General features: G+C 65.8%; 233 protein-coding genes, 1 tRNA gene, 1 pseudogene and 1 riboswitch (2 of these 236 cut by a window edge). Of the genes and pseudogenes, 96 read left to right on the plus strand and 139 right to left on the minus strand.

Features of this window, described 5'->3' with window-relative positions; genetic code table 11:
• The 3 genes in view from lysA to WG908_RS08370 are tightly spaced (each overlapping or abutting the next) and all read left to right on the plus strand, a layout consistent with a single transcriptional unit that may run on beyond the window.
• Window positions 1–971, plus strand: the 3' portion of a protein-coding gene (gene lysA / locus WG908_RS08360; protein ID WP_340186122.1) for a diaminopimelate decarboxylase. The gene continues 295 nt to the left of window position 1, outside the view; 971 of the gene's 1,266 nt are visible here — the last part of the coding sequence; the start codon falls outside the window, past its left edge; its stop codon occupies window positions 969–971.
• The gene (locus WG908_RS08365) at window positions 971–1,729 is read left to right on the plus strand and encodes a precorrin-2 dehydrogenase/sirohydrochlorin ferrochelatase family protein (RefSeq protein WP_340186123.1); all 759 of its coding nucleotides are present in this window, start codon (window positions 971–973) and stop codon (window positions 1,727–1,729) included. The genes lysA and WG908_RS08365 overlap by 1 nt, the downstream gene beginning before the upstream one ends.
• Window positions 1,726–2,679, plus strand: a complete 954-nt coding sequence (locus WG908_RS08370) for a zinc transporter ZntB (RefSeq protein ID WP_340186124.1) — start codon at window positions 1,726–1,728, stop codon at window positions 2,677–2,679. Before WG908_RS08365 ends, WG908_RS08370 begins: the two co-directional genes overlap by 4 nt.
• Before the next feature lie 6 nt (window positions 2,680–2,685).
• On the opposite strand, the gene WG908_RS08375 is transcribed toward WG908_RS08370, so the two are convergent.
• Window positions 2,686–3,309, minus strand: coding sequence for a response regulator (locus WG908_RS08375; protein ID WP_340186125.1), 624 nt, complete (start codon window positions 3,307–3,309; stop codon window positions 2,686–2,688).
• A 200-nt stretch (window positions 3,310–3,509) separates the two neighbouring features.
• Here WG908_RS08375 and WG908_RS08380 point away from each other — a divergent pair, with 200 nt between their 5' ends.
• The 3 genes from WG908_RS08380 to WG908_RS08390 all read left to right on the plus strand — a co-directional run bounded on the left by WG908_RS08380 (window position 3,510) and on the right by WG908_RS08390 (window position 4,777).
• The gene (locus WG908_RS08380) at window positions 3,510–4,046 is read left to right on the plus strand and encodes a peroxiredoxin (protein WP_340186126.1); all 537 of its coding nucleotides are present in this window, start codon (window positions 3,510–3,512) and stop codon (window positions 4,044–4,046) included.
• 213 nt (window positions 4,047–4,259) lie between these two features.
• Entirely contained in the window at window positions 4,260–4,514 is a 255-nt protein-coding gene (locus tag WG908_RS08385) for a type II toxin-antitoxin system Phd/YefM family antitoxin (RefSeq protein WP_340186127.1), read from the plus strand.
• Window positions 4,511–4,777: a Txe/YoeB family addiction module toxin gene (locus tag WG908_RS08390; RefSeq protein WP_340186128.1), complete on the plus strand. Its 267-nt coding sequence runs from the start codon at window positions 4,511–4,513 to the stop codon at window positions 4,775–4,777. The genes WG908_RS08385 and WG908_RS08390 overlap by 4 nt, the downstream gene beginning before the upstream one ends.
• A 61-nt stretch (window positions 4,778–4,838) precedes the next feature.
• Here the strand turns inward: WG908_RS08390 and WG908_RS08395 are convergent, their stop codons facing one another.
• The 3 genes from WG908_RS08395 to thiC all read right to left on the minus strand — a co-directional run bounded on the left by WG908_RS08395 (window position 4,839) and on the right by thiC (window position 8,783).
• Window positions 4,839–5,882 carry an NUDIX hydrolase gene (locus tag WG908_RS08395; protein ID WP_340186129.1) on the minus strand — a complete coding sequence of 348 codons (1,044 nt, stop codon included), beginning with the start codon at window positions 5,880–5,882 and terminating at the stop codon, window positions 4,839–4,841.
• 577 nt (window positions 5,883–6,459) lie between these two features.
• A complete protein-coding gene (locus WG908_RS08400) occupies window positions 6,460–6,510 on the minus strand; it encodes a hypothetical protein (protein ID WP_340186368.1) in 51 nt (16 codons plus the stop codon).
• Between the two features lie 377 nt (window positions 6,511–6,887).
• A complete protein-coding gene (gene thiC / locus WG908_RS08405) occupies window positions 6,888–8,783 on the minus strand; it encodes a phosphomethylpyrimidine synthase ThiC (protein WP_340186130.1) in 1,896 nt (631 codons plus the stop codon).
• A 43-nt stretch (window positions 8,784–8,826) separates the two neighbouring features.
• Window positions 8,827–8,937: riboswitch (TPP riboswitch) on the minus strand.
• Window positions 8,938–8,973: 36 nt separating this feature from the next.
• On the opposite strand from thiC, the gene WG908_RS08410 reads away from it, so the two are divergent.
• The gene (locus WG908_RS08410) at window positions 8,974–9,240 is read left to right on the plus strand and encodes a hypothetical protein (RefSeq protein WP_340186131.1); all 267 of its coding nucleotides are present in this window, start codon (window positions 8,974–8,976) and stop codon (window positions 9,238–9,240) included.
• A 32-nt stretch (window positions 9,241–9,272) separates the two neighbouring features.
• On the opposite strand, the gene WG908_RS08415 is transcribed toward WG908_RS08410, so the two are convergent.
• Window positions 9,273–10,145: an LOG family protein gene (locus WG908_RS08415; protein WP_340186369.1), complete on the minus strand. Its 873-nt coding sequence runs from the start codon at window positions 10,143–10,145 to the stop codon at window positions 9,273–9,275.
• 126 nt (window positions 10,146–10,271) lie between these two features.
• On the minus strand, window positions 10,272–10,925 hold the full coding sequence (locus WG908_RS08420; protein ID WP_340186132.1) for an extensin family protein: 654 nt from the start codon (window positions 10,923–10,925) through the stop codon (window positions 10,272–10,274).
• 210 nt (window positions 10,926–11,135) lie between these two features.
• Between WG908_RS08420 and WG908_RS08425 the strand changes: the two genes are divergently transcribed.
• The 5 genes from WG908_RS08425 to WG908_RS08445 all read left to right on the plus strand — a co-directional run bounded on the left by WG908_RS08425 (window position 11,136) and on the right by WG908_RS08445 (window position 16,934).
• Window positions 11,136–12,299, plus strand: a complete 1,164-nt coding sequence (locus WG908_RS08425) for a phosphoserine transaminase (protein WP_340186133.1) — start codon at window positions 11,136–11,138, stop codon at window positions 12,297–12,299.
• Between the two features lie 124 nt (window positions 12,300–12,423).
• Window positions 12,424–14,004, plus strand: coding sequence for a phosphoglycerate dehydrogenase (gene serA / locus WG908_RS08430; RefSeq protein WP_340186134.1), 1,581 nt, complete (start codon window positions 12,424–12,426; stop codon window positions 14,002–14,004).
• A 54-nt stretch (window positions 14,005–14,058) separates the two neighbouring features.
• Entirely contained in the window at window positions 14,059–15,201 is a 1,143-nt protein-coding gene (locus tag WG908_RS08435; protein ID WP_340186135.1) for an ATP phosphoribosyltransferase regulatory subunit, read from the plus strand.
• A 132-nt stretch (window positions 15,202–15,333) separates the two neighbouring features.
• A complete protein-coding gene (locus WG908_RS08440; RefSeq protein ID WP_340186136.1) occupies window positions 15,334–16,623 on the plus strand; it encodes an adenylosuccinate synthase in 1,290 nt (429 codons plus the stop codon).
• A gap of 131 nt (window positions 16,624–16,754) precedes the next feature.
• Window positions 16,755–16,934, plus strand: coding sequence for a hypothetical protein (locus tag WG908_RS08445; RefSeq protein WP_340186137.1), 180 nt, complete (start codon window positions 16,755–16,757; stop codon window positions 16,932–16,934).
• A 59-nt stretch (window positions 16,935–16,993) separates the two neighbouring features.
• Here WG908_RS08445 and WG908_RS08450 read toward each other — a convergent pair whose 3' ends face one another.
• The 3 genes from WG908_RS08450 to pdxH form a co-directional block, all read right to left on the minus strand.
• Complete coding sequence (locus WG908_RS08450) at window positions 16,994–18,331, minus strand: dicarboxylate/amino acid:cation symporter (protein WP_340186138.1); 1,338 nt, start codon at window positions 18,329–18,331, stop codon at window positions 16,994–16,996.
• 70 nt (window positions 18,332–18,401) lie between these two features.
• Window positions 18,402–19,730 (minus strand): dicarboxylate/amino acid:cation symporter, encoded by a 1,329-nt coding sequence (locus WG908_RS08455; protein ID WP_340186139.1) that lies wholly within the window; start codon window positions 19,728–19,730, stop codon window positions 18,402–18,404.
• A gap of 155 nt (window positions 19,731–19,885) precedes the next feature.
• Window positions 19,886–20,461 carry a pyridoxamine 5'-phosphate oxidase gene (gene pdxH, locus WG908_RS08460; RefSeq protein ID WP_340186140.1) on the minus strand — a complete coding sequence of 192 codons (576 nt, stop codon included), beginning with the start codon at window positions 20,459–20,461 and terminating at the stop codon, window positions 19,886–19,888.
• A gap of 131 nt (window positions 20,462–20,592) precedes the next feature.
• Between pdxH and WG908_RS08465 the strand changes: the two genes are divergently transcribed.
• The 6 genes from WG908_RS08465 to WG908_RS08490 all read left to right on the plus strand — a co-directional run bounded on the left by WG908_RS08465 (window position 20,593) and on the right by WG908_RS08490 (window position 27,338).
• A complete protein-coding gene (locus WG908_RS08465; RefSeq protein ID WP_340186141.1) occupies window positions 20,593–21,534 on the plus strand; it encodes a DnaJ C-terminal domain-containing protein in 942 nt (313 codons plus the stop codon).
• A 17-nt stretch (window positions 21,535–21,551) separates the two neighbouring features.
• Window positions 21,552–22,508: a YihY/virulence factor BrkB family protein gene (locus tag WG908_RS08470; protein WP_340186142.1), complete on the plus strand. Its 957-nt coding sequence runs from the start codon at window positions 21,552–21,554 to the stop codon at window positions 22,506–22,508.
• 3 nt (window positions 22,509–22,511) lie between these two features.
• Window positions 22,512–23,318, plus strand: a complete 807-nt coding sequence (gene fabI / locus WG908_RS08475; RefSeq protein ID WP_340186143.1) for an enoyl-ACP reductase FabI — start codon at window positions 22,512–22,514, stop codon at window positions 23,316–23,318.
• Window positions 23,315–24,394 carry a chorismate synthase gene (gene aroC, locus WG908_RS08480; protein WP_340186144.1) on the plus strand — a complete coding sequence of 360 codons (1,080 nt, stop codon included), beginning with the start codon at window positions 23,315–23,317 and terminating at the stop codon, window positions 24,392–24,394. The genes fabI and aroC overlap by 4 nt, the downstream gene beginning before the upstream one ends.
• 287 nt (window positions 24,395–24,681) lie before the next feature.
• On the plus strand, window positions 24,682–26,463 hold the full coding sequence (locus tag WG908_RS08485) for an SLC13 family permease (protein WP_340186145.1): 1,782 nt from the start codon (window positions 24,682–24,684) through the stop codon (window positions 26,461–26,463).
• A 77-nt stretch (window positions 26,464–26,540) separates the two neighbouring features.
• A complete protein-coding gene (locus tag WG908_RS08490; RefSeq protein ID WP_340186146.1) occupies window positions 26,541–27,338 on the plus strand; it encodes a PhzF family protein in 798 nt (265 codons plus the stop codon).
• A gap of 95 nt (window positions 27,339–27,433) precedes the next feature.
• On the opposite strand, the gene WG908_RS08495 is transcribed toward WG908_RS08490, so the two are convergent.
• The gene (locus tag WG908_RS08495) at window positions 27,434–28,549 is read right to left on the minus strand and encodes a serine hydrolase domain-containing protein (RefSeq protein ID WP_340186147.1); all 1,116 of its coding nucleotides are present in this window, start codon (window positions 28,547–28,549) and stop codon (window positions 27,434–27,436) included.
• Between WG908_RS08495 and WG908_RS08500 the strand changes: the two genes are divergently transcribed.
• From WG908_RS08500 to WG908_RS08510, 3 genes are all read left to right on the plus strand, one after another.
• On the plus strand, window positions 28,548–28,910 hold the full coding sequence (locus WG908_RS08500; protein ID WP_445326693.1) for a hypothetical protein: 363 nt from the start codon (window positions 28,548–28,550) through the stop codon (window positions 28,908–28,910). The genes WG908_RS08495 and WG908_RS08500 overlap by 2 nt on opposite strands.
• 88 nt (window positions 28,911–28,998) lie before the next feature.
• On the plus strand, window positions 28,999–30,348 hold the full coding sequence (locus tag WG908_RS08505) for a cystathionine gamma-synthase family protein (protein WP_340186371.1): 1,350 nt from the start codon (window positions 28,999–29,001) through the stop codon (window positions 30,346–30,348).
• A 92-nt stretch (window positions 30,349–30,440) separates the two neighbouring features.
• The gene (locus WG908_RS08510) at window positions 30,441–30,911 is read left to right on the plus strand and encodes a hypothetical protein (RefSeq protein ID WP_340186372.1); all 471 of its coding nucleotides are present in this window, start codon (window positions 30,441–30,443) and stop codon (window positions 30,909–30,911) included.
• 12 nt (window positions 30,912–30,923) lie between these two features.
• On the opposite strand, the gene WG908_RS08515 is transcribed toward WG908_RS08510, so the two are convergent.
• On the minus strand, window positions 30,924–31,613 hold the full coding sequence (locus WG908_RS08515; RefSeq protein WP_340186148.1) for an HAD family hydrolase: 690 nt from the start codon (window positions 31,611–31,613) through the stop codon (window positions 30,924–30,926).
• A 98-nt stretch (window positions 31,614–31,711) separates the two neighbouring features.
• On the opposite strand from WG908_RS08515, the gene WG908_RS08520 reads away from it, so the two are divergent.
• Genes WG908_RS08520 through WG908_RS08535 form a run of 4 tightly spaced genes read left to right on the plus strand, consistent with a single transcriptional unit; the run spans window position 31,712 to window position 35,293 of the window.
• Complete coding sequence (locus tag WG908_RS08520) at window positions 31,712–32,821, plus strand: ABC transporter permease (protein ID WP_340186149.1); 1,110 nt, start codon at window positions 31,712–31,714, stop codon at window positions 32,819–32,821.
• On the plus strand, window positions 32,821–33,708 hold the full coding sequence (locus WG908_RS08525) for an ABC transporter ATP-binding protein (RefSeq protein ID WP_340186150.1): 888 nt from the start codon (window positions 32,821–32,823) through the stop codon (window positions 33,706–33,708). Before WG908_RS08520 ends, WG908_RS08525 begins: the two co-directional genes overlap by 1 nt.
• A gap of 3 nt (window positions 33,709–33,711) precedes the next feature.
• Window positions 33,712–34,674, plus strand: coding sequence for an MlaD family protein (locus WG908_RS08530; protein WP_340186151.1), 963 nt, complete (start codon window positions 33,712–33,714; stop codon window positions 34,672–34,674).
• Between the two features lie 13 nt (window positions 34,675–34,687).
• A complete protein-coding gene (locus WG908_RS08535) occupies window positions 34,688–35,293 on the plus strand; it encodes an ABC-type transport auxiliary lipoprotein family protein (protein ID WP_340186152.1) in 606 nt (201 codons plus the stop codon).
• Window positions 35,294–35,312: 19 nt separating this feature from the next.
• On the opposite strand, the gene WG908_RS08540 is transcribed toward WG908_RS08535, so the two are convergent.
• The 4 genes from WG908_RS08540 to WG908_RS08555 form a co-directional block, all read right to left on the minus strand.
• Window positions 35,313–36,050 carry a proteasome-type protease gene (locus tag WG908_RS08540; protein ID WP_340186153.1) on the minus strand — a complete coding sequence of 246 codons (738 nt, stop codon included), beginning with the start codon at window positions 36,048–36,050 and terminating at the stop codon, window positions 35,313–35,315.
• Between the two features lie 35 nt (window positions 36,051–36,085).
• Complete coding sequence (locus WG908_RS08545) at window positions 36,086–36,955, minus strand: transglutaminase family protein (RefSeq protein WP_340186154.1); 870 nt, start codon at window positions 36,953–36,955, stop codon at window positions 36,086–36,088.
• Between the two features lie 8 nt (window positions 36,956–36,963).
• The gene (locus tag WG908_RS08550) at window positions 36,964–37,896 is read right to left on the minus strand and encodes an alpha-E domain-containing protein (protein WP_340186155.1); all 933 of its coding nucleotides are present in this window, start codon (window positions 37,894–37,896) and stop codon (window positions 36,964–36,966) included.
• A 121-nt stretch (window positions 37,897–38,017) separates the two neighbouring features.
• Entirely contained in the window at window positions 38,018–39,427 is a 1,410-nt protein-coding gene (locus WG908_RS08555; RefSeq protein WP_340186156.1) for a circularly permuted type 2 ATP-grasp protein, read from the minus strand.
• A gap of 229 nt (window positions 39,428–39,656) precedes the next feature.
• On the opposite strand from WG908_RS08555, the gene WG908_RS08560 reads away from it, so the two are divergent.
• Window positions 39,657–39,733 (plus strand) — tRNA-Met (locus WG908_RS08560).
• 339 nt (window positions 39,734–40,072) lie between these two features.
• On the plus strand, window positions 40,073–41,299 hold the full coding sequence (locus WG908_RS08565; RefSeq protein ID WP_340186157.1) for an NAD(P)/FAD-dependent oxidoreductase: 1,227 nt from the start codon (window positions 40,073–40,075) through the stop codon (window positions 41,297–41,299).
• A 3-nt stretch (window positions 41,300–41,302) separates the two neighbouring features.
• On the opposite strand, the gene WG908_RS08570 is transcribed toward WG908_RS08565, so the two are convergent.
• Both WG908_RS08570 and WG908_RS08575 read right to left on the minus strand, forming a co-directional pair.
• A complete protein-coding gene (locus WG908_RS08570) occupies window positions 41,303–41,998 on the minus strand; it encodes a hypothetical protein (protein WP_340186373.1) in 696 nt (231 codons plus the stop codon).
• Window positions 41,999–42,162: 164 nt separating this feature from the next.
• On the minus strand, window positions 42,163–42,549 hold the full coding sequence (locus WG908_RS08575; protein ID WP_340186158.1) for a PH domain-containing protein: 387 nt from the start codon (window positions 42,547–42,549) through the stop codon (window positions 42,163–42,165).
• 67 nt (window positions 42,550–42,616) lie between these two features.
• On the opposite strand from WG908_RS08575, the gene WG908_RS08580 reads away from it, so the two are divergent.
• Entirely contained in the window at window positions 42,617–42,829 is a 213-nt protein-coding gene (locus WG908_RS08580) for a type II toxin-antitoxin system death-on-curing family toxin (RefSeq protein ID WP_445326689.1), read from the plus strand.
• A gap of 43 nt (window positions 42,830–42,872) precedes the next feature.
• On the opposite strand, the gene lepA is transcribed toward WG908_RS08580, so the two are convergent.
• Window positions 42,873–44,681: a translation elongation factor 4 gene (lepA, locus tag WG908_RS08585; RefSeq protein WP_340186159.1), complete on the minus strand. Its 1,809-nt coding sequence runs from the start codon at window positions 44,679–44,681 to the stop codon at window positions 42,873–42,875.
• 151 nt (window positions 44,682–44,832) lie between these two features.
• On the opposite strand from lepA, the gene WG908_RS08590 reads away from it, so the two are divergent.
• The gene (locus tag WG908_RS08590) at window positions 44,833–45,603 is read left to right on the plus strand and encodes a CsgG/HfaB family protein (RefSeq protein WP_340186160.1); all 771 of its coding nucleotides are present in this window, start codon (window positions 44,833–44,835) and stop codon (window positions 45,601–45,603) included.
• Between the two features lie 43 nt (window positions 45,604–45,646).
• Here the strand turns inward: WG908_RS08590 and WG908_RS08595 are convergent, their stop codons facing one another.
• From WG908_RS08595 to rpsL, 29 genes are all read right to left on the minus strand, one after another.
• Window positions 45,647–46,681, minus strand: a complete 1,035-nt coding sequence (locus WG908_RS08595; protein ID WP_340186161.1) for an acyltransferase family protein — start codon at window positions 46,679–46,681, stop codon at window positions 45,647–45,649.
• A gap of 97 nt (window positions 46,682–46,778) precedes the next feature.
• Window positions 46,779–47,327 carry an SRPBCC family protein gene (locus tag WG908_RS08600; RefSeq protein WP_340186162.1) on the minus strand — a complete coding sequence of 183 codons (549 nt, stop codon included), beginning with the start codon at window positions 47,325–47,327 and terminating at the stop codon, window positions 46,779–46,781.
• A 38-nt stretch (window positions 47,328–47,365) separates the two neighbouring features.
• The gene (locus WG908_RS08605) at window positions 47,366–48,022 is read right to left on the minus strand and encodes an adenylate kinase (protein WP_340186374.1); all 657 of its coding nucleotides are present in this window, start codon (window positions 48,020–48,022) and stop codon (window positions 47,366–47,368) included.
• Window positions 48,023–48,067: 45 nt separating this feature from the next.
• Window positions 48,068–49,432 carry a preprotein translocase subunit SecY gene (gene secY / locus WG908_RS08610; protein ID WP_340186163.1) on the minus strand — a complete coding sequence of 455 codons (1,365 nt, stop codon included), beginning with the start codon at window positions 49,430–49,432 and terminating at the stop codon, window positions 48,068–48,070.
• A 183-nt stretch (window positions 49,433–49,615) separates the two neighbouring features.
• Window positions 49,616–50,149, minus strand: coding sequence for a 50S ribosomal protein L15 (gene rplO, locus WG908_RS08615; RefSeq protein WP_340186164.1), 534 nt, complete (start codon window positions 50,147–50,149; stop codon window positions 49,616–49,618).
• Between the two features lie 234 nt (window positions 50,150–50,383).
• Window positions 50,384–50,563, minus strand: a complete 180-nt coding sequence (gene rpmD, locus WG908_RS08620; RefSeq protein ID WP_340186165.1) for a 50S ribosomal protein L30 — start codon at window positions 50,561–50,563, stop codon at window positions 50,384–50,386.
• 5 nt (window positions 50,564–50,568) lie between these two features.
• Window positions 50,569–51,324, minus strand: coding sequence for a 30S ribosomal protein S5 (gene rpsE, locus WG908_RS08625; RefSeq protein WP_340186166.1), 756 nt, complete (start codon window positions 51,322–51,324; stop codon window positions 50,569–50,571).
• Between the two features lie 3 nt (window positions 51,325–51,327).
• A complete protein-coding gene (gene rplR / locus WG908_RS08630; RefSeq protein ID WP_340186167.1) occupies window positions 51,328–51,699 on the minus strand; it encodes a 50S ribosomal protein L18 in 372 nt (123 codons plus the stop codon).
• Between the two features lies 1 nt (window position 51,700).
• Entirely contained in the window at window positions 51,701–52,234 is a 534-nt protein-coding gene (rplF, locus tag WG908_RS08635; protein ID WP_340186168.1) for a 50S ribosomal protein L6, read from the minus strand.
• The gene (gene rpsH, locus WG908_RS08640) at window positions 52,234–52,629 is read right to left on the minus strand and encodes a 30S ribosomal protein S8 (RefSeq protein WP_340186169.1); all 396 of its coding nucleotides are present in this window, start codon (window positions 52,627–52,629) and stop codon (window positions 52,234–52,236) included. The genes rplF and rpsH overlap by 1 nt, the downstream gene beginning before the upstream one ends.
• 12 nt (window positions 52,630–52,641) lie before the next feature.
• On the minus strand, window positions 52,642–52,947 hold the full coding sequence (rpsN, locus tag WG908_RS08645) for a 30S ribosomal protein S14 (protein ID WP_340186170.1): 306 nt from the start codon (window positions 52,945–52,947) through the stop codon (window positions 52,642–52,644).
• Between the two features lie 55 nt (window positions 52,948–53,002).
• Window positions 53,003–53,578: a 50S ribosomal protein L5 gene (gene rplE / locus WG908_RS08650; protein WP_340186171.1), complete on the minus strand. Its 576-nt coding sequence runs from the start codon at window positions 53,576–53,578 to the stop codon at window positions 53,003–53,005.
• Window positions 53,578–53,889 carry a 50S ribosomal protein L24 gene (rplX, locus tag WG908_RS08655; protein ID WP_340186172.1) on the minus strand — a complete coding sequence of 104 codons (312 nt, stop codon included), beginning with the start codon at window positions 53,887–53,889 and terminating at the stop codon, window positions 53,578–53,580. The genes rplE and rplX overlap by 1 nt, the downstream gene beginning before the upstream one ends.
• The gene (rplN, locus tag WG908_RS08660) at window positions 53,889–54,257 is read right to left on the minus strand and encodes a 50S ribosomal protein L14 (protein ID WP_066520431.1); all 369 of its coding nucleotides are present in this window, start codon (window positions 54,255–54,257) and stop codon (window positions 53,889–53,891) included. The genes rplX and rplN overlap by 1 nt, the downstream gene beginning before the upstream one ends.
• 81 nt (window positions 54,258–54,338) lie before the next feature.
• Window positions 54,339–54,602: a 30S ribosomal protein S17 gene (rpsQ, locus tag WG908_RS08665; protein WP_340186173.1), complete on the minus strand. Its 264-nt coding sequence runs from the start codon at window positions 54,600–54,602 to the stop codon at window positions 54,339–54,341.
• 12 nt (window positions 54,603–54,614) lie between these two features.
• On the minus strand, window positions 54,615–54,818 hold the full coding sequence (gene rpmC, locus WG908_RS08670; protein WP_340186174.1) for a 50S ribosomal protein L29: 204 nt from the start codon (window positions 54,816–54,818) through the stop codon (window positions 54,615–54,617).
• Between the two features lie 5 nt (window positions 54,819–54,823).
• Window positions 54,824–55,255 (minus strand): 50S ribosomal protein L16, encoded by a 432-nt coding sequence (gene rplP / locus WG908_RS08675; RefSeq protein ID WP_340186175.1) that lies wholly within the window; start codon window positions 55,253–55,255, stop codon window positions 54,824–54,826.
• Window positions 55,256–55,276: 21 nt separating this feature from the next.
• A complete protein-coding gene (gene rpsC / locus WG908_RS08680; protein ID WP_340186176.1) occupies window positions 55,277–55,972 on the minus strand; it encodes a 30S ribosomal protein S3 in 696 nt (231 codons plus the stop codon).
• A gap of 3 nt (window positions 55,973–55,975) precedes the next feature.
• Window positions 55,976–56,362, minus strand: coding sequence for a 50S ribosomal protein L22 (gene rplV / locus WG908_RS08685; RefSeq protein WP_340186177.1), 387 nt, complete (start codon window positions 56,360–56,362; stop codon window positions 55,976–55,978).
• Window positions 56,362–56,637 carry a 30S ribosomal protein S19 gene (gene rpsS, locus WG908_RS08690; RefSeq protein ID WP_275485312.1) on the minus strand — a complete coding sequence of 92 codons (276 nt, stop codon included), beginning with the start codon at window positions 56,635–56,637 and terminating at the stop codon, window positions 56,362–56,364. Before rpsS ends, rplV begins: the two co-directional genes overlap by 1 nt.
• A 6-nt stretch (window positions 56,638–56,643) precedes the next feature.
• The gene (gene rplB / locus WG908_RS08695) at window positions 56,644–57,480 is read right to left on the minus strand and encodes a 50S ribosomal protein L2 (RefSeq protein ID WP_340186178.1); all 837 of its coding nucleotides are present in this window, start codon (window positions 57,478–57,480) and stop codon (window positions 56,644–56,646) included.
• A gap of 1 nt (window position 57,481) precedes the next feature.
• Window positions 57,482–57,799, minus strand: coding sequence for a 50S ribosomal protein L23 (locus WG908_RS08700; protein WP_340186179.1), 318 nt, complete (start codon window positions 57,797–57,799; stop codon window positions 57,482–57,484).
• Window positions 57,792–58,415, minus strand: a complete 624-nt coding sequence (rplD, locus tag WG908_RS08705) for a 50S ribosomal protein L4 (protein ID WP_340186180.1) — start codon at window positions 58,413–58,415, stop codon at window positions 57,792–57,794. Before rplD ends, WG908_RS08700 begins: the two co-directional genes overlap by 8 nt.
• Window positions 58,416–58,418: 3 nt before the next feature.
• Entirely contained in the window at window positions 58,419–59,177 is a 759-nt protein-coding gene (gene rplC / locus WG908_RS08710) for a 50S ribosomal protein L3 (protein ID WP_340186181.1), read from the minus strand.
• Between the two features lie 282 nt (window positions 59,178–59,459).
• Window positions 59,460–59,768 carry a 30S ribosomal protein S10 gene (gene rpsJ, locus WG908_RS08715; protein WP_006960299.1) on the minus strand — a complete coding sequence of 103 codons (309 nt, stop codon included), beginning with the start codon at window positions 59,766–59,768 and terminating at the stop codon, window positions 59,460–59,462.
• Between the two features lie 140 nt (window positions 59,769–59,908).
• Window positions 59,909–61,099, minus strand: coding sequence for an elongation factor Tu (gene tuf / locus WG908_RS08720; RefSeq protein WP_340186182.1), 1,191 nt, complete (start codon window positions 61,097–61,099; stop codon window positions 59,909–59,911).
• Between the two features lie 132 nt (window positions 61,100–61,231).
• Window positions 61,232–63,307: an elongation factor G gene (gene fusA / locus WG908_RS08725; protein WP_340186183.1), complete on the minus strand. Its 2,076-nt coding sequence runs from the start codon at window positions 63,305–63,307 to the stop codon at window positions 61,232–61,234.
• Window positions 63,308–63,481: 174 nt separating this feature from the next.
• Window positions 63,482–63,952, minus strand: a complete 471-nt coding sequence (rpsG, locus tag WG908_RS08730) for a 30S ribosomal protein S7 (protein WP_340186184.1) — start codon at window positions 63,950–63,952, stop codon at window positions 63,482–63,484.
• Window positions 63,953–63,966: 14 nt separating this feature from the next.
• Window positions 63,967–64,338 carry a 30S ribosomal protein S12 gene (gene rpsL / locus WG908_RS08735; protein WP_253339994.1) on the minus strand — a complete coding sequence of 124 codons (372 nt, stop codon included), beginning with the start codon at window positions 64,336–64,338 and terminating at the stop codon, window positions 63,967–63,969.
• Window positions 64,339–64,687: 349 nt separating this feature from the next.
• On the opposite strand from rpsL, the gene WG908_RS08740 reads away from it, so the two are divergent.
• Together WG908_RS08740 and WG908_RS08745 are read left to right on the plus strand one after the other, a co-directional pair.
• Window positions 64,688–67,003 carry a putative bifunctional diguanylate cyclase/phosphodiesterase gene (locus tag WG908_RS08740; protein ID WP_340186185.1) on the plus strand — a complete coding sequence of 772 codons (2,316 nt, stop codon included), beginning with the start codon at window positions 64,688–64,690 and terminating at the stop codon, window positions 67,001–67,003.
• Between the two features lie 156 nt (window positions 67,004–67,159).
• Window positions 67,160–68,341 (plus strand): M23 family metallopeptidase, encoded by a 1,182-nt coding sequence (locus tag WG908_RS08745; protein ID WP_340186186.1) that lies wholly within the window; start codon window positions 67,160–67,162, stop codon window positions 68,339–68,341.
• Window positions 68,342–68,427: 86 nt separating this feature from the next.
• Here WG908_RS08745 and WG908_RS08750 read toward each other — a convergent pair whose 3' ends face one another.
• The 4 genes from WG908_RS08750 to petA form a co-directional block, all read right to left on the minus strand.
• Complete coding sequence (locus tag WG908_RS08750; RefSeq protein WP_340186187.1) at window positions 68,428–68,964, minus strand: adenine phosphoribosyltransferase; 537 nt, start codon at window positions 68,962–68,964, stop codon at window positions 68,428–68,430.
• Window positions 68,965–69,051: 87 nt separating this feature from the next.
• Window positions 69,052–69,897, minus strand: coding sequence for a cytochrome c1 (locus tag WG908_RS08755; protein WP_340186188.1), 846 nt, complete (start codon window positions 69,895–69,897; stop codon window positions 69,052–69,054).
• A 15-nt stretch (window positions 69,898–69,912) separates the two neighbouring features.
• Window positions 69,913–71,205, minus strand: a complete 1,293-nt coding sequence (locus tag WG908_RS08760) for a cytochrome b (protein ID WP_340186189.1) — start codon at window positions 71,203–71,205, stop codon at window positions 69,913–69,915.
• 11 nt (window positions 71,206–71,216) lie between these two features.
• Window positions 71,217–71,783, minus strand: a complete 567-nt coding sequence (gene petA, locus WG908_RS08765; RefSeq protein ID WP_340186190.1) for a ubiquinol-cytochrome c reductase iron-sulfur subunit — start codon at window positions 71,781–71,783, stop codon at window positions 71,217–71,219.
• A 208-nt stretch (window positions 71,784–71,991) separates the two neighbouring features.
• Here petA and WG908_RS08770 point away from each other — a divergent pair, with 208 nt between their 5' ends.
• Window positions 71,992–72,450 carry a tRNA (cytidine(34)-2'-O)-methyltransferase gene (locus WG908_RS08770; RefSeq protein ID WP_340186191.1) on the plus strand — a complete coding sequence of 153 codons (459 nt, stop codon included), beginning with the start codon at window positions 71,992–71,994 and terminating at the stop codon, window positions 72,448–72,450.
• An 8-nt stretch (window positions 72,451–72,458) separates the two neighbouring features.
• Here the strand turns inward: WG908_RS08770 and WG908_RS08775 are convergent, their stop codons facing one another.
• Window positions 72,459–73,343, minus strand: a complete 885-nt coding sequence (locus tag WG908_RS08775) for an FkbM family methyltransferase (protein WP_340186192.1) — start codon at window positions 73,341–73,343, stop codon at window positions 72,459–72,461.
• A 157-nt stretch (window positions 73,344–73,500) separates the two neighbouring features.
• Here WG908_RS08775 and hemF point away from each other — a divergent pair, with 157 nt between their 5' ends.
• Both hemF and WG908_RS08785 read left to right on the plus strand, forming a co-directional pair.
• Window positions 73,501–74,349 (plus strand): oxygen-dependent coproporphyrinogen oxidase, encoded by an 849-nt coding sequence (gene hemF, locus WG908_RS08780; RefSeq protein ID WP_340186193.1) that lies wholly within the window; start codon window positions 73,501–73,503, stop codon window positions 74,347–74,349.
• A gap of 18 nt (window positions 74,350–74,367) precedes the next feature.
• On the plus strand, window positions 74,368–74,955 hold the full coding sequence (locus WG908_RS08785) for a GNAT family N-acetyltransferase (protein ID WP_340186194.1): 588 nt from the start codon (window positions 74,368–74,370) through the stop codon (window positions 74,953–74,955).
• On the opposite strand, the gene WG908_RS08790 is transcribed toward WG908_RS08785, so the two are convergent.
• On the minus strand, window positions 74,952–75,749 hold the full coding sequence (locus tag WG908_RS08790; protein ID WP_340186195.1) for a hypothetical protein: 798 nt from the start codon (window positions 75,747–75,749) through the stop codon (window positions 74,952–74,954). The genes WG908_RS08785 and WG908_RS08790 overlap by 4 nt on opposite strands.
• Window positions 75,750–75,819: 70 nt before the next feature.
• Between WG908_RS08790 and lipB the strand changes: the two genes are divergently transcribed.
• From lipB to WG908_RS08805, 3 genes are all read left to right on the plus strand, one after another.
• Window positions 75,820–76,545, plus strand: coding sequence for a lipoyl(octanoyl) transferase LipB (gene lipB, locus WG908_RS08795; RefSeq protein WP_340186196.1), 726 nt, complete (start codon window positions 75,820–75,822; stop codon window positions 76,543–76,545).
• 62 nt (window positions 76,546–76,607) lie between these two features.
• Window positions 76,608–76,898: a hypothetical protein gene (locus tag WG908_RS08800; RefSeq protein ID WP_340186197.1), complete on the plus strand. Its 291-nt coding sequence runs from the start codon at window positions 76,608–76,610 to the stop codon at window positions 76,896–76,898.
• A 114-nt stretch (window positions 76,899–77,012) separates the two neighbouring features.
• Window positions 77,013–77,705, plus strand: a complete 693-nt coding sequence (locus WG908_RS08805) for a hypothetical protein (protein ID WP_340186198.1) — start codon at window positions 77,013–77,015, stop codon at window positions 77,703–77,705.
• Between the two features lie 14 nt (window positions 77,706–77,719).
• Here the strand turns inward: WG908_RS08805 and queE are convergent, their stop codons facing one another.
• From queE to WG908_RS08930, 25 genes are all read right to left on the minus strand, one after another.
• A complete protein-coding gene (gene queE, locus WG908_RS08810; RefSeq protein WP_340186375.1) occupies window positions 77,720–78,367 on the minus strand; it encodes a 7-carboxy-7-deazaguanine synthase in 648 nt (215 codons plus the stop codon).
• 10 nt (window positions 78,368–78,377) lie between these two features.
• On the minus strand, window positions 78,378–79,070 hold the full coding sequence (gene queC / locus WG908_RS08815) for a 7-cyano-7-deazaguanine synthase QueC (RefSeq protein ID WP_340186199.1): 693 nt from the start codon (window positions 79,068–79,070) through the stop codon (window positions 78,378–78,380).
• Between the two features lie 44 nt (window positions 79,071–79,114).
• Complete coding sequence (locus WG908_RS08820; RefSeq protein WP_340186200.1) at window positions 79,115–79,519, minus strand: hypothetical protein; 405 nt, start codon at window positions 79,517–79,519, stop codon at window positions 79,115–79,117.
• Between the two features lie 164 nt (window positions 79,520–79,683).
• Complete coding sequence (hslO, locus tag WG908_RS08825) at window positions 79,684–80,592, minus strand: Hsp33 family molecular chaperone HslO (protein WP_340186376.1); 909 nt, start codon at window positions 80,590–80,592, stop codon at window positions 79,684–79,686.
• Between the two features lie 16 nt (window positions 80,593–80,608).
• Window positions 80,609–81,538 (minus strand): ornithine carbamoyltransferase, encoded by a 930-nt coding sequence (gene argF, locus WG908_RS08830; protein ID WP_340186201.1) that lies wholly within the window; start codon window positions 81,536–81,538, stop codon window positions 80,609–80,611.
• A gap of 145 nt (window positions 81,539–81,683) precedes the next feature.
• The gene (locus tag WG908_RS08835; RefSeq protein WP_340186202.1) at window positions 81,684–82,880 is read right to left on the minus strand and encodes an aspartate aminotransferase family protein; all 1,197 of its coding nucleotides are present in this window, start codon (window positions 82,878–82,880) and stop codon (window positions 81,684–81,686) included.
• A gap of 146 nt (window positions 82,881–83,026) precedes the next feature.
• Window positions 83,027–83,422 carry a flagellar export chaperone FliS gene (locus tag WG908_RS08840; RefSeq protein WP_340186203.1) on the minus strand — a complete coding sequence of 132 codons (396 nt, stop codon included), beginning with the start codon at window positions 83,420–83,422 and terminating at the stop codon, window positions 83,027–83,029.
• 15 nt (window positions 83,423–83,437) lie between these two features.
• On the minus strand, window positions 83,438–84,832 hold the full coding sequence (gene fliD / locus WG908_RS08845; RefSeq protein WP_340186204.1) for a flagellar filament capping protein FliD: 1,395 nt from the start codon (window positions 84,830–84,832) through the stop codon (window positions 83,438–83,440).
• Window positions 84,833–84,900: 68 nt separating this feature from the next.
• On the minus strand, window positions 84,901–85,365 hold the full coding sequence (locus WG908_RS08850; protein ID WP_340186205.1) for a hypothetical protein: 465 nt from the start codon (window positions 85,363–85,365) through the stop codon (window positions 84,901–84,903).
• Between the two features lie 147 nt (window positions 85,366–85,512).
• Window positions 85,513–86,649, minus strand: coding sequence for an EscU/YscU/HrcU family type III secretion system export apparatus switch protein (locus tag WG908_RS08855; protein WP_340186206.1), 1,137 nt, complete (start codon window positions 86,647–86,649; stop codon window positions 85,513–85,515).
• Between the two features lies 1 nt (window position 86,650).
• Window positions 86,651–87,433, minus strand: a complete 783-nt coding sequence (fliR, locus tag WG908_RS08860) for a flagellar biosynthetic protein FliR (RefSeq protein WP_340186207.1) — start codon at window positions 87,431–87,433, stop codon at window positions 86,651–86,653.
• A 10-nt stretch (window positions 87,434–87,443) separates the two neighbouring features.
• The gene (gene fliQ / locus WG908_RS08865; RefSeq protein WP_340186208.1) at window positions 87,444–87,716 is read right to left on the minus strand and encodes a flagellar biosynthesis protein FliQ; all 273 of its coding nucleotides are present in this window, start codon (window positions 87,714–87,716) and stop codon (window positions 87,444–87,446) included.
• Window positions 87,717–87,725: 9 nt separating this feature from the next.
• Window positions 87,726–88,493, minus strand: coding sequence for a flagellar type III secretion system pore protein FliP (fliP, locus tag WG908_RS08870; protein ID WP_445326694.1), 768 nt, complete (start codon window positions 88,491–88,493; stop codon window positions 87,726–87,728).
• Window positions 88,494–88,515: 22 nt separating this feature from the next.
• Window positions 88,516–88,782 carry a FliO/MopB family protein gene (locus WG908_RS08875; RefSeq protein ID WP_340186209.1) on the minus strand — a complete coding sequence of 89 codons (267 nt, stop codon included), beginning with the start codon at window positions 88,780–88,782 and terminating at the stop codon, window positions 88,516–88,518.
• An 87-nt stretch (window positions 88,783–88,869) separates the two neighbouring features.
• Window positions 88,870–89,220, minus strand: coding sequence for a flagellar motor switch protein FliN (gene fliN, locus WG908_RS08880; RefSeq protein ID WP_340186210.1), 351 nt, complete (start codon window positions 89,218–89,220; stop codon window positions 88,870–88,872).
• Complete coding sequence (locus WG908_RS08885; protein ID WP_340186211.1) at window positions 89,217–90,101, minus strand: flagellar motor switch protein FliM; 885 nt, start codon at window positions 90,099–90,101, stop codon at window positions 89,217–89,219. Before WG908_RS08885 ends, fliN begins: the two co-directional genes overlap by 4 nt.
• 51 nt (window positions 90,102–90,152) lie before the next feature.
• Window positions 90,153–90,788: a flagellar basal body-associated FliL family protein gene (locus tag WG908_RS08890; protein ID WP_340186212.1), complete on the minus strand. Its 636-nt coding sequence runs from the start codon at window positions 90,786–90,788 to the stop codon at window positions 90,153–90,155.
• A gap of 30 nt (window positions 90,789–90,818) precedes the next feature.
• Window positions 90,819–93,440 carry a hypothetical protein gene (locus WG908_RS08895; protein WP_340186213.1) on the minus strand — a complete coding sequence of 874 codons (2,622 nt, stop codon included), beginning with the start codon at window positions 93,438–93,440 and terminating at the stop codon, window positions 90,819–90,821.
• Window positions 93,437–93,865, minus strand: coding sequence for a hypothetical protein (locus tag WG908_RS08900; RefSeq protein ID WP_340186214.1), 429 nt, complete (start codon window positions 93,863–93,865; stop codon window positions 93,437–93,439). Before WG908_RS08900 ends, WG908_RS08895 begins: the two co-directional genes overlap by 4 nt.
• On the minus strand, window positions 93,862–95,190 hold the full coding sequence (locus WG908_RS08905) for a FliI/YscN family ATPase (protein WP_340186215.1): 1,329 nt from the start codon (window positions 95,188–95,190) through the stop codon (window positions 93,862–93,864). Before WG908_RS08905 ends, WG908_RS08900 begins: the two co-directional genes overlap by 4 nt.
• A gap of 13 nt (window positions 95,191–95,203) precedes the next feature.
• Window positions 95,204–95,848, minus strand: a complete 645-nt coding sequence (locus tag WG908_RS08910; protein ID WP_340186216.1) for a FliH/SctL family protein — start codon at window positions 95,846–95,848, stop codon at window positions 95,204–95,206.
• Entirely contained in the window at window positions 95,835–96,854 is a 1,020-nt protein-coding gene (fliG, locus tag WG908_RS08915; protein ID WP_340186217.1) for a flagellar motor switch protein FliG, read from the minus strand. The genes WG908_RS08910 and fliG overlap by 14 nt, the downstream gene beginning before the upstream one ends.
• Window positions 96,847–98,586, minus strand: a complete 1,740-nt coding sequence (gene fliF, locus WG908_RS08920; RefSeq protein WP_340186218.1) for a flagellar basal-body MS-ring/collar protein FliF — start codon at window positions 98,584–98,586, stop codon at window positions 96,847–96,849. Before fliF ends, fliG begins: the two co-directional genes overlap by 8 nt.
• Before the next feature lie 4 nt (window positions 98,587–98,590).
• Window positions 98,591–98,950: a flagellar hook-basal body complex protein FliE gene (gene fliE / locus WG908_RS08925; RefSeq protein ID WP_340186378.1), complete on the minus strand. Its 360-nt coding sequence runs from the start codon at window positions 98,948–98,950 to the stop codon at window positions 98,591–98,593.
• A 20-nt stretch (window positions 98,951–98,970) separates the two neighbouring features.
• A complete protein-coding gene (locus WG908_RS08930; protein ID WP_340186219.1) occupies window positions 98,971–100,224 on the minus strand; it encodes a sigma 54-interacting transcriptional regulator in 1,254 nt (417 codons plus the stop codon).
• Between the two features lie 307 nt (window positions 100,225–100,531).
• Between WG908_RS08930 and WG908_RS08935 the strand changes: the two genes are divergently transcribed.
• From WG908_RS08935 to mdoH, 3 genes are all read left to right on the plus strand, one after another.
• Complete coding sequence (locus WG908_RS08935; protein ID WP_340186220.1) at window positions 100,532–101,350, plus strand: flagellin N-terminal helical domain-containing protein; 819 nt, start codon at window positions 100,532–100,534, stop codon at window positions 101,348–101,350.
• Between the two features lie 206 nt (window positions 101,351–101,556).
• Window positions 101,557–103,035 (plus strand): glucan biosynthesis protein, encoded by a 1,479-nt coding sequence (locus tag WG908_RS08940; protein WP_340186221.1) that lies wholly within the window; start codon window positions 101,557–101,559, stop codon window positions 103,033–103,035.
• Window positions 103,025–104,893, plus strand: coding sequence for a glucans biosynthesis glucosyltransferase MdoH (gene mdoH / locus WG908_RS08945; protein ID WP_340186222.1), 1,869 nt, complete (start codon window positions 103,025–103,027; stop codon window positions 104,891–104,893). The genes WG908_RS08940 and mdoH overlap by 11 nt, the downstream gene beginning before the upstream one ends.
• Before the next feature lie 204 nt (window positions 104,894–105,097).
• On the opposite strand, the gene WG908_RS08950 is transcribed toward mdoH, so the two are convergent.
• The 8 genes from WG908_RS08950 to WG908_RS08985 all read right to left on the minus strand — a co-directional run bounded on the left by WG908_RS08950 (window position 105,098) and on the right by WG908_RS08985 (window position 111,418).
• Window positions 105,098–105,835 carry a sigma-70 family RNA polymerase sigma factor gene (locus WG908_RS08950; protein WP_340186223.1) on the minus strand — a complete coding sequence of 246 codons (738 nt, stop codon included), beginning with the start codon at window positions 105,833–105,835 and terminating at the stop codon, window positions 105,098–105,100.
• A 13-nt stretch (window positions 105,836–105,848) separates the two neighbouring features.
• The gene (gene flhA, locus WG908_RS08955; RefSeq protein ID WP_340186224.1) at window positions 105,849–107,987 is read right to left on the minus strand and encodes a flagellar biosynthesis protein FlhA; all 2,139 of its coding nucleotides are present in this window, start codon (window positions 107,985–107,987) and stop codon (window positions 105,849–105,851) included.
• 9 nt (window positions 107,988–107,996) lie between these two features.
• Window positions 107,997–108,839 carry a lysozyme family protein gene (locus WG908_RS08960; protein WP_340186225.1) on the minus strand — a complete coding sequence of 281 codons (843 nt, stop codon included), beginning with the start codon at window positions 108,837–108,839 and terminating at the stop codon, window positions 107,997–107,999.
• Between the two features lie 182 nt (window positions 108,840–109,021).
• Window positions 109,022–109,330 carry a hypothetical protein gene (locus tag WG908_RS08965; protein ID WP_340186226.1) on the minus strand — a complete coding sequence of 103 codons (309 nt, stop codon included), beginning with the start codon at window positions 109,328–109,330 and terminating at the stop codon, window positions 109,022–109,024.
• A 4-nt stretch (window positions 109,331–109,334) separates the two neighbouring features.
• Window positions 109,335–109,610 carry a flagellar biosynthesis anti-sigma factor FlgM gene (gene flgM / locus WG908_RS08970; protein WP_340186227.1) on the minus strand — a complete coding sequence of 92 codons (276 nt, stop codon included), beginning with the start codon at window positions 109,608–109,610 and terminating at the stop codon, window positions 109,335–109,337.
• Window positions 109,611–109,658: 48 nt separating this feature from the next.
• Window positions 109,659–110,213 (minus strand): flagella basal body P-ring formation protein FlgA, encoded by a 555-nt coding sequence (locus WG908_RS08975; protein WP_445326690.1) that lies wholly within the window; start codon window positions 110,211–110,213, stop codon window positions 109,659–109,661.
• 57 nt (window positions 110,214–110,270) lie between these two features.
• Window positions 110,271–110,753, minus strand: a complete 483-nt coding sequence (locus WG908_RS08980) for an OmpA family protein (RefSeq protein WP_340186229.1) — start codon at window positions 110,751–110,753, stop codon at window positions 110,271–110,273.
• Window positions 110,750–111,418 (minus strand): motility protein A, encoded by a 669-nt coding sequence (locus WG908_RS08985; RefSeq protein ID WP_340186230.1) that lies wholly within the window; start codon window positions 111,416–111,418, stop codon window positions 110,750–110,752. Before WG908_RS08985 ends, WG908_RS08980 begins: the two co-directional genes overlap by 4 nt.
• A 251-nt stretch (window positions 111,419–111,669) precedes the next feature.
• Here WG908_RS08985 and flgB point away from each other — a divergent pair, with 251 nt between their 5' ends.
• The 14 genes from flgB to WG908_RS09055 all read left to right on the plus strand — a co-directional run bounded on the left by flgB (window position 111,670) and on the right by WG908_RS09055 (window position 122,626).
• A complete protein-coding gene (flgB, locus tag WG908_RS08990) occupies window positions 111,670–112,026 on the plus strand; it encodes a flagellar basal body rod protein FlgB (RefSeq protein WP_340186231.1) in 357 nt (118 codons plus the stop codon).
• 1 nt (window position 112,027) lies between these two features.
• On the plus strand, window positions 112,028–112,438 hold the full coding sequence (gene flgC, locus WG908_RS08995; protein ID WP_340186232.1) for a flagellar basal body rod protein FlgC: 411 nt from the start codon (window positions 112,028–112,030) through the stop codon (window positions 112,436–112,438).
• The gene (locus WG908_RS09000) at window positions 112,435–113,094 is read left to right on the plus strand and encodes a flagellar hook assembly protein FlgD (protein ID WP_340186233.1); all 660 of its coding nucleotides are present in this window, start codon (window positions 112,435–112,437) and stop codon (window positions 113,092–113,094) included. The genes flgC and WG908_RS09000 overlap by 4 nt, the downstream gene beginning before the upstream one ends.
• 43 nt (window positions 113,095–113,137) lie before the next feature.
• Window positions 113,138–113,977: a flagellar hook-basal body complex protein gene (locus WG908_RS09005; RefSeq protein ID WP_340186234.1), complete on the plus strand. Its 840-nt coding sequence runs from the start codon at window positions 113,138–113,140 to the stop codon at window positions 113,975–113,977.
• 23 nt (window positions 113,978–114,000) lie between these two features.
• Complete coding sequence (locus WG908_RS09010) at window positions 114,001–114,744, plus strand: flagellar basal-body rod protein FlgF (protein ID WP_340186235.1); 744 nt, start codon at window positions 114,001–114,003, stop codon at window positions 114,742–114,744.
• A 71-nt stretch (window positions 114,745–114,815) separates the two neighbouring features.
• Complete coding sequence (flgG, locus tag WG908_RS09015; protein ID WP_340186236.1) at window positions 114,816–115,604, plus strand: flagellar basal-body rod protein FlgG; 789 nt, start codon at window positions 114,816–114,818, stop codon at window positions 115,602–115,604.
• Window positions 115,605–115,615: 11 nt separating this feature from the next.
• Entirely contained in the window at window positions 115,616–116,293 is a 678-nt protein-coding gene (locus WG908_RS09020; protein WP_340186379.1) for a flagellar basal body L-ring protein FlgH, read from the plus strand.
• Complete coding sequence (locus tag WG908_RS09025; protein ID WP_445326695.1) at window positions 116,293–117,399, plus strand: flagellar basal body P-ring protein FlgI; 1,107 nt, start codon at window positions 116,293–116,295, stop codon at window positions 117,397–117,399. Before WG908_RS09020 ends, WG908_RS09025 begins: the two co-directional genes overlap by 1 nt.
• Complete coding sequence (locus tag WG908_RS09030) at window positions 117,399–117,698, plus strand: rod-binding protein (protein WP_340186237.1); 300 nt, start codon at window positions 117,399–117,401, stop codon at window positions 117,696–117,698. Before WG908_RS09025 ends, WG908_RS09030 begins: the two co-directional genes overlap by 1 nt.
• A complete protein-coding gene (gene flgK, locus WG908_RS09035; protein WP_340186238.1) occupies window positions 117,695–119,023 on the plus strand; it encodes a flagellar hook-associated protein FlgK in 1,329 nt (442 codons plus the stop codon). Before WG908_RS09030 ends, flgK begins: the two co-directional genes overlap by 4 nt.
• A 13-nt stretch (window positions 119,024–119,036) precedes the next feature.
• On the plus strand, window positions 119,037–119,882 hold the full coding sequence (locus WG908_RS09040; protein ID WP_340186239.1) for a flagellin: 846 nt from the start codon (window positions 119,037–119,039) through the stop codon (window positions 119,880–119,882).
• Between the two features lie 149 nt (window positions 119,883–120,031).
• Window positions 120,032–120,895 carry a flagellar motor stator protein MotA gene (gene motA, locus WG908_RS09045; RefSeq protein WP_340186240.1) on the plus strand — a complete coding sequence of 288 codons (864 nt, stop codon included), beginning with the start codon at window positions 120,032–120,034 and terminating at the stop codon, window positions 120,893–120,895.
• A 3-nt stretch (window positions 120,896–120,898) separates the two neighbouring features.
• On the plus strand, window positions 120,899–121,948 hold the full coding sequence (locus tag WG908_RS09050) for a flagellar motor protein MotB (RefSeq protein WP_340186241.1): 1,050 nt from the start codon (window positions 120,899–120,901) through the stop codon (window positions 121,946–121,948).
• A gap of 120 nt (window positions 121,949–122,068) precedes the next feature.
• Window positions 122,069–122,626 carry a hypothetical protein gene (locus WG908_RS09055; protein WP_340186242.1) on the plus strand — a complete coding sequence of 186 codons (558 nt, stop codon included), beginning with the start codon at window positions 122,069–122,071 and terminating at the stop codon, window positions 122,624–122,626.
• 6 nt (window positions 122,627–122,632) lie between these two features.
• Here the strand turns inward: WG908_RS09055 and WG908_RS09060 are convergent, their stop codons facing one another.
• From WG908_RS09060 to WG908_RS09080, 5 genes are all read right to left on the minus strand, one after another.
• Window positions 122,633–122,866, minus strand: a complete 234-nt coding sequence (locus tag WG908_RS09060) for an antitoxin Xre/MbcA/ParS toxin-binding domain-containing protein (protein ID WP_340186243.1) — start codon at window positions 122,864–122,866, stop codon at window positions 122,633–122,635.
• Entirely contained in the window at window positions 122,863–123,066 is a 204-nt protein-coding gene (locus WG908_RS09065; RefSeq protein WP_340186244.1) for a hypothetical protein, read from the minus strand. Before WG908_RS09065 ends, WG908_RS09060 begins: the two co-directional genes overlap by 4 nt.
• Window positions 123,067–123,154: 88 nt before the next feature.
• On the minus strand, window positions 123,155–123,361 hold the full coding sequence (locus WG908_RS09070) for a cold-shock protein (protein ID WP_340186245.1): 207 nt from the start codon (window positions 123,359–123,361) through the stop codon (window positions 123,155–123,157).
• A gap of 217 nt (window positions 123,362–123,578) precedes the next feature.
• A complete protein-coding gene (locus WG908_RS09075; protein ID WP_445326691.1) occupies window positions 123,579–124,931 on the minus strand; it encodes a sensor histidine kinase in 1,353 nt (450 codons plus the stop codon).
• Window positions 124,928–125,647 (minus strand): response regulator, encoded by a 720-nt coding sequence (locus WG908_RS09080; protein ID WP_340186247.1) that lies wholly within the window; start codon window positions 125,645–125,647, stop codon window positions 124,928–124,930. The genes WG908_RS09075 and WG908_RS09080 overlap by 4 nt, the downstream gene beginning before the upstream one ends.
• Before the next feature lie 208 nt (window positions 125,648–125,855).
• Between WG908_RS09080 and WG908_RS09085 the strand changes: the two genes are divergently transcribed.
• The 4 genes from WG908_RS09085 (at window position 125,856) to WG908_RS09100 (ending at window position 129,163) form a co-directional block, all read left to right on the plus strand.
• Window positions 125,856–126,491, plus strand: a complete 636-nt coding sequence (locus tag WG908_RS09085; protein ID WP_340186248.1) for a LolA family protein — start codon at window positions 125,856–125,858, stop codon at window positions 126,489–126,491.
• A gap of 289 nt (window positions 126,492–126,780) precedes the next feature.
• On the plus strand, window positions 126,781–127,578 hold the full coding sequence (locus WG908_RS09090) for an exodeoxyribonuclease III (RefSeq protein ID WP_340186249.1): 798 nt from the start codon (window positions 126,781–126,783) through the stop codon (window positions 127,576–127,578).
• The gene (ribA, locus tag WG908_RS09095) at window positions 127,578–128,639 is read left to right on the plus strand and encodes a GTP cyclohydrolase II (protein WP_340186250.1); all 1,062 of its coding nucleotides are present in this window, start codon (window positions 127,578–127,580) and stop codon (window positions 128,637–128,639) included. The genes WG908_RS09090 and ribA overlap by 1 nt, the downstream gene beginning before the upstream one ends.
• The gene (locus WG908_RS09100) at window positions 128,636–129,163 is read left to right on the plus strand and encodes a L,D-transpeptidase family protein (RefSeq protein WP_340186251.1); all 528 of its coding nucleotides are present in this window, start codon (window positions 128,636–128,638) and stop codon (window positions 129,161–129,163) included. The genes ribA and WG908_RS09100 overlap by 4 nt, the downstream gene beginning before the upstream one ends.
• Here the strand turns inward: WG908_RS09100 and WG908_RS09105 are convergent.
• Window positions 129,144–129,563 (minus strand): sugar transporter, encoded by a 420-nt coding sequence (locus WG908_RS09105; protein ID WP_340186252.1) that lies wholly within the window; start codon window positions 129,561–129,563, stop codon window positions 129,144–129,146. The genes WG908_RS09100 and WG908_RS09105 overlap by 20 nt on opposite strands.
• A 110-nt stretch (window positions 129,564–129,673) precedes the next feature.
• Between WG908_RS09105 and WG908_RS09110 the strand changes: the two genes are divergently transcribed.
• A complete protein-coding gene (locus WG908_RS09110; RefSeq protein ID WP_340186253.1) occupies window positions 129,674–130,207 on the plus strand; it encodes a 2'-5' RNA ligase family protein in 534 nt (177 codons plus the stop codon).
• On the opposite strand, the gene ubiG is transcribed toward WG908_RS09110, so the two are convergent.
• Complete coding sequence (gene ubiG, locus WG908_RS09115) at window positions 130,180–130,923, minus strand: bifunctional 2-polyprenyl-6-hydroxyphenol methylase/3-demethylubiquinol 3-O-methyltransferase UbiG (protein ID WP_340186254.1); 744 nt, start codon at window positions 130,921–130,923, stop codon at window positions 130,180–130,182. The genes WG908_RS09110 and ubiG overlap by 28 nt on opposite strands.
• A 98-nt stretch (window positions 130,924–131,021) precedes the next feature.
• Between ubiG and WG908_RS09120 the strand changes: the two genes are divergently transcribed.
• The 3 genes from WG908_RS09120 (at window position 131,022) to WG908_RS09130 (ending at window position 134,246) form a co-directional block, all read left to right on the plus strand.
• Entirely contained in the window at window positions 131,022–132,287 is a 1,266-nt protein-coding gene (locus WG908_RS09120; protein WP_340186255.1) for an aspartate kinase, read from the plus strand.
• 49 nt (window positions 132,288–132,336) lie between these two features.
• Window positions 132,337–133,347: an NAD(P)H-dependent flavin oxidoreductase gene (locus tag WG908_RS09125; protein ID WP_340186256.1), complete on the plus strand. Its 1,011-nt coding sequence runs from the start codon at window positions 132,337–132,339 to the stop codon at window positions 133,345–133,347.
• A 104-nt stretch (window positions 133,348–133,451) separates the two neighbouring features.
• Window positions 133,452–134,246 (plus strand): hypothetical protein, encoded by a 795-nt coding sequence (locus WG908_RS09130; RefSeq protein ID WP_340186257.1) that lies wholly within the window; start codon window positions 133,452–133,454, stop codon window positions 134,244–134,246.
• A gap of 6 nt (window positions 134,247–134,252) precedes the next feature.
• Here the strand turns inward: WG908_RS09130 and WG908_RS09135 are convergent, their stop codons facing one another.
• Together WG908_RS09135 and mutS are read right to left on the minus strand one after the other, a co-directional pair.
• On the minus strand, window positions 134,253–137,015 hold the full coding sequence (locus WG908_RS09135) for a [protein-PII] uridylyltransferase (RefSeq protein ID WP_340186258.1): 2,763 nt from the start codon (window positions 137,013–137,015) through the stop codon (window positions 134,253–134,255).
• A 9-nt stretch (window positions 137,016–137,024) separates the two neighbouring features.
• The gene (gene mutS, locus WG908_RS09140) at window positions 137,025–139,685 is read right to left on the minus strand and encodes a DNA mismatch repair protein MutS (protein WP_340186259.1); all 2,661 of its coding nucleotides are present in this window, start codon (window positions 139,683–139,685) and stop codon (window positions 137,025–137,027) included.
• A 125-nt stretch (window positions 139,686–139,810) separates the two neighbouring features.
• Between mutS and WG908_RS09145 the strand changes: the two genes are divergently transcribed.
• From WG908_RS09145 to WG908_RS09155, 3 genes are all read left to right on the plus strand, one after another.
• Complete coding sequence (locus WG908_RS09145; RefSeq protein ID WP_340186260.1) at window positions 139,811–142,072, plus strand: NADP-dependent malic enzyme; 2,262 nt, start codon at window positions 139,811–139,813, stop codon at window positions 142,070–142,072.
• An 89-nt stretch (window positions 142,073–142,161) separates the two neighbouring features.
• Window positions 142,162–142,815 (plus strand): methyl-accepting chemotaxis protein, encoded by a 654-nt coding sequence (locus tag WG908_RS09150; RefSeq protein WP_340186261.1) that lies wholly within the window; start codon window positions 142,162–142,164, stop codon window positions 142,813–142,815.
• A 123-nt stretch (window positions 142,816–142,938) separates the two neighbouring features.
• Window positions 142,939–143,601, plus strand: a complete 663-nt coding sequence (locus WG908_RS09155) for an EF-hand domain-containing protein (RefSeq protein WP_340186262.1) — start codon at window positions 142,939–142,941, stop codon at window positions 143,599–143,601.
• Between the two features lie 75 nt (window positions 143,602–143,676).
• On the opposite strand, the gene WG908_RS09160 is transcribed toward WG908_RS09155, so the two are convergent.
• The 4 genes from WG908_RS09160 to WG908_RS09175 form a co-directional block, all read right to left on the minus strand.
• A complete protein-coding gene (locus WG908_RS09160) occupies window positions 143,677–144,156 on the minus strand; it encodes a hypothetical protein (protein ID WP_340186263.1) in 480 nt (159 codons plus the stop codon).
• Window positions 144,149–144,352, minus strand: coding sequence for a hypothetical protein (locus WG908_RS09165; protein ID WP_340186264.1), 204 nt, complete (start codon window positions 144,350–144,352; stop codon window positions 144,149–144,151). Before WG908_RS09165 ends, WG908_RS09160 begins: the two co-directional genes overlap by 8 nt.
• Entirely contained in the window at window positions 144,349–145,089 is a 741-nt protein-coding gene (locus WG908_RS09170; protein ID WP_340186265.1) for a Crp/Fnr family transcriptional regulator, read from the minus strand. The genes WG908_RS09165 and WG908_RS09170 overlap by 4 nt, the downstream gene beginning before the upstream one ends.
• Window positions 145,090–145,286: 197 nt before the next feature.
• On the minus strand, window positions 145,287–145,967 hold the full coding sequence (locus WG908_RS09175) for a YiaD family glycine zipper/OmpA-like lipoprotein (RefSeq protein WP_340186266.1): 681 nt from the start codon (window positions 145,965–145,967) through the stop codon (window positions 145,287–145,289).
• Window positions 145,968–146,115: 148 nt separating this feature from the next.
• Here WG908_RS09175 and WG908_RS09180 point away from each other — a divergent pair, with 148 nt between their 5' ends.
• Together WG908_RS09180 and WG908_RS09185 are read left to right on the plus strand one after the other, a co-directional pair.
• Window positions 146,116–147,432 carry a hemolysin family protein gene (locus WG908_RS09180; RefSeq protein WP_340186267.1) on the plus strand — a complete coding sequence of 439 codons (1,317 nt, stop codon included), beginning with the start codon at window positions 146,116–146,118 and terminating at the stop codon, window positions 147,430–147,432.
• A 41-nt stretch (window positions 147,433–147,473) separates the two neighbouring features.
• A complete protein-coding gene (locus WG908_RS09185) occupies window positions 147,474–148,685 on the plus strand; it encodes an FAD-dependent monooxygenase (protein ID WP_340186268.1) in 1,212 nt (403 codons plus the stop codon).
• Here the strand turns inward: WG908_RS09185 and WG908_RS09190 are convergent.
• Entirely contained in the window at window positions 148,640–149,770 is a 1,131-nt protein-coding gene (locus WG908_RS09190) for an AI-2E family transporter (RefSeq protein WP_340186269.1), read from the minus strand. The two genes, WG908_RS09185 and WG908_RS09190, sit on opposite strands and share 46 nt — an antisense overlap.
• A 70-nt stretch (window positions 149,771–149,840) precedes the next feature.
• Between WG908_RS09190 and mobA the strand changes: the two genes are divergently transcribed.
• Window positions 149,841–150,362, plus strand: a complete 522-nt coding sequence (gene mobA, locus WG908_RS09195) for a molybdenum cofactor guanylyltransferase (RefSeq protein ID WP_340186270.1) — start codon at window positions 149,841–149,843, stop codon at window positions 150,360–150,362.
• Here mobA and WG908_RS09200 read toward each other — a convergent pair.
• From WG908_RS09200 to WG908_RS09220, 5 genes are all read right to left on the minus strand, one after another.
• Entirely contained in the window at window positions 150,359–151,624 is a 1,266-nt protein-coding gene (locus WG908_RS09200) for a glutamate-5-semialdehyde dehydrogenase (RefSeq protein WP_340186271.1), read from the minus strand. The two genes, mobA and WG908_RS09200, sit on opposite strands and share 4 nt — an antisense overlap.
• A 197-nt stretch (window positions 151,625–151,821) precedes the next feature.
• Window positions 151,822–152,922 (minus strand): helix-turn-helix transcriptional regulator, encoded by a 1,101-nt coding sequence (locus WG908_RS09205; RefSeq protein WP_340186272.1) that lies wholly within the window; start codon window positions 152,920–152,922, stop codon window positions 151,822–151,824.
• Window positions 152,923–153,035: 113 nt separating this feature from the next.
• Entirely contained in the window at window positions 153,036–154,226 is a 1,191-nt protein-coding gene (locus WG908_RS09210) for a BaiN/RdsA family NAD(P)/FAD-dependent oxidoreductase (RefSeq protein WP_340186273.1), read from the minus strand.
• 71 nt (window positions 154,227–154,297) lie between these two features.
• On the minus strand, window positions 154,298–154,945 hold the full coding sequence (locus WG908_RS09215; RefSeq protein WP_340186274.1) for a class I SAM-dependent methyltransferase: 648 nt from the start codon (window positions 154,943–154,945) through the stop codon (window positions 154,298–154,300).
• Window positions 154,946–155,065: 120 nt separating this feature from the next.
• Window positions 155,066–157,360 carry a CDC48 family AAA ATPase gene (locus WG908_RS09220; protein ID WP_340186275.1) on the minus strand — a complete coding sequence of 765 codons (2,295 nt, stop codon included), beginning with the start codon at window positions 157,358–157,360 and terminating at the stop codon, window positions 155,066–155,068.
• A gap of 338 nt (window positions 157,361–157,698) precedes the next feature.
• On the opposite strand from WG908_RS09220, the gene WG908_RS09225 reads away from it, so the two are divergent.
• Together WG908_RS09225 and WG908_RS09230 are read left to right on the plus strand one after the other, a co-directional pair.
• Window positions 157,699–158,577, plus strand: coding sequence for a LysR substrate-binding domain-containing protein (locus WG908_RS09225; RefSeq protein WP_340186276.1), 879 nt, complete (start codon window positions 157,699–157,701; stop codon window positions 158,575–158,577).
• Window positions 158,578–158,656: 79 nt separating this feature from the next.
• The gene (locus WG908_RS09230) at window positions 158,657–159,811 is read left to right on the plus strand and encodes a GGDEF domain-containing protein (protein WP_340186277.1); all 1,155 of its coding nucleotides are present in this window, start codon (window positions 158,657–158,659) and stop codon (window positions 159,809–159,811) included.
• Window positions 159,812–159,815: 4 nt separating this feature from the next.
• On the opposite strand, the gene phoB is transcribed toward WG908_RS09230, so the two are convergent.
• The 7 genes from phoB to WG908_RS09265 form a co-directional block, all read right to left on the minus strand.
• Complete coding sequence (phoB, locus tag WG908_RS09235; protein WP_340186278.1) at window positions 159,816–160,517, minus strand: phosphate regulon transcriptional regulator PhoB; 702 nt, start codon at window positions 160,515–160,517, stop codon at window positions 159,816–159,818.
• Window positions 160,514–161,215, minus strand: coding sequence for a phosphate signaling complex protein PhoU (phoU, locus tag WG908_RS09240; RefSeq protein ID WP_340186279.1), 702 nt, complete (start codon window positions 161,213–161,215; stop codon window positions 160,514–160,516). Before phoU ends, phoB begins: the two co-directional genes overlap by 4 nt.
• Window positions 161,216–161,256: 41 nt before the next feature.
• Window positions 161,257–162,021, minus strand: coding sequence for a phosphate ABC transporter ATP-binding protein PstB (pstB, locus tag WG908_RS09245; protein WP_340186381.1), 765 nt, complete (start codon window positions 162,019–162,021; stop codon window positions 161,257–161,259).
• A 26-nt stretch (window positions 162,022–162,047) separates the two neighbouring features.
• The gene (gene pstA / locus WG908_RS09250; protein WP_340186280.1) at window positions 162,048–163,295 is read right to left on the minus strand and encodes a phosphate ABC transporter permease PstA; all 1,248 of its coding nucleotides are present in this window, start codon (window positions 163,293–163,295) and stop codon (window positions 162,048–162,050) included.
• On the minus strand, window positions 163,292–164,686 hold the full coding sequence (gene pstC / locus WG908_RS09255) for a phosphate ABC transporter permease subunit PstC (RefSeq protein ID WP_340186281.1): 1,395 nt from the start codon (window positions 164,684–164,686) through the stop codon (window positions 163,292–163,294). Before pstC ends, pstA begins: the two co-directional genes overlap by 4 nt.
• Window positions 164,687–164,708: 22 nt before the next feature.
• Window positions 164,709–165,767 (minus strand): substrate-binding domain-containing protein, encoded by a 1,059-nt coding sequence (locus WG908_RS09260; RefSeq protein WP_340186282.1) that lies wholly within the window; start codon window positions 165,765–165,767, stop codon window positions 164,709–164,711.
• A gap of 141 nt (window positions 165,768–165,908) precedes the next feature.
• The gene (locus WG908_RS09265) at window positions 165,909–167,162 is read right to left on the minus strand and encodes an ATP-binding protein (RefSeq protein WP_340186283.1); all 1,254 of its coding nucleotides are present in this window, start codon (window positions 167,160–167,162) and stop codon (window positions 165,909–165,911) included.
• 100 nt (window positions 167,163–167,262) lie between these two features.
• On the opposite strand from WG908_RS09265, the gene WG908_RS09270 reads away from it, so the two are divergent.
• The 5 genes from WG908_RS09270 to chrA all read left to right on the plus strand — a co-directional run bounded on the left by WG908_RS09270 (window position 167,263) and on the right by chrA (window position 171,219).
• Window positions 167,263–167,673, plus strand: coding sequence for a hypothetical protein (locus tag WG908_RS09270; protein ID WP_340186284.1), 411 nt, complete (start codon window positions 167,263–167,265; stop codon window positions 167,671–167,673).
• Between the two features lie 71 nt (window positions 167,674–167,744).
• The gene (locus WG908_RS09275; protein WP_340186285.1) at window positions 167,745–168,032 is read left to right on the plus strand and encodes an HPr-rel-A system PqqD family peptide chaperone; all 288 of its coding nucleotides are present in this window, start codon (window positions 167,745–167,747) and stop codon (window positions 168,030–168,032) included.
• Window positions 168,029–168,892 carry an HprK-related kinase A gene (locus WG908_RS09280; RefSeq protein ID WP_340186286.1) on the plus strand — a complete coding sequence of 288 codons (864 nt, stop codon included), beginning with the start codon at window positions 168,029–168,031 and terminating at the stop codon, window positions 168,890–168,892. Before WG908_RS09275 ends, WG908_RS09280 begins: the two co-directional genes overlap by 4 nt.
• On the plus strand, window positions 168,889–169,884 hold the full coding sequence (locus tag WG908_RS09285; RefSeq protein WP_340186382.1) for a nucleotidyltransferase domain-containing protein: 996 nt from the start codon (window positions 168,889–168,891) through the stop codon (window positions 169,882–169,884). The genes WG908_RS09280 and WG908_RS09285 overlap by 4 nt, the downstream gene beginning before the upstream one ends.
• 138 nt (window positions 169,885–170,022) lie before the next feature.
• Window positions 170,023–171,219, plus strand: coding sequence for a chromate efflux transporter (gene chrA, locus WG908_RS09290; RefSeq protein ID WP_340186287.1), 1,197 nt, complete (start codon window positions 170,023–170,025; stop codon window positions 171,217–171,219).
• A gap of 7 nt (window positions 171,220–171,226) precedes the next feature.
• On the opposite strand, the gene WG908_RS09295 is transcribed toward chrA, so the two are convergent.
• From WG908_RS09295 to WG908_RS09305, 3 genes are read right to left on the minus strand one after another with little or no spacing between them, the layout of a single operon-like run.
• Window positions 171,227–172,612, minus strand: a complete 1,386-nt coding sequence (locus WG908_RS09295) for an amidohydrolase (RefSeq protein WP_340186383.1) — start codon at window positions 172,610–172,612, stop codon at window positions 171,227–171,229.
• 37 nt (window positions 172,613–172,649) lie between these two features.
• Window positions 172,650–173,441 carry a 3-hydroxybutyrate dehydrogenase gene (locus WG908_RS09300; protein ID WP_340186288.1) on the minus strand — a complete coding sequence of 264 codons (792 nt, stop codon included), beginning with the start codon at window positions 173,439–173,441 and terminating at the stop codon, window positions 172,650–172,652.
• A complete protein-coding gene (locus WG908_RS09305) occupies window positions 173,438–174,631 on the minus strand; it encodes a DUF3734 domain-containing protein (RefSeq protein ID WP_340186289.1) in 1,194 nt (397 codons plus the stop codon). Before WG908_RS09305 ends, WG908_RS09300 begins: the two co-directional genes overlap by 4 nt.
• Window positions 174,632–174,788: 157 nt before the next feature.
• Between WG908_RS09305 and ypfJ the strand changes: the two genes are divergently transcribed.
• A complete protein-coding gene (gene ypfJ / locus WG908_RS09310; RefSeq protein ID WP_340186290.1) occupies window positions 174,789–175,646 on the plus strand; it encodes a KPN_02809 family neutral zinc metallopeptidase in 858 nt (285 codons plus the stop codon).
• A 21-nt stretch (window positions 175,647–175,667) separates the two neighbouring features.
• Here the strand turns inward: ypfJ and WG908_RS09315 are convergent, their stop codons facing one another.
• On the minus strand, window positions 175,668–175,844 hold the full coding sequence (locus WG908_RS09315) for a hypothetical protein (protein WP_340186291.1): 177 nt from the start codon (window positions 175,842–175,844) through the stop codon (window positions 175,668–175,670).
• A 102-nt stretch (window positions 175,845–175,946) separates the two neighbouring features.
• On the opposite strand from WG908_RS09315, the gene WG908_RS09320 reads away from it, so the two are divergent.
• The 7 genes and pseudogenes from WG908_RS09320 to WG908_RS09350 all read left to right on the plus strand — a co-directional run bounded on the left by WG908_RS09320 (window position 175,947) and on the right by WG908_RS09350 (window position 182,228).
• The gene (locus tag WG908_RS09320; protein WP_340186292.1) at window positions 175,947–178,634 is read left to right on the plus strand and encodes a bifunctional [glutamine synthetase] adenylyltransferase/[glutamine synthetase]-adenylyl-L-tyrosine phosphorylase; all 2,688 of its coding nucleotides are present in this window, start codon (window positions 175,947–175,949) and stop codon (window positions 178,632–178,634) included.
• Complete coding sequence (gene bcp / locus WG908_RS09325; protein ID WP_340186384.1) at window positions 178,634–179,095, plus strand: thioredoxin-dependent thiol peroxidase; 462 nt, start codon at window positions 178,634–178,636, stop codon at window positions 179,093–179,095. Before WG908_RS09320 ends, bcp begins: the two co-directional genes overlap by 1 nt.
• 47 nt (window positions 179,096–179,142) lie before the next feature.
• A pseudogene (locus tag WG908_RS09330) lies at window positions 179,143–179,908 on the plus strand (ferritin-like domain-containing protein).
• Window positions 179,909–180,013: 105 nt separating this feature from the next.
• Window positions 180,014–180,742 (plus strand): M23 family metallopeptidase, encoded by a 729-nt coding sequence (locus WG908_RS09335; protein ID WP_340186293.1) that lies wholly within the window; start codon window positions 180,014–180,016, stop codon window positions 180,740–180,742.
• Between the two features lie 94 nt (window positions 180,743–180,836).
• Window positions 180,837–181,163: an iron-sulfur cluster insertion protein ErpA gene (gene erpA, locus WG908_RS09340; protein WP_340186294.1), complete on the plus strand. Its 327-nt coding sequence runs from the start codon at window positions 180,837–180,839 to the stop codon at window positions 181,161–181,163.
• Between the two features lie 12 nt (window positions 181,164–181,175).
• Window positions 181,176–181,952: an exodeoxyribonuclease III gene (gene xth, locus WG908_RS09345; protein WP_340186385.1), complete on the plus strand. Its 777-nt coding sequence runs from the start codon at window positions 181,176–181,178 to the stop codon at window positions 181,950–181,952.
• A 102-nt stretch (window positions 181,953–182,054) separates the two neighbouring features.
• Window positions 182,055–182,228, plus strand: a complete 174-nt coding sequence (locus WG908_RS09350; protein WP_340186295.1) for a hypothetical protein — start codon at window positions 182,055–182,057, stop codon at window positions 182,226–182,228.
• A gap of 108 nt (window positions 182,229–182,336) precedes the next feature.
• Here WG908_RS09350 and WG908_RS09355 read toward each other — a convergent pair whose 3' ends face one another.
• Together WG908_RS09355 and WG908_RS09360 are read right to left on the minus strand one after the other, a co-directional pair.
• On the minus strand, window positions 182,337–183,449 hold the full coding sequence (locus WG908_RS09355; RefSeq protein WP_340186296.1) for a DUF47 family protein: 1,113 nt from the start codon (window positions 183,447–183,449) through the stop codon (window positions 182,337–182,339).
• Between the two features lie 55 nt (window positions 183,450–183,504).
• Entirely contained in the window at window positions 183,505–184,314 is an 810-nt protein-coding gene (locus WG908_RS09360) for a zinc-ribbon domain-containing protein (RefSeq protein ID WP_340186297.1), read from the minus strand.
• Window positions 184,315–184,442: 128 nt separating this feature from the next.
• Between WG908_RS09360 and ftsE the strand changes: the two genes are divergently transcribed.
• From ftsE to WG908_RS09380, 4 genes are read left to right on the plus strand one after another with little or no spacing between them, the layout of a single operon-like run.
• A complete protein-coding gene (ftsE, locus tag WG908_RS09365) occupies window positions 184,443–185,153 on the plus strand; it encodes a cell division ATP-binding protein FtsE (protein ID WP_340186298.1) in 711 nt (236 codons plus the stop codon).
• Window positions 185,153–186,052 carry a cell division protein FtsX gene (locus tag WG908_RS09370; protein ID WP_340186299.1) on the plus strand — a complete coding sequence of 300 codons (900 nt, stop codon included), beginning with the start codon at window positions 185,153–185,155 and terminating at the stop codon, window positions 186,050–186,052. The genes ftsE and WG908_RS09370 overlap by 1 nt, the downstream gene beginning before the upstream one ends.
• A gap of 20 nt (window positions 186,053–186,072) precedes the next feature.
• Complete coding sequence (locus WG908_RS09375; RefSeq protein WP_445326696.1) at window positions 186,073–186,579, plus strand: YdcF family protein; 507 nt, start codon at window positions 186,073–186,075, stop codon at window positions 186,577–186,579.
• Window positions 186,580–186,585: 6 nt separating this feature from the next.
• Window positions 186,586–187,281, plus strand: coding sequence for a lysophospholipid acyltransferase family protein (locus tag WG908_RS09380; RefSeq protein WP_340186301.1), 696 nt, complete (start codon window positions 186,586–186,588; stop codon window positions 187,279–187,281).
• Window positions 187,282–187,404: 123 nt separating this feature from the next.
• On the opposite strand, the gene dapD is transcribed toward WG908_RS09380, so the two are convergent.
• From dapD to WG908_RS09440, 12 genes are all read right to left on the minus strand, one after another.
• Window positions 187,405–188,244: a 2,3,4,5-tetrahydropyridine-2,6-dicarboxylate N-succinyltransferase gene (gene dapD / locus WG908_RS09385; protein ID WP_340186302.1), complete on the minus strand. Its 840-nt coding sequence runs from the start codon at window positions 188,242–188,244 to the stop codon at window positions 187,405–187,407.
• Window positions 188,241–188,912 carry a pyrimidine 5'-nucleotidase gene (locus tag WG908_RS09390; RefSeq protein ID WP_340186303.1) on the minus strand — a complete coding sequence of 224 codons (672 nt, stop codon included), beginning with the start codon at window positions 188,910–188,912 and terminating at the stop codon, window positions 188,241–188,243. Before WG908_RS09390 ends, dapD begins: the two co-directional genes overlap by 4 nt.
• Window positions 188,913–189,151: 239 nt before the next feature.
• Complete coding sequence (locus WG908_RS09395) at window positions 189,152–190,570, minus strand: ammonium transporter (protein WP_340186386.1); 1,419 nt, start codon at window positions 190,568–190,570, stop codon at window positions 189,152–189,154.
• 10 nt (window positions 190,571–190,580) lie between these two features.
• Window positions 190,581–190,919, minus strand: a complete 339-nt coding sequence (locus tag WG908_RS09400; protein WP_326292321.1) for a P-II family nitrogen regulator — start codon at window positions 190,917–190,919, stop codon at window positions 190,581–190,583.
• A 228-nt stretch (window positions 190,920–191,147) separates the two neighbouring features.
• Window positions 191,148–192,590, minus strand: coding sequence for a metalloprotease TldD (gene tldD / locus WG908_RS09405; protein WP_340186304.1), 1,443 nt, complete (start codon window positions 192,588–192,590; stop codon window positions 191,148–191,150).
• Window positions 192,591–192,642: 52 nt separating this feature from the next.
• Window positions 192,643–195,243, minus strand: a complete 2,601-nt coding sequence (pepN, locus tag WG908_RS09410) for an aminopeptidase N (protein WP_340186305.1) — start codon at window positions 195,241–195,243, stop codon at window positions 192,643–192,645.
• Window positions 195,244–195,309: 66 nt separating this feature from the next.
• Complete coding sequence (locus WG908_RS09415; protein ID WP_340186306.1) at window positions 195,310–196,242, minus strand: ParB/RepB/Spo0J family partition protein; 933 nt, start codon at window positions 196,240–196,242, stop codon at window positions 195,310–195,312.
• On the minus strand, window positions 196,239–197,021 hold the full coding sequence (locus tag WG908_RS09420) for a ParA family protein (protein WP_340186307.1): 783 nt from the start codon (window positions 197,019–197,021) through the stop codon (window positions 196,239–196,241). Before WG908_RS09420 ends, WG908_RS09415 begins: the two co-directional genes overlap by 4 nt.
• Window positions 197,018–197,653, minus strand: a complete 636-nt coding sequence (gene rsmG / locus WG908_RS09425) for a 16S rRNA (guanine(527)-N(7))-methyltransferase RsmG (protein ID WP_340186308.1) — start codon at window positions 197,651–197,653, stop codon at window positions 197,018–197,020. The genes WG908_RS09420 and rsmG overlap by 4 nt, the downstream gene beginning before the upstream one ends.
• Window positions 197,650–199,500 carry a tRNA uridine-5-carboxymethylaminomethyl(34) synthesis enzyme MnmG gene (mnmG, locus tag WG908_RS09430; protein ID WP_340186309.1) on the minus strand — a complete coding sequence of 617 codons (1,851 nt, stop codon included), beginning with the start codon at window positions 199,498–199,500 and terminating at the stop codon, window positions 197,650–197,652. The genes rsmG and mnmG overlap by 4 nt, the downstream gene beginning before the upstream one ends.
• 60 nt (window positions 199,501–199,560) lie before the next feature.
• Window positions 199,561–200,844, minus strand: coding sequence for a tRNA uridine-5-carboxymethylaminomethyl(34) synthesis GTPase MnmE (gene mnmE / locus WG908_RS09435; protein WP_340186310.1), 1,284 nt, complete (start codon window positions 200,842–200,844; stop codon window positions 199,561–199,563).
• Window positions 200,845–200,863: 19 nt separating this feature from the next.
• Entirely contained in the window at window positions 200,864–201,118 is a 255-nt protein-coding gene (locus WG908_RS09440) for a DUF6489 family protein (RefSeq protein WP_340186311.1), read from the minus strand.
• A gap of 146 nt (window positions 201,119–201,264) precedes the next feature.
• Between WG908_RS09440 and WG908_RS09445 the strand changes: the two genes are divergently transcribed.
• The gene (locus WG908_RS09445) at window positions 201,265–201,966 is read left to right on the plus strand and encodes a dienelactone hydrolase family protein (RefSeq protein ID WP_340186312.1); all 702 of its coding nucleotides are present in this window, start codon (window positions 201,265–201,267) and stop codon (window positions 201,964–201,966) included.
• A 91-nt stretch (window positions 201,967–202,057) separates the two neighbouring features.
• Here WG908_RS09445 and WG908_RS09450 read toward each other — a convergent pair whose 3' ends face one another.
• A complete protein-coding gene (locus WG908_RS09450; RefSeq protein WP_340186313.1) occupies window positions 202,058–202,735 on the minus strand; it encodes a TerC family protein in 678 nt (225 codons plus the stop codon).
• Window positions 202,736–202,757: 22 nt separating this feature from the next.
• A complete protein-coding gene (gene rho, locus WG908_RS09455; RefSeq protein ID WP_340186314.1) occupies window positions 202,758–204,014 on the minus strand; it encodes a transcription termination factor Rho in 1,257 nt (418 codons plus the stop codon).
• 231 nt (window positions 204,015–204,245) lie between these two features.
• On the opposite strand from rho, the gene WG908_RS09460 reads away from it, so the two are divergent.
• Window positions 204,246–205,232, plus strand: coding sequence for a retroviral-like aspartic protease family protein (locus WG908_RS09460; RefSeq protein WP_445326692.1), 987 nt, complete (start codon window positions 204,246–204,248; stop codon window positions 205,230–205,232).
• Here the strand turns inward: WG908_RS09460 and trhO are convergent.
• Window positions 205,223–206,053 (minus strand): oxygen-dependent tRNA uridine(34) hydroxylase TrhO, encoded by an 831-nt coding sequence (trhO, locus tag WG908_RS09465; protein WP_340186315.1) that lies wholly within the window; start codon window positions 206,051–206,053, stop codon window positions 205,223–205,225. The genes WG908_RS09460 and trhO overlap by 10 nt on opposite strands.
• A gap of 66 nt (window positions 206,054–206,119) precedes the next feature.
• Between trhO and pdeM the strand changes: the two genes are divergently transcribed.
• Together pdeM and WG908_RS09475 are read left to right on the plus strand one after the other, a co-directional pair.
• Window positions 206,120–206,779 carry a ligase-associated DNA damage response endonuclease PdeM gene (gene pdeM, locus WG908_RS09470; RefSeq protein ID WP_340186316.1) on the plus strand — a complete coding sequence of 220 codons (660 nt, stop codon included), beginning with the start codon at window positions 206,120–206,122 and terminating at the stop codon, window positions 206,777–206,779.
• A gap of 184 nt (window positions 206,780–206,963) precedes the next feature.
• Complete coding sequence (locus WG908_RS09475; protein WP_340186317.1) at window positions 206,964–209,741, plus strand: TonB-dependent receptor; 2,778 nt, start codon at window positions 206,964–206,966, stop codon at window positions 209,739–209,741.
• A 24-nt stretch (window positions 209,742–209,765) separates the two neighbouring features.
• On the opposite strand, the gene WG908_RS09480 is transcribed toward WG908_RS09475, so the two are convergent.
• The 4 genes from WG908_RS09480 to WG908_RS09495 are packed head-to-tail and all read right to left on the minus strand — an operon-like array spanning window position 209,766 to window position 213,975.
• Entirely contained in the window at window positions 209,766–212,177 is a 2,412-nt protein-coding gene (locus WG908_RS09480) for a ligase-associated DNA damage response DEXH box helicase (protein WP_340186318.1), read from the minus strand.
• 31 nt (window positions 212,178–212,208) lie between these two features.
• A complete protein-coding gene (locus tag WG908_RS09485) occupies window positions 212,209–212,919 on the minus strand; it encodes a M48 family metallopeptidase (protein ID WP_340186319.1) in 711 nt (236 codons plus the stop codon).
• Window positions 212,900–213,325, minus strand: a complete 426-nt coding sequence (locus tag WG908_RS09490; RefSeq protein ID WP_340186320.1) for a YcgN family cysteine cluster protein — start codon at window positions 213,323–213,325, stop codon at window positions 212,900–212,902. Before WG908_RS09490 ends, WG908_RS09485 begins: the two co-directional genes overlap by 20 nt.
• Window positions 213,322–213,975, minus strand: coding sequence for an SCO family protein (locus WG908_RS09495; protein WP_340186321.1), 654 nt, complete (start codon window positions 213,973–213,975; stop codon window positions 213,322–213,324). Before WG908_RS09495 ends, WG908_RS09490 begins: the two co-directional genes overlap by 4 nt.
• A gap of 44 nt (window positions 213,976–214,019) precedes the next feature.
• Between WG908_RS09495 and WG908_RS09500 the strand changes: the two genes are divergently transcribed.
• A complete protein-coding gene (locus tag WG908_RS09500) occupies window positions 214,020–214,637 on the plus strand; it encodes an ankyrin repeat domain-containing protein (RefSeq protein ID WP_340186322.1) in 618 nt (205 codons plus the stop codon).
• A 19-nt stretch (window positions 214,638–214,656) separates the two neighbouring features.
• Here WG908_RS09500 and WG908_RS09505 read toward each other — a convergent pair whose 3' ends face one another.
• Window positions 214,657–216,621 (minus strand): energy transducer TonB, encoded by a 1,965-nt coding sequence (locus WG908_RS09505; RefSeq protein ID WP_340186323.1) that lies wholly within the window; start codon window positions 216,619–216,621, stop codon window positions 214,657–214,659.
• Window positions 216,622–216,717: 96 nt separating this feature from the next.
• Here WG908_RS09505 and WG908_RS09510 point away from each other — a divergent pair, with 96 nt between their 5' ends.
• The 3 genes from WG908_RS09510 (at window position 216,718) to metW (ending at window position 218,966) form a co-directional block, all read left to right on the plus strand.
• Window positions 216,718–217,143, plus strand: a complete 426-nt coding sequence (locus WG908_RS09510; RefSeq protein WP_340186324.1) for a thioredoxin family protein — start codon at window positions 216,718–216,720, stop codon at window positions 217,141–217,143.
• A gap of 93 nt (window positions 217,144–217,236) precedes the next feature.
• Window positions 217,237–218,373 carry a homoserine O-acetyltransferase MetX gene (gene metX, locus WG908_RS09515; protein ID WP_340186325.1) on the plus strand — a complete coding sequence of 379 codons (1,137 nt, stop codon included), beginning with the start codon at window positions 217,237–217,239 and terminating at the stop codon, window positions 218,371–218,373.
• Window positions 218,370–218,966, plus strand: coding sequence for a methionine biosynthesis protein MetW (gene metW, locus WG908_RS09520; protein WP_340186326.1), 597 nt, complete (start codon window positions 218,370–218,372; stop codon window positions 218,964–218,966). Before metX ends, metW begins: the two co-directional genes overlap by 4 nt.
• Here metW and WG908_RS09525 read toward each other — a convergent pair.
• Complete coding sequence (locus tag WG908_RS09525; protein ID WP_340186388.1) at window positions 218,956–220,773, minus strand: ABCB family ABC transporter ATP-binding protein/permease; 1,818 nt, start codon at window positions 220,771–220,773, stop codon at window positions 218,956–218,958. The genes metW and WG908_RS09525 overlap by 11 nt on opposite strands.
• A 105-nt stretch (window positions 220,774–220,878) precedes the next feature.
• Here WG908_RS09525 and WG908_RS09530 point away from each other — a divergent pair, with 105 nt between their 5' ends.
• On the plus strand, window positions 220,879–221,150 hold the beginning of the coding sequence (locus WG908_RS09530; RefSeq protein WP_340186327.1) for a pyridoxal phosphate-dependent aminotransferase. It continues 826 nt past the right edge of the window; only the first 272 of its 1,098 coding nucleotides appear in the window; it begins with the start codon at window positions 220,879–220,881; its stop codon lies beyond the right edge, outside the window.

A 221,150-nucleotide genomic window follows, 5' to 3' on the forward strand; every position in this document is an offset into this window, starting at 1 on the left:
GCATCGTCTTTTCAGGCGTCGGCAAGACCGCGGAGGAAATGCGCCTGGCGCTCACCCATGGCATTTTCCAGTTCAACCTGGAAAGCGAGCCTGAGGCGGAGATGCTGTCGGAAGTCGCGCTGAGCATGGGCAGGCGCGCGCCGGTCGCCTTTCGCATCAACCCCGATGTCGATGCCGGCACCCACGCCAAGATTTCCACCGGCAAGTCGGAAAACAAGTTCGGCATCCCCTATCACCGCGCGCTGGAAAGCTATGCCGCCGCGCGCGACCTGGCCGGGCTAGACGTGCAGGGCGTGGCCGTCCATATCGGCAGCCAGCTGACCGACCTCTCTCCGCTGGAAGCGGCCTTCACCAAGGTCGGCACGCTGGTTGCGGCGCTGCGCGCGGCGGGGCATGCCATCCGCACCGCGGACCTTGGCGGCGGGCTTGGCGTTCCCTACGATCCAGCCCTGCCCGCCCCGCCCAACCCCGCCGCCTATGGCGCCATGGTGACGCGCGTGACGCAGGGGTGGAACGTCAGGCTGATGTTCGAACCGGGCCGGGTGATCGTCGGCAATGCCGGCGCGCTGCTGTCGCAGGTGGTGCGGGTCAAGCAGGGGGCGCAGGCGCCGTTCGTGATCGTCGATGCGGCGATGAACGACCTGCTGCGGCCCAGCCTTTACGATGCATGGCACGATATTCGCGCGGTGACGCCGTCGGGCGCGCGCGCCGCCGCCAATGTTGTGGGGCCGGTATGCGAGACGGGCGATACCTTCGCGATGGACCGCGACATGGACGTGGTGCGCGCGGGTGACCTGGTCGCCTTCATGACCGCCGGAGCCTATGGCGCGACCATGGCGGGCACCTATAACAGCCGGCCGCTGACGCCCGAAGTCCTGGTGTCGGGCGACAGATGGGCCGTGGTGCGCGCCCGCCCGCCGATCGAAACGCTGATCGAGGGGGATTCCGTTCCCGAATGGGTCGGCGGCTGATGCACAGCCTGCCCGTCTTCCTGCGGCTGGCGGATCGCCCCGTCATACTGGTCGGAAGCGGCGAGGCGGCGGATGCCAAGCGTCGCCTGCTCGATCGCGCGGGCGCTTTGGTGGTGGGTGAGGATGCGCCCGCCGCGCTGGCCATTGTCGCGGACGGCGATGCAGCGGCGGTCGCGCGGCTCAAGGCGCGCGGGGTGCTGGTGAACGCCGTCGACCGCGCGGACCTGTGCGATTTCACCCTGCCCGCGATCGTCGATCGCGAACCGGTGCTGATCGCGATCGGCACGGGCGGGGCCTCGGCGGGCCTTGCCAAGGCACTGCGCCAGCGGATCGAGGCGCTGTTTCCCGCGCGACTCGGCGCGCTCGCCACCGCCCTGGCAGAGGCACGCGCGGCGATGAAGGCGCGGTGGCCCGAGCCAGCGACGCGGCGACGGGCGATCGACGCCGGCCTTGCCCCCGGCGGACCGATCGATCCGTTTTCGTACGATGCCGCCGACCGGGTGCCGGCCTGGTTGAAGGGCGAGGACAGCGCCGCGCCCGACCGCATCGTGCCGATCCTGCTTGGCTCCGCCGATCCCGACGACCTTACGCTGCGCACGGCGCGGCTGCTCGGCGAGGCCGATCGCGTCTATCATCAGTCCGCCGTGCCAGCGGCCATTCTGGACCGTGCCCGCGCCGATGCGGTCCGCATCCCCGCCAGTCAGCCGCCTGTATCCCCCCCGCCCGGCCTGTCGCTATGGCTGGAGATGGCGCGATGAGCCGGGTCTTCATCCATGACGGCAAGCGGGCGTGCGAGATCGACATCGACGATTACCGCGCGTTGGCGGCCAAGCCGGCATTCGCCTGGATCCACATCGACGGGCGGCATGAAGATGCGCACGCGGTCGCCGAGCGGTGCGCCCATGTGCCGCGCGCGGCGCTGTCGGCGCTGCTGGCGCAGGAAACCCGGCCGCGCTGCACGGTCATGGATCATGGCGCGCTGGTCAACCTGCGCGGCCTGGGCGCGGACCCCGACGAGGGCGGCGACCCGCTGGTATCGATCCGGATGTGGGCCGACGAGGCGCGCGTGATTTCGGTGAGCTACCGGCCGCTGGCGGCGCTGGACCCGATGGTCGATGCGATGCTGTCGGGAACGGTGCGCGATCCGGGCGACCTGATCTCCGGCATGGGCCAACAGATCACCAGCGCGCTCGATCCGCAGGTCGCCGATCTGGGCGACGGGCTGGACGAGATCGAAAGTGCGCTGACCGATCATGGCCCGGCCGAAGCGCGGCGGCAGGTATCGCGCATCCGCGCGACCGCGATCGGCTATCGCCGGTTCATCGCGCCGCAGCGCCAGGCGCTCGAGGCGCTGTCGGCCGCCAATCTGAGCTGGTTGCAGGATGAGGACCGGTTGCATTTGCAGGAAGCGGCGGATCGCTGCGCGCGCATGGCCGAGGAACTGGAAGCGATCCGTGAGCGATCGGCACTGGCGCATGAAGGACTGACAGACCTGCGCGCCGAGCGGATCAACCGGCAGGCGCTGGTCATTTCGGTCGTGGCGCTGGTGTTCCTGCCGCTGACCTTCCTGACCGGCCTGCTGGGCATGAATGTGCGCGGCATCCCCTATGCCGATCAGCCCTGGGCCTTTTTCGGGGTGGTCGGTATATGCGCGGTGATGGCGGTGGGCATCGCGGCGTGGTTCACCATGACCCATTGGCTCAAATGATAACGATCAGCCCCGCACCGCGCTCAGTCGCTCGACTTCATCGTGCAGCGCCTGGATGGATGCGATCAGTCGGGTGCGATCGACCTGAAGATCGCGCAGCACCTCACGCGTTTCGCCCAGTTCCATCGCCCGGCGCGCGACCCGTGCGTCCATTTCGGCATAGCGCCGGCTGAGCGCGTCAAGCTCCGCCGCGCGGGCGCAGGCGTGGCGCAGGCGCGCGTCGAGCACGCCGAAATCGAACGGCTTGGCGACATGGTCGTCGGCGCCGGCGCGCAGCGCTTCCACCGCCGACAGGCTGTCGGTGCGGCCGGTGATCAGGACGAAGCAGGCGTGCCCGGCCAAAGCAGAGGCGCGGATCTTCTTCATCGTCGCGATGCCCGACAACAGCGTCATGCCCATGTCGATGAGGATCGCGTCGACATTCTGCGTGACCAGCAGGTTCAGCGCCACATAGCCGTTTTCGGCCAGCACCACGTCATAGTCGAGATGCGACAGCCGCCGCGCCATGACGGTGCGGGCCGTGGGATTTTCATCCACCACCATGATGCGCAGGCGCCGCTCGCCCGGCCGGTCGTCATGGTCGTCAATGGCGGCCGGATCGACCGCCGCGCCCCGCCTGAATATGTGCATGGCCTGTCCCTCGATTCGATGGACACTCTAGGAAAGCCCCCCCAAGAAATGGTTAACGAATGTCTTCGCCGCCCCCCTGTCGAAGCCGCCGCCATTGGGGTGGGGAAGAGGAACAAGGGACCGCGAGGATCGTTGACCCCGCCTTCGGCGCGGCGCAGTATCGGCCGCATCACTTCATCCAATTCGCGGGAGGCCCTGCCATGATCGGTCGCAACGTTCCGGACGTTACCCTCAAGACGCGCGTGCGCGACGAAAGCATCGAGGGCCCCAACCCGTTCCGCTGGGAAGATGTGCAGACCGGCGCGCTGTTCGCGGGCAAGCGGATCGTCGTCTTCTCCCTGCCGGGCGCGTTCACGCCGACCTGTTCGAACGAGCAATGCCCGGCATTCGAACGCTATTATGACGACATGAAGGCCAAGGGCGTCGACGAGGTCTATTGCCTGTCGGTCAATGACGCATTCGTCATGTATCAGTGGGGCAAGCAGCTGGGCCTCAAGAAGGTCAAGCTGCTGCCCGACGGGTCGGGCGACTTCACCCGGCGGATGGGGATGCTGATCCGCAAGGACCATGTCGGTTTCGGCGAGCGCAGCTGGCGCTACGCCATGGTGGTGGATGACGGCAAGATCGTCGCGTGGCGCGAGGAGCCGGGCATCAATGACGAGGGGCTGGACGACGACCCCTATGGCGAGAGCAGCCCCGACAATGTGCTGGAATGGCTGGAGGCGCACCCGCGCTGAGTCGGGGATGTCGGGCCGACCGGGGCCTTAACTTCGCACTTTTCCCGCTCGACGGGATATTGTGTTGCGCGGCGCCGATCCTATCGGTCGCCGGTCGCGGGGGTGTGGCATGACGATGCGAAAGAACCGAGCGGATCATAGCGCGACGCGGGTTTGTAGGACAGCGCCGATAGCCGGGTTGACTTTTGTACGCTATTTTGTACAATCATATCCATGGAAACGCTGACCATCTCCGACACGCGCGCTAATCTCAAGGCCGTGCTCGATCGCGTCGTCGCCGACAAGGCGCCGGTCGCTATCGTTCGCTCCAAGGGAGAAGGGGTAGTGATGATTGCGCAAAGCGAGTGGGAGTCGATCGAGGAAACGCTCTATCTGCTCCAGTCGCCCGCCAATGCGAAGCGGTTGCTGGAAGCGGTGCGCGGGCTGGAAGCGGGCCAGGGTGAAGACCATGCGCTGATCGAGCGGTGAAGATCAGCTTTTGGCCTACCGCTTGGGATGACTATCTCTACTGGCAGGCCGAGGATGAAAAGACGCTCGCTCGGCTGAACGCTTTGCTCAAAGAATGTATGCGCGACCCATTTCGCGGCACTGGCAAACCCGAGCCGCTTGGCGGCAATTTGGCGGGGTGGTGGTCGCGGCGGATTACTCGCGAGCATCGGCTGGTCTATCGGGTCGGCGGAAAGGGCGACGGCCAAACGCTGGAAGTGGCGCAGTGCCGCTATCATTATTGATCAGCGCTTGTCGTCGGGACAGGGCCAGAGACTTCTTTGGAACATGGCTGTAAACTCAACGCTAAAGACAAAGCGTGTCTTTCAGATTCGGAAACTGGCGAAAGATTTTTCGCATCGCCAGAAGCGCGCCGGTTAAGGTGAACCCATCCGTAATCTCGTAATCGCGGCCATTGACCTCCAATTTCTCTCCGGGACCGGCCAGTATCGTTTTATAAAAGTCGGTCAATGGAACCCAATGCGAATCAATAACGGGTTCCTCGAACCGCTTGCCTTCAACTTCGCGAAACGTCCCCATGCCAAGGCAATAGGTCACACGCTCCACAAGCTTCCCATTGTCCGGCGTGGCACGACCAACCACGTCAATATCACCCGGATCACACCCCCAACCCGTCTCCTCACGCAACTCCCTAAGAAAGTCAGCACGCCTGTCTTCTTGCCGGTCCGAGTAGCCACGCGGTACTTCGAGCGACACGGTCTTGAGGAACGGCCGGATATGCTCTTCGAGTAATATGGCCTGCTGCCGCATATCGACTGCCATGCATACCACGCCCCAATCGGGATTGTTAATCGTGGCCCCGGCCGATGCTACGCAAAGCTGATCCCAGCGCTTCGGGTGATAGTTTCCGGGAGTTTGCAGGGCGTAATGGTGAACTGCTACCCTGTTGTATTTCCGCGCCTGTTTGCTGACAGATTCATCGAGCAGGTCGGGTCCACAGGTGCGAGACAGCCGAAAATCACCCGATCGTCGGGGAGCATGGAGGATTTGACCGGCGGTATCGTCGTCGGGAAAATCGATAAATAGCCGCTTGAAGTCCTGAGCGCGGCCGCCGGCAAATTTTTGCGCCACGTCATTTGCAATATTCGTAAGCGTGGAATCTTTGATATAAAAAGCATCAGCCCGTTGGTAGGCACGCTTAGCCGCTGCGGGGTCGTGCATATCCTTCACGTGAGCGATGAATGTTTCTACGATCCGGTCATAAGCATTTTTCCGGTTTGTGCAGTAGTCCTCAATGAAAGCTTTGATGGCTTGTTCGCATCGGACGCGACTGAGGGGCCAGGACAATTCCTGGGGAGCATTGCGCGGTGGCGGTTTAGCCTTTGTCAAGTCCGCAGATTCCTCTGAATAGAGAAATACTAAGACTCATCATACCCATAGGGAAGAGAGTATCAATGTATTTGTCGCTGAAGAGGCCAGTTCACGGCGCTCCAATCCTTGGCCAAGGAAACGTAAGATGGGAATTTTCGGAAAATCGTTCGAAAGCAAAAGCACCTCAAAAATTGAAGGCGGCGCCCGACGGAATACGACAAATTATAAAGATGGATCGTCCGAAGATCGCACTTATGATCGCAACGGGCGGTGCGTTTCGATAGAGACTCACGATCGCAAGGGAAATTCGGATAGCTATCGAGTCAACCACTCGATAGCTGGAGCGCACAAGGGCGCAAAAATCTGATGTTCGCCCCCCACGCCATCGTGGGGGGGCATTTCTTGTTATCAGATAAATTTCTTCGCCCTTCTCTTGAACACCTTGCTATCTCTTCCATGCCCCTGATCGCTGCCGCCTTGCTCGCGGCTGAGGGTTCCGCGCCAGCAGGCCAGGTGGCGATGAAGCCTTCGACGCCCTGATCTGCCCGGTGGAATCACCAAGGTGCAGGCGCGCCCCTGAGCAACCCCTCCGTGCTTAATCCTCATCACTCTCCGGCCAGTGGATGCCATAGCCGCCGCCCGCCAATTCCCATTGCGCGCGCTTCGGGTGTCGCTTCGGCCAATCGGGGATATCACGCCAGCGGCACCGAGATCGTGCGGCCGTCCATCAGGTCGGCGATCAGGCTGTCGTCGTCGCAGCGCACATCGGCGACGCGCTCGTCGATGATCCTAACCGAAATATTCATGCCATGCCGCCAGCAGCCGGCTGCGATGTTCCGCGACCATGGCGATTATGCCATTGACGTCTGACCGGCGGAAGCCGGTGTTCTTCGCCATGGCGACCGGATCGAGCTAAACCTTCATCGAGGCGGAAGACGGTTGACATATCGGAACTCCTATTGACCTCCGAAAGATGCCAACGTCATCCATGCGCTCTACGGGCGCTAGGAGCGCGGGCACCGCTCAATCCCGCTCCCGTCCCCCAGCCCCCATATACAGTTCCGACCCCTTCTCCTTGAACATGGCGCTCATCTCTTCCATGCCCTTGATCGCGGCCGCCTTGCTGGCGGCGGCGGTTTCCGCGCCTGTCGGGCCGGTGGCGATGAAGCCTTCGACACCCTGATTCTGCTTGGAGGCGAAGTCGCGGACTTCCTGGCTGATCTGCATCGAGCAGAATTTGGGGCCGCACATCGAGCAGAAATGGGCGGTCTTGGCGCCTTCGGCCGGGAGCGTCTGGTCGTGATATTCCTCGGCCGTGTCCGGGTCGAGCGACAGGTTGAACTGGTCGCGCCAGCGGAATTCGAAGCGGGCCTTTGACAGGGCGTTGTCGCGGACCTGGGCTGCGGGGTGGCCCTTTGCCAGGTCGGCGGCGTGGGCGGCGAGCTTGTAGGTGACGACGCCGACCTTCACATCGTCGCGGTCGGGCAGGCCCAGATGCTCCTTGGGCGTCACGTAACACAGCATCGCCGTACCGTACCAGCCGATCATCGCCGCGCCGATGCCGCTGGTGATATGATCGTATCCCGGCGCGATGTCGGTGGTGAGCGGCCCCAATGTATAGAAGGGGGCTTCGCCGCACACTTCGAGCTGCTTGTCCATATTCTCCTTGATCTTGTGCATCGGCACGTGCCCTGGGCCTTCGATCATCACCTGAACGTCGCTCTTCCACGCGCGATGGGTGAGTTCGCCCAGCGTATAGAGTTCGGAAAACTGCGCTTCGTCATTGGCGTCGGCGATGCTGCCGGGGCGCAGGCCGTCGCCCAGGCTGTAGGCGATGTCATAGGCCTTCATGATGTCGGTAATCTCGTCGAAATGTTCGTAGAGGAAGCTTTCCTTGTGGTGGGCAAGGCACCATTTCGCCATGATCGATCCGCCGCGCGACACGATGCCGGTGACGCGCTTTGCCGCCATCGGGATATAGGCGAGGCGCACGCCCGCATGGATGGTGAAATAGTCGACGCCCTGTTCGGCCTGTTCGATCAGCGTGTCGCGGAAAATGTCCCACGTCAGGTCCTCGGCCACGCCGCCGACCTTTTCGAGCGCCTGATAGATGGGCACGGTGCCGATCGGCACCGGCGAGTTGCGCAGGATCCATTCGCGGGTGTCGTGGATGTTGCGGCCGGTGGACAGGTCCATCACCGTGTCGGCGCCCCAGCGGATCGACCACACCATCTTGTCGACTTCGTTCGCCACGTCGGAGGCGACGGCGCTGTTGCCGATATTGGCGTTGATCTTGACCAGGAAATTGCGGCCGATCGCCATCGGTTCGGATTCGGGGTGGTTGATGTTGCTGGGGATGATCGCGCGGCCGCGCGCCACTTCATCGCGGACGAATTCGGGGGTGACATAATCGGGGATCGACGCGCCGAAGCTGTTGCCGTCGCGCTTATATTCGGCAAGGCGCGCACGGCCGAGATTTTCGCGCTCCGCGACATATTCCATTTCGGGCGTGACGATGCCGCGGCGGGCATAGTGCATCTGGCTGACGTTCATGCCCGCTTTGGCGCGCAGCGGCTGGCGGACGGCGTTGGGGAATTGCGCGACGCCCCCGGAACGGTCCGGCCCCTTGAGGCCGTTATCTTCGGGCTTCAATTCGCGCGCGTCATAGGATTCGACATCGCCCCTCGCCATGATCCAGTCGCGCCGCAGTTGCGGCAGGCCGGCCATAATGTCGATCCGCACGTCGGGATCGCTATAGGGACCGGAGGTGTCATAGACCCGCACCGGGGGTTCGCCGCTGCTGGGTTCGAGATGGATCTCGCGCATCGCGACCCTGAGCGGGCCGACATGCACCTTCTTCGACCCGCGAATGGGGCCTGTGGTCACGCGCATCTCGGTGCGGGCGGGGACGTCTGCCATGAAATTCTCTCCTTATGGCATGGGGAGAGACGAGCGCGCGGTGTGACGGCGCGCGGACCCTCCCTACGCCGGTGTCAGCCGGATCAGGTTCAGCGGGTCGCGGCCACGTCAGCCGCCTCTCAACCGCCTGTGGACGGTCCCCCGGGGATGCTGGACAGAATAGGGACGGCGCGGCACAAGGTCCAGCATTATGTCCCGCCCCCCCGATCTGTCGACCAAGGCCGGCCGCAAGGCGTGGACCCACGAGATGCGGATGGTGGCGGTGCGGCCGCGACGGTGGGGGCTGTGGCTGCTGACGGCGGGCGTGCTGCTGATGCTGGCGCCGGGCGCGTTGGGGGTGCACGACCTGTGGGGCTGGTCGCCGCGCTTCCTGGGACTGGTGCTGGCCGCGCCGGCGGTGCCGCTGCTGGCGTTGAGCGTGGTGTTGAAGCGGCGCTATCGCAGGGACAGGATGTAGTTTTTGACGCCTTGCGTCGGTGCGGCCTACATCTAACAGCCCGGCACGTCGTCGCCGTAGAAGGCCTGCACCGCGTCCCAGCCTTCCTGCGCGGTTTCGACCCAGGTCATCAGGTTGAGATCGGCAGGGGAGATCACGCCTTCGTCGGCGAGCGCGTCGAAATCGATGATGCGGGTCCAGAAGTCGCGGCCGAACAGCAGGATCGGGATCGGCTTCATCTTGCCGGTCTGGACGAGCGTGAGCAGTTCGAAAAATTCGTCGAACGTGCCGAAACCGCCGGGAAAGACGGCCAGCGCGCGGGCGCGGAGCAGGAAGTGCATCTTGCGCAGCGCGAAATAGTGGAACTGGAAGCTCAATTCGGGGGTGACGAAGCGATTGGGCGCCTGTTCATGCGGCAGGACGATGTTCATGCCGATCGACTGCGCGCCCACATCCGCCGCGCCGCGATTGGCCGCTTCCATGATCGCGGGACCGCCGCCCGAGCAGACGACGAAATGGCGGCAGCCTTCGTCGGTCATCGGATAGGCGGCGGCGATCGCTGCGAGCTTGCGCGCTTCGTCATAATAGCGCGCTTTCTTAGCGAGGTTTTCCGCGATGCGGCGCTGGTCGTCGGTGGTGGCGGCGTCGATCAGCGCCTGTGCCTGGTCGGGCGCGGGGATGCGGGCGGAGCCATAGAAGACGAAGGTCGATTCGATGCCCGCTTCGTCCATCAGCAGTTGCGGCTTCAACAGTTCGAGCTGAAAGCGGACCGGGCGCAGATCCTCGCGCAGCAGGAATTCGGTGTCCTGGAAGGCAAGGCGATAGGCGGTGCTGGTGGTTTGCGGGGTGCCGGCGGCGTTTTTCGCGTCGGCGGCTTCCTGCCGGGCGGGGCGGAACTTGCGTTCCTCGATTTCCTTGTTGGTCATGTCCGGGACGTAGAGACGGGCGGCGGCTTTGCCAAGCATGACCCGTCGCGCGGCGCGCCTGGCCGCCTGCCCCCTCCACCACTGGCTTTGCCAGCGGTCCCCCTCCCCGTGCCGGGGAGGATCAAGTCAGCGGCAAAAGCCGCCGCGGCCGCCCATGTCGAAATGGAGATGGTCCTGGTGCGCGGCGTTATAGTCGGGGCCAAGCACGGTGCGGAAACGCTTGCACGCGCTGGCGTGGACGGCGGCGAGGAACTGGCGCGCGCGGCGGTCCCCGCGCCAGCCGTCCTTGACGGTGATGCGGCGACCATCGGCCATGACGAAGGCGGCGACATCGACGGCGTTGCTGTGCGCATGTTCGGACAGCTTGCCGCTGCCCGCGATCGGGCGGCAATTATAGGTGCCGAAGGTTTCGATCCGTTCGATCTCCGTGCCCAGCAGCAGCCGCGCGGCGGGCTGAACGCCGTAGTGGGTCCAGGCGGCGAAATTGGCGGCGAGCGGGCATGTCATCGCGCCGAGATTGGTCGCGGCAACGCCGATGTCGAGCAGCTTCACGCTGCCAAGGGCGCTGCACCCGCCGCCAAAGCTGCGGTCGGGAAGCGGAGAAAAGCTGACGGCCTGGCTCGTGAGCCTGGCGTGGCACTGGCGCAGGTCGGGGGTGGCCGGCGCGACGCGCGGCGCCATGGCGGCCTTGACATGACCGCGCGGCACGATGTCGCTCGACGCGCAACCTGCCAGCGCCATCGCGCCCGCCAGCAGCGCCGCCAGCCCCGCCCGATTCATGCCCTCTACCCGCTCAGTCCGACGATGATGCATGAGGCGGTGTTTACCATGGCGATTCTTGACGAAGCGTAACCCTGTCATTCGTCCCGTCGCGTTTCGCGCACCGGTTTGCGGCAGGACGGGCTTGACTGCCGCGCTTTTGCCTGTAGGGCGTCCGGCGGGCCACGCGGTCCCAACGCCGCGCGTGCTCTCTGCAAGGAGACGCATAACATGACTGAACTGACCACCGCCGACGCCACCCTTGCGTCCGCCGCAAAGCCCGCAACCTTGCCGGCTCGCCCCTTTTTCTCTTCGGGTCCCTGCGCCAAGCCGCCGGGCTGGAGCGCCGACAGGCTTGGCGTCGATTCGCTCGGCCGCTCGCATCGCAGCAAGATCGGCAAGACTCGCCTGGCCTACAGCATCGACCTGATGCGCGAACTGCTGAACCTGCCCGACACCCACCGCATCGGCATCGTGCCGGGGTCCGACACCGGCGCGTTCGAAATGGCGATGTGGACGATGCTGGGCGCCCGCCCGGTGACGACGCTCGCCTGGGAAAGCTTCGGCGAGGGCTGGGTGACCGACGCCGCCAAGCAGCTGAAGCTCGACCCCACCGTCATCAAGGCCGATTATGGCCAGCTGCCCGACCTTTCGACGGTCGATTTCAGCCATGACGTGCTGTTCGCCTGGAACGGCACCACCAGCGGCGTGCGCGTGCCGAACGCGGACTGGATTCCGGCGGATCGTGAGGGCCTCACCTTCGCCGACGCGACCAGCGCGGTGTTCGCCTATCCGATCGACTGGGCCAAGATCGACGTCGCCACCTTTTCCTGGCAGAAGGTGCTGGGCGGCGAAGGCGGCCACGGCGTTCTGATCCTTGGCCCGCGCGCGGTCGAGCGGCTGGAAAGCTACACCCCCGCCTGGCCGCTGCCCAAGGTCTTCCGCCTCGTGTCCAAGGGCAAGCTGGCCGAAGGCGTGTTCAAGGGCGAGACGATCAACACCCCGTCGATGCTGGCGGTCGAGGATGCGATCTTTGCGCTGGAATGGGCCAAGTCGATCGGCGGCGCGGCAGGCCTGATCGCGCGCAGCGACGCCAATGCCGCTGCGCTCGACGCGATCGTGGCGCAGCGCGACTGGCTGGGTCACCTGGCCGCCGACCCGGCGAGCCGCTCGAAGACCAGCGTGTGCCTGACCGTCGAGGGCGCGGACGAAGCCTTCATCAAGAGCTTCGCCGGGCTGCTGGAAAAGGAAGGCGCTGCGCTCGACATCGCCGGATATCGCGATGCCCCGCCGGGCCTGCGCATCTGGTGCGGTGCGACCGTCGATACGGCCGACATCGAAGCGCTGGGACCGTGGCTCGACTGGGCCTATGCCCAGACCAGGGCTGCCGTTTAACTCCTCTTCCCTACCAAATCACGTCATCCCAGCGAAGGCTGGGATCTCAGGCCTCCAGGTCCGACATGCCTCCTGAGATCCTGACCTTCGTCAGGATGACGAATTGCAAGAAAGGCAATTCGTCATGCCCAAAGTCCTTATTTCCGACCAGATGGACCCCCGCGCCGCCGCGATCTTCCGGGAACGCGGCGTCGAAGTCGATGTCATCACCGGCAAGACCCCCGAAGAATTGAAGGCGATCATCGGCCAGTATGACGGCCTCGCCATCCGATCGTCGACCAAGGTGACCAAGGAAATCCTGGACGCCGCGACCAATTTGAAGGTCATCGGCCGCGCCGGCATCGGCGTCGACAATGTCGACATCCCCTATGCCAGCGCCAAGGGCGTGATCGTCATGAACACCCCGTTCGGCAATTCGATCACCACCGCCGAACATGCCATCGCGCTGATGTTCGCGCTCGCGCGCCAGTTGCCCGAGGCCGACGCTTCGACGCAGCAGGGCAAGTGGGAAAAGAACCGCTTCATGGGCGTGGAAGTCACGCACAAGACGCTGGGCCTGATCGGCGCGGGGAATATCGGGTCGATCGTCGCCGACCGCGCCATCGGCCTCAAGATGAAGGTCATCGCTTTCGATCCCTTCCTGACGCCGGAACGCGCGGTGGAAATGGGCGTGGAGAAGGTGTCGCTCGACGACCTGCTCGCCCGCGCCGACTTCATCACGCTGCACACGCCGCTGACCGACCAGACGCGCAACATCCTGAGCAAGGAAAATCTGGCCAAGACCAAGAAGGGCGTGCGCATCGTCAATTGCGCGCGCGGCGGCCTGATCGACGAAGCGGCGCTGAAGGAAGGGCTGGATTCGGGCCATATCGCGGGCGCGGCGCTGGACGTGTTCGTGACCGAGCCGGCGAAGGAAAGCCCGCTGTTCGGCACCCCCAACTTCATTTCCACGCCGCACCTGGGCGCGTCGACCGACGAGGCGCAGGTCAATGTGGCGTTGCAGGTGGCCGAGCAGCTTTCCGACTATCTGCTGGACGGCGGCATAACCAATGCGCTGAATGTGCCGAGCCTGTCGGCCGAGGAAGCGCCCAAGCTGCGCCCCTATATGGCGCTGGCCGAGCGGCTGGGCTCGCTGGTCGGGCAGCTTGAGGGCGACGCCATCACCGGCGTTGCCGTCGAAGTGGAGGGCCATGCCGCCGAACTCAACCAGAAACCGATCACCGCGGCGGTGCTTTCGGGCCTGATGCGGGTCTATTCGGACACGGTCAACATGGTCAACGCGCCGTTCCTGGCCAAGGAGCGCGGGCTGGACGTGCGCGAAGTGCGGCATGACCGCGAAGGCGACTATCAGACGCTGGTGCGCGTCACCGTCACCACCGAAAAGGGCGACCGGTCGGTCGCGGGCACGCTGTTCGGCCACGCCGCCCCTCGACTGGTCGAGCTGTTCGGCATCAAGGTCGAGGCGGACCTTGCCGGCACGATGCTGTATATCGTCAACCAGGACGCGCCGGGCTTCATCGGCCGGCTGGGGTCGAAGCTGGGCGAAGCGGAGATCAATATCGGCACATTCCACCTGGGCCGGCGCAACCAGGGCGGCGAAGCGGTGCTGCTGCTGTCGGTCGACGGCACGGTTACCGAACCGTTGCTGTGGGACATCTGCCAGCTGGCGGGGGTGAACAAGGTCAAGCTGCTGCGCTTTGCGTGAGACGGCGGCAGGGCTGGTCTTCCGCGCATAATCCGCTAAAGGCCAGCCCTAGCCATGACCATAAGCAAGCCCCCCATTCCCCCCGGCCTCCTGCCAGAAGGCCTGTCCGACCGGCTGCCGCCGCAGGCCGAAGCGTCGGCGCGGCTGGCGCGGCGCGTGCTCGATACGGTGGCGAGCCATGGCTATGAGCGGGTCATGCCCCCGCTCGCGGAATTTGAGGATACGCTGACCCACAGGCTCAAGTCCGCGCGGGCGCAGGACCTGTTGCGGGTGGTCGATCCGGTATCGCAGCGCAGCCTGGCGCTGCGCCCCGACATGACCGCCCAGGTCGGGCGAATCGCATCGACGCGGCTTGCGAGCGCGGCGCGGCCGTTGCGGCTGTCCTATAGCGGCCCGGTGATCCGGCTGCGCGCCAACCAGTTGCGGCCCGAGCGCGAGCGGTTGCAGGTGGGCGCCGAGCTGATCGGCACGGACAGCGTCGCCGCCGCGGTCGAGATCGTCAACGTCGCGATCGAGGCGCTGCAGGCCGCGGGTGTCACCGGCATCACCATCGATTTCACCCTGCCCGACCTGATCGACACGCTGGCCGCCGGGCCGCTGCCGCTGGCAGCCGAGGATATCGAGCGGGTGCGCGCCGGGCTGGACGCCAAGGATGCGGGCGCGCTGGCACGGCTTGGGGCGAAGGCAGCCGCCTATCTGCCGCTGATCGAGGCGGCGGGGCCGTTTCATGCGGCGATGGAGCGCCTGGAAGCGTCGAGCGCCGCGCTGGGCGGGGCGATCGACAGCCGGATCGCGGGGCTGCGCGCCATCGCCAAGCCGATCGGCTGGGACATCACCCTGACGCTCGACCCGACCGAACGGCACGGATTTGAATATCAGAACTGGTTCGGCTTTTCGATCTTTGCGGATGGCTTTGTCGGCGAGATCGGCCGGGGCGGCAGCTATGCCATCGTGCGCGCCGACGGCGGCGAGGAAGCGGCGATGGGCTTTTCGCTCTATCCCGATCCGCTGATCGACGCCGGGTTCGGCCATGAAGCGCCGCGCCGGCTGTTCCTGCCCGTGGGCCATGACGCCGCGCGCGCCGCGGCCTTGCGGATGGAAGGCTGGCGGACCGTGGCGGCGCTATCGCACGCCGATGACGGCGCGACCTTGCGCTGTTCGCACTGGCTCGACGGGGCGGAGCCGCGCGCCTTCTGACTTGACTTGAGGCCCCACGCGGCGCTAACCGCCGCCGCGCACAGGGCGCGCGCGCCCACAACGTTCCAGTCCGGTTGCCGAGTCCTGTCGAAGGGCGACCTGGGCTCGCCCGGCAGGTGGAGACCTGTATCCATGGCCAATGTCACCGTGATCGGCGCCCAGTGGGGCGACGAAGGCAAGGGCAAGATCGTCGACTGGCTGTCGGAACGCGCCGATGTTGTCGCGCGCTTTCAGGGCGGGCATAATGCCGGGCACACGCTGGTCGTCGGCGAAAAGGTCTACAAGCTGTCGCTGCTGCCGTCGGGCATCGTGCGCGGCACTCTCAGCGTGATCGGCAACGGCGTGGTGCTCGATCCGTGGCATTTCAAGGAGGAGGTCGCCAAGCTGCGGGGCCAGGGGGTCGAGATCAACCCCGACAATCTCCAGATCGCCGAAACCTGCCCGCTGATCCTGCCCTTCCACCGCGACCTCGACGGCCTGCGCGAGGATGCGAGCGGCGCGGGCAAGATCGGCACCACCCGGCGCGGCATCGGCCCCGCCTATGAGGACAAGGTCGGCCGCCGCGCGATCCGGGTGTGCGACCTTGCCCATCTCGACGATTTGGGACCGCAGCTCGACCGCCTTACCGCGCATCACGACGCCCTGCGCGCGGGGTTCCGCGAACCGCCGATCGACCGCGCCGCGCTGATGGCGGAACTCACCGAAATCGCCGATTTCATCCTGCCCTTCGTCAAGCCCGTCTGGCTGACGCTCAACCGCGCCAAGGCGGACGGCAAGCGCATCCTGTTCGAAGGCGCGCAGGGCACGCTGCTCGACATCGACCATGGCACCTATCCCTTCGTCACATCGTCCAACACGGTTGCGGGCACGGCGGCGAGCGGCACCGGGCTTGGCCCCTCGGGCGCGGGCTTCGTGCTCGCCATCGTCAAGGCCTACACCACCCGTGTCGGCTCCGGCCCTTTCCCCACCGAACTGGAGGATGAGACCGGCCAGCGGCTGGGCGAGCGGGGCCATGAATTCGGCACCGTCACCGGGCGCAAGCGTCGCTGCGGCTGGTTCGACGCCGTGCTGGTGCGCCAGTCGGTCGCCGTGTCGGGCGTCACCGGCATCGCGCTGACCAAGCTCGACGTGCTCGACGGGTTCGAGACGCTGAAAATCTGCGTCGGCTATCGCATCGGCGCGCGCACCTACGACTATCTGCCCGCCCATGCGCAGGACCAGGCGAAGGCGGAGCCGATCTACGAGGATATCGAAGGCTGGCAGGACACGACGGCGGGCGCGCGCAGCTGGGCCGATCTCCCCGCGCAGGCGATCAAATATATCCGCCGCATCGAAGAGCTGATCGGCTGCCCGGTGACATTGGTGTCGACCAGCCCCGAGCGCGAGGATACGATCCTGGTCCGCGATCCCTTCGCGGATTGATTTTGTCGGGTTCAGGCATAGCCTGAACCGTTCCGCACCGGCCCGCTCCCCCACCCGGCCTCCCACAGTATATTCTGATTGGGAGGCCGGGTGGGGGAGCGGGCCGGTGCGGACTTGCCAAAGGACAGCATATGGCGGAGCGCTTCGAACGGCACAAGCAGCCCTGGACCCAGGACGAAATCCAGAAGCTGCATACGCTGGCGAAAAAGGGCATGGGCCTCAAGGCCATCGCCAAGGCGCTGACCCGCACCGAGGAATCGACCAAGGCGCGCGCCAAGGAAGACGGGCTGAATATCGCCAAGCTCAGATAAAGCGTTTTCAAAGCAGGTGGAATCATCTGCTGACTGGGAAAACGCGCAAAATCAAAAACCTAGAGCAGCCGGTCCGGTGCAGTAGGGTCGAACTCGCCAGCGGGCACCGGCGGTTCCTTTTCACCGGCGGCAATCACCGTCGCCGCCACCAGGTCGCCAGTCACGTTGAGCGCCGTGCGGCACATGTCGAGGAAACGGTCGACGCCCAGCACCAGCCCGATGCCTTCGGGCGGCACGCCCACCATGCCCAGGATCAGGGCGACCACCGGCAACGATCCCGCCGGCACCCCCGCCGTGCCGATGCCGCCCAATATGCACACCAGCATCACCATGAACTGCTGGCTGAGCGTCAGGTCGACGCCAAAGAACTGCGCTAGGAACAGCACGGTGATGCCCTCGAACATCGCGGTGCCGTTCTGGTTGGCGGTCGCGCCGATGGTCAGCACGAAGCGGGCGATGCGGCGCGGCAGGTGCAGATTATCCTCCGCCACCCGGATCGCGGTGGGCAGCGTCGCGTTGGACGATGCGGTGGAGAAGGCCATCAGCATCGCTTCGTGCGCGGCACCGAACCAGCGCAGCGGCGAGCGTCGCGCCAGAAAGGCGAGCAGCAACGGATAGATCCCGAACATCTGGATGGCGAGCGCGAGCAACACCACGCCGACATAGGCCGAAAGGCGGATCAGCAATTCCCAGCCGAACTGCGCAGCAAGGTTGAACATGAAGCAGGCGATGGCGATCGGGGCGAGGCGGATGACGAGGCCGATAAGGCGCATCGACACTTCGAACAGCCCTTCCATCGCATGCAGCAGCACCATGGAGTGCGGCGTCCGCACCAGCATCAGGCCGATGCCGAACACCAGCGCGAAGAACATCACCGCCAAGATGTCGTTGTCGGCCATCGCCGCGATCACATTGTCGGGCACGATCGCCAGCACCGCCTGGATCCCGTTGGGCGCATCGGCGCCGCGCGACAGGATCGCCTGCGCCCCCGCCCCCGCATCGGCCAGCATCGCGCGCGCCTGGGCCGGATCGACGCCGTCGCCGGGCCGCAGCAGATTGACGACGGCCAGGCTGATGATGACGCCGATGGTCGAAACGATCAGCGTATAGACGAGCGTGCGCAGCCCCACGCGCCTGAGCGCGCTCAATTCGCCCATCTCGGCAATGCCCACGATCAGCGCCGACACCAGCAGCGGAATGATCAGCATGAACAGCAGGCGCAGGAAGACCTGCCCGATGGGACCGGTGACATAGCTGGTCACGCCGTCGACCCAGGGTGCGCCGGGCGCGGCCAGATAGGCGGCCAGGCCCAGCGACAGGCCGATGACGAATCCCGCCAGCATCTGCCACTGGAGCGAGAGGCCGCCGCCTGTCGTCGACGCTGTCGGCTCGGTCATCTGGCTCTCCCTGAAGCCCGCGCGTCCGGCAATGACTGACGGACCGGCGCAGGCGTTTCAGGTCAGGCTATCAGCTTGCGTCCTCGTCCACCATGTCCGATGCCAGTTCCAGCCCGGCGCGGCCATGCGCGGGCGTGCGCGACGGTGCCTTGGGATGGGGCACGTCGACCGGCTCCTCGACCTCCAGCATCCCTTCCCATTTGGTGATGACCGATGTGGCGATGGCGTTGCCGAGCACATTGGTGGCGGTGCGGCCCATGTCCATGAAATGATCGACCGCCAGGATGAAGGCGACCCCTTCGACCGGCAGGTCGAACTGGCCGAGCGTGGCGGCAACCACCACCAGAGACGCACGCGGCACGGCGGCGATGCCCTTGCTCGTCACCATCAGCACCAGCAATATGGTGATCTGGGTGGCGATCGGCAGGTCGATGCCATAGGCCTGGGCGATGAAGATGGTCGCGAAGGTCGAATACATCATCGACCCGTCGAGGTTGAAACTGTAGCCCAAAGGCAGCACGAAGCTGTAGATACGGCGCGGCACGCCGAACCGGTCGAGCTGTTCCAGCATCTTGGGGTATGCGGCTTCGGACGAGGCGGTGGAAAAGGCGATCAGGATCGGTTCGCGCACATAGCGGACCAGTTTGAACATGCGCCGCCCCAGGAACAGCGATCCGGCCGCGAACAGCAGCAGCCACAGCGCAGCGAGGGCGATGTAGAATTCGCCGATCAGTTCGCCGAAGGTCGCAAGCACGCCCAGCCCCTGCGTCGTCACCACCGAGGCGAGCGCGCCGAACACCGCGAAGGGCGCGACCCGCATCACATAGCCGGTCACCTGCAACATCAGTTCGACCATCGATTCGATGATCGTCACGATCGGCTTGCCCTTGTCGCCGATCGCGGTCAGCGCGACGCCCACGAACAGCGAGAAGACGACGATCTGAAGAATCGAATTTTCCGCCATCGCGCCCACCATCGATGTCGGGAACACGTGCAGGATGAAGTCGCGGAAATTGAGCGCTTCGGTATTCACGCCCGATTCCGCACCGTTGCGGACCAGGTTCAACCCTTCGCCGGGGGCAAAGAAATTGACGAAGATGAGGCCCAGGGTCAGCGAGATAAGGCTGGCGATAATGAACCAGGCGAGCGCCCGCCCGCCGATCCGCCCGAGCGCGGCGCTATCCCCCATATGGGCGATGCCCGCCACCAGCGTCGAAAACACGAGCGGCGCGATGATCATCTTGATGAGGTGAAGGAAGATGTCGGCGAGCAGGTGATAATAGCCCGCGACCTGCTTTGCGAGCGTCGCATCGCCCCCGGCCCAGAGGTTGGTTGCAAATCCGACGACCACCCCCAGGACCATGCCGATGAGGATGAAGGCGGTCAGTCTGTTACGCATCTAGTCCCCAAGCCCGGCGCACTTGTCGCCGCTTCCAACGCAGATATCCCGTCAGTCCGACCTAACAGGCACCCGTTGGTCCCGCAATGCGCGGCCCCGCCGGGTTCTGCCCCATAAAACGAACAAGCATTCCATATCCGCCCCGCAAAGCTGCATCATGGATAGAGCAGCCCTTCGTTCCAGCCCTCGCCCGCCCGCTCGAACAGGCGGCGTTCATGCAGACGATGGGCGCGATCCTGCCAGAATTCGATCCGGTCGGGCACGACGCGAAACCCCGACCAATGCTCCGGGCGAGGCACGTCGCCCCCTTCATAGCGCGCGTGCGCCGCTTCGTAGCGCGCCATGAAGATATCGCGCGAGGGCAAGGGGCGCGACTGGTCCGACGCGATCGCGCCAAGCTGGGAATCGCGCGACCGGCTGGCGAAATAGGCATCGGCCATGGCATCGTCGACCTGCACGACCGCGCCTTCGATACGGATCTGGCGTCGCGCCGATTTCCAGTGGAACAGCAACGCCGCACGGGGATTGTCGCGCAGATGCAGCGCCTTGCGGCTTTCGAGATTGGTGTAGAAGACAAATCCGTCCGGCCCATGCCCCTTGAGCAGCACCATCCTCGCCGACGGCTGGCCCGCGGCGTCGACTGTCGCGAGCGTCATCGCGTTGCTGTCGTTGATCTCGGTCTCGCGCGCTTGGGTGTACCATTCGTCGAACAGGGCAAAGGGATCGGTCATGCCGCAAGTGTATAGGCGCGCGCCGAACCCGCTGTCGATACGGCTATCCGCGCTTGAACGCAGCCCGTCCTTTCGCCACATAGGCGCATGACCAACGGCTTTCCCACGACACAAGAGACACAGAGCGCATAATGGCCGATCCCTATTCGACTTTGGGCGTGGCGCGCGGCGCGACCGAGGCGGAGATCAAGTCCGCCTATCGCAAGCTCGCCAAGGAACTGCATCCAGACAAGAATCAGGACAATCCCGACGCCGCCGGGAAATTTGCGGCCATCACCAACGCCTATGACCTGTTGTCCGACAAGGACAAGCGCGCCCGGTTCGACCGGGGCGAGATCGACGCCGACGGCAATCCGGCCGCGCCATTCGGTTTTGGCGGCAACGGCGGATTCCGGGGCAGGCCCGGCGGGCATCCGGGCGGCGGCGCGCCGGGCGGGTTCGAATTCAGCGAGGGCGGCGCGGATTTCGGCGATATCTTCGAAGGGCTGTTCGGCGGCGGACGGCGCGCAGGCGCGGGCATGGGCGGCGGTTTCGGTCGCGGCGCGCCACCGCAAAAGGGCGCGAACGTCGCCTACCGGCTGGCGGTGTCGTTCATCGACGCGGCGACGCGCGCGCCCCAGCGCATCACCTTGCAGGACGGCAAGACCATCGACCTGAAGCTGCCCGCAGGGGTGGAAACCGGCACGCAGATGCGCCTGGCGGGCAAGGGCCAGCCCGGCCCCGCCGGAGCGGGCGACGCGATCGTCACGATAGAGGTCGGCACGCACCCGTTTTTCCGGCGCGAGGGCGATAATATCCTGCTCGACCTGCCGATCACGCTCGACGAAGCGGTCAGGGGCGGCAAGGTCAAGGTGCCGACCGCCGACGGGCCGGTGATGCTGGGGGTGCCGGCGGGCGCCAGTTCGGGCAAGACGCTGCGGCTGCGCGAACGCGGCTTTGCCGGCAAGGACGGCAAGCGCGGCGACCAGCTGGTCACATTGATGATCGACGTGCCTGCAGCCGACCCCGCGATCAAGGCGCTGGTGGAAAATTGGCAGGATATGCGCAACGTGCGGGCCCATCTGGGCGTCTAGGGCGTTTGGAGGGACCTATGCCGGACTTGTCCCCCCTCACCCCCGAATCGCGGCGCAAGCGCATCGCCAACCATACCCGTGCGCACTGGAACCGGCACATGGCCCGGGTGCGCCCCGGATCCTACAGTTTCGAGATTTTGAAGCGGGTCGCGGTCGGAACGTATAGCGACGGGTTCATCCACGCCGGCAACCTTGCCTATCTGTCGTTGATGACGCTGTTTCCCTTCTTCATCGTGGCGGCCGCCGTCGCCAGCATTTTCGGACGGACACAGGATGGGCTGGCGGCGGTCGAAGCCTTTCTGATCACCGTTCCGCCAAGCGTCGCCGAAGTGGTTCGCAAACCGATCATCGACGTGCTGGGCGCGCGCACCGGCCCGCTGCTGTGGTTGGGCGGGCTGGTGGGGCTGTGGACCGTGGGCAGCCTGATCGAAACGATTCGCGACATATTGCGCCGCGCCTATGGCACCAAGAGCACCAGATCCTTCCTGCATTACCGGCTCAGTTCGATCGGCATTACGCTGGTCAGCGTGCTGGCGGTGATGTTCGCCTTTTCCTTGCAGGTGGTGATCACCGGCATCGACCAGTTCCTGCACCAGATCCTGCCCTTCGCCGACGACGCCATCACGCTGGTCGCGTCGCTCAAGCTGGTGCCGATGGCGATATTGTGCGTGGCGCTCTACTATCTCTATTTCTCGCTGACGCCGTCCGCTTACAAGGCGCCGCAATTTCCCAAATGGCCCGGCGCGATCGCGACGGCGCTGTGGTGGTATGCGTCCACCTTGCTGCTGCCGCCGACGCTGTCGCTGCTGGGCGGATATGACCTTACCTATGGCAGCCTCGCCGGGGTAATGATCGCGCTCATTTTTTTCTTTCTCGTTGGGCTTGGCGTGGTAATTGGCGCGGAACTCAATGCGGCGCTCGCGGAATTCCCGGCAGAGGGAACCGACGAGACCGTCGATGGACAAGGGAAATAGACGATGAGCGGCTTGATGGCGGGGAAACGGGGCCTGATCATGGGCCTCGCCAACGACAAGTCGCTGGCCTGGGGCATTTCAAAGGCGCTGCATGCGCAGGGCGCGGAACTGGCCTTTTCCTATCAGGGCGATGCGCTGGCCAAGCGTGTCCGCCCGCTTGCCGCCGAGGTCGGTTCCGATTTCCTGATCGAATGCGACGTCGCCGACATGGACAAGCTGGACGCGGCCTTCGGCGAGATCGAGGCGAAGTGGGGCGGGCTGGATTTCGTCGTCCATGCGATCGGCTTTTCGGACAAGAACGAGCTGCGCGGCCTGTATGTCGATACGAGCCTGGAAAATTTCCTGCTGACGATGAACATTTCCGCCTACAGCTTCGTCGCGGTGACGCGGCGCGCGCGGGCGCTGATGCCCAATGGCGGCAGCATCCTGACCTTGAGCTATTATGGCGCGGAAAAGGTCATTCCCCATTATAACGTCATGGGCGTCGCCAAGGCGGCGCTGGAAACATCGGTCAAATATCTGGCGATGGACCTTGGCCGCGAAAATATCCGGGTGAACGCCATCTCCGCCGGGCCGATCAAGACGCTGGCGGCAAGCGGGATCGGCGATTTCCGCTATATCCTCAAATGGAACGAGCTGAATTCGCCGCTGCGCCGCAATGTCACGATCGAGGATGTGGGCGGCGCGGGCCTCTATCTGCTGTCCGATCTGGCCAGCGGCGTGACCGGCGAAATCCACCATGTCGACGCCGGCTATAACGTCATCGGCATGAAGGCCGAGGACGCGCCCGACATCGCGCTCGATAAATGAGCTTCAACACGTTCGGCCGCGTCTTCCGCTTCACCACCTGGGGCGAGAGCCATGGTCCCGCGATCGGCGCGGTGGTGGACGGGTGCCCGCCGGGGCTGGCGCTGAGCGAAGCGGATATCCAGCCCTTCCTCGACCTGCGCCGTCCGGGCACGTCCAAATTCACCACCCAGCGGCGCGAGGCGGATGAGGTGCGCATCCTGTCGGGCGTGTTCGAAGGGCGCACCACCGGCACGCCCATCAGCCTGATGATCGACAATACCGACCAGCGATCGAAGGATTATTCGGAAGTCGCCAAGGCCTATCGCCCCGGCCATGCCGACTATGCCTATGACGCCAAATACGGGTTTCGCGACTATCGCGGCGGCGGGCGATCATCGGCGCGCGAAACGGCGAGCCGGGTCGCGGCGGGCGCGGTCGCGCGCGCGGTGATCCCCGAAGTCGATATCTTCGCCTGGGTCAGCGCGATCGGCGGCGACGCCATCGACCCGGCCAATTTCGATCCGCAGGAAATCGGCCGCAATCCGTTTTTCTGCCCCGACGCGCAGGCCGCCAGGCGCTGGGAGGCGCTCGTCGATGCCGCGCGGCTCGACGGGTCGTCGCTGGGCGCGGTGGTGGAATGTATCGCCAGCGGGGTGCCCGCCGGCTGGGGCGCGCCGCTCTATGCCAAGCTCGACAGCGAACTGGCCGCCGCCTGCATGAGCATCAACGCGGTCAAGGGCGTCGAGATCGGCGATGGGTTCGCCGCCGCCGCACTGCGCGGCGAACAGAATGCCGATCCGATGCGGCCGGGCGAGGACGGGCCGACCTTTCTGGCCAACCATGCCGGCGGCATCGCCGGCGGCATTTCCACCGGCCAGCCGGTCCGCGTGCGGGTGGCGTTCAAGCCGACCAGTTCGATCCTGATCCCGGTGGAAACGGTGACGCGCGAAGGCGAAACGTCCGACATCGTGACCAGGGGCCGCCACGATCCCTGCGTGGGAATTCGCGGCGTGCCGGTGGTCGAGGCGATGGTCGCGCTGGTGCTGGCCGACCAGAAGCTGCTGCACCGGGCGCAGTGCGGCCAGACGGACGGCTGAGCGCCAGAACGCGCCCGATTCAGGCCGGAATGCCATATGGGGGCTAGGCGGCGGCGGCCTGCGAGCGTACATTCAGGCCATGCCCTTGTCACGAGGGCTAGCGGCAGCGCGAAAGCCTGGGGAGCGTCCCCGTCCCATGGGCGGAACTGACGGTCAAAATGTCCCCGAACGCCGCGACACGGGCCAGTCACCTGCCGTGACTGGCCCTTTTCATTGCATCGGGGGAGGATACACCCACCGCCGCTTTCGTTATATCCGCCTTAGCGACGCGATCGGGGGAATGTTGAATGCAGGCCATGGCCGCGTTGCTGGGCGCCTATCGCGCCGAAATCGGGCTGATCATCCTTGCCTGCATGTTTGTCGAATTCGTCCGCGAACGCTATCCCGCAACGGTGGTCGCGGTGCTGGGCGCATGCGTATATGCCGCGCTCGGCCTGATCGGCGAGGATTCGCTCTTTGCGGTGTTCGCCAATTCGGCGCCGCTCACCATCGGCGCGATGTTCGTGCTGACCGGCGCGCTGATCCGCACCGGCACCATCAACCGGGTGGCCGACATCATCATGGCGCGCGCGGAACGGCGGCCGCGCCTCGCCATTGTCGAAGTCATGCTGGGCGGCCTGGTGGCATCCGCCTTCCTCAACAACACACCGGTCGTCGTCGTGATGATCCCGATCATCTTCAAGCTGGCGCAGGTGACCGGCGTGCCGGTCAAGAAGCTGATGATGCCGGTCAGCATCGTCGCCGTGCTGGGCGGGTGCATCACCCTGATCGGCACATCGACCAACCTGATCGTCGCGGGAATCGCCGCCAAGCAGGGGATGGCCCCATTCGGCATATTCGACATCACGCCCTACGGCCTGGCGGGCGCCGCAGCGGGCCTTGCGACGCTGGTCGCGCTGTCATTCCTGCTGCCGTCCGATCCGCCCGCGATCAGCGCGCAGGATGGCGGCAATGCCCAGGACTATCTGACCGAACTGGTCGTCCGGCAGGACAGCGACCTGATTGGCCGGACAATCGCGTCGCTCGGCGTTTTCGGACGATCGGTGGTGTTGCTGGGCCTCAAGCGGGTCGGTCAGATCGAACGCAGCAAGCTGGATGAGGAGGAATTGCGCGCGGGCGACCGGCTGGTCGTGCGCGCCGACGGCACCGCGATCATGACCTTGCGCGAATCCGCGCAGTTCGAAATGGGCATCGCCGCCGATGCCGCCGCCCCCGCCGCCGCAGGCACGGTGATCGAGGCGATGGTCGCGCCCAGCCACCCGTCGATCGGCGACCGGCTGGCGGACATGCCCTTTCTGCATGCGCTGAGGGTGCGGATCATCGGTATCAGCCGGTCCCGCCACCTGCCCGGTCCCGACCTGTCGGAGGCACGGGTGCGCAGCGCGGACCGGTTGCTGATCGCCGGCAGCGACGATGCCATGCGGGCGCTGCGCGACAACCTCAACCTGATGGGCGTCGACATCAGCCGCACCCGCGCCTTTCGCCGCAACAAGGCATGGGTCGCGATCCTGGCGATGGCCGCCGTCGTGCTGCTGTCGGCGCTCGACATCGTCAGCATCGGCCTTGCCGCGATCATTGCCGTGGGCGTGATCCTGGCCGCGCGCTGCATAGATGGCGAAGAGGCGTGGGGGGCGATCGACGGCAATGTACTGATCCTGATCTTTGCGATGCTGGCGGTGGGAGTCGCGCTGGAAGAAGCGGGCAGCGTGGCGATGATGGTGGGATGGGTCACGCCGCTGCTGAAAGTCGCCCCGCCCTGGAGCCTGGTGTTCATCATCTATTTCTTTGCGCTGATCCTGTCGGAACTGCTAAGCAACAACGCCGTCGCGGCATTGCTGACGCCCATCACCATTGCGTTGGCGCAGCAGCTGGGAACCGATCCGCGACCGTTGATCATCGCGCTGATGATCGGCGCGTCGGCCTGTTTCGCCACCCCCATCGGCTATCAGACCAACGCCCTGGTCTATGCCGCGGGCGATTATCGCTTCGCCGATTTCGTGCGGATCGGCGTGCCGCTCAACATCATCGTCGGCCTGACCGTCTGCGGTTCGCTGGTGCTGATGGGATAAGTCCAGTGCCGTCGCGGCGGCCCTGCCCCGACCCGCGCGCCATCGTCATAAGGCCCCGGCAAGACGAGGAACCGCCCATGACCAGCCTGCCCTTCTTTCAGGTCGATGCGTTCGCCAACGCGCCCTTCACCGGCAATCCCGCCGCCGTCATGCCGCTCGACGACTGGCTGGACGACGCAACGCTTCTGGCCATCGCGGCCGAAAACAACCTGTCGGAAACCGCCTTCACCGTGCCGACGCCCGACGACCCGGAGGCCGGCTACGCGCTCCGCTGGTTCACGCCGACGGTGGAGGTCAAGCTGTGCGGCCATGCGACGCTGGCGAGCGGGCATGTGCTGATGACGGACGCCAGCATCGGCTCGGACATCCGCTTTCGCACGCGTCATGCCGGCGTGCTGACCGTTTCGCGCGGCGCGCAGGACTATGCACTGTCGCTTCCGGCCTGGGACATGCAACCGCGCGACCTGTCGCCCTGGGCGGCCGCGCTGGGTGGCGACGTGCTGGAGACGCGCTGGCGCGACGGCGGCTATGCGCTGTTTCGCTATGACGACGAGGCGGCGGTGCGGGCGCTGGCGCCGGACATGCAGGCGTTGAGAGACGCGGGCGACATCATGTTCATCGCCACCGCGCCCGGCGACGACAGCGACATCGTCAGCCGGGTGTTCGTGCCCGGCGCCGGGGTGGACGAGGACCCGGTGACCGGATCGGCCCATGCCATGCTGACCCCCTATTGGGCCGCGCGGCTCGACAAGGCGCGGATCAGCGCGGTCCAGGCGTCTGCGCGCGGGGGCCGGCTGGATTGCCTGCTGCACGACGACCGGGCGATATTGGGCGGCGCGTGCCGCACGGTGATCGAGGGGCGGTTTTCGCTTTAGGATGGTGCGGCGTCCGTGGAGCGCATGTGACGGCCGCCCTGAGCGAATATCCGTCGGTCCCGATGAGTCGCACGGCGCTGCAACGCCGAAAACGATCAGCCCGGAAACAGCGCCACGAGATTGGCCAGTCCCGCCTTCAGCGCATCGCGCTGTTCCTTGTGCGGCGACATGCCCAGCCGCACCACGGTCAGCTTCTGGCGCGGCGAGACGAGGATATATTGCCCGCCATGGCCGACGCAGCCGAACAGGCTGTCGGGCGCCTGCCCCGGTATCAGCGCGCTGTCGCTGCTCGCGCGGTTGAGCCACAGGTGCAGCCCGTATGCGGCGTTGCGCCTGGACGGGGTGGTCATCAGGTCGATCCAGCGTTCGGCCACCACCTGCTGCCCGCCGATGCGTCCGCGAAGGCGCAGCATTTCACCGAAACGGGCATAGTCGCGCGCGGTCATGTGCAGGAAGCTGCCGCCGATGAAGGTGCCGGCGCGATCATATTCGGCGGTCAGGCTGGCAAGCTTTGCCGGGCGTATCAGCCGCCCTTCCACGAAGGTCGCCATCGCCCGCTGGCGTACCGCCGGATCGTCGCTGGCGGTCAGCTGGCGAGTCATCAGGTCGGCCAGGATCAGGCTGGTGCCGCTGCTGTAGGAAAAGGCCGCGCCGGGCGGATCGGCCAGCGGCTTGGACCGGGCGAAGGCGGCCATGTCGCGGGCGCCATCGGTAAACAACATGCGGATCGTGTCGGCGGTGGCGAGCGGTTCGGTATCTTCGACATGGGCAAGGCCCGACGACATGGTGAGCAACTGGCGCAGCGTGATGCGGCCGCGCGGGTCGCCCGGCTGGCTCCATGCCGGCAGCGGCACCGGCGCGTCGAGCGCCAGCCGGCCGTCCGCCACCATCAACCCGACGAGCACGGCGGTCACGCTCTTGGCGATCGACCAGGACGGCAGCATCGTTTCCGGCCCATAGCCGGGGGCATAGCGTTCAACGACGATCTTGCCGCGATGCATGACCAGCAGCGCGCGGGTTTCGCCCATGTCGGCATTGGCAACGATAGCGTCGACCGCGTCGTTGAGCGCCGATTCGTGGGATATGGCCGGCGCGATCGGATAGGATGGCGCGGTATCGGACAGCGCGGCGCCGGAAAGCCCCCATGCCGCAAGGGAAAGCAGCGCAAGGCTTGCGCAGATGATCGTTATGCTCTTGAAGTTGCTTGGCATGGAACATCCGCCCTTAGCACGCCCAGACCGAAAAGGGAGCCTTTCGCGCCGCAGCGGCTGGCTGCTGGCCGCCGCGCTCATCCTGATCGGCGGGGTGATGCTGCTCGCGTGGAACTGGGGGACGCTGCGCGCCAGGGCGCAGGTCGGCGTCGGCCACGGCGCGCGCGTCACCTGTTCATGCCGCTATGTCGAGCGCCGGTCGATGGACAGTTGCGCGCAGGACAAGGAGCCGGGCATGTGGGCCGTCCGCCTGACCGACGATCCGCAGGCGCGCGCGGTCGAAGCGCAGGTGCCGCTGATGGCCTCGGCCCGCGCGCGCTATCGGCCGGGCTGGGGCTGCCTGTTCGAACCGACCGGATAGGCAGGGGTGGCGGCGGGCGTCGCGGCACCCTACTCTCCCCTCATCAGGAGCCGCCGGCAACGGACGGCCATCCATGCAGGAGACGATCATGACCGGCGACACGCAAGCCGACCCCAACGGCGTACCGCAACCCGCGGCCCGGGAGGATAATCGCCGCCGTCGCAAGCCCGCGATCCTGGAGATTGACGGGCGCAGGCTCAAGCCCGCGACCCTGATGATGGGCCATGGCTATGACCCGGCCCTGTCCGAGGGATCATTGAAGCCGCCGATTTTCCTGACATCCACTTTCGCGTTCGAAAGCGCGGCGGCGGGCAAGCGGCATTTCGAAGGGATCACCGGCATCCGGCCCGGCGGATCGGACGGCCTGGTCTATTCGCGCTTCAACGGTCCCAATCAGGAGATCGCCGAAAGCCGCCTGGCGCTGTGGGACGAGGCGGAAGCCGCGCTCATTTTTTCCAGCGGCATGTCGGCGATCGCCACCACCCTGCTCGCGCTGGTGCAGCCGGGCGACGTGATCGTCCACAGCGCGCCGCTTTATGCCGCGACCGAAGCGCTGATCGGCCGCATCCTCGGCAAATTCGGGGTGCAGTGGCTCGATTTCCCCGCCGGTGCGAGCGAGGCGGAGATCGGCGCGGTGATCGAGCGGGCCAAGACGTTGGGCCGGGTCGCGCTCATCTTCCTGGAAAGCCCCGCCAACCCGACCAATGTGCTGGTCGATGTCGATGCGGTCGTTGCCCGTCGCGACTTCGTGTTCGCCGGCGAGGATCATGTTCCGCCGATCGCCATCGACAACACGTTCCTGGGACCATTGTGGCACCGGCCGATCGCCCATGGCGCGGACCTGGTCATCTATTCGCTGACCAAATATGCGGGCGGTCACAGCGACCTGGTCGCGGGCGGCGTGCTGGGCAGGCAGCAGTTGATCACCACCATCCGCATGATGCGCAACACCATCGGCACCATCCTCGATCCGCACAGCGCGTGGATGCTGCTGCGGTCGCTGGAAACGCTGGAGCTGCGGATGAGCCGGGCGGGCGAAAATGCCGCCAGGATCTGCGCCTGGCTGCGCGACCAGCCGCAGGTCGAAAGGATCGTCTATCTGGGCTTTCCCGCCGATGATCGCCAACGCGACATTTACGAGCGGCATTGCACCGGCGCGGGATCGACCTTCTCGCTCTACCTCAAGGGCGGCGAAGCCGAAAGCTTCGCCTTTCTCGACGCGCTCAAGATCGCCAAGCTGGCGGTCAGTCTGGGCGGCACCGAAACGCTGGCCAGCCATCCCGCCGCGATGACGCATCTGTCGGTGCCGGTCGAGCGGCGCAAGGCGCTGGGCATCGACGACAATATGGTGCGGATTTCCATCGGCTGCGAGGATGCCGACGACCTGATCGCCGACTTCGCGCAGGCGCTGCGCGCCATCGGATGCGCTGCCGCATGATCATCGTTCAGGCGCTTTTCGGCGATGGCGGATATATTTATCCGTTGGTAAGCATAGGGGCCTAGCATAGCCGATCACAGGAGAGCATGCGCTTGCGCCCCACCGAACCCCTTGCCCTGCACCACAGCTGGCCGCTGTTCGAGCGAGCGCGCCATTTTGCGCTGGGCCGGATCGATGACGGCGCGCCCCTGATGTCGGCAGGGGATGTCGATGCGTTTCAGCGGTGCCGCAGCACGCCGCTCCCCATCGGCCTGTGGGAATGCGCCCTTCCCGACAACCGCCTCGACTGGTCGGGCGAGGTCTACGATATTTTCGGCCTGCCGCGCCGCGCGGCGGTGACGCGCGACGAATGCGTGGCGCTGTATTGCGAGGAATCGCGCGCGGTGATGGAACGGCTGCGCGCCTATGCCATCAAGCACCGGCGCGGCTTTACCGTCGATGTCGAGATACGGCCCGCGACCGGGGATGCGGCGCGCTGGATGCGGCTGATCACCGCCCCCGTCTGCGAGGATGACAAGGTGGTGCGCCTTCGCGGCGTCAAGCAGTGGCTGCCGCCGGCCTGACGCCCGGCCTTTTCAGTCCCAGTCCACGCGCGCCCAGCCCCGCGCCGACGCCAGCTTCGCCAGCGGTTTGTGCGGGTTGGCGGCGATGGCGATGTCGGCATAATCGAGCATCGGCGCGTCCGACACATGGTCGGAATAGGCACGGATATGCGCCGCCTTGCGATCGATCGCCTGCGCCGCCATCCAGGCCTTGATCATCCGCAGCTTGCCGGTGTCATAGCAGTTTTCGCCGGCGATCCTGGCACGGACATAGCGAAGGTCCTGGGTCAGATGGTCCGTGGCGATCACCGCGTCAAAGCCCAGCCGCCGCGCGATCGGTTCGACATAGAGCCGGTAGGATGCGGTCGCGAGGATGAGGGTGCAGCCGTCCGCCCGGTCGCGCGCGATCTGCGCCACGGCGCCCGCGCGAAGGTTGCCGCCCATGACCTTGTCGGCATAGCTTTCGACATGCGGCATCAGCCTGGCGCGCTCGACATTGTGGCCGATCATGAGCGCCTGGTTGATTTCCTTGAGCCGCCGCCGGCTGATCAATTTGAGGACATAGGCCAGCATCATCAGCGGCACGAGCGGCAGCAGCAACAGCCGCAGCGGCGCGAGATGCATCGCCACATGCACCAGAAACCCCGTATAGGTGCCGGTGAAGGTCACGGTGCGATCCATATCGTAGATCGCCAGCCGGTGCGCTGCTTTTACCTGAACCATGACATTCCCGAAACTTTTAGCGTCGCTCACACGTTCTGATTGTCGGATGGGCCGTTTCGGCTTGCCGCGCAACCGATATTGGACCAGTAATCCCCCGCATGATGCAACCCGCCGATCTCAGTCAGGACACGCGCGACGGGGGCTCGGTCATCACGCTGAACGGCGATCTGCTGGTGTCCTGCCTTGGCGATCTCCCGGCCCGGCTCGACGCGATCGAAGGCCCGGTGTCGGCCATCGACCTGAGCGAGGTTGCGCATGTCGATACCATCGGCGCGTGGACCGTGCACCGCACCGCGCGGCGGCTGGGCAGCGACATCACCGGCGCGAGCGAGGATGCAGAGCGGCTGATAGCCGAACTGCGCAAGGTGGACGAGCCGGTTGCGATCCGCCCGGACAACGCGCCGCCGTTCAAGCGCGTATTGGGCGAAATCGGCGACGCCACCATTACCGCGGGCAAGACGCTGATCGGCCTGCTCGGCTTTTTCGGTGCGACGCTGATCGCCACCTGGACCATCATCCGCCGCCCCCGCCGCTTCCGTATCAACGCGGTCGTCCAGCGGTTCGAGGTGGTCGGCGTGTCCGCGCTCGGCATCATAGGCCTGATGAGCTTCCTGATCGGCATCGTCATCGCCCAGCAGGGGTCGGTGCAGTTGCGCCAGTTCGGCATGGAAATGCTGACGATCAACCTGGTGGGCCGGCTGACCTTCCGTGAACTGGGCGTGCTGATGACCGCGATCATGGTGGCCGGGCGATCCGGCTCGGCCTTTGCCGCGCAGCTTGGCACGATGAAACTGACCGAGGAAATCGACGCGATGCGCACCATCGGCGTGTCGCCGATGGAGGCGCTGGTGCTGCCCCGCACCATCGCCGTGGTGGTGATGATGCCGCTGCTGGGCTTTTATTCGTCGGTCATCGCCGTGATCGGCGGCGGCTTTCTGTGCGCGGTCGCACTCGATATTCCGCCCGTCACCTTCATTCAGCGGCTGCGCGAGGTGGTGCCGATCACCGACCTGTGGGTAGGCCTGATCAAGGCGCCGGTGTTCGGCCTCATCATCGCCATTTCCGGCTGTTTCCAGGGGATGCAGGTCAAGGCCAATGCCGAAGAGGTCGGCCTGCGCACGACGGCGGCGGTGGTGCAGGCGATCTTCCTGGTGATCGTGCTCGATGCCATGTTCGCCGTCCTCTTCACCTGGATCGGGTGGAATTGATGAGCGAGGAGGAAGAGGCCCGCGCCGAGGAACAGCGCATCAGCGAGGCCATGGAGCAGTCGGATATCGCCATTTCGGTGCGCGGCATCACCAACGCCTTTGGCGAACAGGTCGTGCACGAAGGGCTGGACCTCGACGTGCGCAAGGGCGAGATCATGGGCGTGGTCGGCGGATCGGGCACCGGCAAATCGGTGCTGATGCGATCCATCATCGGCCTACAAACGCCGCAGCAGGGCGAAATCCACGTCTTTGGCGAATCGATGGTCGACCGAAGCGAAGATGAAGCGGTCGCGATCCGCAAGCGCTGGGGCGTATTGTTCCAGGGCGGCGCGCTGTTTTCGACGCTGACCGTCGCGGAAAATGTCGAAGTTCCCTTGCGCGAATATTATCCCAATATCGGGCCTGAGCTGCGCGACGAGATTGCCGCCTACAAGATCCGCATGACCGGCCTGCCGGCCGAAGCCGGTCCCAAATATCCGTCCGAACTGTCGGGCGGCATGAAGAAGCGCGCGGGGCTGGCCCGTGCGCTCGCCATCGATCCCGACCTGCTGTTCCTCGATGAACCCACCGCCGGGCTCGACCCGATCGGCGCGGCCTCGTTCGATGCCCAGACCCGCCAGCTGCAAAAGACGCTGGGCCTTACCATCTTCCTGATCACCCATGATCTCGACACGCTCTATTCGATTTGCGACCGGGTGGCGGTGCTGGCGGACAGGAAGGTGATCGCGGTCGGCACGATCGATGAACTGCTGGCGACCGATCATCCGTGGATCCAGGAATATTTCAACGGCCCGCGCGGCCGCGCGGCCACGGCCGCAGCCGACAAGGCGAAGACCAAGACCAGCGACACCAGCCCGGCGCGCGGTCCGGCGGACGGAAGGCAGTAGGATATGGAAACCCGGTCCAACCATGTGCTCGTAGGGGCGGTCGTGCTGGCCCTGCTGGCCGCCGTGATGATTGCCGCCTTCTGGTTTTCGCGCCTGTCGGACGGGCAGGACCAGGAATATGACATTTTCTTCAAACAGTCGGTGAGCGGCCTCGCCAAGGGATCGAGCGTCAATTATGCCGGTGTGCCTTCGGGCCAGGTCAAGACGATCGAGCTGTGGAAACGCGACCCCGGCTTCGTCAAGGTGCGGATCGCGGTCAAGGACGGCACGCCGGTGTTGCTGGGTACCACCGCGACGATTGCGGGCGTGGGCTTTACCGGCGTCAGCGAAGTCGTGCTCGACGGCGCGGTCAAGGGCGCGCCGCCGATCGTCTGCCCGGCGCAAAACCCGCTGAACGCCTGCCCCGACGGCGTGCCGGTGATCCCGACCAAGCCGGGTGCGCTGGGCGAACTGCTCAACAACGCGCCGCAGCTGCTCGAACGCCTGTCCACCCTGACCGAGCGCCTGACCGAACTGCTCAACGACAAGAACCAGCAGAGCATCGCCGGCATCCTTGCCAATGTCGAGCGCATTTCGAAGTCGCTGGCCGACCGCAGCCCGGAAATTTCCGCGACGCTCGCCGAGGCGCGTATCGCAGTGCAGCGCACCGGCGTCGCCGCCGAGCAGATCGGCAAGCTGGCCGCGACCACCGATTCGCTGCTGACCGAGGAAGGCCGGCCGCTGATGGCCGACCTGCGCAAGAGCGTCCAGTCGGCGACGCGCAGCATCGACACGCTCGACAAGACCATCGCCGAAGCGCAGCCGGGCGTGCGGACCTTCAGCCGCCAGACCATGCCGGAGGTCAGCCAGCTGGTGCGCGACCTGCGCGAAATGACCCGCGCCTTCCGCGGCGTCGCCGAAAAGCTCGACCAGCAGGGCGCTGGCTCGCTGGTCGGATCGCCCAAATTGCCCGACTACAAGGATTGAGAGGAGCTTCATCATGGCCCACAGAATGAAAGCCGTCGCGCTGGCCGCGCCGCTCGCCATGCTGGTCGCCCTGCCCGGCTGCATCTCCCTTGGCGCCAAGCCGCCGGCGCAGCTGCTGTCGCTGAGCGCGGCGAAGACGGTCGCGCCCGGCACGATCCGGCGCAGCGGCCAGGGAGCCAGCATCACCGTCGCCGATCCGGAGGCGCCCAAGACGCTCGACACGGTCCGCGTGCCCGTGCGCATGACGCCGACGACGCTCGCTTATGTGAAGGGCGCGCATTGGGCGGACACGCCGCGCCACCTGTTCCGCACCCTGCTGGCCGAAACGATCGCCGCGAACGGCACCCGCATCGTGCTTGATCCCGGCCAATATTCGGCCGATCCCGGCCAGCGGTTGATGGGCGAACTGATCGATTTCGGCGTGGACGCGCAAAGCCGCATGGCGATCGTCACGTTCGATGCTGTCCTGACCGGGGAAGGCGGGGCGGTCCTCGCCAAACAGCGCTTTTCGGCCAGCTCGCCGGTGAGCGCAATCGACGCTGACAGCATTGGCGCGCCGCTCAACCAAGCGGCGAATATAGTCGCGGCCGATGTGGCGAAATGGGTGGCGGGCAGTTAGGCGCCGCGCTTTACCGCGCTCAATCCAGAACGTTGGGCAGGTCCTCGAACCCCTTGCGCAGCGCCGCCGACCAGCTTTGCGAAATCATCGCGAATTCCTCGTTATCCGCTTCGATGCGAGTGCGGACGCGGAAGTCGAAGGCGTCGCGCTCGATAACGGTGAGGTCGAGCGGCATGCCCACCGACAGGTTGGAGCGCAGCGTCGAATCCATGGATACCAGCACCGCCTTGGTCGCATCCTCCAGCGTGGTTTCCGGCTTGATGATGCGATCGAGAATCGGCTTGCCATATTTATGTTCGCCGATCTGGAAAAACGGCGTGTCCGCCGTTGCCTCGATGAAATTGCCGGCCGAATAGATCAGATAGAGACGCGGCTTGCCACCCTTGCGCTGGCCCGCGATCATGATCGAGGCGCGTGCGCCCGATCCGTCCATCTCGATGCTTTCGCGATAGCGCGACTGCATCGCCCGCATCGCTTCACCCACGATCAGCGCGGCGCGATGCATGGTGTCGCAATTGAGGATCGTTTCCACGTCCGGGTCGGAATGCGAATCCTTGATCGCCTTGCTCAGGGCCGACTTCACCCCCTGGGTGATCGACAGGTTGCCCGAACACATCAGCGTCATCGCCCGTTCGCCCGGCACGCAATAGGTGAAACTTTTGCGGAACCGCGCGATATTGTCCATGCCCGCATTGGTGCGGGTGTCGGACAGCATCACCAGTCCCTGGTTGACGCGCACCGCGACGCAATAGGTCATCGCCCGCCGACTCCCATGTTCACGATATTCACCCCCTATGCTGCCGCGGGTGGCGGGATGATCTGTTGCTGCTGGCGTTGCAACTGTCGTTCCTCGCCGCCTGCTTCCGCCTGCGCGATCCGAACGTCGGCGTCAATCGAGATGTTGCCGGCGAGCGTCACCGATCCCCGAACCGGCGCGGCCTGATCCGCATCGAGACCGCAGGCAAGGCGCAGATAACCATCGGTCACGCACACCCGGTTGGAGGGGTCGAACCCTACCCAGCCCAGTCCCGGCACCAGCGCTTCGGCCCAGCCATGGGTTTCGTGCAGCGCGTCGCCATCCTGCGCCAGCAGATAGCCCGATACATAGCGCGCGGGCACCGCGATCGAACGGGCGGCGGCGATGAACACCTGGGCATGATCCTGGCACACGCCCGCGCCGAGCGCGAACGCCTGCGCCGCGGTGGTATCCGCCCCGGTGGCGCCGGTGCGATACACGATCGCGTCGCTGACCGCGGTCGACAGGCTGTGCAGCCGGGCGAGCGGTCCATCATCCTCGCGGGTGGCCAGCGCCATGGCGCGGATGGCGGGCGACGGCGCGGTGAGCGGCGTGGCGCGCAGGAAATAGCGCGGGTCGACCCGCGTCACCGGCCAGCCCAGGACGCCGTGGGTGTCGCGCGTTTCGACCAGCCCTTCGGCAACGATCGTTGCGCCCTCCTGCCGGTCGTAGCGGATCCACAGCGCTTCCATGTCGCCATGGGCGTTGCGGGCAAAGCCGTTCACCGGCTCGCCATTGATGCTGACGGCCCAGTCGAGCACGGTCTGAGCCGCATTGTCGGCAGGCATCAGCTTCAGCCGCATCGCCACCCGGCCGGCGGCGCTTTCGTAGCGATAGACGGTCTGGTGGCGGACGAGCAGCTGCATCGGTCGCGTCAGCCGAAATGATAGGCCTGGGCGATCTCCGCGCCCAGCTGGTTGGTGCGTGCCAGCCCCGTCTGCACCGTTTCGTGCAGGCCGATGCGGAAAATGTCGCCAGAGTCGAGCTGTTCGAGGTCGGCGACCATAGATTCGACGGTGTCGTGGCACTGGCTGCGCGCGTCGTGCCAGCCCGCCAGCCGATTGAGCCGATAGGCGAGCTGGTCGTAGCAATAGGCGACGCTGCGCGGGAACAGGCGGTTGAGCATCAGGAAATCGGTGATCTGCCAGGGCGTGTAGGTGCCGCCATAGACATGATGATAGGCGCGGCTGCCCGACAGCGCATGCAGCACCGAAGTCCACTGATAATGATCGCGGTTGCCGCCGATCACTTCGGTTTCGGGCAGCAGCACATAATATTTCACGTCGAGCAGGCGCAGCGTCATCTGCGCCCGCTCCAACGCCGATCCCGCGCGCAGGAAATCATGCCCTTCATTGCGCAGCTGCCCCGAATCGGCGGCGCCCCGGAAGGTCATGACGCGGGTCTTGACCCAGTCGATCAGCGCGGGAAGCTGTTGCCGCGCTTCGGCCACGTCATAGCTGTCGAGCTTGCGCCAGCCGTCGTTCAGCGCCTCCCACATATCCTGCGTCAGCATCGTGCGCGCCGACTTGGCGTTCGACCGCGCCTTGATCAGGCAGGACCGGATCGACGAGGGATTGTCGATGTCGAGCATCAGATAGGACACGACATCGGTTTCCGAGACCTGTTTGCCTTCGGGGAATTTCGATTCCGCGCCGGTCGCGCGCACCACCGATCGCCATTCGTCGCGATGATGCGCGCCGGGCAGGATCGCCATCCGCTGACCCATGGTCAAAAGCCGCGCGGTCGATTCGGCACGCTCCATATAGCGCGCCATCCAGTAGAGATTTTCGGCGGTCCGGCTCAGCATGTCAGTGTCTCTGTTTCGGTCGTACCGCACGCAATCGCAGGCTCAAAGGCCTGGCTGCACCCGGCAGAAGGCTTCGACAGGCGCAGCCCGAACGGACGAGGGGTGGGCAAATGACCCATCATCAATCCTGCATGACCCAGGTGTCCTTGACCCCGCCGCCCTGGCTGGAGTTGACCACCAGCGATCCTTCGGTCAGCGCGACGCGGGTAAGGCCGCCGGGCACCAGCCGGATCTGCTTGCCGACCAGGCAATAGGGGCGGAAATCGGCATGGCGGCCGACGACGCTGGCCGGGCCGAGCGTGGGCACGGTGGACAGGTCGAGCGTCGGCTGGGCGATGAACTCGGACGGGTTGGCCCTGATCCTGTCGGCATAGGCGGCGATTTCGTCCTTGGTCGATTTCGGCCCGATCAACATGCCGTAGCCGCCCGACCCATGCACTTCCTTGGCCACCAGCTGGTCCAGATGCTCCAGCACATAGGCGCATTCGTCGGGCTTGCCGCACTGCCATGTCTGGATATTGTCGAGGATCGGCTGTTCGCCGAGATAGAAGCGGATCATTTCGGGCACGTAGATATAGACGGCCTTGTCGTCGGCGATCCCCGCGCCCGGCGCCGACGCGAGCGTCACGCCGCCATTGCGATAGACGCTGAAGATGCCGGGCACGCCCAGCAGGCTGTCGGGCCTGAACACCAGCGGGTCGAGATATTCGTCGTCGATGCGGCGATAGATGACGTCGACCGCCTTTGGCCCGAGCGTGGTCTTCATCCACACCCGGTCCTCGTCCACGAACAGGTCCGCCGGTTCGACCAGTTCGACACCCATCAGGTCGGCGAGGAAGCTGTGTTCATAATAGGCGCTGTTGAGCGAGCCGGGGGTCAGCACGACGACCACCGGATCGCCCTTGCACGCGGGGGGCGCGACTTCCTTGAGGCTTTTGAGCAGCTCAGCCGGATAATCGTCCACCGGCGCGACCACGCCTTGCGCGAACAGTTCGGGGAACATCCGCGTCATGATGTCGCGATTTTCGAGCATGTAGGACACACCCGACGGCGTGCGGCAATTATCCTCCAGCACTTCGAAGCTGCCGGGGCCGGTGCGCACGATGTCGATGCCGACGATGTGGCTGTAAACCTTTCCCGGCGGCGTGAAGTCCGCCATTTCGGCCAGATAGGCGCTGTTCTGATAGATGATGTCGGCGGGCATGATGCCGGCCTTCACGATTTCGCCGCGATGATAGACGTCGTGCAGGAAGGCGTTGAGCGCGCGCGCGCGCTGGCGGATGCCCCGGTCCAGCACGCGCCATTCCTGCGCGGTGAAGATGCGGGGCAACAGGTCGAAGGGGATCAGCCGTTCCGGGTCCCCGCCTTCGCCATAGACCGCGAAAGTGATGCCGATCCGGCGGAAGATCGCCTCCGCCTCGTCCAGCCTGCGGTTTAGGCCGGCGATGCCGGTCCGGTCTACCCAATCCTGCACCTCGGCATAGCAGGCGCGAATCGAACCGTCGGACTCGAACATTTCATGGAAGGGCAAAGTGTCGTTCCTCCCCGTCGGCCAGGACGGCCGCTTGTGCATTGCAACATTAGTGCAACCGGGTTGATGGATTGCAAGTCAAAAATTGCGGGGCCCGCCGCTTTCTGGGCCGACCGCGGGCATCGGCCTCGCGAAAAGGAAGCGCCGTACGCGACAGCCCCGTTGACCCGCCCCCCCGCGCTGCGTATAGCGCGCGCTCACCGCGGGTCATTCCCCGCGCGGCCCATGGGGCGGAGTAGCTCAGCTGGTTAGAGCAGCGGAATCATAATCCGCGTGTCGGGGGTTCAAGTCCCTCCTCCGCTACCAAATCCCGAATTGATCCGTACGTCATACGCTGTTCCAGGGCGCTTGTCCGGCGCCCCCAGATGGCCGCCATCGGCATATTTGCGGAACGGCGTGCGCGATGTGGCCCGGATCGTCGCCAAGCCAACGCTTCAACGGCAACGATTAGGCGATGGCCGGGACGATGCCTGTCGTCGACCCGCTCATCCGTTGGATGGGACATGCGGACCGGGGCCGAAACGGGTCGCCGCGCGCCCGTCATAACGGGCAAGGGAGCGTGGACCAGGGAAAATCCACGCTTGCCAGCAGCGGGAAAGCGCGCCAATCACGCGCGCAAAGGGTGCAAAAGAGGATGGCGGGCGGATGAGCTATTATGACGTTCTGATTGTCGGCGCAGGCCATGCGGGCGCGCAGGCCGGCATCGCGTTGCGGCAGATGGGGTTCGAAGGATCGGTCGCCATGATCGGCGACGAGAAGGAACCGCCCTATGAACGTCCGCCGCTGTCCAAGGAATATTTCGCCGGCGACAAGAGCTTCGACCGCATCCTGATCCGCCCGGCAAGCTTCTGGCCCGAACGCAATATCGACATGCTGCTGGGCAAGCGGGTGAAAAGCGTCGATCCGGTCGGCAAGTTCGTCACCGCCGGCGGCGAGGAAATCGGCTATGGCAAGCTGATCTGGTGCGCGGGCGGTTCGCCCCGGATGCTGACATGCAACGGCGCCGATGCCTCCAACATCCATGCCGTGCGCCGCCGCGACGATGTCGATGCGATGATCGCGAAGATCGACCAGGTGCGCCACGTCACCATCATCGGTGGCGGCTATATCGGGCTGGAAGCCGCCGCCGTCCTCTCCAAGTTCGGCAAGCAGGTGGTGTTGCTCGAAGCGCTCGACCGGGTGCTGGCGCGCGTCGCGGGCGAGGATCTGTCGCGCTTCTACGAGGCCGAACATCGCGCCCATGGCGTCGACCTGCGCACCGGCGCGGCGATGGACTGCATCGAAGTCAAGGATGGCAGGGCGACCGCCGTGCTGATGGCCGATGGCGAACGGATCGAAACCGACATGGTGATCGTGGGCATCGGCATCGTACCCGAAACCGGCCCGCTGATCGCGGCTGGCGCGGTGGGCGGCAACGGCGTCGACGTCGATGAATATTGCCGCACCAGCCTGCCCGACATCTACGCCGTGGGCGATTGCGCCGCGCATGAGAATCATTTCGCCCGCGGCGCGCGCATTCGCCTGGAATCGGTGCAGAACGCCAATGACCAGGCCAAGACCGCCGTTGCCCACATATTGGGCAAGGAAGAGGCCTATCACGCCGTGCCCTGGTTCTGGTCGAACCAATATGATCTGAAGCTTCAGACCGTCGGCCTGTCGATAGGTTATGACCAGACCATATTGCGCGGCGATCCGGCTACGCGCAGCTTTTCGGTGCTGTACCTGCGCGCCGGCAAGCTGCTTGCCATCGACGCGGTCAATGCAGTCAAGGACTATGTCCAGGCGCGCGCGCATATCCTGTCCGGCGCCGCGCTCGATCCGGCCCAACTCGCCGATGCATCGATCCCGCTCAAGGAAGTCGGGCTGGCCTGACGCTTACACTTCCAGCCCGATCAGCGTCCCGCTGCCGATGCGGTCGATATAGCGCTTGCCGTCGATCTCCATCCAGTCGGGGGTGATCTCGATCCGGCGGCCCCGGATCGTGGTGCGCAGATGCTCGACCGCGATGCGGTTGCGCGCGACGATGCGCAGCACGGCCAGGCCATCGCCCCGCGACGCCATGATGCTGTAGCGGTCGCCGCGCAGCAGGAAATGCCAGCTGCCATCGTCGGGCAGCCATTCATTGCCGTCGACAATCTGTACGGGGGTCCCGTCAGGCGCGCCCAGCCGCACACTGATGCGCGTCGCGCCTTGCGACCGGCGGGGGGGCGCGAAGATCAGCAGCGGCTCGCCCTCCACCGTCAGCGGGATCGGCGTGTCGCGCAGCAGCCGCGATCCGCCGACGATCAGTTGCGGCATCTCGCTGGAAAAGGGCAGGCGATCCCGCGCGAAATGGCGCTGTCGCACGACCGGATTGGCGTGGAAGCTGTTCACCTGCCCCGGTGTCAGCCGACCCTCTTCGACCAGCCCGTGGCAGGTCGGGCACAACAGCGTCGCTCCGCCCGGATCGCGGGCATCGGCCGGCAGACCAAGATAGCGATAGATGGTGACGCCGCACCGTACGCAGGCGAAACCGCACGCCTGGCGGATGGCTTCCCGCTCCTGCGCCGTCAGGTGCGGCAGCGACGGCATGACGCGCAAGCCCATTGCGGAAAACCCCTTGTTCCACCGGCCCGCGACATGCGACCCGGCGTGCTTTCATGGCGTTCCTCTGCAACGGCCCGATCTGACGTCGGTCTCGCCCCGCAATCCATGCAATAAATGCGCTGGAGTCAAGGGGGTGGAGCATAAAGCGGTCAACGCGGCGACAATATGTCCACCGATCGCGCCGCGGCGATCGCCCGGATCACGCTTGGCCGGGGCATCGACTTGATCGCGATTTCGGCATAGTCCCCCGCGCTGAACAGTTCGACATTGCCGATATCGAAAATGCGCTGCATGAAGCTCTGGGTGATGCGGACGCTGCGAATGGACGACAGCGCCAGCTGGGTTCGCTGCTTGGCGAGCAGGCCACGCTCCATCAGCACATCGCGCTCGCTCAGCGCCAGCCGCTGGCCCTTGTGCGCCACCCACCAGATGCCCAGCCCGATCCAGCCGATGATCGATACGAACAGCAGCGTGAACAGCAACGGATGCGCCCGGAACATGGCCGGGTTCTCATCATAGAGCCAATCGCCGCTCACATTATCGCCTTTCCTGGCCTTTTCCCATGCTCCGAACTTGATCACGGATCGGGGCGCGGGGTCAAGCTTGACCCCCAAGCGCGATGGCGCGCCCGCAGACTCTGCCGCCTATGCTTATGGCATTGCGCGCAACCATCCTTTTGTCGATGGCAACAAGCGAACCGCGGCAGTGGTCGGCGAAACCTTTCTGACGCTCAACGGCTATGCATCTGGCTGCCACCGATGCGGAGATGGTCGTGGCTTTCTTCGCACGCGCCGCAGGCGGGCTGTCGGAGAATGAAACCGCCGACTGTTTCCGTTTGCATGTCAGCGCGGATCGAACCTCAGCCCTCATCCCCCATCCGCAGCGCGGCGATGAAGGCTTCCTGCGGAATCTGGACGCTGCCATATTCGCGCATCCGCTTCTTGCCTTCCTTCTGCTTGTCGAGCAGCTTCTTCTTGCGGCTGATGTCGCCGCCATAGCATTTGGCGGTCACATCCTTGCGCATCGCCGCGATCGTTTCGCGCGCGATCACCTTGCCGCCGATCGCCGCCTGAATCGGAATCTTGAACAGGTGGCGGGGAATCAGATCCTTCAGCCGCTCGCACATGCCGCGCCCGCGCGATTCGGCTGTGCCGCGATGGACGATCATGCTCAGCGCGTCGACCGGCTCGCTGTTGACCATGATGCTCATCTTGACCAGGTCGCCCTCGCGATAGCCGATCTGGTGATAGTCGAAACTGGCATAGCCCCGACTGATGGATTTGAGGCGATCGTAGAAATCGAACACGACTTCGTTGAGCGGCAGCTCATAGGTCACCTGCGCCCGCCCGCCGACATAGGTCAGGTTCTTCTGGATGCCGCGCCGGTCCTGGCACAGTTTCAGGATGGAGCCGAGATATTCGTCGGGGCAATAGATCACCGCTTCGATCCACGGCTCCTCGATATCGGCGATGCGAGTGGGATCGGGCATGTCGGCGGGATTGTGCAGCTCGATCTCGCCATTGCCGTGGGTCAGCTGGATCTTGTACACCACCGATGGTGCGGTGGTGATAAGGTCCAGGTCATATTCGCGGGTCAGCCGCTCCTGGATGATCTCCAGATGCAGCAACCCCAGGAACCCGCAGCGAAAGCCAAAGCCCAGCGCCGCGCTGCTTTCCATCTCGAAACTGAACGACGCATCGTTCAGGCGCAGCTTGCTGATCGAATCGCGCAGCTTGTCGAAATCCGCCGCATCGACCGGGAACAGACCGCAAAACACCACCGGCTGCACTTCCTTGAAACCGGGCAGCGGCGCCTTGGCCGGATTCTTGACGGTGGTGATGGTGTCGCCCACGCGCGTCTGGCTGATGTCCTTGATCTGGGCGGTGATGAAGCCGATCTCGCCCGCCGCCAGTTCGTCCAGCGTCTCGATCTTGGGCCGCATGCACCCTACCCGATCGATCAGATGTTCGGTCCCGCCGATCATGAACTTGATATTCTGGCCCTTCTTGATGACACCGTTTATGACGCGCACCAGAATGACGACGCCCAGATAAGGGTCGTACCAGCTGTCGACCAGCATGGCTTCCAGGGGCGCGTCGCGGTCGCCCTTGGGCGGCGGGATCTTGGTGACGATGGCTTCGAGCACCTCGTCGATGCCGATCCCTGACTTGGCCGACGCCATCACCGCCTCCGACGCATCGAGACCGATCACGTCCTCGATTTCCTTGCGCACCTTTTCCGGTTCGGCGGCGGGCAGGTCGATCTTGTTGATGACGGGCACGATCTCATGGTCGTGCTCGATCGACTGGTAGACGTTGGCGAGCGTCTGCGCCTCCACCCCCTGCGCGGCGTCGACCACCAGCAGCGCGCCTTCGCACGCGGCGAGCGAGCGCGACACTTCATAGGCGAAGTCGACATGCCCCGGCGTGTCCATCAGGTTCAGTTCGTACAGCTGCCCGTCGCGCGCGGTGTAATCGAGACGCACCGTCTGCGCCTTGATGGTGATCCCGCGCTCCTTCTCGATATCCATATTGTCGAGCACCTGCGCGCTCATCTCACGGTCGGTCAGGCCCCCGGTGCGCTGGATCAGCCGGTCGGCCAGCGTCGACTTGCCATGGTCGATATGGGCGATGATGGAAAAATTGCGGATGCGGGACAGTTCGGTCATCGCGCGCCGATAGCAGGCCTTGCGGGCGCTGTCAGCCTGCGCCGTGCGCCCCCATTTGCTTGAACCAAAGCCGGGTTGTGATAGAGATCACGATAAAGGCGGGTCGCACTATCCATAACGACATTGGCAACGACAAACGGGGTTCACGACAATGAAGGTTATTGCGAAATTTTTGGGCGGTGCGGCGGTGCTGGCGCTGCTCGCCAGTCCGGCCATGGCAGCGGACAAGGGCTCTTCGGGCCGTCAGGCGCAGACGAAGAAGCAGATGGAAATCCCCCGCTGCACCAAGCGGCTGGGCACTGTGGCGATCGTCGAACCCGACAACCAGTGGTGGCGCGAACTGAACCTGGGCAGCCCCGAAGCGATCATCAAGCTGTTCGTGCAGCAATCGGGCTGTTTCGGCATCGTCAATCGCGGCCGGTCGATGGCCAGCCGCAATCTGGAACGCGCCATGGCCGATTCGGGCGAATTGCAGGCGGGATCGAACCTGGGCCGGGGACAGGTCAAGGCGGCGGATTATTTCATCCAGCCCGATATCGTCACCACCAACAAGAATAGCGGCGGCAACGCCTTTGGCGGCATGCTGGGCGGCATGCTCGGCGGGCGCGTCGGCGGCGCACTGCTCGGCGGCATCTCGATCAAGAAGAGCGAGGCCAATGTCATGCTGTCGGTGGTCAACGCCCGCACCACCGAAGAAGAGGTCATGGCCGAAGGCTATTTCCGCAAGTCGGACCTGAGCTTTGGCGGCGGTGGCGGCCTTGGCTGGATGGGCGGCCTGGCGGCGGTCGGCGGCGGCGGCTACCAGAATACCGACATCGGCCAGGTGATCGTGCTCGCCTATCTGGACGCCTATACCAAGATGGTGACGCAGATGGGCGGCCTGCCGGAAAATGCAGCGGCGGCCGCGCCGCTGGCGAAATAGGATCGGGCGGACCCGCGCGGCACATATCGAGCGGGTCCGTTTCTCAGGCGGGAGCGACACCCAGCGCAGCGACCGTCCGCCGGCGCTTCCACCAGCGAAGGATCGCTTCGCCCGCTGGCCGTTCCACCGCCCGGTTGACGAGCGTGCCCAGCACCAGCGCCACCACTATAGCCATCATGAACCCGGTCCATGGCCCATAACCGGCCTGCGTCGTCCTGAGCATCACGACAAAGCCGATATGCTGGTGGATGAGGTAGAAGCTGTAGCTGATCCCGCCCAGCCAGGTCAGTGGCTTGATGGCGATGAAGCGCAGCCGCCCCCGGATCAGCAGGGCGAAGGTCGCAAGCAGCACGCCAGCCGCTATCGCGACGTCAACGGTTTCGCTGAACGCCACGGTGCCGACCGCCGCTGCCGCATAGGGCAGTTGCTGCCGCCAGCGTCGCCGCCCTGCCCACACCCGGTAGCTGAGCATTCCGATGATGAAGAAGGGGATGTAGCGCAGCACCAGCAGCATGATGATCCGCTCGGGCATATCGGGCCACAGCTCATAAAGCCATCGCAGCGCCAGCCAGCCGAGCAGCATCGGTTCGAGGCGTTTAAGGCCCGCGAACTTCCACAGCGCAATCATCGAGACATAGAAGCCGATCTCGACCGTCAGCGTCCAATAGGCGCCATCCACCTCGGGCAGAAACGCAAAGCCTTCCAGCATGGTCAAATTGGCCAGGATCGCGACCGGGCCGATCAACAGCGTATAGGCCTGTGCCAGATACTCGATCGCCAAAGTCAGCAGCATCGCCACCAGATAGGCTGGATAGAGCCGCGCGAAGCGATTGACGACGAAATCGGCGACGCTGCGGATGCGGTCGAGCGTGAAGAAGATCGCGAAACCAGAGATGGTGAAGAACAGCAGCACCCGGTAATTGCCGCCCGGAAAGCTGAACGGCACATGCTGCGTTTCGGGGAACATCTCCTGAAAGCGCGTGGAATAATGAAAGATCACCACGCACAGCGCCCCGATGCCGCGCAGGGCGTCCAGTTCGGTCAGGCGACCGGGCGCTGCGGGAGACGATGCTGTCATGCTCACCGTCTAGCAACAAAAGAGCAAAATTTCCGCTAACAAGGTGGTTAACGTCGCCACCGTCGGCCGATGTCGCGATGGCGACCTCGGCGGCCGATCAGCCCGGCATATCGGCCACGCGCTTGAGCCTTGCCAGCTGCTCGGCCAGCACCTGGTCAACTGCCTCCGCAAGTGCGCCGGCGCCACCGCGGACAAAACCGCCCACGACATAGCTCATGGTGATTTTCGTTCCCGCGCCTTGCGCTTTGAGCGAAAAGCTGAGCGTGCCGGTCACCGCCTCCGCCTGAAGCGGGCCAAGGCTGCCGACCAGCCGCAGGAGGCTGACGGGCGCGACATGAATGACCCGTGCATGTTCGACCCGGCCGGCAGCGACCGCGCCAGTGCGGGGCAACGCTTCGCAAAAGCAGCCGCCGACCCGCGCATCGAGCGACAGGTTGCCCGCGTTGCCGCTATAGCTATGGTCCCCGTTCCACCATCGGGCCGGTTGCCCAAGGAGCGCGAAGACCGCAGCCGGCGACGCCGCGACATCGACGCTGTTTTCGATCGAAAAGCCGCTATCGGCCTGTGCGGTGACCGCAGCCGTTACCGTGGCGGGGACCGACGCGGCCAGCGCCGCCCCCAGCAGGACGATGGCAAATCGGCGCATGGCAACCCTTCCCTCAGCTATGAGGAACCAAGGATAGCCTAAGCGGGCTTGCCATCCAATATCGCGGCGATGGCCATCGCCACCTCTTCCATGTCGGCCATGCCATCGACACGCGAAACGATGTTCCGCGCTTCGTAGATCGGCAGGATCGGCGCGGTCTTGGCACGATATTCGGCCATGCGCGTGCGCACGGTTTCCTCATTATCGTCGGGACGGCGCTTGAATTCATGGCCGTGGCACTTGTCGCATTCGCCCTGCACCTTGGGCTGCTTGAAGCTGTCATGATAGCCTTCGCCGCAGGTCGCGCAGGTGAAGCGCCCGGTGATGCGCTCGACCAGCGCATTTTCGTCGACTTCCAGTTCGATCACATGATCGAGCGTGCGCTGGCGGTCGGACAGGAGCGCGTCGAGCGAGTGGGCCTGCGCCTGGGTGCGCGGATAGCCGTCGAAGATCACCCCGGTGTCGACGGCCAGCGCGTCGAGCGCTTCGCCGATGATGCCGGACACGACTTCGTCGGGCACGAGGGCGCCGGCTTCCATCAGCGCCTTGGCCTGAAGGCCGACCGGCGTCCCCGCCTTGACCGCAGCGCGAAGCATGTCGCCCGTCGAAAGCTGGACCATGCCCCGGCTGTCGACCAGCCTGGTCGCCTGGGTGCCCTTGCCTGCGCCCGGAGGTCCGAGCAGGATGATGTTCATTGCGCGCATTCTCCCCTTTTTGTGCGCTATCGATAGTCGCGCGGCTTAGCGCATCCGCCCCTTGAGCTTAGCCTTGCGAATCAGATCGCCATATTGGTGCGCCAGCAAATGGCTCTGAATCTGGGTGACGGTGTCCACCGTTACATTGACGACGATCAGCAGGCTAGTGCCGCCCAGATAGAAGGGGATACCAGCGCGCGCGATTGCGAATTCGGGAACCAGGCAGATGAAGGTCAGATAGGCCGCACCGATCACGGTGATGCGGGTCAGCACATAATCCAGATAATTTTCGGTATTCTTGCCCGGACGGATGCCGGGAATGAACCCGCCGTTGCGCTTGAGATTGTCGGCTGTTTCCTCCGGGTTGAACACCACGGCGGTGTAAAAGAAGCAGAAGAAGACGATGCCGAGGCCATAAAGGCCCATATAGACCGGGCTGCCATGCGCGAGATACTGGTTGAGCGTCAGGACGAAGTCGCCCCACCGGCTTTCCCCCGCCACTGTCTGGCCCGCGAATTGCGAGATGGTGAGCGGCATCAGCAGCAGCGACGACGCGAAGATCGGCGGAATGACGCCAGCGGTATTGACCTTGAGCGGCAGATGGCTGCGATCCGCCTGCATCAGGCCCTGGCGCGTCTGGCGCTTGGGATATTGGATCAGCACCCGGCGCTGCGCTCGCTCCATGAAGCAGATAAGGCCGATGAGCCCGAAGGCCAAAACGACGATCAGCATGATCGTGAGGCCCGAGATCGAACCCTCGCTGCCCGACTTGAACAGGTTGCTGAGCGTCACCGGCAACTGGGCGACGATACCCGCCATGATGATGAGCGACACGCCGTTGCCGATGCCGCGCGAGGTGATCTGTTCGCCCAGCCACATCAGGAACATGGTGCCGCCGATCAGCGAGACGACAGCCGCAACGCGGAACAGCATCCCCGGATCGACCACCGCCTGCACGCCCGACTGCGCGCCATAGCTTTCAAGGCCGACGGCAATGAAATAGCCCTGGATCGCCGTCAGCCCGACCGTGCCATAGCGGGTATATTGATTGAGTTTCTTGCGCCCGCTTTCGCCTTCCTTCTTGATCGCCGCCAGTTGCGGCGAGAGGCTGGAAGCGAGCTGCACCACGATCGATGCGGTGATATAGGGCATGACGCCGAGCGCGATCAGGCTCATGCGCTCCAGGCTGCCGCCCGAGAAGGTGTTGAAGATGTCGAGCACGCCGCCGCGCGTCTGGCTGTAAAGCTGCGACAGCGCGGTCGGATCGACACCGGGCAACGGCACGAAGCTCAAGAAGCGGAAGACGATGAGCGCCCCCAGGGTAAACCACAGGCGCTTCTTGAGATCCGTCGCCTGGCTGAACTTGGCCAGGCTCAGATTGGACGCCAGCTGATCGGCTCTCGATGCCATTGCCTACCCTTTGAAAATCATGCGGTGCCGGCGGTCCGGCCCCAGAATCGCTTTCCCCTTAACGGGGTGGAGCGGGGATGTCACTTCCCACGCGCCGATTGACGCCGCGCGACATGGGGAAAGACAAAGCCCCGCCGACCATATCGGGCAGCGGGGCTGTCGTTACAAGCTGGGTGAAGACCCTTAGCCCTTGTGTGCGGCCTTGGCGGCGGCGAGCGCCGAACCCTTCTTGGCCTTGGCCTTGTCCGCGGCGGCGACGACTTCGATCACCGACACAGATCCGCCAGCCTTCTCGACCGCTTCGATCGCGCCCTTGGACGCGCCGGCAACCGAAAAGCTGACCTTCGCGGTCAGTTCGCCCTTGCCAAGCAGCCGCACGCCATCCTTGCCACCGCGCGTGAGGCCCGCCGCGTTCAGCGCGCCCTGATCCAGCGTCGCCGACGCATCGAGCTTGCCGGCGTCGATCGCCTGCTGCACGGTGCCCAGGTTGACGATCGCGTAATCCTTGGCGAAGATGTTGTTGAAGCCGCGCTTTGGAATCCGCATGTGAAGCGGCATCTGACCGCCCTCGAACCCGTTGATGGCGACGCCCGAGCGCGCCTTGGCGCCCTTCTGGCCACGCCCGGCGGTCTTGCCCTTGCCCGAACCGATGCCGCGTCCCACGCGCATCCGGCCCTTGCGGGCGCCGTCATTGTCCTTGATGTCGTTCAGTTTCATGATCTGCACTCGCTTTCGCTATGTTCGCGCGGAGGCCCGATCCATCAAGATCGGGCCGCAGCCCCAGCGAAGGCTGGGGCCTTGTGAGGCCGGGCAATTCCTATCGGAGAAGCACCCGGTAAACTGAGATACCGGCCTGCGCCGGGATGACGAAGCCGGGCTTATAGCTCGCCTCCGAAAAAACGAAAGAGGGGTCGCCCCCTCTTTCGCCTCGATTGACGGATCGGGAAAGGCTCAGCCCTCCACGACCTCCACCATATGGGGCAGCTTCTTGATCATGCCGCGGATTTCCGCGCTGTCTTCATGTTCAACCACCCGGTGCATCTTGCCCAGGCCCAGGCCGATCAGAATCTTCTTCTGGTCGGCGGGGCGGCGGATCGGCGAACCGATCTGCTTGATCTTGATCTTCGCCATGTCAGTTACTCCGCAATCGCTTCGGCGTCGGCCGCAGCGACCTCGACCGAGGCACCACCGCGACGAAGCAGGTCGGCGACCTTCTTGCCGCGACGCTGTGCCACCGACTTGGGGCTGGTCTGTTCGCCCAGCGCCTCGAAGGTCGCGCGGATCATGTTATAGGGGTTCGACGTACCGTTGGACTTGGTCACCACGTCGGCAACGCCCAGGCTTTCGAACACGGCGCGCATCGGACCGCCGGCGATGATGCCGGTTCCCGCAGGCGCGGTGCGAACGGTCACCTTGCCAGCGCCGAAATGGCCGAGGCCATCATGGTGCAGCGTGCGGCCTTCCTTCAGCGGAATGCGAACCATCGCCTTCTTGGCGGCGGCTGTCGCCTTGCTGATGGCTTCGGGCACTTCGCGCGCCTTGCCATGACCAAAGCCCGCCCGGCCCTTGCCGTCGCCGACCACGACCAGCGCCGCGAAACCGAAGCGCTTGCCGCCCTTGACGGTCTTGGACACGCGGTTGATGTGAACCAGCTTCTCGATCAGCTCTTCGCCGCCATCCTCGTTGCCGCTGCCGCCACGGCGATCGTCGCGACGGCCACGGCCGCCCCCGCGATCGTTGCCGCCGCGGTTGTTGCCGCCACGGTTGCCGCGACCGCCACGGCCGGGGCCGCGCGTCTCGCCCTGGGGCTGGGTCAGTTCCTGCGGACCGGCATCCTGCCCCACGATGGTTTCGGGCTGATTGCCAGCGCCGGTGTTGATTTCGTCAGCCATGCTTTAAAACTCCAGCCCGGCTTCACGGGCCGCATCGGCCAGCGCCTTGACGCGGCCATGGAAAAGAAAGCCTCCGCGGTCGAACACGACCTTGGTCACCCCCGCCTTGGTGGCAGCCTCGGCGATGCGCTTGCCGACATCGGCTGCTGCATCCGAATTGGCGCCGGTCTTGCCCAGCGCCTTGGCGCCGACATCCTTGTCCAGGGTCGATGCGGCGGCGACGGTGCTGCCCGCCGCGTCGTCGATGACCTGCGCATAGATGTGACGGCCCGACCGGTGGATCGACAGGCGGGGACGCGGGTTCTGGCCCGAACGGGCCTTGAGCGCGGTGCGAACGCGGCGGCGACGCCGCTCGAAGAGGGAAAGCTTTGCCATCTTACTTCTTCTTCCCTTCCTTGCGGAAGATGAACTCGCCGTCGTACTTGATGCCCTTGCCCTTATAGGGTTCGGGCTTACGCCAGCGACGGATTTCGGCGGCGACCTGGCCGACCTTCTGCTTGTCGATTCCGCTGATCTCGACCGTGGTGTTGTCCGGGGTCTTGATCTCGATGCCTTCGGGAATCTCGAAGTCGACATCATGGCTGTAGCCAAGCTGCAGCTTCAGGTTCTTGCCCTGGGCGTTGGCGCGGTAACCGACGCCGGTGATCAGCAGCTTCTTGGAAAAGCCGTCGGTCACGCCGGTGATCAGGTTCTGGACCAGCGTGCGCTGCATCCCCCAGAATGCGCGGGCCGCCTTCGTGGCGTTGGCGGGCTGCACCGAAATGCCGCCATCCTCAAGCGTGTAGCTGATCTCTTCGCGCAGCGGCATGGCAAGGGCGCCCTTGGGGCCCTTGACCGACAGCTGCCCGCCTTCGATGGTCGCGGTCACGTTCGCGGGAACGGGGACCGGCTTCTTGCCGATGCGGCTCATCAGAACACCTCCGCAAGCACTTCGCCGCCGACATTCTGTTCACGCGCTTCCGCGTCGGACAGAACGCCCTTGGGCGTCGAAACGATGGTGATGCCAAGGCCGTTGCGCACCACCGGCAGGTCCTTGGACCCCGAATAGACGCGACGGCCAGGCTTGGACACGCGGGCGACATGCTTGATCGCGGGCGCGCCTTCGAAATATTTCAGCTCGATGCGCAGGCCCGGATGCTGGCCGAGGGCTTCCTCGGTGTAGCCGCGGATATAGCCTTCGCGCTGGAGCACGTCGAGAACGCGGGCGCGCAGCTTGCTGGCGGGGGACACAACGCTGTCCTTCTTCGCCTGCTGCCCGTTGCGGATGCGGGTGAGCATATCACCCAGGGGATCGGTCAATGCCATGAGATGATATCCTTACCAGCTCGACTTGGTGACGCCGGGGATCAGGCCCTTGTTGGCCAGATCGCGCAGCTGAATACGGCAGAGCCGGAACTTGCGGTAATAGGCGCGCGGACGGCCCGTCACCTCGCATCGGTTCCGCACGCGGGTCGGATTGCCGTTGCGGGGGATTTCCGCCATCTTCAGCCGCGCCATCAGGCGCTCGCTGTCGTCGGCCGACTTGTCGTCGGCCACCGCGCGCAGGCGCGCATAGCGGCCCGCATATTTCTTCACGAGCTTCTTGCGACGCTCATTCTTGTTGATGGAACTCAGTTTCGCCATGACTTAAGTTCTCTTCCTTAGCCTGATGGTTGGGAGGAGAAGCGGGGCCGATCTCTCAGGCCGCCTGCTTCTCTTCTTCCTGCGGGAACGGGAAACCGAACAGGCGCAACAGCTCGCGCGCCTCGTCGTCCGTCTTCGCGGTGGTGGTGACGATGATGTCCATGCCGCGCACCTTGTCGATGCGGTCATAGTTGATCTCGGGGAAGATGATCTGTTCCTTGATACCAAAGGCATAATTGCCGCGGCCATCAAAGCTCTTCGGGTTCAACCCACGGAAATCGCGGATGCGGGGCATCGCGATGTTCACCAGGCGATCGAGAAACTCGTACATGCGCTCGCGGCGAAGCGTAACCTTCGCGCCGATCGGCATGCCCTCGCGCAGCTTGAACTGCGCGATCGACTTCTTCGCCTTGGTGATGACGGGCTTCTGTCCCGCGATCAGCTCCATTTCCTCGGCCGCCGACGTCACCTTCTTCTTGTCCTGGGTCGCTTCGCCCACGCCCATGTTAAGCGTGATCTTTTCGATCCGGGGCACTTCCATGACGTTCTTGTAACCGAACTTTTCGGTCATCGCCTTGGCGATCTCGGCATCGTACAGCGCCTTGGAGCGCGGTGTATATGTGTCGGCCATTACAGCGCCTCCCCGGACTTCACGGCCACGCGGACCTTTTTGCCGTCCCTGGTTTCGAAGCGAACGCGGGTCGGCTTGCCGTCAGCGCCGGCAATCGCCACGTTCGAAATATGCAGCGGCGCGGGCGTGCGGTCGATGCCGCCCTGCGGGTTCGCCTGGTCGGGCTTGCGATGCCTGGCGTGGACGTTGACGCCCTCTACCAGGACCTTGTCGTCCTTGGGGAACATCTGCAGGACGGTGCCGGTACGGCCCTTGTCCTTGCCCGCGAGCACGACGACCTTGTCGCCCTTCTTGATACGTGCAGCGCTCATTACAGCACCTCAGGCGCAAGAGAAATAATCTTCATGTGCTTCTTGGCGCGCAGTTCGCGAACCACGGGGCCAAAGATACGGGTGCCGATCGGCTCCTCGTTCTTGTTGATCAGCACAGCGGCATTGCCGTCGAAACGGATGACCGAGCCGTCGGCGCGGCGCACATCCTTGGCGGTACGCACGATCACGGCGCGATGGACATCGCCCTTCTTGACCTTGCCGCGCGGCTGGGCTTCCTTGACGGAGACGACGATGATGTCGCCAACGCCGGCAAAGCGACGCTTCGATCCGCCCAGCACCTTGATGCACTGGACGCGCTTGGCGCCGCTGTTGTCCGCGACGTCAAGATTGGATTGCATCTGGATCATTGATCCGGTTCCTTCCTTGTTGGCCTACCGAGAGCCATGTGTTTCCTGGCCTCGGCGGTTCCGAATTGCTTGACCTAGGCCTCAGGCCGCCGCTTCGGGCGACTTGTGCGTGTCCACGCGCTCGACGACCTTCCAGGTCTTGAGCTTCGAAATCGGGGCGGTCTCCTCGATGCGGACCGTCTCGCCTTCCTTGTAGACATTGCCCTCGTCATGGGCATGGTACTTCTTCGAACGACGAATGATCTTGCCGTAGAGCGCATGCTTGACCTTGCGCTCTACGCGAACCACCACCGTCTTGTCGGTCTTGTCGGAAACCACAGTTCCCGTCAGCACGCGCTTGGGCATCGTGTGTTTCCTTTACTTCGCGGCGGAGCTGTTACGCTCCGTCTGCAGTGTCTTGATCTGCGCGATCGACCGACGGACTTCCCTGACCCGGCTGGGCTTTTCCAGCTGGTTGGTGGCCGCCTGGAACCGCAGGTTGAACTGCTCGCGCTTCAGGTTGTTGAGCTCGGTCGACAGCTCGTCGTCCGACTTGGTCTTGAGGTCTGCTACGTTCGCCATGATGCTCACGCTCCCAGATGCGAGGTGTCGCCGAGGCGGGCGACAACCTTGGTCTTGATCGGCAGCTTCATCGCGGCGCGCGAGAAGGCCTCTGCTGCGAGCGGCCCTGGAACCCCGTCCAGTTCGAACAGGATGCGGCCGGGAGCGACGCGGGCCGCCCAATATTCGACCGAACCCTTGCCCTTGCCCTGGCGGACTTCGGCGGGCTTCTTCGACACCGGAACGTCGGGGAACACGCGGATCCACAAACGGCCCTGGCGACGGATGTGCCGGGTGATCGCGCGGCGGGCCGCTTCGATCTGGCGCGCGGTCAGACGATCGGGCTCCATGGCCTTGAGGCCATAGGCGCCGAAGTTCAGCGCGGTGCCGCCCTTGGCATCGCCCTTGATCCGACCCTTGAAGGTCTTGCGGAACTTCATCTTTTTCGGTTGCAGCATGACGCTAGTGCCTTCTTATAATCAGCGCGCCGGGCGCACGCCGGAGGTCTGAGCCTCCAGCATCAGCCGGTCGGTGGCCATCGGGTCATGGCCGAGAATCTCGCCCTTGAAGATCCACACCTTGATACCGCACACGCCATAGGCGGTATGCGCTTCGGCATCGGCATAATCGACGTTGCCGCGCAGCGTGTGCAGCGGCACGCGACCTTCGCGATACCATTCGACGCGCGCGATCTCCGCGCCGCCCAGACGGCCGCCGCAAGTGATCTTGATGCCTTCGGCGCCCAGACGCAGCGCCGATTGCACCGCGCGCTTCATCGCCCGGCGAAACGCAACGCGGCGTTCCAGCTGGTCGGCGATGCCCTGCGCGACGAGACGGCTGTCGATTTCCGGCTTGCGGATTTCGACGATGTTGAGCGACACGTCGGACGTGGTGAAAGCGGCAAGCTTCTTGCGCAGCTTTTCGATGTCCGCGCCCTTCTTGCCGATGATGACGCCGGGACGGGCCGCATAGATCGAGACGCGGCACAGCTTGGCCGGACGCTCGATCACCACCTTGGAGATCGCTGCCTGCGGCATCGTCTTCATGATGAACTTGCGGATCTTGATGTCTTCCATCAACAGGCGGCCATAATCGGCGCCTTCCGCATACCAGCGGCTATCCCAGGTACGGTTGATCTGCAGGCGCAGACCAATGGGGTTGCTCTTGTGACCCATGTCTTAGGCCTCCGCTTCTTCGCCAGCTTCACGCACGACGATGCGCACGCGGCTGAAGGGCTTGAGGATCTGGGTCGACTTGCCACGGCCGCGAGCGTGGAAGCGCTTGAGGGTGAAGGCCTTGCCCACCGAAGCTTCCGCCACGACCAGCGCGTCGACGTCCAGGTTGTGATTGTTTTCCGCATTGGCGATGGCCGAAGCCAGCACCTTGCGCACATCGACCGCCATCGCCTTCTTGGAGAAAGCGAGGATGTTGAGCGCGTCCTCGACCTTGCGGCCGCGGATCAGCGTTGCCACCAGGTTCAGCTTCTGGGCCGACCCGCGAATCTGCGTGCCGACAGCCAGCGCCTCATTGTCCGCGACGCGGCGAGGGGATTTTTCCTTGCCCATTAGCGCTTGCCCTTCTTGTCGGCGGCGTGGCCGGGGAAGTAGCGGGTCGGGGCGAATTCGCCCAGCTTGTGACCCACCATGTCCTCGTTCACGGAAACCGGAACATGCTTGCGGCCATTATAGACGTTGAACGTCAGGCCGACGAACTGGGGCAGGATGGTGGAACGACGCGACCAGGTCTTGATCGGGGCGCGGCCACCGGCGTCCTGCGCCGTTTCTGCCTTCTTCAGAAGGCTGAGGTCCACGAAAGGACCTTTCCAGACGGAACGAGCCATCGCGGATTACCTCTTCTTCTTGGCGTGACGCGACCGGATGATCATCTTGTCGGTCGACTTGTTGTGACGGGTGCGGGCACCCTTGGTCGGCTTGCCCCATGGGGTCACCGGATGACGACCGCCCGAGGTCCGGCCTTCACCACCGCCGTGCGGATGGTCGACCGGGTTCTTGGCTACGCCGCGGGTCAGCGGACGCTTGCCCAGCCAGCGCGAACGGCCGGCCTTGCCAAGGTTGGTGTTCTGGTTGTCCGGGTTGCTGACAGCGCCGACGGTGCCCATGCAATCGGAACGGATATAACGCTGTTCGCCCGACGACAGGCGGATCATCACCATGCCGCGATCGCGGCCGACCAGCTGGGCATAGGTGCCGGCCGAGCGGCACAGCTGCGCGCCCTTGCCCGGCTTCATCTCCACATTGTGGATGATGGTGCCGACCGGCATCTGGCCCAGTTCCATGGCGTTGCCCGGCTTCACGTCGGTCTTCTTGCCGGCGATGACCTTGTCACCGGGGGCAAGACGCTGCGGCGCGATGATATAGGCCTGGGTGCCGTCAGGATAATTGACCAGCGCGATAAAAGCGGTGCGGTTGGGGTCATATTCCAGACGCTCGACCGTACCTTCGACATCCCACAAGCGACGCTTGAAGTCGATGATGCGATAGCGCTGCTTGTGACCGCCGGCGATGCCGCGCGAGGTCACATGGCCCTTGTTGTTGCGGCCGCCGGTCTTGCGCTTGCCTTCGGTCAGCGCCTTGACGGGCTTGCCCTTGTGCAGTGCCGAGCGGTCGACGAGGATCAGGCCGCGCTGGGCCGGGCTCGTCGGGTTATAATGCTTCAGCGCCATGTCAGCGCACTCCCTCGGTGATGTCGATCGACTGGCCTTCGGCCAGGCGGACGATCGCCTTCTTCACATCCGAACGCTTGTAGGGCTTGCCCTTCCAGCGCTTCGTCTTGCCTTTGGTCACCAGCGTGTTCACGCTCGTGACGCTGACGCCCCAGATCGCCTCGACAGCGGCCTTGATCTCCGGCTTGGACGCGTCGCTCGCGACCTTGAAGACCACGGCGTTATTCTCGGAGAGAAGGGTCGATTTCTCGGTGATGTGCGGCGCGACGACGACGTCATAATGACGGTTTTCGACGGCGGCGGTTTGCTTTTTAGCCATTGAAGCGGGCCTCCAGCTTTTCGACCGCGGCGCGGGTGAGCACCAGCGTGTCGGCCTTGAGGATGTCATAGACATTCGCGCCAACCGCCGGCAGCACATTGATGCCGACGAGGTTGGACGAAGCCTTGGCGAAGCTGATGTTGATCGCATCACCGTCGATGAAAAGCGCCTTGCCCAAGCCCAGACCGGCAAGCTTGCTCGCCAGTTCCCGGGTCTTGCCGCCCTTGACATCGAGGTTATCGAGCACGGTCAGCGCGCCCGACTTCGCCTTGGACGACAAAGCCATCTTCAGGCCCAGCGCGCGAACCTTCTTGTTCAGCGACGGGTTGAAGTCGCGGACCCGGGCGCCGTGCGCCTTACCACCGCCGATGAAGACCGGAGCGCGGCGATCGCCGTGACGGGCAGTGCCGCCGCCCTTCTGACGGCCGAACTTCTTGCCGGTGCGGGCGACATCGCTGCGCTCACGGGTGCCGCGAGCGGTGCCGCGACGCTTTTCGAGCTGCCAGGTGACGACGCGGTGCAGAATGTCGGCGCGGGGTTCGAGGCCGAACACGGCGTCATCGAGCTCCAGGTCGCCGGCGGCTGCCGCGTCGAGGGTCTGTACATTGACCTTCATGATTTAGCCCTCCTGGCCTTCGGCGGCTTCCACTGCCGCGACGTCTTCCGCCGGGGTGTCAGCGACAGCCGCATCATTGCTGTTGGCAGCCTTTTTGAGGCTGGCGGGATAGGGAACATCGGCGGGGCGGGGCACCTTGACGGCGTCCTTGACGGTCAGCCAGGTGCCCTTGGCGCCGGGGACCGAACCCTTGACGAACAGCAGGCCGCGCTCGACATCGGTGCGGACAATTTCCAGATTCTGCTGGGTCCGCTCACGGTCGCCCATATGGCCGGCCATCTTCTTGTTCTTGAACACGCGGCCCGGATCCTGGCGGTTGCCGGTCGAACCATGGGCACGGTGACTGATCGACACGCCATGGGTGGCGCGCATACCGCCGAAGCCCCAGCGCTTCATGGCGCCGGCAAAGCCCTTGCCCTGGGTGTGACCGGCAACGTCGACCAGCTGGCCGGCAATGAAATGATCGGCGGCGATTTCAGCGCCGACATCGAGCAGCGCATCCTCGGCCACGCGGAATTCCACCAGACGCGCCTTGGGCTCCACTTCGGCCTTGCCGAAATGGCCGCGCTGCGGCTTGGCCACATTCTTCGCCTTGGCAACGCCGGCGCCCAACTGAACGGCGATATAGCCGTCACGATCGGTTTCCTTGCGCGCCACGACCTGGTTGCCCTCAAGCGCGAGGACGGTGACGGGGACATGGCGTCCGTCGTCCTGAAACAGTCGGGTCATCCCGACTTTCTTAGCGATCACGCCAGTGCGCATGATCCATACTCCCAATAGAGGCCCCGTCGCACCGAAACGGTCGGGGGCGTATCCAACGAAAAAAACCGCAGCGGAACAGCTCCGATGCGGCCAACCCTGTTCTGTAGATCACCCCGTCCGGGTTGGATGCCGACCCCTCTCGGGGAAGGCGACGGGGGACCAGGACCACAGATTTGCCGGCTAGCCGGCACTGTGCGGTATCCCTTGTGTCGTTTTGAGCTTCCGGTCGCCCGGAATGCCCGATACCCTGCCACCCTTTCGGGAGAGCAGGGACTTGCCGGCTCAGGCCAGCTTGATCTCGACGTTCACGCCGGCAGCCAGGTCCAGCTTCATCAGCGCGTCGACCGTCTGCGGCGTCGGCTGCACAATGTCAAGCATGCGCTTGTAGGTGCGGACTTCGAACTGCTCGCGCGACTTCTTGTCGACATGGGGTCCACGGTTGACCGTGAACTTTTCGATGCGCGTCGGCAGAGGAATGGGGCCGCGGATGAGAGCGCCGGTGCGACGGGCGGTGTCGGCGATGTCGCCGGTCGCCTGATCGAGCACGCGATGATCGAACGCCTTAAGGCGAATGCGGATGTTGCTGTCCATGTCCTACTACCGATGCGAAAGAGCCAAAAACAAACCGCCTCTTCGTGACCCTCTAGCGCAATTGCCGGCGAGGATCGGTCCGAGGCGGTGGAAAATCGAACCGCGCGAATCACAAGGACCCGCGCGGTTCGTCGCCTATATTACTTCGTGATCGCGCCGACAACCCCTGCGCCGACGGTACGACCGCCTTCACGGATGGCGAAGCGCAGACCCGCATCCATCGCGATCGGCGCGATGAGCTTGATGGTCAGCTTCACATTGTCGCCCGGCATCACCATCTCGGTGCCCTCGGGAAGAACGACTTCGCCGGTCACGTCCGTGGTGCGGAAGTAGAATTGCGGACGATAGTTGGCGAAGAACGGCGTATGACGGCCACCCTCTTCCTTCGACAGCACGTAGACTTCAGCGTCGAAATCGGTGTGCGGCTTGATCGTGCCCGGCTTGCAGAGAACCTGGCCACGTTCCACGTCTTCACGGCCGACGCCGCGAACCAGCGCACCGATATTGTCGCCCGCACGACCTTCGTCGAGCAGCTTGCGGAACATTTCGACGCCCGTGACGGTGGTCTTGCGAGTGTCCTTGATACCGACGATCTCGACTTCCTCGCCAACCTTGACGATACCGGTCTCGACGCGGCCGGTGACGACCGTGCCGCGACCCGAAATCGAGAACACGTCTTCGATCGGCATCAGGAACGGCTTGTCCACCGGGCGCTCGGGCTGCGGGATCCAGCTGTCGACGGCCGCCATCAGCTTCAGAACGGCGTCATGGCCGATCTCGGGAGTCTTGTCCTGCAGCGCGGCAACGGCCGAGCCGGCGATGATGGGAATATTGTCGCCATCGAAATCATAGCTGCTCAGCAGCTCGCGGATTTCCAGCTCAACGAGTTCGAGGATCTCGGCGTCGTCGACCAGGTCGACCTTGTTCATGAACACGACCAGCTGGGGAACGCCGACCTGACGGGCGAGCAGGATGTGCTCGCGGGTCTGGGGCATCGGGCCGTCGGTGGCGGACACGACCAGGATCGCGCCGTCCATCTGCGCGGCGCCGGTGATCATGTTCTTCACATAGTCGGCGTGGCCAGGGCAATCGACGTGCGCATAGTGGCGCGCTTCGGTTTCATATTCGACGTGCGCGGTCGAAATGGTGATGCCGCGAGCGCGCTCTTCGGGCGCCTTGTCGATATTGTCATAGCTGGTGAAGGTCGCGCCGCCGGTTTCGGCCAGCACCTTCGTGATCGCCGCGGTCAGCGATGTCTTGCCATGGTCGACGTGACCGATAGTGCCGATGTTGCAATGCGGCTTCGTCCGCTCAAACTTAGCTTTCGCCATTTTATCCTACCTTCTAATCAAATCCGATGGGGTTTGACCGCTCGGCCGCGCCTTGCGAAGGCGCGTCCATAGCAGCAAATTTCGATTATGCCAGCCTTTTAAGCCGCCCTTTTCAGGAGGCGGCCCAAATCATCAGGCCATCTTCGCCTTGATCTCTTCGGCGACGTTCTGCGGCACCTCATCATAGTGCGAAAACTGCATGCTGTACTGAGCGCGCCCCTGGGTAAAGGAACGCAACTGGTTCACATAGCCGAACATGTTGGCAAGCGGCACCAGCGCGTCGACAGTCTGGGCGTTGCCCCGGCTGTCGGTGCCCTGAATCTGGCCGCGACGGCTGTTCATGTCGCCGATGACGTCGCCCAGATAATCCTCCGGGGTCACGACTTCGACCTTCATGATCGGCTCCAGCAGCTTGATGCCGGCCTTCTGCGCCGCTTCGCGCATCGCGCCACGGGCACAGATTTCGAACGCCAGCGCCGATGAATCGACGTCATGATAGGCGCCGTCGGTCAGGTGGACTTCGAAATCGATGATCGGGAAGCCGATCAGCGAACCCGATTCGGCAGTCTCGCGCATGCCCTTCTCGACCGAGGGGATATATTCCTTGGGAATATTGCCGCCCTTGATCTCGTCGAAGAACTGGAAGCCCGATCCGCGCTCGCCCGGAACGACGGTCAGCTTGACGCGACCGAACTGGCCCGAACCGCCCGACTGCTTCTTGTGGGTATAGTCGATGTCGACCTTCTTGCCGAGATATTCGCGATAGGCGACCTGCGGCGCGCCGACATTGGCCTCGACCTTGAATTCGCGCTTCATGCGATCGACCAGAATTTCGAGGTGAAGCTCGCCCATGCCCTTGATGATGGTCTGGCCGCTTTCGGCGTCGGACGACACACGGAAGGACGGGTCCTCACGCGACAGGCGATTGAGCGCGATGCCCATCTTTTCCTGGTCCGCCTTGGTCTTGGGCTCGACCGACAGTTCGATCACCGGCTCGGGAAATTCCATCCGCTCCAGGATGATCGGATCGCCGATGGCGCACAGCGTGTCGCCGGTCGTCGTGTCCTTGAGACCCGCAAGAGCGACGATGTCGCCAGCATAGGCCACCTGGATATCCTCGCGGTCATTGGCATGCATGAGCAGCATGCGGCCGACCTTTTCCTTCTTGTCCTTGACCGAGTTGGTGACCTGCGACGCGGTTTCGAGCTTGCCCGAATAGATGCGCGCGAAGGTCAGCGTGCCGACGAAGGGGTCGTTCATGATCTTGAAGGCGAGCGCGCTGAACGGCGCGTCGTCGGCGGGCGGGCGAGTGTCCGGGGTCACGCCGTCGAGCTTGAGGCCCTCGACCGGGGGAATGTCGAGCGGGCTCGGCAGATAGTCGACCACCGCATCGAGCAGCGGCTGAACGCCCTTGTTCTTGAACGCGCTGCCGCACAGCACCGGCACGAACGAGAAGTTGAGCGTGCCCTTGCGGATCAGCGCGGTCAGCGTTTCGGTGTCGGGCTCGGTGCCTTCCAGATAGGCTTCCATGATGGCGTCGTCCTGTTCGACGGCCATCTCGATCAGTTCCGAACGCGCGGTTGCCGCAGCATCCTTCAGATCGTCGGGAATTTCGACATAGTCGAACTTCGCGCCCAGGCTTTCGTCCTGCCAGATGATCGCGCGGTCGCGGACCAGGTCGACCAGGCCCTTGAAGCCGCCTTCGATGCCGATCGGCAGATACAGGACGGCCGGGCGTGCGCCCAGGCGATCCTTGATCATCTCGACGCAGCGTTCGAAATTGGCGCCGGTGCGGTCGAGCTTGTTGACGAAGCACATGCGCGGCACCTTGTACTTTTCAGCCTGGCGCCACACGGTTTCGGACTGGGGCTCGACGCCCGCAACGCCGTCGAAACAGGCAACCGCGCCGTCGAGCACGCGCAGGCTGCGCTCGACTTCGATGGTGAAGTCGACGTGGCCGGGGGTGTCGATGATGTTGATCCGGTGGTCGTTCCAGAAACAGGTGGTCGCCGCCGACGTGATCGTGATCCCGCGCTCCTGCTCCTGCTCCATCCAGTCCATCGTCGCGGCGCCGTCATGGACTTCGCCGATCTTGTAGGATTTGCCGGTATAATAAAGGATGCGCTCGGTCGTCGTCGTCTTGCCGGCGTCGATATGCGCCATGATGCCGATGTTGCGGTACATGCTGAGCGGATGGCTGCGGGCCATGATGATTCTCCGTTGCCGAAAGGGTCGGCGGTTGGGATTTCGAGTCTCGTGCGTGGCCCCTAAACCAATCCGTCCGCCATGGGTAGGACCCACGGCGAACGGCCGGTATTTTAGCGAGCAAGTCGTAAAAGCGGGCGCGGCTCCAAAGGGAACCCGCCCGCTTCTATAATGGTCTTACCAGCGATAGTGCGAGAAGGCGCGGTTGGCTTCGGCCATCCGGTGCGTATCTTCCCGCTTCTTGACCGCGTTGCCGCGATTGTTGGCGGCGTCGAGCAGTTCGCCCGACAGGCGCGCGGCCATCGTGGTTTCGCTGCGATTGCGCGCGGCGGTGATCAGCCAGCGAATCGCCAGCGCCTGGCTACGCTCGGGGCGAACCTCGACGGGAACCTGGTAGGTCGCACCGCCAACGCGGCGGCTGCGGACTTCGATGCCGGGCTTCACATTGTTGAGCGCGTCATGGAACAGCGCGATCGGGTCCTTCTTGGCCTTGGCCTCGACCGTTTCGAGCGCGCCATAGACGATCTCTTCGGCGACGGCTTTCTTGCCGTCATACATGACGCTGTTCATGAATTTGGAAAGCACCTGATCGCCATAGCGGGGATCGGGCAGGATGATGCGCTTTTCGGGGCGACGACGACGTGACATATTTCTGGTCTCCCTTACTTAGGACGCTTGGCGCCGTATTTGGAACGGCTCTGCTTGCGGTCCTTGACGCCCTGGGTATCCAGCACGCCGCGCAGCACATGGTAGCGCACGCCGGGAAGATCGCGGACACGACCGCCGCGGATCAGCACGACGCTGTGCTCCTGCAGGTTGTGGCCTTCACCTGGAATATAGGTGATGACTTCGCGCTGGTTGACCAGGCGAACCTTGGCCACCTTGCGGAGCGCCGAGTTCGGCTTTTTCGGGGTCGTCGTATAGACGCGGGTGCAAACGCCGCGCTTTTGCGGGTTCGCTTCCATCGCAGGGACCTTCGACTTGGCCTTCTGCGGCTCGCGGCCCTTGCGGACCAGCTGGTTGATCGTTGGCATGAAGCCCTTCACCTTTTTCAGTTACTTTACCGCTGTTCGTCCCGCTGCGACGCCGTCATTTCAAACGGCAAAGGCCCAGGTGGTCGGATGACCCCCGGAGCCGCAAGAGAACCCGGCAATGTTCAGCTCGGTATTCACCCAGGGGATGGCGCAGGAAAACCTAAGTCCTACCTATCGCAGGCCGCGGGGCAGGCGCGCCTATAGCTTGGTCATTCCTGGCGGTCAAGCCGGCCTGCCAACGGGCACGGCCGGACGCACCGGGATAGTGAACGCTCGCTTAGGGTTTTGATAACTATACCGATATTATGGTGGCCTTCCGCCTGCGGGGCGCTAGCAACATGGGCGGCCAGTGGACCAGATTTCAACCCTTACCGGCGAATTCAGGGACAAGACCCGCGAAACCGCTTTTCAGGCGTCGCGGTTGACCGAGAGCCGGCGCCACGCACGCAACCTGTTCCTGCTGTCGGCGGCGCTCAATGCGCTGTTCCTCTTGTCCGACTGGCGCTTTGCCGGGACGCCCCACTTCTCCATCGCCATCCCTGCGCGCGTCGCGGTCATTTCATGGTCGCTCGTCTGCCTCTATGGCGTGCGGCACATGACCAGCTTCGCGGCGGTCGAACGGATATGCTTTGCCTGGCAGATCGTCACCGCGATCGGCGTTGCCTTCCTCGTCAGTTCGCGCAGCGACATCGCCATCTTCGTGCTGGTAATGCTGCCGCTGGTCTTCTACCTCGTCGTGCCGACCAGTTTTCGCGGCAATGTCGGCGGCGGCCTGGGCTGCGGGGCGGCGCTGCTCGCAGGCTATCTGCTGCCCGCCCCAGCCAGCCCCACCATGCTGGGCATGGCGCTGGCGATGGCCATCCTGCATTGCGGCATGTGGATCGCGGTGGCGCGGATGAACCGGCTGCAACGGCTCGAATGGACGGCCAGCCGCGAAGCGCAGGATGCACGCGCGGCGCAGGCGCGCAGCCTGGATACGCTGGAGAGGATTTTCGCCACCATTCCCCTGCCCCTGGTGGTGGGATACAGGGATGGGCGCGTTATCCGCACCAATGCCGCCGCCCAACGCTATCTGGCCGATGGCACGGGCGCGCCGCTGGCAAGCACCAGCGAATATTATGTCGACGCCGCCCAGCGCGCCGCGATGCTGGCCCATATGGACAGCCATGGCGGCGCGGTGGACAGTTTCGAATGCCGTATCCGCAACCCCAATGGCGACATCCGCGACGTGCGCGACGTGCTGATCTCCTCACGATCGATCCTGATCGATGGCGAGGACTGCATGATGTCGACCCTCGTCGATATCACCCACCGCAAGGAAGCCGAGCAGCGGATGGAGCGGCTGGCCATGACCGATGCGCTGACAGGGCTGGCCAATCGTCCGCATTTCCTGGCCGCCGTCGCCCAGGCCGTCGACGCAACGACGGAAGGCCGAGGCCAGTTGTCGGTGCTGCTGATCGACGTCGACGAATTCAAGCGAGTGAACGATACGGCCGGGCATGATGCCGGCGATGCGCTGCTTTGTGCGGTGGCGGACCGGCTGAAACGATCGGTCCGACCCGGCGACCTGGTGGCGCGGATGGGCGGGGACGAGTTCGCGGTCCTGCTGACCCGGCTGCGCGACCCGCGCGACCTCGATGCCATCCTGTCGCGCATGACCGCAACCCTGCACGCGCCGCTGCCCTATCGCGCCCGCACGATCGAATGCCGGGTCAGCATGGGCGTGGCCCTGTTCCCCGATGCCCTGCTGCCCGATCGTGGCTGCGCCATCGACGAACTGATGAAGCATGCCGACATCGCGTTGTACGAAGCGAAGAATAACGGGCGCGGACGCGCCGTCCTGTTCGAGCCGGCCCTGCTCGAATCGTGGCAGCGCGAGGCGCGGATGCTCGACCGTGCCCGCCAGGCGCTGGCGCATGGGTCGCCCGAGCCATGGTATCAGCCCAAGGTCCATCTCGCCACCGGACGGATCATCGGCTTCGAAGCGCTGTTGCGCGGCACCCATGCCGACGGCGGCCCGCTGATGCCGGCCGATGTTGCCGCCGCTTTCGAACATGCCGAACTGGGCCGGGCGATCACCGACCGGGTGGTCGACGGCGTCATCGCCGATTGCCGGCGGTGGCTCGGTGCCGGCATCGACGTCGGCCATGTCGCGATCAACGTGTCGGGCGTCGATCTGTATGACGACGGCTTTGCCGAACGTCTGCTGGGGCGGCTGGCCGAAGCGCAGGTGCCCACCGGGATGATCGAACTGGAGATGACCGAATCGGTCTTCCTGGGGCGCAATGCCGACAGCGTGGGCCGAACGCTGCACCGGTTGAGCCAGGCCGGCCTGTCGATCGCGCTCGACGATTTCGGCACTGGCTACGCTTCGCTGTCGCACCTCAAGCAATTTCCGATCGACATCATCAAGATCGACCAGCGCTTCGTACGCGAATTGCAGACCAATCCCGACGACGCGGCGATCATCCGCACCGTGCTGAACCTCGCCTATAGCCTGGGCATCCGCACCGTTGCGGAAGGAATAGAGAATGCGCAGCAGGTCGACTATCTGCGCGCCGGCGGCTGCCAATATGGCCAGGGATTTTATTTTGGCGCTGCGGTAGCCGCGAGCGACGTAGCCTTGCTGTTGGGCGAGGAAAAACTGCCGCGCCGCACAATGTAAGCCAGCGCGATTTTTGCTGAAATATCGGGAACAATTGGGGCATTCGCTCGTTTTGGCGCGCCGATCGCTCGACTCGTCACGACTCCGTGGCGACCGATTCGCTTGACCGCAGGCGCTCTGGTAGCAGCTCGACTCGCAAAATAAATCGGGTCGACTGTGCTGAAAAAACAACAAAGGCGGATTTCCGCGTGTATCGCGCAAATGGCCGCCCGCCTATTGCCAGAACGCGAAATTTACCTTCGGTCGGGGAAGGATATCCGGTTCATCCGGTTGACCCCGCGCGTGCAACTGCTGTCGCTGGCGACGCTTTCCTTCGGCCTGCTGGGCCTCGGCGCACTGGCGCTGAACGTGGGTGCAGACAGCGCCGCCCTGGCGCGCGAACGCGCCGCGATCGCCGCGCACGGCAAGGCGGTCGCCAGCCAGGCCGGCCAGGTCGACGCCTATCGCCGATCGGTCGGTGCGCTGGCCAGGGAGTTGGAGACGCGCCAGGATTTCATGGACGATCTCTACAAAACCCACTTCGGCGATGACGCCGCCAGCGAGGCCGACCTGGTCGATCGGGCCGACAGCGACAAGGATGCCGCGCCCGTCAAGACGACCAGGATCAGCGCCGGTCCCCAGGCCACGCCGCTGCTGCGAATCGAGCAGCGTCAGCAGCGCTTCGCACGGACGCTGACCGGCGCGGTCGAGCGTCGTGCCGAAAAGGCCGCGGCCGCCATCCGCAGCTTCGGCCTCAACCCCGACATGCTGGCGCGCGGCGCCGCACGCGCGCAGGGTGGCCCGTTCGTGCCATGGCGGGGCGAAGCAGCGCTGTCCGGCGACCTCAAGGCGCTGGCGGTCGCACTCGCGCGCATGGAATTTCTCGAGCGCAGCCTGGTCGCCATCCCCTCGGGCCAGCCCACCGCGACGCCGATGCTGTCGAGTTCCTACGGCTATCGCCGCGACCCCTTCAACGGCCATGCCGCCTTCCATTCGGGCATCGATTTCCCCGGTCGCCACGGCCAGCCGATCCTGGCCGCCGCGCGCGGCAGGATCAGCTTCGTCGGCCAGCGCCAGGGCTATGGCAATGTCGTCGAGGTCGATCATGGCAACGGCTTGATGACGCGCTATGCGCACCTGTCGCACGCCGGCAGCCGCGTCGGTCAGGCGGTCGCGCGCGGCGACGCCATCGGCCGCATGGGATCGACCGGCCGATCGACCGGCACCCATCTGCATTTCGAGGTCCGCCTGAACGGGGAAGCCATCAACCCCCGCCGCTTCCTCCAGGCACGCAAGGACGTGCTGCAACTCCAGCAGATCGCCAAGGCCCGCTTCGCCGATATTGGCGGCCGGGGCTGATACAGAGCGCCCTGGGAGCAGATCGAACGCCCTGCCGATAGGCATCAGGGTGCCGGAGCCATGCTCCCGATGCCCTTTCCGCAGACTTAATCGCCGTCGAATGCCATGACCGCCTGCGCCGCGATGCCATTCGTCGTCAGCGCCGCCAGGCCCCCCAGATCCGACAAGTCGATCGCAAAGATCGCCTGGAGGACTATCGCCCCCTGTTCTCGCAGCAGATGCGCGGCGGCGAGCGCCGTACCGCCCGTCGCGATCAGATCATCGACCAGCAGCACCCGCGCGCCGGGCGCTACCTGGCCATCATGGATTTCGAGCCGGTCGCTGCCATATTCGAGGGCATAGTCGATGCCCACCGCCCGGCCTGGCAGCTTGCCGGCCTTTCGCACCGGCACGAAACCCGTGCCCAGCGCATGGGCAAGCGCCGCGCCGAGGATGAAGCCCCGCGCCTCTATGCCGACGACCAGATCGCCATCAAACGGCCGGGCGATCGTGGCCATGCGCTCGATCAATGTCGAAAAACCGGCCCGGTCGGCAAGCAACGTTGTGATGTCGCGAAACTGAATGCCCGGCGTGGGGAAATCGGGGATGGTGCGCACCAGCGACGCAAGACGATCATCGGTCATGGATGTCCTCCATATGAAAAGGGGCGCGGTCCCGGTTCGGAACCACGCCCCTATCGCGTGTCATGCAAAGCGTCGCCGCCTTGCCGGTCAGGCCTTCTTCTTGTCCGCCCAGATATTCTGGTAGGACATATAGGCAAGGCCGGTGGCGATCAGCAGGAAGACGATCGTCGCCAGACCCGCGCGGCGGCGGTTTTCCAGCTTCGGCTCGGCGGTCCAGGTCAGGAAGGCGGCCACGTCCTTGGCCATCTGATCCACGGTCGGCTTGGTGCCGTCACCATAGGTGACCTGGCCTTCGGCGGTCAGCGGCGGCGCCATCGCGAGGTTGAGGTTGGCGAAATAGGGGTTGTAGTGCAGCCCCGCCGGGGTCTTGGCGTCGGGGAAATGCTTGAGCAGGGCGGCAGGCTGGTTCTGATAGCCCGTCAGTAGCGAATAGACATAGGCGGTGCCGTGATGGCGTGCCTTGGTCATCAGCGACAGGTCTGGCGGGATCGCATTATTGTTCGCCGCCGCCGCCGCGACATTGTTCGCGAAGGGCTTGGGGAAATGATCGGCGGGCACCGGCTCGCGCGTTGCGGCTTCGCCGGTCGCGGGATCGATCGAGGGCGCCTTGATCGCCCACTGCTTGGCGATCGCCTTGATCTCCGGCTCGTTATAGCCAAGCGCCTCGAGGTCGCGGAAAGCGACGAACTTCAGGCTGTGGCAGGCGGAGCAGACTTCCTTGAAGACCTGGAAGCCGCGCTGAAGCTGCGCCCGGTCATAGGAGCCGAACGGTCCGTCGAACGAGTAGGATACATGCTTGGGCGCCAGGTGGAACTCATGTTCCACCGTAGGCACCGGCGGCTCGGAGACATAAGCCACCGCGCCGATCAGGAAGGAAATGAACAGCCAGCCTGCAAAGAAGAGGCCGACGAGGAATGCGCCAATGCGAACCATGGTCTTATCTACCCCTTATTCGGCCGGGACCGCGACGGTTGCGCCGTCGGTCTTGCCATATTTCGCGAGCACGGCCTCGGTGATCGAGCCGGGCAGCGGCAGCGGCTTTTCAAAGCGCGAGATCAGCGGAAGGATGATCAGGAAGTGGGCGAAATAATAGGCCGAAGCAACCTGGCTCATCATGACATAGGGTTCTTGCGCCGGTGCGCCGCCCAACCAGCCCAGGATCAGCACGTCGATGCAGAGGATCCAGAAGAATTTGTTGAAGGTCGGCCGGTATTTGCCCGACCGCACCGGCGAGGTGTCGAGCCAGGGCAGGAAGAACAGCAGCAGGATCGACGCGAACATCGCCAGCACGCCCAGCAGCTTTGCGGGGATGAAGAAGAAGTCCACGGTGAACGCGCGCAAAATGGCGTAGAAGGGCCAGAAATACCATTCCGGCACGATGTGCGCGGGGGTCGAGAGCGGGTTCGCCTCGATATAGTTATCCGGGTGGCCCAGGAAATTGGGGGCGAAGAACAGCAGGATCGAGAAGGCGATCAGGAAGATGCCAGCCCCGAAGCCGTCCTTGGCCGTGTAGTAGGGATGGAACGGCACGGTGTCCTGCGGCCCCTTCACTTCCACGCCGGTCGGGTTCGACGACCCTGGAATATGCAATGCCCAGATGTGCAGGATGATGACACCGGCAATCACGAAGGGGAGCAGGAAGTGCAGCGAGAAGAAGCGGTTCAAGGAGGCGTTGCCCGGAGCGAAACCGCCCAGCAGCCAGGTCTGGATCGGTTCGCCCACGACCGGGATGGCGCCGAACAGGCCGGTAATCACCTTCGCGCCCCAATAGGACATCTGGCCCCAGGGGAGGACATAGCCCATGAACGCCGTCGCCATCATCAGCAGGAAGATGACGAGCCCGAGCAGCCACACCATTTCACGCGGCGCCTTGTAGGAGCCGAAGTAGAGCCCCCGGAAGATGTGGAGATAGACGACGATGAAGAAGAAGCTGGCGCCGTTGGCGTGGGCATAGCGCATCAGCCAGCCCGAATTGACGTCGCGCATCGTATGTTCGACGGTAGCGAAGGCGACCAGGTCATTGGCGCCATAATGCATCGCCATGATGACGCCGGTGACGATCTGGATGACCAGCGCGAGGCCGGCCAATACGCCGAAGTTCCAGAAATAATTGAGGTTGCGCGGCACGGGATAGCCCGCGCCGACGGCGTTGTAGACGAGGCGCGGAAGCGGCAGCTTCTCATCAACCCACTGCATCACGGGGTGCTTGGGGGTATAATGCTCAGCCCAGGGAAAGCTCATGGGTTCTTACCTCAGCCTACGAGAATGGCGGTGTCGGACGTGAAGGCGTATTTGGGCACCTCCAGGTTCAGCGGCGCGGGGCCCTTGCGGATGCGACCGGCGGTATCATAGTGCGAACCGTGGCAGGGGCAGAAATAGCCGCCGAATTCGCCGCGATTTTCGCCTTCGGCCGCGCCCAGTGGCACACACCCCAGATGGGTGCAGACGCCCATGGTGATCAGCCATTCCTTCTTGCCGTCCACGACCCGTTCTTCCAGCGTCTGCGGATCACGCAGGGTCGAGGCGTTCACCTTGTCCGCCTCGGCGATTTCCTTGGGCGTCAGATGACGCACGAACAGCGGCTGGCTGCGGAAAGTGGTCTTGATCGCCATGCCCGGCTTGATCGCGGACAGGTCGACCTCGGTCGATGCCTGCGCCAGCACGTCGGCGCTGGGGTTCATCTGGTTGACGAGCGGCAGCACGACAGCAACCGCACCGACGCCGGCAAAGCTGACGGCGGCGATATTGATGAAGTCGCGGCGACGCACGCCGTCTTCACCCGACAGAGATTCGCTATCCATATGCTCAACGCTCGCCATGCACCTTGACCCTTGCAAGACCGTCCCTGATCCGCGCCGCATTGCCGTGCCCGGCTATGATTATCAAGGGATTTGGGCGCTCATGCGAAACGGCCCCCGCTTTCCCCCGGCGTGGTTCGCGGGCCTGATAGCCACAGGACCCCCACTTTGCCAACAGCAATTTGGGGCAGGCTATGACAATTTGCCGCAGTGCATTATGCGCAGGACCATGCGTATCGCTCTCTACCAACCCGAAATCGCCGGCAATGTCGGCGCGATCCTGCGTCTGGCGGCGTGCTTCGCGGTGCCGGTCGACATCATCATGCCGACAGGATTCGCCTTTTCCGACGCGAAGCTCAAACGGGCGGCGATGGATTATGGCGCGGCCGCGGATGTGACCCGCCACGCCAATTACGCGGCATTTGCGCAGGTGCAACGCGCGGCGGGGCGGCGCATCGCACTGATGAGCAGCCACGCATCGGTCCGCTTGCCGCAGGTGGCGTTTCGCCCCAACGACGTGCTGCTGATGGGATCGGAAGGGGCGGGCGTGCCCGACGATGTGCGCGACAGCGTCGACCTTCGCGTGCGTATTCCGATGGCGGCGGGGTTCCGCTCGCTCAATATCGCGGTGTCGACCGGAATCGCGCTGGCCGAGGCCCTGCGCCAGACGGACAGCTTCCCCGAATAGCGAATCGCTTAACGTCTAAGGACCAGCAGCCATTCGCGCATCGGATCGGCGGCGAGCAGTTGCTCGGCCGTCACCGGCACGAGCCCGCGGTCGGGTTCCAGCAGCGCCAGCGTGAAACCATGCGCGGTCATCGCGGCGACGAAGCCGGGCGGGTCGGTGTAGCGGCAACCGCAATATTCCATCACCACCGTGCGCAAAGCCGTGCCCGCCAGCGCGCCGGCCATGCCCGCCCAGATCGCTTCCTCGCTGCCTTCGGCGTCGATCTTGGCGAAAGCGACGCGCGGCGCGTCGGGATGATCGTCGAACCGGCGGGTGGTCATCGCCACGCCCACGCTGAAATCGTCGCGCTTTCCCGACGTCACGAACGCGCCGCCGGCCTGTTCGGGGTTGAAGTAGAGGTTCACCGGTTCGCCGCTGGTCCGTCCCAGCGGATCGGAGGCGATCGCAACGCGATCCTCGAACCCGTTGGCGTGAAGGCTGCGGCGCAGGAGGGCGGTGACCTGCCCATTGGGTTCGAACGCGACGACGCGGCCCTGCGGACCGACCAGGTCGGCCATCAGCAGCGTGAAATAGCCCAGATTCGCGCCGATATCGGCAGTGATCATGCCGGGTTGAACAGTGCGAGCGATCTCTTCGGTCAGCCACATTTCCCAATAGCCATCGAACATCAGATGCACCGAGATCGCATAGTCGGACGGATCGACATACATTTTGTAGCGGCCAAGGACGCGCGTCACCGCCATGTGCGGATGGATGGTAACCGTCTTGGCGAGCGCGCGGACATGGTCCTGATTGGCGCGCCGGTCGCCGCCGACGAGCGCGCGCAGCGGAAAGCGGCGCCCGGGCACGGACCGATCGGCCCGCCGCAGCCAGCCCCGCACGCGGCCCGTCATATCCCGTGGCCCCATCTGTCGTTCCGCGTCTTCATCACGGTGCGTCCGACCAGATCGCGGGGCCCGCGTCAATATGCCCTCTTGATTGTGGGTCGTGCCGGGGGCATCGCGCGGATCGACCAGGGCTGAACCCCGGACTGAAGCAAGGAATATGGCGATGATGGCGCTCGACGACCAGCAGCAGGCGGCGCGAAGCTGGTTCGAATCGCTTCGGACACGGATTTGCGCCGCGTTCGAGGCGATCGAGCGCGAGGCCGGGAGCGATGCGCGCTTTGCCTATACCCCCTGGCAACGCGAGGCGGACGGCCTGACGCCCGGCGAAGGCGGCGGTGGCGTGCGCGGCGTGATGAAAGGCAAGATATTCGAGAAGGTCGGGGTCAACGTGTCGACCGTCGGCGGCGCGTTCAGCGCCGATTTCGCCAAGAGCATTCATGGCGCGGCCGAGGACCCCGCCTTCTTCGCGACCGGTATCAGCCTGGTCGCGCACATGGCCAACCCGCATGTCCCAGCGGTTCATATGAACACGCGCTTCCTGGTCACGACGAAGCGATGGTTCGGCGGCGGCGCCGACCTCAATCCGCCCATACCGCAAGCCCAGGACACGGCCGATTTCCATGCCGCGCTCAAGGGTGCCTGTGACGCGCATGGCCAGGACTATTACGAACGCTTCAAGGCGTGGGCGGACGATTATTTCTTCATCCCGCACAGAGGCGTGCATCGCGGCGTGGGCGGCATCTTCTTCGATCATCTCGAAGGCGATTTCGACGCGAATTTCGCCTTTACCCGCGCGGTGGGCGAGGCGTTTCTGGCCGCCTATCCGCCGATCGTGCGGCGGCGGATGGACATGGCATGGAGTAAGGAGGACTATCAGCGGATGCTCGAATGGCGCGGCCGCTATGCCGAATTCAACCTGGTACATGATCGCGGCACGTTGTTCGGGCTAAAGACCGGCGGCAATATCGAAGCGATATTGATGAGTTTGCCGCCGATGGCGAGCTGGCGCTGAACCGATGAGCCTGACGCCATGGGATTGATAGGGATCGCCAACCGGCAGATCGCGACGATCGTCACCCATCTGGAAATGACCCGGCGCCCGCTGCCCGCGCCGATCCCGCCCGCGCCGCTGCGCCTGGCGCCGTGGAAGCAGCCCACGCTCGATGCCTACCGCGCGCTGTTCCGCCGGGTGGGTGAACCATGGTTGTGGTTTTCCCGACTGGTCCTGCCCGACGCGGACGTGCTGGCGATCATCCATGACCCGGCCGTGGCGATTTACGCCGTCGTCGATCCGCGCGGCATAGAGGTCGGGATGCTGGAACTGGATTTCCGGGTCGCGGGCGAATGCGAACTGAGCTTTTTAGGGCTTGTCCCCGAATGGACCGGCAAGGGCCATGGCCGGTGGTTGATGGGGCAGGCCAAGGCGCTGGCCTGGCGCAAGGGGGTGGAACGGATCCGGGTCCACACCTGCACGCTCGATGATCCCAGGGCGCTGGGTTTCTATCGCAAATCGGGCTTCGTGCCGTTCAAGCGGGAAATAGAGACTTTCGACGATCCCCGCCTGTTGGGTGTCCTGCCGCGCGAGGCCGCGCCGCACATTCCGCTGCTGCTGGATTAGGCCGCATCCTGCGCCTGGCGATAGAGGCGCGCGATCATCACCAGCATGTAGAGCTGCACCAATGTCGTCACCAGCGCGCCGGCGATGCCGCCGGCAAGCTTGGCGGTGGCCGGCCCCGCGACTATGCCGGCGAGGACGCCCACCACCGTCTGCGCCGCGCTGCTGACGATCGCCAGCAGCATTAGGAGCAGCACAAGGAAAGCCAGCAGCCGCCAGAAATGGCCTTGCGTCAGATGCCATGCGCGAAGGATGGACATCCGCACCCCCATGGTGCCGTCGATGATCACCGGATTGAGCAGGATCATCCGCACGCCGCCGAAAAACGCCGCCACGACCAGCGCCGTGCTGAACAGCGCGACGACCGCCGCCCCCAGCGGCTTGGACAAGGAGGCAAGCATCACCGCCACCAGCGCCACCAGCAGGACCAGCGCGAAAATGCCCGCCATGATCAAAAGCGCCGCCCCGATCAGCACCGGCAACCGGGCGATGCTGAGGCGAAGCGCTTCGCCGACGCTGATGCCGGGGCGCAGCGCAAGCGCGAACAGCGCCAGCGAACCGAACCACATCAGGATCATGGACATCAACGCGCCCGCCCAGAAACCGAGCGGCACCGGCGGCATCGCGCCCTCGCCCCCGGCTTGCAGCCATGCGGACAGGCCGGGGGGCATCAGCTGTTCCAGCATCAGGCTGGGAAGGGCGACAAACAGCAGCGCCACAGGCAGCAACAGCGTGCTTTCACGCGCGACGAAGGCGACGCTTTCCTCCCACGCCTTGCCGATCGATAGCTTGCCCATATGTATGTCCGGTCCCTGCGCGATGCGGGGGAGACTTGATCGCTCGCCTGCGCCAAGTCAAGGAAGGCGCATGACACAGAACCCTGCCCCGCGTCCCGTACCCCTGGCCGCCCCGCCGGCCGCCGACACCGTCGAATGGCGCGTGTCGCCCGAACTGGTGGACTATGTGGATGCGCTGGACGATATGGAAGCGCGCGCCGCCGCCATCGCCGCCGGCGAAGCGGGCGAACGGGTATGGCTGTTGCAGCATCCTGCGCTCTACACCGCCGGCACCAGCGCCGACACTTCAGAGCTGCTCGACCCGCGGTTTCCCGTGCATCAGGCCGGGCGCGGCGGGCGCTACACCTATCATGGGCCGGGCCAGCGAATCGGCTATCTCAACATCGACCTGGGCGCGCGTGGCCGCGACGTCCGCAATTTCGTGCATGGTCTCGAAAGCTGGATGATCGCCGCGCTCGCCGACCTGGGCGTCGCCGCGCGGCGCGCCGACGGACGGATCGGCATATGGACCGACGACGCGCAGGGGCGCGAGGCGAAGATCGGGGCGTTGGGCGTGCGGGTGCGTCGATGGGTGACGCTGCACGGATTTGCGATCAACGTCGATCCCGACCTGTCGCATTTCACGGGCATCGTGCCGTGCGGCATCAGCGATTATCCTGTCACCAGCATCGCCGCGCTTGGCCTGCCGGTCTCGATGCCAGCGCTCGACTTGGCCCTTGCCGCACATTTCCCGGCCTTTCTCACGGGCTTACGCAAATGCCCCGAAGGGGTTGAGCAATGCGATACAGGCGGTTAGGGTCCGCGTTCCGCTTGGGGGGTGGGGCCACCGGGCTATCGTCATACGTCGAGGAGACACGCATGCGCCCGGCCGCAAGGACTGCCTTCGCCATCATGATATCGGCCGCCGGCCTGATGCTCAGCGCCTGTGGCAGCGGGCCAAAGGACGGCAACAGCGTGCAGATGAAGGATTTGGAAGTGGTCGACGGCACGGCCACCGACGCCATGACCGACCTTGACGGCGTGCAGAGCGAAGGGACCTCGATCGCTCTGCCCGACAACAACGGCGCGGTCCCGACCAACGAGACAAAGGCCCCGGACGCCGGCCAGGCACCCGTCGTCGGCAATGATGAAGTGCTGGCCGATCAATAGCGGCCGGACTGCCGGGCGCCGGTTGTTCAGATCCAATATATCCGCCATGGCGCATGATAAAGATCACGACAGCGGCGCATGCCGCGCCTAATCACCGGGGAAGGACGTCCTGCCATGTCATCGTCGCGATCGATACGCTCCCTGAGCGCCGCGCTGGCCTGCGCGGCTGCGCTGACGGCGCATCCGGCGGCCGCGCAATTTTTCTGGACACCGCCCGATCTGTCCGCCGCGCCGCTGACTGACGCCACCGCGCCGGTCGCGCTTGGCCTGCCCGGCGCGACGCCGGCGGAACTGAAAGCGGGGATGGTGTGGAATTTGCGGGCGGCGCTCAACGTTGCCGCATTGCAATGCCAGTTCGAGCCGACGCTGCTGGCGATCAGCAATTATAATGCGATGATCGCGCATCATGATGTCGAAATGGACAACGCGCAAAAGGTGCTGCTCGCCTACTTCCAGCGCACCGCGGGCAAGGGCAAGCCGGGTCAGGCAGCGTCCGACCAATATGGCACGCGCATCTATTCGGGCTATTCGACCGTTCAGGCGCAGCGCGGCTTTTGCATGGCGGCGGCCGAGGTGGGTCGGCAGGCGATCTTCGCCGATCGCGGCAAGCTGAACGAAGTTGCGCGCGGCGGCCTTGCCATGATCAAGAAGTCGCTCGTGTACAGCGGCGAGCAGGTTTATGGCGATCCGGGCAGAAGCTACAAGGTTTCGCTGCCCTCGTTTGACCCAAAATGCTGGAAAAAGGGGCGGCTGGTCGCGCAATGCCAGCAGGTTTGGAACCCGGTGTCGGTCAAGCCGCAGCCCTAGGACCGAGCGGATGGTTAGCGCAGGCCCATATATTTATGCGCCTGGACGGTGAGCCGCCAGCGCGGGCGGGCGAGTACGAAGTCGATCGCGGCGCGGGCATTGGCTTGCGCGTGGCAATCGTCAAGCGGCTGGACGAGGAAATGGTCGAAGGCCCAGCTTTCCATCGCCGCCAGATCGGCCGCGCAATGCCCGCCGCCCGGCTGCGGCCACACCAGCTTGAGTTCATTGCCGCGCGTCTGCACCACGGTGCTGCCCGCCTTGGGGCTGATGCAGATCCAGTCGATGCCGGGGTGGACGGGCAGCGTGCCGTTGCTTTCGATCGCAATGGTGAAACCGGCCTGATGCAGCGCATCGACCAGCGCATCATCGACCTGCAGCATCGGCTCGCCGCCGGTCAGGACGATATAGCGCCCGTCGGCGCCGTTTCCCCAAAGGGCGGCGGCGGCGGCGGCAAGAGCTGGCGCCTGTGCGAACTTGCCGCCGCCATCGCCGTCCGTCCCGACGAAATCGGTGTCGCAAAAGCGGCATATCGCCTCAGCGCGATCGACTTCCCGTCCGCTCCACAAATTGCAGCCGGCAAAGCGCAGAAATACCGCGCGACGGCCCGAATGCACGCCTTCGCCCTGCAATGTCAGGAACATTTCCTTGACCGCATAGGTCATCGCAGCACGCTCATGGCCGAACGGCGTATCGGGTGGGATCGGGCAGCCCGGCTTCATCGAACCCCTTGGCGCGCAGGCGGCAGCTGTCGCAGCGGCCGCAATGCAGCCCTTCAGGGGTCGGGTCGTAGCAGGACCAGCTCATGCCGGCATCAAGGCCGAGGCGATCGGCTTCGCGCACGATGTCGGCCTTGCTCATATGTTGTAGCGGCGCCTGGATACGGATCGGCTGACCCTCCACCCCCGCTTTGGTCGCCAGTGCGGCCATGGCCTGGAACGCGTCTATGAATTCGGGACGGCAATCGGGATAGCCTGAATAATCGAGCGCATTGACGCCGATGAAGATGTCGTTGGCGCCCGACACTTCGGCAAGGCCCAGCGTGAGCGACAGGAAGATGGTGTTGCGAGCGGGCACATAGGTGACCGGGATGTCGTCGCCGACGCCGCCCTTGGGCACGGCGATATCGGCGGTAAGCGCCGATCCGCCAAAGGCGGTGAGATCGAGCGGCAGGATGATGTGCCGCATCGCGTTAAGCGCCGTGGCGACCCGGTCGGCAGCGCGCAATTCGACGCGGTGACGCTGGTTATAGTCAATGGTGAGCGCGAGGATGCGATAGCCCGCTTCGCGCGCCAGACCCCCGGCAACCATCGAGTCCAGGCCGCCCGACAGCAGGACGACCGCGAATTTTCCTTGTTGTGCGACCATGGCCGTGCGCTAACGCCCCGGCAGGGCTAGCGCAAGCCGCCTGGTCAGCGGCATGTGCCGACCCGTCGCCCTTCCATCGCCAGGGAAAAGGGCGCGCCGCCCGCCACGCCTTCGGAACGGATCTGGACCAGCCGGGCGGTTTCGATGCGCACGTCCGTACGGCCCCCGCCCGCGCCGCCGCAATCATAGCTGACGGCGATCGATTCAGCGGTGTTGATAGCGGTATAGCGCCGGCAAATGGCGCCGGGATGTTGAAGCTGGAGCAACTGCTGCGGATCGACCAGGCACAACCGGCGGATGCTGCCATCCTCGCGCTGGCGCAATTCCCAAGCGCCCGGCTCTACTCGTTGCAGCGCTGCCGGCAGCGGCGCCTGCGCGGCACCGGCCAGCCCCGCCATCATCATAGCAGCCACGCCCGATGGAAGGACGCGCAACAGCATAGCCGACATGGTCTTTAGCACCCAGTTTATGGCTCATGCCCGGATTTTCCGGCTGGCATGACAGGAAAGCGCCCCGCATCTTCCTCAGCTCATGCAGAAGAATTGCGGCAACATCATAGCAAAATTGGCGCAGCCTGCCCAGATCGGAAATGACGCGTGCGAAACGATGCAGGTCAGGGGGCGGGAAAACTTTTGAGCCCGACCGGGAACAGCCGCGAGCAAAAGGCGCAATCGACGGTGATGATCCCGTCGCTATCGGCCATTTCGGTCCGTTCGGTGGCCGGGAAGCTGCCGATCACCTCGCGGATATGGGCGATGTTGCACCGGCATCCCTTCACCAGCGGAGCGGGATCGGTCACGCGCACTTCGGCTTCCTCATGGAACAGCCGCCAGACGATGTCGGGCAGAGGCAAGGCCGGATCGGTCAGTTCAGCATCCTGCAGGGTGTTTGCCAGCGCCTGGACATGTTCCCATTCGGGATGATCGTGGCGAACATGCAACCGCTCGCGTCCGACTTCGCCTTCGGGCAGGTGCTGGAGCAGCATGCCCGCAGCGACGCACCCTTCGCCCGGATCATGGCGCGTTGCGATATGGACGATGCTGGGAATCTGTTCGGACTGGAAGAAATAATGTTCGGCCGCCTTAGCCAGCGATTCGCCGTCGAGCGGCACGATCCCCTGATAGCGCTCGCCGGTTATCGCCTGGTCGAAAGTGATGGCGAGATAACCCTTGCCGAACAGGCCGAACAGGGTCGGGTCCGGCCCGAGTTCGGCCAGGCGATCGGCGTCGAACTTGGCATAGCCGCGCAGTTCGCCGGCCTTGTAGTCGGCGACCAGCAGGCTGACGACACCATGCTGGTTCTGCGCCTGCAAAGTCAGCTGGCCACCAGCATCCTTGAGCGTGTTGCCAAGCAGCGCCGCCAGCACCAGCGCGGACGCGAGCAGCCGCTCGATGGGCGGGGGATAAGCGTGCGCGGCAAGGACCTGATTGAGCAGCGGGCCAAGTCGAACCACCCGGCCGCGCGCATGCCGAGCCGTAATGGTGAAGCCCTGGACAAGATCGAGATTGGGGGATGCGGTCAAGATGGTGGTCACTCCGTCAGCCAAGCCTGCCCAGCGCCCACAGCAGCACCGATTTTTGCGCATGGAGCCGGTTTTCCGCTTCCGGCCAGATCAGCGACTGCGGCCCGTCGATGACGGCATCCACCACCTCCTCGCCGCGATGGGCGGGCAGGCAGTGGAGGAATTTCGCCGTGGGCTTGGCGTGGGCCATCAGGTCTCTGGTCACCTGATAGGGCATCATCGCGGCGAGCTTGTCCTGCGCGTGCTGCTGGCCCATCGAGATCCAGGTATCGGTGGCGATCACGTCAGCGCCGCTGGCGACCTCGACCGCGTCGCGCGAGAGGGTGATGCATGCCCCGCGGGCGGTCGCCTCGACCGCGAAGCGGGGGTCTGGCTCATAGCCCTGCGGCACGCCGATACGGACGTCGAACTGCATCAGGCCGGCGGCCTCGATGATCGAATGGAGAACATTATTGCCGTCGCCCAGCCATGCCCACTGGCTGCCGGGCAGGGCCAGGCCGCTTTCGATCACGGTCAGTAGGTCGGCCATGATCTGACAGGGATGCGACAGGTCGGTCAGGCCATTGATGACCGGAACGGTGGCATAGTGGGCCATTTCCTCGATCTTGGCATGATCGTCGGTACGAATCATGATCGCATCGACCATGCCCGACAGAACGCGCGCGGTGTCGGCCACGGTTTCGCCGCGCCCAAGCTGCATGCCGCCAGCGTCCATCACGATCGAGGTGCCGCCAAGCTGGCGGATCGCCATGTCGAACGATACGCGGGTGCGGGTCGAATTCTTTTCAAAGATCATCGCCAGCGTGTGTCCGGCGAGCGGCGCGTCGGCATCCGCCCTGCCCTTGGGCCAGCCGGCGCGCGCGGCCTTGCGGTCGATGGCGTCGGCGATCATCGCGGCAATGGCATCGCCGCCAGCGTCGGACAGGTTCAGAAAATGTCTGGTCATGGAACGTTCCTTTCCAACCGCCCGTTCGCCCTGAACAGCCATTGCGCGTGTCGAAACGATGTATCGATAGATTACGCGCCTATGCGTCGATACGGATTTTCGACTTCGCTCGGCTGCTGCTCAGCATGAACGGGGTGGATTGATGTCAGGCCGCCTCGGCCGCGCCGAAACTCCGCGCCGCCGCGGACAGTTTTTCGACGCATTCGGCGATATGACTGTCCTCGATCACCAGCGGCGGCAGGATGCGAACGACGTTCTGCCCCGCCGACACGGTCAACAGGCCATGATTGTCGCGCATATGCGCCACGAAGGATCGCGCGTCGGCGCTATCCCTGAGCTTTACACCCAGCATCAGCCCCATGCCGCGCACATCTTCGAAAATGCCGTCATGATTGGGTATCAACTGTTCGAGCGCCGCGCGCAGGCGTGCGCCCTTGGCCTTTACATTGTCGAGGAAGCCATCGCCCAGCACTTCGTCCAGCACGGCCTGGCCAACCGCCATGGCGAGCGGATTGCCGCCATAGGTGGACCCGTGCGTGCCCGCGACCATGCCCTTGGCCGCTTCCTCGGTCGCAAGACAGGCGCCCAGCGGGAAACCGGCGCCGATGCCCTTGGCCACCGCCATGATGTCCGGCATGATCCCATATTGTTCATGCGCGAAGAAAGTGCCGGTGCGGGCGTAGCCGCACTGCACCTCGTCGAGGATCAGCAGCAGGCCATGGTCGTCGCAGGCCTGGCGCAGGCCGGTCAGGAACGCTGGCGTCGCCGGAGTCACGCCGCCTTCGCCCTGCACGGGTTCCAGCAGAAAACCCGCGGTATCGTCATCGATCGCGGCCAGCGCGGCATCGAGGTCGTTGAACGGGACCACGGTGAAACCTGGCAACAGCGGTTCGAAGCCATCGCGCATCTTGGGCTGGCTGGTGGCGCTGATCGTGCCCAATGTCCGACCGTGAAAAGCATTGTCGAAGCTGATGATCTTGTGCCGGTGCGCCTGGCCGTTCGCATAATGATAGCGCCGCGCGGTCTTGATCGCGCATTCGACCGCTTCGGCACCCGAATTGGTGAAGAAGACCGTGTCGGCAAAGCTGTTGTCGACCAGCCGCTGCGCGAACGCCTCTCCCTGCGGCGACCCGTACAGATTGGATACGTGCATCAGCGTCGCTGCCTGATCGGCGATCGCCTTGACCAGCCGGGGATGGCCGTGGCCGAGCAGATTGACCGCGATGCCGCTGGCGAAATCGAGATAGCGCTCGCCGCGTTCGCCGATCAGATAGCAGCCTTCGCCTCGCACCGGACGCACATCGCACCGGGGGTAAACGGGCATGAGCGGCGTAATCGACATCGTACCTTCCCTTCATCGCGCGTGCGTAAAAACGCAAAAAGGCGACCCCCGCCGGGCCGCCCTATGCGAATTGCGCCTATACAGGGGGCGAATGTCGAGCGTCAACCCGCCGGCTTTGTTTGCGGAAGTGGCACCGGATCAAGCCTTCAGCCGATTTGGCCCCAGGCGTCGGCGATTTCGGCGATCATGTCGCGCGCCTGATCGACCGGTTCGACCGAGCGTTCGCGCGCGGCCGTCAGAAGCAGCCGGCGCGCTTCCCGGTAGATCTGGCCAAGCCCCCTGGCGATGTCGCCGCCTTTGTCGAAATCGAGGCTCGATTCGAGCGCGAACAGGATGGACATGGCGCGCGCCTGCTTGTCGGACACCTTGACCCGATCGCCCATGCGTTCGGCCACAATGGCTGTTTCCAGCGCGAGCAGCAGCTCGTCGAACAAGATCTTGACCAGCGCATGGGGGCTGGCCCCTTCGGTCCGGCTGCCCGAATGGACCGCCGCATAGCGCCGCATGGCGGTGGCACCTGCATAACCCTGATTGTAGAACATTCGTCGTCCCCGTTCTTAATCGTCTGATTTGGTCCACATGGCGATCTGCTGATCGAGATAGCTCTGGGTCGCCTTGAGTGCGGCCAGCCGCGTCTCCATCTCCGAATAGGTGGCGGTCAGCCGAGCTTCGTATGTCTCCATCTGCTCGTCGAGCTTTTCGAGCTGCTTGGTCAGCTTCTCGGCGAGCGCATTATATTTGGCCTGCGCAGAGGCGAGCGCGCCGTCCTTCGCCTGGATGGAATCGCGCACCTGATCCATCAGCCCGGCAAGACCCGGGGTGGCGGTGGATGCGACCGCCGGGTTCAGCATCTGGGTGATGGCCGAAGGGTCGGCGGCGATCGCGACGTCGAGCGCCTTGGTGTCGAGCGTCAGCGTGCCGTCGCGATTGGTCTTGACGCCCAGGTCGACCAGCGTGCGATAATTGCCACTGGTGGCAAGGGCCGTGCTCGTCATCCGCGACAATTGCCGTTTCATGTCGCGTGCGGCGGATTCGCCGTTGAGGACACCCGAGCTGGAGGAGTCCGCACCCGTGGCGGTGGCGGTGTTCAGCGCCTTCATCATCGTGTTGTAGGCATCGACGAATTCGACCACCAGGTCGCGCATCGACGTGGTCGGCTCGGTCGACGCCAGCGTGATTTGCGTGCCCGGCGCGGCCTTGTTGAGGTCGATGCGCAGATGGGCAACCGCGGTGTCGATAGTGTTGCTGCTGTAGAATTGGCGCACGCCGTCGACGAGGATGATGCTGTCCCTGGCCTGCGCCTGGCGCGCCATGCCGCCTGTCGCGCCGTCCCAGGTGAAGGCATCGAGGCTGGCGTCGCCCGAATCCTTGGTGAAGGTGAAGCTGTTGGCGCCGCCGCTCGCACCCTTCATCACCAGGCGAGTGCCCTGATTGTCGGTGACGACGGTCGCGGTGACGCCCAGCCCGGCGGCATTGATCGCCGAGGCCAGTCCGGCATAGCTGTTATTGGCGGATGTAATGTCGATCGTCGCGCTCTGGCCACCGACCGTCAGGGTGAAGGCACCAAGGCCGAGCGCCGCCGCCGGCGTGGCGACAGGGGTCGACGCCAGCACCTGCGCCGAGGCGAGCTGTTCGACTTCGAGTTGAACGGGCAGTGCAGGGACGCCGCCCGGAATCAGGCTGACGGACGCGATGCTGGGATCGTTGGAACCGGGCGCGCCGGCATAACCCGAACTGGACAGCAGGTTGTTGAGCGCATCGGCGAAAGTGTCGATCGAGCTGGATGCCGAAGCAAGCGCGGATATACGCGCGCTGTTGAGCGACTGGCGGTTGTTGATCGCCGACTCTTTGGGGTCGCGCGTGGCGCTGACCAGGCTCGACACGAGCGATCCGGTATCGATCCCCGAACCGATGCCCAGCGCGGTCGAAATGCTGCTACTCACAGAAACCATGCGCCGTCCTTTCAAGCGAATAGGACGGCTGTAGCGACCAGAACTTTAGGAAAGATTTCAGATAATGGTCAGGCCACCATCGACAGGATCTGGTCGACCGTGCCGGGGCGCACATGACTTTGCACCGCATGGGTGAAGGCAGCCTGTTCGACCATCCGTTTGGCAAGGCGGGCGGCCTGTTCCATCTGCTCCTTGCTGGCCGGGGGCAGCGGCACAAGGATGATCGGCGTGGGCAGCATCGCCTGGATCGCAGCCTCCGCCCCGTCGATCGCGCGGGCCGAATCCTGTTCGGACGAGCGCAGTTCGGCAAGGATGTTGGCGATACGTTCATGCACGCTGGCATATTCCGCCGCGCTGGCAAGCTGATCGCCTTCCAGCCGGCCGTTCGTCGGCTGCGGCGACGGGCGATCGGGCGACCCATAAATGGCCGGCCCGCGCGGGGCAGGCCGATGAACCGATGCGATCGGCGCAGGCGCACGAGCTGAAGCCCGGTCGACTGGCGCAATTTCGCCGCGTGAAAGATAGTCGCTCATGACGCACCATCATAATGCGTCCCCATGAAAAGAGTACGGACGAACGCGACTAAACTTTAATTCACCATCCGATTTTCGTGCCTGATCATGTCGCCGGAGCGGGACGACCCAGCCGTGGCGTCAACAACGCCGCGATAATAGCCCGGATCAGAGCTTTCGACCGTCGGCGTCGAACCGCAGGTCTTCGGGCACGCTGATGAACGGCCGGTCCATCTCGCTCGCCATCCGGTTTTCGACGCGGAAGACGAAGGCGAGCACGGTGGCGACGGCCATGTAGAGCGCTTCGTTGACGATCTCGCCATTGCGCGATGTGAAATAGACGGCGCGCGCGAGTTCGGGATATTGCAGCACCGGCACCTTTTTCTGGTCGGCCAGTTCGCGGATCGCCGCGGCGATCGCGTCGCAGCCGCGCGCCACGACGACGGGCGCCGAATCGACACCGGGCTTGTAGCGCAGCGCTACCGCGAAATGGGTGGGATTGGTCAGGATGACGCTGGCTTCGGCGACAGCCTGCCGAGTCGATCCGTTCAGCACCTCATATTGCTTGCGGCGTATCTGGCCCTTGAGCTCGGGCGAACCTTCGCTTTCCTTATGCTCGTCCTTCACTTCCTGCTTGGACATGCCAAGGCGCTTGGCGCGCTGGAATATCTGCGCCGGTACGTCGATGCCCGCGATCAGGAACAATGCGCCGGCCATGACAAGGCAGGTCATCAGGAACATGGAGCCAAGCTCGCTCATCGCGGGGGCGATCCCGGCCTTGCCCAGACCGACGATCGCGGTCAGCCTGTCCCACACCAGCCATACGCCGATCGCGCCGATCAGGCCGACCTTGGCGATCGACTTGACCAGTTCGGTAAGGCCCTGCGCGCCGAACATGCGCTTGAGGCCGGAGGCCGGATTGAGCTTGGACGCCTTGGGCGCGAAGGCGCCGGCGCGAAAGCCGAGCGACCCCAATATCGCCGGCGCGGCGATCGCGGCCAAGGTCGTGGCCAGCAATATACCGCCAACCGGCAGCAGCACGCCCGACAGCAGGCCGACGCCGCGCGCGGCGGGCGCGAAATTGGTGATGTCGTCCCGCCGGAAACGCAGCGCTTCGATCAGCATGTTCGACAGTGCCTCGATCAGCGCCGGGCCGGTGATCGCCATGCAGCCGATGCCGGCCATCACCACCATCGCCGTCGCCAGTTCGCGCGACTGGAGAATGTCGCCCTTCTTGGCGGCGTCATCCAGTTTCTTCTGTGTCGGTTTTTCGGTCTTTTCGCCGCCGCCGGGGGAATCGGCCATGTCAGCGCCCCTCCGCTATCGACTGCGCCTGTTCCAGCCCCGCCTTGAGCGCGGCGATGACGCCTTCGCCCATGACCGGCGCGGCGATGGCAAGCAGCACCAGCCCGGTCATCATCGCCACGGGCATGCCGACCGCGAACAGGTTGAGCGCGGGCGCGGTGCGCGCCAGCATGCCCATGATAATCTGGATCAGCACCAGCGCGAACGCCACGGGGAGCGCGATCGTGACCCCCGCTCCGAGCAGCGTGCCGCCGAACTGGATAAGGCCCCAGATCGCGTCGTTGCCGAGCATCGGGCCGCCGGGCGGCAACGTCTGATAGCTTTGCACGACGAAGCTTGCCAGCATCAGATGGCCATCCATGCCAAGCAACAGGAAAGTGGCGAGGATGGAGAGGAATTGACCGACCGCCTGGGTGGGCTGGCCCGATTGGGGATCGACCATGGCGGCAAAGCCAAGACCCATGGCCGCGCCGATCGCTTCGCCCGCAACGAAGGCGGCGGCATAGCCGATCTGCACCGCGAACCCCATGGCAAGGCCGGCAAGGATTTCGCCCGCGATCAACATCATCCCTTCGATACTGGCGATGCCGTCGCCCGGCAGCGCGATGGTCACGCTGTTAAGCGCCGCCATTCCGAGCGCGAGGGACAGGATGATGCGCAACTGGATCGGCACCGCGGGCGCGCCGAATACGGGCGCGGCGATGAAGGCCGCGCCGGGGCGGATCATCGCAACCAGCAGCAGCCACAGTTGCGCCTCTACCCCCGCGAAGCCCGGCGCGATCATCTGCCCCGGCTCATTGCAAAAGGTCCGGTATGCGTTCGAATATCTCGCGGGTGAAATCGGCGATCAGGAGCATCATCGACCCCCCGAACAAAGCCAGCATGCCGCCGACGAGAATGATCTTGGGGACGAAAGCCAGCGTCTGTTCGTTGATCGAGGTGGCGGCCTGGACCATGCCGATCAGCACGCCCGCAATCAGCGCCGGGATCAGCACCGGCGCGGCGGCGAGCGCGGTGATCCACAGCGCCTGCTGGGCCAGCCCCATGAAGAAATCGGCGTTGTCCATCCCGGCCCGCTATGTCGCGAAGGAGCCGGCGAGCGACCCCATAGTGAGCGCCCAGCCATCGACCAGCACGAACAGCAGCAGCTTGAACGGCATGGAGATGATGGTGGGCGACAACATCATCATGCCGAGCGCCATCAACGTGGATGCAACGACAAGGTCGATGATGAGGAAGGGCAGGAAGATCATGAAGCCGATCTGGAATGCCGTTTTTAGCTCGCTGGTGACGAATGCGGGCAGCAGGATCGAGAAGGGAATGTCGGCGGGGGTGCGGAAAGCGGGCGCTTCTGCAAGCCCCGCGAACAGTTTGAGATCGCTTTCGCGCGTCTGCTTGGCCATGAAGCCGTGCAGCGCCTTGCCCGACCGGCCGACCGCTTCCTCGATGCTGATCTCCCCCTTGCCATAGGGATCGAACGCCTGGCCGTTGATCTGATCGATCACCGGCCGCATCACGAACAGCGACAGGAACAGCGCAAGGCCCACCAGCACCTGGTTGGGCGGGGTCTGTTGCAGGCCGAGCGCCTGGCGCAACAGCGACAGGACGATGATGATGCGGGTGAAACTGGTCATCATCAGCACCAGCGACGGCAGCACCGTCAACAGGCTCATGAGGATCAGGATTTGCAGGGACAGCGACAGTGGCGCGCCATTGCCCGATATCGCGCCCATCGCGCGGGTCAGAGCGCCGCCATTGTCGACCGGCGGGGGGACCGGCGGCGCGAGCGCGGGCGCGGCCTGCGCCAGCGCCGGTTCGACGCAGAAAAGACCGGCGGCGAGTATGGCCCCGCCGACAAGAAGGACTTTAGCGGAGGACACGGGTTTGCGACCCTTCGGCGATCTTTTCGATGCGGCCCCGCGTCACCGACAGCAGGATCTTCTGGCCTTCGAATTCGACGACGGCGAGCTTGCCCGACGTGCCCATCGGCAGCGCTTCGAGCAGCTTGAGCGTGCGGTCACCCTGAACGCCGATCATGCCCGGCTGATATTTGCGCCAAAGCCACAGCGCGCCGAACGCCATGCCGGCAACGAGCGGCAGCATGATCAGCAGCTTGACGAAATACCAGAACATGACGACGCGCCCCGCAACTATGGTTAATACGCCATGCGATCAGCCAGGAAGGGTCTGGAAGGCAAGCGCTAAAACAGGATGATGCGGTCAGCCGCGCCGTTCGACACCGGCAAGGCGTGTTTCCGTGGCGGCGATATCGACGATGCGGATGCCATAGCGGCCGTTGACCGTCACGACCTCACCCTTGGCGATCAACGCGCCGTTGACCATGATGTCGAGCAGGTCGTCGGCCTGCCGGTCGAGTTCGACGATGCTGCCTTCGGCCAGGTCCATGACTTCGGCAAGGCGCAGCGACGTCGAACCGACCTCCACCGACATGCGCACCGGAATGTCGGCAAGCAGCTTGAACTGCCGGCTGTTGGCCATGCGCGTGGCCATGTCCTCGCCCTTGCCCTGGGCCATGCCTTCAAGACGGGGGGCTTCGCTCATGTCGCTCATTGGTCATTTCCCTGTACGAGTTTTTCTATCTGGAAGGCGGCGCGCCCTTCCTGTTCGCCGATCGTGCCATGGGCAACGATGCGGTCGCCGACGATCAACGGCAGGCTGCGATTGATCGTGACCGGAATGACGTCGCCGGCCTTGAGCTGCATCAGGTCCGCCAGCGACAGATTGGGCCGGGCCAGCACGGTGCGCGCGGGCAGGCGGATGTTGCGCATCTGCCGCGCGATGCGTGCCTGCCAGACCGGATCGGTCTGGGCATCGTCGTCATGGACCTTGGTGCCCATCAGCGCTTCGGCGCTGCGCAGTGCCGCCAGCGGGAAGAGCAGGTCGATCGGCCATTCATGTTCGCGGGTGATCGAAACCACGAAGCGCTGGAGCACCATCGGCTCGCTCGCCTGCGCCGAAGCGGCAAAGCCGACCCCGGTTTCGCGGACGATCAGCGCCGGTTCGAGCGGCAGGATATCGGCCCAGCATTCGACCATGCGCGCCACTATGGCGTCGGCGAGGCGGACGATCAGCCGGTCTTCGGTAGGCGTGAATTCACCGCGCGCGGGCAGCGGGCGGTTGCCGATGCCGCCATAGAAGCAGTCGACCAGCGTCGATATCATCGCCGCATTCATGCGCAGCAGCATCTGGCCCTTGAGCGGCGCGATGCGATAGCAGCTGATGCTGGAAAAGGCCGGCACATCGGCCGACCACGCGCCGAAGTCGAGCACCCGGCCATCCTGCGCTTCCACATTGGGCCGCACGCCCGCGATCGGCTCGATCAGGGCGCGCATGCGCCGGCAGAGCTTTTCACCCAGCCGGTCCAATCCCGATAGCATGACCGGTGCCTGCGACTCCCCGCGGCCGAAGGCGAAGGTTTGAACGTCGTTCATCAAGGTCCCCTGCCTGTCGCGGCAGGGGAGTTCCCGACGCTTCAGACGGGCCTATTGAATAACGAAATTGGTAAAATAAACGTTATCAACGCCGCCATAGCCGGTTTTCTGTTTGAGAACTTCGTTGATAATGTTGCGGATTTTTTTCTGGAGATCCTGCTTGCCGGCGGGGGTCGAAAGGACCTGCTCGGGCTGCTGCGCCAGCATCATCAGCACCTGGCTGCGGATCGCCATTTCATGAGTCTTGATCGCTTCGACCACGCGCATGTCATAATAGGTCGACACGGCGATGCTGATCTGGGCGAAGGCATCGGTGTCGATCATATTCGATGTAAAGGGCGCCTGAAGCTGGAAATAGCTGGCCTGATAGGCCGCAGGATCGGAAGGCGCGGGCAGGTCGATGCCTTTGCCCGCGGCATGATGCCCGCCGCCCTTGGCGGTCGCGCCGCCATGATCGCCTTCACCGCCGCCATGCGCCTTGGCGATTTCCTCGGCATTTTCCCCCTTCAGCACCAGCACCGGCTTGTTGGGGTCCTCCTTGGGGCCTTCTTCCTTGGCGCCGAACGCGCCCGCCGCATACAGACCGCCGGCCGCGCCAGCGCCGCCCAGGACCAGACCGACGACCAGGATGAGCATCAGCTTCATGCCGCCGCCCTTCTTTTTCTTCGCCTTGGGTTCATCGCTCATTATGTTCGGTTCCCTGAATTAGCGCGCGCGTCAGGCATAGCGCGCACGACCGGGAGCGGACGCGCCGCCCGTCGCGCCCTCGCGCGCATCGACATGGTCAAGAACGGCGGCATCGGCGCTGGCTTTATGACCCCCACTCAAATTTTCTTGCGCCTGCGAACGCCCCTGGCTCATGCCCTGACCCATTCCCGGACCGGCACCCTGAAAGGAGCCGCCGGCTGTCGATCCATTCTGTTGCGAAGACGTTTGCTGGCCAGGATCGCTACGGGCCGGATCGGCCGCCGGAGCGCGTTCGATACGCACCTCGGCAACGCGAACGGCCGAGAGCGCAGCGTCGGCGCGCAGCCGGTCGCTATCCTGGCGCAGCGCATGTTCGGCGGCCGCGCTGGCGACTGTCAGGCTGATGTCGGCCCCCAGCGGTCCCTGCCGGATCGCGACCTGTACAGGTCCCAATTGATCGGATCGGATCTGGAAATTGCCCTGTCCGCCATTGGTCGACAGCGACGCGATTTCGCGGGCAAGCCCGTCGATCCACTGGCCCTGCACACCCATGTCGACCGCCTGGCCGGCCAGTGCGCCGCCGATGTCGTTGACGGGCAGCGGCAAGGGTGCAGGTGGCGCGGTGATGATCGTGGCAGCGACGGCGGGCGGCATGGGGACCACCGCGGGAACCGGCGTGGCCATGCCGCCCACGGGCCTTGGGCCATCGGCCGAAGCGCCGGCGGGCGACGCATCGGCGGGCTTGCGACGCGCGAAATGATCGCGCACCAGTTGAAGCAGCGACAATGCTTCTGACCGCGCCGCCGGTTCCTGTGCGACGGGTGAAGCGGTTGTGCCGACCAGCGCCGCATGGTGATCGGGCAAGATGGCGTCGGGCGCGGCGGTCATGGCCGGATCGCTCGTCGGGATAGTCGCCTGGACCTGTGGTAGCGGCGATGCTGAGGGAAGGACGATCTCCAGCGCCGCGCCCGCCTGGCCCACGGCGTCTTGCACAGGTTGGACGGGCTGGGCCGGGGCGGTCGCCGCCGCAGGGCGTGTTACCGGCTCAGGACGCGCAACGCCATCCCAAGGTGCGGCATGGGGCGGAGCGGCAGTCCGCTTATCGTCGGCAGGCGGCTGGATCGCGACACTGAGCGACGGCGTTCGCCGTTGCGGATCGCTGCTTCCGTCCGCGTTGCCCGGTTCCCCCTCTTGCCTGCCGGGCAAGGCCGCTGTCTGTGACGTCGGGGCGGGCGGTGGCGCGATCGGGCGTGGCGTCAGCGTGAGCGGCGCAGCTGGTGGGGCTGCGGGCGCGCGATCATCGATCGGCGCGGCGATAGCGGGGGCAATGGCTGCAACGGTCGTGACGGGGAGCGGCGCGGCTGAAAAGGGCGACGGCGAGGAAGCGGAGCGCGCCGCGTCATCGGGCTGGGCGAGAAGCGCTTCCGCGCTGACATTCGGCTGGGCGGGCGTGGCGGACGGGGACAGGGCCATGTCCGCCTCATGGCCTGCCGGATGAGCCGTTCGAGCGGCCGTCTTCGTAGTGAGACGCGCCATGGTCTTTGGCGGCGCGGCGATCGCCTGTCCCGGATCGGCTGGAGCTACCTCATCCGTCGGGACGATCGGCAGCCCGTTCGAAGCCCTGGACGCAGGTGCGACCGGTGGCGGGACGATGGCGTCGGAAGGCGGCGAGCTGGCTGGCGGCGCGGCGTGCGATGCCGTGCGCTCCGGCGCGACCGTGAGCGGCGTTGGAATGGGGACAGGCGCGGGCGTCATCGCCTCGACAGCCAACCCATCGTTGGGCGGCGTGACGCGTGGCTTATCTGCCTTGGCCGCGACAGCCGCCTCGGGCCGGGATTCGGCCTCTGGCTTGCCTGTCGTTGCGGGCTGCAAGCCATGCCGCTGCGGTAGTGGCGCGACCGTCGCGACGATTGGCGCGGGCGCGATGGGATCGGACCCGACAGTGATCAGTTCGGGAATGGCGGGAACGGGGCCAACCGGTTGCAGGCGCACTGGATCTTCCGACGCGGGATCAGCGATCGGTCGGGGATCAGGCGCGGGTACGTCGCGCGATGTCGCGATGGGCGCGGCGTCCGGCAGTTGTGCGGGCGATGCGGGGCTGTCCTCGCCCGATGCCGGGTCAGCGATCGGTCGGGGACCAGGCGTCGGTGCGTCGCGCGACGTAGCGACCGGCGTGGCGTCCGGCAGTTGTGCGGGCGGTGCGACGCTGTCTTCAACCGACGCCGGGTCAGCGATCGGTCGGGGATCGGGCGTGGGTACGTCGCGCGATGTCGCGATGGGCGCGGCGTCCGGCAGTTGTGCGCGCGGCGCGGGGCTGTCCTCGCCCGATACCGGGAGAGCGATCGGTCGGGGACCAGGCGTCGGTGCGTCGCGCGATGTCGCGACGGGCGTAGCGTCCGGCAATTGAAGGGGCGGTGCGACGCTGTCGTCGACCGACGCCGTAAGCGATGGCGAGGACTGCTGGGGCTGGTCGGCAGCCGGGATGGCAGGAACCGGAGTGCCGGCCGGAGTGGCGGCGGCGGCATCGCCCATCGCGGTCATCATCGCCGCAAAGCCCTCACCGCTTTCAGGCGCGGCGGCAGCTGTCGGCAAAATCTTGCCGGGTGCGATTGCCGGGAGAAGCAGCGCCCGAAGGCTGGCGAAGATGGTCACTCATTTTCCCCCGTTCTTTGCATCCGGCGATAGCGAGGCAGCGCCGCCCGCCGCCTTTCGCGCCCTTGTTCCAGTGCGGCATCGGCGCGCCCCTTGAGCTTTTCTGCGACTTCCCGCTCGCGATTGGCTACGATCGACAGGTCCTTTTTCGCTTCCACCTTGCGCCTGGCGTCATAGAGCGCGCCGTCGAGCTGACGCCCGGCCTGCTCCAGCCGCCCGGCCAGCTCCTGCATCGCTGCAAAAGCCGCGCCATTCGCCATACCCTCGTTGCGAAACAGTTCCTGGCGCACGCGCCGCAGCCGTTCGACATTGTGAGCGATGCTGTTGGCTTCGTCCTGCGCGCGCACGGTTTCGGCGACCGCCATACTGTGCTGGACATGGCGCACGCGCAGCACGCGCTGCCGCCGGGCGACGAGACCCTTCATGCGCCGAATTCAGTCATCAACGCGCTTGCGCTGGTGTCGAGATCGATACGGCTTTTCACATCTTGACGCAGGAAATCGAGGATTTCCTGCCGGCGCTGAACGGCCTCGTCGATGACCGGATCGTTGCCCGGGCGATAGGCGCCCATCAGGATCAGGTCCTTATTCTCTTCGTAAGCGGCCCAGAGCCGGCGATAGGCGGCGGCGGCGGCGAGATGATCGGGCGCGACCACATCGGCCATCACCCGGGACAGGGACTTGCCGATGTCGATCGCGGGAAAGATCGCCTGTTCCGACAAATGCCGCGACAGGATGAAATGCCCGTCGACGATCGCGCGGGCCGCATCGACGATCGGATCGTCGGTATCGTCGCCATCGGCGAGCACGGTGTAGAGCGCCGTGATCGACCCGCCGGTGCGGACATCGACGCCGGCGCGCTCGACCAGCTTGGGGATCAGCGCCAGCGCGCTGGGCGGATACCCCTTCATCGCCGGCGGTTCGCCCAGCGCCAGGCCGATTTCGCGCTGGGCATGCGCGCAGCGGGTCAGGCTGTCGAGCAGCAGCAGAACCTTCTTGCCGCGCGCGCGGAAATATTCGGCGATGGCGGTGGCGCGCGCGGCCGCGCGCAGGCGCAGGACAGGGGGATGGTCGGCAGGCACGGCGACAACGATCGACTTGTGCATCGAGCCCTTGAGCTTGGTTTCAAGGAAGTCGCTGACTTCGCGGCCGCGCTCGCCGATCAGGCCGGCAACGACGATGTCGGCTTCGGCGCCGGCGATCATTTGTCCCATCAGCACCGATTTGCCGACGCCGGAGCCGGCGATGATCGCGATCCGCTGGCCGCGCCCGGCGGTGAGCAGCGCGTTGACCGCGCGCACGCCCAGGTCGAAAGGCTCGGTCACTCGTCCGCGGTCGAGCACATTGCCCTTGACCCCATTGAGCGGCCAGCTGCCGCCCGCGATGATCGGCCCGCGCCGGTCGAGCGGTTGGCCCATGGCGTCGATGACCCGGCCGATCAGGCCATCGCCGACCTGAACCATGTTGGCCTGGCTGTCTGGTTCGACCCGCGCGCCATTTTCGAGCGGCGAATCGGTGTCGAGCGGCACCAATATGGTGCGGTCGCCGCGAAAGCCGATCACCTCGGCGCGCGCGATGGTCCCGTCGCTGGCGGTCACGCGCGCACCCGCGCCGATGGGGCGACGGAAGCCGGTGACTTCCAGCATGCCCCCGTCATGGCTGACCAGCCGGCCGACATGGCGCGGCAAGCGGTTCTGCACCTGAAGATGGTCGAACAGCGTTTCCGCCTGAGCGAGCGCAGCGCGGATCATGCCCAAACCCCCTTCATGAACGGCCTTCCATATCGTCCAGCAGCGCGCGCAGCCGCGAAAGGCGCACGTCCGGCCCGTCCTCGACCCAGCCCGCCGCCGTTTCCAGCCGCACGCAGCCGCGCCGCATCGCCGCATCGGGCACCAGTTTCACCGCGATCGGTTCGTCCGCCAGCATCGCGATATCATCGGGATGCAAGTGCAGAGCGCCATTGCCTTCGTCGTTTTCGATGAAGGCGGCGACGGTGTCGCATCGCTGGACCAGGCGCTCGATATCAATCTGGACCTCGCCCACAATCTGTTCGACCAGGCGCACGACGGTTGCCGACAACATGGTCGAAAGCATGCCGCTGGGCGCGGGGGCAAGCAGTTCCAGCGCCTCGGCGAGCCGGTTGCGCGCCTCGACATCTTCCGCCGCGGCCTCGCCCGTAATGCGGCATCCTTCGTCGAAACCCATGGTGAAGGCTTCGATCCGGGCCTGTTCGAGCGGATCATCCTCCTCGGCCCGTGCCGCGGCGCGCAGCGCGGCGCTTTCCTGGCCCGGCGGTGCGGTGTAGAGACTGCGAAAGCCGCTTCCCATGTTGCTTTCGCGCATGGCGGACAGGCCGACGCTGGCGATGTCGTGTTGAGCGTCGGCACCCCAGATTCTAGACAAAATCATTCCCCTTGCCGCCCAGCATGATGGTGCCGGCATCGGCCATGCGACGCGCGGTCGCGATGATCAGCTTTTGCGCGTCGATCACTTCGGCGAGGCGGATCGGGCCGCGTTCCTCGATCTCGTCGGCGATGGCCTGCGCCGCGCGCGCGGACATGCAGGTGAATATCTTGCCCTTGAGCATATCCGTCGTGCCCTTGAGCGCGACCACCAGCACCTGGCTGTCGACCGTGCGCATCAGCGTGCCCAGATTCTTGTCGTCCATGTCGATGAGATTGTCGAAGACGAACATTTCCTCCTCGATCGTCTGGGCGATGATCTTGTCGCGCTTGGCGACCGCTTTCATGATCCGTTGTTCATTGTCCTTGCGGACATTGTTCATGATCGCCGCGGCTTCGACCGTGCCGCCGCGCTGCGATGCGGCCCCCTGCTTCTTGGAAGGCGAGCCGCGCAGCAAAAGCTGCTCCAGATCGTCCAGGGCTTCGGTCGACACCGGCCCCAGCGTGGCAATACGATAGACGATCTCTTCCTGATATTCCGATGGCAGCAATTGCAGCACATCGGCAGCGACCGGGGCTTCGAGATGGGCGAGCACGATCGCCATGATCTGGGGATGTTCCGATTCGATCAGCGCCGCGATCTCCTTGGCATCCATCCATTTGAGCATTTCAAGCTGGGTCGAGCGGGTCGGCGGCGTGATCCGCGCCAGGATCGTTTCGGCCCGCTCCTCACCCAGCGCCTTGGTCATCGCGCCCCGGATATGGCGGGTCGCGCCATAGCCGATAGTGGTGCGCCGCTTGGCCTTGTTGACGAAATGGTCGAGCGCTTCGTTGACTTCGTCGGGCGCGACATCGGCAACGTCGTACATCGCGTAGCCGAGCTGGCGGACTTCGTCGGGTTCGAGGCGCGCGAGGATCTGCGCGGCTTCGTCCTCATCGAACAGCATCAGCAGCACGGCGGCGGCGGCGCTGCCCTTGAGCGCCTCTGGCCGGCCGGGGACTATTTCAGGCATTCTCTTTCTTCCCTTCCTTCAGCAGGTCGCGAACCACAAGGGCCGCGCGATCCGGGTCCTGCTTGACGAAATTGCGGATGAGGTCCGCCCGCTGGGCATAGTCATGAGTCGACGAAATCATGTCGAGCGTGATCGGACGGGAGGGATCGGGCGCTTCCAGAGCGGAGCGGCTCAGTTCGCCCGAAATTTCGCGACCGATGCGCTGGCCCTGCACGGCGACGTCGGCGGCCGCCTCTTCCTTGAGCGCGGCGCGGCGCTTCATGAGCGGACGACCGATGCCCAGGATCAGAAGCAGCGCCACCAGCAGCGCGGAGACATTGCGCGTCAGCGGCGCGACCCAATCGGCCTCGTACCAGGGAGCGACGACCTCGACCGGCCTGGCGAAGCTGCGCGAGGAAAGCGCGACCACGTCGCCGCGTGCCTGATCGAAACCGACAGCACCCTTCACCAGCGCTTCGAGCGCGGCGATCTCGGCCGCGCTGCGCGGCTTGCCATCGGCGCCATTGTCCAGCGCCACGGCAACCGACAGGCGCCTGACGGTGCCGACCGCATCGCGCGTGACCGACACTTCGCGGCCCAGCTCGAAGCTGCGATTGAATGTCTCCTGCGTCTTGAGCGGGGCGGCGGCAGGGGTGGCGGGTTCGCCATCGGCGGCGGCCTGACCCTGCTGCACGGCCTGTCCATTGGGATTGGTCGCGGTCGTGGTCGGATTGACCGGCGCCTGATTGCTGAGCGCGCCGGGGATGCCGCCCGCCTCGCCGCCCTTCATGCCGCGCTCGTCGGCGGACCAACTGCCCTGTTCGACGCGCAGCCGGGCTTCGTCCTGCGGATAGGTTTCGCGGGTGGCCTGCCGCTCGGAAAAATTGAGTTCGGCATGGACTTCGGCGGAGAATTTGTCCGCGCCCAGTATCGGCGTCAGCAGCGCAATGACCGAGCGGCGATAGCGATCTTCGACCCGGTTCTGCACCCCCAGTTGGCGATCATCGGCGCTGTTGCCGTCGTTATTGCTGAGCAACCGGCCATTCTGGTCCACCAGCGAAATCTGGTCAGGGCTGAGTTCTGGCACCGACGACGCGACCAGATGAACGATCGCGCTCACCTGCTCGTCGGTCAGCGTCCGGCCGTTGGCAAGACGCAGCATGATCGATGCCGAAGGTTTGGCCCGATCGCGCAGGAAGACGCTGGGTGGTTCGACCGCCAGGTGCACCTTGGCGGTCTCGACGCTGTCGATCGCCTCGATCGTGCGAGCCAGGTCCATTTCGCGCGCCGAGCGCAGCTTTTCGCCCTCGACCGCGCGGCTGGCGCCCATCGGCAGGCTGTCGATCATGCTGTTGCCGTCGGGCGCGCTCTTGGGAAGGCCCTGGGCGGCCAGCATCATCTTGGCCTTGAAATAATCGTCCTCGGCAACGGTCATCCCACCGTTGCCATCGAAATCATAAGGAACGCCATTCTGCTCGAGCACCTGCGCCACCGCCGACTTGTCGGTGTCGGGCAGGCCACGGAACAGATCGCGCTGGGGCGGCTCGCGCAGCGCCAGCCAGGCAAGCCCCGCCAGCGCAACGACGCCAAGCAGCCCGAGCAGCGGCAGGCTGCGCGCCACGGCTGGCTGGCGCATGAAGCCGGTGACGCGCGCGCGCAGGGCGTCAAGCCCGCCGCCCATGGGAGAGGACATGGCTGGAAGGGCCGGTTTGGCGCTTGCGCCGCCATCGATGGTGAGTGCGTTCTCGCTCATATCATTATACCGGCATGCTCATGATGTCCTTGTAGGCGGACAGGAGTTTGTTGCGGACCTGAAGCGTCGCTTCGAAGCCGACCGACGCCTGCTGCTTGGCAAGCATGACCGCCGCGATGTCGGTGGTTTCGCCCCGTTCGAAAGCGGTCGCCGCCGCGCCCGCCTGATTCTGCAGGCCGTTGACCTGTTCGAGCGCGGATTTGAGCGCATCGGTAAAGCCGCCGAGGCGCGTCGCGTCGGCGCCGCCAATGCCCGCTGGCGCGCCGGCCGTGCCGGTCGAAGCGACATCGCGCAACGCCGCGTTTTTCTGGAGGATGGCGTTACGGATCGCCATCACGCTGTCAGTGGGTGAAATGCCGGTCACAGCCATGGTTCAGGCCCCCCTTACGCTGCGGCGAGTTCGCGCATCTCGGCGAGCCGATAGCGCAGCGTGCGTTCGGAAATGCCAAGCTTGGCGGCAGCGGCGGCGCGATGGCCGTCGGTCTCGCGCAGCGCATGGCGGATCGCTTCCAGCTTCGACATGCGCGCGACATCCTGAAGCCGGACGGGCGCTTGTGGCGCGGGCGAAACCAGCCGGACCGGCTGGGCCGGGGCGGCGAGATGCAAGTCGTCGGCTTCGATCCGTTCGCCTTCGCGCAACACGATCGCGCGCTGAAGGACGTTGCCGAGTTCACGGGCATTGCCGGGCCAGACATGATGCGCCAGCTTGTCCATCGCCGGCGCGGTCGGCCAGACGAAGCCACCGGCAGCGCCGGTCTGCTGGCGCAGCAGAATGGCTGCGGCGATCGCGGCGATATCGCCCCGCCGCTCGACCAGCGGACGCAGTTCCAGCGGCATGACGTTGAGGCGCCAGTACAGATCCTCGCGGAACCGACCCGCCGCGCATTCAGAAGCGAGATCGCGGTTGCAGGCAGCGATGATGCGGACGTTGACGGGCACGGGATGAGTCGCGCCTACGGGCAGCACTTCACCCTCCTGCAAGGCGCGGAGCAGCTTGGCCTGGAGCGCGAGCGGCAGCTCGGCGATCTCGTCGAGGAACAGCGTGCCGCCGTCGGCTGCCAGGAACAGGCCTTCGGAGGCGTTGGCCGCGCCGGTGAAGCTGCCCTTGCGATGGCCAAACAGCATCGCTTCCATCATGGTTTCGGGAAGCGCGGCGCAATTGACGGCGATGAAATCGCGGCTTGCCCGGCCCGATTGGGCATGGAGGAAGCGCGCCATGCCTTCCTTTCCGGTCCCGGTGTCGCCCTGGACCAGCACCGTGGCATCGCTGCGAGCGATACGGGCGGCAAGCGTCATCAGCCGCGCGCTGGCCGCATCGCCCACGGCGGGAACGGCGTCGGGACGAGCCATCTCCGCGATCAGCGCAAAGGCAAAGCCCATATCTTCAAGGCCAAAGGCGATGCGGGCAGGCAGGCCGCCCGCCGCCGGGATCAGGCTGGGTTGATCGTCGCGCAGGTCGATCAGGATGTCGCGATGCGTGGCATGGCCGATTTCGCGCATCAGCAGCACGCGGATGGCGCCGCGTTCGCGTGGCGCGTCGGCTTCGACGATCCGTACCGCATGAAATGCGTTTTCGAGCCAGTGCTGCAAGCCCGGAACGAGCGCACAGACACCACGGCTCATGTCGAGTGACGGCATGACAAGGTCCCTCTATGTTGGATCGGTCCGTGCCCCCGCACATCCGGCCCCCTTCGATAGGACCGATATCGCCAGCTATGGTTATCATCCGGTTAATTTGCCGCCCTGCTTGCCGACCCCGGCAATTTTTTTCCGCCCGCATGCAGGCGCGATCAAGGCGGATTTCCGGCCGTTTGGGACTGCCGGCTGCTGACCCGGCCAGAAAAGTGACCTGCCTGATTTAAGCTCCTGCGACGCGGGCCGTTATCTGCCCTGAGGCCGCAAGCGCCGAGTGGCAGCGACCTGAGATGGGAAGAAAGGGAATAACATGACTGTTATCGGAACCAACACCGCCGCGCTGCGCTCGAGCAATGCTTCCGCCATGGCCAGCAAGACGCTGAGCACCGCGATGGAGCGCCTGTCGACCGGCAAGCGCATCAACAGCGCGAAGGATGACGCCGCTGGCCTCGCCATCGCGTCGACCATGACCGCGCAGATCAAGGGCATGACCCAGGGCATCCGCAACGCCAATGACGGCATCAGCCTGGCCCAGACCGCCGAAGGTTCGCTGGGTGAAGTCACCAACATGCTGCAGCGTATGCGTGAATTGACCGTTCAGGCGCTGAACGGCACCAACGACACCAATGCCAAGGCGAACATCACGTCGGAACTGGACCAGCTGTCCACGCAGATCAGCACCACGATGACCAATTCCAAGTTCAACGGCATCTCGCTGTTCCCGACCACGGCCGCCACGGTTTCGATCCAGGCCGGCGCGACCGCGAACGACACCGTGTCTCTCTCGCTGGGCGGCATCGATCTTTCGCCCGTCGTCGGCGCCGCTGCCGCCACGGTCAGCGCCGCCACCGCCACCACGGCGACCCTGGCGCTCTACGACACGGCCCTGTCGGCCGTCTCGACGGCCCAGGCGAAGCTCGGTGCGGCGCAGAACCGGCTGGAATCGACGGTCAACAACCTGACCGCCAACGTCACCAACCTGACCGACGCCCGCAGCCGCATCGAGGACGCCGACTTCTCGGCCGAAACGACCGCTCTCGCCAAGTCGCAGATCCTGAGCCAGGCATCGACCGCGATGCTGGCACAGGCCAACCAGAGCCAGCAGGGCGTGCTGAAGCTGATCGGCTAAACCCGGCACCACATTGATGGGCTGAGGTTTGGTCACCGACAGCCCGTCATGACGCCCCGGCGCATCACAGTCCCCACCGCGCCGGGGTATCACCTTCGATCGAACGGCCAGCATATGCGAAGCCTCCGTCCCCCCGGGCGGAGGCTTCGTCGCGTTTCTCCGGCATGCCGCCTTGCAATGCGGCGGGCGCCCCCCATGATGACGTGATGACCAGAATCGACCGCCGTGCGATGATCGCGGCCACCAGTGCCGCCCTGATGCTGCCCTCGGCCCTGCGCGCCCAGCCGCACGGCACGCGTTTTTCGTGGGAGATACTGGTGGCGATGGCGCAGCGGCTTGGCCGTCGGCCCTTTGCCCAAACGCCTGCTCATCCGGGCGCGGCAAAGGTGGATTATGAAGCGCTGCACGTAGCGCGCTTTCGCTACGATCGCACATTGTGGAACGATATGCCGGGCGATGTCGCGGTCCGCTTCTTTCCGCTGAGCGCCACCGCGCCGCAGCCGGTCGCCATCCATGTGGTGGAGGGGGGATATGCACGCCCCCTGCCCTACGACCCGACGATGTTCGATGCCCCCGTCGGCAACGCCGTTGCGGCGCTCGGCCGCGACGCCGGTTTTGCGGGGTTTCGGGTCATGAACGGTGCGCGCGACGCGGATTGGCTGTCGTTCCTGGGCGCGAGCTATTTCCGGTCGGCTGGCGCGCATAAGCAATATGGTCTGTCGGCGCGCGCCATCGCGATCAACACCAGCGTCGGCAACGAGGAATTCCCGCGCTTCACCAGCTTCTGGCTCGAACGATCGGGTAGCGACAGCCTTATCGTTCATGCGTTGCTCGACGGGGCGTCGATCACCGGCGCCTTTCGGTTCGTCAACCGGCTTTCGGCGCAAGGCGTCAGTCAGGAAGTGACCGCCGCGCTGTTCCCCCGCCGCGCCATCGCCGAACTCGGCCTGATGCCGATGACCAGCATGTTCTGGTACGATCAGGCCAACCGCGCGACGGCGGGCACCGACTGGCGGCCCGAAATCCACGATTCCGACATGCTCGCCATCCAGGCGGCAGATGGCGCGGCCCATGCCCGGCCTCTGGTCAATCCGCGCGCGCCTCGCGTCAGCATCTTTGCCGAGCGCGATCCGGCCGCGTTCGCCCTGGTGCAACGGGATCGCGAATTCGACCATTATCAGGATGACGGGGTATTCTACCACCGCCGCCCGTCGCTGCGCGCGACGCCGCGCGCGACGCTGGGCGCGGGGCAGGTGCGGCTTTACGAATTTCCGACGACGAGCGAATATGTCGACAATGTCGCCGCCTACTGGATGCCCGCGCTGGTCGCTCGGCCGGGCCGGCGGATCGATGCCGCCTATAGGCTGGACTGGGGATCGAGCGAGCCGCCTTTGCCGATCGTGCGTTTGGCCGATATCTGGCGCGGCGCGGCCGAGGCGGGCGGGCAGCGGATCGTGCTCGATTTCACAGGAGTTCCTCCCGGCATCAAACCTCAATTGTGGACGGACGTCAGCGGCGCGGCGCTGGTCAAGCGCGGCGGTTACCCGGTGATCGGGCTGCACGGGACCTTTCGCGTCGCGCTGGACGTGCGGGTCGAGGGTGGCGCCGGGGCCGACCTGCGGGTCCAGCTGCGCGACGGCGGACGAGCGATCAGCGAAATGGTGCATTACCCCATTGCCCCATAACCCGAACCTTGCCTCCGCGGCCTTTGAGCAATTGCCGCCCGAAACCCCGATCGCGATGCCCGATCAGGATTTTTCGATTGCGCCGCCGCGCCTGCCCGCACCGCCATTCGACCTCGACCTGTGGGCGCGGCGGACGCTGGTGGTGGTGCTGGCGCTGATCCCCGCAGGAATGGCGGCGCACGAGATGCGCCGCTCGATCGGCCTTGACGGCATCACGATGTGGGAGGGCATTTATCTCGCTCTGTTCATCCCCCTGTTCGCCTGGATCGCCTTTGGCTTTGCGACCAGCCTGATCGGGTTCCTGTTGCTGACGATCGGCGGGTCGCGGCGGTCGGATCGCCTGGCGCATGACAGCAGCGAACCGCTCAAGGGCCGCACCGCGATCCTGCTGCCGGTATGCAACGAGGATTTTCTGGGCGTGCTGGGCCGGCTGTCGATCATGGAGCGATCGCTGGCGCGGGTGATGGGGGGCGAGCGGTTCGAATTCTTCATCCTGTCCGATTCCAACCCCGACAATGGCGAGGCCGAGCGCCGGGCCTATCAGGAGTTGCGCGCCGCCTTTACCCGGCCCGTCCATTATCGCCGCCGGGGAATGAATGTCGGGCGCAAGCCGGGCAATATCGCCGAATGGGTGCGGCGTTTCGGCGGCGGATACGACCACATGATCGTGCTCGACGCCGACAGCGTGATGAGCGGCCAGACGATGGCGCGGCTTGCCGCCGATATGGAGCGGCATCCGCATGTCGGCCTGATCCAGACGGTGCCCACGGTGATGGGCGCGGCGACGTTGTTCGCGCGGTGGCAGCAATTTGCGAGCCGGCTCTATGGCCCGACGTCGGCGGCGGGCATGATCTGGTGGGCGGGATCGGAAGGCATGTTCTGGGGCCACAACGCGATCGTGCGGGTGCGGGCCTTCGCGCAAAGCTGCGGCCTGCCCGAACTGCCGGGCCGCGCGCCTTTTGGCGGGCATATCATGAGCCACGACATGATCGAGGCGGCGCTGCTGCGGCGGCGGGGGTGGGACGTGCATATGGTCACGGCGGAGGATAGTTTCGAGGAATTCCCGCCGTCGATGCCCGACCTGTTCACCCGCGACCGGCGCTGGTGCCAGGGGAATATCCAGCATGTGCCGCTGATCGCCCGGATCAGGGGATTGCATCCGGTCAGCCGGTTCCAGCTGCTGGTCGGCACGTCGGCCTATTGCACGTCGCCGCTGTGGCTGTTGCTGATGCTGGTCGTGCTGGGCGGGGCGGCCGCCGGTCAGTGGCCGGCGGCGGCGGTACTGCCGGACGGGAGCCTGCTGGCGCTGACCGCGGCGCTGCTATTTGGTCCCAAGCTGCTGGCGATGATCTGGGCGCTGGCCGATCCGGCGCGGCGCATCGGCTTTGGCGGGGCGGCGCGGATGACGCGGGGGGTGGTGGCCGACATCATCCTGTCGATCCTGATGGCGCCGGTGGCGATGCTGACCCAGACGATCAACCTGTTTGGCATATTGATGGGTCGCAAGAGCAGCTGGAGCGGCCAGACCCGCGACCGCGACGGCATGGCGATCGCCAGCGCGCTGTGGCTGTTCAAATGGCACCTGCTGTTGGGAGCGGGGCTGTTGTGCCTGGCGATCCGCGCCGATTGCGTCGGCTGGATCGTGCCGGTGGTGGCGGGGCTGTTCGCGGCGCCGATGCTGGCGGCGGCCACGGCGCGCAAGGACCTGGGCAGCAGGGCGGCGGCGAGCGGGCTGTTCCAGGTCGCCGACCCATGGTGGCGCGGCCAGGGCTATACGCCGTTGCGGCACCGCTGGACGCTGGCGCGGCGGCTGTTCGCGCGGAAGACGGATAGCGATTCACCGGCCAATGACGGGTGAGAGCCACGCTTAACTTCGCACTTTTCCCGCTCGATCGGTAATTTCATGTCGCGCCGGGGCAATTTTCCAAGGCCCCGCGATAGATGGCTGGACGGTTGAAAGAGCCGGCCATGACCATAGCAGGGAGCGGGACCTGTAGGACAGGACGAATGCGCCCTTCGCCTGTCGGCAGGTTCGGCGCTCGGCTGGCCCCGTGCCGGGCGATCAATTCCAGTCGCGCAGTTTTTCGCGCAGCTTGTCGAGCGCGGCTTTCTTGATCTGGCAGACGCGGGCGGCGCCGATGTCGAGGGTCTGGCCGATTTCCTCCAGATTGAGTTCCTCGACGAAATAGAGTTGCAGCACCAGCGCCTCGCGCTGGGGTAGATCGCCGATATGCCGGGCGACGGCGGCCTTGAGCGCTTCGCGTTCCATGATGTCGTCGGCGCGGTCTTCGACGTCGGCGAACCAGATCGACTGGTCGGAATAGACTTCGTCCATGCTGGCGTGCTGGATCATCTCCGCGCCGTCGACCATTTCGCGAAATTCGGCCGGGTCGATGCCCATATGCGCCGACATTTCCGCTTCGGTGGGGGTGCGCCCGAGCCGTTGTTCGAGCATCCGGCGCGCGCCGGCCAGTTCCTTGCGCCGGGCCATGGCCGAGCGGCAGAGCGTCGCCTGTCGCCGCAGATGGTCGATCATCGCGCCGCGCACGCGCAACTGCGCGTAGGAGGCAAAGCCAAGCCCGCGATCTTCAAAGCCGTTCGCCGCCTCGACCAGCGCGAGCATGCCGATCTGGAGCAGGTCCTCCACCTCGATCGCGCTCGATACGCGGCCATGGACGTGCCAGGCGATCTTGCGCACCAGCGGCATGTAGCGGCGGGCGAGCTGTTCGGGCGTTTCGGCGCGGGCGGTCTTGCCGTAGGTGAGCGCATCCGAACCGCCTGTGACCTTTTTCATATACATGGGTTCAGGCTCCTCAGGCGACCCGTTCGCGCGTCAACGCGGGATCATGGCGGGGCGCGGGATCATGGCGCGGCGTGGGCCGGGGCTGGCCGCCGACCACGGCGACCACTTCGACGCCCTTGCCATCGGGAATTTCCAGAAAGGACAGCACCGGCGTTTCGGGCAGATGCGGCTTGAACAGCCGCGCCAGCGCGCGGCGCGCGAGCGGCGAGGTGACGATGGCGAAGCTGCGCGCCTGCCCCAGGATCGGGCGAGCGGCGTCCACCACCGATTCGATGATGCGGTTGGCCAGCGCGGGTTCGATCGGATGGCGGGCATCGCCCGCAACGCGCATCGCCTGCGCCAGCAGCGCTTCGAGATCGCCGTCCAGCGTGATGACGGGCAGCGGCATCTTGACCGGCACCAGCCCCTGGATGATCAGCGATCCGATGCGCTGGCGCACCGCTTCGACCAGCTGGTCCATGCTCATGTCGGGGCGGGTCGCGTCGACCATCGCCTCGCAGATGCGGCGGAAATCCTTGAGCGCGATCCCTTCGGCCAGCAGCGCGCGGCAGAGCGCGGAAATCTGCGCGAGGCTGAGCAGCGCCGGGGTGAGGCCATCGACCAGTTGCGGCGCTGAATCCTTGAGCGTGTCGAGCAGCTTGCGCGTCTCATCGAGGCCGAACATTTCGGCCGCGTTCATCGCGACCAGCTGGTTGAGGTGCGTTGCCACCACCGTGGGCGGATCGACCACGGTATAGCCCGCGACCACCGCTTCGCTGCGCCTGGCTTGCGGAATCCAGACCGCGTCGAGGCCGAAGGTCGGGTCCTTGGCGGGGCGGCCGGGGACCGTGCCTTCCAGCGCGCCGCTGTCGAGCGCGAGCAGGTCTTCGGGCCAGATTTCGTCTTCGCCCACGACCACGCCGGCGATGGTGATGCGATACTGATTGGGTTCGAGCGCCAGATTGTCCTTTACCCGCACCATCGGCACGACGAAGCCCAGTTCCTTCGAGAGCTGGCGGCGAATGCCGGTGATGCGCGCCATCAGCGGCGCGCCCTTGCGTTCGTCGACCAGGCCGATGAGGCCATAGCCGATTTCGAGGCCCAGGATGGCGCCGTCCGACACGTCGTCCCATTCGATCAGCGCCGGATTGGCAGGCGGCGGCGCGGCGGCGGGTTCGTCCGCTTTCGCCTTGGCCGTCCTGCGCAACTGCCAGGCGATGAAGCCGGCGAGCGCGGCGGCGGGCAGGATGATCATGTGCGGCATGCCGGGCAGCACGCCAAGGCAGGCCATGATCGCGGCGACCGGCACCCAGGCGCGAGCCGAGCCGAACTGGCCGGCGACCTGGCCCGACAGATCCTGTTCGCTTTTGACGCGGGTGACGATGGATGCCGCCGCGATCGACAGCAGGAGCGCCGGAATCTGGGCGACGAGGCCGTCACCGATCGCCAGCAATATATAGGTTTCGGCGGCCTGCCCCATGGTCAGCCCATGGCTGGCGACGCCCAGGATGATGCCGCCGACGATGTTGATGACGAGGATGAGAATGCCGGCGACGGCGTCGCCCTTCACGAACTTGCTGGCGCCGTCCATCGAGCCGTAGAAATCCGCTTCGGTCGCGACTTCGGCGCGACGCAGCTTGGCTTCTTCAGGCGTCATCAGGCCGGCAGTGAGGTCGGCGTCGATCGCCATCTGCTTGCCCGGCAACGCGTCGAGGGTGAAGCGCGCACTGACTTCCGACACGCGACCCGCGCCCTTGGTGATGACCACCAGGTTGATGATCATCAGGATGGCGAAGACGAAGATGCCGACGACATAGTCGCCGCCGATCAGGAAATGGCCGAACGCTTCGATCACATGGCCCGCAGCGTCCGATCCTTCATGTCCCGACACCAGCACCACGCGGGTCGAGGCGACGTTGAGCGCGAGCCGCAGCAGCGTGGCGAACAGCAGCACCGTGGGGAAGCTGGAGAAATCGAGCGGCTTGGCGGCGTTGAGCGCGACCATCAGCACCGCGAGCGAAATCATGATGTTGGCGATGAAGCCCAGGTCCAGCATGAAGGCCGGCACCGGCACCATCATGAACAGGACGACCATCAGCGTGGCGAACGGCAGCACCGCCCCCTTGGCCGCGCTCATCCAGATCTTCGCTTTGATTTGTGCGGGCGACATAGCGGGCCGTTACCTTCCGAGGGTGGCGAGCATGAGATAGGCGAGGCGCGCGGTCTGCGGCTGGGGCCGGATCGACATGTCGGCCTGCTGCGCGAGGCGCTGGGTTTCGATCCGCACATAGTCGGCGGGTTGCACCGTCTGCGCGCTGGCGGGCAGCGCATCGGGCGTGCCGGCATATTGGATGTCCGGCCCAGGCGCGCCGGGGACGACCGAATCGACGCCCTTTTGCAGCCTGGCGGAAAAACGGTCGCGGATATCGGCGAAGCTGCGGGGGTTGCCCGAACGATCGTAGAAGATCGACCGGTTGGCGCGCGCGGCGGCGGGAAACAGCGATGCGGCGGTGGCGCCCGGCGCGCGGTCATGCGCCGACAGGAATTTGGATGCGCCGCCCACGCCCAGGAAATGGGCGAGATAGAGATCGACCGGCGCGGCTTCGCGCCCCAGGCGCTTTTCCAGATAGGCCTTGTTGTCGGCGGCATGTTCGGCCGCCATGACCGATGCGGTCTCCGGATGCTTGCGCAGGTCGAGTATCTGCTGGCGCAGTTCCGGGTCCGACACATAATAGCGGCCGTTGCTGCCCTGGCTGATCGCGTCCGACGCCCAGCCCAGGCCATAGTCGCTGCCATGCTGGTTGATGACCGCGAGCCAGCTCTGGTCGATGAACTGGTAGAGACCGGTCGCCGAGGAGGTGGCGGCGCGGGCGGTCGGGTTGAGGCTGCTTTCGATCTTGGCCTGACCCAGCAGATAGTTGAAGTCGACGCCGGTGCGGCGGCTGGCCATCGCGATCGCGTTGGTTACGCGCGCGCCCCGGCTGCTGCCCCCCAGTGCTGAAATGTCCGCAAAGGCCGACATCGACAAAAAACCCCCTATGTGTTCGAGGGTCATTAGAGCAAGGGACGTGCCAATATTTGGTTAACGCGCGCTCATATTCATGAAGAGCGATTAAGCATGACCCATGAAAAAAGCCGCCCGTTGCGGGGCGGCTTCCTTGGTTTGCGCGGCGGCGGTGGGGGCCGGCCCGACAAACGAAAAAGCTAGCGGCCGTAGGTGAGCGGCGCGGTGGTGGCGCCGTGAGCGGCGAGCAGCGACAATCGCTGGGCGGCGTGATCGGCGAGCAGGTGGGAGCGGATGCGGGCCGATTCGAGCAGGGGCGCGAGCGCCTTCAATCGGTCGGCCACGGCGGGGTCGGACCGCCAGGCGCCGATGGCGCGGACCGATGCCGCGGCCCTGCCTACGTCGCTGGCGGCGGCGTCGATCGCCTGCGCGTCCGATTCGCCGAGCACGCCGCGCAGGCGCTCGGCGGCCGCGAACAGATCATCCAGAGCGGCAAGGCCGAGCGGCATGATGTCAGGCAGGCAGGTCGAGCGCGAACATCTTTTCGGCGATCGCCGCCGGATCCACCGGATAATTGCCCGATGCGATCGCCGCCTTGATCGCGGCGATGCGGTCCATATCGACCGGTGCGCCTTGCGCGGCCATGCGCGCGGCGGGGCTGGCGGAAAGATCGGAGGTGGGCATGGCGGGTGATCCCGTGATCGTGGAGGATGCACGGGTCTTTCCACCTTCACGCAAACGTCCCGCCTCTATGGCGGCGCTCGGATTTTGGCCGATTGACTTGATCATGACTGCATTCCTTCACTCGTCCCGCACATAGTCTATATACGGATCGGTTCAAAAATCATTAAATCCCGGAATACGCACCACACCCATTTCCACGACCTTCGCCATGATCGGGGCGGATTTGCGATCTTCGCGCACGCGGATGGTATCGCCGATCGCGCCGTCTTCGTCGGCGATCATCAGGCGCGAGACCGCGAACAGCGCGTTGCCGGCGGTCAGCTGAACCGGATCGCCCTTCTTGACCACCGCTTCCTTTGACGGCGCGCGCGGGGCGGGCGCGTACCGCGCCACCGGACCGGACATCGCCGCCGCATCGCCCGCGACCAGCGGCACGCGGATGCGCCAGCCGAGCGCATCGCACCGGACGGTCGCCGCGCCGAAGATCGGCCCGTCGACCTGTGGCGTCGAAGGGCAGGCGGCGAGGCGCAACCGGCGATCGACCGGCGCGCGCGGGCCACCGGGTTCGCCCAGATTGGCGCCGACGGTCATCGCCACCAGGCTGTCGATACGATCGAGATTTTCGAATTTCTGCTGCGCCAGCGCCGGCTGCGCGGCAAGGCCGGCGAGCAGGGCGACAAGGGCGAAGGCGGGTCTGGACACGATCATGCTCCGATCAGCGGATGGGCTTTACGGAATGTTATGCAAATATCGTGCCACGCTTTGCTAGTCGGGCTTGCGGGCCGGGGCGATGCGGATCACTTGGCCCCTGGCGTCCTGGCTATCGGCCTGGTCGAGACCGCGGATCAGCAGATGATCGTCCGCTATCCCCTGCGCCTTGAGCGCGCGGGCGACCGCGCCGAGCCGCGCGGCGGCCAGATCCCAGTCGTCGAACCGGTGACGCGCACGGTCGGTGCCGTGGCTGGTGACTTCGACCCCCTGCCCGCCCAGGTCCCTGGCGGCGGCGGCGATGCGATCCTGCCCGGCGCGGGTGAGCATGGCTTCGCCCGGCGCGAACAGATCAGCGGCGCGCAGCTCGACCGCGCGGCGCAGCGGCCGTCCGCCAAATTGCTGGCTGACCCCGGCGAGCATCGCATCGCTGCGGTGGCCGCTGGCCTGAAGCAGCACGAAGAAACCGAGCAGCAGCAGCGTGAGGTCGGCAAAGCTGATCGCCCAGCGATTGCGCCGGGCGGCGGCGGGCGCGCTCATGCCACTTCGCGGATCGAGGCGCGGCGCAGCGGCGCGTTTTCGCGGCGGGCGATCGCCAGCATCCGTTCGGCGACCTCGCGCTGCCAGGCCAGTTCGCGGTCGGACAGGTCCGACAGGCGCTGGGCGATCGGCGCGGCGACGACATTGGCGATGACGACGCCGTAGAAGGTGGTGAGCAGCGCCAGCGCCATCGCCGGGCCGAGCGCGGCGGGATCGTCCATGGCGGCAAACATGCCGATGAGGCCGATAATCGTACCGGCCATGCCGAGCGCGGGCGCGGCGTCGGCGATGGAAAGCCAGGCGTTGCGGGCGGCGGCGTGCCGCTGCGCCCGGTCGGCGAGCGTCTGGCCCGCCCACAGTTCGAACTGGTCGATGCGATCGCTGTTGGCGAGCTTGCGCGCCGCCTGCGTCAGGAAGGGATGCGCGGTCCTGATCCGGTCGGTGCAGGACAGGCCGCGCAGCTGCGCCACCTGGTCGATCTTGAGCATGGCGGCGCGCGCGGCGTCGCGATCCTTATCGGGACGGGCCATGACCGCCGGGCCGAGCGCCGCGAAGGCGCGGACCAGCGCGCCGGGGCCGTTCTGGCACAGCGCGACGAGGCCGATGCCGCCCACCATCGCCAACAGGGTCAGGGGATCGAACATCCGGTCGGCGATGGCGAGCATGAAAACAATCCCCCTGGATATGGCCGGCGACAGGCGCGCGGCAAGCCGCTGCCGCGAACCGGCAGAATTTTGCCGCCCTTGCCGCTCCCCGGCCCGAAACCCCGCTTTTTCCGTGTTTTCACACCCTTGGCAGGGCGGCAACGCCAATTGGCACGGCTTTTGCGAATATCTGGCTGGATCGCCCGCCGGGGACGCCATCAAGGTCAAGAACGGCAGCGACGAGAGCAAGTTTAGCGAAGGCCACACGGAAAATGCCGCTGGAAGACAGTTTGTTCGGAGTTCATGGCAAGGCGCTGGCGCTACGGTCGCAGCGCCTGTCCCTGCTTGCGTCCAACATCGCCAACGCATCGACCCCCGGCTACAAGGCCCGCGACATCGATTTCGAAGCGGCGCTGAAAACAGCGACCGGCGCGGGCGGATCGGCCACCCAGGCGATCGAAAGCGCGATGGGATACCGCGTGCCGCTCCAGTCGAGCCTGGACGGCAATACCGTCGAGCTGTCGACCGAACAGACATTGTTCGCGGAGAATGCGGTCAAGTACCGCACCACCCTGTCCTTTCTGGAAGGGCGCATCAACACCATCAACCGCGCGCTGAAGGGAGAATGACATGAGTGGTTCTGGCCCCATGAACATATTCGACATCGCCGGCCGCGCCATGAGCGCGCAGCTGGTGCGCCTCAATGCCACCGCATCCAACATGGCCAATGCCGGCAATGTGTCGGGCAGCGCGGCGGAAGCCTATCGCGCGATCAAGCCGGTGTTCCAGTCGGTCACCGACAGCCCCGGCATATCGACGGTCAAGGTCGCGCAGGTTGTGACGACCAGCGCCGAGCCGACCAAGCGCCACGACCCCAACCATCCGCTCGCCGACGCGAACGGCGATGTGTGGGAAGCGGCCGTGGATAGCAACGCCGAGCTGGTCGACATGATCGAGACCAGCCGCATGTACCAGAACAACGTGCAGGTGCTGAACACCGCCAAATCCCTGATGATGGAAACCATAAGGATCGGCAAATGAGCGCGACCTCGACCGTCACCGACAGCGCGGGCCTTGCTGTCTATAATCCCACGACCAATGTGGGCGTGGGCAAGGCGAAGATGGGGCAGGAGGATTTCCTGCGCCTTTTGACCGCACAGATGCAGACCCAGGACCCGTTCGAGCCGGTCAACAACGCCGAAATGGTGTCGCAGATGGCGACCATCACCAATTCGAGCGGCATTGCCGAGATGAACGCGTCTCTTCAGGCGATCAAGGAGCAGTTGACCGGCACCCGGCTGGGCGATGCGGCGAGCTGGATCGGCCGCGCGATGCTGGTGCAGAGCAACATCGCCGCGCCCGACGCCGCCGGACAATATATGGGCCAGGTCAGCCTGGCCGAAGCCGTGGACGGCGCGAGCGTCGAGCTGCTGGATGGCGACGGCAATGTCGTCAAGACGATCGAGCTGGGCGCACAGGCCAAGGGCGACGTCAATTTCTATTGGGACGGCAAGGACGAGACGGGGCAAACCGTCGCCACATCCGCCCTGCAGGTCAAGGTCAAGGGGGCGACCCCGAGCCGGGTCGCGACCTGGGCGACCATCGCCGCGGTGCAATCGCCCGCGGACGGATCATCCTCCAAACTGATCACCTCGATCGGCACCTTCGGGCCGTCCGACGCCATTACCTTAAGCTAGTTCCAGACGTTTCACCCACCAATTTCACCCAAGGAGCAACGCCATGTCCTTTTACATCTCTCTGTCCGGCCTCAAGGGCGCCCAGACCAGCCTGTCGACGATTTCGAACAACGTCGCCAACGTCAATTCGACCGCTTTCAAGAAGAGCGTCGCCAATTTCGGCGACATTTTTTCCGCCGCGCCGATGCAGACCACCAACCAGGTGACCGGCCAGGGCGTGCGCGTGCAGTCGATTGCCCAGCAATATACCCAAGGGACGATCGAAACCACCGACAAGACGCTGGACCTTGCCATCACCGGCGAAGGCTTTTTCACCGTCAAGCGGCCCGATGACGGCCAGATCAGCTATACCCGCAACGGCGCCTTTTCGGTCGATGAAAACCGCTTCGTGCTCGACACCACCGGCGCGCGGCTTCAGGTCATCCCGGTCGACGCCACCACCGGAGAACCGACCGTCAACGGCACCACCGATTCGTCCGCATTGACCGACCTTCAGGTTCCCACGACGTTGAACAATGCCGGTACCGTCCAGCTGACCAGCGTCGCCGTCAATGAAAAGGGCATCGTATCGGCGGTCTATGCCGACGGCACCACGGTTGCGCTGGGCGCGGTCGCGATGGCCAGCTTCAACGCGCAGGACGGCCTGCGCCAGCGTGGCGACGCGCATTGGGTGTCGACGCTGGAAAGCGGCGCAGCGACCTATGGCACCGGCAACCAGGGCCTGTACGGCGCCGTCCGTTCGGGCGCGCTGGAACGATCCAACGTCGATATCACCGATGAACTGGTCCAGCTGATCGCGGCGCAGCGCAATTTCCAGGCGAACGCCAAGGCAATCGAGGCGGCGAACACGCTGACCACGACCATCGTCAACATCCGCAGCTGAGCGAGCGCGGAGGGAGTTAGGCCATGGATCGGCTCGTCAATACGGCGCTCACGGCGATGCGCGGCGCGATGGCGCGGCAGGCGTCGATTGCGAACAACCTCGCAAACGCGAACACCATCGGCTTTCGCGCCGAGGTCGCCAATGCGGAGACGCGCTGGATCCAGGGGCAACAGCTCAACACCCGCGCGCAGGCATCCGAACAGGTGATCGCCGCCGACATGGCGCAGGGGGCGATCACCGAAACCGGCAATCCGCTGGACGTGGCGATGAACGGCGACGCGCTGTTGGCGGTGCAGGCCGCCGATGGCGGCGAAGCCTATACGCGGCGCGGCGATTTGCGCGTCAGCGACAGCGGGCTTTTGACTACCGGTGACGGCCTGCCGGTGCTGGGCGAGGGTGGCCCGATCACCCTGCCCCAGCTCGACAGCGTCTCTATCGCGCAGGATGGCAGCATCTGGGGCGTGCCGCAGGGCGGCGAGGCCGCCAACCCGCAGCGAATCGACGCCCTCAAACTGGTCAGCGCGACAGGATCCAGCATCGCCAAGGGCACCGACGGGCTGTTCCGCGAGGTTAACGGCGGCGCGTTGCCGCAGGACCCGCTGGGCACCGTCACCGGCGGATCGCTGGAAGGGTCCAACGTCAACGCCACCGCCACGCTGATCCAGATGATAGAGGCGAGCCGGGCGTTCGAAACCCAGGTCAAGATGCTCGATACCGCCAAGGAGCTGGACGATGGCGGCGCGTCGCTGATGCGAATTGATGGTTAATATTCTGGCACGAACCTTGCTTTGATGAACGCACAGGCACCGGATCGACGGCGCCGCACGGAGTTTGAGACATGAGCAACGCCGCCCTTCACGTCGCCCGCACCGGCCTCGACGCGCAGAACACCAAGATGCGCGTGATCGCCAACAACCTCGCCAACGTGAACACCACCGCGTTCAAGAAGGACCGCGCCGATTTCGAAACGCTCGCCTATCAGCAGATGATCGCGGCGGGGGCCAATTCGGACAGCGAGAACAAGTTCGCGACCGGCCTGAACCTCGGTTCGGGCGTGTCGCTCCAGGGCACCAGCAAGATCAATACCCAGGGCACGCTCCAGCAGACCGGCAACAGCCTCGACCTCGCAATCGAGGGCGCGGGCTTTTTCCAGGTGCAGCGACCCGACGGCTCCACCGCCTATACCCGCGCGGGCAATTTCAGCGTGACCGCCGAAGGCACGGTCGTCACCAGCGACGGCCTGCCGCTGATCCCGCAGGTCACCGTGCCCGAAGGCGCGACATCGGTGTCGGTCGGCAATGACGGCACCGTGTCGGCAACGTTGCAGGGCGAGACCGAACCCACCCAGTTGGGCCAGGTCGAACTGGCGAGTTTCATGAACGCGGCGGGGCTGCAACCGATCGGCGGCAACCTGCTGGTCGAAACGGCGGCGAGCGGCACGGCGCAGGTCGGCGTCGCCGGCCTCGAAGGACGCGGATCGATCCGGTCGGGCAATCTTGAAACATCCAACGTCAATGTCGTCGAGGAACTGGTCGACATGATCGAGACCCAGCGCGCCTATGAGGTCAACAGCAAGATGATCAAGGCGACCGACGAGATGCTCCAGTACGTCAACCAGCAGCTGTGAGCGCCATGATCATGCGCGCCCTCACGCCGATCTTTTGTCTGGCGCTAGTCGCCCTGGCCGCTTCCCCTGCGCATGCGGGCAAGAAGCGCGACGCCGAACGCGCGCTCTATGCGCCGACCATCGTCGCGCCGCCCGCCGCGCCGCCCGCCGCCAACGGTTCGATCTTTCAGGTGGCGATGGGCTATACCCCGCTGACCAGCGGCGCGCGCGCCGGCGCGGTCGGCGACATCATCACCATCGTGCTGGTCGAACGCACCCAGGCGAGCAAGACCAACAGCGCCGATACCAGCCGCAACGGCAATATCGGCCTGACCCCGCCGACCACCGGCATCCTGTCCAAGCTGTTTTCGGCCAGCGACGTGGCGATGGGCGGGCAGAACGGATTCCAGGGCAAGGGCAACGCCACCCAGTCCAACGCGCTGTCGGGCGAGATCACCGTCACCGTGGCCCAGGTGTTTCCCAACGGCACGATGCTGATCAAGGGCGAAAAGGCGCTGACGCTCAATCGCGGCGACGAATTCATCCAGATCAGCGGCCTCGTCCGCCAGGCCGACATATCCCCAGACAACCGCATCGCGTCGACCCGCGTCGCCGATGCCAAGATCATCTACACCGGCAAGGGCGAAATCGCCCGCGCCAGCCGCCAGGGATGGCTGCAACGCTTCTTCTCGATGGTCAGCCCTTTCTGATGGAGCGCACCCGCATCATGATCCGCCTGCTCGCATTGCTTTTCGCGCTGGTCGCAGCGCCGACCCATGCCGAACGGGTCAAGGACCTGGGCACGTTCCAGGGCGTGCGCCCCAACCAGCTGACCGGCTATGGCATCGTCGTCGGGCTGGCCGGCACGGGCGACGACAGCCTGCAATATGCGACCGAGGGCATGAAGGGCGTCGTTTCACGCTTTGGCCTGACACTGCCGCAGGGGATCAATCCCGCGCTCAAGAACGCGGCCGCCGTGCTGGTGACCGCTGATCTGCCCGCCTTCGCCAAGCCCGGCCAGCGGCTCGATGTGACCGTATCGGCACTGGGCAAGGCCAAGTCGCTGCGCGGCGGCACGCTGATCATGACGCCGCTGCGGGGAGCGGACAACGAAATCTATGCGATGTCGCAGGGCAATCTGGCGGTCGGGGGCCTGGGCGTTTCGGGCGCGGACGGCAGCCAGGTGTCGGTCAACATCCCGTCCGCCGGACGCATTCCGGGCGGCGCGACGGTGGAACGCGCGGTGGTCACGGGATTCGACACCGCGCCGACGCTGACCTTCAACCTCGCCGAAGCGGACCTGACCACCGCGCTGCGCGTGGCCGATGGCGTCAACCGCGCCTTTGGCGATCGCCGCGCGCGGGCGATGGACGCCGTGTCGGTGGCGATCGACGCGGCGCCGGGCGCCGAGGACCGCATCATGATGATGGGCATGATCGAGAATATCGAGATTTCGCCCGCCGAAGCGCCGGCCAAGGTGATCGTCAACGCACGCACCGGCACCGTCGTCATCAACGGCGCGGTCCGCATCCATCCCGCCGCCGTCGCGCACGGCAAGCTGACCGTCAGCGTCAATGAAAGCCCGCGCATTTCCCAGCCCGCGCCGTTCAGCCGGGGCGAAACCGCAGTCGAGCAGTCGAGCGCGATTTCGATCGACGAGCAGAAGAAGCCGATGGTCGATTTTAAAGGTGGGGCGTCGCTGACCGATATAGTCAAGGCGGTGAACGCGATCGGCGCGTCGCCGGCGGACATGGTCGCGATCCTCGAAGCGCTCAAGCAGGCGGGCGCGATGAAAGCCGAACTGGTGGTGTTGTGATGCAGATCGGACCGGTTTCCGGCGCTGGCTCGCCAGCGGGATCAAGCGAGAACAAGGCGGCGCTGGCCAAGACGGCGCAGGCGTTCGAGGCGATCTTCGTGCGCCAGATGATCGGCGCGATGCGCTCTGCCAGCCTTGGCGATGGCATGTTCGATTCGGGCGCGACCGAGCAGTTTCGCGACATGGCCGACGCCAAGACCGCCGACGCGATGGCCGCGACCGGCAGCCTGGGCATCGCGGAGCTGTTGTTGCAGCAGTTCGGCGGCAAGGCGCACGACACGCCGGACAAGCCCGCATGAGCGACCTGTTCATCATCGGCGCGTCGGGGACCAAGGCCTATCGCACCGCGATGGCGGCGATTTCGGAAAATATCACCAACGCCAGCACCGAGGGCTATGCCCGCCGCACGGTGACGACCGCCGAATCGGGCGCGTCGACATCGACCATGGCGCTGTATGTTTCCCGCGCCAATTTCGGCGGCACCGAAGTCACCGGCGTCGCACGCGCCAGCGACCCCTATCTGGACGCCACGGTGCGGATGACCGCGACGGCGATGGGCAGCGCCAGCGCGCGGATGCGCTGGCTGACCGACACCGAAACCGCGCTCAACGACGGCGACACGGGCATCGGCAAGCTGATCACCGGCATGTTCGGCCATATCGACAAGCTGGCCGCCAGCCCCAACGATACGTCGCTGCGCGTCACCACCCTCGACAGCATCAGCCGCGTCGCCGAATCCTTTCGCCAGACATCGGCGGAACTGGCGGAGGTGTCGGCGGGGATCGGCACCGAAGCGCAATCGGCGGTGGACCGGACCAACGCCACGCTGGTCGCGCTGGGCAACATCAACAACAGCCTGCTGCGCGCGCAACCGGGCACGTCGGCCCATGCGCAATTGCTCGACAGCCGCGACAGCGCGCTGCTGACATTGTCGGCGACGCTCAATGTCGACATCAGTTTCGGCGCGAACGACAGCGTGCAGGTCAATTTCAATGGCACCACGCTGGTGCAGGGCAGCGCCGCGTCCAGCCTGACGCTGGCCGCCAATGCCGACGGCACGCTGACGCTGGCGAGCGGCGCGACCGCGCTTGCCGCGCCCGCGAGCGGCCAATTGGGCGGGCTGTTCGCCACGGCGCAGGTCGTCGCCGACCGGCGCGAAAGCCTCGACACGCTGGCGGCGCAGTTCGTCACCGACATCAACGCCTGGCACGCGCAGGGCCGCACCGACGCGAATGTCGCAGGCGGCGCGCTGCTGTCGGGCACAACCGCCGCGACGATGGCGGCGCTGGTCACCAGCCCTGCCGATTTCGCCACCCGATCGGCCGACGGCACGCTCAACGGCAATCTGCTCACCACATCCACCCTGCGCGGCAACGGCAGCGTCGAACAGGGGTGGACGGCGCTGATCGCGACCCACGCCAATCTGCTCGGCGCGACGGGCCAGGAATTTAGCACCGCGCGGGAACGCGCCGATCAGGCCGTCGCCGCGCGCGAAGCGGTGAGCGGCGTCGACCTCGACATGGAAGCGGCCGACCTGCTGCGCATCCAGCAAGCCTATTCGGGTTGCGCCAAGATATTGCAGATCGCGCGCGAAACCGTCGACGCGATTTTGAAGATCATCTGACGAGGACAATAGCATGGTAGGCATTACCGCCAAGATCGCCGCCGCCGAAATCCGGCGTCAGCAGCAATTGTCCCAGTCGATCATGGAGGGGCAGACCGCGATTTCGTCCGGCATCACCCTGACCAAGCCGTCCGACGATGCGCTGGCGTGGGTGCAGGTGTCCGATGTCGCGCGCGCGCAGGCGCAGCAGGCGGCATGGACCGCCAATGTCAAATATGGCACCGGCCGCGCCGTCAATGCCGAAGCCAATCTGGCGGAAATCGGCAACCTGCTCAATCGCGCGCAGGAACTGGCGATATCGGCGCGCAACGGATCGCTGAACGGCACCGGCCAGGGCGCGATCCTGGAGGAGCTGGGCACCATCCGCCTGACCATCGCCGAACTGCTGAACCAGAAGGATTATCAGGGCACGCCGGTGTTCGACGACGAACAGAGCGTGCTGGTGCCATTGAGCCGCGGCCTGAACCTGGCCGTGGTGGGCACCCGCCAGTCGGTGTCCGAGGGCATCGACATCAACGGCACGCCGGGCAGCATGGACGATATGTTCAACAGCGTGATCGCCGCGATGCAAAGCGGCGACGATGGCGCGGTGGCCAATGCGGTCGACGCGATCCAGGCGGGCATCGACCATATCGTCGTCGAACAGGCCAAGCAGGGCGTACGCAGCGACCGGCTGGACACGATCGGCGAGCGGCTGGTCGATGTCGACCTGTCGCTCACCGAACGGCGCGCCGCGCTCGAATCGACGGACCTGAGCGAGGTGATTTCACAGGTGCAGGCCAAGCTGTTGCAGCTCGAAGCCGCGCAGTCGGCGTTCGCGCGGATCAACAAGCAGACCCTGTTCGACCTGATCGGATGACGCATCGGGCGCGACCTGCCCGATCGAAAAGCGCCGCGTCCTAAACCCCACGCTAACCAATCCGTATCTAAGAGGGTCAGGGGCGACGTCCACAGCGAAGCCGCCACGATCATGGCCTTATCCAACAGGCCCAGCATTCGGGGATCATAATGTTCGCAGCCATCGGCCTTGTCGTCCTCCTCGTGATGGTATTCGGCGGGTTCGCCTTTACCGGCGGCGACCTTGGTCCCGTGCTGCACGCCCTGCCCCACGAAATGCTGATCATCGGCGGCGCGGCCATCGGCGCGCTCATCATCGGCAATTCGGGATCGGACCTCAAGGCGTTGGGCGGGGGCCTGGGCAAGGTGTTCAAAGGCCCCAAATACAAGAAGCAGGATTTTCTCGACTGCATCTTCCTGGTGTCGAAGCTGATGAAGACGCTGCGGGTCGAAGGGCCGGTCGCGCTGGAGCCGCATATCGAGGACCCGGGCAGTTCGACCATCTTCACCGAATATCCGCGCCTGATGAAGGACAAGACGCTGATCCACCTGATCAGCGACACGTTGCGCCTGGTGGTGGTGTCGTCGGGCACGCTCGATCCGCACGCGGTGGAAGAGGTGATGGACAACAGCCTCAAGACCCACCACCATGAAGCGCTCAAACCCGCCGACAACCTCCAGGGGCTGGCCGACGCGCTGCCCGCGCTCGGCATCGTCGCGGCGGTGCTGGGCGTGGTCAAGACCATGGGGTCGATCGACCAGCCGCCCGCCATCCTGGGCGCGATGATCGGGTCGGCGCTGGTCGGCACCTTTCTGGGCGTGCTGCTCGCCTATGGCATGGTCAACCCCTTCGCCAACCGCTGCCGCAGCGTGATCGAGGCGGACGGAGCGATGTATCATGTCGTCAAGCAGATCATCGTCGCGTCGCTGCATGGCCATCCCCAGCCGCTGGTGATCGAAGCCGCGCGCTCCAGCCTGACCCACGCCAACCAGCCGGCCTTTGCCGAAGTGTTCGACGGCATGCGGGGCAAATAAGCCATGGCCGAGAAGAAGCGCGGCGCCAACGAGCCGGAACCCAGGCCGATCATCGTCAAGAAGATCATCGTCGAAGGACATGGCGGCCATCATGGCGGCGCCTGGAAGGTCGCCTATGCCGATTTCGTGACGGCGATGATGGCGTTTTTCCTGCTGATGTGGCTGCTGGGCGCGACCACCGAAAAGCAGCGCAAGGGGCTGGCCGACTATTTCACCCCGACTCTGGTGCAGATGAAGGAAAATTCGGCCGGATCGAACGGCATGTTCGGCGGCGACAGCATGATGGGGAAGGAAAATTATCCGACCACCGGCGGCCAGGGCAACATGGCCATCACCATCCCGCGCGACGCCACCGGCACCAAGGACCAGGGCGGCACGGCGACCCGCGCCGCCGACCGCGCCAAGTTCGAGGAAATCAAGAAGACGCTGGAGCAGCGGATGGCCGGACGGGGGCTGACCAAGCTGCGCCGGAACGTCCGGTTCACCGAAACCCGCGAAGGGTTGCGCATCGACCTGATCGACGAGGCGGATTTCGCGATGTTCGCGATGGCCACCGACCAGTTGCTGCCGTCCGCGCGGCAATTGGTGGGCGAAGTCGCACAGACGCTGCGCACCATGCCCAACGGCCTGATCGTGCGCGGCCACACCGATGGCCTGCCCTATGGCAATGGCCGCACCATGAACAACTGGATGCTGTCGTCCGCCCGCGCCGAAGCGACGCGCAAGGCGCTGGCGGCGGCGGGCATCGGCAATGACCGCTTCGTCCGGATCGACGGCGTCGCCGACCGCGAACCGTTCGTGAAAGGCGATCCCTATGACCCGCGCAACCGCCGCATGTCGATCATCCTGGGCTGGAGCCGGGGAGCGGCCATGGCGGAGCAGGACGATATGGACGATGATGTCAGGGCCGCGATCCGGGAACGCGACAATCCGGTCACCGTCGCGCGCAGCGACGCGCAAAAGCTGGACATGGGCGGAACGGCGCTGCCGCAGGGCGTGGCGCTGATCAATCCCACCGCGCCGGGCACGTCGAACAAGCCGGGCAAGCACTGAAAATTTGGCTGCGACCTTCGTCCCCTGGCTGTGCTAGGCGGGGGCCGGGCCAGTGCCGGGCGCATTCGCCACGACCGGCAACCGGGGCATGACGCCCCGGCGCGCCGCCAGGGGGCCGCCATGATCGACGCACATGCCTTGCCCGCCACCCTGCTCCGGGCGCACGATACGCTGGTCGCGGGCTGTCATTTCCTGGGGTCCGGCCGGGCCGGCACGAATCGCGAAACGCCCGACGACCGGTTGCGCGCGCGCGTGATCGGCAACGGCCTGCGCGAGCTCGACCGGTTCCTCAACCTGCTGATCGGCGAAGTCGCGCGATCGCTGGCGGTGCCGATACCGGTCGACGAGCATCATACCGCCAACCGGCTGCGGCGGTTGCGCCATGCGCTTGGCATAACCGACCCCGACCATGCCCGGTTGATGGCCATCGGCCGCTCGCGCGCCTGCCTGTTCCATTGCTGGGGCATGGTGCGGCGCGCCGACCAGCCGGGCGAGCGGGGGATGACGTCTGGATGGTGGGCGGCTGGCGGCGAGGCGCGCGCGCTGCGCGTGGTGGCGCTGGGCGACAGGCTGGCGGTCAGCGCAACCGACCTGGCCGAGATGTGCCGCTTCTATGAAATATTGGCAGGAGAGCTGCTGGGACAGGCGATGGCCCGGCCCGCCGCGCGTGCGGCCTGACCCGATCTAGCCCGCGCGGCGCGCGGCCAGCGCCCGTTCGATCGCAGCCAGCCCGTCGGCACTGGCGACGGCCAGATCGATCGGCCGGCCGCCCAGCGCGTCGTCATGGGTGTTGAGGAAGGCGATCGCGTCGGCCTGCCCCAATATGTCGAACGCCAGCCAGGATGCCTTGCCCTGGCGGGCGGCTTCCTCTGGCGTCAGTCGCGGGGTGTTGGCGCGCCTGGAGAAGGGGCGATTCATGCGGCGTTGCCCAGCAGGCCGGCCTTTTCGGCCGCAACGCGCTCCCGCTCGACTTCGCCGCGCATCAGTCGCTCGGCCATCGCACGCCAGGCCGCTTCGGACCGCAGGCAGCGATCGCGGACATTCGCCAGATCGGTGGCGGCCGCATCGCGCGCGCTGTCAGAGGCGCGGGCTAGGTAAAAATCGCTGGTGGCCGACATGGCAACGCTCCCAAATGAGGGGAATGGCGGATCAGGCCGCCGGACCACAAGCAAAAAGGCCGGGACCATAACGGCCCCGGCCATTTCGTCAGGCCGATTCCAGATTCACGGCGGACTGCTTGCCGCGGCGATCGGTTTCGATTTCGTAGCTCAGGCGCTGGTCCTTGTTAAGGGTCGCCATGCCGGCGCGCTCGACGGCGCTGATGTGGACGAAGCTGTCCGCGCCGCCATCCTCGGGCGCGATGAAGCCATAACCTTTGTCTGCATTGAAGAATTTTACGGTGCCGATAGGCATGGGATGTTTCCTTTCACGAAAACAGGAACCCGCCGGCAAGAGCACCGGCGGAGCTGGTAGCGCGAGAAGGGAAGAATCCGCCCGGTGGGCCTCAAAATTCCGTCGCAAACGACGTAGCCTGATCGTTATGCGGGCGCGGAGCCGAAAAGTCAAGGAACGGCCCACACAGGACCTGTCCCCGGCGGCGTCCGCCCCGTTCGAGACGGGTCGCGCGCAGCTATCCGAGCGGCAGCACCAGGCTGGCCTCCAGCCCGCCGCCCGGCCGGTTTTCCAGCCGCAGCGCCCCGCCCTGTTCGGCCATGATCGCGCGCACCAGCGCCAGCCCCAGCCCCGCCCCGCCGGTTTCGCGGTTGCGCGATCCTTCAAGGCGCGTGAACGGCTCCATCATTTCGCCCATCCGTTCGGGCGCAATGCCCGGACCGTCGTCGGCAACGACGATCCGCAGCGCCTGCGCGTCGCGCACCACCGACACGGACGCGCGTTCGCCATAGACGACGGCATTTTCGATGAGGTTGCGCAGCGCCCGGCGCATCAGCTGGGGACGGACGGACGCCACCGCGCGCGGGCTGTCGGCCATTTCGACCGGCGCGCCCAGTTCGATGAAATCGTCGACCACCGCATCGGCAAGCGCCGACAGGTCGACCTTCTGCACCGCCTCCATGCTGCGCCCGGCGCGTGCGAGCGACAATATGTCGTCGAGCATCCGGCTCATTTCCTCGATCGTTTCGACCATGCGCGCGCGCTCGCCATCATCCTCGACCGATTCGGCGCGGACCCGCAGCGACGCGAGCGGGGTGCGCAGATCATGGCCGATCGCGCCGAGCATCCGGTCCTTTTCATCGAGCATCGCCACGATCCGCCCGCGCATCGCGTTGAAGGCGGTGGTGAGGTGGCGCACGTCGCCGGGGCCGCTTTCGTCCACCGCATCGGCAGACCCCGTGCGCGCGAATTGCCGGGCCGACAGGGTCAACTGGCGCAACGGCCGCGCAAGCCGTCGACCGACCCACAGCAGCGGCAACAGCACGATGACGTAGAGGATGAGCGTCTGCACGGCGAGCCAGCCGCCAAAGCGTTGCGGCCCGGCGCCCGTGCGGCCCTGCACGATCACCCAGCGGCCGGGCTCATATTCGGCGGCCATGACGATGCCGCGCACCTGGCGCCCCTGCGGCGCGTCGCCAACGGCGCGCTGGCGGATGCGTTCCCAGCGGCGCGGCGGCATGATCCTGTCGGTTTCCACCACCTTTACCGAACGGATCGACAGCCCGATATCATCGAACATCATTTCCGCGCGCCGGGCGATGTCGGGCCGGTCCTTGCCCGCAAGCGTTGGCGGACCGCTGACGAAGCGGCGACGGCGGCCGGCGTCGCCGCGTTCGGGCCGGTCGCCCCGCGAATCGAGCGCGTCGACGATCCGATAGACGGCGGGTGCGGTCGTGCTGGTCAGTTGCAGCCGGTTGCGTTCGCGCAGCAGCAACCCGAAATTGATCGCCTGCGCGACGAACAGCGCCAGCGCGACGATGATGATGATCTGGCCGACCAGGCTTTGGGGCCAGAAGCGCCGCAAGGTCACAGCTTGCGCACCTCGGCGGACAATGTGTAGCCGCCGCCCCAGACCGTCTTGATCAAGGTCGGGGCCTTGGGGTCGGGTTCGATCTTCTTGCGCAGCCGGCTGATCTGGTTGTCGATCGCGCGGTCGAAGGCGTTGGCTTCGCGCCCCTGGGTAATGTCGAGCAGCTGGTCGCGGCTCAATATCTGGTTGGGGCGGGTGACGAAGGCGAGCATCAGATTATATTCGGCGGTCGACAGCGGCAACGACACGCCTTCGGCATCGATCAGCGTGCGTTCCTGCGTCTTGAGCAGCCAGCCGGCGAAACTGTAGGTCGCGCCGTCGGGGGCGGTGACGCGCTGGCCGCCGGTGGCGACGCGGCGGAAGATCACCTTGATCCGCGCCACCAGTTCGCGCGGGGAAAAGGGCTTGAGCACATAATCGTCCGCGCCCATCTCCAGCCCGACGATGCGGTCGGTCTCCTCCGACTTCGCGGTCAGCAGGATCACCGGAATCTCGCTCGTTTCGCGGATGTGGCGGCACAGCGACAGGCCGTCCTCACCCGGCATCATGATGTCGAGCACCACCAGGTCGATGGCGTTCGCCTTGAGTCGCAAGCGCGCCTCGGCGGCGCTTTCGACGGCGGTGACGCGAAAGCCATTGCGGGAAAGATATTGCGCCAGCGGCTCGCGGATGGACCGCTCGTCATCGACCAGCAGCAGATGGGGACGTTCGGTCATGTCTTGGCGCTCATGCAACCGTTCTTGTCATGGCTGGCGCCGGGTGTGAAGGGCAAAGCCGATTTGTCGGAAAGGTTCGCGGCGGCTGACCAGAACGGCATTGCATCGGCGCGCGGGCCTTTTTACGAAACACAGCCTGACGGGCGGGTTCATAACGGGTTCAAGGCACACTTCCCACTATCGCTCCCCGAACCACCGGAGATTTTCCATGAAGCGTGTCCTTCTGGCGCTGGCGCTAGCGCCGCTGCCCTTCCTCTTCCCGCTGCCGACGGCGGCGATCGCGCAGCAGGGGCCGTCCGACCTGGCCAAGGTCAACGCCTATATCCGCGCGGTGTCGACGCTGACCGCCGATTTCACCCAGACCGACCGCAACGGCCAGGTGCTGACCGGCAAGCTGACGCTCAAGCAGCCTGGCAAGATCCGCTTTCAGTATCAAAAGGGCGTGCCTTTGCTGATCGTGGGCGACGGCAAGGCGTTGACGATGATCGATTACGAGGTCCGCCAGGTGCAGCGCTGGCCGATCGGCAGTTCGCCGCTGGGCGCGCTGCTCGACCCGAACAAGGACCTGTCGAAATTCGGCAAGGTCGTGCCGACCGGCGATCCCGATGTGCTGAGCGTGGAGGCGCGCGACCCCAAGCGGCCAGAATTCGGCACCATCACCATGATTTTCCAGCGCAGCGCGGGCGGCCCGGCAGGCCTGCAGCTTTATGGCTGGGTCGCGCTCGATTCGCAGAATAACCGCACCGCCGTGCGGCTGTCGAACCAGCGCTATGGCGTGGCGGTGGCCGATTCGGCGTTCCGCTGGACCGACCCGCGCCGCACAAGCCGGCCCGGCGGCAGATGAACGGAGCCAGCCGCGCGACGGGTGGAACGGGCAGCGAAATCGGGTCGAAACCGTTCATCTTGCGCTCATATGCCGGCGGCTATCCAAGACCTTGACGGCGCGAGGCGATGACCGGGATTTCCCCCCTGTTACCCGGTTGGATCCTCCGTCGCACAGCGCTTCAAGGGCGCGACATGAGACCCCCGTTCCACGCCCCCGGAGCGGGGGTTTTTGTTTGTGCCGCCCCACATGCCCCGCCGGGCAGACCCGACCTTGCGCGCGCGCGGACGCGGCCCTAGGGGGAGGGACCATGGCCCAGACCCTTTCCATCGCCTCCTGGAACATCAACAGCGTCCGCGCCCGCATCGACATCGTCGAGCGTTTCCTGGTCGAGGAAGCGCCCGACATATTGTGCCTGCAGGAAACCAAGGTGATGAACGACATCTTTCCCGCCGAGATGTTCCGCCGGCGCGGCTATGTCCATCAGGTGCTGAACGGCCAGCGGATGCACCATGGCGTCGCCATCATGAGCCGGGTGCCGATCCACGAGGATGACCGGTTCGACTGGCAGGCCAATGGCGAGGCACGCCATGTCGGCGTCCGGCTCGACAATGGCGTGCGGATCGAGAATGTCTATGTCCCCGCCGGCGGGGACGTGCCCGACCGCGAGGTCAACGTCAAATTCGGCCAGAAGATCGACTTCCTCGAACGCATGATCGAATGGTCCGCCGGGCTGGAGGACAAGCCGACCATCCTGACCGGCGATTTCAATGTCGCGCCGCTGGAGTGCGACGTGTGGAGCCACAAGCAACTGATAAATGTCGTCAGCCATACGCCGGCGGAGTGCGAAATGCTGGCGCGGTTGCAGGCGTCGAACGACTGGGTCGACCTGGGCCGCCATTTCCACCCGGCGCCGCAACGGCTCTACACCTGGTGGAGCTATCGCGCGAAGGACTGGGCCGAATCGGATCGCGGCCGGCGGCTCGATCATATGTGGACGACGCGCGATGTCGCGGCCAAGGCGGTCGCGCATCGCGTGGTCGAGCCGGCGCGCAGCTGGGTCAAGCCGTCCGACCATGTTCCGATCATCACGCAGTTCGCGTTCTGATGGACGGGCGGGCGGCCGCGCGGGCGATCGACGCGCTACGCCGGGGATGGCCGGTGACGGTGGCGGCCGGCGACGGCGCGTTGCGGCTGATGGCGGTCGAGGCGGTGGATGCGGTCAGCATCGTCGCCTTCGATCCCGCCAACGATGCCGACCTGTTGATATCGGGCGCGCGGGCCGAAACATTGAAGCTGACCAACCAGCGCGCGGCGGCGGACCCCGACATGCCGGTGCTGGTGGCGCGCACGCCGTGGATCGACCGCGACGTGGCGATGGCGATCGCCGATCCCGTGCGCGACCTGGAATCGCCGCTGAAAGGTCCGTTCGCCGCCAGGCCGCTGACCGCGCCGGTGGCGGCGAAGGCGGCGCTGCGGCTGGCGCGGCTGGCGGGGATATTGCCGGCCTATCTGGTGGCGCAGGGGCCGGGCGAGAGCGAGGTCGAGGTGACCGCGCAAGACATCGACGCCTATGACGATGCCGCGCGGCTCGCCATCGCCACCCGCGCGAGCCTGCCGGTGGCGGCAAGCGAAACCGCGCAGATCATCGCTTTTCGCAGCCCCGAAGAGCCGCGCGAGCATGTCGCGCTGGTGATCGGCCGACGCGATGACAGCCCGCCGGTGGTGCGGTTGCACAGCGAATGCCTGACCGGCGACGTGCTGGGCAGCCTCAAATGCGATTGCGGGCCGCAACTGCACGAGGCGCTGCACAAGATCGCCGACACGCAATGGGGCATATTGCTGTACCTGCGGCAGGAAGGACGCGGCATCGGCCTGGTCAACAAGCTGCGCGCCTATGCGTTGCAGGACCAGGGGTTCGACACGGTCGACGCCAATGTGCGGCTGGGCTTTGCGATCGACGCGCGCGATTTTTCGGTCGCCGCGCGGATGCTCGACCTGCTGGGCGTCAGCGCGGTACGGCTGCTCACCAACAACCCGAAAAAGGTCGCGGGGCTGGAGGCGGCGGGGATCAGCGTGGTCGAGCGCCTGCCCATCGTCCTGGCCGCCAACCCGCACAATGAACGCTATCTGGCGACCAAGCGCGACCGGACCGGGCACCAGTTATGAGCCTGATCATGGTCGATGCGGCGGCGCGGCGGCTGCGCTTTGCCGCGTTCGACATGCCATGCGCGATCGGGCGGAGCGGCGCATGCGCGGCGGCCGACAAGCGCGAGGGCGATGGCTGCACGCCGATCGGGCGATGGCCGGTGCGCGGCGTGCTGCTGCGGCCGGGGCGGGTCCCGCCGATGGCGCTGGCGGTGCCATGGCGCTGGACGCGGGCGGGGGATGGCTGGTCGGACGACCCCGCCGATCCGGCCTATAACCGGCCGGTGCGGCTGCCGCGCGCCGTTTCGACCGAAGATTTGCAGCGCGAGGACGCGGCCTATGACGTCGTCGTCATTCTGGGTCATAATGATGCGCCGCCGGTCGCGGGGGCGGGCAGCGCGATCTTTTTCCACCTGTGGGTGGAAGCGCGGCCGACCGAAGGCTGCGTCGCTGTCGCGCGGGACGACATGCTGGCGCTGCTGCCGCTGCTGCGGCCGGGCGACGCGATGGAAATCGGAAGCGGCCCTAGCGCAGCACGCCCTTGACCACGAGCGAGCGGGCGTAGAGATATTGCGCGATGGCGGCGACCAGAATGACGGCGGGGAAAATCGCGCTGCCCGCGCCCTTGACCGCCAGCAGGTCGGTGCCAAGGAAGCTGTAGCCGAACTGGGCGAGAACCGCGACCACCGACAGCGCGAACAGCGGCACGGCGGCGGGGCGCTTCATCAGCAGCAGGATGGCGCCCAGCGTCCCCGCCCCGACCGCGACGGCATAGGCGGCCCAGGCCCAGCCGGGCATGGCGGCGAAGATCCGCGCGGTGTAGGGATCGGTCTTCGCCAGCTCGGCCAGATCGGCGCTATATTGCATGGCGAAGGCCGCAACCCCCATGAGGTTCCACAGCAGGATCACCACGCCGACGACGATAAAGGAGGAGGATGCTTTCATGACCTATCCCCTGGATGGCCGCGCTTTGGCAAAGAGGCGGCTTGCGAGCACAATACACCCGACTGCTGCTGACTCGCAACCGCCGGCATGACGATCATTACCATAGCATAATGAACGATCCGCTAATCCTGACGGCGCTGATGGGGCCGGCTGATTTCGCCTGGGCGGACGGGCTGCGGCGCGCGCATTTCCCGCCCGAACGCAACCAGGTGCCGGCGCATATCACGCTGTTCCATCACCTGCCGCCGACGCTGATCGACGAATTGCGCGACCGGATCGGCCGGCTGACCGCCGCGCCGCCGCCCGCCGCCCGCATCGATGGGGTGCTGCATCTGGGCCGGGGCGTGGCCTTTCGCGTCGCCAGCACGGCGCTGATCGACCTGCGCGACGAACTGGCCCAAGCGTTCCGGGGTATGCTGGTGCCGCAGGATATGGCGGCGCCACGCCTGCACATCACGGTGCAGAACAAGGCAAGCGCGGGCGAGGCGCGGGCATTGCATGCGCAATTGTCGGCCGGGTTCGAGCCGCGCAGCCTGCGCATCGCCGGGATCGCCGCGTGGCACTATCGCGGCGGACCATGGGAGCCGGCCTTCACACGGGCGTTCAGGGGCCAGGTTCAGGCCCGGCGCGCGGTCATCAGATAGTTGATCGCGATGGTGTCGGTCAGCACGAAGCCGGCGCCGGGATGAAAGCCGATGCCGTGCAGATCCTCCACCACCAGGCCCGCATCGTCCAGCAGCCCGGTCAGTTCGTCGGGGGTGAGGAAGCTGTTCCAGTCGTGCGTGCCGCGCGGGATGCCGCCCACGCTTTCGCCGACCGTGATCATCGCCAGGCGCGAAAGCGGCGTGCGGTTGGGTGTCGAGACGATCAGCAGCCCGTCATCCGACAGCGCATCGGCAAGGCCGCGCACGAACAGCGCGGGATCGGCGACATGCTCGATCACTTCCATCGACGTGACAAGGTCGAAGCCGCCCTCGCCCAGCGCCTCCACCGCCACCGCGCGATAGTCGATGGAAAGGCCCTGCGCCTGCGCATGCGCCCTGGCCACCGCGATATTTTCCGGCGCGGCGTCGATGGCGGTCACGGCCGCGCCCATCCGCGCCAGCGGTTCGGCCAGCAATCCGGCGCCGCAGCCGACATCGAGCGCGCGCCGGCCCGTCAACGGGCGAAAATCGCGCCCGTCGCCATGCCAGCGCCGGTCGATCGCTTCGCGAATATAGCGCAGACGCACGGGATTGAGCTTGTGCAGCATCGCGCTCGATCCGCGCGGGTTCCACCAGTCGGCGGCCATGGTGCCGAAATGCGCGGCCTCGCGCGCGTCGATGGTGCCGTTGGTGGCGGCTGCTGCGTTGCTTGCCATATCCGTCCCTGCTGCTAATAGGAGCGCCGTTTTCGTCAGGCCGGGCAAAGCCCTGCCGGACATGGTCTTTCTTATCAGCAGGCAGGCTCGACAAGCAAATGGCGCGCATCGTGATGAAATTCGGCGGCACCTCGATGGCGGGGATGGAGCGAATTCGCAATGTCGCCGCGCGGGTCGCCCATGTCGCGGCCCAGGGCAATGAAGTCGCGGTGGTGGTGTCGGCAATGGCCGGCGAAACCGACCGGCTGGTCGGCTTTTGCAAGGAAGCCTCGCCGCTCTATGATCCGGCCGAATATGATGTCGTGGTCGCCGCCGGCGAACAGATCACCAGCGGGCTGCTGGCGATGACATTGAAGGCGATGGGGGTCGACGCGCGCAGCTGGCTGGGCTGGCAATTGCCGATCAAAACCGTCGAGGCCCATGCCAAGGCGCGGGTCAGCGAAATCGAGACGCAAGCGTTGCTGGCCGCCATGGCCGCGGGTCAGGTGGCGGTGATCCCCGGTTTCCAGGGCAAGATGGCCGACGGCCGCGTATCCACGCTGGGCCGAGGCGGGTCCGACACGTCGGCGGTCGCGGTGGCGGCGGCCATCGGCGCGGATCGATGCGACATCTATACCGATGTCGACGGCGTCTATACCACCGACCCGCGCATCGTGGCGCGCGCGCGCAAGCTCGACCTGGTCACCTATGAGGAGATGCTGGAGCTGGCCTCGGTCGGCGCCAAGGTGCTCCAGACCCGGTCGGTCGGCCTTGCGATGAAGGAGGGGGTCGTCGTCCAGGTATTGTCCTCCTTCGATGACCCGACCCAGCAAGACCTCCCCGGCACGCTGATCGTCAGCGAGGAGGAACTCGACGCCAAGCTCAAGGAAGACAAGATGGAACGTCAGCTCATCACCGGCATCGCCCATGACAAGAATGAAGCGAAGATCACCGTCACCCGCGTGCCCGACCGCCCCGGCGCGGTCGCGCATATCTTTGGCCCGCTGGCCGACGCGGCGATCAACGTCGACATGATCATCCAGAATGTCGGCCGCGACAAGGGCGAGACCGACGTGACCTTCACCGTGCCCGGCGCGGACCTGGCCCGTGCGCTCGACGTGCTGGAGGCGGAGAAGGAAACGATCGGCTTCAACCGCGTGATCCCCGATACCAAGGTCGCCAAGATCAGCGTCGTGGGCGTCGGCATGAAGAGCCATGCGGGCGTCGCATCGACGATGTTCAAGTCGCTCGCCGATCGCGGCATCAACATCCTCGCCATCTCCACCAGCGAGATCAAGGTTTCCGTGCTGATCGACGAGGACGAGACCGAACTGGCGGTGCGCGTGCTGCACACCGCCTATGGCCTGGACGCCGAAGCCGCGTGACATCTTCACTCCTCCCCCTGAAGGGGAGGGGCATTTTGCAGGATATTCGATGACCCACGCCAAGCTCACTTCCCTCATGGCGCGCGGCGCTGAATTTCTCGGCTGCGAGACGGCGATCCTGTGCGGGGCAATGAGCTGGGTATCCGAGCGGCACCTGGTGTCGGCGATTTCCAATGCCGGCGGCTTTGGCATCATCGCGTGCGGCGCAATGACGCCGCAACTGCTCGATGCCGAAATCGTCGCGACCAAGGCGCTGACCGGCAAGCCGTTCGGCGTGAACCTGATCACCATGCACCCGCAGCTGTTCGAGCTGATCGACGTGTGTGCGCGACATGAGGTCGGCCATGTCGTGCTGGCCGGCGGGCTGCCGCCCAAGGGCAGCATCGAGGCGATCAAGCAGAACGGCGCGAAACTGCTGTGCTTCGCGCCCGCGCTCAGCCTCGCCAAGAAGCTGGCGCGATCGGGCGTCGACGCGCTGATTGTGGAAGGGATGGAAGCGGGCGGCCATATCGGCCCGGTGGCGACCAGCGTATTGGCGCAGGAAATCCTGCCCGAAATGGCGAGCGAGCTGCCGGTGTTCGTCGCCGGCGGCATCGGCCGGGGCGAAGCGATCGCCGCCTATCTGGAAATGGGCGCGGCCGGCGTCCAGCTTGGCACCCGATTCGCCTGCGCGACCGAAAGCATCGCCCATCCGGCGTTCAAGAAGGCGTTTTTTCGCGCGTCGGCGCGCGATGCCATCGCCAGCGTGCAGATCGACCCGCGCCTGCCGGTGATTCCGGTGCGCGCGCTCAAGAACGCGGGAACCGAAGCCTTTACCGCCAAGCAGCGCGAAGTCGCCAATATGCTCGATACCGGCGCGGTCGATATGGGCCAGGCGCAGCTGGAGATCGAACATTATTGGGCGGGCGCATTGCGCCGCGCGGTGATCGACGGCGATGTCGAGGGCGGGTCGCTGATGGCGGGCCAGTCGGTGGGCATGGTCAAGGCCGAAGAGCCGGTCGCGACGATCATCGCGACACTGATGGACGAAGCGGCGGCGGCGCTCGGCCAGCGGGGCTAGGGGCGGGCCGGTGCGGTCTTGCCGGCGGCAGTAGAGTTTATCCTCCCTTAACCATCGCCGTGCAATTTCTGGGGCATATCCGTTTTCGCCGGAGTTTCCTCAAGATGCGCACCAGCTTTCGACGCTCGCTTGCATTGTCACTGACCACGATCGTCGTCCTCGCGGGCTGTTCGCACCGGGCGCGCGACGTCGCCGTCGCGCCGCCGCCGGCCCAGCCGCGAATCATGCCGACGCCGCCATCGGGCGCGGCCCCCGACATGACGGTGCCGGCGATTGGCGCCGACGGTCGGCGGATGACGCCCAATCGCGGGCTGAGCCCGGTGGCGACGCTGTGGCATGTGCGCATGGCGCTCAACGTCGCGGCGCTGTCCTGCCACGACGCCGCCGACGCGGCGCGGCTGCAATATAACCTGTTCCTCAAGACGCATAGGACCACGCTCGCCAAGGCCAACGGCGCCGTCGACGGCGAGTTCAAGGCGCGCTTTGCGGGTGCAGCCATTCCCCAGCGCGAACGGCTCAACACCACCGTCTATAATTTCTTCGCCTTGCCGCCGGTGCAGAGCGCCTTCTGCACGCGCGCGATCATGGTCGGCGGAGTGGTGAACGGCCTCAGCCCGGCCGACCTGATCGCCTATGGCCCGAGCGCGCTCGCAAGCCTGGAGCAACCCTTCACCGATTTCTACGACGCCTATGCCGTCTATCAGCGCCAGATGGCGCAGTGGCGCGGCGGCAGCCAGACGCTGTCGCAGGCGGAGATATTGCCCGAACCAGCGGCCACCCCCGCCGCGATGACGGCGCCGGTCAGGCTGGCGATGACGCTCGACACCGCCGACCTGATCGCGGGCGATGCGGTGATGGCGGCGCAAGGCGGCGCATCACGGGCTTTCCTGGGGCACTGAACCCGATCAGGCGCGCTGGAGCGTTTCGTCCGCCTCGCCGCCGGCCGCTTCGAGCAGGCGGCGTTCAAGTGTCTGGAGCCGGCCCTTGGCCTCTATCTTGCCGCCCAGCAGGTCGGTGACGTAGAAGGTATCCACCGCGCGTTCGCCATAGGTGGCGACATGGGCGCTGTGGACCGTCACCTTCGACTGGAACAGCGCATTGGCCAGGCTGAACAGCAGTGCCGGCCGGTCGCGGGCATTGACCTCGATCACGGTGAAGCGATTCGACGCCTTGTTGTCGATCAGCACGTTGGGCGCGATGCGAAAGGCTTCGGCGCGGGTGCGCGGCAGCGGCCGGGCCTCCAGCCGGGTGATGAGGCGATGGCGGTTGGCCAGCGCATCCTCGATCGCGTTCTTGATCCGGTTGAGCTGTTCGGGGCTGTGGAATGCGCCGCCCAGCGGGTCCTGCACCAGGAAATTGTCGATCGCCACGCCATCGCGGGTGGTGTGGATGCGCGCGTCGATGATGTTGCCGCCGGCCAGGTGGATGGCGCCGGCGATCCGGTAGAAAAGGCCGGGATGATCGGCGGCATAGACCGTCACCAGCGTCGCGCCGCGCTGGGGGTAGAAATGGGCGGCGATGGACAAGGGCGCGCCGCCCGCCCCCAATATGTGCCGGGCGTTATGGAGCAAGATATCGTCCGGTTCGGCGATCCAGTAGGATTCGGGCAGCCGCCGGCTAAGCGCGGCAAACGCCTTGTCCGGCAGGCCCAGCGCCTGCTGGAGCGCGGCCTGCTTGGCGGCGACGCGCTCGCTCCGCCCCTTCTGCTTGTGCCCCAGCCGCAGCAGTTCCTCGGCCGAATCATACAGATCCGCGAGCAATTGCCGCTTCCAGCTGTTCCAGACGCCCGGCCCGACCGCGCGGATGTCGACCACCGTCAGGCACAACAGCAGGCGCAGGCGCTCGGGGCTTTGCACGACGTCGACGAAATCCAGGATCGTCTTGTAGTCGGCAAGGTCGCGCTTGAAGGCGGTGGCCGACATCAGCAGATGATAGCGCACCAGCCAGGCGACGGTTTCTGTTTCCGCGGCGGTCAGGCCAAGGCGCGGGCACAGCTGCATCGCCACCTGCGCACCCAGTATGCTGTGATCGCCGCCGCGCCCCTTGGCAATGTCATGCAGCAGCACCGCGACATAGAGCGCGCGGCGCGACAGCAGCTTGCCCATCAGGTCGGTGGCGAGCGGATGATCCTCCCCGAGTTCGCCCTTTTCGATGCGCGCGAGCAGGCCGACAGCGCGGATCGTATGTTCGTCCACGGTGTAATGATGGTACATGTCGAACTGCATCTGTGCGACGACCCGGCGAAAATCGGGGACGAAGCGGCCGAACACGCTGGATTCGTTCATCCATCGCAGCACCGTTTCGGGGTCGCGCGGCGAGGTCAGCACGTCCAGAAAGGCAGCGTTGGCGCGCGGATCCTTTCGCACCTTGGCCGTGATCAGCCCGGCATCGCGGCTGGCGGCGCGCATCGCCGTGGGATGGATCGCCAGCCCATGCTTGTCGGCCACGGCAAAGATTTCGAGCAGGCGAACCGGATCGGCGCGAAAGAAATCATCGTCGGGCAGCGACAGGCGGCCGCGCTCCAGCACGAAGCCGTCGAGCTTCTTGGGCCGGCGGAAAAAGGCCGGCAGGTAGCGCCGCCCGCGCGCCGCCATCTGGTCATCGAGATGGCTGAGGAACACGCCGGTCAGGTCGCCCACGATTTTGGCGTTGAGGAAATAATAGCGCATGAAGCGCTCGACCCCCGAACTGCCGTGACGCCCGGTGAAATGCATCCGGGTCGCGATTTCAAGCTGGAGATCGAAGGTCAGCCGGTCTTCGGCCCGGCCGGTGATCATGTGCAGGTGACAACGCACCGCCCACAGGAAATCCTCGGCCTTCTGGAACTGGCGCAGTTCCAGCGCGGTCAGCAGGCCCGCATCGACCAGTTCGGCGACGGTTCGCACCTGATGCACATATTTGCCGATCCAGAACAGCGTGTGCAGATCGCGCAGCCCCCCCTTGCCTTCCTTGACATTGGGTTCGACGACATAGCGGCTGTCGCCCATGCGCTTGTGCCGATCGTCGCGCTCGGCGAGCTTTTCGGTGACGAAGGCGCGGGCGGACCCCTGCACCACGTCGACGTCGAAACGCCTGGACGTTTCCTCATACAGCGCGCGGTCGCCCCAGATGTAGCGCGCCTCCAGCAGCGCCGTGCGGACCGTCAGGTCGGATTTCGCCATCCGCATCGTCTCGTCGACCGAACGGCTGCTGTGCCCGACCTTCAGCCCCAGGTCCCAGAGCGAATAGAGCATCGATTCGATGACCTGTTCGGTCCAGCCGGTCGGCTTCCAGGGGGTGATGAAGCCGATGTCGACATCGCTGTGCGGGGCCATTTCGCCCCGGCCATAGCCCCCCACCGCGATCAGCACGACGCGTTCCGATGTGCTGCGGTTGCCGATCGGGTAGAGATGATGGGTGGTCGCGTCGTAGAGCAGGCGCAGAATCTGGTCGATCAGGAAAGCCGCCGCCGACACCGCTTCGCGCCCGCGCGTGGGCCTGGCCTCCAGCCGGCGGGCGACTTCGGCGCGGCCGGCGTCGAGCGCCGCCTTGAGTTCCCTGACGATCGCCGCGCGCAGCGGCACGGGATCGCCCCGGTGGGTCAGCGCCAGCGCGGCGATGCTGTCGGATATCGCGCGCCGATCTATGATCGCGCGGCGCGCGCCCAGCGTCGGGAATTGTATGACCATCGATGCCATCTAGTCGTCGCCGCCGTGCGCGGCCAGATGTTTCAGCCGATATATCTGATCGAGCGCCTCGCGCGGCGACAGGGCGTCGACGTCGATCGCATCGATCGCGGCGCGCAACCGGTCGACCGGATCGTCCGGCGCGGCAGCGACAGCGGCGAACAGCGGCAGGTCATCGAGGCCCGCGGCAATGCCCCCGGTTTTCGCCTTGCCCGCTTCCAGCCGCGCCAGCACGTCCTTCGCGCGCTTGAGCACGGCGGGCGGCAGGCCGGCGAGCCGCGCGACGGCAAGGCCGTAGCTGCGGTCCGCGGGACCCGCGCCCAGTTCGTGCAGCAGGACGAGATCGCCCTTCCATTCGCGCGCGCGGACATGATGGAGCGACAGCGCCGGCAGGGTTTCGGCAAGCCGCGTCAGCTCGTGATAATGGGTGGCGAACAGGCAGCGGCAGCGATTGACCTCGTGCACCGCCTCCACCACCGCCCAGGCGAGGGCCAGCCCGTCATAGGTCGACGTGCCGCGACCGACCTCGTCCAGGATGACGAAGCTGCGTGGGGTCGCCTGGGCCAGGATCGCGGCGGTTTCGACCATCTCGACCATGAAGGTGGAGCGGCCGCGCGCCAGATTGTCCGACGCGCCGACCCGGCTGAACAGGCGATCGACCAGGCTGAGCGTGGCGCTTTGCGCCGGCACGAAGCCGCCCGCCTGGGCGAGGATGACGATCAGCGCGTTCTGGCGCAGGAAGGTCGACTTGCCGCCCATATTGGGGCCGGTGACCAGCCACAGCCGATCCTGTTCGACCAGCCGGCAGTCGTTGGCGACGAACGGCTGGCCCTGTTTGCGCAGCGCGTCTTCCACCACCGGATGCCGGCCGCCGACGATGTCGAGGCAACGACCGCCGGTGCCATCGGGCACGAAATGCGGGCGCGACCAGCCGCTTTGCGCGGCGCGCTCGGCCAGCGCGGCGCTGACGTCGAGCCGGGCCAGCGCCTGCGCGGCCTGCGCGATCTCGCTCTTGCGGGCGAGAGTGTCGGCGATCAGCTCCTCCAGATGCGCGGCTTCGGCGACCAGCGCGTGCCCCCCCGCCTGCGCCACCCGGCTCGCCTGTTCATGCAGGTCGACCGAATTGAAGCGCACCACGCCGGCCAGCGTCTGGCGATGGGTGAAGCCGCTGTCGGGCTGCATCAGCGTGTCGGCGGCGCGCGCGGGCACCTCGACATGATAGCCAAGCACGCCATTGTGGCGGATCTTGAGCGATCCGATCCCGGTCTGGTCGCGATAGCGCGCCTCAAGCGCGGCGATGGCGCGGCGCCCGTCGCCCGCCATGCGGCGCAATTCGTCGAGCGCGGCGTCATAGCCATCGGCGATATAGCCGCCATTGCCGCTTTCGGTCGGCGGGCTGGGCACCAGCGCGCGGGACAGCTTGTCGACCAGCGCGCCATGACCGTCGAGCACGGGCAGCAGATCGCGCAGCAGTGCCGGCTGCGCCTCCATCCGCCCCAACCGCTCGCGCAGCTGCCGCGCCTGGTTCAGCCCGTCGCGCAGCGCGCCCAGGTCGCGCGGCGACCCCCGGCCCATCGCCACGCGCCCCAGCGCGCGCCCGATGTCGGGCAACGCGCGCAGGGCGGAGCGCAGCTGTTCGCGCACGCCGGGGGCATCATGGAACAGCTGGACCAGGTCGAGCCGCGCCCCGATGGCGTCCGCGTCGAGCAGCGGCACCGACAGGTCCTGCGCCAGCAGCCGCGCGCCAGCGCCGGTCACCGTCCGGTCGATCGCGGCGAGCAGGCTGCCCTGCCGCCCGCCGGCCATGGTGGCGGTGATCTCCAGGCTTTCGCGCGTCGCCGCGTCGATCGCGACATGGCCGCCGCTGATCCGCCGCACCGGCGGGGCGAGAAACGGCAGCGTACCCTTGCCCGCATGATCGAGATAGCCAAGCAGCCCGCCCATCGCCGCCAGTTCCGCGCGGCTGAACTGGCCAAAGCCATCGAGCGTCGCGACGCCGAACAGCCGCTGCAAATGCCCCTGGGCGCGCACGCTGGAAAAGGCGGCGCGGTCGAAACCGTGGCTGTCGGGCAGGTCGAACGCGGCGCCGTCGGCCACCACGGTTTCGCTGGGCCGCAGCCGCGCCAGTTCGGCGGGCAGGTCGGATGCGCGCAGCGTCATCGTTTCGAACCGGCCGGTCGAAATGTCGGCGGCGGCAAGGCCGATTTCCTGCGCGTCGTCGCCGCCCACGCTTGCCAGCGCCACCAGCATATTGTCGCTGCGCGCGTCCAGCAGCGTGTCTTCGGTCAGGGTGCCGGCGGTGACGTAGCGGACGATGTCGCGCGCGACGAGCGCCTTTCCGCCCCGTTGCCTGGCCTGCGCCGGGGTTTCGGTCTGTTCGGCGATGGCGACGCGGTGCCCGGCGCGAATCAGCCGGGCCAGATAGGCCTCGGCGCTGTGGACGGGCACGCCGCACATCGGGATCGCCGCGCCGCCATGTTCGCCCCGGCTGGTGAGAGCGATGTCGAGCGTGGCGGCGGCCGCCTTTGCATCGTCGAAGAACAGTTCGAAAAAATCGCCCATCCGGTAAAAGAGCAGGCAGTCGGCGGCCTGCGCCTTGAGCGCCAGATATTGCGCCATCATCGGCGTGGGCGGGGCCGTGGTCTGGACCGGGGAGGAAGAGGGCGCGGGCATGTGCTTTTGCCGATAGCGGCTCGCACGGCAACAGGAAAGAGCAGGGAACAGGCGCGTGTCGCACTTGCCCCCGGGCATGGCTTGCCGCTAGGGCGTTCGCAACGGATAGCATGGGCGGGTGAGCGATGACCGATAAGTCGAATGTGGAATTTTCCGAGCGCGAGGCGCTGTTCTTCCATTCGACCGGTCGCCCCGGCAAGATCGAGATCATCGCGTCCAAGCCGATGGCGACGCAGCGGGACCTGAGCCTGGCCTATTCGCCCGGCGTCGCGGTGCCGGTGCGCGCGATCGCCGACAACCCGGCCACCGCCTATGACTATACCGCCAAGGGCAATCTGGTCGCGGTCATTTCCAACGGCACCGCGATCCTGGGCCTGGGCAATCTCGGCGCGCTCGCGTCCAAGCCGGTGATGGAAGGCAAGGCGGTCCTGTTCAAGCGCTTCGCCGACGTCGATTCGATCGACATCGAGCTAAAGACCGAGGATGTCGACCGCTTCATCGATGCGGTCGAGCTGATGGAACCGACCTTTGGCGGCATCAACCTTGAAGATATCAAGGCGCCCGAATGCTTCATCATCGAACAGACGTTGAAGGAGCGGATGAACATTCCGGTCTTTCACGACGATCAGCATGGCACCGCGATCATCGCCGCGGCCGGGGTCATCAACGCCGCGCGGGTGACGGGCCGCGAGATGAAGGACATGAAGGTCGTGGTGAACGGCGCGGGCGCGGCGTCGATCGCCTGCACCGAACTGATCAAGGCGATCGGCGTGCCGTCCGACCAGGTCATCATGTGCGATAGCAAGGGCGTGATCTACCGGGGCCGCACCGACGGCATGAACCAGTGGAAATCGGCCCATGCAGTGTCGACCGACGCGCGCACGCTGAAGGAAGCGATGAAGGGCGCGGACGTGTTCCTGGGCCTGTCGGTCGCGGGCGCGGTGACGCCGGACATGGTCAAGGACATGGCGCCCCGCCCGATCATCTTCGCCATGGCCAATCCCGACCCGGAAATCACGCCGCCCGATGCCAAGGCGGTGCGCCCCGATGCGATCGTGGCCACCGGTCGTTCGGATTATCCCAACCAGGTCAACAACGTCCTGGGTTTCCCGTTCATCTTCCGCGGCGCGCTCGACGTGCGGGCGACGACGATCAACGAGGCGATGAAGATCGCCGCCGCTCACGCCATCGCCGAACTGGCGCGCGAACAGGTGCCCGAGGAAGTGGCAAAGGCCTATGGCACGCTGCACAGTTTCGGCCCCGACTATATCATCCCCGCGCCGTTCGACCCGCGCCTGATGGAGGTCGTTCCCGCCGCCGTCGCCCAGGCGGCGATGGACAGCGGCGTCGCGCAAAAGCCGATCCCCGACATGGCCGCCTATCGCCAGTCATTGAAGGCCCGGCTCAATCCCACCACCACCGTGCTGACCACCGCCTATGAGGTCGCAAGGGCCAATCCCAAGCGCGTGGTGTTTGCCGAAGGCGAGGAGGAAGTGGTGCTGCGCGCCGCGATCCAGTTCCGTGAACTGGGCTATGGCATCCCGGTGCTGGTCGGCCGCGACGAAGTGATGGACAAGCTCAAGGCGCTCGGCGTGCGCGATCCCGAAGGCTATGAGCTGCACAACAGCCTGCATTCGCCGCTGGTGCCGCAGATGGTCGACCTGCTCTATGCCCGCCTCCAGCGGCGCGGCTATCTGCGCCGCGATTGCGAGCGGATGGTCAATCGCGATCGCAACATCTTTGGCGCATTGCTGGTGAAGATGGGGCAGGCGGACGCGATGATTTCCGGGTCGACGCGGCCCTATGCGCAGACGATGCGCGAGATCAAGCGCGTGATCGATCCGATGCCGGGGCGCACGCCGTTCGGCATCCATGTCATGGTCGGCAAGAACCATACCGTGTTCATGGCCGACACCACCGTCAACGAACGGCCGACCGCAAGCGAGCTGGCCGACATCGCCGAGGGCACGGTCGAGGTGGCGCGGCGCATGGGCCACGACCCGCGCGTCGCCTTCCTGAGCTATTCCAGCTTCGGCAACCCGCCCGGCACCTTTCTGGAAAATATCCGCGAGGCGGTGACCATCCTCGACCAGCGCGGCGTGGATTTCGAATATGAAGGCGAAATGGCCGCCGACGTCGCGCTCAACCCTACGGTGATGCGGAATTATCCGTTCAGCCGGTTGTCGGGACCGGCCAACATCCTGGTGATGCCGGGGCTGCAATCGGCCAATATCTCGGCCAAGCTGCTGCGCGAACTGGGCGGCGACAGCGTGATCGGGCCGATGCTGGTCGGCATGGAAAAGTCGGTGCAGATCGCGACGATGGCGTCCAATGCGTCCGAACTGCTGACGCTGGCGGTGCTCGCGGCCGGCGGGGTGGCGTTGTAGCAGGGGCGCGGCCCCGCGCGCCGGCACCTTGGGATTAAGGGCAAAATAACCATTTCCGCCATATCGCCATGGTTCAAGGGAGAGAAGCCATGCGCGGAATCGCGATCGACCCATCATCCATGTGCCAGGCCATGGAGCGTTCCGCCGCGATCGCGACATTCGACATGGGGGGCCATGTCACCGGCGCCAATGACAATTTCCTCGCGCTGTTTGGTTATGACTTCGATCAGATCGTGGGCCGGCACCACCGGATGTTCTGCCAGCCCGACCATGTCGGATCGGTGGAATATCGCGCCTTCTGGGACAGGTTGCGGTCGGGCCAGTTCGACACCGGGGCCTATTGCCGGTTGAACCGGCAGGGCGATCCGGTCTGGATCCGGGGCAGCTACAGCCCGCTTCATGGCGACGATGGCGCGCAGGCGGGCGTCGTCAAATTCGCCCACGACATCAGCGCCGAGCGCCAAGCCGTCGCCGCGCGCGAACAGGCCGAAACATTGCTGCGTCAACAGGACACCGATCGGCATGCGGCCACGACGGCGGTGCTGCGTCAGATTTCGGAAATCGTCGATGCGATCGACGGGATCGCGCGCCAGACCAATCTTCTCGCGCTCAACGCCACGATCGAAGCGGCGCGGGCGGGCGATGCCGGCCGCGGTTTTTCTGTCGTTGCCGCCGAAGTTAAGAAGCTCGCGGTCGATACCCAGGGCGCCACCAGCCGCGCCCGCCGCCTGATCGCCCACTGACATATTTTGCGACACGATTCCCGGTCGGCTGACATATCCGCGCGACAAGCGTTGTTCAAAAGAGACAACATGGAAGCGACGAAGACGGCTTCCTCCTCAATGACGCATGGAAGGAATTTCGTAATGATCCGCAAGTTCATGATGACGGTAGCGCTGGGTTCGCTCGCTGTAGGCGGCCTCGCCGCCACGCACCTCGCCTTCGCCCAGCCCGGCGGCCCCGGTGGCGGTTCGCCTCGCGGCGGCATGATGGCCAAGGCCGACGCCAACAAGGACGGCACGCTCACCAGGGCCGAGCTGACCGCCGCGCTGACCGCGCGTTTTGCCCGGATGGACCCGAACGGCGACGGCCAGGTGACGAAGGCGGAGCGTGACGCCCAGCGTCAGGCGCGCTTCGACGAACGCTTCGCCCGGCTCGACACCGACAGGAACGGCCAGGTCAGCAAGGCCGAGTTCGCCGCCGCGCGGGACAATCGCATGGAACGCCGGGCCGAACGCCGCGCCCAAGCGGGTGCGGGCCAGCCCGAAGGCCACCGCATGGGCGGCCACCATCGCGGTCATGGCATGAAGCGCGGCATGATGGGCGGCGGCATGATGGGCAAGGGCCGGGCCGACGCCAATCAGGACGGCACGCTGACCAGCGCCGAATTCATGGCGCCTCCGCTGGCGATGTTCGACAAGGCCGACGCCAACAAGGACGGCGGCGTGACCGCCGCCGAGATGCAGGAAGCGCGCACCGCGATGCACGCCGAGTGGAAGGCGCGCCTCGGCGCCGCGCCCGGCAACTGACGGGCAGCCGAAGGTTCGACCTGGCCGGACCAGCGGGCGGAGCCGGGACCGGCGCCATTCCAGGCGGGAATGGCGTCACCCGCCTCCAAGCGAAACGCCCTTGCGTCGCAGCCGCCGGGCGTTGCCGGTCGCCTTGCGGTGGATCGGCGCGAGCGCGGCGGCGCTCATGCGCGCGGGCGCATCGAGCGTTTCGAGCGCCAGTCTGGTCATGCCATTGCCCAGCCGGACCAGTTCCCCCGGCGTCGGCCATCGCCCACGCATGGTCATCAGCGCGACATCGCGCATCGGCCCGGTCCACGCCGCCTGCCCCGACCACCAGGCCGACATGGTGTCGGACCCGGCGCGGGAAAGGGCATTGATCTTTTCGGGCACCATGCGCGCAAGCTCGGCATGATCGGTCAAATGCGGGCTGCGCATCGCCGACCCGATGATCGCCGTGCGCGCCGTCACCACGTCATTGGCCGCGCCCATCGTTTCCAGGGCGCGCAAGCCCGTGCCGGCGAGCGACCAGCCGCTGGCGATCAGCCGGCTCCAGCCGTAGAATATGTCAAACATCCTCCCCTGCCTCGCGACCGGCCTGTTGCTTGGCGGCACGGGCCGCCGAAATCAGGCTGTGGCCGGTCTGCGCCGCGGCATCGGGCGTCATCGTCACCGCCACGCCATCGGGCCCGTCGAGCATGACGACGCCTTCTTCGGCGGTGGCGACGCCGGCTCTGGATAGCGGGCCGTTGACAGGTGTTGGTTCGCTCATGACTGGCTTTCTTGTGATGCGGGAGATGGGGGATCGAGATAGAGATAGTCCGGCTTGAACTGCCCCCGCGCGGCGAGCTTGACGGGATCCAGGATTTCGACAAGCGACGACCTGAATATGCACAACTGCTCCTCGCGCAATTGCCGCATCACCCGGTTTACATGGACGTTGGTCAGGCCGCATATTTCCGACAGGTCGGTCTGGGTCAATCCCAGGGCGAACCGGCGACCATCGCTCAGGCCCGCGGACATCAGCCGGGCGTTGGTTTCCGACAGGAAATGCGCGACACGACCGACCGCGTCGAGCCGCCCCAGGCGAAACAGCCAGGCGCGATGGATCGCCGCGTCGAGCAGCGTGGAAAACCACAATTTGCGCGTCAGTTCGGGTTGGTCATGCATGATCGCTTCAAGCCGGGCATGGGGGACGATAGCCACGGTCGCCGCGGTCATCGTCGCCACGTCATGATCGAGAATCTTCAGCGGAAAGGCGTGCAGGTCGACGAAATCGCCCGGCACATGGACCGCAACCAGTTGGCGCAGGCCGCGGCGATCGTCGATGTAGCGCGACATGATGCCTTCGACCAGCAGGGTGCTGACGTCGAGCGGTTCGCCCGCATGCGCCACCGTCGTCCTTGGCGCGAGCGTGCGGATTTCGGTGATCGCCGCTTCGATCAGGGCGCGCTCGTGCGGTTCGAGCCGGGCGCCGCGCTTGTCCTTCAAAAACCGTTCGGTAAACATCGTTGACCGATCCCCCTGGATACAGACGTCGCTACCGACACCGTGCGGCCATAACGGACGAACAGGCCGCATGTTTCAGCGCCGTCGCCCTTTCGTGATGACGCAGGTCAATCCAGTGGGGAAAAGATGCCAGCCCGACACGACAAAGGCCCCCTCCCGGCACGGGAGGAGGCCTTCGCATGGCCGGTTCGTCGATATCAGGTGCGCAGGTCGGCTTCGGTCACCGGCGCGATCTTGATTTCGACGCGGCGATTGGCGGCCTTGCCTTCTTCGGTCAGGTTCGATGCGATCGGCTGCGTTTCGCCGTAACCGCGCGTGCCGATCCGCGCCGACTGTACGCCGCGGCTCGACAGGTAGCTGGCGACGGACTGGGCGCGCCGTTCGGACAGGCCCTGATTATAGGCGTCCGCGCCATCGCTGTCGGTGTGGCCGAGCACGTCGATATAGGTTTTGGGATATTGCGCCAGCACCGAGCCTACTTCATCGAGCGTCGGCTGGAACTGAGGCTGCACGGTTGCGCTGTCATAGCCAAAGGTGATGCCCGAGGGCATCCGCAGCAACAGGTTGTCGCCATCGCGAATCACGTCCACGCCGCTTCCGGCTGTCTGTTCGCGCAGCTTGCGCTCCTGCGCGTCCATATAGGCGCCGATGCCGGCGCCCGCGACCGCGCCGATGCCGGCGCCAACGATCTTTTCGGTCCGGTCGCGCTTGCCGCCGACCAGGTCACCCAGCAGATAGCCGCCCAATGCGCCGCCGATGCCGCCGATCGCGGCCTTGGAGATAGTGCGCTGTCCGGTGTTGGGGTCGGTGGTGCAGGCCGTGGTTGCCAGCATGGCGGCCAGCCCGGCTGCGCCCGCGATCTTGTATGAAATCCTCATTGTCTTATTCCCTTGTCTTCTGCGCCCGTCAGCAACGGATGCCCCCCCAATGATCGAGAGAAGGGCTTTGTTCCACAACCGAACTGAACTGCCGATGATGGAGCAGTTGTGAAAATGAAAGAATGCGGGCAATAGGCGTTCGACCGCCATGGCCACGCTCCCTCCCCCAACGCTGACGCCCTTCCCCTGGGCGGATCTGGCCATCATCCTTGCGCTGGTGGCGCTGAACGGCGTGTTCGCGATGTCGGAACTGGCGATCGTGTCGGCGCGCAGGCCCCGGTTGCAGTCGCTCGAAAAGGCCGGCCGGCGCGGCGCGAGCACGGCCCTGGCGCTGGCGTCCGATCCCGGCAAGTTCCTGTCCACCGTGCAGATCGGCATCACGCTGATCGGCATCATCGCCGGCGCCTATTCGGGCGCAAGCCTGGGCGGGCCGGTGGGCGAGCGGCTGGCGCCGTTGGGATTCACGCCCAATGTCGCTGAAAATCTGGGCTTTTCGATCGTTATCGCGCTCACCACCTATGCGTCGCTGATCGTCGGCGAACTGGTGCCCAAGCAGTTCGCGTTGCGCGCGCCCGAACCGATCGCGGTGATCATGGCCGGACCGATGCTGTGGCTGTCGCGCATCACCGCGCCGATCGTGTGGATATTGGACGGATCGAGCGCCCTGATCTTCCGCCTGCTGCGGATGAACCGCGAATCGGAAAGCCATGTCACCGCCGAGGAACTGCACCTGATCTTTGCCGAGGCGAGCAAGTCCGGCGTGATCGAGGAAAGCGAGCGGGCGATCATATCGGGCGTGGTGCGGCTGGCCGACCGGCCGGTGCGCGAGGTGATGACGCCGCGCATGGACGTCGACTGGATCGACATCAATGCCGATGCCCCCGCCATCCGGGCGCGATTGCTGGAAACCCCGCATACGCGCCTGCCTGTCGGGCGCGGGACGGTGGAGGATATCGTCGGCATCGTCCAGGCACGCGACATCATGACAGCGCTGTTCCGGGGCGAGACGCTCAATCTGGAAACGCTGATGCGGCGGGTCGAGGTGGTGCCCGACCAGGTCGACGCCATGGACGCGCTCGAAGTGCTGCGCCGCGCCGACGTGCCGATGGTGATGGTGCACGACGAATATGGCCATTTCGAAGGGATCGCCACCCCCGCCGACCTGCTGTCGGCCATTGCCGGCCATTTCGCGTCCGACCGCGACCTGTATGACGAACCCGACCTGGTCGAACGCGACGACGGCAGCCTGATCGTGTCGGGCCAGATGCCGGTCGACATGCTGGCGGACCGGATCGGCATCGACCTGCCCGAACATCGCGACTATGCCACCGTTGCCGGCCATGCCTTGTGGCTGTTCAAGCGCCTGCCGGAGGTCGGCGATCATGTCGTCGACCAGGGATGGCGGTTCGAAATCGTCGACATGGACGGGCGCAAGATCGACAAGCTGCTGGTCGCGCAACGCTAACGCGCTTTTCAACGCTGCATCTTGGCCTTAGATTGACGCCCATGCAGCACCATTTCGATGTCGTGATCCTTGGCGGCGGGCTGGTCGGTCTGACGCTGGGCATAGCCCTGTCCGGCCACGGCGTTAGTTGCGCGGTGGTCGATCCCGCCGATCCGGTCGTCACCATGAGCGGCGATTTCGACGGGCGGGTTTCGGCGATTTCCTCCTCCAGCCTGGCCATGCTGGATGCGGTCGGCATCGGCGCCAGGCTCGCCGGCCGGGGATGTCCGATAGACCGGATCTGGGTAAGCGACGGCTTGCAGCCCGGCGCGCTCGATTTCGTACCGGATGAAAATGACGGCAAGATGGGGGTGATGTTCCCCAATCGCGACCTGCGCTTCGCGCTCGCGGGCGCGGCGGGCGACGCGGAAAATCTCACCCGCTTCCAGCCCGACCTGGCGGTCGATGTGCGGCGCGACGAAACGGGGGTGCGGTTGACGCTGAAAAGCGGGGCGGTGCTCGTCGCGCCGCTGCTGGTCGCGGCCGAAGGGCGCAACAGCCCCACGCGCGAGGCGGCCGGGATCCGCACGACCCGCTGGCAATATGATCATGTGGCGATGGTGTCCGCGCTCGACCATGAGATTGCCCACGCCAACACCGCCTATGAGATTTTCTATCCGGGCGGCCCGTTCGCCCTGTTGCCGATGCTGCCGGGCACACGTTCGGCGATCGTGTGGACCGTGCCCAAGGGCGACGCACCGGCGATGCTGAAGCTGGGCGAGCGGGCCTGGCTCGCGCAGGCGCAAAAGCGGATGGGCGGCTTTCTGGGCGAAATCGCGCTGGCCGGGCCGCGCTCTTCCTATCCGCTGGGCTTTCACCATGCCGCGCGGATCACCGACACAAGGCTCGCGCTGGTCGGCGACAGCGCGCACGCCATCCATCCGATCGCGGGACAGGGGCTGAACCTGGGCTTTCGCGATGTCGCCGCGCTGACCCAGGTGATCGTCGAAGGCATGCGGCTGGGCCTCGATCCCGGCGATGCGCAGTTGCTGGCGCGTTACCAGCGCTGGCGCGGGCTGGACGCGCTGTCGGTCAGCGTGGCGATGGACGGGCTGGTCAAGCTGTTCGACGTGCCCGGCCGCCTGCCTTCGGCAATCCGGCGCGCGGGGCTGGCGGCGGTGCAACGCACGCCGATGCTCAAGAACCGCTTCATGGCCGAGGCCCGCGGTCAGTCCGGTGCGCTGCCGGTGCTGCTGACGGGCGAACTGGTCTGAGCGATCGCGGGTAGCGGCGGGGTTTCGCCGCGCGCCTCGGTCAGGATGTTCCATACCGCGATAAACAGCGCGGCGATCGCCGGGCCGATGACGAAGCCGTTGATCCCGAACGCTTCCAGCCCGCCCAGTGTCGAGATCAGCACGACATAATCGGGCATGCGCGTATCGCGCCCGACCAGGATCGGTCGCAATATATTGTCGACCATGCCGATGATCAGCACGCCGCACCCGACCAGCACCGCGCCCTGCCAGATCGCGCCGGTCAGGAACAGGTAGATGGCGACCGGCACCCAAACGAGGCCGGTGCCGACAGCCGGCAGCAGCGAGAATATGCCCATCACCACGCCCCACAGCAGCGCGCCTTCGATACCGATCGTCCAGAACACCATGCCGCCGATCATGCCCTGGACGATGGCGACGACGATGCTGCCCTTCATGGTGGCGCGGATCACGGTCACGAACTGGCTGGCCAGCGCCCGACGCTGGCGCAGGCGCAGCGGCACGGCGCTGTCGAGCCGTCCGAGCAGCCGGTCGCCGTCGCGCAGCAGGTAGAAGCTCAGATACAGCATCACGCCCAGCGCCAGGAGGAAACTGAATGCGCCCTGCCCCAACAGGAAGGCCTGCCCCGCCACCGCGCGCGCGCCGCTCGCCATGCCCGATCCCAATAGCTGTCGCGCATTGGCGAAGCTGGTGAGCCCGCTGCGTTGCAGCCATGCCTTCGCCCAGGCCGGCAGCATGTTCTGGGCATCGCGGAAATAGCGGGCGAAATCGATATCGCCGGACTGGATGCGGGCATAAAGGCCGGACGCTTCCTGCACCAGCGCCATCCCCAGGACGAAGGCCGGCACGATCACCAGCGCGATGATCACCAGCAGCGTCATCATCGCCGCGCTGTTGCGTCTGCCCGGCAGCGCCGCGAGGAACCACCGATTGAGCGGCGCGAACAGGATCGCGGTCACCAGCCCCCACAGGATCGCCCCGAAAAACGGCTCGATCACCCAGGCGAAGGCCAGGCTGATGAGGATGACCAGCAGCGCGAAGCCGCTATCTTCGATGACCATCGGCCGCGCGGCGCGGGGTATCATGATGTCCGATCTCGCATTGCCCCCCGCTTAGCAGCATAAGCGGCCTGAGGCATAGTATCACGGGTGCGAAATGACGGGCGAGAGAGCAATATTGGGTGCGATCCTGGCCGGCGGGCAATCGCGCCGCTTTGGCAGCGACAAGGCGCTGGCGATGGTCGACGGCGCGCCGATGATAGAAATTGTGATCGCCGCGCTCGGTCCCCAGGTCGATGCGCTGGCGGTGTGCGGCCGCGACTGGCCGGGGCTGACCAGCCTGGACGATCGACCGGGCGGTGGCGCAGGCCCGCTTGCCGGGCTGAACGCCGCGCTCCATCACGCCGCCACACGGGGCTATGCAGGGGTGCTCGCGGTGCCGGTCGACGTGCTGCCGCTACCGCCCGACCTGCGCGCGCTGCTGGTCGGGGAAGGCGCCGCCACCTTTTCGCAACAGCATGCGGTCGGCTATTGGCCGGCATCGCTCGCCGGACGGCTCGATACCTATCTGGCGCAGGGCCATCGCCGCATCGACGGCTGGATCGCGCTCGCGGGCGCGCGCCGGGTGGACGAACCCTTGCCGATGCGCAACATCAACCGGCGCGAGGACCTGCTCTAGGGTCGGACCTGCCCCGTCCCGCGCACCAGCCATTTATACGTCGTCAGCCCCTCCAGCGCGACCGGGCCGCGCGCGTGCAGCCGACCGGTCGAAATGCCGATTTCCGCGCCCAGGCCGAATTCGCCGCCATCGGCGAACTGGGTCGATGCGTTCCACATGACGATGGCGCTGTCGACGGCATTGAGGAAACGCTCGGCGACCGCGCCATCTTCGGTGATGATCGCATCGGTATGACGGCTGCCATGCGCAGCGATATGCGCCAGCGCCTCGTCCAGCCCATCGACCAGCCGTACCGACACGATCGCATCAAGATATTCGGTGTCCCAATCCTCATCCGTGGCCGCAATCACCCGCGCGTCCATCGGCTGGACCGCAGCGTCGCCGCGCACTTCGCATCCGGCGTCGAGCAGCGCGCGCACCAGCGCGGGCGCATGCGCGTAGGCGCGGTCGATCAGCACCGTTTCGGTCGCGCCGCACACGCCGGTCCGGCGCAGCTTGGCGTTCACGGCCAGCGCCTGGGCCATGGCGGGGTCCGCCGCGCCATCGACATAGCTGTGGTTGATGCCGTCGAGATGCGCCAGCACCGGCACGCGCGCTTCTTCCTGCACGCGCGCGACCAGGCTTTTGCCCCCGCGCGGCACGATCATGTCGATATAGTCGCTGGCCTTGAGCAACGCGCCGACCGCGGCACGATCGGTCGTGGGGACCAGTTGCACCGCATCCTCGGGCAGCCCGGCAGCGACGATGCCCGCCACGATCGCGGCGTGGATGGCGCGGTTGCTTTCCCTCGCTTCGCTGCCACCGCGCAGGATGACCGCATTGCCCGCGCGCAGGCATAGCGCGGCGGCATCGGCGGTGACATTGGGCCGGCTTTCATAGACGATGCCGATCACCCCCAGCGGCACGCGCACGCGCGACAGCCTGAGGCCGTTTGGCCGCTCGCTTTCGTCGATCACCCGGCCGAGCGGATTGTCGAGCGTCGCCACCTGCTCCACCCCGTCGGCGGTCGCCGCGACGCGCCCCTGGTCCAGCCGCAGCCGGTCGAGCATCGACGATGACAGGCCGCTGGCCACGGCATTGTCCATGTCGCGCGCATTGGCGGCGAGGATCGCCGGCGCCTGGTCCCGCAACGCCTGCGCGGCGCGGCGCAATCCGTCGGCCTTTTGCGCGTCGCTGGCCTGAGCGAGCGATTCCGCGGCGCGACGCGCCTTCGCGCCCATCGTCGCGATCAGCATTTCGGGGGTCTGGGTAAGGTCGTTCATGGATGCCAAGCCTTTCGCCGCCGGCCTTAGCACGGAGATGACGATAACGGAACCGACAGGCAATGCGGGGGATATTTTCCCGGCGACCGGATCACGGGTCGCAAATGACCGCGGCCGCCGGGGGCAGAACCGGCCTGCCACATTCCATGCTATCGCCCGCCGTTCCCGCCCGCATACCCCGCAAGGAGTAGGGCCGATTAATTGCCGAGCAGGCCGACGATGCGGACAAGCTGCGATTCGCGGTTGCAGCCGGTCTTGTCGTAGATGTTGCGGATCTGGACCTTGAGCGTGTCGGGCGACACGCCGCGCGCCGCCGCGATCTGCGGCCGGGTTTCGCCCGCCGCCAGCCGCACCGCGATATCGGCTTCGGCGGGGGTCAGCCGGAATGCGCTCGTCAACGCCTGGACATGGCGACTGCCGGCCATCCCGACCCGCCCGACCAGGATCGCGCGGGGGGCGAAATTCATCTCCCATGCGCGCGCCGGCAGGGGAAATGCCTCCAATATCACCGCGACGCCGCCTGCGTCGTCGGCCAGCGGAATCGGGCCGGACGCCTTGCCGGGCCGCTCAAGCGCGTCCTGCGCCCCCTGCTGGATGCGGCGGGTTTCATCGGCGCGACTGCTCGCCAGCCGCCCGTCCGCCAGGCGAAGCCGGGTGGTGCCATAGAGCATTTCGGCACGGGGCGTCATGCCGCGCACCATCCCGGTGGCGTCGAGCAGCCAGCAGGCCCGGTCCATCGTTTCGAAGGTCCCGGCCAGCAGCGCGAAGCCCTGCTGCTCGATGGCGCGCTGCATCCGCGCGGCGGTGCGCGCATGCGGCGCTATCGCGGTGAAGCTGGCCCGTTCCGCTTCGCTGGTGCGGCCGTCCTTTTCCGACCGGAGCAACGCCAGACCGACCATCACATCGTCGTTGGCGATGAGGCGCGTCTGGCAACCGTGCATGATGTCGAGGTCCGCGCACATATCGACATAGTCGCTGGCGCCGCGCGCGCGCCTGACGATGTCGTAATGCGCCTCATGGACGATGGCGGGCGCGCTCGACAGGCTGTCGGCCACGACCCGGTAATTCTGGTCGGGCGTGTCGGCGTCGATGCTGGCGGCGCGCGCCAGCTGGTCCGCGTCCATGCCGCTGACCCAGTTGAAGCCGGCTGCCCCCGGACCAAAGCCGATGAGCTGGCCATGGGACGATCCGGTCTCCGCCGCCATGGCCGCCAGCGCATCATGCCATGTCCGGGGATCGAGCGCCGCTTGAAGAAAGCGGTCGGACCATTGCTCCGCCTGCCCGACGCCGTTCGCCATTTCGTGCCCCTGCCCGTTAAGCCCCGGTCTCTAGTCAGGCATCGCGCAGATGCTGTCAAACGAGGGTTATCGCTCGATCAGCCATTCGAACCGAGCGGTAACCGCATCGGCACCTACAACGCCTGCCCCGCTGCCCAGCCGCTCGACCAGGCCCACTGGAAATTATAGCCGCCAAGCCAGCCGGTGACGTCCACCGCCTCGCCGATCGCATAGAGGCCCGGCACGCGCCGCGCGGCCATGGTTTGTTGCGACAGGCCGTCGGTGGCGATGCCCCCCGCGGTCACCTCCGCCTTGGCAAGCCCTTCGGTGCCGTTGGGGCTGAAAGTCCAGCCGGCAAGGCGCGTCGCCGCGTCGCGCAGCGCCCGGTCGGGCAGATTGGCAAGGTCCCCGCCCAGCGCCAGCCGCTGCGCCAGCGCTTCGGCGAGGCGCGCCGGCAGCGCGGCGGACAGGGCGGTGGCGAGCGACGCGCGGGGCCGTTCGCGCTTGGCCTGGACCAACCAGTCCGGGTCGCGTCCGGGGACCATGTCGATCGTTATCGGTTCGCCATGGCGCCAATAGGAGGAGATTTGCAGGATCGCCGGGCCGGACAGCCCCTTGTGCGTGAACAGCGCCGCTTCAGCGAAGGCGGCCTTGCCGCAGCGTGCCACGACCGGGGCGGACACGCCGGACAGCGCCCGGAACAGCACATCTTCGCCACCCAGCGTCAGCGGCACCAGCGCCGGACGCGGCTCAACGATCTTCAATCCGAAGCGGCGGGCGAGCGTATAGGCAAAGCCGGTCGCGCCGAGCTTGGGAATGGACGGCCCGCCGGTCGCGATCACCAGCGCGGGCGCGCGGCTGACCCGGTCGCCATGCCGCACCGTGAAGCGCGCGTCGGCATGGTCGATGTCGGCAATGGCCTCGCCCAGCGCCATGTCCACGCCGCCCGCCACGCATTCATCGCGCAGCATCGCCACGATCTGGCGAGCAGATTCGTCGCAGAACAGCTGGCCCAACGTCTTTTCATGCCAGGCGATACCATGGCGGTCGACCAGCGCGATGAAGTCCTGCGCGCTGTAGCGGCTGAGCGCCGAGCGGGCGAAAGGGGGATTGGCCGACAGAAACCGGTCGGGCGCGATGCCAAGATTGGTGAAATTGCAGCGTCCGCCGCCCGATATAAGGATCTTTCGTCCCGGCTCGTCGCCATGATCGATCAGCAATGTGCGGCGGCCGCGCTGGCCCGCGACGGCCGCGCACATCATCCCCGCGCCGCCCGCGCCCAGGATGATCGCGTCATAATCGCGTGGGAATGAAGCGCCTGCCATCGCGGCGGCTTGTGAGCGAAGGCGCGCGCGCCCGCAACCCCCCGCCCCGCACCCGTCCGGTAGCCGTACGGTCAGGCCGCCTGGGCAATCGCCTCACGCTTGAAGGCGCGGAAGATCCGGCAGGGCGGAATATTCTTCCATTCAACGCCCGCTTCGACATGCCCGAACGCAGGCAGCAGCAGGCGACGGACATAGGCGGAATATTGATAGACGAGAAACGCGCCGCCGGGACGCAGCATCGCCTCCGTCTCGGCACAGATCCGATCGCCCACCCCTGCGGGCAGGGTCGAAAAGGGCAGGCCCGACAGGATATAGTCGGCCTGCGCATGGCCGGTCTCGGCAATCAGGCGGCGCACGTCAACGGCCGACCCGTGAACCGCGCGCAGGCGGGGATCGCGCACCTCTTCACGCAGATAGGTGATGAAATCGACGTTGAGGTCGATCGCCAGCAAGGTCGCGTCGGGATGCATATGATCGAGGATCGGCCGGGTGAAGGTGCCGACCCCCGGCCCATATTCCACCAACAGGCGCGTGCGTTCCCAATCGACCCCGGCCAGCATCGAATCGACCAGCATCGAGGATGACGGAATGATCGAACCGATCATGCCCGGATGCTTGGCGAATTGCCGGGCGAACAATGTCCACTGCTTCAGAAATTGCCGACCGCGTACCAGCGGATTGGCTTTCCGACGGGCTTCACGCAAGGGGATGGACGCCATTCAGTTCTCGCCTGCTCGTTCTTCTGTCCCATGGCCTTGCAGAAGTCGGGCCATGCCGCAAGCACCACCGCCCGCATCCCGCGCAAACGCGCCAAGGGTCAACCGGTTCATTTCACTTGTCTATGCCCTGGGCTCACGCGGACGCAACATGCCCGGCGAGACGAAGCCGATGGGATCGATCTGCATCGCGCTCTGCTTCAGCTTGGCGCGAATCTCCTCATATTCCCGCTCCATTTCGGGCGTCACCGACGCGCGGGTTTCCTCCAGCGCCGCATCGAAATGCGACTGGGCGACCTGTTCGACATCCAGCGACTGGCGCAGCGCGAACAGACCCGCCCGCCGAACCAGGTCCTCAAGGTCCGCGCCGGTGAACCGGTCGGTCCGGCTCGCCAGATCGTCCAGATCGACATCGTCCGCGATCGGCATCTTGGCGGTATGGATGCCCAGGATGCGTCGCCGCCCCGCCCGATCGGGGACCGGCACGTAGATCAGCTCGTCAAAGCGCCCCGGCCGCAACAGGGCGGGGTCGATCAGCGTCGGGCGATTGGTCGCGCCGATCACCACCACCGACTGCAACTCCTCCAGCCCGTCCATTTCCGCCAGGATGGTATTGACCACCCGTTCGGTCACGGCGGGTTCGCCAAGGCCGCCGCCGCGCGCCGGCACCAGGCTGTCCAGCTCATCTATAAACAGGACGGTGGGCGCGACCTGCCGCGCGCGAGCGAACAGCCGGGCGATCTGCTGTTCGCTCTCGCCATACCATTTGGACAACAGGTCGCTCGACTTGGTGGCGATGAAATTGGCCTGCGCCTCGCGCGCGACTGCCTTGGCCAGCAGCGTCTTGCCGGTGCCGGGGGGGCCATAGAGCAGGAAGCCCTTGGCCGGCCGGATGCCCAGCCGCCGGAAGGCCTCCGGGTCCTTGAGCGGCAGTTCGACGCCCTCCTTGAGCCTGACCTGGGCATCGTCCAGCCCGCCGATGTCGGACCAGCCGACATTGGGCGCCTGCACCATCACCTCGCGCATCGCCGATGGCTGCACGCGCTTGATCGCGGCGAGAAAATCCTCGCGCGTGACCGACAGCTCGTCGAGCACCTCGGCGGGAATCGTTCCTTCCTCCAGGTTGAGGCGGGGCATGAAGCGGCGCACGGTGTCGATCGCCGCCTCGCGCGTCAGCGCGGCGAGATCGGCGCCGACAAAGCCATAGGTGGTGCGCGCCAGTTCGGCGAGATCGACATTTTCGGCGAGCGGCATGCCGCGCGTGTGGATGCCCAATATCTCGCGCCGTCCGCGCTCGTCGGGCACGCCGACCACGATTTCGCGGTCGAAACGCCCTGGACGCCGCAACGCCTCGTCGATTGCCTCGGGCCGGTTGGTCGCGGCGATCACGACCAGATTGACCCGCGGTTCCAGCCCATCCATCAGCGTCAGCAGCTGGGCGACCAGCCGTTTTTCGGTCTCGCCCGTCACCTGGCCGCGCTTGGGCGCGATCGAATCGATCTCGTCGATGAACAGGATCGACGGGGCGGACTTGGCCGCTGCCTCGAAAATCTCGCGCAGCTGCTTTTCCGATTCGCCATAGGCCGATCCCATGATCTCCGGCCCGTTGATCAGGAAAAATTCGGCATCCGATTCATTGGCGACGGCACGCGCGAGCCGCGTCTTGCCGGTGCCCGGCGGGCCGTGCAACAGCACGCCCTTGGGCGGGTCGACGCCCAGCCGTTCGAACAGTTCGGGGTAGCGCAACGGCAATTCGACCATCTCGCGCAGCTGGTCGATCGTTTCGGCCATACCGCCGACATCGTCATAGGTGACGTCGGCGCGGCGCGATTCGCGCGGCTCCTCATATTCCGAACGTAGTTCGATATCGGTATCCGCATCGATCTGGACGATGCCCTTGGGCACGGTCGACACCACGACCAGGCGAATTTCCTGCAGGGCATACGCGGGCGCGGCCAGCATCTGGCGCAGATTGGCGGGCATGTCGGCGCGATCGACCTGCTGTTGCCCGGCGGTGGCAACGACATCGCCGGCGGTCAGCGGACGCTGGAAGAAGACGCGCTTGAGCGCATCGGGATTGCCCTGAAGCCGCAGATTATTCTGCGCGGGCGCGAAAATGACGCGCTGGGCGGGGCGCGGCTCGATCTTGCGGATCTGGACGAAATCGCCCGATCCCGCGCCGGCATTGGCGCGTTGCAACCCGTCGAGGCGGAGCACGTCCAGCCCCTCATCTTCCTTGTAGGGACGCACGACTCGCGCCGGGGTGTTGCGCTTGCCGACGATCTCGATGACGTCGCCCTCGGCCAGGCTCAGTTCGGCCATGACAGTCAACGGCAGCCGCGCCAGCCCGCGCCCGGCGTCCTCCGGGCGCGCGTTGGCCACCTGAATCTTGCGTCCGTCCAATTCCTGATCGGCCATCGGCTTTTCGTCCCCTCCGCTTCACATCTTTGCAGATAGGAAGGACAAGGCCCAAGCGGAAGCCCCCGTTTCATGCGGCGCCGGGCAAAAAAAGGGGCTGGCGATTGCGCCAGCCCTGGAAAGTTTTAGGAGAGGATGCCTGAAAGGCCTCCCCTATGTGCGCCGCACCTTCTCTCTTCGCAAGTGCGAAAAGATTCGAGCAGTTGCATAAATTGCATCTTGCCTTCCTGTGACTTTTGCTGCTCATTGTATTGAGGATGAGTGATCCAACTTGCGCCGCAACCGACAAGCATGAATGACGCAGCGCAACAGCCCGAGGCTTCGGAACCAGAACCGCGATGCGACGACTACCGCCCCTTACGGCCCTGGAAGCCTTTGTTCAGGTCGCTCGCCTGGGATCGGTGAAGGCTGCGGCGGAAGAATTGGCGCTGTCCACCCCTGCGCTCAGCCGCCGCGTTCAGGCGCTGGAGCGTTTCATCGGACGGCTGCTGTTCGAGCGCAAGCACCAGGCGCTGGAAATCAACGCCGATGGCCAGCGGCTGCTCGACGAACTGGCGCCCGCGCTCGATGCGATGAGCCAGGCGCTGGAAAATATCCAGAGCGGCGGCAACCAGCTGCGTTTGCGGCTTGGGGTGATGCCGCTCTTTGCCACCCAGCGCCTGTTTCCGCATCTGGGCAGCCTGCGCCAGCTCCACCCGCAGTTGCACATCGACATCGAAACCAACCCGCATGCCATCGCCCGGCTGGGCGAGGGGCTGGACGCGGCGATCGTGCTGACCAAGGATGTCGATCCGGCGCTGTACGCGCATGAACTTGATCATGACGAGGTCTATCTGATCGGCCGGGCCGCGCTGGCGGAAGGCCCCGAGGCGCTGTCGGGTCCCGCCGACCTCGCCAACCATACGATATTGCTGCATCGCGAAATGACGCTCGCCTTCGATGCGTGGAAGGAAGCGGTCGGACTGCCCGACCTTCAGCCGGCGGCGGTGGACAGTTATGATTCGGGCCAGCTGATGCTGGAGGCGGCGGCGCAGGGGCTGGGCGTCGCGGTGATGCATGCCAGCCATTTCCAGCAGTCCGGCGATGCGCGGCTGGTGCGGCTGTTCCCGACCTATACCGAAAGCCCGTATCGCTATTTCTTCGTCTGCCGCCCGCGCGCGCTGCAAACCCGCGCGGTCCGCCTCTTTCGCGACTGGCTGATCGGCGCCGACGTCTGAAAGCACGGGGCGGCTATCGCCCGCGCCCAAATCTTTCACGCTGACTTAACCTTGTCTCGGACAAGCCGTAATAGGGGTCATGGCAGGCGCGACACTTTCTTCTGCGAATTCGCAGCACGGGCTGGCTGACCGCTTGACGCGGTGGGCCAAGGGCTTTTCGGGCAAAGCGGAGGAAGCAGAGACCGAACCGTCGCCGCGCGCCACCAAGATGCCGGTGAACCGCGAGGTCAACCGCCGTCGCAAACTATATGAAGAAATAGGCGAATTTCTCTTCGCGCATGATCTCGACCTGACGCCGCTCAATTTCAGCGTGGCTCTCGATTATCTGACCGGGGCCAATATCGGGATCGAAAAGGCGATCAAGGCGGTGTTGATGGAGCGCGGGGCGATCACCAGCAGCTGGATCGAAGCGGTCGCCGCCGAACAGCGCGCGGACGAGGTAACGGCTGAATCGCTGGCGCAGATGCTCGACAAGGTCGAGGAAAATCTGTCCCACTTCACCGGGCTGGTCAAGGAATCGCGCAATTCGGCCAAGGACTATGGCGCCGCGTTGCAGGAACAGGCCAAGGGCCTGTCCGAAGGCGGGGAAGCAGAGCCGGTGCTGGCCCGGCTTGTCGGCCTGACCCGGTCGATGGTGGAAAAGACGCGCCAGGTCGAAACCCAGATGCGCGAAAATCAGAAACAGACCCATGCGCTGAAATCCAGCCTGGAAAGCGCGCGCCGCGCCGCCGAGCACGACCATCTGACCGGCCTGCCCAATCGCCGCGCATTCGAAAATGTGCTGCGCGAGGAAGTGACGCTGGCCCGCAGCAATGGCGAGCATCTGAGCATCGCCTTTTGCGACATCGACCATTTCAAGCTGGTCAATGACGTGCACGGCCACGATACCGGCGACCGCGTGCTCAAATTCGTCGCCGGCCTGCTGGCCAAGGTGTCGAGCGATCGCTGTCACGTGGCGCGCCACGGCGGCGAGGAATTCGTGCTGCTGCTGCGCGGCAGGACTGCCGCCGAAGCGTGCGAACTGGTCGACAGCGTGCGCGAGGACCTGTCCAACCGCAGCCTCGTCAATCGCGCCAATGGCGAACGGATGGAACGGGTCAGCTTTTCAGCGGGGGTCGCCAATGTCTTCGCATATGACGAGCCGCGCGGCGCGCTGAAGGCTGCCGACCGCGCCCTGTATCTGGCCAAGGAACATGGCCGCAACCGCGTCTATCTGGCCGCGGAGATCGACTGACCGCTCAAGCCATCCCGTCGGTATCGAGGGCATAGCCCGCCGAACGGACGGTGCGGATGATGTCGCTGTATCGCCCGTCGTCGTTGATCGCCTTGCGCAGCCGGCGGATATGGACATCGACGGTGCGCAGTTCGATATCGCTGTCCTGGCCCCACACGCTGTCGAGCAGCCGCTCGCGCGAGAACACCCAGCCGGGATGCTCCAGGAAGTGCTTGAGCAACCGGAATTCGGTCGGTCCCAGCGGGATCATCTGGCCGCCACGCCGCACCTTGTGGCCGACCGTGTCCATCTCGACATCGGCAAAGGTCAGCGTCTCGCCCGCCAGCGCCGGTCGCACCCGCCGAAGCACCGCGCCGACCCGCGCTACCAGTTCGCGGGGGGAAAAGGGCTTGGTCACATAATCGTCGGCGCCCGTTTCCAGGCCGCGCACGCGATCCTCTTCCTCGCCACGCGCGGTCAGCATGATGATCGGCAGGTTGGCGGTGCCGTTCATGCGGCGCAGCCGGCGGCACACCTCGATTCCCGACAGGCTTTCGACCATCCAGTCGAGCAGCACGATGTCGGGCACGCTTTCCTGCGCCAGCAGCAGCGCCTCTTCGCCATCGACGGTATGGGTGACGTCGAAATCCTCGCGCTTGAAATGCCAGATCAGCAGTTCCGCGAGCGCCGCGTCATCCTCGACGAGCAGCATCTTCGCCCGGCTCATTGGCCCTGATCCTCCTGGTCCGCGCCACCGCGCTCGCGCTCCGGCAGGGTCTGGCCGGTGGCGGCATAATAGACCATCTCCGCGACGTTGGTCGCATGGTCGCCGATCCGTTCGATATTCTTGGCCACGAACAACAGATGCGCGCATTCGCTGATCGTCTTGGGATTTTCGATCATGAAGGTCACGAGCGTGCGGAACACGCTGTTGTAGAAATCGTCGACCACCATGTCGCGCTCGATCACTGCCAGCGCCAGGTCGGGATCGCGCGCGGCAAAGGCGTTGAGCGCATCATGCACCATCTCGCCCGCGACCTGTCCCATCGACGGCAGCAGCGACATCGGCTCCAGCGTTTTCTTGCTGCCGCTGATCAACGGCACCCGCTTGGCGATATTCTTGGCATAATCGCCGATCCGTTCGACCACGCTGACGATTTTCAGCGCAGCGACCAGGTCGCGCAGGTCGTTGGCCATCGGCGCGCGCAACGCGATGATCTGCACCACCAGCTTCTCGACTTCGGCCTCGATCATGTCGATGCGCTTGTCGCCGGCGACAACCTGCGCCGCCAGCGCCGAGTCGTTGCGCAGCAGCGCCATCAGCGCATGTTCGATCGCCGCTTCGGCGCGGCCGCCCATTTCGGCGATGAGGCCGCGCAGATTGTCGATTTCCTCGTCGAACGCCTTGATCGTATGTTCAGCCATCATGTTTCTCCGCCCGGACCCGCTCAAACCAGCCTTAAAATTCAGCCGTAGCGTCCGGTGATATAATCCTTGGTCCGCTCCTGGCGGGGATTGGTGAAAATGTCGGACGTCACGCCATATTCGACCAGGTCGCCCAGATGGAAAAAGGCGGTGCGTTGCGATACGCGGGCCGCCTGTTGCATGTTGTGCGTGACGATGACGATGGCGTAGCGGCCACGCAGTTCGTGGATCAGTTCCTCGATCTTCGCGGTCGCGATCGGGTCGAGCGCCGAACAGGGTTCGTCCATCAGGATGACTTCGGGTTCGACCGCGATCGCCCGGCCGATGCACAGCCGTTGCTGCTGGCCGCCCGACAGGGCGGTGCCGCTTTCGGTCAGGCGATCCTTGACCTCTTCCCACAATCCCGCGCGGCGCAGCGACTTTTCGACGATCACGTCCAGGTCCGCCTTGGCATGGGCGAGGCCATGGATGCGCGGACCATAGGCGATATTCTCGTAGATCGACTTGGGAAAGGGATTGGGCTTCTGGAACACCATGCCGACCCGCGCGCGCAACTGCACCACGTCCATGCTGGGGGCGTAGATATTTTCGCCGTCGAGCGTGATCTCGCCTTCCACCCGCGCGCTGGCAACGGTGTCGTTCATGCGGTTCAACGTCCGCAGGAATGTCGACTTGCCGCAACCCGAAGGACCGATAAAGGCCGTCACATGGTCCCTGTCGACGTCGATCGACACGCCCTTGATCGCTTCCTTCTGCCCATAGAAGACGCGCACGTCGCGCGCCGTCATCTTCGGGTTGGCGGGCATCAGGTGCTTTTGTTCTTCGGTCAAGTTTACCACCGTTTTTCGAACTTGTTGCGCAGGTAGATAGCCAGGCCGTTCATCGCCAGCAGGAACACCAGCAGCACGATGATCGCAGCGCTCGTCTTTTCGACAAAGCCCTTCGACACCTCGTCGGACCACAAATAGATCTGCACCGGCAGGACGGTCGCGGGATCGGTGACGCCGCCGGGCGGGGTGGCGATGAAGGCGCGCATCCCGATCATCAGCAGCGGCGCGGTTTCGCCCAGCGCGCGGGCCATGCCGATGATCGTACCGGTCAAAATGCCGGGCAGCGCCAGCGGCAGGACATGGTGGAACACCACCTGCACCGGCGACGCGCCGATGCCGAGCGCGGCGTCGCGGATGCTGGGCGGCACCGCCTTGATCGCGTTGCGACCGGCGATGACGATGACCGGCATGGTCATCAGCGCCAGCGTCAGCCCGCCGACCAGCGCGGCCGAACGCGGCAGGTGCAGCAGGTTGAGGAAGATCGACAGGCCAAGCAGACCGAAGATGATCGACGGGACCGCCGCCAGATTGTTGATCGACACTTCGATAATATCGGTAATCCAGTTCCTGCGCGCATATTCCTCAAGGTAGAGCGCGGTCGCGACGCCGATCGGGAAGCTGAGCGCCAGTGTCACCAGCATGGTCAGCAGCGACCCCTTGAATGCGCCCCATATGCCGACCTGGGTCGGGTCGGTGCCATCGCTCGACGACAGGAAGGTCCAGTTCAGGCCGGTCGAAACCAGGCCCGCCTGCTTCAGCCGGGCGACCGCGGCCTCCGCCTCCGGCGCCCCTTGCGTCTTCGTGGCGAGGTCGATGGCGGTGGCCGCCGGCACGCTGATCGTTTCGACGCGCTGAAGGATCGTGGGGTCGGCCTTGATGGCGTCGCGCACGCTGATCCAGGCGGTCGACGACAGCAGGTCGTCGGCACCCGGCCCCAGCGCCCGTTCCGCCGCCTGGCTGGTCACCATCGGCAGGTTGGCGTTGGCCAGCGCCTGGTCGGTGATCGCCGCCGGATCGAGCAGCAGCGGCGAGGAGGGAAAGTCGATCTTGAGCGCGATTTCGGCGCGGGTGAAGCCGCGCAGGCCGTTGCCGATCATCGTGACCAGCAGAAAGGCGAGGAAGGCGGCGCTGATCAGGATCGCGGCCAGGCCAAAGGCCTTGAACCGTCGCTCCGACGCATAGCGGCGCGCGATGCGCCGCCGCATCGCATCGGACTTCCAGTCGGTCGGAAGGCGTTCGGCCGCGCTCATTCGTAAGCCTCGCGATATTTCTTCACGACCCGCAGGGCCACGATGTTGAGCAACAGGGTCACGACGAACAGCACCAGCCCCAGCGCAAAGGCGGCCAGCGTCTTGGCGCTGTCGAATTCCTGGTCCCCGGTCAGCAGCTGGACGATCTGCGTCGTCACCGTGGTCACGCTGGCAAAGGGATTGAGCGTGAGGTTGGCGGCCAGGCCCGCCGCCATCACCACGATCATCGTTTCGCCGATCGCACGGCTGACGGCGAGCAGCACGCCGCCGACCACGCCGGGCAGCGCGGCGGGGATCAGCACGCGCTTGATCGTTTCGCTGGTGGTCGCGCCCATCGCCAGGCTGCCGTCGCGCATCGATTGCGGCACGGCGGCGATGCTGTCGTCGGCCATCGACGACACGAAGGGAATGATCATCACCCCCATGACGAGGCCGGCGGCCAGCGCGCTTTCCGAACTGGCGTTGTGGATGCCGATCATCACCGCGAAGTCGCGCAGCGCGGGCGCGACGGTCAACGCCGCGAAATAGCCATAGACGACGGTCGGCACCCCTGCGAGCACCTCCAGCAGCGGCTTCATCCACTTGCGCACCGTCGGCCGGGCATATTGGGTAAGATAGATCGCGCTCATCAGGCCGAGCGGGATCGCGACGGCCATGGCGATGATCGCACCGATGAAGATCGTGCCCCAGAACAGGGGCACCGCGCCGAACGCATCCTGATTGCCATAGCCCATCGCCGCCGACTGCGGGCTCCATTTGGTGCCGAACAGGAAGTCGATGGGATTGACCATCGCGAAGAAGCGCAGCGATTCCCACAGCAGCGATGCGACGATGCCCAATGTCGTGACGATCGCCAGCAGCGACGCGCCCAGCAGGACCCCCATGACCAGCCGCTCGACCCGCGTGCGCGCCCGGAAATCGGGCCGGATGCGAGTGAAGGCATAGGCACCGCCGGCAAAGGCAAGGATCATCGCCAGCGCCACGCCGGCGACATCATAGCGGCCAAGCGCGACGCGATAGGGTTCGACCAGTTGCCGCGACATCGGATTGAACCCGCCTGCCTGCGCCCCGGTCGCGATGGCGCGGGCCTCGCTCAATATCGCCGTGCGGGAAAAGGCGTCGGTGGGCAGCCCCTGCGCCGCCGGGCTGTCCACGACCGCCTGGGTGACGAGTCCGGGCGAAATATTGGCCCACACCGCCAGGAACAGCAGCGCCGGGCCCACCGTCCACAAGGCGACATACCAACCATGATAGCCCGGCAGGCTGTGCATCGCGCCACGCGGGCCGCTCGCCTCGGCCACCGTCTTTAGCCGTGTCGCGCGGGTGCGCGCGCTGATCCAGGCGATGGCGCCAAGCCCCGCCAGCAGCAGCAGGATCGCTGGTCCGGTCATGTGATACCCCCGGCCCGGCCGCTTATTTCAGCACCGAACCGTCGAGCAGCGTCAGCGACTTGACCGTCTCTGCGTTGGCGGCGCGCACATCGTCGGGCGCGGCGACCATGCCGCGCTTGGCCAGTGCCCCGTCAGGCCCCCAGTTGGCAGCGAAGGCGTTGAGAAAATTCTGCAAACCCGCAATGGCGGTCAGGTGCGCCTTCTTCACATAGATGTAGAGTGGCCGCGCACCGGGATATTCGCCCTTCGACACGGTCTCGTATGTCGCCTGCACGCCGTTCAGCGGAATGTCCTTGAGGCTGTCGAGATTTTCTTCGAGGAAGCTGTAGCCGAAAATGCCGATCGCATTGGGATTGGCGCCCAGCTTCTGGACAATCAGATTGTCATTTTCGCCCGAATCGACATATTTGCCATCTTCGCGAACGCGGGTGCAGGTCGCCTTGTACTCGTCCTCATTCTTTTCCTTGAGCGCCTTCATCGCCGGGTCGCTCTGGCACCCTTTTTCCAGGATCAGTTCGGCGAGCGAATCGCGCGTGCCGCTGGTCGACGGCGGACCGAACACCGAAATCGCGATGGCGGGCAGCGAAGGATCGACATCCTTCCAGGTCTGCGCCTTGTTGGGACCCTTGCCATAGGGATTGGCGGCCAGCGCATCATAGACGATCTTGGGCGTCAGCTTGTAGCCGGGGCCATCTTTCGATTCGGCAAAGGCCAGGCCATCGACGCCGATCTGGATTTCGATGATATCCTTGACGCCATTGGCGACGCACTGGTCGAACTCGGCCTTCTTCATCCTGCGCGACGCGTTGGCGATGTCGGGATGCTGCGCGCCGACGCCGGAGCAGAACAGCTTCATGCCGCCGCCGGTGCCGGTCGATTCGATGATCGGCGACTTCATGCCGGGATTGGCCTGAACGAACAGTTCGGCGACCGCGGTGGCGAAGGGATAGACGGTGGACGATCCTACCGCGCGGATCTCGCTGCGGGCGCCGCCCGCGCCGCCGCCGCCGGCTTCATCGCCGCAAGCGGACAGGGAAAGCAATGCGGCCGTCGAAGCGGCAAGAATGGCAAACGTCTTCACGGGAAACCTCCATTAACGCATGGCCGCGATTCGCCTGTCCGCCGCCCCCTTGGGCTGGTGCCCTAGCCATGCTTCGTCGCGCATTTGTGACACGCAGGTTTCATTTTGATGACAATGGCCCTGGGCATGGCGGCCGCATCCTCAAAATGTCGCTTCCGGCTCCGCCCTGTCCGGCATCGCCAGCGGCATCAGCACGGCGATGCTGGTCCCCTTGCCCAGCGTGCTGGCGATGTCCAGCCGGCCGCGATGGCGCTCGACGATATGCTTGACGATGGCAAGGCCCAGGCCCGTTCCGCCCATCGCCCGGCTGCGCCCCGAATCGACGCGATAGAAACGCTCGGTCAGGCGCGGCAGATGATCGGGGCCGATCCCCTCGCCCTCGTCGGCTACCGTCAGCCGGGCCATTCCGCTGGGGCCAGGCGCCAGCCGCACCTGGATGGGTGTGCCGGGCCGGCCATATTTGACCGAATTGCCGATAAGGTTGTGGAGCAGCTGCGACAATTGCGCGCGGTCGCCCCGCACGGGCGGCAAGCCGGGCGCGATGTCCATTTCCACCTCGCGTCCGCGTTCGCCATGGCTCGACCGGAACACGCCCACCACTTCGGCGACCAGTTCGGACAGGTTCACCGCCGCGTCGGGCGCGCGATATTTCTCCGCCTCGATCCGCGACAGCGACATCAGGTCGTCGACCAGCCGCTGCATCCGCCGCGCTTCGCCATCCATGATCTTGAGGAAGCGATTGCGCGTTTCGTCGTCCTTGCCCAGTTCCGGGTCGGCCAGCGTTTCGATGAAGCCCAATATGCCGGCCAGCGGCGTGCGCAGTTCATGGCTGGCATTGGCGACGAAATCGACGCGCATCTTTTCGGCCGCATGCGCGCCGCTGCGGTCGGACAAATGCACCATCCGCCGCGCCGTGCCGGACCCCAGCGGGACGATCCGCATCCGCCAGCGCTGATCGCGGGTGCCAAGGCCCACCAGTTCGATGACGTCCGCCTCCGCCATCGGCGCGCTGCTCGCCAGCCGCTCGGCGGCGGCGGGATGGCGAATGGCGATGCGCGCATCCTCGCCCACCACATGCGCGCCGAGCAGGCGCAGCGCGGCGCGATTGGCCCGTGCGATCCGGCCGCGCTCGATCAGCAGCAACGGATCGGACACGCCCTCCAGCATCGCGGTGAAGGCGGGATCGTCCAGCAGGTCGGGCGGCGTACGCGGCGGTTCGGACGGCTCCATCGTCCGCGCCGGGTCGCCCCGGGCGGCAATTGCCAGGACGATGACGCCGGCCAGCACCGGCAGGGCGATGGCGTTGATCGCCGCCCCCGTCAGCAGCGCCCCGCCCGTCCCCAGCGCCAGCACCGCCAGCGATCCGGTAATTTGCGACAGGTTCAGTCGATTCATGGTTACCGCGCTGGATTATTGCCCGCATTGCTGCGATGCACGAGACAGGATTGGCCCGGCTATGGCCGCTTTGGCAAGCAAGTTATCGGATCAGGACCAGATGAGCGATCAGACGCCACAACAGGATGACGATCGGGCCGACATGGCCGTTCCGTCGCGCCGTCAGCTGCTGATGGGCGGCGCAGCCGCGGCATCCGCGATCGTGTCGATCCGCCCCGCGCTCGCCAACACCGCCGCGTCGGTGCTCAACTGCACGATTCCGGTGCCCGATCCGGCCAAGGGCAATGTCCATATCAACCCCAGCGGCCAGCTCGTGCCCGCCGGCACCCCCGGCGCCTTCCCCGGCACAGGGCGCAGCTTCACCGGCGAACAGGTGAAACAGGCGATGCGCGGACGCCCCCTGCCCGGCACCAGCTATGGCCAGAACCAGGCCTATATGAACTATATCCGCCGACTCCAGTCGGGCACCAGCGGCTTTACCTGCTACGCCTCGCTGCAAATGCCGCGCTGAGGGCTGTTCCCTCCGCCCTCATCACGCCTTAACCTCTGCCCGCTACAGCGGCGGGGCAGCAGGGCAGGGTGATGACGACAGCCAATTATTATCGCGCCGAACCGCAGGAGGCGCTGGTCATGCGCCCGCTCGCGGATATCGTGCTGCTCTATCACCGCCCGTCGGGCCGGACGCATATGGTGGTCAGCCCGGTGCCGGAAATACTGGACGCGCTGCAACGCGATGGCGGCGGCACCGCGATCAGCATCCACGCGCGGCTCGCCCGCGACTTCGACCTCGGCCCGCCCGACGAAGCGCTGGCCGAAATCGCCGCGCACCTCGCCGAACTGGCCGATCTGGGGCTGGCTTACCTCAAGTGACCCACGCGATCTCCCTGCGCATCGGCCCCGCCACCTTCCGCGTCGGTTCGGCATGGCCCGGCCCGCTGCGCGATCTGGCGCGGCTCTATGCCGATTATCCCGCGCCCTTGGACGCGATCGCCGATTATACCGTGCGGCTGGAGCTGGCAGGATGGGCGCGCCGCTGGGTCCGGCCATCCATTTTCATCACCGGCGACCATGGCCTGGCCGACGCCGCGCCGATGAGCCTTGCCCATGGCCTGCTTGCCGCTGAAATGGGCATGAACCTGCAAATGGCGCTCGGCTGGCGGCGGCATCTGCTGCTCCATGCATCGAGCGTCGAAAAGGATGGGCGCGTGCTGGTGATGACCGGCGAGTCCGGGTCGGGCAAATCGACCCTCGCCGCGCAGCTTGGCGAGCGCGGCTGGCGGCTGATGGGCGATGAATTCGCGCTGCTCGACCTGCACAGCGGCGACATCTTCGCCTTCCCGCGCCTCATCAGCCTCAAAAATCGGGCGATCGACGTGATCGCCGGGGACGTTCCCGCCAGTCGCCTGGGACCCATGCTGCGCGGCACGGCCAAGGGCGACATCCGCCACCTGGTGCCCCGCGCCGATGCGGTGGCGCGCATGGACGAAGGCGCGCCGCCCGCGCTGCTGCTGTTCCCGCGTTTTGGCCATGCCGTCGATGTGCGGCCCGTGGCGCAGGGCGAAACCTTCATGCGGCTGACCCAGGCATCGACCAACTATGTCGCACTGGGCGAGCCGGGCTTTGCCGCGCTGACCCGCTTCGTGACGCATGTGCCGGCCTGCGCGATCGACTTTCCGTCGGGCGATGAGGCGATCGCGCTGGTGGAGCAATTATGGGCGGAGGCCCTTTGAGCGCGGCGCTGCTGGTCGCCGCGCTGCGCGATCCCGCCTCGGTCGAGCGGCTGGACGCGGCGCAGTGGAACGGCCTGATCGCGGCGGCGCGCGCCGAGCGGCTGATCGGCACGCTCGCCGTCCGGCTGGAGGGACGCGCCGTCCCCGAAACCGCAAGGCCGCTGCTCGCCGATGCCCGGCTGGATGCCGGGCGCGAGGCAAGGGGGGCGCTGTGGGAGGCCGACCGCGCCCGCGCGGCGCTCGCATCCTTGGGGGTTCCGCTGGTGCTGCTCAAGGGCACCGCCTATGCCGCTGCCGGCCTGCGCGCAGGGCAAGGACGCTTCATCGGCGACCTCGACATATTGGTGCCGCGCGACCAACTCGATGCGGTCGAAGCCGCGCTGTTCGCGGCGGGCTGGGAATGGGTCAAGCCCGATCCCTATGACGACGCCTATTACCGCCGATGGATGCACGAACTGCCACCGATGATCCATGCGACCCGCGACCGGATGATCGACGTGCATCACACCATCCTGCCGCTGACGGCGCGGCAAACGCCCGACGCGACGGCCATGATCGCGCAGGCGGTGCCGCTGGACGATGACCTGCATATCCTCTCGCCCGAAGATCGCGTCTGTCACGCGGTCGCGCACCTGCTTGCCGATGGCGATCTGGCCGGCGGGCTACGCAATATATGGGACATATATTGCCTGATCGCGGACCTGCCCGACCCCGTCCCGCTCGAAGCGCGCGCCCGGCGCCACGGCCTGCTGTCCCATGTTCGGCAGGCAAGGCGGCTGGCCGACGCCCTCTATGGTCAGCGCCGCCTGCGCCTCACCTCATGGGATCGGATCGTCCTGCGCCGCCTGCTCGCCCGCGACGGCTGGGGCCGGGAAACGCGCAAATTGCTGCGCTTTGCCTTTTTCCTCCGCTCGCACTGGCTGCGCATGCCCCCGCTGATGCTGGCCCGCCACCTGTGGACGAAGTGGCGCAAGGGCCATCGACCGCGATAGCGGGATGCAAGGCCGATATTGACACGGCCGATGCTCTCGATAGGAATGATCGCCACCGGGCAATTGCGGGCGCCCGGTCAGACGGTTGCCGTCCAAGTCCGCTCCCTTCGTCGCGGCTGCGACATTCGGAGCGTTTCCATGACTTCTTCCATCGCGACCCTGTCGCCCCCTCGGCTGACGCTGACCGCATTGTTCCTGAAATTCCTAGGCTTTGGCGCTCTCGCCTTTGGCGGGCCGGTGGCGCAGATCGCCATGCTGCGCAAGGCGCTGGTCGACGACGAACGGTGGATCGATCCGGCGCGATTCAATCGCCTTCTCGCCGTGTTGCAGGTGTTGCCGGGACCCGAAGCGCATGAACTGTGCGTCCATCTGGGGATGATCGCTCGCGGCCGGCTGGGCGGACTGCTGGCGGGGCTGGGCTTCATGCTGCCGGGATTTGCGCTGATGCTGGCGGTCGGCTGGCTCTATGCCGGCTGGATCGCCAACAATGCGCTGTTCGCCGGCGCGCTGCTGGGCATCCAGATCGTCGTGCTGCCCATCATCCTGCGCGCGGTGGTCCGCATCGGCCAGCATGTGATCGAGGACAGGCTGCTGGCCGCGATCGCGCTGGCCAGCCTGGCGGCGACGCTGGCGGGCGCGCCCTTCTGGATCGCGCTGGCGGCGGCGGCGGCGGGCTATGGGCTGTCGCAGCGGCCCGTCATCGCGGCGCTCGCCCTGGCGGTCATCCTCGGCGCCGGGGTTGCCATTTACGCGATCGCCACCGGCACCCTGTCGGTTGCGCCGGTGGATCGCGCCGCGCCGGTGACGCTGGCCGCATTGTTCTTTGCCGGATTGAAGGGCGGGTTGCTGACATTTGGCGGCGCTTACACCGCGATCCCCTATGTGCGCGCCGATACCGTCGGTCGCGGGTGGATCAGCGACGCGAATTTCCTCGACGGCGTCGCGTTCGCCGGCGTGCTGCCCGCGCCGCTGGTCATATTCGTGACATTTATCGGCTATCTGGCCGGCGGACTGAACGGCGCGCTGGTCATCACCGCCGGCATGTTCCTGCCTGCCTTCGCCTTTTCGCTGATCTTCTACGAACGGCTGGAAGCGATCATCGAAAATCCCGCGCTGCACCGGATGCTGGCGGGCGTGGCGGCGGCCGTTGTCGGCATCATCGCCGCCACCTTCGTCCAGCTTGGCGCTGCGATGGCGCGGGGGCTGGACAGCCCGGCGATCGCGCTCGCCTTTTTCGCTGTCGCGCTGGCGGTGGCCTGGCGGGTCAGGGGCGCATGGGTAACGCCGCTGATCGTTGCCGCCGGCGGGGTGGCAGGGTGGCTGCTGCTGCCCTGACCGCCGCTCAATCGCGCTTCAATATGTCCAGCGCCAGCACCGTCATCGCCTCGCTTGCCGTCGCGATGACCGCCTGCGCGTCCGGCGCCCAGAAGGGGCTATGCAGCGAGGGCAGGCTGATCGCGCCGGTCGCGGCCTTTGCCATCTGGTCCGCGGGCACGCCGCCGACCCAGAAGATGAAGCTGTTGATCGCCTTGTCGGCGCGATAGAACCGGCCGAAATCCTCGCCCCCCATCACCGGCGGCTTTTGCACCACCCGCCCTTGCGGGAAATGCGCCCTCAGCACGCCCGCCATTTGCGCGGCGAATGCGGGCGGATTGTAGGTCGACGGGGTGAATTCGTCCTTGACGGTGACGACCGGCATCTTGTCCTCCGGCATCCCCGCCGCGATCGCCTCGCCCCGCGCGATGCGCCTGATCCCCTCGATCAGCCTGGCGCGCGTCTCGTCCGAATAGCTGCGCACGGTCAGCAGCAATTTCGCCTCGTCGGGCACGATATTATGCTTGGCCCCGCCCTGGAAGCTGCCCACGGTCACGACCGCCGGGTCCTGCGGTTCCTGCTCGCGGCTGACCAGCGTCTGGAGCGTGGTGACGATGCGCGATCCCAGCACGATCGGGTCGCGCGTCGTCTGCGGATAGGCGCCATGGCCACCCACGCCCTTCACCAGCACATCGATACTGTCGACATTGGCGAGCGCATAGCCGGGGGTGTAGCCGATCGTCCCGGCTTCCAGATTGGCCGCGTCGTGGAAGGCGATGGCATGGGTGGGGCGCGGAAAGCGAGTATAGAGCCCGTCCTCCAGCATCGCGCGCGCACCCTTGCCGACCTCCTCCGCCGGTTGCAGGATCATGACCAGCGTCCCTTTCCACCGGTCCTTCATTGAAGCGAGCAGCCTGGCGGTGCCGATGAAGGCGGTCATGTGCGTGTCATGGCCGCAGGCGTGCATCACCCCGGTTTCGACCCCTTCGGCCGTGCGCGTTCGCACCTTCGATGCAAAGGGCAGGCCGGTCTGTTCGACCACCGGCAGCCCGTCCATATCGGCGCGGATCAGCAAAACCGGGCCGGAGCCATTCTTCATCACCGCCACGACACCGGTGCCGCCGACCTTTTCGGTGACATCGAATTTCAGCGCCTTGAGCCGCCTCGCCAGCCTGGCGGCGGTGGCGACCTCCTGCTCGGACAGTTCGGGGTTGGCGTGCAGGTCGCGATAAAGCGCCATCAGGTCCGGCAGGTCGCTGGCGATGGCCGCTGCGATAGGCGATGGCGCAGGCGAGGGCACAGCGGCTGGCGCCGCGACGACCGGCGGCGGCGGTGGCGACGGATCGGCCTGCGCCAGGGCCGCCGCCGGCAACAGGACGGTGGCGGCCAGCAGCGCGCTCAACAGGTCACGCATCATCGCATCTCCCTTGCTGTTGCCAGCATAGGGCGACTTATTGCGCCGTCCACCCGCCATCGACGGTGATATTGGAACCGGTGATGTTGGCCGCAGCGTCGCTGCACAGGAACAGGGCGGTCGCCGCAACCTGCTCGACGGTCACGAACTGCTTGGTCGGCTGTCCCGCCAGCAAAACGTCGTTCATCACCTGCTCGCGGGTCATGCCCCGCGCCTTCATCGTGTCGGGGATCTGGTTTTCGACCAGCGGGGTCCAGACATAGCCGGGCGAAATGCAGTTGGCGGTGATGCCAAAGGTCGCCGCTTCCAGCGCCACCGTCTTGGTAAAGCCGGCGAGGCCATGCTTGGCCGTCACATAGGCGCTTTTGAAGGGCGACGCGGTGAGCGAATGGGCGGACGCCGTCTGGATCAGCCGGCCCCATCTTTTCTGCTTCATATAGGGCAGCGCCAGCCGGGTCGTGTGGAACGCGCTGTTCAGGTTGAGCGCGATGATCAGGTCCCATTTCTCGACCGGGAACTCCTCGACCGGGGCGACATGCTGCATTCCCGCATTGTTGATGAGGATATCGACCCCGCCGAACGCTTCGGCGGCCTGCCCCATCATCGCCTCGATCTCGGCCACCTTGGTCAGGTCATGGCCGGAATACAGCGCCTTCGCGCCGCTCAACGCCTCCAGCGCGATCCGCTCGGCCTCGATCGCCGCCGGGTCGCCGAAACCGTTGATGACGATATTCGCGCCCTCGCCGGCCAGCGCCTTGGCATAGGCAAGGCCAATGCCCGAGGTCGATCCGGTGATCAGCGCGGTCTTGCCCGCCAGCGTCGCGCTCATGCCTCTTTCTCCTTCATGTGATCGGGCGCGTCGATGTCGAATGTCGCGCTTTTGCCGTTCAGGATGTTGCGGGCGATCAGGTCGCCCTTGTGCATCACTTCCTCCACCGCGTCGCGGCCCTGCGCCCAGTGGTCGAGCGCGGTCGAACGGGAAAATTCGAAATCGCGCGCTCCGCTTTCCCAGGCGCGGCTGCGGTAGATGAGATGGACGATGTTGACGGACGAACGGTCGAGCATGCCGCGCAGACGCCGCGCATCGGGATCGTCCCTGAATTCCGGCGGCAGCTTGTCGAGCAGCCGCTCGATCGCCTTGTGCTCGCGCCGCAGGCGCAGATACTGGTCGGTCACCTGCCGGGTGCGGCTGGAATATTGGATGTCCTTCGCGCGCGAATAGACGTCGGTCATCTGTCGCGGCATCGGCCCTTCGGCGGGAAACAGGTCGACCTGAAAGATCAGCATGTCTTCCGCCTGATGATCGAGCACATGGGCAAGCGGCGTGTTGGATACGATGCCGCCGTCCCAATACCAGCGCCCGTCGATCTCCACCGGCGGCAGGCCGGGCGGCAGCGCACCGGATGCCATGATGTGCCGCGCGTCGATCCGCGTGTTTCCGCCCGGTCCCCGCGTATCCCAATAGGCGAAATTGCCGCTTTCCACATCGACCGCGCCCACCGACAGGCGCACCGGTCCGTCGTTCAGCAGGTCCCAGTCCACACAGGCGTTGAGCGTGTCCAGCAACGGCGCGCTGTCGTAGAAACTGATCGCGCCCGACGTTCCCGCCGGCATCAGCAGGGCCGGCCACAGGCGGGGGCGGAACATGCCGGGCACGCCGAAGGTGGCGACCGTGCCGGCAGCGGCGAGATGCATGATTTCGCGCACCTGGTTGATTTCGGGCAACAGGATGTTGGGCATCCCGCCCGATACGGTCCGCCAGAATTTCTTGAGCCGGCCAAGCCGCCTGTGCGGCGGGTTACCGGCGATGATCGCCGCATTGACGGCGCCGATCGAAATCCCGGCCACCCAGGTGACGTCGATCCCCAGTTCGTCCAGCCGTTCGAACACGCCCGCCTGGAACGAGCCCAGCGCGCCGCCGCCTTGGAGCAGCAAGGCCACCTGACGGGGGAGGGGAAGAGGCATAGTCGCGCGCGCGCGGTTTGGCCTTGTCGGATTTTGAGGTTCGCTATCAGCCATGCTGCCGCGCAATATAGTGTTTGCAGCGCACAATCCAACCGAAGTTATGGAATGGAAATAGTCAGCCTTTTCAACGCGCGAAACCATGAGGCCGCGGCGGGGTTGTTTGCACGCCCGTTCGAATCGCGTAGGCAGGGGCACGATCGAGGAGAATGCCATGCGGCTGGACGACGAACAGGAAAGCAGCCATTTCGAGGTTCAGGACGGTCGTGGCGGCGGCGGCGGCTTTGGCGGCGGCCTGGGCATGCTGCTGCCTCTGGTGGGCAGCCGTTTTGGTTGTGGCGGCATCGTCGTCGTCCTGATCGTCATGGCGGTCATGGGCATGAATCCGCTCACCCTGCTGGGCGGCGGCGGCCAGCCTGTGGAAACCAGCCGTCCCGGCCCGCAGGAACTAAGCGCCATACAGCGCACGTCGCTTCAGGTGCTGGGGTCGACCGAGCGGCGCTGGGCGGATATTTTCCAGGCGCACGGGCAGCAATATCCGCCGCCTACGCTGGTCTTCTACAGCCAGTCGGGACAGTCGGGCTGCGGCGCGGCGCAATCGGCGATGGGGCCGTTTTACTGCCCGGCGGACCAGCGCATCTATATCGACACCGACTTTTCCCGGGAAATGGAGCAACGCTTCAACGCGCCGGGGGATTTTCCGATCGGCTACATCATCGCGCACGAGGTGGGTCACCATATCCAGACCATCGACGGGACAGCCGACAAGGTCCGCAATGCGCAGCGGCGCGTGACCGAGGCGCAGGGCAACGCGCTTCAGGTGAAGATGGAATTGCAGGCGGACTGCTATGCCGGCGTATGGGCGGCGCGGGACACCAACCTGATGGAACCGGGCGACCTGGAAGAGGGGATGCGCGCGGCCCAGGCTATCGGCGACGATACGCTGCAAAAGTCCGCCGGCCAGCGGCCGGTGCCCGAAAGTTTCACCCACGGCACGGCGGCACAGCGGATGGAATGGTTGCGTAAAGGTCTGGAGACGGGCGATCCGGCCCAGTGCGATACATTTTCCTAGGGCAGGCCGAAGGGTAGGGGGCTAGATGCGATCCAGCCGGCGCAGGAGATCGACCATGTCGCACGGCACATCGGGCCGCACCGCGCCAAAGCTGCGGCGGAGCGCGCTGCCGACCCCGTCATGGGGCGAGGGGACGGCGACATTGACGACGCGCCGAGCGGCATCGCTTCGCTCTCCACCTGTCCGACCATCGTTCATGCGCTGAAACTCCATGATATCCTGAACGGCCGGACCAGACAAAAGTTTCGGTTTATTGCCGGGGCATGGCCCGATAACGACAGTAAAAAGGGAAGGCGAGGCATGACGGAATGGACGCGACTGGAAGCGCGGATACGCGGCCATTCGCCATTTCTGGCGCGACAGCTGGATCGTTTCGCGGCCATCGCCGCAACGCTGGCGCTGGGAGACTATGAACAGGCGCTCGACCAGGCGTTGCGTGCGGGCGACGACGCGGCAAATCTCGCGCAGTCGCTGCGGCGGCGCAGGGGCGCGCTGGCGCTCGTAACCGCGGTCGCCGACCTGTCGGGCGCGTGGGACCTGGACCGGGTGACTGCGACCCTGTCCGATTTTGCCGATGCGGCGCTGGACGAAGCGATCGCCACCGCCATCGCCGAACGCTATCCCGACGCGCCGCCCGGCGGCTTTGCCGCGCTGGCGCTGGGCAAGCATGGCAGCCGCGAACTCAATTACAGCTCCGACATCGACCCGATCCTGCTCTACGACCCGCACGTCCTGCCCCATGGCCCGCGCGAGGATGTGGCCGACGCCGCCGTGCGGATCGCCCGGCGCGCGAGCGAATTGCTGAGCGCGCGCGATGGCGATGGCTATGTGTTTCGCGTCGACCTGCGGCTGCGGCCCACGCCCGAAGCGACGCCGATCGCGCTGCCGGTGGAAGCGGCAATCGGCTATTATGAATCGACTGCGATGGGATGGGAACAGGCCGCCTTCATCCGTGCCCGCGCCGCCGCCGGCGACAAGGCGCTGGGCGACTATTTCCTGCGTTCGATCCGGCCCTTCGTGTGGCGGCGGAGCCTCGATTTCGGTGCCATCGACGCGATCACCGACATCAGCCGGCGGATCCGCGACCATTATGCGCAGGGGCAGGCGCTGGGTCCGGGCTATGACCTCAAGCGCGGGCGCGGCGGCATCCGCGAGGTGGAATTCTTCGCCCAAATCCATCAACTGATCCATGGCGGGCGCGATCCGTCGTTGCGCGCGGGCGCGACACGCGAGGCGGTGGCGGCGTTGGCGGCCGCCGGCGTGATCGAGGCCGATGTCGCCGCCCGGCTGGACGAGGCCTATGTCCTGTTGCGCACCATCGAGCATCGCTTGCAGATGGTCGACGACCTTCAAACCCATGCGCTGCCCGCGCAGCCCGCCGCGCTCGACAATGTCGCGCGGCTGCATGGGCTGACGGATGGCGCCAGTCTGATCGACCTGCTGCGCCCCCATGTCGAATGGGTCGGGCGCAATTACGACCGGCTGACCCCCGCCGAACCGAACGATACGCTGTCGCCCGACGAGGACAGGCTGCGCGACCAGCTCATCGCGATCGGTTTCGCCGATCCGGCAACGCCGCTCGCGCGCATAAACGAGTGGCGCGGCGGCAAGGTGCGGGCCTTGCGCAGCGGCGCGGCGCGCGATGCGCTGGAACAGCTGCTGCCCGGCCTGATGCGGGGCCTGGCCGCCGCGCCCGATCCCGATCGCGCGCTCAACCGGCTGGATGCGATGATCGGGCGGCTGCCGAGCGCGATCAATTTCTTCAAGCTGCTCGCCGCCCGTCCCGCGCTGGTCGCGCTGCTGGCGCAGTTGCTGAGCCATGCGCCGACGCTGGCCGATGCGCTGGGCCGCAGGGCCGAACTGCTCGACGGGCTGATCGACGCCAGCGCCTTCGATCCACCGCCGCCGGTCGAACGGCTTGCCGCGCAATTCGCGATGCTCGAAGCGGGCGAGGATTATCAGGCGCTGCTCGACCGGGTGCGCCAACGCGTCGGCGACCGCCGCTTTGCCCTGGGCGCGCAGATCGTGCGCGGCGGCGATCCGCTGGAGGCCGGGCGCGGCTATGGCCGGGTGGCGGAAGCTGCGATCGCGGCGCTTAGCGAAGCAACGGTCGCCCAGTTCGAAAGCGCGCATGGCAAGGTGCCGGGCGGCGAACTGCTCGTCCTGGCGCTTGGCCGCCTGGGAGGCGGGGTGCTGACCCATGCATCCGACCTGGACCTGATCTTCCTGTTCACGGGCAGCTTCGAATCCGAGTCCGATGGCGCCAAGCCGCTTGGCGCAACCCAATATTTCAACCGGCTCGCCCAGCGCATCACCAACGCCCTGTCGGTCGCGACCGCGGCGGGACCGTTGTACGAAGTCGATACCCGGCTGCGGCCTTCGGGGGCGCAGGGGCTGCTGGCCGCCAGCCTGGACAGTTTCGACCGCTACCAGCGGGAAGAGGCGTGGGCATGGGAGCATCTGGCGCTGACCCGCGCGCGACCGGTGTTCGGATCGCCCGAAGCGCGCGCGCGCCTGCAGGCGGTGCTGGACGACACATTCCATCGCTCGCGCGACAGTGCCGATCTGGCGCGGCAGGCGGTCAAGATGCGCGGCGACATCGCCACCCACAAGCCGCCGGCATCCGAACTGGACGTCAAGCTGGTTCCCGGCGGGCTGGTCGACCTGGAATTCCTGATCCACGTCGCCCAGTTCCGGCACGACATGGCATTCGACCCGGATCTCGGCGTGGCGCTGCGCATGCTGGTCGCTGCCGGGCATCTGCCGGCCGATCTGGTGCCCGCCCATGACCTGTGCACGCGTTTTCTGGTCGTGTCCCGTCTGGTGTCGCCAGGATCGACCGAACCGCCACAGGCGACGCAGGCATTGGTGGCGCAGGCATGCGGCGCGGCCGACTGGGACGCATTGCTTGCAAGCTATCGACAGGCGCGGCAAAGCATCGGCGCGCAATGGCAGGCCGTGGTGGCCGCCTGCGGGGAGACGGCATGATGCTGACGAAGGGCGACAATGCGCCGAACGTGACGCTCAAGGACAGCGATGGCGGTGATTTCACCCTCGAACGCTATCGCGGCAAGCCGCTGGTCGTCTATTTCTATCCCAAGGCCGATACGCCGGGCTGCACCAATGAAGCCAAGGATTTCACGACGCTGGCCGATGCCTTCGCCAGCGCCGGCGTGCCCGTGATCGGGGTATCGCGCGACACGCCCGCCAAGCTGAAAAAATTCGCGGCAAAATACGGCCTTGCGGTCATATTGGCGTCGGACGAGGGCGGGGAATTTTGCGAGGCGTTCGGCACCTGGGTCGAAAAGTCGCTCTATGGCCGCAAATATATGGGGGTCGAGCGCGCGACCTTCCTGGTCGGCGCGGACGGCGTCGTTCAAACAGTGTGGCCAAAGGTGAAGGTCAAGGGCCATGCGCAGGCGGTGCTGGAGGCGGTGCAGGCGCTTTGACGGCGGCGCTTTCGGCGGCCAGCGTCAGCGAAGCGTGCCGCACGGTCATGCTGACCGCCGATCCGCGCGGCAAGGCGATGGCGGCGCGGGCAGCGGCGCGCGACTGGCGACTGGCGACTGGGACGGTTGGCGCACCGGTTCGACATCGCCATGCCCGACCGGCCGGCGCGACCCGAACGGCCCGAACTGTTGCCGCCATCCAGAATGCCCCGGCGCGGCAAGGGCGGATCGGTCCGCGCGCGGATCGCCATGCTTCATGCGCTCGCCCATATCGAATTCGTTGCCATCGACCTCGCCTTCGACCTGATCGGGCGGTTCGGCGCGGTCTTTCCGGCGGCCTTTGTCGATGACTGGATGCGCGTCGGCGCGGACGAAGCGATGCATTTCGCGCTGATCGACCGGCGCCTGCATGCCATGGGCAGCCGCTATGGCGCGTTGCCCGCGCATGACGGCCTGTGGGAAGCGGCGCGGGCGACCGCCGGCGACGCGCTCGCGCGGCTGGCGATCGTGCCGATGGTGCTGGAAGCGCGCGCGCTCGACATCACGCCGGCGACGATCCTGCGCTTCCAGCAGGCGGGGGACGCGGTTTCCGCGCGGATGCTCGGGCGCATCCTGCGCGACGAAATTCGCCATGTCGCGGTAGGGACGAAATGGTTCCATGCAGAGACGAACAGATTGGGGCTGGAGCCGACCAAATCCTACCAATTGCTTGTAAAACAGCATTTTCGCGGAATGATTAAGCCTCCGTTCAACGACTCAGCGCGCGATGAGGCCGGTTTAACGCGGGAATTCTATGCCGCGCTTGCGCAATGAGTGCGGATTTGCACTCTGCATCGCACGGGGGCAGTTCACACTGCTTTGATAAACGGGGAAGCACACCACGGCGGACAAGCGCCGGGTGGATTAGTCGGGGTCTGCATGGTTACTTCTCTCAAGTTCAACACGCGCATTTCTCATTGGTTCCGGGGGTTTTCAAAAAGGGTTCAGCTTTTCGCAGCCGCCGGCGCGATCAGCCTGTTGTGCGCCGCGGCACCCGCTCATGCCACCGACGACGATGATCCCTATGGCGATGTGACCGAAGCCAGCGCCAGCACGCTGGGCCAGGCCGACGCCGGCTTTGCCAATCTTTTCAGCAGCCTTCGCCGCCTTGATGGCGTGACCCGCTCGACCGCCTATATCCCGTCGGGCCGCCCGGTCGCCAAGCTGGTGCTGACCTCCAATTTCGGCGTCCGTTCCGACCCGTTCAACGGCGGCGCGCGGATGCACAAGGGCATCGACATTCCCGGCCGTATCGGCACGCCCATCTATGCGACCGCCGACGGCATCGTCAGCCGCGCCGGCTGGGCCAGCGGCTATGGCAACCTCGTCCAGATCTCGCACGGCAACGGGATGGAAACGCGCTATGGCCATATGTCCAAGCTGATCGTGGCGGCCAACAGCTTCGTGCGGCGCGGCCAGATCATCGGCCTGATGGGGTCGACCGGCCGTTCGACCGGCAGCCACCTTCATTATGAAGTGCGTGTCGACGGCGCGGCGATCAACCCGCTGCCCTTCGTCGCCGGCCCCGATTATCTGATCGCGATGAACACCAAGCCGCCGGTTGCCATGGGCGGTCCCACGAAGGCCGACGAGCGCAAGGCCGACTGACGCCCCAGCCGACCGGACCATCTCCCCCCGGCTTTTGCAAAGGCCCGGCAGCGCATGGCTTGCCGGGCCTTTTGCTTGTCCCTATCTAGGGGGCATGACAGACATCGACCTGACGCCCTCCGCCGCCGCGCGCGTCGCCGCAATCGCCGCCAAGCAGGGCAAGCCCGCGATCCTGCGGCTGGCGGTCGAAGGCGGGGGCTGTTCGGGCTTTCAATATCGATTTGGACTGGCCGACGCGATCGAAAGCGACGATCTGGCGGTCGAACGGGACGGCGTGACGCTGGTGGTCGATGATGTCAGCCTGGATCTGGTGCGCGGATCGGCGGTCGATTATGTGTCGGATCTGGGCGGGGCGGCGTTCAAGGTGACCAATCCCAACGCGACCGCCGGGTGCGGTTGCGGCACCAGCTTTTCGGTCTGATCCTTGTCCCGGATGCGCGTCGCCACCTTCAACATCAACGGCATCAAGGCGCGGCTGCCCCGCCTGGTCGAATGGCTGGGCGAAACCCGGCCCGACGTCGCCTGTCTCCAGGAAATCAAGACCTCGGACGAAAGCTTTCCGGTCAAGGATATCGAGGCGGCCGGCTATGGCGTGATCTGGCACGGGCAAAAGGGGTTCAACGGCGTCGCCATCCTGGCGCGCGGTGAAACCCCGGTGGAAGTGCGCCGCGGGCTGGAAGGCGAGCCGGAGGACGAGCATAGCCGCTATATCGAAGCCGACGTGAAGGGCGTGCGCGTCGCCAGCATCTATCTGCCCAACGGCAATCCGCAGCCCGGACCGAAATTCGACTATAAGCTGCGCTGGATGAAGCGGCTGCGTGACCGCGCGGCGGAAATCTGGGCGGAGGAAGTGCCCGCGGTGCTGGCGGGCGACTATAATGTCATTCCGCGCGACGCCGACACCTTCTCGGTCACGGCGATGCAGGACGACGCGCTGATGCAGCCAGAAAGCCGCGCCGCCTATCGCCGGTTGCTGGGCGACGGCTGGACCGACGCGATCCTCAGCCGCCATCCCAATGGCGGCGTGTGGACCTTCTGGGACTATCAGGCGAACAGCTGGCCGCGCGACGCCGGTTTTCGCATCGACCATCTGCTGCTCAGCCCGGCGGCGGCCGACCGGATGATCGACGCGCAGGTCGACAAGGACTTTCGCGGCCGGGAAAGGGCCAGCGACCATGCGCCGACCTGGGTGGAGCTGCGCGCGGCATAGCGCGCCAAAACCGTCATCCGGCCTGACAATTGGTGACGCATGGCCTTCCGCTTCGCCTCACAATGTCGCATATAGGGAAGACCGCATCAAAAGGACCAAGCGATGACACAGGATACCCCCGAACAGCCCCAGCCCGCCCGTTCGCGCGCGGTTTTCTCGCAGGAGGATTTCGGCCTCATCCGCACCGCCATCGCGCATTATCTGCGCGAGGTTCAGGATCAGCCGGAATCGGTGAAATATGCCAATCTCTATCACCGGCTGGGGCGCGTCGCATAAGCCAGCCGGCATGAACATCGCCGCCGTTCCCGCCCGCGCGGGGACGGCCGGATACGCGCAACCCGCGCAGCCGTCCGCCCGTTTCGGCGCACAGGCCCTGCGGAAGGTTCAGGCTTGGTCGATGACCAGCCCCGAAATTTCGTTGGCGACATCCTTGAAACGTCCCGTCACCTTTTCGAGATGCCCGTAGATTTCGTTGCCTGCGACAAAATCCATCGGGTCGCCCTGCCGCGCCCGTTCATAGAGCGCCTTGCGCCCCGCTTCGTACAGGCTGTCGGCGTGGGATTCCAGCGTCGCCAGCCGCTCGGTCAGGGCATAGAGCCGCGCGCCGTTGACGTTGAGCGAACGCAGCAGCGGCACCGCTTGGGCGGTGATCCGCGCGGACTCGAGGATCAGCGCGCTCATATCCTGCATCTGCGGCGCGAATTCGGTGATCTCGAACAGCGCGATCGCCTTGGCGGTCCGGTGCATCCGGTCGACGGCATCGTCGATCGCCCTGATGAGGCTGACGATCAGGCTGCGATCGAACGGGGCAGCGAGGCAGCGGGCATCCTGCAACAGGTCGCGGATGATGGCGCCGGCCTCATCGGCCCGGTCGGCAATCTCCTGGATGTGCGCGGCCACGTCGGGCCCGCCCTTGAACAGTTTGGCAAGCGCATCCGCGCCGGCGATCAGCAACGCGGCAAGATCATCGAACTGGTCGAAAAAGCGGCCCTGCGCGGGCGGCAGCGTTTGAAACCAGCGCAGCGTCGGCATCCTTCCGCGTCCAACCTCCTCCAACCATAACAGCATCCGCGCCAGCCGGCCCGGCTCCTGCGGCGGATGGCGAAAGGCGGCAATGATCGACTGCAGGTCGGGTTCCTGAACCGCGCGGGCGGCTTCGGCGACCGGGAACCAGCGCAATTCGCGCTGGCCCTGTTCGGGCCACTGCTTCAATTGTCCGGTCACCGCTAGCGGAAATACCTCCACCGTCGCTTCGCGCGCGTCGCCGCTGCGCCGCCGCTTGTCGTAGCGATAGCGGCCAAGCGACGCGGGGCAGGCGATGCCGTGGATGCCCGCTTCCTCATAGGCTTCCAGTTCGGCGGCACGATGGCCCGGCAGCCCCTTGATCCGGTTGCCCTTGGGGATGACCCAGCGCCGGGTGTCGCGCGATGTGATCAGCAGGATCCGCATCGCTCCGTCGGCGGTGGTGCTATAGGGTAGGGCGGCGACCTGTTGCATAAGCCGCTTGTAATGAAAATGTCATAATTCGCAACGTGTGGGCCTGTGCCCCGTCCTACTCGACGAACGTCAGCGACAGATTTTCGGCATTTTTGGGAATGTCGATGCGGCTTTCGTTGATGCTCGCTTCCTCGCCGGGCTTGAGCCGGGCGCGGTCGGCCCTGGTGGTCCAGCTGAATACCAGCCGGTTCTGCCGGTCGCGCAGCTGCACCAGGACCGGCGGCACGGGCAAGGATTGCTGGCCGCTGTTGACGATGCGCGCGCCGAAGGCGAAATATTCCTCACCGGTGGGCAGCTTGCGCCGTTCGGCGGGCTTGGACAGGTAGAACAGCAGATCGGGGTCCCCCTCGTCGGCGACCAGGCCCATGCTGACCGCCCATCCCGGCGGGCCGAAATAATAGAGCGCCCCGCCCAGCGCGCTGACTATCAGGAAAAAGGCGATCGCGGCATAGGTCCATAGCCGCGCCGGATTGCGCCGGGGACGAACCACCTCGGCCGGCGCGAAACTGTCATCCTCGCCGGGACCATCGGTTGCGGGCAGGGCCGACGCGGCATCGGCGACGGGGGCAGCGAACGGGCGCAGCGGCGCCGGATCAGCCTGCTCGCCCCGGACCGCGACCGGGGGATCGGCATCGCCATTTTGCTGCGCAGCAATCGGTGCAGCATCGATGTCGGCGGGTGCGGGTGCGGGTGCGGGGACGACGGGTGGTGACGCAGCCATGGCGTCATCGCGCTCGGGCGGCGCGGCGCCGTCCTGGAACCAGCTATGCTTGCACGCGGCGCATCGCACCTGCCTGCCCGTCGGTCCGACGGCGCTGTCCGGGACGATGTAGCGCGTCGCGCAGTTCGGGCACACTAGGATCATTTCGCTTCCTTGTCACGCCATTGCCGCAAGGGCAAGAGAGCGCGGCATGGAAGGCGTCGGGCTTTACGCCTGCCTGCCCGCTGTGCCATGGCTGGAGGTCGGGGAAGCAGGAGCGCGGCGGCACGACAATGTCCACCATCGTCCAGTTCGAAAATGTCGGCCTGCGCTATGGGCTGGACAGCGAAACGCTGTCCGACGTCAGTTTTTCGCTGCACGGGGGCGGCTTTTATTTCCTGACCGGGGCGTCGGGCGCCGGCAAGACGTCGCTGCTCAAATTGCTCTATCTGGCGCAGCGGCCCAGCCGGGGGGTGATCCGCCTGTTCGGCGAGGATGTCGTCACTCTCCCCCGCAAGCGCCTGCCCGGCTTTCGCCGCCGCATCGGCGTGGTGTTTCAGGATTTCCGCCTCGTGCCGCACCTGTCCGCCTATGATAATATCGCGCTGCCGCTGCGCCTCGCCGGCATGGAGGAAAGCGAGGTCGACGCGCCCGTTGCCGAAATGCTGGGCTGGGTCGGGCTTGCCGACCGCGCTCAGGCCCGCCCCGCCACGCTGTCGGGCGGCGAACAGCAGCGGGTCGCCATCGCCCGCGCGGTCATCGGCCGCCCCGAAATCCTGATCGCGGACGAACCGACGGGCAATGTCGATGCCGACATGGCGCGACGGCTCATCACCCTGTTCGAAGCGCTCAATCGCCTCGGCACCACCATCGTCGTCGCCACCCACGACCTGCCGCTGATCGCCCAGGTCGCCGATGCCCAGATGATGCGGCTCGACAAGGGCCGGCTCGCCGATCCCACCGGATCGCTGCGCTATCCGCCGCGCGGGCCGGACGCGCACTGATGGCGCGGGCCGATCGCCAGGCGCTCGCGGCGCGCAGCCGGCTGCTCCCCGAAGGTCGCGTTGCCGGCCCCATGCCCTGGATCATCGCGGTCATGATGTTCCTGACCATCCTGGCCGCCGCCGCCGGCCTGGCGCTGGATGCGGGCGTTCGCGCGATGGGATCGGACCTGGCCGGCCGCGCCACGGTACAGATCGTCGAGGCCGATGGGGAAGCGCGGGCAGCCGCGTCGCAACGGGTCCTGGCCGCCCTGCGCGGGACGAGCGACGTGCGCAGCGCCCAACCTGTGGAGCAGGCGCGGCTGGTCGAACAATTGCGCCCCTGGCTGGGCGAAGAGGCCGTGGACGGCGACCTGCCTATCCCCGCGCTGATCGACATCGAACTGAGGCCGGGGGACGCCGACGCCAGGATCGAACGGGTGCGCCGCCTGCTCGCCGGGATCAGCGCCAAGGCGCGGATCGAACCGCATGCCGCCTTCCTGTTGCCGCTCGCCGGCCTGCTTTCGGCGCTCGGCTGGCTCGCCATCGGGCTGGTCGCGCTGATGGCTATCGCCACTGGCGCGGTGGTGATGCTGGCGGCCCGCGGCGCGCATGACAGTCACAAGGGCACAATCGACATCCTTCACCTGATGGGCGCCACCGACGTCCAGATCGCGCGCCTGTTCCAGCGGCGCATCGCGCTCGATGCCGCCTTTGGCGGCGCGCTCGGCTTCGTGGTCGCGCTTTTGGTGCTGGTGACGATCGGCGGGCGGCTGGCCGCCACCGGCAGCGATCTTCTCGCCGGGGTGCGCCTGCCGTGGACCAGTTGGCTGCTGCTGCTGGCGCTGCCGGTGGGCGGGGTGCTGCTCGCGACGCTGACCGCGCGGCTGACCGTGCTGCGGGCGCTGGGCCGGTCGCTGTGATCGTTCGCATCGCATCGACCATGCTGCTGTGCTGGCTGCTGGGCTTTGCCTGGTTCGCGATGCTGCTGCCCCAGCCGCTGGACGGGCGCCAGACCGATGCGATCGTGGTGTTGACCGGCGGCGCGGGCCGGATCGACCGGGGGATCGCCCTGCTGGAAGTCGGCGCGGCCAAGCGGATGCTGATCTCCGGGGTCGACCGCTCGGTGCGCCCGGTCGAACTGGCCGCCGAATATGGCGCGCCCGAACGGCTGTTCGCCTGTTGTATCACGCTTGGGCGCGAAGCGATCGACACACGGTCGAACGCGATCGAAACCGCGCGCTGGCTGGAACGGCGCGACTATGCGACCGTACGCCTGATCACCACCGACTGGCATATGCGCCGCGCCGCGCTGGAACTGCGCCAGGCGCTGCCCGGCGAAGTGACGCTGGTCTATGACGCCGTCGCCAGCCGGCCCAGCCTCACCATGCTGGTACGCGAATATAATAAATATCTGCTGCGCCGCGCCGCCGCGCTTATCGGTATCTGAGGGTTTATGGTCGTCATCACCGCGCTGCGCTCCCTGTTGTTCTCGTTGCTGTTCTACCTGGGATCGCTGCTGATCGTACTGGCCGCGATCGTCGCGATTCCGTTCGGGCGGGGCGGCACGCTCCGGCTCGCCGACATATGGAGCCGCTTTCACCGCTGGTGCGTGACGATCATCCTGGGGCAGAAGATCCGGGTGGAGGGCGATCTGCCGCGCGGCCCCTATCTCTATATCGTCAAACATGAATCGATGTTCGAAACGATCGACCTGCTCTGCCTGCTCGACCGGCCTGCAATCGGCGCCAAGCGCGAGCTTTTCGACATACCGCTCTGGGGCGGCATCGCCAAACGCTATGGGCTGATCCCGATCGAGCGGACCGCCGGCGCGAGCGCGCTGCGCGCCCTGCGCACGGCGGCACGGGCGACGATCGCGCAGGGCCGGCCGATCGCGCTTTTTCCCGAAGGCACCCGCGTGCCCCACGGGCAATCGCCGCCGCTGCGCGCGGGATTCGCCGGGCTGTACGCCCTGCTCGGCCTGCCGGTGGTGCCGATCGCGATCGACAGCGGCCAGGTGTCGCCGCGCGGCGCTTTCCTCAAGCGGTCCGGCATCATCACCTACAAGGTCGGCGACATCATTCCCCCCGGCCTTGATCGCCGCGACGCCGAAGCCCGCGTCCACGCCGCCATCAACGCGCTCAACCGATGACGGCCTTTGGGCCGCGCTGGCCTAGAGCATCGTGCGCAAAAGTGGGAACCGGTTTTGCGCATAAAAGGATGCGAAAACAAAAACTAGAGCGCGCGTCCTGCGTCTGATTTAATGCAGCGCGCTCTAGTCGCGCAGCAGGTCGTTGATCGCGGTCTTTGACCGGGTCTGGGCATCGACCCGCTTGACGATGACCGCGCAATAAAGGCTGGGACCGGAGGTGCCGTCGGGCAGTGGCTTGCCGGGCAGGCTGCCGGGAACCACGACCGAATAGGGCGGCACCGACCCCATGAAGATTTCGCCGGTCGTGCGGTCGACGATCTTGGTCGACTGGCCGATGAACACGCCCATCGACAGCACCGCGCCCTTGCCGATGCGGACGCCTTCCACCACTTCGGATCGCGCGCCGATGAAGCAATCATCCTCGATGATCACCGGGTCCGCCTGAAGCGGCTCCAGCACGCCGCCGATGCCCACGCCGCCCGAAAGATGGACGTTTTTGCCGATCTGGGCGCAGCTGCCGACCGTGACCCAGGTGTCGACCATCGTGCCTTCGTCGACGAATGCGCCGATGTTGACGAAGCTGGGCATCAGGATGACATTCTTCGCGACATGGCTGCCCGCGCGCGCGAAAGCGCCGGGCACCGCGCGGAAGCCGGCGGCGCGGAACGCCGCTTCGTCCCAACCGGCAAACTTGCTTGGCACCTTGTCCCACCAATGGCCCTCGCCGGGACTGCCCGCGATCATGGCGTTGTCGTTGAGGCGGAACGACAGCAGCACCGCCTTCTTGAGCCACTGGTTCACCTGCCAGCCGTCCTGGACCGGTTCGGCGACGCGCGCCTGGCCGCTGTCGAGCAGGTTCAGCGCCTCGACCACCGCCTGCCGCACCGGGCCTTGCGTGGTCAGGCTGATGTTCGCGCGGTCCTCCCAGGCGGCGTCGATCGTGGCTTGCAGGTCGGTGCTCATGGATGCTCCCCAAGAATGTCGGCCAGAAAGGGCCGCAGATGGTCGGTTTCGAAATCGATATAGTCGGGATGATGCTGATGGCTGCCCGCTTCGGAGCCGTTGTTGACCCAGATCGTCGTCATGCCGATGGCCTTGGCGGGCTTGAGGTTGCGCGCCATGTCCTCGAAAAAGGCGGCGCGCGCCGGGTCGATGCCGTGCGTCCGGCATAGCGCGGCATAGCCCGACGGATCGGGCTTGGGCACATATTCGCAGGCGTGGATGTCGTGGATCAGTTCGAACGCGTCGCCCAGGCCCAGCCGGTCGAGCACCCGCCCGGCATAGGCGGCATCGCCATTGGTGAAGATCAGCCGACGGCCCGGCAGCGCCGCGATATGCGCATTGAGCGCCTCGTCCACTTCCAGGCGGTCCATCGAGATATCGTGCACATAGTCGAGAAACGCGCGCGGATCGATCGCATGATGCCGCATCAGCCCCGCCAGGGTGGTGCCATGCTCCATAAAATAGCGCTTTTGCGTGGCGCGCGCGACGTCCGGGTCGCACCCCAACAGTCCCTGGATGAATTCGCCCATCTTGACGTCGATCAGCGCGAACAGGTCCGCCTTTGCCGGATAGAGCGTATTGTCCAGATCGAAAATCCAGCAATCGACATGGGCAAGCGTGTGCAGCATGGGCGCGGCCTAGTCCGGCAACGGCCGCAGGGCAAGCGGATCGGCGCGGTCGGCCGCGCCGTCGCGGAAAAAAGGCGGCGGAACTTTCGCACCGGTCCCCGTGCCGGGAAAGGGGATCCGGCCCATCACCCGCACCAAAAAAAAGGCCGATGCTTTCGCATCGGCCCAGGCATGTTCGCAGGAGGAACATCGGGAGGCGGGCGGGCCTTGCCTCAACGGGCGGCCCGCCCTGCTCTAACTCAATAGTTGTAGGCGCGTTCGCCGTGGCTCGCGAGGTCGAGACCTTCCTGCTCCGCTTCGGCGCTCGGACGCAGACCGATGGTCTTGTCGATGACGAAGTAGAGGATCGCGCTGCCGACGCCCGACCAGACGAGGGTCAGAAGCACCGCCTTGATCTGGGTGATCACCTGGCCAGAGATGCTGTAGGCCGCGGCATCGAAACCCGCCGGGAAGACGGTGTAGTCGAAATAGCCCTGGCCGCCCAGCGCGGGCGAAGCGACGATGCCGGTGCCGATCGCGCCGACGATGCCGCCGACGCAGTGGACGCCGAACACGTCGAGGCTGTCGTCATAGCCCAGCTTGCCCTTCACGAACGCCACGAACAGGTAGCAGATCGGCGACACGACGAAGCCCAGGACGATCGAGGTCATCGGCGCGCCAAGGCCCGCCGCCGGGGTGATCGCGACCAGGCCGGCGACAGCACCGGTCACTGCGCCCAGCAGCGAAGGCTTGCCGTGGTGGAACTGTTCGATCAGCGCCCAGCTCACCGCCGCCGCGCACGTCGCGACCATGGTGTTGATGAAGGCGACGCCGGTGACGGCATTGGCTTCAAGGTTGGAACCGGCGTTGAAACCGAACCAGCCGACCCACAGCAGCGAGGCGCCGATCATGGTCATGACGAGCGAGTGTGGCGGCATGGGTTCCTTGGGGAAGCCGACGCGCTTGCCGATCATGATGCAGCCGACGAGTCCTGCGATGCCCGCGTTGATGTGAACGACGGTGCCGCCAGCGAAGTCGAGCGCGCCCATGCCCCACAGGAAGCCGGTGTCGGTCGGCGCATCCGGCAGGAAGTCCGGGCCGGCCCAGTACCAGACCATGTGGGCGATCGGGAAGTAGACTACCGTCAGCCACGCGACCACGAACACGATCAGCGCCGAAAACTTCACGCGTTCGGCAAAGGCGCCGACGATGAGAGCAGGCGTGATCATGGCGAAGGTCATCTGGAAGACGACGAACACCAGTTCAGGCAGATAGACGTTGTTGCTGAACGTCGCTGCATAAGTGGTTGCGTCGACGCCCATTAGGAACGCCTTGGAGAAGTTGCCGATGAAGGGCGAGTTGCTGGTGAAGGCGAGGCTGTAGCCCCAGCTGACCCAGACGAGGCCGGCGACGGAAACGATCATGAACACCTGCATGAGCACGCTCAGCATGTTCTTGGTGCGCACCAGGCCACCGTAGAAGAGGGCCAGGCCCGGAATCGACATCATGAGCACGAGGGCGGCCGAGATCAGCATCCAGGCGACGTCGCCCTTGTTGACCATGCCCGCCATGGCGGCGGCGTCGGGCGCCTTGATTGGGCCGGCAAGTGCCGGCGCGGCGGCCAACAGGGATACGGCAAGCGCCCCCATCAGGCCGCAGACTGCTTTGGAAATTTTCATCATTCCCCCCTTACAGCGCGGTTTCACCGGTCTCGCCGGTGCGGATACGCACGGCCTGACCGACATCGAGGACGAAGATCTTGCCATCGCCGATGGCACCCGAATTGGCGGCCGCCTGCGCGGCTTCGACCACGCGCGGTGCCAGATCGTCGTCGCAAACGACCTCGATCTTGATCTTGGGAACCATGTTGGTGGAATATTCGGCGCCGCGATAGATTTCGGTCTGGCCCTTCTGCCGCCCGAATCCCTTGACCTCGCTGACCGTCATACCGGCAATGCCGAGCGAGGAAAGAGCCTCGCGGACATCGTCAAGCTTGAACGGCTTGATGATAGCCATCACTAGTTTCATGTCGCCCCCTATTACTGGTGTGCAACGCTTAACCAGCAAGAGGCGTGCCAATTCATTAAACGGGCGTTAACGCGGGCATCTGGACCGGCGAGCCGAATTCATGCGCCGAAATTTTGGGCAGATGCGTCCGGCTGCCTCATTTTTAGGCAGGCGGACCGCCGCCGCCGCCTCCATCCCCTTGCCGCTACGGCATCCTCGCGTGAAGCGGCTGCGGAGCGTTCGGGCGAATCAGGTCGCGGTGCCGCCCACCGTCAGTCCGGCCATCAGCAAGGTTGGCTGGCCGACGCCCGCCGGCACGCTTTGCCCGCCCTTGCCGCACATGCCGACGCCTTCGTCCAGCGCCCAGTCATTGCCGACGCCGATCACCTTGGTCAGCGCGGTGGGACCATCGCCGATCAGCGTCGCGCCCTTGATCGGGTCGCCCAGCCGGCCATTTTCGACCTTATAGGCTTCGGTACAGGTGAACACGAACTTGCCCGATACGATGTCGACCTGGCCGCCGCCAAAGCTCTTGGCGAAAATTCCCGATTTCATGCCGGCGAGCAGCGCGGCGGGATCGTCATTGCCACCCTTGATGAAGGTGTTGGTCATGCGCGGCATCGGCGCGTGGGCATAGCTTTCACGCCGCCCGTTGCCGGTGGGTTCCACGCCCATCAGCCGGGCGTTCAGCCGGTCCTGCATATAGCCCTTGAGGATACCATCCTCTATCAGCACGGTTTCGCGCGTCGGCGTGCCTTCATCGTCGATGCTGAGCGAGCCGCGCCGGTCGGCGATGCTGCCATCGTCCACCACGGTCACGCCGGGCGCGGCGACGCGCTCGCCGATGCGCCCGGAAAAGGCGCTGGTGCCCTTGCGATTGAAATCGCCCTCCAGCCCGTGACCGATCGCTTCATGCACCAGCACGCCCGGCCAGCCGGGGCCCAACAACACGGTCATTTCCCCCGCCGGCGCGGCGACCGATCGCAAATTGACGCGCGCCTGCGCCAGCGCTTCGTCGATGGCGCGGTCCCACACCGCCTGTTCCATGACCCGGTCGTACAGATAGCGGCCGCCGATGCCGAAGCTGCCGGTTTCGCGGCGGCCGTTTTCTTCCAGGATCACCGACACGTTCAGCCGTACCAGCGGACGAATGTCGGTGGCGGTGAAGCCGTCTGCCCGGACGATCTCGACCACGGACCAGCTCGCCGACAGGCTGACCGAACATTGCGCGACACGCGGGTCGCGCGCCCGCGCGGCGGCGTCGATCTGCGCGCAAAGCGCGACCTTTTCCGCGAACGGAACCAGTTCCATCGGGTTGACGTCGGTATAGAGGTGGCGATTCGTGCGCTGCGGCGGCGGCGCTGGCGCCCTCTTGGCCGGATCCAGCAAGGTCAGCGTTTCCGCCGCGCGGCGGATTGCCGCTTCGCTGATGTCGTTGGCATGGGCAAAGCCGGTCATTTCGCCCGACACCCCGCGCAGGCCGAACCCCGCATCGGTCGAATAGTCGGCGGTCTTGAGCCGCCCGTCATCGAAGCCGAAGCTCTCGCTGGCGCGATATTGCAGGTACAGCTCGCCATCGTCGCAAGCCGACAGCGCCTGGGCCGTCAGGCGGCGCGCGCCGTCGGGATCGAGCAGGCCCGCACGATAGAGCAGGCCACGGGCGTCGGTGAAGTGCGAGGACAGATCGGTCATGCCCCCGATATAGGGTGGTGCCGCGCCAGACCCAACGGAAAAGCGCGCGCGATCACTCCAGGCTCTTGCCCGCCTGTTCGGTGACGTCGCGCGACAGGCCGGGCTGCGCCAGGATTCGCGCCAATTGCGTGCGCATCTTTTCCGCGCGCATCGCGTCGAACCGCTGCCACCGACCGAGCGGCGGCACCAGCCGCGCCGCGGTTTGCGGATTCAGCCGGTCGAGCGCGATGATCGCGTCGGCAACCAGGCGATATCCCTCGCCCGATGCGTGGTGAAATGCCCATTGGTTGGCCGCGAAGGCGCTGTAGAGCGCGCGCGCCCGATTGGGATTGGCCAGGGTGAAATCCTTGTGCCGCGCCAGTTCCTCGACCTGCGCCACCGTGTCGGGATGGCCGGCCAGCGCCTGCGTCTGGAACCATTTGTCGAGCACCAGCGGATCGTTGGCATAGCGATTGTAGAAGATGTCGAGCGCCGCCACCCGCTCGTCGCTGTCGCCATTGGCAAGGATGGCCAGCGCCGCCTGCCGCTCGGTCATATTGTCGGCCCGGTCGAACTGGGCAAAGGCGATCGCATCGCCATCTGTAGCACCCGACGCGACCAGATAGGCGAGCGCGGTGTTGCGCAGCTTGCGCGCGCCCTTGGCCGCGGGCGTCAGCGCAAAGCTGCCAGCCCGCGTGCGCGCATGGATATCCCGCCACAGCGGTTCCAGCGCCGCGCCGATCCGCGCCTGCAATCCTTCGCGCGCGGCATGGATGGCATCGGGATCGACGACCGGCATCTGGTCGCCCAGATAGGCTTCGCTCGGCAACCGGATCGCTTCGGCGACAAAGGCGGGATCGAGCATCGGATCGGTGGCGACATGGCGGATCGCGGCGATCACCGCCGCTTCGTCCCCCGCCTGCCCGGCGACCGCGCCGACCAGCATGTGCACCATCAGCTGCTGCATCGCTTCATAGCGGGCGAACGGATCGTCATCATGGGCCGACAGGAACGCCAGGTCGCCCTGGCTGCGATCGGTATCGACGATCACGGGGGCGGAAAAGCCGCGATTGATCGACAGGATCGGCGGCGCGGCAAAGCCTTCGAAGGCGAAGGTCTGGACCGGCTCGGTCAGCATCAGCATCGTGTCGCCGCCGTGGCTGCGACGCACCGGATCGAACAGCGCGACGCGCAGCGGGATCGCCATCGGCGCCTTGTCGGGCTGCCCCGGCGTCGCCGCCAGGCTCTGTTCCAGCGTCAGTTCGGCAATGCCCGTGGTCCCATCATGCGCCAGCGTCGCTTTGACATGCGGTGTGCCCGCCTGTGCATACCAAAGGCGGAATTGGGTGAGGTCGATGTCCCCGCCCTCCTCCATGCACGCCACAAAGTCCTCGCAAGTCGCGGCATCGCCATCATGCCGCTCGAAATAGAGGTCGGTGCCGGCGCGGAAGCGTTCCGGCCCCAGCATCAGCGCCATCATGCGGATCAGCTCGGCGCCTTTGTTATAGATCGTCGCGGTGTAGAAGTTACTGATTTCCATATAGGATTCCGGTCGCACCGGGTGCGCGAGCGGGCCGGAATCCTCCTGGAACTGGCCCGCTCGCAGGATGCGCACATCCTCGATCCGCTTGACCGCATGGCTGCCCATGTCGGCCGAAAAATTCTGATCGCGAAAAACGGTGAAGCCTTCCTTGAGGCTCAGCTGGAACCAGTCGCGGCAAGTGACGCGGTTGCCCGACCAATTGTGAAAATATTCATGCGCCACAACCCCCTCGACGCCATCATAATCGATGTCGGTCGCGGTTTCGGGATCGGCCAGAATATAGCGCGAATTGAATATGTTGAGGCCTTTATTCTCCATCGCGCCGAAGTTGAAGTCGGCGACCGCGACGATGTTGAACACATCAAGGTCATATTCGCGGCCATAGACACGCTCGTCCCAGGCCATCGCAGCCTTGAGCGCCTTCATCGCATGTGCGGTGCGGGGCAGGTCCGATGCCTTGACCCAGATCCCCAGCGCTACCTCTCGCCCGCTCATCGTGACGAAGCGGTCGGCGTTGCAGGCAAGGTCGCCCGCGACCAGCGCGAACAGATAGCAGGGCTTTGGAAAGGGATCGCGCCACTCCGCCCAGTGGCGGCCACCGGGCAGGTCGCCCGCAGCGACCGGATCGCCGTTGGACAGCAATATCGGCAAGCGCGCCTTGTCCGCCGTCATCCGCACGCGATAGCGCGACAAGATGTCGGGCCGATCGGGGAAGAAAGTGATGCGCCGAAAGCCCTCGGCCTCGCACTGGGTGCAGAGCAGGCCGCCACTGGCATACAGGCCCATCAGCTTGCTGTTGCCCTCGGGCGCGATCTCGACCAGCGTGTCGATCTCATGCGCTTCGCCCGTCAGCGGGATGACCAGCGTCCCCGCTTCCATCGTCCATTCCGCCTGCGTCAGTTCGCGGCCGTCGACACTGACGCGAAGCGGCACCAGCCCGTCGCCATCCAGCCGCAAGGGCCGGTCATGCACGCCGTTGCGCGTGACGCTCAGCGACGCGCGAACCTGCGTCGCCGCCGGATCAAGATCGAAATCCAGCGCGATATCGGGCACCAGCCAGTCGGGCGGGCGATAATCGACGCGGCGGATAGGGGCGGGAGTGGGGACGTCGGAGTTATGCATGTCGGCCATGCCAGCAACCTAGGCATCGGGCAGGCAAAAGGCCAGTAGCACGGGCGACGGACCCGTCCGCTTTTGCTAGATTCGTTCCCCCGACAGCCGCTGGCAGAGCATGTCGAGCTGGTCGAGCGTCGAATAGCGCAGCGTCAGCGTGCCTGCGGCGGTCCCTGCCTCGCCATGGCCGATCTCGACCTTCAGTCCCAGGATATCGGCGAGATGCTGTTCCAGCGCGGCAATATCAGCATCCTTGCCGCCGCCGCCGCTGCGGGGGGCCGCCGCCGTCTCGCTGTCGCCGCCACCCTTGCGCATCTTGCGTACCAGTTTCTCGGTATCGCGCACCGACAGGCCCTTGGCCTCGACCTGCCGCGCCAGCGCCTCGCAATCGGGCACGCCGATCAGCGCGCGGGCATGGCCCATCGAAATGCGTTGCTCCATGACCGCCTGCTGCACGCCCATTGGCAGGTCGAGCAGGCGGATCAGGTTGGCGATATGGCTGCGCGACTTGCCGACGATGCGGCCCAGCGCTTCCTGGCTGTGGCCGAACTCGCCGATCAGCTTGCGATAGGCTTCGGCTTCCTCGATCGGGTTGAGGTCCTCGCGCTGGATATTTTCAACCAGCGCGATTTCGAGCGTTTCGGCTTCGTTGAAATCGCGGACGATGGCGGGAATACGGTGCAGCTGTGCCCGTTGGGCCGCACGCCAGCGGCGCTCGCCCGCGACGATCTGAAAGCCGCCGCCATGGGCGCGAACGATGATCGGCTGGATAACGCCACGCTGGGCGATACTGTCGGCCAGTTCCTGCAACGCGCCATCATCGAAATGGCGGCGCGGCTGTTCGGGATGAGGATGAATGAGCGCGATCTCGATGCTCTGCACCGCGCGACCATTGGCCGCTGCCGACGTCGATGACCCGGACGACACCGGCGCTTCATGGCTGGCGTCGCCCAGCAACGCCGACAGTCCCCGGCCCAGCCCATGCGGCCGCTTGGTCGCCTTCGTCGCCTCGCTCATGCCGCCACCTCCTGACGCGGCAACCGCGCGATCAGCTCGCGCGCGAGCCGCATATAGGCTTCCGAACCTGAACAGCGGAAATCATAGATCAGCGCCGGCATGCCGTGGCTTGGCGCCTCCGACAGCCGCACGTTGCGCGGAATGACGGTCGTGAACACCAGGTCGCCCAGGCACGCCCGGACATCGTCGGCAACCTGGTCGGTCAGGCGGTTGCGCCGGTCATACATGGTCAGCGCCACGCCCATGATCGACAGATCGGGGTTGAACCGGCCCCGGATGCGATCGACGGTCTGGAGCAATTGCGACAGCCCCTCCAGCGCGAAAAATTCGCACTGGAGCGGCACCAATAGCGAATTCGCGCCGACCAGAGCGTTGATCGTCAACAGGCCCAGCGAGGGCGGACAATCGATCAGGCAGATGTCCCAGCGCCCGGCGGGGGCCTCCGCCAGCACCCGGTCGAGCCGGTGGGTGCGTTCCTCATATTCGATCAGTTCGATCTCCGCACCGGACAGGTCCTGCGTCGCGGGAATGAGGTCAAGCTTGGGCACGCGCGTCTTGACCACCGCATCTTCCAGCGCGCAGTTGCCCACCAGCAGGTCATAGCTGGAATGGATACGCTCGGCGCGATTGATGCCAAGGCCCGTCGATGCATTGCCCTGCGGGTCGAGATCCACCAGCAACACGCGCAGGCCCGTCGCCGCCAGACCCGTCGCCAGATTGATCGCGGTCGTGGTCTTGCCCACTCCGCCTTTCTGATTGGCAATGGCGATACGAATCATCGGGTGCGGCCCTTCCTGCTGACGGATTGCGCCACGACGATCGCGCTTTCGGGATCGGTGACGCTGCGTTCCACGTGAAACGCACCCTGCCATGTCGGACGGACAGTCTCCAGTTCTATCTGCGCGTTTCGACCCTTGGGCAGCAACCAGAGCGTATTTTTATCCGCCAGATGACATGCGGATTCCAGCAATTTGGGCAAAGGTGCATAGGCGCGCGCGCTGATGACGGCAGCCGCCGGCGTCACTGCCGTCTCCACCCGCCCGCCGATTATGCTGACATGGCGCAGGCCCAGTTCGTCGACGACATTCTGGAGAAACGCGATCCGCTTGCGGCGCGATTCGATCAGCAGCACGGGGCGCGATGCCAATATGGCGATCACGATGCCGGGCAACCCCGCCCCCGCGCCAAGGTCGATCCATGGCCCTGCCCCGGCGCCGGCGGCGAGCGGCAGCAGCTGCGCGGAATCGACGATATGCCGCGCCCAGACATGATCGCGTGTCGATTGCGCGATCAGATTCTGTTCGGCCATACCCGCGAACAGCAGGGCGATATAGCCCTCCAGTTGCGCCGATGTTTCACGTGAAACGGCAAAGTGCGTGTCCAGCCAGGCTCGCGCCTCTTCTTCGGTCACGCCGCCAGCCGCCGGCTGTGCACCAATATCGCCGCCAGCGCCGCCGGCGTGATACCGCGCACCCGGCTCGCCGCCGCCAGCGTCTCGGGCCGCGCCGCTTCCAGCCGCTCGCGCATCTCGGTCGACAGTCCCCCTATATCCGCGAAGTCGAAATCAAGGGGAATGATCACCCGTTCGTTGCGGCGCAGTTCGGCGATCTCGGCATCCTGCCGTTCGAGATAGGGCGCGTAATGCGCATCCTCCAATATCTCACTGCGCAACGAAGCTGATATATCCGCCAGCGACGGCACCAGCTTCGTCAGCATCGCGGCATCGACTTCGGGGAAACGCGCCCAGCCAAACAGGCTGTGCCGCGCGCCGTCCTGCCGCACGGCCGCGCCGGCCCGCGCCATCGCGCTTGACGTCCACTCCACCGCCAATGCCTGTTCCACCGTCGCCCGCTGCGCCTGTCGATCGGCAAAGGCGGCGGCCCGGCCCGGACCGATCAGCCCATGTTCCAGTCCCACCGGCGTCAGTCGGGTGGCGGCATTGTCGGCCCGCAGTCGCAGCCGATATTCCGCTCGCGCAGTCAGCATCCGATACGGCTCGGTCACGCCCTGCAATACCAGATCGTCGATCATCACGCCGATATAGCTGCTCGCCCGATCGAGGATCATCGGCGGCTCGCCCACCGCCAGGGCGGCGGCATTTGCGCCCGCGACCAGCCCCTGCGCCGCCGCTTCCTCATAACCGGTGGTGCCGTTGATCTGTCCGGCGCAAAACAGCCCGGCGATGGCGCGCACTTCCAGCGCGGGTGTCAGCGCGCGCGGATCGACATGATCATATTCGACGGCATAGCCGGGTACGACGATCTCCGCCCTCTCCAGCCCCGCCATCGACCGCACCATCGCCAACTGCACGTCGGCAGGAAGCGACGTGCTGATCCCGTTGGGATAGACCAGATGATCGTCCAGCCCCTCCGGCTCCAGAAAGACCTGATGGCCATCGCGATCGCCAAAGCGGACGACCTTGTCCTCGATCGACGGACAGTAGCGCGGTCCCCGTCCTTCGATCGCGCCGCTGAACAGCGGCGAGCGGTGCAGCCCGTCGCGGATGATCGCATGCGTCCGGTCGTTGGTGCGGGTAATGGCGCAGGCCAGTTGCGGCAATGGACGCCCCGCCGTCAGCGGTGACATCATCCAGCCATCGGCATCGGAGGGCTGTTCGGCCAGCGCCGCCCAATCGATCGTGCGCCCGTCGATGCGCGGTGGCGTGCCCGTCTTCAACCGCGCAATCGGCAGGTCGAGCGCGCGCAGTTGCAGTCCCAGCGCGGTCGCCGCCCGCTCTCCGGTCCGCCCGCCGATGCTACTCTCCTCGCCGCGAAACAATCGTCCGCCCAGAAAGGTGCCCGTCGCCAGCACGATGGTGCGCGCGGCGACGGTTCGGCCATCGGCCAGATCCAGCCCATCGATCCTGCCACCGTCCAGCCGCAGCCCGATCGCTTCGCCCTCGATAATCTCCAGACCCGCCTGCGCATCCAGCATGGCCTGGATCGCCGCCTTATAGCGTTTGCGGTCGGCCTGCACGCGCGGCCCCTGCACTGCGGCACCCTTGCTGCTGTTGAGCATGCGATAATGGATCGCCGCCTGGTCAGCCGCGCGGGCAATCAACCCGTCGAGCGCATCCACCTCGCGCACCAGATGCCCCTTGCCCAGACCACCGATCGCCGGATTGCACGACATCGCCCCAACGGTTGCGCGATCGAAGGTGAGCAGCGCGACCGACGCGCCCTTGCGCGCCGCCGCCGCCGCCGCCTCGCATCCGGCATGCCCGCCGCCGACCACGATCACGTCATAGATAGTCTGCATCCGCCGCCCATATCGTTTTTGCGATAGGCGGTCCACATGTTCCACGTGAAACGACAAACGCTATTTGCCGATGCAAAAGCCCGAAAACAACTGGTCGAGCATGTCTTCGGTGCCGGCCTGCCCGGTCAGCCGGTCGATGGCCGCCCGCGCACCGCGCAACTCTTCTGCGACAATCAGCATGTCGTCGGCCCCGGCTGCGGCATCGAGGTGGTCGGCAATCGCCGCTACCGCGATGCGCTGGCGCTCATGCAGTGCATATTCGCTTTCGCCGGGCAGCAAGGCTCGCGCGCGATCGAGCAGCATCTCCGCCAGTTCCGCCATCCCCTCGCCGGTCACCGCCGAAAGCCGCATCCCATCTGCGGCATCGCTTTCCCGCCGGTCGCATTGCGCGGCGATCAGGATCGCGTCGGCGCGGGGGGCGTCCGATGCCGCGCCCAGCCACAGGATCAGGTCCGCCGCCGCCAGCGCCGCACGGGCGCGATCGATGCCGATCGCCTCGACCCGATCGGTCCCTTCGTCACGCAGGCCGGCGGTATCGGTGAACAGGAACGGCACGCCAGCGATCGACGCGGGCACCTCGATCCGGTCGCGAGTGGTGCCGGCGATGTCCGACACTATCGCCGCTTCGCGCCCCACCAACGCATTGAGCAAGGTCGACTTGCCGGCATTGGGCGGCCCGGCGAGCACGACCCGTACACCGTCGCGCAGCCGTTCGGCGCTGGGCGCGGCAAGATCGCGGCGGACGTCGTCGACCAGCGCCCGGACGGTCGCGCCGATCCGCCGTTCGATATCGGCGTCGGGCACGTCATCCTCGTCGGAAAAATCGAGCGCAGCCTCGGCCATCGCCGACAGCGTCAGCAGTTCCAAGCGCCAGCGCGCGATCCGTTGGGAAAAATGGCCCTCGGCCATGGCGAGCGCGGCGCGGCGCTGCTGCTCGGTCTCCGCGCCAAGCAGGTCGCTCAAGCCTTCGACACCGTTAAGGTCGATCCGCCCGTTATCGAACGCCCGGCGCGTGAACTCGCCCGGCATCGCCGCGCGCAGTCCGGGCAACCGCGCCAGCACGCCCTGTACCGCCTGGATGACCGCCCGCCCTCCGTGGCAGTGAAGCTCGGCCAGATCTTCGCCGGTCGCATTGTCGGGACCGGGCAACCACAGCAGCAGTGCGCGGTCGAGCGGTGCGCCATCGGCGGGATCGCGCAGCAATCGGAGCGTCGCGCGGCGCGGCGATGGCAATCCCCCCGCAATCGCGGCCATCGCCGACCCTGCTTCCGGCCCGCTCACGCGGATGATCGCGATGCCGGCGGGGGGCGCGCCGCTCGACAGGGCGAAAATCGTGTCGGCCATGTCCGGCCGCAACCCGCCGCTACTTGTCCTTTTTGGAACCGCCCAGCCCGCCGCTCGCCAGCCCCAGGTCCATTATCCCCTTGAACATCCGCATGCTCGCATCGCCCAGCGGTGACATGGATTTCAACACCGTTTCGATCTGGTCGATGCTGTTGCCTTCGAAAGCGTCGAGCATCGTTTTCATATATTTATCATGCAGCGGCGTCAGATCCGGCAGGCCCAGAAAATGACGTGCCTCGGCCGGCGTGCAATCCAAATCCACGGTAACTTTCATCGCGCCGCGTCCTTTCACAAAGCTTGAACGCTCCTGATGCCGCAATCACGGTGCGATTGCCATTTGTTTTGCGGCCCACAGGTGACTTGCGCTGGACGACGAGCGCGCCATGATGCGAATCAGAACAGCAGGAAAGGATGATCATCATGGCCGATTTCGCGCCTGTCGCCACATTGGAGGGCGATGCCAGTTTCGACGCCTATGTCGCAAAGCCCGACGCGACCGCGAGCGCCGCGATCATCGTCATACAGGAGATTTTCGGCGTCAACGAAGGCATCCGCCGCAAGTGCGACAGCTGGGCCAGGGCGGGGTATCTCGCCTATGCGCCCGACCTGTTCTGGCGCGAACAGCCCCATGTCGAACTGGACGCCGACGTGCCCGCGGATTTCGATGCGGCGCTCGGCCATATGCAAAGGCTGAACCAGGATCAGGCGATCCGCGACATCGAAGCGACGATCAGGGCGGCGCGCGCGGCCATGGGCGGCAATGGCAAGGTCGGTGTCGTCGGTTATTGCCTGGGCGGCCGCCTCAGCTTCATGGCCGCCTGCCGAACCGATGGCGATGCTTTCGTCGCTTATTATGGTGTCGGCATCGACGGCCTGCTGGGCGAACAGCATGCGATCGGCAAGCCCGTCCTGCTGCATGTGCCCACCGCGGACGGCTTCGTTCCGCCAGAAGCGCAAAAGGCGATGCATGACGGGCTAGCAGCCAATCGCCATGTGACGATCCATGATTATGACGGGCTCGACCATGGCTTTGCCGCCGAAATGGGCGCGCGTCGTGATCCGGCGGCGGCGGAACTGGCGGACAGGCGCACCGCCGAATTCTTCGCCCAACATCTGGCGTGATGGCGCAGCGCGCCGATTGCCGGCGTGCATCCTTCCAAATGAAAAGGGCGGCCCCTCACCGGGACCGCCCTTTTCATTATCTTTCAGTAGGTTAACGGAAAAGCTGGAGCAACCCCACTTCGTGATCGGTGATACCGGTATAGATCATCGATCCCGCCACATACAGGATCACCAGCAGGCCGATCCACGCGATCCAGCGATAGCGCTCGATATATTTGGCGATGATGTTGGCGGCGACACCCATCAGAGCGACCGCGATAACCAGGCCCACCATCAAAATGCCGGGGTGATCGCGCGCGGCGCCCGCGACAGCCAGCACATTGTCGAGGCTCATCGACACGTCGGCGACCGCGACCGCCCAGGCGGCAGCCGCGAAACTCTTGGCCGGCTTCAGCCCCGAATGTTCGTCGCCGGTGACTTCGGGCGATCCGCCGCTTTCGCCGCCATGGCCGATCTCGCGGTACATTTTCCACGCGACCCACAAAAGCAGGACGCCGCCGGCAAAGACCAGGCCGATCAGTTGCAGCAATTGCGTCACCACCAGCGCAAAGCCGATGCGCAGCACCAGCGCGGCGATGATGCCGATCAGGATCACCTTCTTGCGCTGGTCGGCGGGCAATCCCGCCGCCAATGCGCCGATGACGATGGCATTGTCGCCCGCCAAAACGATGTCGATCAGGATCACCTGACCAAAGGCCAGCCAGGCCGAACCGTCGCCGGAAAATAGTCCCGCAAAATCAGTGGCGATATGGCCCCAGATGTCGTTCATGGCCGTCTAATCCCTTTGGCGGTCACTGGTTCATCGAATCGAAGAAATCTTCGTTGGTCTTGGAATCCTTCATCTTGTCGAGCAGGAATTCCATCGCGTCGATCGTCCCCATCTGCATCAGGATGCGACGCAGCACCCACATCTTGGACAGCTTGGCCTTGTCGACCAGCAACTCTTCCTTGCGGGTGCCCGACTTGCCGACATCCAGCGCGGGGAAGATGCGCTTGTCGGCGACCTTGCGGTCCAGCACGATTTCCGAATTGCCGGTGCCCTTGAACTCTTCGAAGATCACTTCGTCCATACGGCTGCCGGTGTCGATCAGCGCGGTGGCGATGATCGAGAGCGAACCGCCCTCTTCGATATTGCGCGCCGCGCCGAAGAAGCGCTTGGGGCGCTGGAGCGCGTTGGCGTCGACGCCGCCGGTCAGCACCTTGCCCGAAGACGGCACGACGGTGTTGTAGGCGCGGCCAAGGCGCGTGATCGAATCGAGCAGGATCACCACATCCTTTTTGTGCTCGACCAGGCGCTTGGCCTTTTCGATCACCATTTCGGCGACCTGGACGTGGCGCGTCGCCGGCTCGTCGAAGGTGGAGGACACGACCTCGCCCTTCACGCTGCGCTGCATGTCGGTGACTTCTTCCGGCCGCTCGTCGATCAGCAGGACGATCAGGAAGACTTCTGGATGATTGTCGGTGATGGCCTTGGCCATGTTCTGCAACATCACGGTCTTGCCGACGCGCGGCGGCGCGACGATCAGCGTGCGCTGGCCCTTGCCCTGCGGCGAAATGATGTCGATGACCCGCGCCGATTTGTCCTTGACGGTCGGGTCCTGCGGGTCGAGCGTCAGCTTGCTTTCGGGGTAGAGCGGCGTCAGATTGTCGAAATTGACGCGATGGCGGACCACATCGGGATCGTCGAAATTGACCGAAATCAGCCGGGTCAGCGCGAAATAGCGCTCGCCATCCTTGGGCGCGCGGATTTCGCCTTCCACCGTATCGCCGGTGCGCAGCCCGAATTTGCGGACCTGGTTGGGCGATACATAGATGTCGTCGGGCCCGGCCAGATAATTGGCCTGGGGGCTGCGCAGGAAGCCGAAGCCGTCCTGGAGCACCTCGATCGTGCCCTCGCCCATGATCTGTTCGCCATTTTCGGCCTCGGCCTTGAGGATGGCGAACATCAGGTCCTGCTTTCGCAGGGTCGAAGCACCCTCGACGCCGAGTTCTTCGGCCATGGTGACCAGATCGGCCGGCGCTTTTTTCTTGAGGTCCTTGAGGTGCATGCGCCTATGTCCGGTGAGCTGGAATATAAGGGGATATGGCCCGGCCGTCGATGGAATGGGGAATTCCCGCGCCGGGCGGCATGGGGAAATCCTCCCTTAGCGCGGACCGCGTCCAAGTCAAGCCGGACGCAGCTTTTAGCGCTCCGAAACGACCGCATGAGCCGTGACATCGGTGGACCGCGCGCCCCACGTCATGATAGCATGGCGCGCGACAAATCCGGGAGAGATGCCATGCGCCGTGCCGCTGCCCTTGCCCCGCTGCTGGCGCTGGTGATCCCGGCGCACCTCGCCGCGCAGATGCCGTCCGCCGCCGCACCTTCGCTGGCCGTTCCGCTCGACCCCGACGATCCCCCGGCATCGGTGCGCAGCGGTTCGCCGGCCGACGACCGGATGACCATCCCGATCCGCATCGGCCGGCAAGGCCCCTGGCATTTTGTGGTCGATACCGGGTCGCAGCGCACCGTCGTGTCGCGCGCGCTCGCCGACCGGCTTGGCCTGGCCAATGCCGCCAGCGTGACGATCATCAGCATGACGGGGCGCACGCAGGTGGCGAGCGTCGCGCTGCCCCCGCTCGCCTTTGGCGCCACCACGGTCCACGACATCCAGGCCCCGGTGCTGGACGGCGATCATCTGGGCGCGCCGGGCCTGCTTGGCCTCGACGGCTTGCGCGCCAAGCGGCTGCTGCTCGATTTTCGTCGCGGCATGATCGAAATCAGCGCCAGCGGCCGTCGCCAGCCGCGCGATCCCGATGCGATCATCGTCGAGGCGCGCCGCCGCGACGGCCAGTTGATCCTGCTCGATTCGCAGGTGGAAGGCAGCAGCGTCAGCGTCATCCTCGACACCGGCACCAATATCAGCGTCGGCAATCTCGCTTTGTACGACCGGCTGGCGAAGCGTCGCCGCGCGCCTGCGGTCACGCGGGCCACGCTGACCAGCGTAACGGGCGGCACGTTGACAGGGCTGGTGGGGGTGATCGGCACCATGCGGATGGGCGCTGTCACGCTCAAGGACCTGCCGGTGCTGTTCGCCGACGCCAGCCCCTTTGCCGAACTCAGGCTCGATCGCAAGCCGGCCCTGTTGCTCGGGATCAACGCGCTGCGCGGTTTCGATCGGGTGGCGATCGACTTTGGCCGGGGCAAGGTCGATTTCCTGCTGCCAGATCAGGGCGCGCTGATCGCCCCGCAACTCGCCGCGCTGGGTGCGCCAGCTCAGCCCTGACGGCAGCCGCAGCCCGGCGCGGCATCCTGGCGATAGGGCAGGCCGCACGCCCGGCACAGGCCATGGCTGCCCGGCGCCAGCCCGTGGGTTACCGCCACCCGCTCGTCAAAGACGAAACAGTCGCCCGACCACAGGCTCTCCCCTTCCGGCACCTCTTCCAGATAGCGCAATATGCCGCCCTTGAGATGATAGACATCCTCAAACCCCCGCGCCCGCGCCAGCGCGGTCGACTTTTCGCACCGTATGCCGCCGGTGCAGAACATGGCGATCCGGGGCGTGCGCCCCTGCGCCCGGATGTCATCGGCCAGCGCGTCGAACCAGCCGGGAAATTCGCGGAACGACCGCGTTCCGGGGTCGACAGCCCCCGCGAAGCTGCCGATCGCCACCTCATAAGCGTTGCGCGTGTCGATCACGATCGTATCGGGATCGGCGATCAATGCGTTCCATGCCGATGGTTCCACGTGGAACCCCGCGTCCCTCGCCGGATCGAGATCGCCTGCACCCAGCGTCACGATCTCCCGCTTGACCTTCACCTTCATCCGCCCGAACGGCATCGTCGCCGCCGTCGAATATTTGACGTCGAGGTCCACGCACCCCGGCAGCGCGCGCAGATGCGCGATCAGGTCGCGGATCGCCGGATCTGATCCCGCGACCGTGCCGTTGACCCCTTCGCCCGCCAGGATCAGCGTACCGCGCACGCCAAGGTCGGCACACAGGCGGCGCAGCCCGGCGGCGATGACATCGGGCGCATCGAACGGCGCGAAGCGGTACAGGGCGGCGACCAGAACGGGCAGGGGAACAGACGGCGTGGCTGACGACATGGCCGCGCCTATACTGCGCTTTGCGCGCCCTTGCCAGCGACGCCCGCGAAGCGCATAGGCAAAGCCATGGTTCCCCTTTCGTTCGCGGGTCACGACTTCCTTGCCCTGCCCGAAGCCGCGCTCTTCTGGCCGGCGCGGCGCGCGCTGCTGGTCGCTGACCTGCATTTCGAAAAGGCCAGCTGGTTCGCCCGCTTCGGCCAGTTCCTGCCGCCCCACGACAGCGAAGCCACGCTCGACATGATCGAAGCCTTGGTCGCGCGCACGGGCGCGACCGCGCTATGGTCGCTGGGCGACGCCTTTCACGATGCCGACGGCGCGCACCGCCTGACCGACCGCGCGCGCGCGCGCCTCGATCGGCTGACGGCCCGGCTCGACTGGACCTGGATCACCGGCAATCACGACGCCCTGCTTCCCGACCATCCGGGCGGCCGCGTGCTGGGCGAGGCGCTGGTCGACGGCGTCATGCTGCGGCATCAGGCCGACCCGCACGATCCCCGCCCCGAAATATCCGGGCATTTTCATCCCAAAATCCGGCTGTCGATGCGCGGGCGCCATGTCGCGCGTCGTTGCTTCGTGGGCAGCGCGCACAAGCTGATCATGCCGGCGTTGGGGGCGCTCACCGGGGGCCTGGACGCCGGCCATGGCGAAATCCGCCGCGCGGTGGGGGCGGGCGCGCATGCCCTGGTCCCTGTCGCCGACCGGCTGCTGCGTTTTCCGCTGATATGACTAACCTTACGTAAACCAGGTTTTAAGCGTTGCCCTGATATCACTATTGTAGAAAAACTTAGGGCGCACCATGCAAAAAACCGCAGAATTCCTAGCATCTCTTGCCATGAACAAGGTGTGGCAGCATAAACTACATACGATAATCCGACATGGAAAAATCCATGCGGCAGGAGAGGACAGCTTCATGAACAGCAAACGCCTTTGGCTGGTATCGGTTGGCGTCGTGGCTCTCGCCATGGCGAACGCACCGGCGCACGCGCAGGACCCGCAAAGTGTCGATCAGGCCGCCGCCGGCGACTATGGCCCGATCATCGTCACCGCGACGCGACGCGCCAGTCCCCTGTCCGACGTGCCCATCGCCGTGTCCGCCGTGACCGCCCAGTCGATGCAGAACAGCGGCGCGAGCGATATCCGCACGCTCAATCAGCTGGCGCCCTCGCTGCTGGTCTCCTCCAGCGGCACCGAAGCCAACGGCGCGGCGCGCATTCGCGGCATCGGCACCGTCGGCGACAATCCGGGCCTGGAAAGCTCGGTCGCGGTATTCATCGACGGCGTCTATCGCTCGCGCACCGGCGCTGGCCTCAACGAACTGGGCGAGATCGAACGGGTCGAGGTGCTGCGCGGCCCGCAAGGCACGCTGTTCGGCCGCAACGCTTCGGCCGGCCTCCTCAACATCGTCAGCAAGGCGCCCGAATTCAAGCTCAGCGGCAAGGCCGAGGCGACCTATGGCAATTACGACTATTGGCGGCTCGCGGGCCGCATCACCGGCCCGATCAGCGAACAGATCGCGCTCAGCCTCGACGGCGTCTGGTCCAGGCGCGACGGCTTTTACGATGTGGTTGACCGGGCGGGCGCGAAAATCGGCGACACCAATGATCGCGACCGCTATTTCGTGCGCGGCCAGGCGTTGATCGAACCCAGCGACGCGCTCTCCATCCGCCTGATCGGCGACTATACCAATCGCGACGAAAGCTGCTGCGGCGCGGCCTATATCGAAACGCGCGAACGCCGGCCGACCGGCGGCGGCACCTATGCCGACGCGCCCTTCAACCGCATCGTGTCTATCCTGGAAGCGCAGGGCGGGCCGATCCCGTCCGACCCCTATGACCGCAACCTGCGGATCACGCAGGGGCGCGAATATGTCAGCAAGCTGAAGGACTGGGGCGTGTCGGGCGAAATCAACTATGATTTCGGCGGCGCGAAGCTGACCAGCATCACCGCCTATCGCGACTATAAATCGCGCGATTACGGCGATTATGATTATAATGCCGCCGATCTCCTCTATCGCGATCCCGGCACCTTCCGCCAGTTCAAGACCTTTACCCAGGAATTGCGGCTGCAAGGGTCGGCGTTCGGCGACAAGCTCGACTGGCTGGTCGGCGGCTATTACGCCAATGAAAAGCTCGCGCTGGTCGACAATATTCGCTTCGGTGTCGACTATGGCGCATTCGCAACATGCCGTTTGCTGATCGGGGCGGGCGTAAATCCCAGTCCGCTCGCGGCATTCATTGATCCGTCGCAGCAGCGTTGCCTGACGCCCGTCGGTCGCAATTTAGCTACCGCCTCGTTTGGGGCGCTGGCGCCACTGCTCAACGGCGCGCTCGACGCCCTCTATAACATCAGCAACAATACCAATGGCAGCACCGGCGACGTAAACTCGCGCTATAGCCAGAAAAGCCGGAACTGGGCGCTATTCACGCATAATATCGTCCACATCACAGATCGCTTCGACGTGACTCTCGGCTTGCGCTACACACGCGAGAGCAAGCGATTTTCATCCGATCTGAACAATGACAACGCCACCTGCCCTCTGCTCCAGACGCGCGCGACCGGGCCAGACCTGTTCGAGCTGGCGACCGGTCAGATAACCGGCGTCCCGGCGGGGTCGAACCCGGCCAATCTGGCAGGCGGCATATTGACACTGGGATGCCTTGGCAACGGTTCGACCACGCTCAATGCGCTCGACCTGAACGACAAGATCAGCGACGGCGAATTTTCGGGCACCGCGGTCGCTTCGTGGAAGCCGATCGACGACCTGCTGCTCTATGGCAGCTATTCGCGCGGCTATAAGGCGGGCGGCTACAATCTCGATCGCTTCCAGCTCGGCACCACGGGTCTCAACGTCATTCCCGCCGTGTTCGCTCCGCGCACCAATGCCGATGTCACGTCGCTGCGCTTTGCCGCCGAAACGGTCGATGCGTTCGAAGTCGGGCTGAAATACAGCCAGCCCAAATGGAGCGTGAACATCGCTGCCTTCCGCCAGGAATTCAGCAATTTCCAGCTCAACACCTTCAACGGCACCAGCTTCGTCGTCCAGAATATCAACGGCTGCGGCGGCCAGCTTGCCGCCAACCGCAGCTGCGCCAAGGACGATGTCGGCCCCGGTCTCGTCAGCCAGGGCGTCGAGCTGGAACTGACCGCCAGTCCCGCGCGCAACGTCCGCCTTTCGGGCGGATTCACCTACGCCCGCGCCAAATTCGCCAACCGGCTGGTCGGCAGCGACGATGGCCGCGTCCCGCTCGATCCGGCCCTGTTCCTGCTGCCCGGATCGATCAACAGCAACGCGCCGCAGAGCGTGGTCACCGCCAGCGCCGCCTGGACCCCGGACATCGGGTCCACCGGCCTGTCGGCACTCTTCTATATCGATGGCCGCATGACCAGCGGCTACAATACCGGGTCTGACCTGTTCCCCGAAAAATATCAGGACGGCTATGCCGTGGCCAATGCCCGCATCGGCCTGCGCGGACCCGGTCAACGCTGGGCCATCGAATTGTGGGGCCAGAATATCTTCAACCAGGATTATACCCAGGTCGCCTTTTCCACCCCGCTCCAGTCGAGCGGCCCCGATCAATCGACAATCGGCCAGTTCGGCAGGCCACGTAATGTGATGGCCAACCAGCTCATCTCCGCCTATCTCGCCGAACCGCGCACCTGGGGCGTGACGCTGCGCGGCCAGTTCTGATGCGGCATTGGCGATGCGCGCGGCTCAGTCCGCGCGCATCGCCGTCGCCACCAGCGCCTCGGCCTCGATCAGCAGCGCGTCCTCGACCGCATGCTGCGCCACCTGCTCGCGGCCGATCATGATCAGCACCGGCACCGCCAGCGGGCTGACCCTGTCCAGCGCCTTGTGCAGCATCGTCCCCGCCGCCCGGTCGATCAGGTCGCCCAGCCGCCCGACATCGGTCATCCGCGCCCGCGCATCGGCCCAGGCGGCCTTGAGCAGCATGTGCCCCGGCTCATATTTGCGCAACACGTCATAGATCAGGTCAGTGGAAAAGGTCACCTGCCGCCCGGTCTTGCGCTTGCCCGGATGCTGCCGCTCGATGAGGCCGGCAATCACCGCGACATCGCGGAATGCGCGCTTGAGCAGGCTCGACTGTTCGACCCAGTCGATAAATTCATGGTCCAATATGTCGGCCGTGAACAGGCTTTGGGGATCGGTCACCGGCTTCAGGCTCGACACCGCCAGCGCATAGTCGTTCGACACGAAACCGATCGGCAACAGCCCCTGGGCGTCCATCCGCCGGGTCAACAGCATGCCCAGCGACTGATGCGCGTTCCATCCCTCGAAACTGTAGCACACCATATAATGCCGCCCCTCATGCGGGAATGTCTCCACCAGCAGTTGCCCCGGTTCGGGCAGCGCCGAACGGTGGCGCTGCATCTCCAGCCATTCGCGCACATCGTCGGGAAAGCGGTGCCACTGGTCGGGTTCGGCCAGGAAATGCCGCACCCGGTCGGCCAGCCGGGTCGACATCGCCATGCGCGTGCCGCCCCAGGCGGGCATCCGCGCCGACTTGCTGGTGCCGCGCACGGTCAGGTCGGCGCTGTCCATCTTCACCACTTCCAGCGCGATCCCGGCGAAGAAAAAACAGTCGCCCGGCGCAAGCTGCGCCGCAAACCCCTCCTCCACCGTGCCCAGCTTGCGACCATTGGCGAACCGCACCGCCAGCGCCGGCTGATCGACGATGATCCCGGCGTTCATCCGATGCTGGGTGACGAACCTGGGATGGCTCACCCGCCAGGTCCCGTCCGCATCGCGCGTCAGCCGCTTGAACCGGTCATAGGCCCTGAGCGCATAGCCGCCGCCTTCGATGAAGTGCAGCACATTGGTAAAGGCCTCGTCGGTCAGCGCGCTGTAGGGCAGCGCCGAGCGTATCTCCGCCAGCATCGCTTCTTCGCGAAACGGCGCGGCGCAGGCGAGGCCCATGACATGCTGCGCCAGCACGTCGAGGCCACCGGCGCGGAAATCGTCGCTGTCGCGCTCGCCCGCCTCGACCGCGTCCAGCGCCGCCCGCGCCTCCAGATATTCGAACCGGTTGCCGGGGATCAATATGGCTTCGCTGGGCGTATCCAGCCGGTGGTTGGCCCGCCCGATCCGTTGCAGCAGGCGCGAGCTGCCCTTGGGCGCGCCCATCTGGATCACGCAATCGACATCGCCCCAATCGACCCCCAGATCGAGCGACGCCGTCGCCACCAGCGCGCGCAGCCTGCCCGCCGCCATCGCCCCTTCCACCTTGCGCCGCGCCTCGATGGACAGGCTGCCATGATGGATCGCAATCGGCAGATTGTCCTCGTTCGCCGACCATAATTCCTGAAATATCAGTTCCGCCAGGCCCCGCGTATTGCAGAACACCAGCGTCGTGCGCCGCCGCCCGATCTCTTCCATCACCTGGGCAATCGCATATTTGCCCGAATGGCCGGACCAGGGAACGCGCCCATCGGGAATCAGGATCGCGACATGGGGCTCGGCCCCCGCCTCGCCGATCACCGCGCTTACCGTGTCGATATCGCCATCGGGCGCCAGCCAGGCGCGATAGCCGTCGACATCGGCCACCGTCGCCGACAGCGCCACGCGCCGCAGCGCGGGGTTGATCGCCTGCAACCGCGCCATCGACAGCGCCAGCAGGTCGCCGCGCTTCTGCGTGGCAAAGGCGTGCACCTCGTCGACGATCACGGTCCTGAGGCGCGCGAACAGCAGGAAACTGTCGGGATAGGACAATAGCAGCGACAGCGATTCGGGCGTCGTCAGCAATATCTGCGGCGGCCGCGCCCGCTGCCGCGCCTTGCGATCGGACGGCGTATCCCCGGTCCGCGTCTCCACCCGGATCGACAGGCCCATGTCCGCGATCGGGGTCAGCAAATTGCGCTGCACATCCACCGCCAGCGCCTTCAACGGCGAGACATAGAGGGTGTGCAGCCCCTCACCCGGATCGTCGATAAGCTGCGCCAGCGTCGGCAGGAAACCGGCCAGCGTCTTGCCGGCCCCCGTCGGCGCGACCAGCAGCGCGTGATCCCCCGCCCGCCCCGCCGCCAGCATCTCCAGCTGATGCCGCCGCGGCGCCCACCCACGCGCGGCGAACCAGTCGGTCAGGGCGGGGGGAAGGTCTGGCGGCACCGGACCTACTTAGGAAGCGGCATGGTCGACGTCACCCCACCCGGTGCAGCCCCGCCCCATGCGCCTTGAGCCACGCCCGCGCCGGTGCCGGGTCGCGGCCCAATATCCGCGCATGCGCCGCATGAAACGCCGCGCTATGATCCATGTGGAGCAGGTGCGCCACTTCATGCGCGACCGTCGCCTGCCGCACCCATGCCGGCGCCAGGATCAGCCGCCAGCTATAGCGGATCGCGCCCGTCGACGAACAGCTGCCCCAGCGGGATCGCGGATCGCCCACCGCCACCGACGCCACGTTCAGCCCGTGCGTCGCCGCCAGCGCGCGCGTTTCGGCCTCCAGCACCGCTCTTGCCCGCGCCTTGAGCCAGCGCAACACCCGCGCGCCGACCGACTCCGCCGCCCCGCCGACGATCAGCACGCCCTCCGCCAGCACGATCCGCCGCCCGGCATCGGCGCGCCAGCGGATCTCGACCTCATGCCCCTCCAGCGCGAACAGCGCGCCATCGCCCAGCGGCACGCCGTCGGGCCGCGCCGCCATCTGGTCGCGCACCCATGGCCCATGCTCCTGCGCCCAGCCGAGCGCCCGCTTGAGGCTCGCGCGCGCCGGCAGCGACAGCCGCACCTCGCCCCGCGCCGCATCTATCGTCAGGCGATAGCGCCTCGCCCGCGCCGACCGCCGCACCCGCACCGGCACGGCGATGCCGTCGACGATGATCGCCCCTGAATCAGATGTCCCGGTCGACAAGATGATTTTCCAGGTCGCCCGCGTCCACCTCGGCCACGGTCCAGCCGCGCACCGATTCGCCCGCGCGATGCACCGCCTCGCGATCGCCGCTAACCAGATAATGCCACTCGGGCAGCGGCTTGCCCTCGCCGCGCAGCCGATAGGCGCAGGTGCGCGGCAACCAGCCGATCTCGTTCACCAGCCTGGGCGTCAGCCGCACGCAATCGGGCACGAACTGCCGCCGATGCCTGTAATTGGTGCACTGGCCGCTGACCCGGTCGAGCAGCCGGCAGGCGACGTTGGTCGGATAGATCCGCCCTGTATCCTCATCCTCCGCCTTGTGCAGGCAGCATTTGCCGCATCCGTCGCAAAGCGCTTCCCACTGCGCGCGGTCGAGCGACGCCAGCGGCTGTTCCCAGAACTTCACTTCACCCATTGGCGCAGGGCGGCGAGCACCTTTTCGGGCGCGCCCTCATCCTCCGGCGTGCCCGGATCGTCCACCGGCACCAGCGCGATCGGCTTGCCGTCCGGTCCGAACAGATAGGGGGTGCGGCTGTGGCTGACCAGATACTCGCTCGCGCCCTTCACCGTCTCCTCATTGTAGATGACGACGAAGTCCTTGGCGACCCTGGCGATCTGTTCGGGCGTTCCGGTCAGGCCGACGAGGCGCGGGTGGAACGCCGCGACATAGGATTTTAGCACGGCGGGCGTATCGCGCTTGGGGTCCAGGCTGATCAGCATCGGCTGCACCCTGGCCGCCAGCGCCGGTTCCTCCTTCTCGAACTGCGCGAACGCCTGCATGATCCGTTGCAGGTCGACCGGGCAGACATCGGGGCAATAGGTATAGCCGAAATAGACGAGCCGATACTGGCCGCGAAAATCGTCCCAGCGCACCTGCTTGCCATCCTGGTCGGTCAGCGTGAAGGGCGCGCCGATCCGCGCGCCGGTCAACTCGCCCGCCACGCTGTCGCCGCTGGGGGAACCGCCCCCGCTGCATCCGGCGAGCAAGGCGGCGGCCAATATAGCGGGCGGCATGATGAAGGAAAACAGCGCTTTGTTCATGGCGCGTCCAGCCATGCCCTGCTAGACGCGCATTTGCAATCGCAACGGGGCATGGACAAATGACGCGACGCTTTTCGGGCTTGGCACAGGCGGCGCGCGCGGCGTTGCTGGCATCGATGCTGGTGCCCGCAGCCGCGCAGGCGCAATTTTCCAACGGCTACAATTTCCTCAAGGCGGTCAAGGATCGCGACGGGCAAAAGGCGACCGACCTGCTCGGCAAGCCCGGATCGACCGTCATCAACAGCCGCGACGTCAACAGCGGCGAAAACGCACTTCACCTCGTCATCGCCCGCCGCGATTCGACATGGCTCAACTTCCTGATCGCCAAGGGCGCCAATCCCAATCTGACCGACAATAGCGGCGACTCGCCGCTGATGGACGCGGTACAGGCCCGGTTCGAAGACGGCGTTCGCCTGCTGATCGCCAACGGGGCGCAGGTGGACCTCGCCAATGACAATGGCGAAACGCCGCTGATCCGCGCGGTACAGTTGCGCGACCTTGCGCTGGTGCGGCTGCTGGTGGCGCAAGGCGCAAACCCCGACAAGCGCGACAACATCGCCGGCATGTCGGCGCGCGACTATGCCGCCCGCGACAACCGCACGCCGGGCCTCGCCGACGCGCTGAACACCGCCAAACCGGCCGCGCCCAAGGGGCCGGTGCAAGGCCCGGTTTTCTGAACGCTCATCATCGGCTTCATCACGGCAGCCGGAAGACGATATTTTCCTGCTTTCCGGTGCACGCCGCCCCGCCCTCCGGGCGGTAACTGCTCCGATAGCGCACGCCCTTCGATATCTCCTTGGCCGCCTTGTTGAATATCATCGGCGGGTAGGCGATGACCGGTCGAGGGGTAGCGGTCGATCCATTGGCATTGATGTCGAACTCCAGTTTGACCCACCCTTCAAATCCCATCACCTGCGCCTCTCGCGGGAATTGCGCGCCTGAAATCCCGGTGCTTTTCAGGGCGGGCTGAACGCCGATCAGGGCGCATTGCTGTTCGGTCAGGCCGGTTTGCGCGAAATAATTCTGGGCAGCGTCGATCTGCCCGCTGGCGGCCGCCAGCGTCGCGCGCTGGAGCAGCGCATTCACCCGTAGCGGATGAGTCGGGGGCATTTGCGGGTCCGCCAAAAGCGCGTCCAGCAAGGCGGCGGCGTCGGGCGGCGCGGCCATGCGATAGCCGGGCATGGCGAGTATCAAGCGCAATGTCGCGACGCTCAACGGATTGGCAGCGACTGCGGGCGTCGCCAGCAGCGCGCGGCGCGCGGCCTGCGCACGCCGACCGTCCGTCGGGAAATCGGCCATGATCTGGCCCAGGCGCAGGAAGGTCGTGACCGGCGTGGGCGCACGCGCCGCGACCGCCAGTTCGCTTGCCCGCGCCAGATGGGCGGACCGCTGCTTGGCGGGAACAATATCTTCCATGCCAAGCCATGCCAGCAACCCTATCAGCGAATGCGTGTCGCCACCTGCCTCGGCTTTCCGCACGGCATCCAGCACGAGCGGCAGCCGTCGCGCCGCGCTGCCGGTTTCCGACCAGAAATCGGTGGACGTGCCTGCCCATTGCCGGAACGCAGCTTCGATGGGCGACATCACCGAAGCCGCATCGCCGGCGGTGGTGCAGCGCATTTCCACGCGCGTAGCGGCGCGAAACAGCAAGGGCACTGCCTGGGCATCTTCCGGTCGCCAGGCCCATGTCGAAACGGCACGCGCAAATTCCAGCGCCACCTCGCGTCCCCCGGTGGCATAGATGGGCGCGACACCGCCGACGGACCCATCGTCCCTCAGGCTGAATTCGACAATGGCAAAATCGTCGCGCGTCATCCCGGCTGCGCCGCAGGGCGGCGAATCCATGGCGGTGGCCTTGGCGAAAGGCGCATCCTTCATCCGCCCCGCGCCGGTATAGGCCAGATATTTGCGCGCTTCGTCCGGCTTGTCGAGCAACATCGCCGCCACCGCCAGGTCGGACCGGGTGAGCACGTCCGAGATATTGACCTTGAGGCCCAGCCCGCCCTGAAGGGCGAGCGCGCTCTTCAATTCGGCATAGGCCTGCGCATGCTGTCCCTGGATCGTCATGATGCGGGCGCGAAGGGCCATCATCGTGGCGATCTGATCTTTCGTCACCTTGGGGTCGTCCCGGATCAGGTCCAGTGCCTGCGTCGCCAGCGTCAGCGGCTCTGGACTCTTGTCGAATGCCGTGACCTGCGCCAACAGCGCCAGTGGCTCGAACCGCGAAGAGCCGGAAGAATTCGCCAGTGCGGCGCGAAAATCCTGCGCGGCGGCGACATAGTCGAACCGGAGCATGGCCAACCGGCCAAGGACGACATGCGCGGAGCGAACATCCACGGTAAAGTCCGTGCCCTTGGTCGCCAACGTCGCCGCGCCGGCGCGGATCGCCGCCTCGGCTTCGTCCGCGCGGTCCATCCGCACCAGGCACACACCCTTGCGCACCGACACCGCTGCGCTCGCCATCGCGTTCTTCGCGATCACCGGCCTGTTTTCGATCGCCGTGAAATCGTTGATCGCATCGGCGCACCGCCCCTCTTCGCCCGCGCGCGTCGCCGCGTCGAATATCTGCTGCGTGGACCGGGCGGGGCTGGCTGGCGGGGCCGCCGTTCCCTGACTGCCCGCCACCTGACTTGCCAGCATCGCCGCGATAAGCATAAGCATATAGTCGTCATCCCCCAGTGCCGGTCGGCAGGAAAGCAAGTCGCGATGCCTGTGTCGAGCCAATTTCGAAATATGGGGGCGGCGATGGCGATGGCGATGGCCATCTTCCTTTTGGTCGCGCCAGCCCCTGCCGCGCCCGCGGCCGAACCATCGCCCTATCCCCGCCGGACGCTGATCCTGTTCGTCGCGGCATGGTGCGCACCCTGCCATGCCGAAATCGCGCGGATCGACGAAATCATGCGGGTGGCGCAGCCCTACGGCGTCAAGGTCGTGCCGATGGACAGCGGGCGGCGCGGCGAAGCGATGCTCCGGCGCGTGCCGACCGCTGTGCTGTGGCGACCCACGCCCGGTCAGCTCTTGGCGATCACGACGGATTTGGCCCGCCGCACCACCGGCCTGCCGTTCAGCATCATGACCGATGACGGCGCGGTCCTTTGCGCCTCCAGCAAAGCGGGGGTCGATGGTCATGTCGTTCGTGCGATGCAGGCCCAGTGCCGCCCCGCGGCGATCATCATGCAATAGTGTCGCAGCGACGGGCGCTTGGCCATGTCGCTCCCCGGAACGGCGGCTTTGCATTTGACAGGGCTGCCCCCCCCGCCTAGCGCGACCAGCACCATGGCCACTGCGCAACCCAGCGATGACAGCCGTTATGGCCCCCGCCGGCAGGTTCGCCTGGCCGGACCGCTCCCGCTCGATAGCGGCGCGGCGCTCGGCCCGGTCGATATCGCCTATGAAACCTATGGCACGCTCAATGCCGATCGCTCCAACGTCATCCTGATCTGCCATGCGCTGACCGGCGACCAATATGTCGCGTCGGATCATCCGCTGACCGGCAAGCCGGGCTGGTGGTGGCGCATGGTGGGGGCCGGCAAGCCGGTCGATCCGACGCAGCATTTCATCGTCTGCGCCAATGTGCTGGGCAGCTGCATGGGATCGAGCGGCCCGGCCAGCATCGATCCGGCCTCCGGCGAAGTCCATGCGATGCGCTTTCCGGTCATCACCATCGCCGACATGGTGCGGGCGCAGGCGCTGCTGCTCGATCATCTGGGCGTGGATCGGCTGCGCGCGGTGATCGGCGGGTCGATGGGCGGGATGCAGGCGCTGACCTGGCCGACGCTGTTCCCCGACCGGGTCGAATCCTGCATCGTCATCGCCTCGACCGCGCGGCACAGCGCCCAGAACATCGCCTTCCATGAAGTCGGACGGCAAGCGATCATGGCCGATCCGAACTGGCGCGGCGGCGATTATTACGCCGATGGCAAGGTGCCGAGCGCCGGCCTCGCGGTCGCGCGCATGGCCGCGCACATCACCTATCTGTCCGAAGCGGGCCTGACCGAAAAATTCGGCCGGCGGCTCCAGGGGCGCGCCACCAAGACATTCGGCTTCGACGCCGATTTCCAGGTGGAAAGCTATCTGCGCCACCAGGGGCTCAGTTTCGTCGAACGGTTCGACGCCAACAGCTATCTCTATATCACCCGCGCGATGGATTATTACGACATCGCCGATGATCATGGCGGCAGCCTCGCGCGCGCCTTTGGCCCCAGCAAGGCGCGGTTCTGCCTCATCAGCTTCGATACCGACTGGCTCTATCCCACGGCGGAATCGCGCATCATCGTCCATGCGCTCAATGCCGCCGGCGCGCAGGCGAGCTTTGTCGAACTGTCCAGCCCCTTTGGCCATGACGCCTTCCTGCTCGAATGCCCCGAACTCGACCGGGTGGTGCACGGCTTCCTCAACGGCGGCCGGGCATGACCGGGCAGGCGCTGCGCCCCGATCTTGCGCTGATCGCGCGCATGGTAAAGCCCAATGCGCGCGTGCTCGACGTCGGCTGCGGCGACGGCGCGCTGATGGCGGCGCTGCGCGATACCAAGGGGGTGGATGCGCGCGGGCTGGAAATCGACGGCGCCAACGTCGCGCAGGCGGTCGGGCGCGGCCTGTCGGTGGTGCAGGGCGATGCCGACACCGACCTTGCCTATTATCCCGACGCCAGCTTCGATTATGCGATCCTCAGCCAGACGCTCCAGACCACCCGCCGTCCCGACATGGTGGTCGACGAACTGTTGCGGATCGGCGCGCAGGCCTTCGTCAGCTTCCCCAATTTCGCGCACTGGCGCGGGCGGCTGTCGCTGCTGTGGGGCGGGCGCATGCCGGTGACGCGGCTGTTGCCCGACACCTGGTATGACACGCTCAACATCCATCATGTGACGGTCGATGATTTCCGCGCGCTGGTGAAGGAACGGGGCTGGTCGATCGACGGGCAATGGTTCCTCAAAGGGGACCGCGAAACCACCCATGCGAACGCCAACCTGTTCGCCGAACATGCGGTCTTCCTGCTCAGGCGGTGAGGATGGTGTCCTGCGCTTCGCGTTCGGCGGCCTGGCGGTTCCACATCAGCGCGTAAAGGCCGCCGGCGCGGACCAGCGCGGCATGCGACCCCCGCTCGACCACTTCCCCGCGATCCAGCACGATGATCTCGTCGGCATCGACCACGGTGGACAGGCGATGCGCGACGATCAGCGTCGTGCGACGGCGGGTGATCCGTCGCAGCACGTCCTGAATCTCGTTTTCCGTGCGGCTGTCGAGCGCGCTGGTCGCTTCGTCCAGCACCAGCACCGGCGGATCCTTCAACAGCGTGCGGGCAATCGCCACCCGCTGCTTTTCCCCACCCGACAGCTTCAGTCCGCGCTCGCCGACGCGGGTGTCATAGCCCTGCGGCAGGGACGTGATGAAATCATGGATCGACGCGCTGCGCGCCGCATCCTCGATCGCCGCGCGGGTCGCATGTTCGCGGCCATAGCCGATGTTGTAGCCTATCGTGTCGTTGAACAGCACCATGTCCTGCGGCACGATGCCGATCGCCGCACGCAGCGAGCCTTGCGTCACCCCGCCGATATCCTGGCCGTCGATCAGGATGCGTCCGGCCTGCACGTCGTAGAACCGAAACAACAGCCGGGCGATGGTCGACTTGCCCGCGCCCGAAGGCCCGACAATCGCCAGCGTCCGGCCGGCGGGCACGGTAAAGTTCACCCCTTTCAGGATCGGCCGGTCGTCGTCATAGCCGAACACCACATTGTCGAACCGCACCTCGCCATGGGCGACATGCAGCGCCGGCGCCCCCGGCGCATCGACGATCTCGGCCGGCGTGTCGATCAGCTTGTACATCGCCTCCATGTCGATCAGCCCCTGTCGAATGGTGCGATAGACCATGCCCAGCATGTCGAGCGGGCGGAAAAGCTGGGCCAGCAGCGTGTTGACCAGCACCACGTCGCCGGTGGTGAACTGGCCCCGGCTCCACCCCCAGATGGTATAGGCCATCGCGCCGGCCATCATCAGGTTGGTGATCAGCGACTGGCCGACATTGAGCCAGGCCAGGCTGTTCTCGCTCTTGACCGCGGCCTGCGCATAGCGGCGCATCGCCGCGCCGTAACGGTCGCCCTCGCGCTGTTCGGCGCCGAAATATTTGACCGTTTCGAAATTGAGCAGGCTGTCGACCGCGTGCGCGACCGCGTTGGTGTCCATATTGACCATGTCGCGGCGCAGCTGGTTGCGCCATTCGGTGACGGTCCGCGTGAACCAGATGTACAGCGCCACCATCGCCAGCGTCGCCCCCACCAGCCCGCTGCCGAACTTGACATGGAATATGACGCATACCGCCGCCAGCTCCAGCACCGTTGGCGCGACGTTGAACAGCAGGAAATACAGCATCGTGTCGATGCTCTTGGTCCCGCGCTCGACGATCCGGGTGACGGCCCCCGTCCGCCGGTCGAGGTGGAAGCGCAGCGACAGGCGGTGGAGATGCGTGAACACATGGTCGGACAAGCGCCGCGTCGCTTCCTGCCCCACCCGCTCGAACACCGAATTGCGCAGATTGTCGAACAACACGGCGGAAAAGCGCGCGCCGGCATAGGCAGCGACCATGGCGATGGCCAGGCCGGCCGCCGCTTCCATCCCCGGCGCCATCCGGTCGATCGCCGCCTTGTAGGCGAACGGCATGATCAGGCCGACCGCCTTCCCCAGCAGCACGCAGACCATCGCCAGCACCACCCGCAGCCGCAGCGCGGGCGCATCGGCCGGCCACAAATAGGGCAGAAACCGGCGCAGCGTCGCCCAGATCGGCGGGATGGGACCGTCATCGACGGAAGAAGGAGGCATAGCGTTCATGTAGGGCGGCCGAGCGGGCAAGGGAATGGGGATAGTTGGTGACAGGACCGGCGCCTGGGACTTTGCCTTTGCGGCCGATGGCGCTACAGCGCGGCGATGACAAAGCCTGTGCCCAAAGACTGGATTCTGGGAATATCGCCCTATGTTCCCGGCAAGTCCGCCGCCGATGACGGCCGCCCGCTGATCAAGCTGTCGGCCAATGAAAATCCGCTGGGGACCAGCCCGGCCGCGCGGGCGGCGGTGATGGCGGCGTCCGCCGACCTCGCCACCTATCCCGATCCCGGCGCGAACCTGCTGCGCGAGGCTATCGGCCAGGCCCATGGCCTCGATCCCGCGCGCATCATCTATGGCACCGGATCGGACGAACT

This window comes from Sphingobium anseongense, from assembly GCF_037725245.1.
In the GTDB taxonomy this organism is placed as follows: Bacteria; Pseudomonadota; Alphaproteobacteria; order Sphingomonadales; family Sphingomonadaceae; genus Sphingobium.

What these genes read in the sequence shown, in the direction of transcription:
- WG908_RS09230 (WP_340186277.1), top strand. Translation starts at nt 158,657, where the DNA reads ATGGCAGGCGCGACACTTTCTTCTGCGAATTCGCAGCACGGGCTGGCT.
- WG908_RS09025 (WP_445326695.1), top strand. Translation starts at nt 116,293, where the DNA reads ATGGAGCGCACCCGCATCATGATCCGCCTGCTCGCATTGCTTTTCGCG.
- metW (WP_340186326.1), top strand. Translation starts at nt 218,370, where the DNA reads ATGACCGGGCAGGCGCTGCGCCCCGATCTTGCGCTGATCGCGCGCATG.
- WG908_RS09030 (WP_340186237.1), top strand. Translation starts at nt 117,399, where the DNA reads ATGCAGATCGGACCGGTTTCCGGCGCTGGCTCGCCAGCGGGATCAAGC.
- flgB (WP_340186231.1), top strand. Translation starts at nt 111,670, where the DNA reads ATGCCGCTGGAAGACAGTTTGTTCGGAGTTCATGGCAAGGCGCTGGCG.
- rpsH (WP_340186169.1), bottom strand. Translation starts at nt 52,629, where the DNA reads ATGGCATTGACCGATCCCCTGGGTGATATGCTCACCCGCATCCGCAAC.
- WG908_RS09220 (WP_340186275.1), bottom strand. Translation starts at nt 157,360, where the DNA reads ATGGCCGATCAGGAATTGGACGGACGCAAGATTCAGGTGGCCAACGCG.
- WG908_RS08910 (WP_340186216.1), bottom strand. Translation starts at nt 95,848, where the DNA reads ATGATTTTGTCTAGAATCTGGGGTGCCGACGCTCAACACGACATCGCC.
- rpsG (WP_340186184.1), bottom strand. Translation starts at nt 63,952, where the DNA reads ATGTCACGTCGTCGTCGCCCCGAAAAGCGCATCATCCTGCCCGATCCC.
- rplC (WP_340186181.1), bottom strand. Translation starts at nt 59,177, where the DNA reads ATGCGCACTGGCGTGATCGCTAAGAAAGTCGGGATGACCCGACTGTTT.
- WG908_RS08905 (WP_340186215.1), bottom strand. Translation starts at nt 95,190, where the DNA reads ATGATCCGCGCTGCGCTCGCTCAGGCGGAAACGCTGTTCGACCATCTT.
- WG908_RS08540 (WP_340186153.1), bottom strand. Translation starts at nt 36,050, where the DNA reads ATGACCTATTGCGTCGCGGTGCGCGTCAACCAGGGACTGGTGATGCTG.
- WG908_RS09155 (WP_340186262.1), top strand. Translation starts at nt 142,939, where the DNA reads ATGATCCGCAAGTTCATGATGACGGTAGCGCTGGGTTCGCTCGCTGTA.
- WG908_RS09105 (WP_340186252.1), bottom strand. Translation starts at nt 129,563, where the DNA reads ATGAAAGCATCCTCCTCCTTTATCGTCGTCGGCGTGGTGATCCTGCTG.
- WG908_RS09210 (WP_340186273.1), bottom strand. Translation starts at nt 154,226, where the DNA reads ATGGCAGGCGCTTCATTCCCACGCGATTATGACGCGATCATCCTGGGC.
- WG908_RS09070 (WP_340186245.1), bottom strand. Translation starts at nt 123,361, where the DNA reads ATGCCTATCGGCACCGTAAAATTCTTCAATGCAGACAAAGGTTATGGC.
- WG908_RS08550 (WP_340186155.1), bottom strand. Translation starts at nt 37,896, where the DNA reads ATGCTGAGCCGGACCGCCGAAAATCTCTACTGGATGGCGCGCTATATG.
- WG908_RS09065 (WP_340186244.1), bottom strand. Translation starts at nt 123,066, where the DNA reads ATGTCGGCCACCAGCGATTTTTACCTAGCCCGCGCCTCTGACAGCGCG.
- WG908_RS09225 (WP_340186276.1), top strand. Translation starts at nt 157,699, where the DNA reads ATGCGACGACTACCGCCCCTTACGGCCCTGGAAGCCTTTGTTCAGGTC.
- flgK (WP_340186238.1), top strand. Translation starts at nt 117,695, where the DNA reads ATGAGCGACCTGTTCATCATCGGCGCGTCGGGGACCAAGGCCTATCGC.
- WG908_RS09135 (WP_340186258.1), bottom strand. Translation starts at nt 137,015, where the DNA reads ATGGTCATACAATTCCCGACGCTGGGCGCGCGCCGCGCGATCATAGAT.
- WG908_RS08565 (WP_340186157.1), top strand. Translation starts at nt 40,073, where the DNA reads ATGAGCTATTATGACGTTCTGATTGTCGGCGCAGGCCATGCGGGCGCG.
- WG908_RS09505 (WP_340186323.1), bottom strand. Translation starts at nt 216,621, where the DNA reads ATGCTTATGCTTATCGCGGCGATGCTGGCAAGTCAGGTGGCGGGCAGT.
- WG908_RS08370 (WP_340186124.1), top strand. Translation starts at nt 1,726, where the DNA reads ATGAGCCGGGTCTTCATCCATGACGGCAAGCGGGCGTGCGAGATCGAC.
- WG908_RS09000 (WP_340186233.1), top strand. Translation starts at nt 112,435, where the DNA reads ATGAGCGCGACCTCGACCGTCACCGACAGCGCGGGCCTTGCTGTCTAT.
- WG908_RS09185 (WP_340186268.1), top strand. Translation starts at nt 147,474, where the DNA reads ATGCAGCACCATTTCGATGTCGTGATCCTTGGCGGCGGGCTGGTCGGT.
- flgG (WP_340186236.1), top strand. Translation starts at nt 114,816, where the DNA reads ATGAGCAACGCCGCCCTTCACGTCGCCCGCACCGGCCTCGACGCGCAG.
- WG908_RS08790 (WP_340186195.1), bottom strand. Translation starts at nt 75,749, where the DNA reads ATGGGCAAGCTATCGATCGGCAAGGCGTGGGAGGAAAGCGTCGCCTTC.
- WG908_RS08470 (WP_340186142.1), top strand. Translation starts at nt 21,552, where the DNA reads ATGCCGGACTTGTCCCCCCTCACCCCCGAATCGCGGCGCAAGCGCATC.
- WG908_RS09420 (WP_340186307.1), bottom strand. Translation starts at nt 197,021, where the DNA reads ATGATTCGTATCGCCATTGCCAATCAGAAAGGCGGAGTGGGCAAGACC.
- WG908_RS09335 (WP_340186293.1), top strand. Translation starts at nt 180,014, where the DNA reads ATGGTTACTTCTCTCAAGTTCAACACGCGCATTTCTCATTGGTTCCGG.
- WG908_RS08700 (WP_340186179.1), bottom strand. Translation starts at nt 57,799, where the DNA reads ATGGCTAAAAAGCAAACCGCCGCCGTCGAAAACCGTCATTATGACGTC.
- WG908_RS09160 (WP_340186263.1), bottom strand. Translation starts at nt 144,156, where the DNA reads ATGTTTGACATATTCTACGGCTGGAGCCGGCTGATCGCCAGCGGCTGG.
- WG908_RS08760 (WP_340186189.1), bottom strand. Translation starts at nt 71,205, where the DNA reads ATGAGCTTTCCCTGGGCTGAGCATTATACCCCCAAGCACCCCGTGATG.
- WG908_RS08450 (WP_340186138.1), bottom strand. Translation starts at nt 18,331, where the DNA reads ATGACCGAGCCGACAGCGTCGACGACAGGCGGCGGCCTCTCGCTCCAG.
- WG908_RS08530 (WP_340186151.1), top strand. Translation starts at nt 33,712, where the DNA reads ATGGAAACCCGGTCCAACCATGTGCTCGTAGGGGCGGTCGTGCTGGCC.
- argF (WP_340186201.1), bottom strand. Translation starts at nt 81,538, where the DNA reads ATGACCAGACATTTTCTGAACCTGTCCGACGCTGGCGGCGATGCCATT.
- WG908_RS09360 (WP_340186297.1), bottom strand. Translation starts at nt 184,314, where the DNA reads ATGATCCTAGTGTGCCCGAACTGCGCGACGCGCTACATCGTCCCGGAC.
- WG908_RS08490 (WP_340186146.1), top strand. Translation starts at nt 26,541, where the DNA reads ATGACCAGCCTGCCCTTCTTTCAGGTCGATGCGTTCGCCAACGCGCCC.
- WG908_RS09190 (WP_340186269.1), bottom strand. Translation starts at nt 149,770, where the DNA reads ATGATACCCCGCGCCGCGCGGCCGATGGTCATCGAAGATAGCGGCTTC.
- WG908_RS09295 (WP_340186383.1), bottom strand. Translation starts at nt 172,612, where the DNA reads ATGCGTGACCTGTTGAGCGCGCTGCTGGCCGCCACCGTCCTGTTGCCG.
- WG908_RS08435 (WP_340186135.1), top strand. Translation starts at nt 14,059, where the DNA reads ATGACCATAAGCAAGCCCCCCATTCCCCCCGGCCTCCTGCCAGAAGGC.
- fliF (WP_340186218.1), bottom strand. Translation starts at nt 98,586, where the DNA reads ATGAGCGAGAACGCACTCACCATCGATGGCGGCGCAAGCGCCAAACCG.
- WG908_RS09215 (WP_340186274.1), bottom strand. Translation starts at nt 154,945, where the DNA reads ATGGCGTCCATCCCCTTGCGTGAAGCCCGTCGGAAAGCCAATCCGCTG.
- WG908_RS09175 (WP_340186266.1), bottom strand. Translation starts at nt 145,967, where the DNA reads ATGAGGATTTCATACAAGATCGCGGGCGCAGCCGGGCTGGCCGCCATG.
- WG908_RS08935 (WP_340186220.1), top strand. Translation starts at nt 100,532, where the DNA reads ATGACTGTTATCGGAACCAACACCGCCGCGCTGCGCTCGAGCAATGCT.
- WG908_RS09510 (WP_340186324.1), top strand. Translation starts at nt 216,718, where the DNA reads ATGGCCATCTTCCTTTTGGTCGCGCCAGCCCCTGCCGCGCCCGCGGCC.
- trhO (WP_340186315.1), bottom strand. Translation starts at nt 206,053, where the DNA reads ATGTCGTCAGCCACGCCGTCTGTTCCCCTGCCCGTTCTGGTCGCCGCC.
- tuf (WP_340186182.1), bottom strand. Translation starts at nt 61,099, where the DNA reads ATGGCGAAAGCTAAGTTTGAGCGGACGAAGCCGCATTGCAACATCGGC.
- WG908_RS08985 (WP_340186230.1), bottom strand. Translation starts at nt 111,418, where the DNA reads ATGCTCGCCATCGCCGACCGGATGTTCGATCCCCTGACCCTGTTGGCG.
- thiC (WP_340186130.1), bottom strand. Translation starts at nt 8,783, where the DNA reads ATGGCAGACGTCCCCGCCCGCACCGAGATGCGCGTGACCACAGGCCCC.
- pdxH (WP_340186140.1), bottom strand. Translation starts at nt 20,461, where the DNA reads ATGACCGATCCCTTTGCCCTGTTCGACGAATGGTACACCCAAGCGCGC.
- aroC (WP_340186144.1), top strand. Translation starts at nt 23,315, where the DNA reads ATGAGCTTCAACACGTTCGGCCGCGTCTTCCGCTTCACCACCTGGGGC.
- WG908_RS09205 (WP_340186272.1), bottom strand. Translation starts at nt 152,922, where the DNA reads ATGGCGAACGGCGTCGGGCAGGCGGAGCAATGGTCCGACCGCTTTCTT.
- WG908_RS08440 (WP_340186136.1), top strand. Translation starts at nt 15,334, where the DNA reads ATGGCCAATGTCACCGTGATCGGCGCCCAGTGGGGCGACGAAGGCAAG.
- WG908_RS08420 (WP_340186132.1), bottom strand. Translation starts at nt 10,925, where the DNA reads ATGAATCGGGCGGGGCTGGCGGCGCTGCTGGCGGGCGCGATGGCGCTG.
- rpsC (WP_340186176.1), bottom strand. Translation starts at nt 55,972, where the DNA reads ATGGGTCACAAGAGCAACCCCATTGGTCTGCGCCTGCAGATCAACCGT.
- WG908_RS08505 (WP_340186371.1), top strand. Translation starts at nt 28,999, where the DNA reads ATGACCGGCGACACGCAAGCCGACCCCAACGGCGTACCGCAACCCGCG.
- rplR (WP_340186167.1), bottom strand. Translation starts at nt 51,699, where the DNA reads ATGGCAAAGCTTTCCCTCTTCGAGCGGCGTCGCCGCCGCGTTCGCACC.
- rpsL (WP_253339994.1), bottom strand. Translation starts at nt 64,338, where the DNA reads ATGCCAACGATCAACCAGCTGGTCCGCAAGGGCCGCGAGCCGCAGAAG.
- ribA (WP_340186250.1), top strand. Translation starts at nt 127,578, where the DNA reads ATGGACGGGCGGGCGGCCGCGCGGGCGATCGACGCGCTACGCCGGGGA.
- WG908_RS08850 (WP_340186205.1), bottom strand. Translation starts at nt 85,365, where the DNA reads ATGAGCGACTATCTTTCACGCGGCGAAATTGCGCCAGTCGACCGGGCT.
- WG908_RS09145 (WP_340186260.1), top strand. Translation starts at nt 139,811, where the DNA reads ATGACCGATAAGTCGAATGTGGAATTTTCCGAGCGCGAGGCGCTGTTC.
- pepN (WP_340186305.1), bottom strand. Translation starts at nt 195,243, where the DNA reads ATGGCCGACATGCATAACTCCGACGTCCCCACTCCCGCCCCTATCCGC.
- WG908_RS08515 (WP_340186148.1), bottom strand. Translation starts at nt 31,613, where the DNA reads ATGGTTCAGGTAAAAGCAGCGCACCGGCTGGCGATCTACGATATGGAT.
- fusA (WP_340186183.1), bottom strand. Translation starts at nt 63,307, where the DNA reads ATGGCCCGCAGCCATCCGCTCAGCATGTACCGCAACATCGGCATCATG.
- WG908_RS09320 (WP_340186292.1), top strand. Translation starts at nt 175,947, where the DNA reads ATGACGGAATGGACGCGACTGGAAGCGCGGATACGCGGCCATTCGCCA.
- rpsJ (WP_006960299.1), bottom strand. Translation starts at nt 59,768, where the DNA reads ATGGACAGCAACATCCGCATTCGCCTTAAGGCGTTCGATCATCGCGTG.
- WG908_RS09355 (WP_340186296.1), bottom strand. Translation starts at nt 183,449, where the DNA reads ATGCAACAGGTCGCCGCCCTACCCTATAGCACCACCGCCGACGGAGCG.
- ubiG (WP_340186254.1), bottom strand. Translation starts at nt 130,923, where the DNA reads ATGGCAAGCAACGCAGCAGCCGCCACCAACGGCACCATCGACGCGCGC.
- WG908_RS08800 (WP_340186197.1), top strand. Translation starts at nt 76,608, where the DNA reads ATGCGCCCGGCCGCAAGGACTGCCTTCGCCATCATGATATCGGCCGCC.
- WG908_RS09395 (WP_340186386.1), bottom strand. Translation starts at nt 190,570, where the DNA reads ATGAAAATTTCCAAAGCAGTCTGCGGCCTGATGGGGGCGCTTGCCGTA.
- erpA (WP_340186294.1), top strand. Translation starts at nt 180,837, where the DNA reads ATGACAGACATCGACCTGACGCCCTCCGCCGCCGCGCGCGTCGCCGCA.
- rho (WP_340186314.1), bottom strand. Translation starts at nt 204,014, where the DNA reads ATGCACCTCAAGGACCTCAAGAAAAAAGCGCCGGCCGATCTGGTCACC.
- WG908_RS09050 (WP_340186241.1), top strand. Translation starts at nt 120,899, where the DNA reads ATGGCCGAGAAGAAGCGCGGCGCCAACGAGCCGGAACCCAGGCCGATC.
- WG908_RS09460 (WP_445326692.1), top strand. Translation starts at nt 204,246, where the DNA reads ATGCGCCGTGCCGCTGCCCTTGCCCCGCTGCTGGCGCTGGTGATCCCG.
- WG908_RS09440 (WP_340186311.1), bottom strand. Translation starts at nt 201,118, where the DNA reads ATGAAAGTTACCGTGGATTTGGATTGCACGCCGGCCGAGGCACGTCAT.
- WG908_RS09450 (WP_340186313.1), bottom strand. Translation starts at nt 202,735, where the DNA reads ATGAACGACATCTGGGGCCATATCGCCACTGATTTTGCGGGACTATTT.
- WG908_RS08755 (WP_340186188.1), bottom strand. Translation starts at nt 69,897, where the DNA reads ATGGTTCGCATTGGCGCATTCCTCGTCGGCCTCTTCTTTGCAGGCTGG.
- rplB (WP_340186178.1), bottom strand. Translation starts at nt 57,480, where the DNA reads ATGGCGCTGAAGCATTATAACCCGACGAGCCCGGCCCAGCGCGGCCTG.
- petA (WP_340186190.1), bottom strand. Translation starts at nt 71,783, where the DNA reads ATGGCGAGCGTTGAGCATATGGATAGCGAATCTCTGTCGGGTGAAGAC.
- rpsQ (WP_340186173.1), bottom strand. Translation starts at nt 54,602, where the DNA reads ATGCCCAAGCGCGTGCTGACGGGAACTGTGGTTTCCGACAAGACCGAC.
- WG908_RS09100 (WP_340186251.1), top strand. Translation starts at nt 128,636, where the DNA reads ATGAGCCTGATCATGGTCGATGCGGCGGCGCGGCGGCTGCGCTTTGCC.
- WG908_RS08960 (WP_340186225.1), bottom strand. Translation starts at nt 108,839, where the DNA reads ATGTCGGCCTTTGCGGACATTTCAGCACTGGGGGGCAGCAGCCGGGGC.
- WG908_RS08590 (WP_340186160.1), top strand. Translation starts at nt 44,833, where the DNA reads ATGAAGGTTATTGCGAAATTTTTGGGCGGTGCGGCGGTGCTGGCGCTG.
- fliQ (WP_340186208.1), bottom strand. Translation starts at nt 87,716, where the DNA reads ATGGACAACGCCGATTTCTTCATGGGGCTGGCCCAGCAGGCGCTGTGG.
- WG908_RS08500 (WP_445326693.1), top strand. Translation starts at nt 28,548, where the DNA reads ATGGAACATCCGCCCTTAGCACGCCCAGACCGAAAAGGGAGCCTTTCG.
- tldD (WP_340186304.1), bottom strand. Translation starts at nt 192,590, where the DNA reads ATGACCGATCTGTCCTCGCACTTCACCGACGCCCGTGGCCTGCTCTAT.
- rplD (WP_340186180.1), bottom strand. Translation starts at nt 58,415, where the DNA reads ATGAAGGTCAATGTACAGACCCTCGACGCGGCAGCCGCCGGCGACCTG.
- pstC (WP_340186281.1), bottom strand. Translation starts at nt 164,686, where the DNA reads ATGACCGGACCAGCGATCCTGCTGCTGCTGGCGGGGCTTGGCGCCATC.
- WG908_RS09370 (WP_340186299.1), top strand. Translation starts at nt 185,153, where the DNA reads ATGGCGCGGGCCGATCGCCAGGCGCTCGCGGCGCGCAGCCGGCTGCTC.
- WG908_RS09265 (WP_340186283.1), bottom strand. Translation starts at nt 167,162, where the DNA reads ATGAATCGACTGAACCTGTCGCAAATTACCGGATCGCTGGCGGTGCTG.
- rpsE (WP_340186166.1), bottom strand. Translation starts at nt 51,324, where the DNA reads ATGGCTGACGAAATCAACACCGGCGCTGGCAATCAGCCCGAAACCATC.
- phoB (WP_340186278.1), bottom strand. Translation starts at nt 160,517, where the DNA reads ATGAGCCGGGCGAAGATGCTGCTCGTCGAGGATGACGCGGCGCTCGCG.
- WG908_RS09270 (WP_340186284.1), top strand. Translation starts at nt 167,263, where the DNA reads ATGAGCGATCAGACGCCACAACAGGATGACGATCGGGCCGACATGGCC.
- WG908_RS08535 (WP_340186152.1), top strand. Translation starts at nt 34,688, where the DNA reads ATGGCCCACAGAATGAAAGCCGTCGCGCTGGCCGCGCCGCTCGCCATG.
- WG908_RS08855 (WP_340186206.1), bottom strand. Translation starts at nt 86,649, where the DNA reads ATGGCCGATTCCCCCGGCGGCGGCGAAAAGACCGAAAAACCGACACAG.
- WG908_RS08425 (WP_340186133.1), top strand. Translation starts at nt 11,136, where the DNA reads ATGACTGAACTGACCACCGCCGACGCCACCCTTGCGTCCGCCGCAAAG.
- WG908_RS09130 (WP_340186257.1), top strand. Translation starts at nt 133,452, where the DNA reads ATGCGCACCAGCTTTCGACGCTCGCTTGCATTGTCACTGACCACGATC.
- WG908_RS09085 (WP_340186248.1), top strand. Translation starts at nt 125,856, where the DNA reads ATGAAGCGTGTCCTTCTGGCGCTGGCGCTAGCGCCGCTGCCCTTCCTC.
- WG908_RS08885 (WP_340186211.1), bottom strand. Translation starts at nt 90,101, where the DNA reads ATGAACGACGTTCAAACCTTCGCCTTCGGCCGCGGGGAGTCGCAGGCA.
- phoU (WP_340186279.1), bottom strand. Translation starts at nt 161,215, where the DNA reads ATGGCTGAACATACGATCAAGGCGTTCGACGAGGAAATCGACAATCTG.
- ftsE (WP_340186298.1), top strand. Translation starts at nt 184,443, where the DNA reads ATGTCCACCATCGTCCAGTTCGAAAATGTCGGCCTGCGCTATGGGCTG.
- WG908_RS08375 (WP_340186125.1), bottom strand. Translation starts at nt 3,309, where the DNA reads ATGCACATATTCAGGCGGGGCGCGGCGGTCGATCCGGCCGCCATTGAC.
- WG908_RS09120 (WP_340186255.1), top strand. Translation starts at nt 131,022, where the DNA reads ATGGCGCGCATCGTGATGAAATTCGGCGGCACCTCGATGGCGGGGATG.
- WG908_RS08980 (WP_340186229.1), bottom strand. Translation starts at nt 110,753, where the DNA reads ATGAGCGCGCCCGCCGCCGCCCGGCGCAATCGCTGGGCGATCAGCTTT.
- WG908_RS09275 (WP_340186285.1), top strand. Translation starts at nt 167,745, where the DNA reads ATGACGACAGCCAATTATTATCGCGCCGAACCGCAGGAGGCGCTGGTC.
- WG908_RS09150 (WP_340186261.1), top strand. Translation starts at nt 142,162, where the DNA reads ATGCGCGGAATCGCGATCGACCCATCATCCATGTGCCAGGCCATGGAG.
- WG908_RS08595 (WP_340186161.1), bottom strand. Translation starts at nt 46,681, where the DNA reads ATGACAGCATCGTCTCCCGCAGCGCCCGGTCGCCTGACCGAACTGGAC.
- mobA (WP_340186270.1), top strand. Translation starts at nt 149,841, where the DNA reads ATGACGGGCGAGAGAGCAATATTGGGTGCGATCCTGGCCGGCGGGCAA.
- pstA (WP_340186280.1), bottom strand. Translation starts at nt 163,295, where the DNA reads ATGAGCGCGGCCGAACGCCTTCCGACCGACTGGAAGTCCGATGCGATG.
- WG908_RS08545 (WP_340186154.1), bottom strand. Translation starts at nt 36,955, where the DNA reads ATGCAGCTGCTCGTCCGCCACCAGACCGTCTATCGCTACGAAAGCGCC.
- mnmG (WP_340186309.1), bottom strand. Translation starts at nt 199,500, where the DNA reads ATGCAGACTATCTATGACGTGATCGTGGTCGGCGGCGGGCATGCCGGA.
- serA (WP_340186134.1), top strand. Translation starts at nt 12,424, where the DNA reads ATGCCCAAAGTCCTTATTTCCGACCAGATGGACCCCCGCGCCGCCGCG.
- WG908_RS09525 (WP_340186388.1), bottom strand. Translation starts at nt 220,773, where the DNA reads ATGCCTCCTTCTTCCGTCGATGACGGTCCCATCCCGCCGATCTGGGCG.
- WG908_RS09305 (WP_340186289.1), bottom strand. Translation starts at nt 174,631, where the DNA reads ATGGCTGATAGCGAACCTCAAAATCCGACAAGGCCAAACCGCGCGCGC.
- WG908_RS09005 (WP_340186234.1), top strand. Translation starts at nt 113,138, where the DNA reads ATGTCCTTTTACATCTCTCTGTCCGGCCTCAAGGGCGCCCAGACCAGC.
- mnmE (WP_340186310.1), bottom strand. Translation starts at nt 200,844, where the DNA reads ATGGCCGACACGATTTTCGCCCTGTCGAGCGGCGCGCCCCCCGCCGGC.
- WG908_RS08775 (WP_340186192.1), bottom strand. Translation starts at nt 73,343, where the DNA reads ATGACGGGCCGCGTGCGGGGCTGGCTGCGGCGGGCCGATCGGTCCGTG.
- WG908_RS08770 (WP_340186191.1), top strand. Translation starts at nt 71,992, where the DNA reads ATGCGTATCGCTCTCTACCAACCCGAAATCGCCGGCAATGTCGGCGCG.
- fliD (WP_340186204.1), bottom strand. Translation starts at nt 84,832, where the DNA reads ATGGTTTCTGTGAGTAGCAGCATTTCGACCGCGCTGGGCATCGGTTCG.
- WG908_RS09200 (WP_340186271.1), bottom strand. Translation starts at nt 151,624, where the DNA reads ATGAACGACCTTACCCAGACCCCCGAAATGCTGATCGCGACGATGGGC.
- WG908_RS08785 (WP_340186194.1), top strand. Translation starts at nt 74,368, where the DNA reads ATGGGATTGATAGGGATCGCCAACCGGCAGATCGCGACGATCGTCACC.
- WG908_RS08840 (WP_340186203.1), bottom strand. Translation starts at nt 83,422, where the DNA reads ATGTTCTACAATCAGGGTTATGCAGGTGCCACCGCCATGCGGCGCTAT.
- WG908_RS09390 (WP_340186303.1), bottom strand. Translation starts at nt 188,912, where the DNA reads ATGCTGCACACGCTTGCCCATGTCGATTGCTGGATTTTCGATCTGGAC.
- WG908_RS08495 (WP_340186147.1), bottom strand. Translation starts at nt 28,549, where the DNA reads ATGCCAAGCAACTTCAAGAGCATAACGATCATCTGCGCAAGCCTTGCG.
- WG908_RS08465 (WP_340186141.1), top strand. Translation starts at nt 20,593, where the DNA reads ATGGCCGATCCCTATTCGACTTTGGGCGTGGCGCGCGGCGCGACCGAG.
- rpsS (WP_275485312.1), bottom strand. Translation starts at nt 56,637, where the DNA reads ATGGCTCGTTCCGTCTGGAAAGGTCCTTTCGTGGACCTCAGCCTTCTG.
- bcp (WP_340186384.1), top strand. Translation starts at nt 178,634, where the DNA reads ATGCTGACGAAGGGCGACAATGCGCCGAACGTGACGCTCAAGGACAGC.
- WG908_RS09055 (WP_340186242.1), top strand. Translation starts at nt 122,069, where the DNA reads ATGATCGACGCACATGCCTTGCCCGCCACCCTGCTCCGGGCGCACGAT.
- lipB (WP_340186196.1), top strand. Translation starts at nt 75,820, where the DNA reads ATGACACAGAACCCTGCCCCGCGTCCCGTACCCCTGGCCGCCCCGCCG.
- WG908_RS08520 (WP_340186149.1), top strand. Translation starts at nt 31,712, where the DNA reads ATGATGCAACCCGCCGATCTCAGTCAGGACACGCGCGACGGGGGCTCG.
- WG908_RS09165 (WP_340186264.1), bottom strand. Translation starts at nt 144,352, where the DNA reads ATGAGCGAACCAACACCTGTCAACGGCCCGCTATCCAGAGCCGGCGTC.
- queE (WP_340186375.1), bottom strand. Translation starts at nt 78,367, where the DNA reads ATGACCTATGCGGTCAAGGAAATGTTCCTGACATTGCAGGGCGAAGGC.
- rplX (WP_340186172.1), bottom strand. Translation starts at nt 53,889, where the DNA reads ATGAGCGCTGCACGTATCAAGAAGGGCGACAAGGTCGTCGTGCTCGCG.
- WG908_RS09380 (WP_340186301.1), top strand. Translation starts at nt 186,586, where the DNA reads ATGGTCGTCATCACCGCGCTGCGCTCCCTGTTGTTCTCGTTGCTGTTC.
- WG908_RS08385 (WP_340186127.1), top strand. Translation starts at nt 4,260, where the DNA reads ATGGAAACGCTGACCATCTCCGACACGCGCGCTAATCTCAAGGCCGTG.
- WG908_RS09375 (WP_445326696.1), top strand. Translation starts at nt 186,073, where the DNA reads ATGCTGCTGTGCTGGCTGCTGGGCTTTGCCTGGTTCGCGATGCTGCTG.
- xth (WP_340186385.1), top strand. Translation starts at nt 181,176, where the DNA reads ATGCGCGTCGCCACCTTCAACATCAACGGCATCAAGGCGCGGCTGCCC.
- WG908_RS09125 (WP_340186256.1), top strand. Translation starts at nt 132,337, where the DNA reads ATGACCCACGCCAAGCTCACTTCCCTCATGGCGCGCGGCGCTGAATTT.
- ypfJ (WP_340186290.1), top strand. Translation starts at nt 174,789, where the DNA reads ATGCGGCTGGACGACGAACAGGAAAGCAGCCATTTCGAGGTTCAGGAC.
- dapD (WP_340186302.1), bottom strand. Translation starts at nt 188,244, where the DNA reads ATGAGCACCGACCTGCAAGCCACGATCGACGCCGCCTGGGAGGACCGC.
- secY (WP_340186163.1), bottom strand. Translation starts at nt 49,432, where the DNA reads ATGGCATCGAGAGCCGATCAGCTGGCGTCCAATCTGAGCCTGGCCAAG.
- rpsN (WP_340186170.1), bottom strand. Translation starts at nt 52,947, where the DNA reads ATGGCGAAACTGAGTTCCATCAACAAGAATGAGCGTCGCAAGAAGCTC.
- WG908_RS08890 (WP_340186212.1), bottom strand. Translation starts at nt 90,788, where the DNA reads ATGAGCGATGAACCCAAGGCGAAGAAAAAGAAGGGCGGCGGCATGAAG.
- metX (WP_340186325.1), top strand. Translation starts at nt 217,237, where the DNA reads ATGGCCACTGCGCAACCCAGCGATGACAGCCGTTATGGCCCCCGCCGG.
- hemF (WP_340186193.1), top strand. Translation starts at nt 73,501, where the DNA reads ATGATGGCGCTCGACGACCAGCAGCAGGCGGCGCGAAGCTGGTTCGAA.
- WG908_RS08455 (WP_340186139.1), bottom strand. Translation starts at nt 19,730, where the DNA reads ATGCGTAACAGACTGACCGCCTTCATCCTCATCGGCATGGTCCTGGGG.
- queC (WP_340186199.1), bottom strand. Translation starts at nt 79,070, where the DNA reads ATGGTCGCACAACAAGGAAAATTCGCGGTCGTCCTGCTGTCGGGCGGC.
- WG908_RS08415 (WP_340186369.1), bottom strand. Translation starts at nt 10,145, where the DNA reads ATGACCAACAAGGAAATCGAGGAACGCAAGTTCCGCCCCGCCCGGCAG.
- flhA (WP_340186224.1), bottom strand. Translation starts at nt 107,987, where the DNA reads ATGTCGCCCGCACAAATCAAAGCGAAGATCTGGATGAGCGCGGCCAAG.
- rplF (WP_340186168.1), bottom strand. Translation starts at nt 52,234, where the DNA reads ATGAGCCGCATCGGCAAGAAGCCGGTCCCCGTTCCCGCGAACGTGACC.
- rplE (WP_340186171.1), bottom strand. Translation starts at nt 53,578, where the DNA reads ATGGCCGACACATATACACCGCGCTCCAAGGCGCTGTACGATGCCGAG.
- fliR (WP_340186207.1), bottom strand. Translation starts at nt 87,433, where the DNA reads ATGATCGCGCCGGGCTTCGCGGGGGTAGAGGCGCAACTGTGGCTGCTG.
- WG908_RS08600 (WP_340186162.1), bottom strand. Translation starts at nt 47,327, where the DNA reads ATGCGCCGATTTGCCATCGTCCTGCTGGGGGCGGCGCTGGCCGCGTCG.
- rplN (WP_066520431.1), bottom strand. Translation starts at nt 54,257, where the DNA reads ATGATCCAGATGCAATCCAATCTTGACGTCGCGGACAACAGCGGCGCC.
- WG908_RS08875 (WP_340186209.1), bottom strand. Translation starts at nt 88,782, where the DNA reads ATGTTCTGGTATTTCGTCAAGCTGCTGATCATGCTGCCGCTCGTTGCC.
- WG908_RS08445 (WP_340186137.1), top strand. Translation starts at nt 16,755, where the DNA reads ATGGCGGAGCGCTTCGAACGGCACAAGCAGCCCTGGACCCAGGACGAA.
- flgM (WP_340186227.1), bottom strand. Translation starts at nt 109,610, where the DNA reads ATGATCAAGTCAATCGGCCAAAATCCGAGCGCCGCCATAGAGGCGGGA.
- lepA (WP_340186159.1), bottom strand. Translation starts at nt 44,681, where the DNA reads ATGACCGAACTGTCCCGCATCCGCAATTTTTCCATCATCGCCCATATC.
- WG908_RS08380 (WP_340186126.1), top strand. Translation starts at nt 3,510, where the DNA reads ATGATCGGTCGCAACGTTCCGGACGTTACCCTCAAGACGCGCGTGCGC.
- WG908_RS09110 (WP_340186253.1), top strand. Translation starts at nt 129,674, where the DNA reads ATGAACGATCCGCTAATCCTGACGGCGCTGATGGGGCCGGCTGATTTC.
- rpmC (WP_340186174.1), bottom strand. Translation starts at nt 54,818, where the DNA reads ATGGCGAACGTAGCAGACCTCAAGACCAAGTCGGACGACGAGCTGTCG.
- rplP (WP_340186175.1), bottom strand. Translation starts at nt 55,255, where the DNA reads ATGCTGCAACCGAAAAAGATGAAGTTCCGCAAGACCTTCAAGGGTCGG.
- fliG (WP_340186217.1), bottom strand. Translation starts at nt 96,854, where the DNA reads ATGCCTGAAATAGTCCCCGGCCGGCCAGAGGCGCTCAAGGGCAGCGCC.
- WG908_RS09495 (WP_340186321.1), bottom strand. Translation starts at nt 213,975, where the DNA reads ATGGCTGGACGCGCCATGAACAAAGCGCTGTTTTCCTTCATCATGCCG.
- WG908_RS08900 (WP_340186214.1), bottom strand. Translation starts at nt 93,865, where the DNA reads ATGAAGGGTCTCGTCGCCCGGCGGCAGCGCGTGCTGCGCGTGCGCCAT.
- WG908_RS09500 (WP_340186322.1), top strand. Translation starts at nt 214,020, where the DNA reads ATGACGCGACGCTTTTCGGGCTTGGCACAGGCGGCGCGCGCGGCGTTG.
- WG908_RS09415 (WP_340186306.1), bottom strand. Translation starts at nt 196,242, where the DNA reads ATGAGCGAGGCGACGAAGGCGACCAAGCGGCCGCATGGGCTGGGCCGG.
- WG908_RS09080 (WP_340186247.1), bottom strand. Translation starts at nt 125,647, where the DNA reads ATGACCGAACGTCCCCATCTGCTGCTGGTCGATGACGAGCGGTCCATC.
- WG908_RS09350 (WP_340186295.1), top strand. Translation starts at nt 182,055, where the DNA reads ATGACACAGGATACCCCCGAACAGCCCCAGCCCGCCCGTTCGCGCGCG.
- WG908_RS09020 (WP_340186379.1), top strand. Translation starts at nt 115,616, where the DNA reads ATGCGCGCCCTCACGCCGATCTTTTGTCTGGCGCTAGTCGCCCTGGCC.
- WG908_RS09400 (WP_326292321.1), bottom strand. Translation starts at nt 190,919, where the DNA reads ATGAAACTAGTGATGGCTATCATCAAGCCGTTCAAGCTTGACGATGTC.
- WG908_RS08930 (WP_340186219.1), bottom strand. Translation starts at nt 100,224, where the DNA reads ATGCCGTCACTCGACATGAGCCGTGGTGTCTGTGCGCTCGTTCCGGGC.
- fabI (WP_340186143.1), top strand. Translation starts at nt 22,512, where the DNA reads ATGAGCGGCTTGATGGCGGGGAAACGGGGCCTGATCATGGGCCTCGCC.
- WG908_RS08835 (WP_340186202.1), bottom strand. Translation starts at nt 82,880, where the DNA reads ATGTCGATTACGCCGCTCATGCCCGTTTACCCCCGGTGCGATGTGCGT.
- WG908_RS08525 (WP_340186150.1), top strand. Translation starts at nt 32,821, where the DNA reads ATGAGCGAGGAGGAAGAGGCCCGCGCCGAGGAACAGCGCATCAGCGAG.
- fliN (WP_340186210.1), bottom strand. Translation starts at nt 89,220, where the DNA reads ATGAGCGACATGAGCGAAGCCCCCCGTCTTGAAGGCATGGCCCAGGGC.
- rplV (WP_340186177.1), bottom strand. Translation starts at nt 56,362, where the DNA reads ATGGGCAAGGAAAAATCCCCTCGCCGCGTCGCGGACAATGAGGCGCTG.
- pstB (WP_340186381.1), bottom strand. Translation starts at nt 162,021, where the DNA reads ATGCCCGCCAACCCGAAGATGACGGCGCGCGACGTGCGCGTCTTCTAT.
- WG908_RS08605 (WP_340186374.1), bottom strand. Translation starts at nt 48,022, where the DNA reads ATGAACATCATCCTGCTCGGACCTCCGGGCGCAGGCAAGGGCACCCAG.
- WG908_RS08410 (WP_340186131.1), top strand. Translation starts at nt 8,974, where the DNA reads ATGTCCCGCCCCCCCGATCTGTCGACCAAGGCCGGCCGCAAGGCGTGG.
- WG908_RS08485 (WP_340186145.1), top strand. Translation starts at nt 24,682, where the DNA reads ATGCAGGCCATGGCCGCGTTGCTGGGCGCCTATCGCGCCGAAATCGGG.
- WG908_RS09315 (WP_340186291.1), bottom strand. Translation starts at nt 175,844, where the DNA reads ATGAACGATGGTCGGACAGGTGGAGAGCGAAGCGATGCCGCTCGGCGC.
- WG908_RS08750 (WP_340186187.1), bottom strand. Translation starts at nt 68,964, where the DNA reads ATGACCGATGATCGTCTTGCGTCGCTGGTGCGCACCATCCCCGATTTC.
- pdeM (WP_340186316.1), top strand. Translation starts at nt 206,120, where the DNA reads ATGGTTCCCCTTTCGTTCGCGGGTCACGACTTCCTTGCCCTGCCCGAA.
- WG908_RS09170 (WP_340186265.1), bottom strand. Translation starts at nt 145,089, where the DNA reads ATGTTTACCGAACGGTTTTTGAAGGACAAGCGCGGCGCCCGGCTCGAA.
- WG908_RS09445 (WP_340186312.1), top strand. Translation starts at nt 201,265, where the DNA reads ATGGCCGATTTCGCGCCTGTCGCCACATTGGAGGGCGATGCCAGTTTC.
- WG908_RS08570 (WP_340186373.1), bottom strand. Translation starts at nt 41,998, where the DNA reads ATGCCGTCGCTGCCGCACCTGACGGCGCAGGAGCGGGAAGCCATCCGC.
- WG908_RS09090 (WP_340186249.1), top strand. Translation starts at nt 126,781, where the DNA reads ATGGCCCAGACCCTTTCCATCGCCTCCTGGAACATCAACAGCGTCCGC.
- WG908_RS08950 (WP_340186223.1), bottom strand. Translation starts at nt 105,835, where the DNA reads ATGTATATGAAAAAGGTCACAGGCGGTTCGGATGCGCTCACCTACGGC.
- WG908_RS09475 (WP_340186317.1), top strand. Translation starts at nt 206,964, where the DNA reads ATGAACAGCAAACGCCTTTGGCTGGTATCGGTTGGCGTCGTGGCTCTC.
- WG908_RS09060 (WP_340186243.1), bottom strand. Translation starts at nt 122,866, where the DNA reads ATGAATCGCCCCTTCTCCAGGCGCGCCAACACCCCGCGACTGACGCCA.
- WG908_RS08820 (WP_340186200.1), bottom strand. Translation starts at nt 79,519, where the DNA reads ATGTCGGCTATGCTGTTGCGCGTCCTTCCATCGGGCGTGGCTGCTATG.
- flgC (WP_340186232.1), top strand. Translation starts at nt 112,028, where the DNA reads ATGAGTGGTTCTGGCCCCATGAACATATTCGACATCGCCGGCCGCGCC.
- WG908_RS08965 (WP_340186226.1), bottom strand. Translation starts at nt 109,330, where the DNA reads ATGCCGCTCGGCCTTGCCGCTCTGGATGATCTGTTCGCGGCCGCCGAG.
- WG908_RS08940 (WP_340186221.1), top strand. Translation starts at nt 101,557, where the DNA reads ATGACCAGAATCGACCGCCGTGCGATGATCGCGGCCACCAGTGCCGCC.
- WG908_RS08975 (WP_445326690.1), bottom strand. Translation starts at nt 110,213, where the DNA reads ATGATCGTGTCCAGACCCGCCTTCGCCCTTGTCGCCCTGCTCGCCGGC.
- rplO (WP_340186164.1), bottom strand. Translation starts at nt 50,149, where the DNA reads ATGAAACTGAACGACATCAAGGACAATGACGGCGCCCGCAAGGGCCGG.
- chrA (WP_340186287.1), top strand. Translation starts at nt 170,023, where the DNA reads ATGACTTCTTCCATCGCGACCCTGTCGCCCCCTCGGCTGACGCTGACC.
- WG908_RS09180 (WP_340186267.1), top strand. Translation starts at nt 146,116, where the DNA reads ATGGCCACGCTCCCTCCCCCAACGCTGACGCCCTTCCCCTGGGCGGAT.
- rpmD (WP_340186165.1), bottom strand. Translation starts at nt 50,563, where the DNA reads ATGGCGAAGATCAAGATCAAGCAGATCGGTTCGCCGATCCGCCGCCCC.
- mutS (WP_340186259.1), bottom strand. Translation starts at nt 139,685, where the DNA reads ATGCCCGCGCCCTCTTCCTCCCCGGTCCAGACCACGGCCCCGCCCACG.
- WG908_RS09040 (WP_340186239.1), top strand. Translation starts at nt 119,037, where the DNA reads ATGGTAGGCATTACCGCCAAGATCGCCGCCGCCGAAATCCGGCGTCAG.
- motA (WP_340186240.1), top strand. Translation starts at nt 120,032, where the DNA reads ATGTTCGCAGCCATCGGCCTTGTCGTCCTCCTCGTGATGGTATTCGGC.
- WG908_RS09010 (WP_340186235.1), top strand. Translation starts at nt 114,001, where the DNA reads ATGGATCGGCTCGTCAATACGGCGCTCACGGCGATGCGCGGCGCGATG.
- WG908_RS08805 (WP_340186198.1), top strand. Translation starts at nt 77,013, where the DNA reads ATGTCATCGTCGCGATCGATACGCTCCCTGAGCGCCGCGCTGGCCTGC.
- WG908_RS09300 (WP_340186288.1), bottom strand. Translation starts at nt 173,441, where the DNA reads ATGAGCGCGACGCTGGCGGGCAAGACCGCGCTGATCACCGGATCGACC.
- WG908_RS08365 (WP_340186123.1), top strand. Translation starts at nt 971, where the DNA reads ATGCACAGCCTGCCCGTCTTCCTGCGGCTGGCGGATCGCCCCGTCATA.